Origin of the sequence: Nocardioides sp. NPDC087217, from assembly GCF_044744805.1 — a bacterium.
In the GTDB taxonomy this organism is placed as follows: Bacteria; Actinomycetota; Actinomycetes; order Propionibacteriales; family Nocardioidaceae; genus Nocardioides.
The window spans coordinates 1-221483 of record NZ_JBIUZB010000005.1 but is presented as its reverse complement, the minus strand read 5'-3'; the positions used below and the strand labels follow the sequence as shown (position 1 = coordinate 221483).

General features: G+C 69.5%; 225 protein-coding genes, 4 tRNA genes, 1 rRNA gene and 1 riboswitch (1 of these 231 running past the window's edge). Of the genes, 115 read left to right on the top strand and 115 right to left on the bottom strand.

Features of this window, described 5'->3' with window-relative positions; translation table 11 throughout:
* Window positions 1–1443: the 3' portion of a hypothetical protein gene (locus ACIO3S_RS21805; protein ID WP_400467818.1), read on the top strand. 192 nt of this gene lie to the left of the window's left edge; the window shows 1443 of its 1635 coding nt (coding positions 193–1635); its start codon lies off the left edge, out of view; the stop codon is at window positions 1441–1443.
* Between the two features lie 13 nt (window positions 1444–1456).
* Here ACIO3S_RS21805 and ACIO3S_RS21800 read toward each other — a convergent pair whose 3' ends face one another.
* From ACIO3S_RS21800 to folP, 8 genes are all read right to left on the bottom strand, one after another.
* Window positions 1457–3751 (bottom strand): glycosyltransferase, encoded by a 2295-nt coding sequence (locus ACIO3S_RS21800; protein WP_400467817.1) that lies wholly within the window; start codon window positions 3749–3751, stop codon window positions 1457–1459.
* 9 nt (window positions 3752–3760) lie between these two features.
* Complete coding sequence (locus tag ACIO3S_RS21795) at window positions 3761–4129, bottom strand: hypothetical protein (RefSeq protein ID WP_400467816.1); 369 nt, start codon at window positions 4127–4129, stop codon at window positions 3761–3763.
* Window positions 4120–4800 (bottom strand): hypothetical protein, encoded by a 681-nt coding sequence (locus ACIO3S_RS21790; protein ID WP_400467815.1) that lies wholly within the window; start codon window positions 4798–4800, stop codon window positions 4120–4122. Before ACIO3S_RS21790 ends, ACIO3S_RS21795 begins: the two co-directional genes overlap by 10 nt.
* A gap of 225 nt (window positions 4801–5025) precedes the next feature.
* Window positions 5026–5619, bottom strand: a complete 594-nt coding sequence (locus tag ACIO3S_RS21785; RefSeq protein ID WP_160026382.1) for a hypothetical protein — start codon at window positions 5617–5619, stop codon at window positions 5026–5028.
* Window positions 5620–5634: 15 nt separating this feature from the next.
* A complete protein-coding gene (locus ACIO3S_RS21780) occupies window positions 5635–6072 on the bottom strand; it encodes a DUF3180 domain-containing protein (RefSeq protein WP_400467814.1) in 438 nt (145 codons plus the stop codon).
* An 81-nt stretch (window positions 6073–6153) separates the two neighbouring features.
* The gene (folK, locus tag ACIO3S_RS21775) at window positions 6154–6720 is read right to left on the bottom strand and encodes a 2-amino-4-hydroxy-6-hydroxymethyldihydropteridine diphosphokinase (protein WP_160026380.1); all 567 of its coding nucleotides are present in this window, start codon (window positions 6718–6720) and stop codon (window positions 6154–6156) included.
* On the bottom strand, window positions 6717–7097 hold the full coding sequence (gene folB / locus ACIO3S_RS21770) for a dihydroneopterin aldolase (protein WP_400467813.1): 381 nt from the start codon (window positions 7095–7097) through the stop codon (window positions 6717–6719). The genes folK and folB overlap by 4 nt, the downstream gene beginning before the upstream one ends.
* Entirely contained in the window at window positions 7094–7900 is an 807-nt protein-coding gene (gene folP, locus ACIO3S_RS21765; RefSeq protein WP_400467982.1) for a dihydropteroate synthase, read from the bottom strand. The genes folB and folP overlap by 4 nt, the downstream gene beginning before the upstream one ends.
* A 105-nt stretch (window positions 7901–8005) precedes the next feature.
* On the opposite strand from folP, the gene ACIO3S_RS21760 reads away from it, so the two are divergent.
* Window positions 8006–9526, top strand: coding sequence for a polysaccharide pyruvyl transferase family protein (locus tag ACIO3S_RS21760; protein WP_400467812.1), 1521 nt, complete (start codon window positions 8006–8008; stop codon window positions 9524–9526).
* Here ACIO3S_RS21760 and folE read toward each other — a convergent pair.
* From folE to dacB, 6 genes are all read right to left on the bottom strand, one after another.
* The gene (gene folE / locus ACIO3S_RS21755) at window positions 9523–10161 is read right to left on the bottom strand and encodes a GTP cyclohydrolase I FolE (RefSeq protein ID WP_201451186.1); all 639 of its coding nucleotides are present in this window, start codon (window positions 10159–10161) and stop codon (window positions 9523–9525) included. The genes ACIO3S_RS21760 and folE overlap by 4 nt on opposite strands.
* A 10-nt stretch (window positions 10162–10171) precedes the next feature.
* Window positions 10172–12235, bottom strand: a complete 2064-nt coding sequence (ftsH, locus tag ACIO3S_RS21750) for an ATP-dependent zinc metalloprotease FtsH (protein WP_400467811.1) — start codon at window positions 12233–12235, stop codon at window positions 10172–10174.
* Window positions 12236–12386: 151 nt separating this feature from the next.
* On the bottom strand, window positions 12387–12938 hold the full coding sequence (gene hpt / locus ACIO3S_RS21745; protein ID WP_400467810.1) for a hypoxanthine phosphoribosyltransferase: 552 nt from the start codon (window positions 12936–12938) through the stop codon (window positions 12387–12389).
* 118 nt (window positions 12939–13056) lie between these two features.
* Complete coding sequence (tilS, locus tag ACIO3S_RS21740; protein ID WP_400467809.1) at window positions 13057–14034, bottom strand: tRNA lysidine(34) synthetase TilS; 978 nt, start codon at window positions 14032–14034, stop codon at window positions 13057–13059.
* Between the two features lie 79 nt (window positions 14035–14113).
* Window positions 14114–15163, bottom strand: a complete 1050-nt coding sequence (locus tag ACIO3S_RS21735) for a zinc-dependent metalloprotease (RefSeq protein WP_400467808.1) — start codon at window positions 15161–15163, stop codon at window positions 14114–14116.
* Window positions 15164–15201: 38 nt separating this feature from the next.
* The gene (gene dacB / locus ACIO3S_RS21730; protein ID WP_400467807.1) at window positions 15202–16581 is read right to left on the bottom strand and encodes a D-alanyl-D-alanine carboxypeptidase/D-alanyl-D-alanine-endopeptidase; all 1380 of its coding nucleotides are present in this window, start codon (window positions 16579–16581) and stop codon (window positions 15202–15204) included.
* Between the two features lie 86 nt (window positions 16582–16667).
* On the opposite strand from dacB, the gene ACIO3S_RS21725 reads away from it, so the two are divergent.
* A complete protein-coding gene (locus ACIO3S_RS21725; protein WP_160026373.1) occupies window positions 16668–17159 on the top strand; it encodes an inorganic diphosphatase in 492 nt (163 codons plus the stop codon).
* A gap of 151 nt (window positions 17160–17310) precedes the next feature.
* Here ACIO3S_RS21725 and ACIO3S_RS21720 read toward each other — a convergent pair whose 3' ends face one another.
* The 7 genes from ACIO3S_RS21720 to ACIO3S_RS21690 form a co-directional block, all read right to left on the bottom strand.
* Window positions 17311–17862: an AAA family ATPase gene (locus ACIO3S_RS21720; protein ID WP_400467806.1), complete on the bottom strand. Its 552-nt coding sequence runs from the start codon at window positions 17860–17862 to the stop codon at window positions 17311–17313.
* Between the two features lie 26 nt (window positions 17863–17888).
* Window positions 17889–18830: a type IV toxin-antitoxin system AbiEi family antitoxin domain-containing protein gene (locus ACIO3S_RS21715; RefSeq protein ID WP_400467805.1), complete on the bottom strand. Its 942-nt coding sequence runs from the start codon at window positions 18828–18830 to the stop codon at window positions 17889–17891.
* 226 nt (window positions 18831–19056) lie between these two features.
* Window positions 19057–20970 (bottom strand): acyl-CoA dehydrogenase, encoded by a 1914-nt coding sequence (locus ACIO3S_RS21710; protein ID WP_400467804.1) that lies wholly within the window; start codon window positions 20968–20970, stop codon window positions 19057–19059.
* 31 nt (window positions 20971–21001) lie between these two features.
* Window positions 21002–22069: a phosphatase PAP2 family protein gene (locus tag ACIO3S_RS21705; RefSeq protein WP_160026369.1), complete on the bottom strand. Its 1068-nt coding sequence runs from the start codon at window positions 22067–22069 to the stop codon at window positions 21002–21004.
* Window positions 22070–22080: 11 nt separating this feature from the next.
* Window positions 22081–23172 (bottom strand): ABC transporter ATP-binding protein, encoded by a 1092-nt coding sequence (locus tag ACIO3S_RS21700; RefSeq protein WP_400467803.1) that lies wholly within the window; start codon window positions 23170–23172, stop codon window positions 22081–22083.
* Window positions 23173–23238: 66 nt separating this feature from the next.
* Window positions 23239–24897 carry an ABC transporter permease gene (locus ACIO3S_RS21695; protein ID WP_400467802.1) on the bottom strand — a complete coding sequence of 553 codons (1659 nt, stop codon included), beginning with the start codon at window positions 24895–24897 and terminating at the stop codon, window positions 23239–23241.
* Window positions 24894–25955: a thiamine ABC transporter substrate binding subunit gene (locus tag ACIO3S_RS21690; RefSeq protein WP_400467801.1), complete on the bottom strand. Its 1062-nt coding sequence runs from the start codon at window positions 25953–25955 to the stop codon at window positions 24894–24896. Before ACIO3S_RS21690 ends, ACIO3S_RS21695 begins: the two co-directional genes overlap by 4 nt.
* Window positions 25952–26060, bottom strand: a riboswitch (TPP riboswitch). Its footprint overlaps the gene before it by 4 nt.
* Before the next feature lie 30 nt (window positions 26061–26090).
* Here ACIO3S_RS21690 and ACIO3S_RS21685 point away from each other — a divergent pair.
* Entirely contained in the window at window positions 26091–26522 is a 432-nt protein-coding gene (locus ACIO3S_RS21685; RefSeq protein WP_400467800.1) for a GNAT family N-acetyltransferase, read from the top strand.
* On the opposite strand, the gene ACIO3S_RS21680 is transcribed toward ACIO3S_RS21685, so the two are convergent.
* From ACIO3S_RS21680 to ACIO3S_RS21670, 3 genes are read right to left on the bottom strand one after another with little or no spacing between them, the layout of a single operon-like run.
* Complete coding sequence (locus ACIO3S_RS21680) at window positions 26512–27564, bottom strand: MBL fold metallo-hydrolase (protein WP_400467799.1); 1053 nt, start codon at window positions 27562–27564, stop codon at window positions 26512–26514. The genes ACIO3S_RS21685 and ACIO3S_RS21680 overlap by 11 nt on opposite strands.
* Entirely contained in the window at window positions 27561–27974 is a 414-nt protein-coding gene (locus ACIO3S_RS21675) for a hypothetical protein (protein WP_400467798.1), read from the bottom strand. The genes ACIO3S_RS21680 and ACIO3S_RS21675 overlap by 4 nt, the downstream gene beginning before the upstream one ends.
* Window positions 27971–28327 carry a hypothetical protein gene (locus tag ACIO3S_RS21670; protein WP_160026364.1) on the bottom strand — a complete coding sequence of 119 codons (357 nt, stop codon included), beginning with the start codon at window positions 28325–28327 and terminating at the stop codon, window positions 27971–27973. Before ACIO3S_RS21670 ends, ACIO3S_RS21675 begins: the two co-directional genes overlap by 4 nt.
* Before the next feature lie 16 nt (window positions 28328–28343).
* Here ACIO3S_RS21670 and ACIO3S_RS21665 point away from each other — a divergent pair, with 16 nt between their 5' ends.
* Window positions 28344–29129: a putative protein N(5)-glutamine methyltransferase gene (locus ACIO3S_RS21665; protein ID WP_400467797.1), complete on the top strand. Its 786-nt coding sequence runs from the start codon at window positions 28344–28346 to the stop codon at window positions 29127–29129.
* A 195-nt stretch (window positions 29130–29324) separates the two neighbouring features.
* Window positions 29325–30023, top strand: a complete 699-nt coding sequence (locus tag ACIO3S_RS21660; RefSeq protein WP_400467796.1) for a TIGR02206 family membrane protein — start codon at window positions 29325–29327, stop codon at window positions 30021–30023.
* Here ACIO3S_RS21660 and ACIO3S_RS21655 read toward each other — a convergent pair.
* Entirely contained in the window at window positions 29987–31087 is a 1101-nt protein-coding gene (locus ACIO3S_RS21655; RefSeq protein WP_400467795.1) for a PLP-dependent cysteine synthase family protein, read from the bottom strand. The two genes, ACIO3S_RS21660 and ACIO3S_RS21655, sit on opposite strands and share 37 nt — an antisense overlap.
* 162 nt (window positions 31088–31249) lie before the next feature.
* Between ACIO3S_RS21655 and ACIO3S_RS21650 the strand changes: the two genes are divergently transcribed.
* Entirely contained in the window at window positions 31250–32713 is a 1464-nt protein-coding gene (locus ACIO3S_RS21650) for a malate:quinone oxidoreductase (protein WP_400467794.1), read from the top strand.
* A gap of 79 nt (window positions 32714–32792) precedes the next feature.
* On the opposite strand, the gene ACIO3S_RS21645 is transcribed toward ACIO3S_RS21650, so the two are convergent.
* Window positions 32793–34145 (bottom strand): FAD/NAD(P)-binding protein, encoded by a 1353-nt coding sequence (locus ACIO3S_RS21645; RefSeq protein WP_400467793.1) that lies wholly within the window; start codon window positions 34143–34145, stop codon window positions 32793–32795.
* Window positions 34146–34254: 109 nt separating this feature from the next.
* Between ACIO3S_RS21645 and ACIO3S_RS21640 the strand changes: the two genes are divergently transcribed.
* Both ACIO3S_RS21640 and ACIO3S_RS21635 read left to right on the top strand, forming a co-directional pair.
* A complete protein-coding gene (locus tag ACIO3S_RS21640) occupies window positions 34255–34839 on the top strand; it encodes an ArsR/SmtB family transcription factor (protein ID WP_400467792.1) in 585 nt (194 codons plus the stop codon).
* Between the two features lie 3 nt (window positions 34840–34842).
* Window positions 34843–36087, top strand: coding sequence for an MFS transporter (locus ACIO3S_RS21635; RefSeq protein ID WP_400467791.1), 1245 nt, complete (start codon window positions 34843–34845; stop codon window positions 36085–36087).
* On the opposite strand, the gene ACIO3S_RS21630 is transcribed toward ACIO3S_RS21635, so the two are convergent.
* Window positions 36056–36433 (bottom strand): hypothetical protein, encoded by a 378-nt coding sequence (locus ACIO3S_RS21630; protein ID WP_350713688.1) that lies wholly within the window; start codon window positions 36431–36433, stop codon window positions 36056–36058. The genes ACIO3S_RS21635 and ACIO3S_RS21630 overlap by 32 nt on opposite strands.
* A 171-nt stretch (window positions 36434–36604) precedes the next feature.
* On the opposite strand from ACIO3S_RS21630, the gene ACIO3S_RS21625 reads away from it, so the two are divergent.
* Window positions 36605–37603: a hypothetical protein gene (locus tag ACIO3S_RS21625; RefSeq protein WP_400467790.1), complete on the top strand. Its 999-nt coding sequence runs from the start codon at window positions 36605–36607 to the stop codon at window positions 37601–37603.
* Between the two features lie 12 nt (window positions 37604–37615).
* On the opposite strand, the gene ACIO3S_RS21620 is transcribed toward ACIO3S_RS21625, so the two are convergent.
* The gene (locus tag ACIO3S_RS21620) at window positions 37616–38329 is read right to left on the bottom strand and encodes an HNH endonuclease family protein (protein WP_400467789.1); all 714 of its coding nucleotides are present in this window, start codon (window positions 38327–38329) and stop codon (window positions 37616–37618) included.
* A gap of 117 nt (window positions 38330–38446) precedes the next feature.
* On the opposite strand from ACIO3S_RS21620, the gene ACIO3S_RS21615 reads away from it, so the two are divergent.
* Both ACIO3S_RS21615 and ACIO3S_RS21610 read left to right on the top strand, forming a co-directional pair.
* Entirely contained in the window at window positions 38447–39262 is an 816-nt protein-coding gene (locus ACIO3S_RS21615; RefSeq protein WP_400467788.1) for an S-methyl-5'-thioadenosine phosphorylase, read from the top strand.
* Window positions 39259–40305, top strand: coding sequence for an NAD-dependent epimerase/dehydratase family protein (locus ACIO3S_RS21610; RefSeq protein ID WP_400467787.1), 1047 nt, complete (start codon window positions 39259–39261; stop codon window positions 40303–40305). Before ACIO3S_RS21615 ends, ACIO3S_RS21610 begins: the two co-directional genes overlap by 4 nt.
* A gap of 2 nt (window positions 40306–40307) precedes the next feature.
* On the opposite strand, the gene ACIO3S_RS21605 is transcribed toward ACIO3S_RS21610, so the two are convergent.
* Window positions 40308–41639: a hypothetical protein gene (locus ACIO3S_RS21605; RefSeq protein ID WP_400467786.1), complete on the bottom strand. Its 1332-nt coding sequence runs from the start codon at window positions 41637–41639 to the stop codon at window positions 40308–40310.
* Between the two features lie 112 nt (window positions 41640–41751).
* On the opposite strand from ACIO3S_RS21605, the gene ACIO3S_RS21600 reads away from it, so the two are divergent.
* The 7 genes from ACIO3S_RS21600 to ACIO3S_RS21570 are packed head-to-tail and all read left to right on the top strand — an operon-like array spanning window position 41752 to window position 47216.
* Window positions 41752–42456, top strand: a complete 705-nt coding sequence (locus tag ACIO3S_RS21600) for a glycosyltransferase family 2 protein (RefSeq protein WP_400467785.1) — start codon at window positions 41752–41754, stop codon at window positions 42454–42456.
* Window positions 42453–43112 (top strand): DUF2064 domain-containing protein, encoded by a 660-nt coding sequence (locus ACIO3S_RS21595; RefSeq protein WP_400467784.1) that lies wholly within the window; start codon window positions 42453–42455, stop codon window positions 43110–43112. The genes ACIO3S_RS21600 and ACIO3S_RS21595 overlap by 4 nt, the downstream gene beginning before the upstream one ends.
* Window positions 43109–43801 carry a methyltransferase domain-containing protein gene (locus ACIO3S_RS21590; RefSeq protein ID WP_400467783.1) on the top strand — a complete coding sequence of 231 codons (693 nt, stop codon included), beginning with the start codon at window positions 43109–43111 and terminating at the stop codon, window positions 43799–43801. Before ACIO3S_RS21595 ends, ACIO3S_RS21590 begins: the two co-directional genes overlap by 4 nt.
* Window positions 43798–44940: a molybdopterin-dependent oxidoreductase gene (locus ACIO3S_RS21585; RefSeq protein ID WP_400467782.1), complete on the top strand. Its 1143-nt coding sequence runs from the start codon at window positions 43798–43800 to the stop codon at window positions 44938–44940. Before ACIO3S_RS21590 ends, ACIO3S_RS21585 begins: the two co-directional genes overlap by 4 nt.
* On the top strand, window positions 44940–45377 hold the full coding sequence (locus ACIO3S_RS21580; protein ID WP_400467781.1) for a hypothetical protein: 438 nt from the start codon (window positions 44940–44942) through the stop codon (window positions 45375–45377). Before ACIO3S_RS21585 ends, ACIO3S_RS21580 begins: the two co-directional genes overlap by 1 nt.
* 4 nt (window positions 45378–45381) lie before the next feature.
* Window positions 45382–46068: a response regulator transcription factor gene (locus ACIO3S_RS21575; protein WP_400467780.1), complete on the top strand. Its 687-nt coding sequence runs from the start codon at window positions 45382–45384 to the stop codon at window positions 46066–46068.
* A complete protein-coding gene (locus ACIO3S_RS21570) occupies window positions 46065–47216 on the top strand; it encodes a sensor histidine kinase (protein ID WP_400467779.1) in 1152 nt (383 codons plus the stop codon). Before ACIO3S_RS21575 ends, ACIO3S_RS21570 begins: the two co-directional genes overlap by 4 nt.
* A gap of 10 nt (window positions 47217–47226) precedes the next feature.
* On the opposite strand, the gene ACIO3S_RS21565 is transcribed toward ACIO3S_RS21570, so the two are convergent.
* Window positions 47227–47820, bottom strand: coding sequence for a PadR family transcriptional regulator (locus ACIO3S_RS21565; RefSeq protein WP_400467778.1), 594 nt, complete (start codon window positions 47818–47820; stop codon window positions 47227–47229).
* Window positions 47821–47936: 116 nt separating this feature from the next.
* On the opposite strand from ACIO3S_RS21565, the gene ACIO3S_RS21560 reads away from it, so the two are divergent.
* The 7 genes from ACIO3S_RS21560 to ACIO3S_RS21530 all read left to right on the top strand — a co-directional run bounded on the left by ACIO3S_RS21560 (window position 47937) and on the right by ACIO3S_RS21530 (window position 55081).
* Window positions 47937–49040 carry a Rieske 2Fe-2S domain-containing protein gene (locus tag ACIO3S_RS21560; protein ID WP_400467777.1) on the top strand — a complete coding sequence of 368 codons (1104 nt, stop codon included), beginning with the start codon at window positions 47937–47939 and terminating at the stop codon, window positions 49038–49040.
* Window positions 49041–49050: 10 nt separating this feature from the next.
* Window positions 49051–50064, top strand: a complete 1014-nt coding sequence (locus tag ACIO3S_RS21555; RefSeq protein WP_400467776.1) for a PDR/VanB family oxidoreductase — start codon at window positions 49051–49053, stop codon at window positions 50062–50064.
* 25 nt (window positions 50065–50089) lie between these two features.
* Window positions 50090–51427: an MFS transporter gene (locus ACIO3S_RS21550; protein ID WP_400467775.1), complete on the top strand. Its 1338-nt coding sequence runs from the start codon at window positions 50090–50092 to the stop codon at window positions 51425–51427.
* A 103-nt stretch (window positions 51428–51530) separates the two neighbouring features.
* Entirely contained in the window at window positions 51531–52214 is a 684-nt protein-coding gene (locus ACIO3S_RS21545; protein ID WP_400467774.1) for a hypothetical protein, read from the top strand.
* Between the two features lie 72 nt (window positions 52215–52286).
* A complete protein-coding gene (locus ACIO3S_RS21540; RefSeq protein ID WP_400467773.1) occupies window positions 52287–52868 on the top strand; it encodes a superoxide dismutase family protein in 582 nt (193 codons plus the stop codon).
* Window positions 52869–53013: 145 nt separating this feature from the next.
* Window positions 53014–53502: a nucleoside deaminase gene (locus ACIO3S_RS21535; RefSeq protein WP_400467772.1), complete on the top strand. Its 489-nt coding sequence runs from the start codon at window positions 53014–53016 to the stop codon at window positions 53500–53502.
* Window positions 53503–53548: 46 nt separating this feature from the next.
* Entirely contained in the window at window positions 53549–55081 is a 1533-nt protein-coding gene (locus ACIO3S_RS21530) for a PucR family transcriptional regulator (protein WP_400467771.1), read from the top strand.
* A 12-nt stretch (window positions 55082–55093) separates the two neighbouring features.
* Here ACIO3S_RS21530 and ACIO3S_RS21525 read toward each other — a convergent pair whose 3' ends face one another.
* A complete protein-coding gene (locus tag ACIO3S_RS21525) occupies window positions 55094–56338 on the bottom strand; it encodes an NAD(P)/FAD-dependent oxidoreductase (protein WP_400467770.1) in 1245 nt (414 codons plus the stop codon).
* A 154-nt stretch (window positions 56339–56492) separates the two neighbouring features.
* Here ACIO3S_RS21525 and ACIO3S_RS21520 point away from each other — a divergent pair, with 154 nt between their 5' ends.
* From ACIO3S_RS21520 to ACIO3S_RS21505, 4 genes are all read left to right on the top strand, one after another.
* Window positions 56493–57098: a TetR/AcrR family transcriptional regulator gene (locus ACIO3S_RS21520; protein WP_400467769.1), complete on the top strand. Its 606-nt coding sequence runs from the start codon at window positions 56493–56495 to the stop codon at window positions 57096–57098.
* 98 nt (window positions 57099–57196) lie between these two features.
* Window positions 57197–58789, top strand: coding sequence for an MDR family MFS transporter (locus ACIO3S_RS21515; RefSeq protein ID WP_400467768.1), 1593 nt, complete (start codon window positions 57197–57199; stop codon window positions 58787–58789).
* Window positions 58790–58881: 92 nt separating this feature from the next.
* On the top strand, window positions 58882–61275 hold the full coding sequence (locus ACIO3S_RS21510) for a DUF6351 family protein (RefSeq protein ID WP_400467767.1): 2394 nt from the start codon (window positions 58882–58884) through the stop codon (window positions 61273–61275).
* A gap of 42 nt (window positions 61276–61317) precedes the next feature.
* Window positions 61318–62175 (top strand): alpha/beta hydrolase, encoded by an 858-nt coding sequence (locus tag ACIO3S_RS21505; protein ID WP_400467766.1) that lies wholly within the window; start codon window positions 61318–61320, stop codon window positions 62173–62175.
* Between the two features lie 20 nt (window positions 62176–62195).
* On the opposite strand, the gene ACIO3S_RS21500 is transcribed toward ACIO3S_RS21505, so the two are convergent.
* Entirely contained in the window at window positions 62196–62930 is a 735-nt protein-coding gene (locus ACIO3S_RS21500) for an SDR family oxidoreductase (protein ID WP_400467765.1), read from the bottom strand.
* Between the two features lie 139 nt (window positions 62931–63069).
* On the opposite strand from ACIO3S_RS21500, the gene ACIO3S_RS21495 reads away from it, so the two are divergent.
* The gene (locus tag ACIO3S_RS21495) at window positions 63070–64371 is read left to right on the top strand and encodes an MFS transporter (RefSeq protein ID WP_400467764.1); all 1302 of its coding nucleotides are present in this window, start codon (window positions 63070–63072) and stop codon (window positions 64369–64371) included.
* 137 nt (window positions 64372–64508) lie between these two features.
* Here ACIO3S_RS21495 and ACIO3S_RS21490 read toward each other — a convergent pair whose 3' ends face one another.
* From ACIO3S_RS21490 to ACIO3S_RS21465, 6 genes are all read right to left on the bottom strand, one after another.
* Window positions 64509–65291: an alpha/beta fold hydrolase gene (locus ACIO3S_RS21490; RefSeq protein ID WP_400467763.1), complete on the bottom strand. Its 783-nt coding sequence runs from the start codon at window positions 65289–65291 to the stop codon at window positions 64509–64511.
* Between the two features lie 111 nt (window positions 65292–65402).
* Window positions 65403–66893, bottom strand: coding sequence for a family 43 glycosylhydrolase (locus tag ACIO3S_RS21485; protein WP_400467762.1), 1491 nt, complete (start codon window positions 66891–66893; stop codon window positions 65403–65405).
* A gap of 10 nt (window positions 66894–66903) precedes the next feature.
* Window positions 66904–69459: an alpha-L-arabinofuranosidase C-terminal domain-containing protein gene (locus tag ACIO3S_RS21480; RefSeq protein WP_400467761.1), complete on the bottom strand. Its 2556-nt coding sequence runs from the start codon at window positions 69457–69459 to the stop codon at window positions 66904–66906.
* A 12-nt stretch (window positions 69460–69471) separates the two neighbouring features.
* Window positions 69472–71748, bottom strand: coding sequence for an immunoglobulin-like domain-containing protein (locus tag ACIO3S_RS21475; protein ID WP_400467760.1), 2277 nt, complete (start codon window positions 71746–71748; stop codon window positions 69472–69474).
* A gap of 226 nt (window positions 71749–71974) precedes the next feature.
* Window positions 71975–72050: transfer RNA gene (locus ACIO3S_RS21470), tRNA-Thr, on the bottom strand.
* A gap of 13 nt (window positions 72051–72063) precedes the next feature.
* Window positions 72064–72339 carry a hypothetical protein gene (locus ACIO3S_RS21465; protein WP_350838948.1) on the bottom strand — a complete coding sequence of 92 codons (276 nt, stop codon included), beginning with the start codon at window positions 72337–72339 and terminating at the stop codon, window positions 72064–72066.
* An 11-nt stretch (window positions 72340–72350) separates the two neighbouring features.
* Here ACIO3S_RS21465 and ACIO3S_RS21460 point away from each other — a divergent pair, with 11 nt between their 5' ends.
* Window positions 72351–73277, top strand: coding sequence for a LysR family transcriptional regulator (locus ACIO3S_RS21460; RefSeq protein ID WP_160026320.1), 927 nt, complete (start codon window positions 72351–72353; stop codon window positions 73275–73277).
* An 11-nt stretch (window positions 73278–73288) separates the two neighbouring features.
* Here ACIO3S_RS21460 and ACIO3S_RS21455 read toward each other — a convergent pair whose 3' ends face one another.
* The 4 genes from ACIO3S_RS21455 to tmk all read right to left on the bottom strand — a co-directional run bounded on the left by ACIO3S_RS21455 (window position 73289) and on the right by tmk (window position 77312).
* Window positions 73289–73876 (bottom strand): hypothetical protein, encoded by a 588-nt coding sequence (locus ACIO3S_RS21455; protein ID WP_400467759.1) that lies wholly within the window; start codon window positions 73874–73876, stop codon window positions 73289–73291.
* 111 nt (window positions 73877–73987) lie between these two features.
* A complete protein-coding gene (locus tag ACIO3S_RS21450) occupies window positions 73988–75508 on the bottom strand; it encodes an alpha/beta hydrolase (protein ID WP_400467758.1) in 1521 nt (506 codons plus the stop codon).
* Window positions 75505–76665, bottom strand: a complete 1161-nt coding sequence (locus ACIO3S_RS21445; RefSeq protein ID WP_400467757.1) for a DNA polymerase III subunit delta' — start codon at window positions 76663–76665, stop codon at window positions 75505–75507. Before ACIO3S_RS21445 ends, ACIO3S_RS21450 begins: the two co-directional genes overlap by 4 nt.
* Complete coding sequence (tmk, locus tag ACIO3S_RS21440; protein WP_350838956.1) at window positions 76662–77312, bottom strand: dTMP kinase; 651 nt, start codon at window positions 77310–77312, stop codon at window positions 76662–76664. Before tmk ends, ACIO3S_RS21445 begins: the two co-directional genes overlap by 4 nt.
* 132 nt (window positions 77313–77444) lie before the next feature.
* Here tmk and ACIO3S_RS21435 point away from each other — a divergent pair, with 132 nt between their 5' ends.
* From ACIO3S_RS21435 to ACIO3S_RS21405, 7 genes are read left to right on the top strand one after another with little or no spacing between them, the layout of a single operon-like run.
* On the top strand, window positions 77445–78062 hold the full coding sequence (locus ACIO3S_RS21435; protein ID WP_160026316.1) for a DUF4178 domain-containing protein: 618 nt from the start codon (window positions 77445–77447) through the stop codon (window positions 78060–78062).
* Window positions 78059–78571 carry a DUF2617 family protein gene (locus tag ACIO3S_RS21430; RefSeq protein ID WP_400467756.1) on the top strand — a complete coding sequence of 171 codons (513 nt, stop codon included), beginning with the start codon at window positions 78059–78061 and terminating at the stop codon, window positions 78569–78571. The genes ACIO3S_RS21435 and ACIO3S_RS21430 overlap by 4 nt, the downstream gene beginning before the upstream one ends.
* On the top strand, window positions 78564–79055 hold the full coding sequence (locus ACIO3S_RS21425; protein ID WP_378817586.1) for a DUF4247 domain-containing protein: 492 nt from the start codon (window positions 78564–78566) through the stop codon (window positions 79053–79055). Before ACIO3S_RS21430 ends, ACIO3S_RS21425 begins: the two co-directional genes overlap by 8 nt.
* A 25-nt stretch (window positions 79056–79080) precedes the next feature.
* The gene (locus tag ACIO3S_RS21420) at window positions 79081–79503 is read left to right on the top strand and encodes a DUF350 domain-containing protein (protein ID WP_350660294.1); all 423 of its coding nucleotides are present in this window, start codon (window positions 79081–79083) and stop codon (window positions 79501–79503) included.
* Complete coding sequence (locus ACIO3S_RS21415; RefSeq protein WP_400467755.1) at window positions 79500–81071, top strand: polyamine aminopropyltransferase; 1572 nt, start codon at window positions 79500–79502, stop codon at window positions 81069–81071. Before ACIO3S_RS21420 ends, ACIO3S_RS21415 begins: the two co-directional genes overlap by 4 nt.
* Window positions 81071–82096, top strand: coding sequence for an ion channel (locus ACIO3S_RS21410; protein ID WP_400467754.1), 1026 nt, complete (start codon window positions 81071–81073; stop codon window positions 82094–82096). Before ACIO3S_RS21415 ends, ACIO3S_RS21410 begins: the two co-directional genes overlap by 1 nt.
* Window positions 82097–82109: 13 nt before the next feature.
* Entirely contained in the window at window positions 82110–82382 is a 273-nt protein-coding gene (locus tag ACIO3S_RS21405; RefSeq protein WP_400467753.1) for a hypothetical protein, read from the top strand.
* 160 nt (window positions 82383–82542) lie between these two features.
* Here the strand turns inward: ACIO3S_RS21405 and topA are convergent, their stop codons facing one another.
* The gene (gene topA / locus ACIO3S_RS21400) at window positions 82543–85236 is read right to left on the bottom strand and encodes a type I DNA topoisomerase (RefSeq protein ID WP_400467752.1); all 2694 of its coding nucleotides are present in this window, start codon (window positions 85234–85236) and stop codon (window positions 82543–82545) included.
* 293 nt (window positions 85237–85529) lie between these two features.
* Here topA and ACIO3S_RS21395 point away from each other — a divergent pair, with 293 nt between their 5' ends.
* On the top strand, window positions 85530–86285 hold the full coding sequence (locus tag ACIO3S_RS21395; RefSeq protein ID WP_400467751.1) for a hypothetical protein: 756 nt from the start codon (window positions 85530–85532) through the stop codon (window positions 86283–86285).
* Here the strand turns inward: ACIO3S_RS21395 and ACIO3S_RS21390 are convergent.
* Both ACIO3S_RS21390 and ACIO3S_RS21385 read right to left on the bottom strand, forming a co-directional pair.
* Window positions 86233–87711, bottom strand: a complete 1479-nt coding sequence (locus ACIO3S_RS21390; protein WP_400467750.1) for a methyltransferase — start codon at window positions 87709–87711, stop codon at window positions 86233–86235. The genes ACIO3S_RS21395 and ACIO3S_RS21390 overlap by 53 nt on opposite strands.
* Before the next feature lie 25 nt (window positions 87712–87736).
* Window positions 87737–88072 (bottom strand): anti-sigma factor antagonist, encoded by a 336-nt coding sequence (locus tag ACIO3S_RS21385; RefSeq protein WP_091044749.1) that lies wholly within the window; start codon window positions 88070–88072, stop codon window positions 87737–87739.
* 180 nt (window positions 88073–88252) lie between these two features.
* On the opposite strand from ACIO3S_RS21385, the gene ACIO3S_RS21380 reads away from it, so the two are divergent.
* Window positions 88253–90565, top strand: coding sequence for a DEAD/DEAH box helicase (locus tag ACIO3S_RS21380; RefSeq protein ID WP_400467981.1), 2313 nt, complete (start codon window positions 88253–88255; stop codon window positions 90563–90565).
* A 15-nt stretch (window positions 90566–90580) separates the two neighbouring features.
* Window positions 90581–90883 carry a hypothetical protein gene (locus ACIO3S_RS21375; RefSeq protein ID WP_400467749.1) on the top strand — a complete coding sequence of 101 codons (303 nt, stop codon included), beginning with the start codon at window positions 90581–90583 and terminating at the stop codon, window positions 90881–90883.
* Here the strand turns inward: ACIO3S_RS21375 and ACIO3S_RS21370 are convergent.
* From ACIO3S_RS21370 to ACIO3S_RS21360, 3 genes are read right to left on the bottom strand one after another with little or no spacing between them, the layout of a single operon-like run.
* Complete coding sequence (locus ACIO3S_RS21370; protein ID WP_400467748.1) at window positions 90880–91251, bottom strand: Rv3654c family TadE-like protein; 372 nt, start codon at window positions 91249–91251, stop codon at window positions 90880–90882. The two genes, ACIO3S_RS21375 and ACIO3S_RS21370, sit on opposite strands and share 4 nt — an antisense overlap.
* Window positions 91248–91631: a TadE family type IV pilus minor pilin gene (locus ACIO3S_RS21365; protein ID WP_400467747.1), complete on the bottom strand. Its 384-nt coding sequence runs from the start codon at window positions 91629–91631 to the stop codon at window positions 91248–91250. Before ACIO3S_RS21365 ends, ACIO3S_RS21370 begins: the two co-directional genes overlap by 4 nt.
* A gap of 3 nt (window positions 91632–91634) precedes the next feature.
* Entirely contained in the window at window positions 91635–91811 is a 177-nt protein-coding gene (locus tag ACIO3S_RS21360; protein ID WP_091044736.1) for a DUF4244 domain-containing protein, read from the bottom strand.
* A gap of 51 nt (window positions 91812–91862) precedes the next feature.
* On the opposite strand from ACIO3S_RS21360, the gene ACIO3S_RS21355 reads away from it, so the two are divergent.
* The gene (locus tag ACIO3S_RS21355; RefSeq protein WP_400467746.1) at window positions 91863–92036 is read left to right on the top strand and encodes a hypothetical protein; all 174 of its coding nucleotides are present in this window, start codon (window positions 91863–91865) and stop codon (window positions 92034–92036) included.
* A gap of 13 nt (window positions 92037–92049) precedes the next feature.
* On the opposite strand, the gene ACIO3S_RS21350 is transcribed toward ACIO3S_RS21355, so the two are convergent.
* Genes ACIO3S_RS21350 through ssd form a run of 4 tightly spaced genes read right to left on the bottom strand, consistent with a single transcriptional unit; the run spans window position 92050 to window position 95751 of the window.
* On the bottom strand, window positions 92050–92766 hold the full coding sequence (locus ACIO3S_RS21350) for a type II secretion system F family protein (protein ID WP_400467745.1): 717 nt from the start codon (window positions 92764–92766) through the stop codon (window positions 92050–92052).
* Window positions 92763–93536 (bottom strand): type II secretion system F family protein, encoded by a 774-nt coding sequence (locus ACIO3S_RS21345; protein WP_400467744.1) that lies wholly within the window; start codon window positions 93534–93536, stop codon window positions 92763–92765. Before ACIO3S_RS21345 ends, ACIO3S_RS21350 begins: the two co-directional genes overlap by 4 nt.
* Window positions 93533–94699, bottom strand: coding sequence for a TadA family conjugal transfer-associated ATPase (locus ACIO3S_RS21340; protein WP_350838980.1), 1167 nt, complete (start codon window positions 94697–94699; stop codon window positions 93533–93535). Before ACIO3S_RS21340 ends, ACIO3S_RS21345 begins: the two co-directional genes overlap by 4 nt.
* Window positions 94696–95751 (bottom strand): septum site-determining protein Ssd, encoded by a 1056-nt coding sequence (ssd, locus tag ACIO3S_RS21335; protein WP_400467743.1) that lies wholly within the window; start codon window positions 95749–95751, stop codon window positions 94696–94698. Before ssd ends, ACIO3S_RS21340 begins: the two co-directional genes overlap by 4 nt.
* A gap of 124 nt (window positions 95752–95875) precedes the next feature.
* Between ssd and ACIO3S_RS21330 the strand changes: the two genes are divergently transcribed.
* Window positions 95876–96670 carry an HAD family hydrolase gene (locus tag ACIO3S_RS21330; RefSeq protein ID WP_350838983.1) on the top strand — a complete coding sequence of 265 codons (795 nt, stop codon included), beginning with the start codon at window positions 95876–95878 and terminating at the stop codon, window positions 96668–96670.
* Window positions 96671–96942: 272 nt separating this feature from the next.
* Here ACIO3S_RS21330 and ACIO3S_RS21325 read toward each other — a convergent pair whose 3' ends face one another.
* Window positions 96943–97674: an oxidoreductase gene (locus ACIO3S_RS21325; protein WP_160026298.1), complete on the bottom strand. Its 732-nt coding sequence runs from the start codon at window positions 97672–97674 to the stop codon at window positions 96943–96945.
* 34 nt (window positions 97675–97708) lie between these two features.
* Here ACIO3S_RS21325 and ACIO3S_RS21320 point away from each other — a divergent pair, with 34 nt between their 5' ends.
* Window positions 97709–98602 carry a class I SAM-dependent methyltransferase gene (locus tag ACIO3S_RS21320; RefSeq protein WP_400467742.1) on the top strand — a complete coding sequence of 298 codons (894 nt, stop codon included), beginning with the start codon at window positions 97709–97711 and terminating at the stop codon, window positions 98600–98602.
* On the opposite strand, the gene ACIO3S_RS21315 is transcribed toward ACIO3S_RS21320, so the two are convergent.
* Entirely contained in the window at window positions 98586–99428 is an 843-nt protein-coding gene (locus tag ACIO3S_RS21315; RefSeq protein WP_400467741.1) for a hypothetical protein, read from the bottom strand. The two genes, ACIO3S_RS21320 and ACIO3S_RS21315, sit on opposite strands and share 17 nt — an antisense overlap.
* A 348-nt stretch (window positions 99429–99776) precedes the next feature.
* Here ACIO3S_RS21315 and ACIO3S_RS21310 point away from each other — a divergent pair, with 348 nt between their 5' ends.
* The gene (locus tag ACIO3S_RS21310) at window positions 99777–100976 is read left to right on the top strand and encodes a glycosyltransferase (RefSeq protein ID WP_400467740.1); all 1200 of its coding nucleotides are present in this window, start codon (window positions 99777–99779) and stop codon (window positions 100974–100976) included.
* 46 nt (window positions 100977–101022) lie between these two features.
* On the opposite strand, the gene ACIO3S_RS21305 is transcribed toward ACIO3S_RS21310, so the two are convergent.
* The 3 genes from ACIO3S_RS21305 to ACIO3S_RS21295 all read right to left on the bottom strand — a co-directional run bounded on the left by ACIO3S_RS21305 (window position 101023) and on the right by ACIO3S_RS21295 (window position 104053).
* Window positions 101023–101883 (bottom strand): S1 family peptidase, encoded by an 861-nt coding sequence (locus ACIO3S_RS21305; RefSeq protein ID WP_400467739.1) that lies wholly within the window; start codon window positions 101881–101883, stop codon window positions 101023–101025.
* 210 nt (window positions 101884–102093) lie between these two features.
* Window positions 102094–102966, bottom strand: coding sequence for a S1 family peptidase (locus tag ACIO3S_RS21300; RefSeq protein WP_400467738.1), 873 nt, complete (start codon window positions 102964–102966; stop codon window positions 102094–102096).
* Between the two features lie 214 nt (window positions 102967–103180).
* Window positions 103181–104053: an alpha-lytic protease prodomain-containing protein gene (locus ACIO3S_RS21295; RefSeq protein ID WP_160026293.1), complete on the bottom strand. Its 873-nt coding sequence runs from the start codon at window positions 104051–104053 to the stop codon at window positions 103181–103183.
* Between the two features lie 384 nt (window positions 104054–104437).
* Here ACIO3S_RS21295 and ACIO3S_RS21290 point away from each other — a divergent pair, with 384 nt between their 5' ends.
* Window positions 104438–105340, top strand: a complete 903-nt coding sequence (locus ACIO3S_RS21290) for a hypothetical protein (protein ID WP_400467737.1) — start codon at window positions 104438–104440, stop codon at window positions 105338–105340.
* A 7-nt stretch (window positions 105341–105347) separates the two neighbouring features.
* On the opposite strand, the gene ACIO3S_RS21285 is transcribed toward ACIO3S_RS21290, so the two are convergent.
* Both ACIO3S_RS21285 and ACIO3S_RS21280 read right to left on the bottom strand, forming a co-directional pair.
* Window positions 105348–106166 (bottom strand): hypothetical protein, encoded by an 819-nt coding sequence (locus tag ACIO3S_RS21285; RefSeq protein WP_400467736.1) that lies wholly within the window; start codon window positions 106164–106166, stop codon window positions 105348–105350.
* Window positions 106167–106219: 53 nt separating this feature from the next.
* Window positions 106220–106993: an IclR family transcriptional regulator gene (locus ACIO3S_RS21280; RefSeq protein WP_400467735.1), complete on the bottom strand. Its 774-nt coding sequence runs from the start codon at window positions 106991–106993 to the stop codon at window positions 106220–106222.
* Window positions 106994–107141: 148 nt separating this feature from the next.
* Between ACIO3S_RS21280 and ACIO3S_RS21275 the strand changes: the two genes are divergently transcribed.
* Entirely contained in the window at window positions 107142–107801 is a 660-nt protein-coding gene (locus ACIO3S_RS21275) for a maleylpyruvate isomerase family mycothiol-dependent enzyme (RefSeq protein WP_400467734.1), read from the top strand.
* Window positions 107802–107814: 13 nt separating this feature from the next.
* On the opposite strand, the gene sigJ is transcribed toward ACIO3S_RS21275, so the two are convergent.
* Window positions 107815–108696, bottom strand: a complete 882-nt coding sequence (sigJ, locus tag ACIO3S_RS21270; protein ID WP_400467733.1) for an RNA polymerase sigma factor SigJ — start codon at window positions 108694–108696, stop codon at window positions 107815–107817.
* 139 nt (window positions 108697–108835) lie between these two features.
* On the opposite strand from sigJ, the gene ACIO3S_RS21265 reads away from it, so the two are divergent.
* Window positions 108836–109288 (top strand): carboxymuconolactone decarboxylase family protein, encoded by a 453-nt coding sequence (locus tag ACIO3S_RS21265; RefSeq protein ID WP_400467732.1) that lies wholly within the window; start codon window positions 108836–108838, stop codon window positions 109286–109288.
* A 52-nt stretch (window positions 109289–109340) separates the two neighbouring features.
* On the opposite strand, the gene ACIO3S_RS21260 is transcribed toward ACIO3S_RS21265, so the two are convergent.
* Complete coding sequence (locus ACIO3S_RS21260) at window positions 109341–109910, bottom strand: TetR/AcrR family transcriptional regulator (protein WP_400467731.1); 570 nt, start codon at window positions 109908–109910, stop codon at window positions 109341–109343.
* Between the two features lie 105 nt (window positions 109911–110015).
* Here ACIO3S_RS21260 and ACIO3S_RS21255 point away from each other — a divergent pair, with 105 nt between their 5' ends.
* Window positions 110016–111227 carry an MFS transporter gene (locus ACIO3S_RS21255; protein WP_400467730.1) on the top strand — a complete coding sequence of 404 codons (1212 nt, stop codon included), beginning with the start codon at window positions 110016–110018 and terminating at the stop codon, window positions 111225–111227.
* Between the two features lie 55 nt (window positions 111228–111282).
* Window positions 111283–111702, top strand: coding sequence for an Ohr family peroxiredoxin (locus tag ACIO3S_RS21250; protein WP_400467729.1), 420 nt, complete (start codon window positions 111283–111285; stop codon window positions 111700–111702).
* A 96-nt stretch (window positions 111703–111798) separates the two neighbouring features.
* Here the strand turns inward: ACIO3S_RS21250 and ACIO3S_RS21245 are convergent, their stop codons facing one another.
* Window positions 111799–111981, bottom strand: coding sequence for a hypothetical protein (locus ACIO3S_RS21245; RefSeq protein ID WP_400467728.1), 183 nt, complete (start codon window positions 111979–111981; stop codon window positions 111799–111801).
* Window positions 111982–112180: 199 nt separating this feature from the next.
* On the opposite strand from ACIO3S_RS21245, the gene ACIO3S_RS21240 reads away from it, so the two are divergent.
* Window positions 112181–112939 (top strand): hypothetical protein, encoded by a 759-nt coding sequence (locus ACIO3S_RS21240; RefSeq protein WP_400467727.1) that lies wholly within the window; start codon window positions 112181–112183, stop codon window positions 112937–112939.
* A gap of 81 nt (window positions 112940–113020) precedes the next feature.
* Window positions 113021–113923: an endonuclease/exonuclease/phosphatase family protein gene (locus ACIO3S_RS21235; RefSeq protein ID WP_400467726.1), complete on the top strand. Its 903-nt coding sequence runs from the start codon at window positions 113021–113023 to the stop codon at window positions 113921–113923.
* Between the two features lie 4 nt (window positions 113924–113927).
* Here the strand turns inward: ACIO3S_RS21235 and ACIO3S_RS21230 are convergent, their stop codons facing one another.
* A complete protein-coding gene (locus ACIO3S_RS21230; protein ID WP_400467725.1) occupies window positions 113928–115151 on the bottom strand; it encodes an alanine racemase in 1224 nt (407 codons plus the stop codon).
* Window positions 115152–115249: 98 nt separating this feature from the next.
* On the opposite strand from ACIO3S_RS21230, the gene ACIO3S_RS21225 reads away from it, so the two are divergent.
* Entirely contained in the window at window positions 115250–115855 is a 606-nt protein-coding gene (locus tag ACIO3S_RS21225) for a TetR/AcrR family transcriptional regulator (RefSeq protein ID WP_400467724.1), read from the top strand.
* Window positions 115856–115864: 9 nt separating this feature from the next.
* Here ACIO3S_RS21225 and ACIO3S_RS21220 read toward each other — a convergent pair whose 3' ends face one another.
* Window positions 115865–117073, bottom strand: coding sequence for an amino acid deaminase/aldolase (locus tag ACIO3S_RS21220; protein ID WP_400467723.1), 1209 nt, complete (start codon window positions 117071–117073; stop codon window positions 115865–115867).
* Between the two features lie 210 nt (window positions 117074–117283).
* On the opposite strand from ACIO3S_RS21220, the gene ACIO3S_RS21215 reads away from it, so the two are divergent.
* A complete protein-coding gene (locus ACIO3S_RS21215) occupies window positions 117284–118591 on the top strand; it encodes a D-arabinono-1,4-lactone oxidase (RefSeq protein ID WP_400467722.1) in 1308 nt (435 codons plus the stop codon).
* Between the two features lie 45 nt (window positions 118592–118636).
* Window positions 118637–120682: an acyltransferase family protein gene (locus tag ACIO3S_RS21210; RefSeq protein WP_400467721.1), complete on the top strand. Its 2046-nt coding sequence runs from the start codon at window positions 118637–118639 to the stop codon at window positions 120680–120682.
* A gap of 10 nt (window positions 120683–120692) precedes the next feature.
* Here ACIO3S_RS21210 and ACIO3S_RS21205 read toward each other — a convergent pair whose 3' ends face one another.
* The 3 genes from ACIO3S_RS21205 to ACIO3S_RS21195 all read right to left on the bottom strand — a co-directional run bounded on the left by ACIO3S_RS21205 (window position 120693) and on the right by ACIO3S_RS21195 (window position 123961).
* Window positions 120693–121991 carry an MFS transporter gene (locus tag ACIO3S_RS21205; RefSeq protein ID WP_400467720.1) on the bottom strand — a complete coding sequence of 433 codons (1299 nt, stop codon included), beginning with the start codon at window positions 121989–121991 and terminating at the stop codon, window positions 120693–120695.
* A 180-nt stretch (window positions 121992–122171) separates the two neighbouring features.
* A complete protein-coding gene (locus ACIO3S_RS21200; RefSeq protein WP_400467719.1) occupies window positions 122172–123095 on the bottom strand; it encodes a serine hydrolase in 924 nt (307 codons plus the stop codon).
* Window positions 123092–123961 (bottom strand): LysR family transcriptional regulator, encoded by an 870-nt coding sequence (locus tag ACIO3S_RS21195; protein ID WP_400467718.1) that lies wholly within the window; start codon window positions 123959–123961, stop codon window positions 123092–123094. The genes ACIO3S_RS21200 and ACIO3S_RS21195 overlap by 4 nt, the downstream gene beginning before the upstream one ends.
* 108 nt (window positions 123962–124069) lie before the next feature.
* On the opposite strand from ACIO3S_RS21195, the gene bla reads away from it, so the two are divergent.
* Window positions 124070–124948: a class A beta-lactamase gene (gene bla, locus ACIO3S_RS21190; RefSeq protein WP_400467717.1), complete on the top strand. Its 879-nt coding sequence runs from the start codon at window positions 124070–124072 to the stop codon at window positions 124946–124948.
* 104 nt (window positions 124949–125052) lie between these two features.
* Here the strand turns inward: bla and ACIO3S_RS21185 are convergent, their stop codons facing one another.
* Window positions 125053–125934: an SDR family oxidoreductase gene (locus ACIO3S_RS21185; protein ID WP_400467716.1), complete on the bottom strand. Its 882-nt coding sequence runs from the start codon at window positions 125932–125934 to the stop codon at window positions 125053–125055.
* A gap of 80 nt (window positions 125935–126014) precedes the next feature.
* On the opposite strand from ACIO3S_RS21185, the gene ACIO3S_RS21180 reads away from it, so the two are divergent.
* The 5 genes from ACIO3S_RS21180 (at window position 126015) to yidC (ending at window position 129857) form a co-directional block, all read left to right on the top strand.
* On the top strand, window positions 126015–126758 hold the full coding sequence (locus ACIO3S_RS21180) for an enoyl-CoA hydratase family protein (protein ID WP_400467715.1): 744 nt from the start codon (window positions 126015–126017) through the stop codon (window positions 126756–126758).
* A gap of 229 nt (window positions 126759–126987) precedes the next feature.
* Window positions 126988–128058, top strand: a complete 1071-nt coding sequence (locus tag ACIO3S_RS21175) for an NAD(P)H-dependent flavin oxidoreductase (protein ID WP_400467714.1) — start codon at window positions 126988–126990, stop codon at window positions 128056–128058.
* Between the two features lie 16 nt (window positions 128059–128074).
* A complete protein-coding gene (locus tag ACIO3S_RS21170) occupies window positions 128075–128644 on the top strand; it encodes a GNAT family N-acetyltransferase (RefSeq protein WP_400467713.1) in 570 nt (189 codons plus the stop codon).
* A gap of 35 nt (window positions 128645–128679) precedes the next feature.
* Window positions 128680–128967 carry a hypothetical protein gene (locus ACIO3S_RS21165; protein WP_400467712.1) on the top strand — a complete coding sequence of 96 codons (288 nt, stop codon included), beginning with the start codon at window positions 128680–128682 and terminating at the stop codon, window positions 128965–128967.
* Between the two features lie 56 nt (window positions 128968–129023).
* Complete coding sequence (gene yidC / locus ACIO3S_RS21160) at window positions 129024–129857, top strand: membrane protein insertase YidC (protein WP_400467711.1); 834 nt, start codon at window positions 129024–129026, stop codon at window positions 129855–129857.
* On the opposite strand, the gene ACIO3S_RS21155 is transcribed toward yidC, so the two are convergent.
* From ACIO3S_RS21155 to ACIO3S_RS21145, 3 genes are all read right to left on the bottom strand, one after another.
* Window positions 129841–130989 carry an acetyl-CoA C-acetyltransferase gene (locus ACIO3S_RS21155; RefSeq protein WP_400467710.1) on the bottom strand — a complete coding sequence of 383 codons (1149 nt, stop codon included), beginning with the start codon at window positions 130987–130989 and terminating at the stop codon, window positions 129841–129843. The genes yidC and ACIO3S_RS21155 overlap by 17 nt on opposite strands.
* Before the next feature lie 116 nt (window positions 130990–131105).
* Entirely contained in the window at window positions 131106–131900 is a 795-nt protein-coding gene (locus tag ACIO3S_RS21150) for an SDR family oxidoreductase (RefSeq protein WP_400467709.1), read from the bottom strand.
* The gene (locus tag ACIO3S_RS21145; RefSeq protein WP_400467708.1) at window positions 131897–133075 is read right to left on the bottom strand and encodes an acyl-CoA dehydrogenase family protein; all 1179 of its coding nucleotides are present in this window, start codon (window positions 133073–133075) and stop codon (window positions 131897–131899) included. The genes ACIO3S_RS21150 and ACIO3S_RS21145 overlap by 4 nt, the downstream gene beginning before the upstream one ends.
* 47 nt (window positions 133076–133122) lie before the next feature.
* Between ACIO3S_RS21145 and ACIO3S_RS21140 the strand changes: the two genes are divergently transcribed.
* The 6 genes from ACIO3S_RS21140 to ACIO3S_RS21115 are packed head-to-tail and all read left to right on the top strand — an operon-like array spanning window position 133123 to window position 138685.
* On the top strand, window positions 133123–133968 hold the full coding sequence (locus tag ACIO3S_RS21140; RefSeq protein WP_400467707.1) for an enoyl-CoA hydratase: 846 nt from the start codon (window positions 133123–133125) through the stop codon (window positions 133966–133968).
* Window positions 133965–135095 (top strand): acyl-CoA dehydrogenase family protein, encoded by a 1131-nt coding sequence (locus ACIO3S_RS21135; protein ID WP_400467706.1) that lies wholly within the window; start codon window positions 133965–133967, stop codon window positions 135093–135095. The genes ACIO3S_RS21140 and ACIO3S_RS21135 overlap by 4 nt, the downstream gene beginning before the upstream one ends.
* Window positions 135092–136165, top strand: a complete 1074-nt coding sequence (locus ACIO3S_RS21130) for an acyl-CoA dehydrogenase family protein (protein ID WP_400467705.1) — start codon at window positions 135092–135094, stop codon at window positions 136163–136165. The genes ACIO3S_RS21135 and ACIO3S_RS21130 overlap by 4 nt, the downstream gene beginning before the upstream one ends.
* Entirely contained in the window at window positions 136162–137118 is a 957-nt protein-coding gene (locus tag ACIO3S_RS21125; protein ID WP_400467704.1) for an acyl-CoA dehydrogenase family protein, read from the top strand. The genes ACIO3S_RS21130 and ACIO3S_RS21125 overlap by 4 nt, the downstream gene beginning before the upstream one ends.
* A complete protein-coding gene (locus ACIO3S_RS21120) occupies window positions 137115–137939 on the top strand; it encodes a CoA transferase subunit A (protein WP_400467703.1) in 825 nt (274 codons plus the stop codon). The genes ACIO3S_RS21125 and ACIO3S_RS21120 overlap by 4 nt, the downstream gene beginning before the upstream one ends.
* Window positions 137936–138685 carry a CoA-transferase subunit beta gene (locus ACIO3S_RS21115; protein ID WP_400467702.1) on the top strand — a complete coding sequence of 250 codons (750 nt, stop codon included), beginning with the start codon at window positions 137936–137938 and terminating at the stop codon, window positions 138683–138685. Before ACIO3S_RS21120 ends, ACIO3S_RS21115 begins: the two co-directional genes overlap by 4 nt.
* 10 nt (window positions 138686–138695) lie before the next feature.
* Here ACIO3S_RS21115 and ACIO3S_RS21110 read toward each other — a convergent pair whose 3' ends face one another.
* On the bottom strand, window positions 138696–139313 hold the full coding sequence (locus ACIO3S_RS21110; RefSeq protein WP_160026256.1) for a TetR/AcrR family transcriptional regulator: 618 nt from the start codon (window positions 139311–139313) through the stop codon (window positions 138696–138698).
* A gap of 46 nt (window positions 139314–139359) precedes the next feature.
* Here ACIO3S_RS21110 and ACIO3S_RS21105 point away from each other — a divergent pair, with 46 nt between their 5' ends.
* Window positions 139360–140895: an AMP-binding protein gene (locus ACIO3S_RS21105; RefSeq protein ID WP_400467701.1), complete on the top strand. Its 1536-nt coding sequence runs from the start codon at window positions 139360–139362 to the stop codon at window positions 140893–140895.
* 69 nt (window positions 140896–140964) lie between these two features.
* Complete coding sequence (locus tag ACIO3S_RS21100; RefSeq protein ID WP_400467700.1) at window positions 140965–143787, top strand: FG-GAP-like repeat-containing protein; 2823 nt, start codon at window positions 140965–140967, stop codon at window positions 143785–143787.
* Between the two features lie 8 nt (window positions 143788–143795).
* Here the strand turns inward: ACIO3S_RS21100 and ACIO3S_RS21095 are convergent, their stop codons facing one another.
* Window positions 143796–145427: a cation:proton antiporter gene (locus ACIO3S_RS21095; protein ID WP_400467699.1), complete on the bottom strand. Its 1632-nt coding sequence runs from the start codon at window positions 145425–145427 to the stop codon at window positions 143796–143798.
* A gap of 43 nt (window positions 145428–145470) precedes the next feature.
* Here ACIO3S_RS21095 and ACIO3S_RS21090 point away from each other — a divergent pair, with 43 nt between their 5' ends.
* The gene (locus ACIO3S_RS21090) at window positions 145471–145731 is read left to right on the top strand and encodes a ribbon-helix-helix protein, CopG family (RefSeq protein ID WP_160026252.1); all 261 of its coding nucleotides are present in this window, start codon (window positions 145471–145473) and stop codon (window positions 145729–145731) included.
* The gene (locus ACIO3S_RS21085; protein WP_160026251.1) at window positions 145728–145979 is read left to right on the top strand and encodes a type II toxin-antitoxin system RelE/ParE family toxin; all 252 of its coding nucleotides are present in this window, start codon (window positions 145728–145730) and stop codon (window positions 145977–145979) included. Before ACIO3S_RS21090 ends, ACIO3S_RS21085 begins: the two co-directional genes overlap by 4 nt.
* Window positions 145980–146069: 90 nt before the next feature.
* Here ACIO3S_RS21085 and ACIO3S_RS21080 read toward each other — a convergent pair whose 3' ends face one another.
* The 3 genes from ACIO3S_RS21080 to ACIO3S_RS21070 form a co-directional block, all read right to left on the bottom strand.
* Window positions 146070–147287 carry an acetyl-CoA C-acetyltransferase gene (locus tag ACIO3S_RS21080; RefSeq protein WP_400467698.1) on the bottom strand — a complete coding sequence of 406 codons (1218 nt, stop codon included), beginning with the start codon at window positions 147285–147287 and terminating at the stop codon, window positions 146070–146072.
* Between the two features lie 9 nt (window positions 147288–147296).
* On the bottom strand, window positions 147297–148064 hold the full coding sequence (locus ACIO3S_RS21075; protein WP_350839060.1) for an SDR family oxidoreductase: 768 nt from the start codon (window positions 148062–148064) through the stop codon (window positions 147297–147299).
* Between the two features lie 81 nt (window positions 148065–148145).
* A complete protein-coding gene (locus tag ACIO3S_RS21070; protein WP_160026248.1) occupies window positions 148146–149033 on the bottom strand; it encodes a hypothetical protein in 888 nt (295 codons plus the stop codon).
* A 213-nt stretch (window positions 149034–149246) separates the two neighbouring features.
* Here ACIO3S_RS21070 and ACIO3S_RS21065 point away from each other — a divergent pair, with 213 nt between their 5' ends.
* Window positions 149247–149939, top strand: coding sequence for a nitroreductase (locus tag ACIO3S_RS21065; RefSeq protein WP_400467695.1), 693 nt, complete (start codon window positions 149247–149249; stop codon window positions 149937–149939).
* Window positions 149940–150041: 102 nt separating this feature from the next.
* On the opposite strand, the gene ACIO3S_RS21060 is transcribed toward ACIO3S_RS21065, so the two are convergent.
* On the bottom strand, window positions 150042–152132 hold the full coding sequence (locus tag ACIO3S_RS21060) for a YhgE/Pip family protein (RefSeq protein WP_400467693.1): 2091 nt from the start codon (window positions 152130–152132) through the stop codon (window positions 150042–150044).
* The gene (locus tag ACIO3S_RS21055) at window positions 152129–154828 is read right to left on the bottom strand and encodes an MMPL family transporter (RefSeq protein WP_400467691.1); all 2700 of its coding nucleotides are present in this window, start codon (window positions 154826–154828) and stop codon (window positions 152129–152131) included. Before ACIO3S_RS21055 ends, ACIO3S_RS21060 begins: the two co-directional genes overlap by 4 nt.
* Before the next feature lie 61 nt (window positions 154829–154889).
* Here ACIO3S_RS21055 and ACIO3S_RS21050 point away from each other — a divergent pair, with 61 nt between their 5' ends.
* Window positions 154890–155510 (top strand): TetR/AcrR family transcriptional regulator, encoded by a 621-nt coding sequence (locus ACIO3S_RS21050; RefSeq protein ID WP_400467689.1) that lies wholly within the window; start codon window positions 154890–154892, stop codon window positions 155508–155510.
* A gap of 49 nt (window positions 155511–155559) precedes the next feature.
* Window positions 155560–156786, top strand: coding sequence for a TerC family protein (locus ACIO3S_RS21045; protein ID WP_350839068.1), 1227 nt, complete (start codon window positions 155560–155562; stop codon window positions 156784–156786).
* Between the two features lie 15 nt (window positions 156787–156801).
* On the opposite strand, the gene ACIO3S_RS21040 is transcribed toward ACIO3S_RS21045, so the two are convergent.
* Together ACIO3S_RS21040 and ACIO3S_RS21035 are read right to left on the bottom strand one after the other, a co-directional pair.
* Complete coding sequence (locus ACIO3S_RS21040; protein WP_400467687.1) at window positions 156802–158130, bottom strand: protein kinase; 1329 nt, start codon at window positions 158128–158130, stop codon at window positions 156802–156804.
* Window positions 158131–158364: 234 nt separating this feature from the next.
* Complete coding sequence (locus ACIO3S_RS21035; RefSeq protein WP_400467685.1) at window positions 158365–159285, bottom strand: zinc-binding dehydrogenase; 921 nt, start codon at window positions 159283–159285, stop codon at window positions 158365–158367.
* A 51-nt stretch (window positions 159286–159336) separates the two neighbouring features.
* Between ACIO3S_RS21035 and ACIO3S_RS21030 the strand changes: the two genes are divergently transcribed.
* On the top strand, window positions 159337–159975 hold the full coding sequence (locus ACIO3S_RS21030; RefSeq protein WP_400467683.1) for a TetR/AcrR family transcriptional regulator: 639 nt from the start codon (window positions 159337–159339) through the stop codon (window positions 159973–159975).
* A gap of 65 nt (window positions 159976–160040) precedes the next feature.
* Here ACIO3S_RS21030 and ACIO3S_RS21025 read toward each other — a convergent pair whose 3' ends face one another.
* Window positions 160041–160181 carry a hypothetical protein gene (locus tag ACIO3S_RS21025; protein WP_400467681.1) on the bottom strand — a complete coding sequence of 47 codons (141 nt, stop codon included), beginning with the start codon at window positions 160179–160181 and terminating at the stop codon, window positions 160041–160043.
* A gap of 119 nt (window positions 160182–160300) precedes the next feature.
* Window positions 160301–161242 carry an AraC family transcriptional regulator gene (locus ACIO3S_RS21020; RefSeq protein WP_400467679.1) on the bottom strand — a complete coding sequence of 314 codons (942 nt, stop codon included), beginning with the start codon at window positions 161240–161242 and terminating at the stop codon, window positions 160301–160303.
* Window positions 161243–161381: 139 nt separating this feature from the next.
* Between ACIO3S_RS21020 and ACIO3S_RS21015 the strand changes: the two genes are divergently transcribed.
* Window positions 161382–161780, top strand: coding sequence for an ester cyclase (locus tag ACIO3S_RS21015; RefSeq protein ID WP_400467677.1), 399 nt, complete (start codon window positions 161382–161384; stop codon window positions 161778–161780).
* Window positions 161781–161862: 82 nt separating this feature from the next.
* Entirely contained in the window at window positions 161863–162615 is a 753-nt protein-coding gene (locus ACIO3S_RS21010; protein WP_400467675.1) for an SDR family NAD(P)-dependent oxidoreductase, read from the top strand.
* 64 nt (window positions 162616–162679) lie between these two features.
* On the opposite strand, the gene ACIO3S_RS21005 is transcribed toward ACIO3S_RS21010, so the two are convergent.
* The 5 genes from ACIO3S_RS21005 to ACIO3S_RS20985 all read right to left on the bottom strand — a co-directional run bounded on the left by ACIO3S_RS21005 (window position 162680) and on the right by ACIO3S_RS20985 (window position 166808).
* Window positions 162680–164305: a carboxylesterase/lipase family protein gene (locus ACIO3S_RS21005; RefSeq protein ID WP_400467673.1), complete on the bottom strand. Its 1626-nt coding sequence runs from the start codon at window positions 164303–164305 to the stop codon at window positions 162680–162682.
* A 457-nt stretch (window positions 164306–164762) separates the two neighbouring features.
* A complete protein-coding gene (locus ACIO3S_RS21000; RefSeq protein WP_400467671.1) occupies window positions 164763–165605 on the bottom strand; it encodes an alpha/beta fold hydrolase in 843 nt (280 codons plus the stop codon).
* A gap of 89 nt (window positions 165606–165694) precedes the next feature.
* Window positions 165695–166249 carry an NADPH-dependent F420 reductase gene (locus tag ACIO3S_RS20995; RefSeq protein ID WP_400467669.1) on the bottom strand — a complete coding sequence of 185 codons (555 nt, stop codon included), beginning with the start codon at window positions 166247–166249 and terminating at the stop codon, window positions 165695–165697.
* On the bottom strand, window positions 166246–166488 hold the full coding sequence (locus ACIO3S_RS20990; RefSeq protein ID WP_400467668.1) for a (4Fe-4S)-binding protein: 243 nt from the start codon (window positions 166486–166488) through the stop codon (window positions 166246–166248). The genes ACIO3S_RS20995 and ACIO3S_RS20990 overlap by 4 nt, the downstream gene beginning before the upstream one ends.
* A gap of 2 nt (window positions 166489–166490) precedes the next feature.
* Complete coding sequence (locus tag ACIO3S_RS20985; protein WP_400467666.1) at window positions 166491–166808, bottom strand: GNAT family N-acetyltransferase; 318 nt, start codon at window positions 166806–166808, stop codon at window positions 166491–166493.
* Window positions 166809–166906: 98 nt separating this feature from the next.
* Between ACIO3S_RS20985 and ACIO3S_RS20980 the strand changes: the two genes are divergently transcribed.
* The 3 genes from ACIO3S_RS20980 to ACIO3S_RS20970 are packed head-to-tail and all read left to right on the top strand — an operon-like array spanning window position 166907 to window position 169433.
* Window positions 166907–168094 carry a CE1758 family FMN-dependent luciferase-like monooxygenase gene (locus ACIO3S_RS20980; RefSeq protein WP_400467664.1) on the top strand — a complete coding sequence of 396 codons (1188 nt, stop codon included), beginning with the start codon at window positions 166907–166909 and terminating at the stop codon, window positions 168092–168094.
* Window positions 168094–168780, top strand: coding sequence for a CE1759 family FMN reductase (locus tag ACIO3S_RS20975; RefSeq protein ID WP_400467662.1), 687 nt, complete (start codon window positions 168094–168096; stop codon window positions 168778–168780). The genes ACIO3S_RS20980 and ACIO3S_RS20975 overlap by 1 nt, the downstream gene beginning before the upstream one ends.
* Window positions 168777–169433: an NAD(P)H-binding protein gene (locus tag ACIO3S_RS20970; protein WP_400467660.1), complete on the top strand. Its 657-nt coding sequence runs from the start codon at window positions 168777–168779 to the stop codon at window positions 169431–169433. The genes ACIO3S_RS20975 and ACIO3S_RS20970 overlap by 4 nt, the downstream gene beginning before the upstream one ends.
* A gap of 59 nt (window positions 169434–169492) precedes the next feature.
* On the opposite strand, the gene ACIO3S_RS20965 is transcribed toward ACIO3S_RS20970, so the two are convergent.
* Window positions 169493–169993 carry a MarR family winged helix-turn-helix transcriptional regulator gene (locus ACIO3S_RS20965; protein WP_400467658.1) on the bottom strand — a complete coding sequence of 167 codons (501 nt, stop codon included), beginning with the start codon at window positions 169991–169993 and terminating at the stop codon, window positions 169493–169495.
* A gap of 66 nt (window positions 169994–170059) precedes the next feature.
* Complete coding sequence (locus ACIO3S_RS20960; RefSeq protein ID WP_400467656.1) at window positions 170060–170971, bottom strand: AraC family transcriptional regulator; 912 nt, start codon at window positions 170969–170971, stop codon at window positions 170060–170062.
* A gap of 73 nt (window positions 170972–171044) precedes the next feature.
* On the opposite strand from ACIO3S_RS20960, the gene ACIO3S_RS20955 reads away from it, so the two are divergent.
* Both ACIO3S_RS20955 and ACIO3S_RS20950 read left to right on the top strand, forming a co-directional pair.
* Window positions 171045–171833 (top strand): NAD(P)H-binding protein, encoded by a 789-nt coding sequence (locus ACIO3S_RS20955; protein ID WP_400467654.1) that lies wholly within the window; start codon window positions 171045–171047, stop codon window positions 171831–171833.
* Complete coding sequence (locus tag ACIO3S_RS20950; protein WP_400467652.1) at window positions 171830–172258, top strand: anthrone oxygenase family protein; 429 nt, start codon at window positions 171830–171832, stop codon at window positions 172256–172258. The genes ACIO3S_RS20955 and ACIO3S_RS20950 overlap by 4 nt, the downstream gene beginning before the upstream one ends.
* Window positions 172259–172270: 12 nt before the next feature.
* On the opposite strand, the gene ACIO3S_RS20945 is transcribed toward ACIO3S_RS20950, so the two are convergent.
* Entirely contained in the window at window positions 172271–173062 is a 792-nt protein-coding gene (locus tag ACIO3S_RS20945) for an SDR family NAD(P)-dependent oxidoreductase (protein WP_400467650.1), read from the bottom strand.
* Between the two features lie 127 nt (window positions 173063–173189).
* Between ACIO3S_RS20945 and ACIO3S_RS20940 the strand changes: the two genes are divergently transcribed.
* From ACIO3S_RS20940 to ACIO3S_RS20855, 18 genes are all read left to right on the top strand, one after another.
* The gene (locus tag ACIO3S_RS20940) at window positions 173190–173699 is read left to right on the top strand and encodes a MarR family winged helix-turn-helix transcriptional regulator (RefSeq protein ID WP_400467648.1); all 510 of its coding nucleotides are present in this window, start codon (window positions 173190–173192) and stop codon (window positions 173697–173699) included.
* A 713-nt stretch (window positions 173700–174412) separates the two neighbouring features.
* Window positions 174413–174622 (top strand): hypothetical protein, encoded by a 210-nt coding sequence (locus ACIO3S_RS20935; protein WP_400467646.1) that lies wholly within the window; start codon window positions 174413–174415, stop codon window positions 174620–174622.
* A 257-nt stretch (window positions 174623–174879) separates the two neighbouring features.
* Window positions 174880–175818 carry a hypothetical protein gene (locus ACIO3S_RS20930; protein ID WP_400467644.1) on the top strand — a complete coding sequence of 313 codons (939 nt, stop codon included), beginning with the start codon at window positions 174880–174882 and terminating at the stop codon, window positions 175816–175818.
* Between the two features lie 337 nt (window positions 175819–176155).
* On the top strand, window positions 176156–176992 hold the full coding sequence (locus ACIO3S_RS20925; RefSeq protein ID WP_400467642.1) for a phosphoribosylaminoimidazolesuccinocarboxamide synthase: 837 nt from the start codon (window positions 176156–176158) through the stop codon (window positions 176990–176992).
* Window positions 176992–177180, top strand: coding sequence for a hypothetical protein (locus ACIO3S_RS20920; RefSeq protein WP_400467640.1), 189 nt, complete (start codon window positions 176992–176994; stop codon window positions 177178–177180). Before ACIO3S_RS20925 ends, ACIO3S_RS20920 begins: the two co-directional genes overlap by 1 nt.
* A gap of 73 nt (window positions 177181–177253) precedes the next feature.
* On the top strand, window positions 177254–177985 hold the full coding sequence (locus tag ACIO3S_RS20915) for a GntR family transcriptional regulator (RefSeq protein WP_400467638.1): 732 nt from the start codon (window positions 177254–177256) through the stop codon (window positions 177983–177985).
* Between the two features lie 139 nt (window positions 177986–178124).
* The gene (locus tag ACIO3S_RS20910) at window positions 178125–178556 is read left to right on the top strand and encodes a plasmid replication, integration and excision activator (protein ID WP_400467636.1); all 432 of its coding nucleotides are present in this window, start codon (window positions 178125–178127) and stop codon (window positions 178554–178556) included.
* A complete protein-coding gene (locus tag ACIO3S_RS20905; RefSeq protein ID WP_400467634.1) occupies window positions 178556–178906 on the top strand; it encodes a hypothetical protein in 351 nt (116 codons plus the stop codon). The genes ACIO3S_RS20910 and ACIO3S_RS20905 overlap by 1 nt, the downstream gene beginning before the upstream one ends.
* On the top strand, window positions 178903–179079 hold the full coding sequence (locus ACIO3S_RS20900; protein ID WP_400467632.1) for a hypothetical protein: 177 nt from the start codon (window positions 178903–178905) through the stop codon (window positions 179077–179079). The genes ACIO3S_RS20905 and ACIO3S_RS20900 overlap by 4 nt, the downstream gene beginning before the upstream one ends.
* Window positions 179080–179201: 122 nt before the next feature.
* Complete coding sequence (locus tag ACIO3S_RS20895; protein ID WP_400467630.1) at window positions 179202–179480, top strand: hypothetical protein; 279 nt, start codon at window positions 179202–179204, stop codon at window positions 179478–179480.
* Window positions 179480–179761, top strand: coding sequence for a hypothetical protein (locus ACIO3S_RS20890; RefSeq protein WP_400467628.1), 282 nt, complete (start codon window positions 179480–179482; stop codon window positions 179759–179761). Before ACIO3S_RS20895 ends, ACIO3S_RS20890 begins: the two co-directional genes overlap by 1 nt.
* Entirely contained in the window at window positions 179761–180057 is a 297-nt protein-coding gene (locus ACIO3S_RS20885) for a hypothetical protein (protein ID WP_400467626.1), read from the top strand. The genes ACIO3S_RS20890 and ACIO3S_RS20885 overlap by 1 nt, the downstream gene beginning before the upstream one ends.
* 8 nt (window positions 180058–180065) lie before the next feature.
* Window positions 180066–181760 carry an FtsK/SpoIIIE domain-containing protein gene (locus ACIO3S_RS20880; RefSeq protein ID WP_400467624.1) on the top strand — a complete coding sequence of 565 codons (1695 nt, stop codon included), beginning with the start codon at window positions 180066–180068 and terminating at the stop codon, window positions 181758–181760.
* Complete coding sequence (locus tag ACIO3S_RS20875) at window positions 181757–182026, top strand: WhiB family transcriptional regulator (RefSeq protein WP_400467622.1); 270 nt, start codon at window positions 181757–181759, stop codon at window positions 182024–182026. The genes ACIO3S_RS20880 and ACIO3S_RS20875 overlap by 4 nt, the downstream gene beginning before the upstream one ends.
* Window positions 182023–182217: a hypothetical protein gene (locus tag ACIO3S_RS20870; protein WP_400467620.1), complete on the top strand. Its 195-nt coding sequence runs from the start codon at window positions 182023–182025 to the stop codon at window positions 182215–182217. Before ACIO3S_RS20875 ends, ACIO3S_RS20870 begins: the two co-directional genes overlap by 4 nt.
* Window positions 182214–183833, top strand: coding sequence for a replication initiator (locus tag ACIO3S_RS20865; RefSeq protein ID WP_400467618.1), 1620 nt, complete (start codon window positions 182214–182216; stop codon window positions 183831–183833). The genes ACIO3S_RS20870 and ACIO3S_RS20865 overlap by 4 nt, the downstream gene beginning before the upstream one ends.
* Before the next feature lie 12 nt (window positions 183834–183845).
* A complete protein-coding gene (locus tag ACIO3S_RS20860) occupies window positions 183846–184052 on the top strand; it encodes a helix-turn-helix transcriptional regulator (protein ID WP_400467616.1) in 207 nt (68 codons plus the stop codon).
* Window positions 184049–185233, top strand: a complete 1185-nt coding sequence (locus ACIO3S_RS20855) for a tyrosine-type recombinase/integrase (RefSeq protein WP_400467614.1) — start codon at window positions 184049–184051, stop codon at window positions 185231–185233. The genes ACIO3S_RS20860 and ACIO3S_RS20855 overlap by 4 nt, the downstream gene beginning before the upstream one ends.
* Before the next feature lie 103 nt (window positions 185234–185336).
* Here ACIO3S_RS20855 and ACIO3S_RS20850 read toward each other — a convergent pair.
* Window positions 185337–185409 (bottom strand) — tRNA-Arg (locus ACIO3S_RS20850).
* A 107-nt stretch (window positions 185410–185516) separates the two neighbouring features.
* On the opposite strand from ACIO3S_RS20850, the gene ACIO3S_RS20845 reads away from it, so the two are divergent.
* Complete coding sequence (locus ACIO3S_RS20845; RefSeq protein ID WP_400467612.1) at window positions 185517–186590, top strand: LuxR family transcriptional regulator; 1074 nt, start codon at window positions 185517–185519, stop codon at window positions 186588–186590.
* 39 nt (window positions 186591–186629) lie between these two features.
* Here the strand turns inward: ACIO3S_RS20845 and ACIO3S_RS20840 are convergent, their stop codons facing one another.
* From ACIO3S_RS20840 to ACIO3S_RS20830, 3 genes are all read right to left on the bottom strand, one after another.
* Window positions 186630–186812 carry a hypothetical protein gene (locus ACIO3S_RS20840; protein WP_400467610.1) on the bottom strand — a complete coding sequence of 61 codons (183 nt, stop codon included), beginning with the start codon at window positions 186810–186812 and terminating at the stop codon, window positions 186630–186632.
* A 179-nt stretch (window positions 186813–186991) separates the two neighbouring features.
* Window positions 186992–187085 (bottom strand) — tRNA-Ser (locus tag ACIO3S_RS20835).
* 43 nt (window positions 187086–187128) lie between these two features.
* Window positions 187129–187623 carry a hypothetical protein gene (locus ACIO3S_RS20830; RefSeq protein WP_350713842.1) on the bottom strand — a complete coding sequence of 165 codons (495 nt, stop codon included), beginning with the start codon at window positions 187621–187623 and terminating at the stop codon, window positions 187129–187131.
* 90 nt (window positions 187624–187713) lie between these two features.
* Here ACIO3S_RS20830 and ACIO3S_RS20825 point away from each other — a divergent pair, with 90 nt between their 5' ends.
* Window positions 187714–188019 (top strand): hypothetical protein, encoded by a 306-nt coding sequence (locus ACIO3S_RS20825; RefSeq protein ID WP_160026227.1) that lies wholly within the window; start codon window positions 187714–187716, stop codon window positions 188017–188019.
* 19 nt (window positions 188020–188038) lie between these two features.
* On the opposite strand, the gene ACIO3S_RS20820 is transcribed toward ACIO3S_RS20825, so the two are convergent.
* From ACIO3S_RS20820 to ACIO3S_RS20805, 4 genes are all read right to left on the bottom strand, one after another.
* A tRNA-Ser gene (locus tag ACIO3S_RS20820) sits at window positions 188039–188126 on the bottom strand.
* A 42-nt stretch (window positions 188127–188168) separates the two neighbouring features.
* The gene (locus ACIO3S_RS20815; protein ID WP_400467608.1) at window positions 188169–188399 is read right to left on the bottom strand and encodes a biotin/lipoyl-binding carrier protein; all 231 of its coding nucleotides are present in this window, start codon (window positions 188397–188399) and stop codon (window positions 188169–188171) included.
* 49 nt (window positions 188400–188448) lie between these two features.
* The gene (locus ACIO3S_RS20810) at window positions 188449–190158 is read right to left on the bottom strand and encodes a hypothetical protein (protein WP_400467606.1); all 1710 of its coding nucleotides are present in this window, start codon (window positions 190156–190158) and stop codon (window positions 188449–188451) included.
* Between the two features lie 85 nt (window positions 190159–190243).
* Window positions 190244–191020, bottom strand: a complete 777-nt coding sequence (locus tag ACIO3S_RS20805; RefSeq protein WP_400467604.1) for a carbon-nitrogen hydrolase family protein — start codon at window positions 191018–191020, stop codon at window positions 190244–190246.
* A 71-nt stretch (window positions 191021–191091) separates the two neighbouring features.
* Between ACIO3S_RS20805 and ACIO3S_RS20800 the strand changes: the two genes are divergently transcribed.
* The 3 genes from ACIO3S_RS20800 to ACIO3S_RS20790 all read left to right on the top strand — a co-directional run bounded on the left by ACIO3S_RS20800 (window position 191092) and on the right by ACIO3S_RS20790 (window position 193391).
* Window positions 191092–191661 carry a molybdenum cofactor guanylyltransferase gene (locus tag ACIO3S_RS20800; protein WP_400467602.1) on the top strand — a complete coding sequence of 190 codons (570 nt, stop codon included), beginning with the start codon at window positions 191092–191094 and terminating at the stop codon, window positions 191659–191661.
* Between the two features lie 150 nt (window positions 191662–191811).
* Complete coding sequence (locus ACIO3S_RS20795; protein ID WP_400467600.1) at window positions 191812–192786, top strand: NAD(P)H-quinone oxidoreductase; 975 nt, start codon at window positions 191812–191814, stop codon at window positions 192784–192786.
* Window positions 192787–192800: 14 nt separating this feature from the next.
* The gene (locus ACIO3S_RS20790; protein WP_400467598.1) at window positions 192801–193391 is read left to right on the top strand and encodes a bacterial proteasome activator family protein; all 591 of its coding nucleotides are present in this window, start codon (window positions 192801–192803) and stop codon (window positions 193389–193391) included.
* Between the two features lie 102 nt (window positions 193392–193493).
* Here ACIO3S_RS20790 and chrA read toward each other — a convergent pair whose 3' ends face one another.
* Window positions 193494–194627: a chromate efflux transporter gene (gene chrA, locus ACIO3S_RS20785; RefSeq protein WP_400467596.1), complete on the bottom strand. Its 1134-nt coding sequence runs from the start codon at window positions 194625–194627 to the stop codon at window positions 193494–193496.
* Between the two features lie 166 nt (window positions 194628–194793).
* Between chrA and ACIO3S_RS20780 the strand changes: the two genes are divergently transcribed.
* On the top strand, window positions 194794–195009 hold the full coding sequence (locus ACIO3S_RS20780; RefSeq protein WP_350713821.1) for a hypothetical protein: 216 nt from the start codon (window positions 194794–194796) through the stop codon (window positions 195007–195009).
* Window positions 195010–195276: 267 nt separating this feature from the next.
* On the opposite strand, the gene ACIO3S_RS20775 is transcribed toward ACIO3S_RS20780, so the two are convergent.
* From ACIO3S_RS20775 to ACIO3S_RS20765, 3 genes are read right to left on the bottom strand one after another with little or no spacing between them, the layout of a single operon-like run.
* A complete protein-coding gene (locus ACIO3S_RS20775) occupies window positions 195277–195846 on the bottom strand; it encodes an NUDIX hydrolase (protein WP_400467594.1) in 570 nt (189 codons plus the stop codon).
* A gap of 10 nt (window positions 195847–195856) precedes the next feature.
* Window positions 195857–196186, bottom strand: coding sequence for a YnfA family protein (locus ACIO3S_RS20770; RefSeq protein WP_160026218.1), 330 nt, complete (start codon window positions 196184–196186; stop codon window positions 195857–195859).
* Window positions 196183–196818, bottom strand: coding sequence for a histidine phosphatase family protein (locus ACIO3S_RS20765; protein WP_400467591.1), 636 nt, complete (start codon window positions 196816–196818; stop codon window positions 196183–196185). The genes ACIO3S_RS20770 and ACIO3S_RS20765 overlap by 4 nt, the downstream gene beginning before the upstream one ends.
* Before the next feature lie 84 nt (window positions 196819–196902).
* Between ACIO3S_RS20765 and ACIO3S_RS20760 the strand changes: the two genes are divergently transcribed.
* Entirely contained in the window at window positions 196903–197853 is a 951-nt protein-coding gene (locus tag ACIO3S_RS20760; RefSeq protein ID WP_400467589.1) for a helix-turn-helix transcriptional regulator, read from the top strand.
* 94 nt (window positions 197854–197947) lie between these two features.
* Here ACIO3S_RS20760 and ACIO3S_RS20755 read toward each other — a convergent pair whose 3' ends face one another.
* From ACIO3S_RS20755 to ACIO3S_RS20720, 8 genes are all read right to left on the bottom strand, one after another.
* Window positions 197948–199339, bottom strand: a complete 1392-nt coding sequence (locus ACIO3S_RS20755) for a cytochrome P450 (RefSeq protein WP_400467587.1) — start codon at window positions 199337–199339, stop codon at window positions 197948–197950.
* A gap of 96 nt (window positions 199340–199435) precedes the next feature.
* Window positions 199436–200662, bottom strand: coding sequence for a hypothetical protein (locus tag ACIO3S_RS20750; protein ID WP_400467585.1), 1227 nt, complete (start codon window positions 200660–200662; stop codon window positions 199436–199438).
* A 152-nt stretch (window positions 200663–200814) separates the two neighbouring features.
* The gene (locus ACIO3S_RS20745; protein WP_400467583.1) at window positions 200815–201501 is read right to left on the bottom strand and encodes a TetR/AcrR family transcriptional regulator; all 687 of its coding nucleotides are present in this window, start codon (window positions 201499–201501) and stop codon (window positions 200815–200817) included.
* A 310-nt stretch (window positions 201502–201811) separates the two neighbouring features.
* Window positions 201812–203509, bottom strand: a complete 1698-nt coding sequence (atzF, locus tag ACIO3S_RS20740) for an allophanate hydrolase (RefSeq protein WP_400467581.1) — start codon at window positions 203507–203509, stop codon at window positions 201812–201814.
* Window positions 203506–207192 (bottom strand): urea carboxylase, encoded by a 3687-nt coding sequence (gene uca, locus ACIO3S_RS20735; protein WP_400467579.1) that lies wholly within the window; start codon window positions 207190–207192, stop codon window positions 203506–203508. Before uca ends, atzF begins: the two co-directional genes overlap by 4 nt.
* Window positions 207189–207980, bottom strand: a complete 792-nt coding sequence (locus ACIO3S_RS20730; protein WP_400467577.1) for an urea amidolyase associated protein UAAP2 — start codon at window positions 207978–207980, stop codon at window positions 207189–207191. Before ACIO3S_RS20730 ends, uca begins: the two co-directional genes overlap by 4 nt.
* Window positions 207977–208831 carry an urea amidolyase associated protein UAAP1 gene (locus tag ACIO3S_RS20725; protein ID WP_400467575.1) on the bottom strand — a complete coding sequence of 285 codons (855 nt, stop codon included), beginning with the start codon at window positions 208829–208831 and terminating at the stop codon, window positions 207977–207979. Before ACIO3S_RS20725 ends, ACIO3S_RS20730 begins: the two co-directional genes overlap by 4 nt.
* Window positions 208832–209301: 470 nt before the next feature.
* On the bottom strand, window positions 209302–210087 hold the full coding sequence (locus tag ACIO3S_RS20720; protein WP_400467573.1) for an HAD family hydrolase: 786 nt from the start codon (window positions 210085–210087) through the stop codon (window positions 209302–209304).
* Window positions 210088–210333: 246 nt separating this feature from the next.
* On the opposite strand from ACIO3S_RS20720, the gene ACIO3S_RS20715 reads away from it, so the two are divergent.
* Window positions 210334–210948 (top strand): TMEM165/GDT1 family protein, encoded by a 615-nt coding sequence (locus ACIO3S_RS20715; RefSeq protein WP_350839125.1) that lies wholly within the window; start codon window positions 210334–210336, stop codon window positions 210946–210948.
* Between the two features lie 18 nt (window positions 210949–210966).
* On the opposite strand, the gene ACIO3S_RS20710 is transcribed toward ACIO3S_RS20715, so the two are convergent.
* Together ACIO3S_RS20710 and ACIO3S_RS20705 are read right to left on the bottom strand one after the other, a co-directional pair.
* Window positions 210967–212199, bottom strand: a complete 1233-nt coding sequence (locus tag ACIO3S_RS20710; RefSeq protein ID WP_400467570.1) for an RNA polymerase sigma factor — start codon at window positions 212197–212199, stop codon at window positions 210967–210969.
* A 1-nt stretch (window position 212200) separates the two neighbouring features.
* Window positions 212201–212578 carry a YciI family protein gene (locus ACIO3S_RS20705; RefSeq protein WP_160026209.1) on the bottom strand — a complete coding sequence of 126 codons (378 nt, stop codon included), beginning with the start codon at window positions 212576–212578 and terminating at the stop codon, window positions 212201–212203.
* A 196-nt stretch (window positions 212579–212774) separates the two neighbouring features.
* On the opposite strand from ACIO3S_RS20705, the gene ACIO3S_RS20700 reads away from it, so the two are divergent.
* On the top strand, window positions 212775–213605 hold the full coding sequence (locus ACIO3S_RS20700; RefSeq protein WP_400467568.1) for a nicotianamine synthase family protein: 831 nt from the start codon (window positions 212775–212777) through the stop codon (window positions 213603–213605).
* Here the strand turns inward: ACIO3S_RS20700 and ACIO3S_RS20695 are convergent.
* Window positions 213602–214486 carry an LLM class flavin-dependent oxidoreductase gene (locus ACIO3S_RS20695; RefSeq protein ID WP_400467566.1) on the bottom strand — a complete coding sequence of 295 codons (885 nt, stop codon included), beginning with the start codon at window positions 214484–214486 and terminating at the stop codon, window positions 213602–213604. The genes ACIO3S_RS20700 and ACIO3S_RS20695 overlap by 4 nt on opposite strands.
* A 134-nt stretch (window positions 214487–214620) precedes the next feature.
* On the opposite strand from ACIO3S_RS20695, the gene ACIO3S_RS20690 reads away from it, so the two are divergent.
* The 3 genes from ACIO3S_RS20690 to ACIO3S_RS20680 are packed head-to-tail and all read left to right on the top strand — an operon-like array spanning window position 214621 to window position 217593.
* Complete coding sequence (locus ACIO3S_RS20690) at window positions 214621–215049, top strand: YciI family protein (RefSeq protein ID WP_160026206.1); 429 nt, start codon at window positions 214621–214623, stop codon at window positions 215047–215049.
* Between the two features lie 27 nt (window positions 215050–215076).
* On the top strand, window positions 215077–216306 hold the full coding sequence (locus tag ACIO3S_RS20685) for an RNA polymerase sigma factor (RefSeq protein ID WP_400467563.1): 1230 nt from the start codon (window positions 215077–215079) through the stop codon (window positions 216304–216306).
* A 21-nt stretch (window positions 216307–216327) separates the two neighbouring features.
* Window positions 216328–217593, top strand: coding sequence for an Nramp family divalent metal transporter (locus ACIO3S_RS20680; protein ID WP_400467561.1), 1266 nt, complete (start codon window positions 216328–216330; stop codon window positions 217591–217593).
* Window positions 217594–217632: 39 nt separating this feature from the next.
* Here ACIO3S_RS20680 and ACIO3S_RS20675 read toward each other — a convergent pair whose 3' ends face one another.
* Window positions 217633–218433, bottom strand: a complete 801-nt coding sequence (locus tag ACIO3S_RS20675) for a siderophore-interacting protein (RefSeq protein WP_160026203.1) — start codon at window positions 218431–218433, stop codon at window positions 217633–217635.
* A 76-nt stretch (window positions 218434–218509) separates the two neighbouring features.
* Here ACIO3S_RS20675 and ACIO3S_RS20670 point away from each other — a divergent pair, with 76 nt between their 5' ends.
* Window positions 218510–219532 (top strand): DUF2332 domain-containing protein, encoded by a 1023-nt coding sequence (locus ACIO3S_RS20670; protein WP_400467558.1) that lies wholly within the window; start codon window positions 218510–218512, stop codon window positions 219530–219532.
* 56 nt (window positions 219533–219588) lie between these two features.
* A complete protein-coding gene (locus ACIO3S_RS20665) occupies window positions 219589–220884 on the top strand; it encodes an MFS transporter (protein WP_400467556.1) in 1296 nt (431 codons plus the stop codon).
* A 297-nt stretch (window positions 220885–221181) separates the two neighbouring features.
* On the opposite strand, the gene rrf is transcribed toward ACIO3S_RS20665, so the two are convergent.
* A 5S ribosomal RNA gene (rrf, locus tag ACIO3S_RS20660) occupies window positions 221182–221298 on the bottom strand.
* Window positions 221299–221483 lie beyond the last annotated feature (185 nt).

The window sequence follows — 221483 nt, the reverse complement described above, 5'->3', positions numbered from 1 at the left end:
GCGGTCGTCGACGTCGCCGCGACCACGACCGTCGTCCTCCGCACCCACACCGACGCGGAGCTCGTCTCCGAGCGGTACGCCCACAGGGCTGTCGACGTCGTCTGCGGCGACCTGCGTGCCTGGACCCCCGATCAGCCGGCCGACGCCGTGCTCGCGCTGGACGGGTTCGGACGGGTCGCATCGATCGACGCCGACCCGGCGGACTGGCACGCGATCGCCGAGCACCTCGCCGGCCTCGCGACAGGCGATTCTCGGCTGGCGCTGGTCGTTCCCAACCCGGGATCCCCGCTGGCACAGCTCAGGGCCGTCAACCCGGAGGCATCCAACGAGAACGCCGACTGGTCCTTCCCCGTCCATGATCGTGCGAACCCGCGAAGCCTCGCGGACGCGAGCACGCGGTTCCGCGGTCGCGGTCACACGCTGTGGCCCGACGTCGCCGCGCCGACCCTGGCCGCGGCTCCCGAAGCCTGTTCGGTGGCGCTCGCGGTCGCTCACGGCCGCCCCTCCGAGACTCCCACGCTGCGCGAGGTCCAGCCGGCGCTGGGCCAGGCGCTGGACACGGTGGGACCCGCGGGAGCCGCCGGCGGTTGGCTGGTCACCCGCGGCCTCGCCCCGATCTCGTCGGTCGTCGGTGTCGATCGGACCGGTGACGAGACCTCCTGGACCGCTGCCGAGCGGTCCTGGCTGATCGAGGCCATGCACGACTCGGCACGCCGCGACGCTTCGGGCCTTCGCCACCACGTACGCCGGCTGCGCGACGCGGTCGCCGACGCGCCCGAGCGCTGGTGCGGTCTTCAGGTCGACGAGATCGGCCTCGACGCCGGCCACGTCGTCCCGGTCCACGAGTCGACGGTGAAGCTCGGCGAGTCCGCCGACGAGATCCTCTTGGGGTTGCTGGACGAGCTCGCGGCGTACCTCTGCGCGACGGGGTGGCGCCACCCCTGGCCCGCCGGCCGCGGCAGGGAGGAGCTCACCATCCTGCTCGCGGCGACCATCGATGTCGCGGTCACTCCGGCGGACGTCCACCAGGTACGCCGACGGCGAGAGTCCGCGCTCTCCGCGACCGGCATGACACCCGTGGTCGCGGGACGGCAGGCGCCGCAGGAGGCCGATCCGAGCGAGCTCCGAAAGCTGGCGGACGAGAACGAGGCGCTGCGCGGCCAGGTGACCTGGTTCAAGCAGCAGATGCGTCAGCGTCAGACGATGACCCACGAGGTACGCACAGCGGCCCGGCGCGACGTTGCGGCACTGAACGACCGCATCAAGGAGCTGGAGGACCAGCTGAGCGCTCGCCAGGCCCCGACCGTCAACCGAGTCGCCAAGCGCGCATCATCCGTCCCCGGACGGGCGCGTTCCGGCTTCGGACGCATGCCCGGGGCCCGGCGCGCGGCCCGCCTGCTCAGAAGGGTTCTCCGCGCGATCCGACGCGTGGCCAGGCGCTAGCGGCTTCAGCCGGTCACGCGTCGGCGGGCGGGACCGGCGCGAGCCGCAGGTGGATCTCGTCGGACCAGCCGAACTCGAGCTTCGCCGCCTCGGCAGCGGTCGGCTGAGGCACCCGTTCAGAGAGCTCACGGGCCACGACGATCGGCTTGTGCTCGCGGCCGTCCAGCAACGACCACTGCGACGTCTCACCGGCCCCGTGCTCGACCACGGTGCGGCGCAGCGCGCCCACAGGCACGGTGATCAGGAAGACCCCGTCACGGTCGGTCACGTCCAGGGCGACATCGAGGGGCTTCTCCGGGGTCGGCCAGGTCCGAAGCACCGCTCCCGTGGACTCCAGCCGGGGACCGTCGGGACCACGCAGGATCAGGTCCTGACCCTGCCACCATGCGTCGTGAACGACGGGACGGTCGGGCGTCGCGGTGATGACGAAGGAACCGTTCGGGTCGCGGGTGGCGTTCACCGCGCGCCCCTTCATCAGCGACCGAGACCCGAGGAAGTCCGGGTGCACCGGCAGCGGAGACGTACGTCCCTTCCGGGACAGCTTCACCCGGGTCGGCACGATCTCCTCCATGGGCATGTCCAGTCCGGACTTCTCCAGGACAGCCTCGACCGGCACCGTCAGCCGCCACGGGGTGATGCCTCGCTCGCCCCGCTCGCCGATGGTCAGCGTATGGGTCACCACCGAACCGCTGCGGTCGGTGAGGGTCAGCTCCGCATGCTCGGGAGCAGCGCCCCGGAACGCACCCCGGATCTCGATCTCGTCGCCGAGGTCGGTGGTGTGATCCACCCAGGCGTCCGGAAGATCCCGAACGGTGACCCCGAAGCCGCCCGGGAGGCGACCCGGGCGGCACCAGCGGTTGCCGATGCGGCGCCAGCCCTGCCACCTCTCACGTCCGTCTCCCGACGTCGTCACCTGGATCACGTCGCGCACGTCGCGGTTGCCGATGCCGATCATGAGGCGCCACTGGCGATCGCCCGCCAGCTGCGACGGGTCGAGGCTCAGCTCGAGCGTGGACCTGTCCACCTGGCCGAACGGGATCGCCCGCGGCCGAGCGACGTGGTCCACCGGCACCCGGCGGCCGGCGGGGCTCTCCAGCCACACCTTGAAGCGGGTGCGTGGCGCGAGCGCGAGGGTGTTGATGCCGATGTTGACCCGGACCGCGACCCTGGATCCGTCCCACCAGGCCTCGGTCGCCACCGCCTTGGCCTTCATGTACGCCGGTGCCAGGCGGAACACCGAGTCGGGGACGCCGACCGCGGCGTCCTCGAAGGACGGGAGCTTGGCGTACCAGCCATCCCTTCGGCGGGCCAGCGGCGCCTGGGTCCCGTATTCGGCCCGATAACGGGTCAGCGTCGTGAGCGCATCACGCTGCCGGCGCTTCAGCAGATCGAACACGAGTCGCTCGAACGGTCCCTGACGGTTGAGGATCGCGTCGTCGACGCGCGCCAGGTAGCGCTCCGCCAGGTCGAAGATGCGCCCGGACTCGTCGGCCGGATGGTCCTCGATCGACCGGGCGAGCACCTGGACGTCCGTCGCCGCGAGGTGGGACTTGACCAGGTCGGACAGGTAGGGAGCCTGCTCCTCGACCATGTCGAAGAGCATCTCGGCCGAACGTACGCGGTCGCTGAGGTTGTCGAGATTCCAGTGGCTCTGCGTGATCGAGGCCTCGCCACCGTCGCGGTGCCGCCAGTAGTAGATCGGCTCGGCGAGAATGTCGACCTGGCGGGCGCGGATGTGCGCGGCAAGGGCGACCGGGTAGTCCTCGTAGAGCATGTCCGGGTAGCCGAGGCCGGCGGAGTCCCAGAAGTCGCGCCGGTAGACCTTGTTCCAGATGTAGCGGTCGATGCCCAGGATGTGGGTCCGGCTGCAGTGCGTGGCGATGCGGGTGGTGACGAACGGGCGCCGGTGGGACCACGACTGCCAGACCGACACCGAGTCGAACCGGCGGGCGTTTCCGGCCACGAAGTCGGACCCCGAGCGCGCCAACGTGTCCGTCATGAGCTGGTACGCGTACTCCGGGACGTAGTCGTCGGCGTCGACGAACGCGAGCAGGTCACCCCTGCTCGCCTCGATCCCGATGTTTCGGGCCACCCCGACACCGACCTTCTCCGAGGGGACCACCCGGAATCGCGCGTCGCTGGACGCGAACCGGTCGGCGACCGTTGCGGACCCGTCGGTGGACGCGTCGTCGACCATGACCACCTCGAAATCCGAGAAGGTCTGGGCGCGAAGCGACTCCAGGCACGTCTGCAGGAAGGGCTCCACGTTGTGAAACGGGATGACGATGCTCAGAGCGGGATGCGGCACATTCTCACCTTAAGTGGCTCCGTCCTCGAGCCTTCGCAACCGCTCCTCGAAACGCGTGGCTGCGGTGATCCGAGCGCGCACCTGCTCCTGCTGACGCTGGATCTCGGCCCAGATCGAGGAGGCGTCGACGTGGCCGTCCGACGGCGCTCCGGCCGCCAGGTTGCCGCGCTCGACCGTGTCACGCAGGGTCTCCAGACGCGCCTCGAGTGCCGCGACCTGCGGGCTGACCCGAGCGAGCTCGCGCTCGAGGTCACCGATACGGACGCGCTGCCGGTCCGTGATCGCGCGCAGCTCCTCGATGGTGGCTCGAGCCTCGTCCAGGTCGGTCGCGGAGCCGGCCAACCTGTTGACCTTGCCGCGCAGTCGGTTCATCGCCATAGGGAAATGCGCTCCTCCTCGAGCCAGCCGGTCATGACGCGTGCCTCCGCCTCGATCCGATGCTCCGGCGCGACGGGCGAGGAGCCGCCGGCCTGATAGGTCCACTCCGTCTGCCCTGGGTTGTCGACGAACGAGAACCCGGACAGCAGGATGTCGGACTCCGGGAACAGGTTGATCGCCAGCCACGCGGCGGTGAAGCCCGTGGTCGGCGCCAGCTTCTCGGTCCGCCAGGGGATGTCGAGGTCGTTCCCGGTCCCGGTGAGCAGCTCCCCGTTCGGGATGGGCACGAAGCCCAGATCGGGCGGCCACGACATCGGCCACACCTCGAGGCGGCCGTGGAAGCGCATCGGCTCGGCGAGGAGGTAGAGGCGCTCGCGGTAGCGGTCGAAGGTGAACCGGGTCGGGCGGGTGATCCGGTTCCAGATCACCACGTCGGCCCGCGATCCCTGGGCGCGGGGCTCCCCCGGGACGTCCAGCACGAAGCTGTTGACCCGGATCACCAGATCCGAGTCGTCGATGGCCTGCGCCCGGTCGTCGCTGGGCCCCAGCGGCGCATTCCCGAGCACGGCGACCGACCTCACCGGCGCCCTTCTGGCGTACGTGGTCATCAGGTCGCGTAGGTAGGCGAAGCCTTCAGTGATCGTGACTGCCCGTTCGGCGATCAACGTCACCGGCTCCCCCTTTCCAACGACCCTCGTCGCAGCGTCGTCACAGATCCCAGGGACGCGGCAGGCGCGTTACCCGTTCGGAAAAATCATAACGAGCGAGAGCCCCGACAGTTACCCACCCGAGTATCGATTTGAGCGTGACGGCGCGTTTTCACGCGTGGCGACACAAAGTGCCATGACGCTGTTGGCGCCTCGTCACCATCCATACATCTGTGCGTCGTGCGCTGGTCAGGCGGACTGAGCCCCGGTCCAGCTCGTGCGCTCGGCCTCGAGCTCGGCACGTACGGCATCCAGCTCGGACTCCAGCTCGGCGACCCGGATGGCCGCCTCGGCGGCGTCCGCTTCGACGGCCTGGAGCATCGCCTCGAGCTGCTCGCCGCGCATCTCGGCCTGGGCGGCCCGGCGGGCCTCCTCGCCACGGCGACGGACGGCCTCGGCGGCCCGCTGGTGAGCGGCGGCCAGAGCGGCCTCGAGCTCCTCGACGGCCTGGACTCGTTCGGCGAGCTTGGCATCCATGTGCTCGCGGAACTCGGCGTTCTCCTCGGCCCTCTTCTCGGACTCGACGCGGTAGGCCTGGGCCTGCTCGGCCCGGTCACGCGCCCAGTCGCGGCGGGTCTGGAGAAGCTCGGAGTGAGTGATCTTGGTTGCGGCAGCGCCACAGGCGAGCCCGAGAACGGCTGCGAGCACGACAACCAGCCAGGACCCGGAGGCCACCGCGGCGGTGATCGTGATGGCGGCCAGCGCCAGCAGGCCTACAGCAACCGTCAGGCGTGTGCTGCGCTGACGCCTGCGTGTGACTGAAGTTGCGGATGGGGAAGGCATGCTTCCACGGTACGGCTAGTTTTCATCGCGTTTGCGGACCCGGCACGCGTGTTCGAGGAGTCGAGCGGCGACGAGGATCGCGGTCCCGGCCACGGCCGCGAGGGCCGAACGGACCAGCCGCTCCCCTGCCGCGGTGTTGGCGTCGTAGCCCAGCCAGCTCACCGCGTAGCCCAGATAGCCGCCGGCGAGGAGCGCGCCGACCAGGGTGCAGGCGCGGGCGAGCACCAGCCGGTTGACCGCCTGATGAGCCTCGATGCGCTCGCCGCGTACCTGCAGCTGGCGGTGGGTGATCCAGGCGGTCACGCCCAGGGCCGCCGCGATCAGCAGCAGCACCAGCGGCTGCGCCCAGGTGATGACCGGGGCCACCCCGCGCCAGGACTCCAGCACGGGGTGAGCCAGCCAGCCACCGACGATCCCGATGACGGCCCACGCCGTGATGGCTCCGCCCGACATCGGGTGGAGCCGGCGCTCGTCGTCGGCGGGATCCTTCTCAGGACCCTGGTCGGGGTCCTCGGGTGCTGTGCTCAGATCCGCTCAGAGCTCGAGGCTGAGGTCGTCGCGGCGGGTGATGCCGGACTGGTCGGACTGCTCCAGCAGCTCGGCGATCGGACCCACGCCGGGAAGATCGGCGCTCGGCTCCAGGTCGAGCCACGGCTTGAGCACGAAGGCGCGCTGGTGCGCACGCGGGTGCGGCAGCGTCAGCGACTCCTCCTCGAGGATCTTGTCGCCGACCGAGATGACGTCGATGTCGAGCGTGCGCGGCTCGTTGAAGATGCCGCTGCGCGAGCGGCCGTACGCATCCTCGATGGTGAGCGCACGCTCGAGCAGGCGCGTCGGGGTGAGCGTGGTGTCGGCGAGGACGATGGCGTTGAGGTAGAGCTCGGCATCCGCGGGCGAGTCGACCGGCTCGGTCTCGTAGACCGGCGAGATGGTGGTCACCCAGACGTCCGGGGTCTCGGCGAGGGTGTTCAACGCGTCCTGCAAGTTTGCCAACCGGTCCCCGAGATTGGAGCCCAGAGACAGCACCGCCCGCCGGATCGGCCGCATCTCCCCGGTGAGCGTGTCGGCGTCGATGATGTACGGGTTGGGTACCTCTGTCACGTGCTCTGCCTCCGGGTGATCGTCAGGGTGACGTCTTTGAACGTCGCTTCGATAGGCGCCCCCGGTTTGTGAACCGTAACACGTACCCAAAGTGCGCGGATGTCTGCAAGGCAAATGTCCGCGATCCGCTGGGCAAGCGTTTCGATGAGGTCCACCGGGTCGCGCTCAACATTGGTTTTGACCGCCATCGCGAGACTTCCGTAATCCACGGTGTCATGCAAGTCGTCCGTTTCCGCCGCCTTGCGGGAGTCGGTGCCGATGACTAGGTCGATGATGAACTTCTGCCCCTCGCGGCGCTCGAAGTCGAAGACTCCGTGATGGCCGTAGCACTCCAGACCGAGGATCTGGATTTCGTCCGCGGGTTCCACAATGTTCATCGAATGCTCTCCAACTTCGCTGCCGCCGCGAGGGTGTCCCTGGCGGCACGTACGTCATGAACACGCGTGGCCCAGACACCACGTTGCGCGAGGAAGACGGTGATCGCGTCGTGAGCGTTCTCACGCTCGGTCACCGGACGCAAGGTGCCGTCGGGGGCGGCCAGCAGGCGGCCGAGGAAGGTCTTGCGGCTGGCCCCGATGAGCACCGGGAAGCCGAGCTTGTGGAACTCCTCCACGCCCGCCAGCAGTCGCCAGTTGTCGTCGGCCGTCTTGGAGAAGCCGAGCCCGGGGTCGATCACGATGTTGTCGTCCTGGATCCCCGCTGCCCGCGCCGCCTCGATCCGCTGCTCCAGCTCCGCCTTGACCGTGGCGACCACGCCGTCGGCGTAGACGAGGTGGTCCTGGTGCTGCATCTCCGCGCCGTGCGCGCGCCAGTGCATCACGACGTACGTCGCACCGTGGTCGGCCGCGACCTGGAGGATCCCCGGGTCGGCCAGACCGCCCGAGACGTCGTTGATGATCTTCGCCCCGGCCTTCACGGCCGCCTCGGCGACCTCAGGACGCATCGTGTCGACCGAGAGGGTCGCGCCCTCCTCGGCCAGCGTCTCGATGACCGGCACCACGCGGGCCAGCTCGTCGGCCACCAAGGGCCTGGTCGCCCCCGGACGGGTCGACTCGCCACCGATGTCGAGCAGGTCGGCCCCATGCTCCAGGAGCGCGTGACCGTGGGCCACCGCGTCATCGGTCGCCAAGAACCGTCCGCCGTCGCTGAACGAGTCGGGCGTGACGTTGACGATTCCCATGACCTGCACGTCACGACCCTATCCGGCGACGCCGGAAGGGCAGACTTGACCAGGCGGGCCCGCTCAGCCAGGCTGCCCGGCATCTCATGTACCCAGGGAGGCATCGTGGCCAAGATCCTGCTCCGCTCAGCGAGGGACCCGTTCGACGTGATCGAGGCGGGCGACCCGCGTGCGTGGGGCATCGGGTTCTACGGCACGAACGTCGGCAACCTCCTCTTCGCCGACTCGACACACCGGCTCCTCAGCGTGCCCGGAACCGAGATCGTCCCGAACGGCTTCATCCATGAGCGACGCGCGTTCACCGCCGAGGAGGTCGCGGCGACCAACGACGAGTACGACCACTTCGTGGTGCCGCTGGCCAACGCCCTCCGGCCGGAGTTCACCCGCCCGCTGACCCGGTTGACCGCCTTCATCGAACAGCTCTCGATCCCGACCACCATCGTCGGCATCGGCGCACAGCTCTCCCTCGACGACCTCGACACCGCTCCCGGCGACGAGCTGGCCGCCCTCCACCGCCGATTCATGAACAGCGTCCTCGAGCGATCCTCGAAGGTCGGCGTACGCGGCGAGATCACGGCCGCCTACCTGCGGCGGCTCGGCTACGGCGACGAGCACGTCGAGATCATCGGCTGTCCGTCGATCTACCTCAACGGCCCCGACCTCACCGTCCGCGACGAGCGCTCCACCCCGATCGCCGACGAGGACCCGATCGCCGTCTCGATGAGCCCGCTGACCGCGCCCTGGTTCGAGACGTACGTCGACGCCTTCGCCGATCGGCACCCGCACATGACGTACGTCGGCCAGACCCACCACGACTTCGCGATGCTCCAGTGGGGACGGCACCGTCAGCCCGAGATGGGTATCGACCGCGATCACCGGCTCTACGCCGAGGACCGGACCCGGATGTTCCTCGACGCCGGCTCTTGGATGCGGTTCCTGGCAACCCAGCGGTTCGCTTTCGGCACGCGTATCCACGGCAACGTCGCCGCGGTGCTCGCCGGGACCCCGGCCATGGTCGTCGCTCATGACTCACGCGTGCTGGAGCTGTGCGACTACCACGGCCTGCCCTACAGGATGCTCGACTCGTTCAGGGCCGAGACCACGGTCGACGAGCTGTTCCAGGCGGCCGACTTCACCAGCTTCCACAACCGCCTGGCCGACGGCTGGAAGCGGCTGACCTCGTTCCTGGACGACGCCGATCTGGCGAACGTCGCGCAGCCCGGCCAGACGAGTGCGGCCTACGACGCCGAGCTCGCCGCGCTGGAGCCCGCAGCACCTGTCGCCACGCTCCGAGGATCGGGCGATGACGCCATCCGGCGCATCGAGGACCGGATCCACGCGCTCAAGACCGCCTCCGAGCACGCCGACACCGCCGCGAGGCGTCGCGAGCGGGAGCTCGAGAAGAAGCTCACCGCGTCGGTGAAGAGCCAGGCGAAGCGGATCGCAGCCCTCGAGGCGACCACGCGCAAGCAGCAGACCCGGATCGAACGGCAGGCCGGCCGCCTGGACCGCCAGCGAGCCCTGATCGACGAGCTGCGCGCAGACCTCGCTCGTCACCAGGAACGAGCGGGCCTGCGCGGCTTCGTCCGGAGGGTTCGCCGCCGGCTGGGTCGCTCGGCGAGCTAGCGGGTCCCGCCCCGGATCAGGGCCATGGCCTCGGCCCGGGTGGTGGCGTTGGAGCGCATCGTGCCGCGTACGGCGCTGGTGATCGTGCGGGCGCCGGCCTTCTTGACGCCGCGCATCGTCATGCACAGGTGCTCGGCCTCGACCACCACGATGACGCCGCGCGCCTCGAGGAGCTCCATCAGGGCGTCGGCGACCTGAGTGGTGAGCCGCTCCTGCACCTGCGGTCGCTTGGCGTAGACGTCGACCAGCCGGGCGAGCTTGGACAGGCCGGTGATCTTGCCGGAGGAGGCCGGGATGTAGCCGACGTGGGCGACACCGGTGAACGGCACCAGGTGGTGCTCGCACATCGACCACAGCTCGATGTCACGGACCAGGACCATCTCGTCGTGGCCGAGATCGAAGGTCGTGGTGAGGACCTCCTCGGGCGTCTGGTGCAGCCCGCGGGTCACCTCCTGGTAGGCGCGGGCGACCCGAGCGGGAGTCTCGAGCAGCCCTTCGCGATCGGGATCCTCCCCGATCGCGTAGAGCAGCTCGCGCACGGCCGCCTCGGCCCGCTTCTGGTCGAACACCGGTACGTCCGCCACGTCCCGCTCGGGGACATGGACGGGCGCTACGTCATCGAAGTTGTCGGACATGTCTTCAGTATCAGGCGGGCGGGGTGCCCTCGGGCGATCCGGCCTCGGTCGGCTTGGCGAGGTCGACACCGTTGGCGGACTGGGCCCCGGCCTGGGCACCGGACTGCTTCCCGGCGGCTCGGATCGCCTTGGCGAGGTTCTCCTTGTCGCGCTCGACGATCCACCGCGGGATCTCGACCGCCGGGCGGTCGGAAGGACGGCGGGTGTCGGAGCCGGTCCAGGCCGGACGCGGGTCGCGGCGACGCAGCGGCTCGAAGATCTCGGCGACCTCGTGCTTGGAGAGCGTCTCCTTCTCGAGGAGCTGCAGCACCAGGTTGTCGAGGACGTCCCGGTTCTCCTCGAGGATGTCGAAGGCCTCCTGGTGCGCGGTGGCGAGGAGCTTCTTGGTCTCGTCGTCGACGACGGCGGCGACCTCCTCGGAGTAGTTGCGCTGGTGACCGATGTCGCGGCCCAGGAACGGCTCCCCGTTGGACTCACCCAGCTTGATCGCACCGAGGCGCTCGGTCATACCGAACTGGGTGACCATCGCACGGGCGAGGTTGGTTGCCTTCTCGATGTCGTTGCCGGCACCCGTCGTCGGGTCGTGGAAGATGAGCTCCTCCGCAGCACGGCCACCGAGCATGTAGGAGAGCTTGTTGAGCATCGAGGACCGGGTCTGCGAGTACTGGTCGTCGTCGGGCATGACCAGGTTGTAGCCCAGCGCCTTGCCGCGCGGCAGGATCGTGATCTTCTGGACCACGTCCGGGCCCGGAAGGGCGGCGGCGACCAGCGCGTGGCCACCCTCGTGGTAGGCGGTGATGAGCTTCTCCTGCTCGCTCATCAGACGCGTGCGCTTCTGCGGGCCGGCGATGACTCGGTCGATGGCCTCGTCGAGCGCCTTGTTGGTGATCAGCTTCTGGTCGCTGCGGGCGGTCAGCAGCGCGGCCTCGTTGAGCACGTTGGCCAGGTCGGCACCGGAGAACCCGGGGGTCCGGCGGGCGACCGAGTCGAGGTCGATGTCGCCGGCCAGCGGCTTGCCGCGGGCGTGGACCTGCAGGATCTTCTCGCGACCGGCGAGGTCGGGAGCATCCACCTGGATCTGGCGGTCGAAGCGGCCCGGGCGCAGCAGCGCCGGGTCGAGCACGTCGGGACGGTTGGTCGCCGCGATCAGGATGACCCCGCCGCGTACGTCGAAGCCGTCCATCTCAACGAGGAGCTGGTTGAGCGTCTGCTCGCGCTCGTCGTGGCCACCGCCCATGCCGGCACCACGGTGACGACCGACGGCGTCGATCTCGTCGATGAAGACGATGGCGGGAGCGTTCTCCTTGGCCTGCTCGAACAGGTCGCGGACACGGCTCGCACCCACACCGACGAACATCTCGACGAAGTCCGAACCGGAGATCGAGTAGAACGGCACGCCGGCCTCGCCCGCGACGGCTCGCGCGAGCAGGGTCTTACCAGTGCCTGGCTGGCCGTAGAGCAGCACGCCCTTGGGGATCTTGGCGCCGACGGCCTGGAACTTCGCCGGCTCCTGCAGGAACTCCTTGATCTCCTGGAGCTCCTCGACCGCCTCGTCAGCACCGGCGACGTCGGCGAACGTCGTCTTGGGCATGTCCTTGGTGATCAGCTTCGCCTTGGACTTGGCGAACTGCATGACCCCGCGACCGCCACCGCCCTGGACCGAGTTCATCAGGAACAGGAACAGCACGATGATCAGCACGAACGGAAGCAGGAAGCTCAGGATCGAGCCGAGCACGGAGGGCTTGGCCACCTCGGAGTTGAACTTCTTGAGGTTCTCACCCTCGGCCTGGGTCTTGCGCACCATCTCGATGAGCGCTTCCTGGTCACCGTCGACCCAGGAGGTCGTGACCTCGGAGCCGCCATCACGGGTGCCCTTGACCAAGGTCGCCTTGATCTCCTGGTCGCCGTCGACGAACGTGATCTCCTTGACCTTGTCGTCCTGGATGTACGACGTCAGCTGGCTCGTGGTGATCTCGTCGCCGCCGTTGCGGGGGGCGAGGTACTGCAGCGCCAGGATCACACCGAGCACTGCCACGATGATCCACAGCCAGGGACCTTTGAATATGCGCTTCACAGGCTTCTTTCAACCGTTTACGGGGTCAGACACGCACGCAGGGCAGCGTGCACGTCATTTAGAACGACGGTACACGCCAAATCGTGCCCACCCCATCTGCGCGGTTCCGCTGTTGGCGTAACAGCAGGCGCTCGCCGGCTCAGTTCCAGCCTCAGCTGTAGATGTGCGGCGCGAGGGTCGAGATGTCGCGCAGGTTGCGGTACTTCTCGTTGAAGTCGAGGCCGTAGCCGACCACGAACTCGTCGGGGATGTCCCAGCCGACGTACTTCACGTCGACCGGCATGCTGACCGCCTCGGGCTTGCGGAGCAGGGTGGCGATCTCGATGCTCGCCGGGCCGCGGCTGCTGAGGTTGGAGGTCAGCCAGGTCAGGGTCAGGCCGGAGTCGATGATCTCGTCCACGACGAGCACGTGCTTGCCGGTGACGTCGGTGTCGAGGTCCTTCAGGATCCTCACCACACCGGACGACTTGGTGCCGGAGCCGTAGGAGGAGACGGCCATCCAGTCCATCTCGACGTGGCGGTTCAGGGCGCGCGCGAGGTCGGCCATGATCATCACCGCGCCGCGCAGGACGCCGACGATCAGCAGCTCCTGACCCTCGTAGTCCTTCTCGATCCGGCGGGCCAGCTCTTCGACCTTGGCCTGGATCTCGTCGTGGGTGAACAGGGTCTTCACGAGGTCGTCGCCGACGTACTCGGTGTCCATGTCGGTCACTCTAGATGGTGGTGACGCATGCGGCGGAATACCCGGTTCACCGGGTATCCCTGCACTTCTCAGGCGTTGCAATGCCAGAGAAGTGCAGGAACACCCTGAGAAGTCCGCCTTACGACCCGCTCGACGCAGGTCGGATGTGGATCGAGCCGTCGCGACGTACGGCCTGGCGGTGTCCGGGAAGGTCGATCCAGCGCTGGCCGCGCCAGTCAGTGACCAACCGATCGATCGCCAAGACGTGCTCACGGGTCAGCTCCGCCGGTGGGCAGCCGGCTTCGATCGCGGCGATCCGGAGGACTCTTGTGCGGACGGCGGACGGATACCCGGCGAGGGTCTCGACGGGGAGGGATCCACCGAGCTCGCGGTGCATCGCCTCGGCGATGTCGTCGATGAAGTCGGCGTCCTCGCGGAGCTGCTCGGCGGTGCGAGCCAGCGCGTCGGCGACCCCCGGGCCGAGGTCCTCCTCGAGCGTGGGCAGGACGCGGTGGCGGATGCGCGCGCGGGTGTAGGCGAAGTCGCGGTTGTGCGGGTCCTGCCAGACGTCGAGGCCCTCGATCTGGCAGGCGGTCTCGGTGTCGATCCTGGTCGTCGCCAGGAGCGGACGGCGATAGCGGTCGAAGCTCGCGCGCATCCCGGATAGGCTGCGTGCGCCCGAGCCCCGGGTCAGGCCCAGCAGCACGGTCTCGGCCTGGTCGTCGCGGGTGTGCCCGAGCAGGATCACGCTCGCGCCGAGGCGCTCGGCGAGCTGGTCGAGGACCGCGTAGCGGGCCTGCCGCGCCGCGGCCTCGGGACCCTCACCGTCGGCCTTGACCTCCACCGTCGCGGTCACGGTCTCGTCGACGCCCATCTCGGCGAGCTGACCCACGACCTTCGCGGCCTGTGCCTGGCTGCCGTCCTGCAGCCCGTGGTCGACGGTCGCGGCGATGATGTGCAGCCCGAGCTTGTGGCCCTCGAAGACCGCGGCTGAGGCCAGCGCCAGCGAGTCCGCTCCCCCGGAGCAGGCCACCATCACCTTCTCGCCCGGCTCGAGCCGCTCGAGCGTGGCGCGGACCGGGCGACGTACTGCGGCGAGGGAGGGGTGCAAGCTCATGCCGCCGCCCCCGTCGAGGAGAGCGAAGAATACGGGAGCGGCGGCATGTTGTTCTGAATGGTCGCTCGCTGACGCTCGCTCACAGGACCCGGGTCACCCAGGTGTCCGGCTCGACGATCTCGGCCTTGGTCGGGAGGTTCTCGGGGCCGGCGAAGACGGCGTTGAACTCCTCCATGCCGACGCGGTCGACCACGTGGCGTACGAACTTCGCGCCGTCGCGGTACTGGGCCATCTTGGCCTCCAGCCCGAGCAGGCGGCGCAGCAGACGGTCGAGGACGCCGATGCCCTGGCGACGCTTGTTGAACGCCTTGCGGATCGTGGTGACGCTCGGGATCACGCCGGGGCCGACGTCGTCCATGACCACGTCGGCGTGGCCCTCGAGCAGCGACATCATCCCGGTGACCCGGTCGATGATCTCCTTCTGCTCGGGCTTGGCGAACGCGTCCACGATGCTGCCGTTGCCCTTGAGCGCCTCGGTGACGCGCTGCAGCCCGCCGTCGAAGAGCGAGGCCGGGTCCATCGCTTCGGAGAGGCCCTCGATCTGGGCGAAGAGGTGGTCGCGCATCCACGGGCTGGCGGTGAACTGGACCCGGTGGGTCTCCTCGTGGAGGCAGACCCACAGCCGGAAGTCGGTCGGGTCCAGACCGAGCTCGCGCTCGACGTGGACGGCGTTGGGCGCGACCAGCAGCAGCCGCCCCGACGGCCCGTAGAACGGGTCGAACTGGCCGAGGATCTTCGAGGACATGAAGCCGAGCAGGCCGCCGACCTCGGCCGCGCTGATCTTGGAGCCGACCGCCTGCGTGAGGGCTCCCGGGGTGCGCTTCGCGGTGATCCGGTCGACGACCGGCGAGATCACGTGGGCGAAGGTGTCGGCGTTGGCCTGGATCCAGCCCCTTCTGTCCACCACCAGGACCGGCGCCGTGTCACGCGGCGCGTCCAGACCGGTGAAGGCGCGTACGAACTCGGTCGCCTTGGCGGCGTCCGCGCGCAGCTCCTCGACGGCGTGCTGGGCCTCGCTGCGCGAGACGATCGGGCCATCTCCACCGACCGTCGCACCAAGGCGTACGGCCAGGTCCCAGTCGACCATGGTCGCTCCGGACGGGGCGGGGTCCTCAGCACGATGGGTCATGCGTACGACCGTAGCCGACCGAACCTATGCAGGCGGCCCTATGCCGAGCATCGACACGTCGCGACCGCCGTGATCGCGTCGTCGAGGGCGTCGCGTACGTCCAGGGTCTGCTCGGGCTTGAAGCCGTCGGCCATGAGTACGACGACGAACGGCGTGCCGCGCGCGTCGATCGCGATGCCGGAGAGGCCGGAGACGCCGGTGAGGGTGCCGGTCTTCGCCCGGACGCGGCCGCGACCCGGCTCGGCGTCGAAGTTGAACCGCCGCGAGAGCGAGCCGACCCAGCCGGCGACCGGAAGCCCGGTCATCGCCGGGGCGAGCTCGGGGCGGTTGGGGCTGGCGGCGGTCTGGAGCGTGCTCACCAGCAGCGTCGGCGGGATCTGGTTCTGCCGGGAGAGGCCGGAGCCGTCGCGGAGGACCAGGCCGGTGGTGTCGATGCCGAGCTCCTTCAGGGTGGCCGTGATCGCCGCGGTGGAGCCGTCGAACGTCGGGGTGCCGGCCGCGAGCCCGACGTGCCGGGCGAGCACCTCGGCGAGCTGGTTGTCGCTGTGCTGCAGGGTGTATTCGACGATCTCGCGCAGGGTGTCGCCCTGACGTACGGCGAGCTGGGTGCCGGCCTTCGTCCCCCGCGCGGGCTTGCCGTTCACCTTGATCCCGCGCTTGACCAGGGCCTTCTTGAACTGCTCGGCGGCCTGCATGGACGGATCCCGGCTGTAGCCGGTCGACTGGGAGCCGCCGTGGTCGACCAGCAGCGCGGTGATCCCGCCGACCTCCTCACCCAGATAGGTGCGTCGCCAGGTGGGGCTCAGGGTCGGGCCACCGAAGAGGGTGTCGTCGAAGGCGAGGGTCACCGACTTGGTGGTGCCGAGCTCCCGCGCCGTCTCCGCGGCGAGGTCGTCGAGGTCGCTGGCGCTGAGAGATGCGTCACCTCCGCCGACGAGGGTGACGGTGCTCCCCTGGAGCGTGGTGCTGGTCTCGAACCGGCGCTCCGGACCGTACGCCTCCAGCACCGCCACGCTGGTCAGCACCTTCGTGACGCTCGCCGGGGTCGCGGCCCCGCTGCCGTGGGTCACCAGCGGAGCGCCCTCGAGCGGCGCGATCGCCGCCTTGAGGTGCTTGCCGAGCCGCTTGTCGCCGACCATCTCGCGCATCACCTGCTCCAGCGCGGCCTGATCAGGCTTTCCCGGAGCTCTGGTCTGCTGGCCGGCGACCGCTGCTGGACTGACCGCGGCGATGCTCAGCGGGGCCGGCGGAGGGGTCGGCGCGACATTGCCGCGCGCGTAGCGGACCCACCCCAAGGCGTACGCTGCAGCCGCGACTCCCACCAACAGCGCGAGCACCAGCGGCAGCACGACCACGAGCTTTCCGCGGCCCTCCTCAGGCTCCTCTGATGGCCACTTCGGCGGGGTGTCGGGCTCCACGGATATCCTCCTCGATGCCGGATCCGACGCAGATCGGTGTCAGACTGTCCGGCATTCCGTTTTTGGGTTTGTCTGGAGGCAGAGAAGTGACGCAGGAGTTCGACGTACTGATCGAGGTCCCCAAGGGATCCCGCAACAAGTACGAGGTGGACCACGAGTCGAACCGGCTTCGACTCGACCGCGTGCTGTTCACCTCCATGATGTACCCCGCAGACTACGGCTACATCGAGGACACCCTCGGTGGGGATGGTGACCCGCTCGACGCGCTGGTGCTCACCCCCTACCCGCTCTTCCCAGGTGTGCTGGTCGAGGCCCGGGCTGTCGCGATGTACGTCATGGAGGACGAGCAGGGCCAGGACGAGAAGGTCCTCTGCGTCCCCTGCGACCCCCGCTTCGACCACATCCAGGACCTCGCGGATGTCGACGAGTGGACGCTCAACGAGATCAAGCACTTCTTCGAGCACTACAAGGACCTCGAGCCCGGCAAGTCCGTCAAAGGCTCCGACTGGGTCGGCAAGGCTGCTGCGGAGTCGGAGATCGCCGCGTCCATCGACCGGTTCAAGAACACCGCTCACTGAGGCTTGTCGCCTGCTGACCGAGGCGATGTCCTGAGCTTGTCGAAGGGTAACTCGGTCTGGGCGCGCGAATGTTGACCGAGGTAACTCGGTCGAGTGTCACTTCCTTCGTGGAGTTCCGCGAAGGAAGTGTTCGTTTACCGAGGTAACTCGGTCAGCATTCAGCCAGCGCGGCGCGCAAGGAGGCGTAGGTCGCTTCCACCTCGCCCGCGACGGTCGGGACGACCTTGGTAGCGGGGCGTTGGGCGACCAGGTCGGCGAGCTTGGCGGCGTACGCACGGAGGTGCTCGTCGCCACCGGACTCCGCCACGATCTCTTTCACGATCGGATGCCACGGGTCGTCGCCGTCATCGCGTCCGTGGAAGCGGCGTAGCGCGTCGTCCTCGACGGTCGCGAGCATGACCTCGACGAACTCGGCTCCGGCGTCGTGCGCCGCCCTCTCGAAACGTTGGAGCTCACCGACTCTGGCGAACAGCTGTGGAAGCACGACGTCGCCGGACTCGCTGAGGTACCCACGGATCAGCCCCAGCGCCGCGGGCCGGATCCGTGCGCCGGCACCGATGAAGTCGTCTCTCCACCCGCTGATGAAGGTGCGCAACAGGTCGATGTCGCAGACCAGCGTGCCGGGGTGGTCGGCCGCGAAGCGCCTGGCGAGCGTCGACTTTCCTACCCCGGGCATTCCGTTGATGAGGATCAGCCTGGCCACGTGGCAAGTCAACCACCCGTCGTCGTTCAGCTGGCGACCCGCATCCGAGACTCGAACCGGGCCAACGTCCGCTGCGGAGTGTCCAGGTCGACCCAGATGACGCGCACGAACCCGTAGCCGGTGATCTCTCGGATCTCGTCCTCGCGTCGCTTCTCCTCGAACAGCGCGTCGCTGGGCGACTGGCCGGGCCTGAGCAGCTTTCCGTACTTGACCTTGCCGTCGAACTCGCCGAACAACCTGAACTGGGGCCAAGCCCAGTCGACGATGCCCACCAGCGAACCGTCAGCGCGGTAGACCGGCACCTGCAACTCTGGGCGCGGCAGACCTCCGACGCGGAAGAGCCACAGGCATCGCGACTCCCCGATCGATCCCGCCAGCGGATCAGCGTGTGCGACAGCGGCTCCGAGCGGATGACTGAAGGGCCACTGGTTCATCCGCTTGTACTCGGCGATCAGCTCCTCCTTCGTGAACGCCTTCGCTCGAAGGCCGGCATCGAGAAGGCACTGAGTCACCTCGTCGGCGGCCTGGAGGCTCGTCTCCAGTGCGCATCGCACCGCAGGCAGCGTACGCAGCCCGTCGTGTGTCTCGACCTCGTCGTCCCTGACCGCCCCCAGGTGATGGACGACGTCTCCCTCGAGCGGTCTTCCTGCGCCATCGAGCCTGGTCACGTGCACCTTGGCGAGGTCCACACCCCACAGGTCGATGCCGTGAGCGACCATGCCGGACGCGTGACTCAACGCGATCTTGCCGCCCAGCGAACGCTGCACGGCCCGCGCACGCACGCGGTGGCGTCCAACCGGGTCGAGCGCTGCCCATTCGTCGGCGAACACGTATGCCCCGCGCCTGATCCGATGCCATGCGCCCTGACGGACGACCGCGGTGATCTCGCGGTCTGCATAGCCGGCGTTCTTGGCTTCGCGGCGGGTGAAGAAGCCTTCAGAGGCGGTGATGATTCGTAGTGGGTCCATGCGATCCAGGGTTCGTCCCGATGCCGAGAATGCCGACCAGAAATCGGCTCGCTGTGGATAACTCCGGCCCGAACGTTGCCTGTGGATAGTCAGCGGCCCGCTGTTGCGCGATGCGCCGGTGGATGCTCACCGAGGTAACTCAGTAGCCGCGCGCTTCCTTCGCGGAACTCCACGAAGGAAGTGACACCCGACCGAGTTACCTCGGTGAGCATCCAGCCGCCCCGCCTCAGCCGAGCAGGTCCTCCGACCGCAGCAGCTCCTCCGGCACGCCGAAGCCGTCGACGAGCAGCCGCGCGTCCGGGCGCAGCTGGCGGCAGAGGCGGTTGACCTCGGCGGTGATGGCCTTGGAGCGCTCGGAGGAAAGGCGGCCGTGCTCCATGAACCAGGCGCGGTCGGCCTCGATGACCGAGAGGGCGCTGAGGTCGCAGAGGAGGTCCATCAGGTCGCGTACGGGACCCTCGGGGAGCACGCGGACCTTCTCCCGGAACGCCTCGTGGATCAGCCGCTCGACGTGCGCGTGAGCGACCCCGATGACGTGGTCCTGCACCATCGAGAACACCTCGCCCGGGGACCGTCCGGCCTTGACGCCGGACTGGAGGCGCCGGGCGACGCCGGCGAGCATGTGCTCCTCGCGGAAGCGCAGCATCGCCAGGTGGTAGTCGGAGTCGAGGATGTCTGGCTCGCGCTCCCCGGCGATCGGTACGACGTCGCGGACCCGCTCGAGCAGCTTGTGCACTGCCGTCCGCTCCAGGACCGTCTCGACGGCGAGACCGGCGACAAAACGTACGAGATCGAGCTGGTCCATCTCCTCGAACTCGCTGGAGTAGCCGGTGAGCAGCCCCTTGGCGACCAGCTGCAGCAGCACCGTGTTGTCGCCCTCGAAGGTCGTGAAGACGTCGGTGTCGGCCTTCAGGGCCGCGAACCGGTTGGCGGCCAGGTAGCCCGCGCCGCCGCACGCCTCGCGGCACTCCTGGATCGTCCGGGTCGCGTGCCAGGTCGCCAGGGCCTTGGTGCCGGCCGCTCGCGACTCGAGCTCGCGCCGGGCGTGCTCGGAGGTCGTCACGCCGGAGAAGACGTCGTGCAGGTCGTCGCGTACGACCTCCTGCGCGAAGCGCAGCGCATAGGTCCGCGCTACCAGCGGCAGCAGGCGCCGCTGATGCTGGCCGTAGTCGAGGAGCAGCGACTCCTCGGCGTCCGCCGACGCCTCGAACTGCCGGCGCCGCAGCGCGTAGCGGACGGCGATCGTCAGCGCGACCTCCGAGGCCCGGATCGCGGCGCCGCCGACCGAGACGCGTCCCTGCACGAGCGTGCCGAGCATGGTGAAGAAGCGCCGTCCGGCCGACTCGATCTCGGAGACGTACTCGCCGGCCTCGGTGACGTCCGCGAAGCGGTTCAGGAGAGACGTACGCGGCACCCGCACGCCCGAGAACCACAGCCGTCCGTTGTCGACGCCGTTGAGCCCCATCTTGGGTCCGTCGTCCGCGATCCTGACCCCGGGCGCCGGCGCCCCGTCGACCCGGATCGGCACCACGAACGCGTGCACCCCGCGCTCCTCGCCGCCGACCACGAGCTGGGCGAAGACGACCGCGAGCTCACCGTGAGCGGCGGCGTTGCCGATGTAGTCCTTGTACGCATCCTCCCGGGTCGTCTCGATGACGAACTCCCGCGCATCCGGGTCGTAGGTGGCCACGGTCGCCACCGCGGCCACGTTGGAGCCGTGGCCGTGCTCGGTCATCGCGAAGCAGCCGAGCAGGCGCCCGGAGACGACGTCGGCGAGGTAGCGGTCGTGGTGCCGCGCCGTGCCGAGCTGCAGGATCGCGCCGCCGAAGAGCCCGAACTGCACGCCCGACTTCACCAGCAGCGACAGGTCGCCGCCGGCCATCTCCTCGAAGGCGGCGATGGAGGCGCCGACGTCACCACCCCCGCCGTACTCCTTCGGGAACCCGAGCCCGGTCAGACCGGTCGCGGAGACGTCGAGGAGCACCTCCCGTACGCGTTCGCGATACTCGGGCCGGGGCAGTTCCTCGACCTCGTCGAGGAAGTCGGCGCGCTCGATCAGGGACTTGCGTACGTCCTCCCGGACTCCCGCGTATCGCCCGTCGAGAAGTGCGGTCAGTGAGGCTGCATCGATGGCGGTCACACCGCCACCTTAAGCCGAGAGGGGTCCCGGATCAGGTCAGCTCGTGGGCGACCTTCGCCTCGCGTTCGGCGATCTCGTCGGACTCCGGGACGAGCCGTCGCACACCCTTGCGCTGGAACTTCTGGCCGGCCGCGAGGCCACCGAAGTAGTAGGCGACGAGCGCGATCATGCAGCCCGCGATGTCGTCGGCGAGGTAGTGCCAGCCGAAGTAGACGGTCGCCACGACCGTGATCCCGAAGTTGATCCAGCCGGCCCAGCGGGCGATCTTGTTGTCGATCGTGGCGTGGATCATCAGCGCCACCAGCAAGGTGATGCCGCAGTGCAGCGAGGCGAAGCCACCGACCGACTGCACCACGTTGGCGTCGACGTCGAAGAGGACGTGCTGCCTGGTGAAGACCAGCGACTCCATCAGGGTGCTCGCCGGCGTCTCGGGCAGGTCGGCGTAGAGATAGGGGTACTGCAGGCCCGGACCGACCGTCGGCAGGCAGTAGTAGGAGACCGTGCCGAGGATCCAGGCGATGCACTGCGAGGCGACGAACCAGTAGCCGTAGGCCAGGTTGCGCGACCAGACCAGCCACGCGGCGACGGCGAACGGCACCAGCGGCAGGAACCACATGTAGATGTAGGAGAGGAACCAGGCCACCCAGCCGGTGCCGAGGAGGTCGTGGAGCAGGATCGCCGGGTCGGCACCGAAGAGCACCGCCTTGTCGATCAGGTGCAGCTCGTGGTCGAACTCATAGGTCTCCGGCACCACGAACGGCAGGAACGACTTGAGGTTCCGGTAGCAGACGTAGACCAGGTAGAAGCAGACGATGCCCAACGCCACGAGTGTCAGCCGCTCACGGGTCCAGTGGGTGCGGACACGCTCCTTGAAGATCGGCCCCATGTCCTTCCACTTGAACTTGGACTTCCACAGCGTTCGTGGCACGAGGTCGACGAGGAGCGCAGCTCCGACGAGGAGGGGAAGGCGGAGCCAGGACGGTCCGAGGAACCCCTCCGGGTCGAGCATGCGCTTGTCGACGATCTGCGCGGTCACGACTGCGATCAGGCCGAAGATCAGCGCGCTACTGACGAGGAAGATCTGAGCGCGGCGATACATAGCCGCTAATTCTAAGTGGCGGGTGGTTGCTCTGCCCATTCCTGGGTGCCTGGCGCCTGGGCCGTCTCGGGTATGGCCAGCCGATTCGGCTCGACCCTCAGCGTGACCGACTCCCCCGGCGCCGGTGCCGAGTCGGCGACGGCGTCGACCTCACCGACATCGTCGAGACGTACGACGAGCCGATGCTGCTCCGGCGTGGCCCTGGCCGAGACCACGGTGCCGGTGAGCGGGCCGGCCGGATCTGCGACGAAGGCCGAGCGGCGGAGCGCGACCGCTCCGGCCGGTGCCAGCCCGGCGGCCTTCAGGACCGTGTACGCCGCCGGCCCCTCGAGCACGCGGGCGTACCCCAGGAACAGGGCGGCCCAGGTGTCCGTCGGCCTCGCCCACACCTCCCGCAGGGTCCCCGCCTGCACGAGGTGACCGTCGCGCAGGAGCGCGATCCGGTCGGCGACCGCGAAGGCCTCCTCCTGGTCGTGGGTGACCATCAGCGCGGTGGTGCCCGCCTCGTGCAGGATCCGTCGCAGGTCGCCAGCGAGCCGTTCCCGCAACCCGGCGTCGAGGGCGGAGAGCGGCTCGTCGAGGAGCAGCAGCCGCGGTTCGACGGCGAGCGCCCGCGCAAGCGCGACCCGCTGTCGCTCACCGCCGCTCAGCGTGCCCGGCAGGCGGTCCTGGTAGCCGCCCAGGCCGACGAGCTCCAGCAGGTCGGCGACCTTCCTCGTACGGTCGGCGGCCGGGATCCGGCGCAACCGCATCGCGTAGGCGACGTTGTTCGCGACGCTGAGGTGCGAGAACAGCTGCCCGTCCTGGAACATCAGCGCGAAGCCGCGCTTGTGCGTCGGCACCCCGCGCAGCGGGCGCCCGTCCCAGCTGATCTCCCCCGTCGCCGGCTCCAGCCCAGCCACGGCCCGCAGCAGCGTCGACTTTCCCGACCCCGACGGCCCGAGCAGCGCCAGCACCTCCCCGTCCGCCAGTTCCAGGCTGACGTCCGAGACGGCAGCCTTCCCGTCGTACGCCACAGAGACCTCACGCAGCGACAGCATCGCAACCTCGATCCCGCCGAGACGGTAGTTCTGGTGTCCGAATCGGTAGTTCTGGCGAACCAAACTGCCATTTCGTCCGCCACAAGTGCGGACTCGGCCCCCACAGGTGCGGTTTCGGCGGTGCGGCGTTCACAGTGCTCCGATCGAGGGGACGCGGAGACGCTCGACGAGGAGCATCACGACGGCGGTGGCGGCGGCGAGGACACAGGCGGCGGCGAGGGCCATGCCGTAATTGTCCGAGCCCGGGCGGGACAGCAACCGCAGGATGACGACGGGAAGGGTGGGCCGCTCCTCGCGGACGAGGAAGGACGTCGCGCCGAACTCCCCCAGCGACGCCGCGAAGGCGAACCCGGAGGAGGCGAGGAGAGGCTTCCAGATGGCCGGTACGTCCACGGTCATGACCGCGCGGAGCGGCCCGGCCCCGAGCCCGGCGGCGGCCTGCCGGAGACGGTCGTCGACCGACCCCAGGACCGGCACCAGGGTGCGAACGACCAGGGGCAACGCCACCAGAGCCTGCGCCAGCGGCACCAGCCACGGCTCGTCGCGGAAGTCGAGCGGGTCCGACCCGAGGGTCAGGTAGAGCCCGAGCCCCAGCGTGACGGCGCTGACCCCGAGCGGCACCATGAACAGCCCGTCCAGGACGGAACGTACTCGCCGCTCGGCGACCGAACGGGACCGGCGCGTCACCGCGAACGCCACCAGCAGCCCGAGGGTCAGTGCGACCAACGAGGCCTGCACCGCGACTGCCAGCGAGGTCATCAGCGCGGTCGTGGCCGGCACCGGCAGCGGAGGGTCGAACCCAGGAGTCTGCAGGGCCGTGTAGTTCCGGAGACTCCACCGGTCATCGTCTCGCAGCGATCCGAGCAGCAGGGCGAGCAGCGGCCCGGCCACCAGCAGGACCAGCACCGACGTCGACAACAGGGCCGGGATGTCTCGCAGCGAGACCCGCCGGCGGCGTACGACGACCCGGGACTGCGCGGGGTCCGGCACCGATCGCAGCCGGCCGGCCACGACCAGCAGCCCGATGACGACCACCAGCTGGAGCACCGACAGCACCGCGGCACCGGGAAGGTCGAACAGGGTGAAGGTCAGCTTGTAGATCTCGGTCTCGATGCTGTTGTAGCGCACCCCACCGAGGGTGAGCACGATCCCGAACGCGGTCGCGCAGAAGAGGAAGACCACCGACGCCGCCGAGACGATGGCGGGACGCAGCGCCGGCAGGGTGATGGTCAACAGGACCCGGGAAGGCGAGGCGCCCAGCGCGGCAGCGGCCTCCCCGGGACGCGGGTCGAGCGACTCCCAGGCCGCCCCGACCGCGCGGATCACCACCGAGGCGTTGAAGAACACCAGCCCGAGGATGATCGCGGTCGGCGTCCCGTCGAGCCCCAACCCGGCCAACAGCCCGGCCTCGCCGATGAGCTCACGGAAGGCGACCCCGACGACGACGGTGGGGAGCACGAACGGCACCAGCAGTCCCGCCCGGATGAACCGCTGCATCGGGAAGCTCAGCCGGTAGAGCGCGTACGCAGCCGGCAGCCCGAGCGCGACGCTCAGCACCGTCGCCAGGCCCGAGGACCACAGCGTGAACCAGAGCGCCCGCTGGATCTCCGGGCGCCCCACGATCCTGGACACGACCGACGGGTCGAAGGATCCCTCGAAGAACAGGCCGCGCTGCACCATCCCGGTGACCGGCAGGACGAAGAAGACCGCCAGCACAGCCACCGGGAGAGCGGCGAGCGCGACCAGGGTCCCGATCCGCCAGATCACAGCACGACGGGTGGAGCTCACTGCGCGATCGTGTCACTCCAGGTCGCCAGCCACGCTTCCCGGTTCTCGTCGATCGCCTCAGGCTCGACGGAGAGCGGTTCAGTGGGCTGCTGGGCGAACTTCGCCCAGTCGGCGGGCAGCTCGACGCCGGAGGAGACGGGGAACACGTACATGCTCTCCGGCAGTGCCCCCTGCACGCTGTCGGAGAGCATGAAGTCGATCAGCGCCTTGGCGCCCTCGGGGTGGTCGGCGCCCTCGAGCACGCCGGCGTATTCGACCTGTCGGAAGCAGGTGTCCAGCAGCGCCTTCGTCGTCGTCTTGCCGTCCTTGACGGTGAAGGCCGGCGAGGAGTCGTACGACACGACGATCGGTCGCGTCCCCTTGCCGCCGCCCTGGGTGAAGTCGGAGTAGTAGGCCTGGTCCCAGCCGTCGACGACCTTGGTGCCGTTGTCCATCAGCTTGCCCCAGTAGTCGGCCCAGCCATCCTCGCCGTACTCGGCGACGGTCGCCAGCAGGAACGCCATGCCCGGCGTCGACGTCGCCGCGCCGGGGGTCACGAAGAGATCCTTGTACGCAGGCTCGGCCAGGTCGTCGAGCGACTCCGGCGGCGTCAGCTTCTTGGCCGCGAACCACTCGGTGTCGATGTTGACGCACACGCTGCCGTTGTCGACCGGGGTGAGGAAGTGCTTCTCGTCGCCCGGGAGGTTGAACTCGTCGACCCCGGCCGGGACCGTCTCCGGCGTGTACGCCTCCAGCGCGCCCTGGTCGATCGCCCGGCTGGCGAAGGTGTTGTCGACGCCGAAGACCGCGTCACCGTCGGGGTTGCCGGTGTCCATGGCGATCTTGGTGGTCAGCTCGCCACCGTCGCCCGCGTGCCGGATCTCGGCGGTGTAGCCGGTCTTCTCGGTGAACTCGGCCAGCACCTCCTTCGGCAGCGTGAAGCTGTCGTGCGTCAGCAGCACGACGGTCTTGTCGTCGGGGCCGCTCGACGGCTTGGCGTCCGGCTCGGCGGGGCTGCCACCGCACGCGGACAGCAGCAGAGCCGAGATTGCAGTGGCAGCGATGGCAGGCGTACGCATGCGCATTTCTGACTCCCTTCGCCGGTATCAACCGGAGCAGGTTCGGAGGGTCTGCGGCGCTGTTCGCCGCACTCTCAGGCCTCCCGGCCTCCCCTGTCTGTTCCCGGCAACACTACTGCTTGCCAGAATCGACCCATGACCGACGTCGCCATCTCGTCCTTCGACGACCTCTCCCCGAAGACCGCGTACGCCCTGTGGCGGCTGCGCCAGGACGTCTTCATCGTCGAGCAGGACTGCCCGTACCCCGATCTGGACGGCCGCGACCTCGAGCCCGGAACGCGTCACGTGGTGCTGAGCGACGGCGACCAGCTCGCCGGCACCGCCCGCATCCTCGACGACGGCGACGTGTGGCGGATCGGCCGCGTCGTCCTCGCCCCCACCCACCGCGGCAAGGGTCTGGCCGACGTGATCATGAAGGCCGCCGTCGAGGCCCTCACCGACCGCGACATCGTCCTCGACGCTCAGACGCCGCTGGCCGGCTGGTACGCCAAGTTCGGGTTCGTGAAGGACGGCGAGGAGTTCCTCGAGGACGGCATCCCGCACACCCCGATGCGCCTCACCCGCTGACGGGGGCGAACAGCACGCTGGTCTCCGTCTCCTCGCGGGTGGCCTGACCGCGTGCGGCCAACAGCTCGAGGTGAGCCTTGGTCTCCATGACCGCGAGGCCGGCGTTGAAGTAGTCGAGCTCGGCGAAGGCACGCTCGTGGCGGGTCCAGCCGAGGTCGTTGGCCACCTCGAGCGCCGAGCGCCTCCCTGCCTGCAGGGACGCCAGTGACTGGGCGAGCCGGGACTCGTGGTGGGCCAGCAGCTCGTCGACACGGGCGTGCGACGACGGGGCGACGGGGCCGTGGGCGGGGAGAAGGCGCAGGTCGGGGAGGGTGCGGACCTTGGTCAGCGAGGCCATGAAGTCGCCGAGCGGGTCGATGACCGGCACCGGCTCGAAGCCGATCGACGGCGTGATCGTGGGCAGCACGTGGTCGCCGGCGAACAGGACCGAGCCGGCCAGGTCGGCGTAGACGTAGTGGCCCTGGGTGTGACCAGGGGTGTGCACGGCATCGAGGTCGCGGCCGGCGACGTCGAGGCGTACGTCGCCCTCCAACCACCGAGAAGGCATCCGCCAGTGGGACAGGTCGGGCGCGGGCGGCGGGTTGGCGGCCCACTTCGCGGCCAGCTCGTGCGCGCCGGCGTGGGCGAGCAGCCGATCGGTCGAGACCCAGCCGTCGAGGTCGCCGTTGGTGAGCTCGAGGGTCGGCCGGTCGCCGGCGCCGAGCAGCACGTCCGCGCCGAACTCCTGACCGAGCACCGAGGCGAGCGTGTAGTGGTCGCGGTGCACATGGGTGACCAGGAAGCGCCGGATGTCACCGAACTCGAAGCCGAGCTTCTTCAGGCCGTTCTCCAGCGCAGAGCGGCCCTCGGTGATCGCCCAGCCGCCATCGACCAGCGAGAGCCCGTCGTCGCCCTCGAGGACGTAGATGTTGACCGCCTTGAGCCCGTCCATCGGCAGCGGCAGCGGGATCCGGTGTACGCCGTCGGCGACCGTCCACGCTCCCGGAGCGGACCAGTGCTCCCCCGAGTCAGGCGAGATGGCGGTGGCTGTCGACTGACTCATCGGTCTCCTTCGGGTCGACCTTTCCAGAGCCAGAGCAGACCCAGGATCGGCAACAGGGCGGGAACGAATCCGTATCCGCTCCCGAACTTCGACCATACCGAGTCATCCGGGAACCAGGACGGCACGGCCAAGGACAGGACACCGACGACGATGACGCCGCCCAGCTCGATCCACAGCATGATCTTCGCGAAGCCCGCCGACCCGTTGGCGGCTCGGCGGATCGCGAACCAGCCCGCGACGTACGTCGCCGCGGCGACCACCGAGAGCGAGTAGGCGATCGGGGCCTCGTCGAAGTCGGTGAAGACCTGCACCAGCGACCGGGCGCCCGCGGCGAGCACGAAGATCGCGTAGACGGTCAGCAGCACCAGATGCGGACCGGAACGAGTCTTGGCAGGTGAGGTCGCGGTCACCGGACCATCATGACGCGTACGGCCACGACGCCCGTCGCCAGGGCCGCCGCCGCGATCACGCCCGAGGACCAGGTCGAGCGGTCCGTACGCATCGTCTGCAGCGCCAGCGGCATCAGGCACACCAGCGCGCCGAGGTAGCCCAGGAAGGTCGACAGCGACTCCGGCTTGCGTCCGCCCGACCAGGCCGCCAGCGCCCCGATCGCGAGCACGACAGCCAGGAGCTCCAGCATCCACGCCACCTGGTCCAGCCACTTGGGCCGGGGCGCCTTCAGTACAACGCCGAGCACGGCCGCGATCGTCACGAACGCGGCATACCCGGCCACGATAAATCCGATCAGGGTCACGGCGTCCACGTGCCAATCTTCTCCAATGACCTCCACCTCCCGTGGCCCAGCCCCCGATCCGGGGCTCGTCGCCCGTCTCCGCGCCGCCGGCTGTGTCTTCGCCGAGGACGAGGCGGCGCTGCTCGAGTCCGCCCCGGTCTCCGCCCATGAACGGGAGGAGATGGTCGTACGCCGCGTGGCCGGCGAGCCGCTGGAGCTCATCCTGGGCTGGGCCGAGTTCTGCGGGCTCCGGATCCGGGTCGCGCCGGGGGTGTTCGTCCCCCGGCAGCGCTCGGCGCTGATGGTCGAGCTCGCCTGCCGGACGGCCGAGCCGGGCGCGGCCCGGAAGGTGCTCGATCTCGGCTGCGGGACCGGAGCGCTGGGCGCCGCGGTCGCGGCACGTCTCCCGGACGCGGAGGTCTGGGCCACCGACATCGACCCGGCCGCCGTCGCCTGCGCCAAGTGGAACCTGCCCCCGAGCCGGGTGCTCCTCGGCGACCTCTACGACCCGCTCCCCCACGACCTCGAGCTCGACGTGATCGTGGCCAACGCCCCGTATGTGCCCAGCGACCAGATCCGCAACATGCCGCCCGAGGCGCGCGACCACGAGCACCACGTGGCCCTCGACGGCGGCGCGGACGGACTCGACGTGCAGCGCCGCGTGATCGAGCAGGCCCCGAAGCATCTGGCCCCCGGCGGCGTACTCGTCATCGAGTCCGGCCAGGAGCAGGCGCCCGTCACCGCGAGCCTGATGCGGGAGCAGGGGCTGGTCGCGGAGATCCATCACGACGAGGACCTCTACGCGACCGCGGTGACGGGGACGATGGCCTGAAAGACGATGGCCTGAAAAGCGAGGCGTCCCTCTGATTGCACACCACCCCCGCAGTGTGCATTCAGAGGGACCGCCACCTTGAAGTTCGTCCACCCCCCACCGGCGGACGACCTTCTCGCCGATGAAACGGGCCACCCGCCGACCCATGACGCGGGTTGGGAAGAATTTTTTCGAGAATCCCGTCAGACTTCCGTCATGCAGGCTTACGGTCTGGCCCACCTGGTGCCGTTGTCCCTGCTCACAGCGGGGATCGTGGCTGTCGTCTGGCTGGGCAGGCAGCAGCGGGCCGACCCGAAGCCGTCGAGATTCTCACGAGGATTCGCGCTCGCGATCCCGCTGACGACGATCCCGCTGCAGGCCCACGAATGGGTCACCGACTTCGATCTCTTCATCGATCTGCCGATCCACCTGTGCGACCTGGCGTGGGTCGCGGCGGCCTTCGCGCTGTGGACCCACCATCCCTACCCGACCGCGCTGACCTGCTTCTGGGGCCTCACGCTGACCACGCAAGGCGTCTTCACCCCGGACGTGATGGACTTCCCGGACGTCAGCTACTTCACCTTCTGGGGCCAGCATCTGATGATCGTGACCGCCGCGGTCTACCTGGTCTTCGGGCTCAAGCTGCTACCCCGGTGGCGCGACTACGGCTGGGCGGTCGCGACCACCGCGGCATGGGCCGCGGTGGCGTACGTCCTCAACCTCGTCCTCGACGCCAACTACGGCTACCTGCGCTACAAGCCGGAGTCGGGCTCGATGCTCGATCTGCTCGGGCCGTGGCCGGTCTACGTCCTCAACGAGATCCTGATCGTCGCCGGCGTGTGGGCACTGATCACGCTGGGGCTGCGGATCTGGGCCCGTCAGGACGGGTCGACGAGGACGCCGGTGCGCTCGTAGTCGGCGAGAGCCGAGGCGTACGGCGCGAGGTCGATGCCCTTCTCGCTCACCCAGCCGTCGTCGTAGTAGGACGAGCGGTAGCGCTCGCCGGAGTCGCACAGCAGCGAGACGACGCTGCCCTCGGTGCCGGCCTCGGACATCTCGCGTACGACACCCAGCGATGCCCACACGTTGGTGCCCGTCGAGGGGCCGACCGAGCGGCCCATCCGCGCCGAGAGCCAGCGCATCGTCGCGATCGACGCCGCGTCGGGGACCTGGACCATGTCGTCGACGACCCCGCCGACGAAGGACGGCTCGACCCGCGGCCGGCCGATCCCCTCGATGCGCGACGGCATGCCGGTGGCGTAGTCGGAGGTGTCGGTCTCCCAGCCGCCGTAGAAGGCGGAGTTCTCCGGGTCGGCGACCATCAGCTTGGTGGGGTGGCGACGGTAGTGGAGGTAGCGGCCGATCGTCGCCGAGGTGCCGCCGGTGCCGGCCGAGACGACGATCCAGGTCGGCACCGGGTGTCGCTCCTGCGACATCTGGTCGAAGATCGACTCGGCGATGTTGTTGTTGCCGCGCCAGTCGGTCGCCCGCTCGGCGTAGGTGAACTGGTCCATGTAGTGGCCGCCGCACTCGCGGGCGAGGCGCTCGGCCTCGGCGTACATGTCGGGTGCGCGGTCGACGAAGTGGCAGCGGCCGCCGTGCCACTCGATCAGGCGCACCTTCTCCTCCGAGGTCGAGCGTGGCATGACCGCGACGAACGGCAGCCCGAGGAGCCCGGCGAAGTAGGCCTCCGAGACCGCGGTGGATCCGGAGGAGGCCTCGACGACCGTCGAGCCCTCGTGGAGCCAGCCGTTGCAGACCGCGTAGAGGAACAGGGACCGGGCCAGGCGGTGCTTCAGCGAGCCGGTGGGATGAACCGACTCGTCCTTCAGATAGAGGTCGACACCGCTGCTCGCACCGTCGCGGACAGGGAGCGGAACGACGTGCAGATGGGTGTCGGCCGAGCGCTGCGCGTCGGCCTCGACGCGGCGTACGGCTTCGTCGATCCAGGCGCGATGTGAGTCAGAGAGGCGAGGCACCGGCCGAGCGTAACTCCACCCTGATCTGTCCCCAGCATGTGCGGTGAGCCACAATGACAGACCGAATCACGATCGGGTCCGGGCAGTGAAGTTGCCCACAAGTTAGACCGATCTAAGGACCCCGATTAACCATTGCGGCCCCAAAAGCGAGACAAAAGACCTGTGGACGAACCTCTTGACGTAGTGCTGATCGGCGGCGGCATCATGAGCGCCACCCTGGGCGTGCTCCTCCAGGAGCTCGAGCCCAGCTGGTCCATCAAGCTGATCGAGCGGCTCGACTCAACCGCCGCCGAGTCCTCCGGCCCATGGAACAACGCCGGCACCGGTCACTCCGCGCTGTGCGAGCTCAACTACAGCCCGCAGAACGCCGACGGCTCGGTCGACATCTCCAAGGCGATCAACGTCAACGAGCAGTTCCAGCTCTCCCGTCAGCTGTGGTCCTTCCTGGTCGAGAACGGCCGCATCCCGAACCCGGACAAGTTCATCCACACCGTGCCGCACATGTCCTTCGTGTGGGGCGCCGAGAACGTCGACTACCTGCGCAAGCGCTACGAGGCGCTCTCGGTCCACCCGCTCTTCAGCGGGATGGAGTTCAGCGAGGACCCCGAGGTCATCAAGGGCTGGGCGCCCCTGCTGCTCGAGGGCCGCTCGGCCAAGGCGCTCGCCGACGAGCCGATCGCGGCCACCTGGACCAACGCCGGCACCGACGTCGACTTCGGCTCGCTCACCTCGATCCTGACCCGCACCCTGGTGGACAAGGGCGCCGACCTGGAGACCGGCTCCGAGGTCACCGACCTGCACCAGACCATGGACGGCTTCTGGCACGTCTACGGCCGCAACGAGACCGGGAAGTACCACCTGCGTTCCCGCTTCGTCTTCGTCGGCGCCGGCGGCTACGCGCTTCCGCTGCTGCAGAAGGCCGCGATCCGGGAGATCCGCGGCTTCGGCGGCTTCCCCGTCTCGGGTGAGTTCCTGCGTACGTCCAAGCCGGAGCTCGTCGCCCAGCACCGCGCCAAGGCCTACGGCAAAGCCGCCGTCGGTGCTCCGCCGATGTCGGTGCCCCACCTCGACACGCGTTATGTCGAGGGCAAGACGCACCTGATGTTCGGTCCGTACGCCGGGTGGAGCCCCCGCTTCCTCAAGACCGGATCGCTCACCGACCTGTTCCTCTCGGTGCGGCCCCACAACCTGCTGCCGATGCTGCGGGCCGGGCTGACCAACATGGATCTCACCGTCTACCTGGTCAAGGAGCTGCTGCGCTCGCCGCGCAAGAAGTTCGACGACCTCCTCGACTTCTTCCCCGCCGCCGACCGCAAGGACTGGGACCGGATCATCGCCGGCCAGCGGGTGCAGGTCATCCGCCCCGACGGCGTACTCCAGTTCGGCACCGAGGTCATCACCGCCGAGGACGGCACCATCGCCGGCCTGCTCGGCGCCTCCCCCGGCGCTTCGACTGCCCCGGCGATCATGCTCAACGTCCTGCGCCGCTGCTTCCCCGACCGTTGGGACGGCTGGCAGCCCCAGCTCAAGACGATGATCCCGGCCACCGGTGCCGAGCTCAGCGCCGACCCCGAGCTCGCCGCCGAGACCTTCGCGCGCACCGACCGCCAGCTCCACCTCGGCTAGCCATCAGCCGAATCTGCAGTTGTGGGCGACGAAACGTCAGTTTCGTCGCCACAACTGATTTCTCGACCGCCAGAACTGCCTACTCGGCGGTGAGGTGGGCTGCGACTGCCGCTGCTTGGCCCCGGATCTCGGGGATGGCGGTGGCCTCGTAGAGCGCGCCCTTGCAGGGCGGGCCGACGGTCAGAAGATTGGGTACGACGCTGCCGTCTGCTCCGATGACGTGGCCGTCCTCGGTGACGTCGATGCCGAGACGGAGGGGGTCGGGGGCGACCAGGCTGCGCTTCTGGAGCGCGAGCAGGAGCGGGTTGTCGGTGCGGGTGATGTCGGGTGAGGGGCCGGTGCAGTTGATCACCGCGGTGACCTCGCAGTCCCCGCTGGCCAGGGAGACGACCGGCTGGTCAGCAGCGTCCACCTGGCAGCCGAGCACCCCGCCGCCGAGGATCTCCAGGCGTCCCTCGGCGCGGTAGGCGTCGAGGAGGGCGGCGATGCGCGGAGCCATGCGGTGGCGGCGTACCTCCCACTCGCGGGCGTAGACCTCGCGGAAGCGACGGCGCTCCGGCTCGGGCAGGCGGCGCCAGATCGACTGGGTCGGGCCACGGAGGCCGTCGATGACCGCACGCCAGTCGACGCCGAGACCGGCCGCGTGCTCGATCTGCTCGCGCACGAGCGAGGCGATGCCGTCGGCGGTCAGCGGGCCGTCGGGGATCGGGGTCACCCAGGAGGTGAACTGGTCGTCGACATGGGGGTTGGGGAGCAGGCCGTGGCGGCTCACCATGATCACCCGGCGCTCCGGGGCGTCGTCGAGGAGCGTGACGGTGGTGTCGACGGCGGTCAGGCCGGTGCCGACGACGAGTACGGTCGCGTCGACGGGCAGGGCGCTGATCCGGGCCACGTCCCAGGGGTCCGACAGGTTCCACGGCGCCTCGGGCAGTCCGGCCAGCGGTTGGGGCGGCGGGTTGCCGTAGGCGAGCACGACGGCGTCGGCGACATGTCCTTCGTCGTCGCCTGTCAGGACCCGGAAACCGGCGCCGGCCGGCTCGACGTCGATGACCGTCTCGCCGACCGTCTCCAGCGTGCCGGGACCGGCCTCGGCCGCGTGAGCGAGCCGATCGCGCAGATAGCGCGCGTAGTCGCGCCGGGGCAGGAAGTCGATCGGGCCGAGCTCGATGCCGGCCTCGGCCGCCCAGTCGAGCAGGTCGTCACGGTCGTCGGGGAAGCCCGACATGTTGTTGGCCCGGACGTTGAGGAGATGGCGGCCGTCGGTGGTCGAGTAGGCCACTCCGTAACCCGCCTCGCCGCGCGACTCGAACAGCGTCACCGAAGCACCGCGGCGGAGCAGGTTGATCGCGGTCAGCGTGCCGCTGGCTCCTCCCCCGATGATCGCCACCGTCGGGCTGGAGGTCGGCGGGTGCGGCGCGGCGTCTGTCGTCACCTGGACAGGGTAACTGCGCTATCCAGGCTTTGTTCACCGGGTTACTCGATTTACAGACGGACCGCATAAATCTATTTGCAAAGATCTCTTTGCAGTCTACGGTGAACCCATGGCAGCACGCGAGATCGTCCCCGGAATCGACCAACTCAAGGCCCTCACCCACCCCGTGCGCGTACGCATGCTCGGGATCCTCCGCGTCGACGGACCGGCGACGGCGACCACGTTGGCCGCCCGGCTCGGCATCAACTCCGGCGCGACGTCCTACCACCTCCGGCAGCTCGCGCAGCACGGCTTCATCGAGGACGACGAGAGCCGCGGCAACGCCCGGGAGCGCTGGTGGAGGGCCGCCCACCAGGCGACCGTGACCGGTGACAGCGACGTACCGGACACCGCCGAGGGCCGCGAGACCCTCGACGCCTACCTGCAAACGGTCGTCACCATCTACGCCCAGCGCCTCCAGGAGGCGATCGAGGAGCGGGCGCTCCTCCCCCAGGAGTGGCGCGAGGCCTTCGGCCTCAACGACCGCGTCGTCCGGCTGACACCCGCCCAGGCCTCACGCGTCGAGGAGCAGGTCAACAAGATCATCGACGACCTGGAGGAGGAGCCGGAGGGCGAGGCCGTGATGTTCCAGTTCCACGTCTTCCCGCTGCCGGGTCACGTCAGCACCGACACGAGAGATGACCAGGAGAGATAGGCCATGAAGCTCCCCCTCTACGGCTGGCTCGCCGCCGAGACCATCTCGCTGGTCGGCACCCGCATCTCGATGCTGGCGCTGCCCTGGTTCGTGCTCGAGACGACCGGCAGTCCCGCCAAGGCCGGTCTGATCGCGCTCTTCGAGATGACACCGCTGGTACTCAGCAAGATCTTCGGCGGCCCGATCATCGACCGGATCGGCCCGCGCCGGGTCGCGATCGCCTGCGACCTCGGCTCGGCCGTCGTGGTCGGCCTCATCCCCCTGCTGTACGTCGCAGGCCTGCTGCACTTCCCGATCCTGCTCGCGCTCGTCGCCCTCGCCGGCGCTCTGCGCGGCCCCGGTGACTCCGCGAAGTCGTCGATGATCCCGCAGCTGGTCGAGGCGGCCGGTGTGCCGACGGAGCGGGCCACCGGGCTCCACTCGTTCGTCGAGCGCACCGCCTCGATGCTCGGCGCCGCCGCGGCGGGGCTGCTGATCGGCCTGGTCGGTGCGACCGACGCGATCATCATCGACGCCGCCTCGTTCGCCCTCGGCGCTCTGGTGCTCGCCGTGACGACCGCCGGACTGTCACGGGCCCGAGGCCCGGAGCCCGAGGAGCACCCCGCACGTCCCGCGCCCTACCGGGCTCAGCTCGCCGAGGGCTGGCACTTCCTCCGCCGCGACCGGGTGCTCCTCGGGATCGCGTTCATGGTCGCCCTGACCAACCTGATCGACCTGGCCTGGAGCAGCGTGCTGATGCCGGTATGGGGCCAGCAGCACGCCGGCCCCGAGACGATCGGCCTGCTGTTCGCCACCTTCTCCGGCTTCTCCGCGGTGGGATCGGCCGTGGCCGCGGCGCTCGGCGACCGGATCCGCCGCTACCCGACGTACCTGGTCTGCTTCCTCATCACCGGGATCCCACGGTTCCTGGTGATCGCCTTCGGGGCACCACTGTGGGTGGTGTTCGTGGTGTTCGCGATCGGCGGGACGAGCAGCGGGTTCATCAACCCGATCCTCGGTGCGATCCAGTTCGAGCGGATCCCTGCCCACGTGCTCGGCCGGGTGATGTCGCTGATCTCGGCCTTCGCCTGGGGGCTGATGCCGCTCGGCGGGCTGCTCGGCGGCAGCCTGGTCTCGGCCTTCGGCCTGACCACAGCCCTCGTGGCCTGCGGGATCGCGTACTTCGTCGTCACGATGTTCCCCGCGATCGACCCGACCTGGAAGCAGATCGAGCGGCCTAACAGGCTTCCCGCAGCCGTGGGATCCTAGGGATGCCGCCGAGCCGCTTGTTGTAGCGGACCTGGTCGGAGTAGCCCTCCAGGAGCGTCCACAGCGCCTTGTGGGCCGGCCACGGGATGGCCTCGCCGGGGAACGCCCAGCTCGAGCCGAAGCCGATCCAGACCGGGACCCAGTCCTTGGCGCAGTCCCACTCGCCGCGCTTGGACATCAGCAGCCGGTGGCGGACCTGGAAGGCGAGCCGCTGCCCGTCCTTCACGATCGGAGCCGCGCACACTCGCCACAGCGGCATGTCGAGCGCCATCAGCTCGATCTCGATGTCACCCAGAACGCGCGGGTCCACCAGGACCGTAGCGACGTTCTCATGCGGGCGCCTCATGAAGATCACGCTAGCGGCGAGCACCGACAAACGTGGCTGGATCCGCCAGGAGCGAACAGCGCGACCCGATTCGCCACCCCGCCGGACAAGACGTACGCAGCGGGCCTATCATCCCTCCCAATCTCGATCGGGCAGGGAGGCCCGAGTGGAGGATCGAGGAAGGACCCTACGTTGGCACCCCCGAGGCAGCCCAGAACGGGCGAAGAAGCCGAGAAGTACGCCGCGGAGCATCTGCACACCCTCGGCTGGCCCGACGCCGCCCCATCAGGCAGCACCGCGGCCGCTGACGTCGACATCATCGGCGGCCGGCCTGACAACGTCGTCGTCGCACAGGTGGTGCTCACCCGCTCACCGACGGAGGCGCGCAGCGTCTGTGCCGTACGCGGCGCGGGCTACGCCTACGACGCCCGGACGGTCGCGCTGTTCAGCCGCGCTGGCTACACCGTGGACGCGGTCGAGTGGGCCGACCGGGTCCGGGTCGCGCTGTTCGAGTTCGCCGCGGACGGCTCGATCCGGACGCACGGGAAGCACGCGGCCGAGCTGGTCACCACCGCCACGGCCCCAGCGCCGACCTCGGCCCTCGGCCGGGCGCCCGAGCCGGCCCCCGGGCGACACATCGACCCCACCCGCACCGGCAGCTTCACCTTCACCTCGAAGATCCCCGCGATCAGGCCCCGCCGGAGGGCCGGCGACAAGCCCGCTCCGGAGGTCGCTGCGGAGGTCGCTGCGGACGTCGCTCCCGACCCGACACCGAAGGTCGTCGAGAAGATCGCCAGCCCGCTGACCGGCCAGGTCCCCGCCTACACGACCATGAGCATCCCCAAAGCGCCGACCCCGCCGCCCGGCGAGCGCTGGGTCCCGGACGGCCTCGGTCCGATCCTGGACGCGATCGTCCGGGCGTCGCAGCTGCCCGTGGTGCTCGTCCTGGGCTCGGACCAGCGGGCCGAGTGGGTGCGGCAGACCTTCCAGGTCGGCACGATCACGGTCACCGACGAGAGCGTCCTGCCGATGCTGCTCTCGCTGGTGACGGGCCGGGAGTCGCAGTACGCGAGCGGCGAGTCCTATCACAAGGTCGACGGCCTCAAGCCCCAGGGCGAACGGGCGCTGGAGTCCTGGCGGGCGTGGGAGGCGTACGACCGCGCGATGGCCATCTATCGCCGGGCGGTCTGAGTCCCAGGCCGCTCAGCAGTAGCCGAGCATCTCCGCGAGCGCCCGTCGCTCGCTGTCGTCGGCGGCGAGCGACCAGCGCGCCTTGGTCTCGATCCAGCGGGCTGCGTACGCACACTGGAACCCCTTCCGCGGACGCCAGCCCGCCGGGTCGTCGTCGCTCTTGCTCATGTTGGTCGGGCCGTCGACGGCGAGCAGGTTGCCCAGGTCGTTGGCGAAGGCACGGCGCCGGTCCGGGGACCAGCCGCTCGCGCCGGAGCGCCAGGCCTCCGAGAGCGGCACGACGTGGTCGATCTGGATCGCCTGAGCCTGCCGGGGCTCCTTCAGGTCGGTGAAGATCAGGCGTCTGCCGGTGTAGGGGTCGACCCACGTCCCGGCGAGCACGTCGTGGTCGCAGCGCCCCTGCGGCCGGGTCCGCACCTCGACGGCGTCACGCAGGAGCACGTCGTCGCGCTGGTTGCACCCGTTGCCGTCGCTGTCCGCCCAGCTCCCGCCGAACGATGAGCGCGCGTAGACAACCAGCCCGTCGGGTCGCCTCGCGACCGTCGCCAGATCCGCGAGATCACGGCGTGCCTCAGGCACGTCGACCGGCCCCGCCGAAGGCTCCGCGGTCGCCACCGGCGGCGTACGTCGTATCGCCGGCGCGTCCTCGGGGAGCCACAACGAGATCGCCCAGCCGGCGATCGCCAGCAGGACGACCAGCACTCCCAGCGACGTACGTCTCCCCACGCCGTCGCATTGTGCCCACGACCACCGACATCGATCCGCCGCACCGCAGGTATTACCGAACGATGACGGATGTGCCGACCCCTGTCGCCCGCGGGTCAGCGCTGGCAGAGTGAAGGCATGACTGGGCTGGACATGGGACAGGCACCCCGCGCCGAAGTCGGGGTCATCGGCGGGACCGGGCTCTACGAGTTCTTGACCGATGCCGAGGAGGTGGCGATCGAGACTCCCTACGGTGATCCGTCCGCGCTGGTCACGGTGGGGACGGTCGCCGGGCGGTCGGTGGCCTTCGTGCCGCGCCACGGCCGCTCGCACGAGTACCCGCCGCACGCCATCCCCTACCGCGCCAACCTCTGGGCACTGAGGTCGCTGGGCGTGACCCAGGTGCTCTCCCCCAGCGCTGTCGGCGGTCTCCGGCCGGATGCCGTCGCCACCGGCGACCTGGTCACCCCCGACCAGCTCGTCGACCGCACCTGGCGCCGGATCCCGAGCTACGTGGAGAGCGGCGCCACCCACGTACCTCTGGCCGACCCCTACTGCGCGCGGATCGCCAAGGCGTACGTCGCCGCCGACTCTTCCGTGAAGGTCGGCGGCACGCTCATCGTGATCGAGGGTCCGCGGTTCTCGACCCGGGCGGAGTCGATCCACCATGCCGCCCAGGGCTGGACGCTGGTCGGGATGACCGGCGCCCCGGAGGCGGCGCTCGCCCGCGAGATGCGGATGTGTTACGCGCCGTTGTGCCTGGTCACCGACATGGACGCGGGTGCGGCCGAGGGCGAGGGCGTCGACGAGGACGACGTCTACGCGCTCTTCGCGGCCAACCTGGAGCGGATGCGCACCATCCTCGCCGACACGATCGAGGGCCTGCCCGACCCGGCCGGATGCTCGTGCTCGACCTGGGCCGAGGGCAAGACCCTCGCCTACGAGATCCCATGAGGGTCCTGCTCACCGGGTCCGCCGGGTTCATCGGCACCGCGATCGGCCGGGTGCTGGAGGATGCGGGCCACGAGGTCGTACGCGTCGACGTGCTGTTGCCGATGGCCCACGGCGAGGCGGCCGAGGTGCCGCCCGGGACGAACCTCCTCGATGTACGCGACGCCGTCGGCTGGGGCGACCTGCTGGACGGCATCGACGCGGTGTGCCACCAGGCCGCGGTCGTCGGTGCCGGGGTGACCGTGGCCGACCTCCCGCTGTACGCCGCGCACAACGACCTCGGCACCGCAGCGCTCCTGGCCGCGATGAGCGAGCACGGCGTCTCCCGGCTGGTGCTCGCCTCCTCGATGGTCGTCTACGGCGAGGGCCGCTACGTCTGCGCGACCCACGGCGACCGGGTCCCGCCACCGCGCTCGCGGGCCGCGCTCGACTCCGGCGACTTCGAGAACCACTGCGATCTCTGCGGCGGCGCACTGACCTGGGCGGCGGTCGCCGAGTCCGCCCGGCTCGACCCGCGCAGCTCGTACGCCGCCAGCAAGGTCGCCCAGGAGCACTACGCCTCCGCGTGGGCTCGTCAGGCCGACGCGACCGCGATCGCGCTGCGCTACCACAACGTCTACGGGCCGCACATGCCCGCGGACACGCCCTACTCCGGGGTCGCCGCCATCTTCCGGTCCTCCCTGGAGCGGGGCGAGGCGCCGCAGGTGTTCGAGGACGGCGGCCAGCAGCGCGACTTCGTGCACGTCGACGACGTGGCCCGCGCCAACCTGGCGGCACTGGAGTCGACCTCCGAGCGCCCACGCGGCGAGCTGGCGGCCTACAACGTCGCCTCCGGCCACCCGGTCACGATCAGCGAGGTGGCCTCGCTGGTCGCTCGCGGAACACGGACGCAGGTGGAGCCGGTGGTCACCGGGCGCTACCGGATCGGCGACGTACGCCATGTCGTCGCGTCCCCGGAGCTCGCGGAGAAGGAGCTCGGCTTCCGCGCCGAGGTGCTGCCGGAGGTCGGTCTGCCGGCCTTCGCGACCGCGCCGCTGCGGTCCTAGGATCACCAGCTCGTGTAGAGCAGGTGCTGGACGAGCAGCGCGGTGAGGAGCTGCAGGGCCAGGCCGGGCCGTCGCCAGCGCTCGGGCAGCAGGGCGCAACCGAGGGTGAGCCAGGGCATGAACGGCAGCCAGATCCGCTCCACCTCCGCCCGGCTCATCTGGGAGGCGTCGGCGAGAGCGACCATGATCACCGCGGCCGCGACCAGCACGACGACCACCCGGTCGGCCTGTTCGCGGCGGGCCGCCCAGGTGGCGCCGAGCCCGGCGCCGACGAGCGGCCCGGCGCTGAGCGCGAGCGCGGCCAGGTTCCCCCAGGTCCAGTAGGCGCCCGGCCGCTGGTTCGCCAGTCCGTCCCAGTAGCGGTCGACCAGCACCGGATACGCCTCCCACCAGGCGAAACCGCCGGCGGCGAAGGCGAGGACCACCGCGAGCGCCGATGCCGCCGCGATCGGCAGCGCCCACCAGCCCCGACCGAGCCAGAGCACGGCGAGCGCGAGCACGCCGGTGAGCGGGAGGCCGTACGACATCATCACGACGTAGCCGAGGAGCAGGCCGGCGAGGACCGCCCACGGCCAGCCCCGAGCGGCCCAGGCCCGGCAGGCGAGGGCCAGACAGCACATCCCCCAGGCGACCGCGACCGCCATCACCGCATCGGCCGACACCGCCAGGAACACCGCGCTCGGAGACAGGACCAGGTACGGCGCCGCCGCCCGCGCCGCCTCCTCGGCGCCGAGGACGCGGACCGTCGTCATGACCGCCGGCGGCAAGGTCGCGGCGAGCGCGACGACGACCAGGCCCGCGGCGAGATCTCCGCCGAGGCCGACATGAACCAGGAGCACGAAGAAGAGCACCATCCCGGGCGGGTGGCCGGCGATGTGCACCGGCCAGTTCCCCTCCGGGGCGTCGTAGGGGATCCGGGAGACGTACTCGCGCAGCAGCCCCGGTACGTCGTCGACCGCCCTGGCCGTCTCGAGGTACTCCGTCGGGTTCCCCAGCACCCGCGAGATGCCCTCGGGGCCGTCCACCAGCGCCAGCGCCAGCAGCCACACCAGCCCCGCGGCGTACGCGACCAGGAGCAGGCGCCGCCAGGGCAGCCGCCTCGCCATCGGATCGGCCCAGCGCAGCGACGCGAGCGCGAGCAGGACCGCGGGGACCGTGCCGATACCCACCTTGACCTGCGGATATCCGTGGAGCGGAGGGAACGTGCCGTCGTCGGGGTGCACGCGCGGCCACACCTGCCAGTCGAGCAGGGGCGGCACGACAACAGCCGCCACGATGAGCACGAGCGTGACGACGAGCCCCACCAGGGCGGCGCGGTGAGCTGAGGAGTTCACGACTGCGAGCGTAGGTCCGCGGCGGCCCGATGGCCGTCGGCGCACGGGCCCGTCACCGGACCGTAAGATCTGCGGGCCCCATCGGCGGCGGCTCGTTCCTAGAGTCGATCGCATGGCCGAGACCAGCCCCGAGACCAGCCCCGGGACCAGCCCCGGGACCAGCCCAGACATAGACCTTGTGCTGCCCTGCCGCGACGAGGCCGCAGCTCTGCGCGAGCTGCTGCCACGGGTGCCGGCGGGGCTCTCCGTGATCGTCGTCGACAACGGCTCGACCGACGGCACCGCCGACGTCGCCCGCGCGCAGGGGGCGCGGGTGGTGTCGGAGTCGCGGCCGGGGTACGGGGCGGCGGTGCACGCCGGGCTGCTGGCCGCGACTGCTCCCTATGTCGTGGTGATGGACGGAGACGGCTCGTTCGATCCCGCGGCCGCGCTGCCTCTGGTGGAGACGATCAGGCGCGACGAGGCCGATCTCGCGCTGGGCTGCCGCCGGCCGGTGACCCCCGGCGCCCAGCCGTGGCACGCCAGGGGCGGCAACCGGCTGGTCCTGGCCGCCCTGCGGCGTCGCACCGGTCTGCGGGTACGTGACATCGCGCCGCTGCGCGCGGCTCGCCGGGAGGCGCTGCTCGGCCTCGGCGTGGAGGACCGGCGCTCGGGCTATCCGGTCGAGCTCCTTGATCGTGCCGCCCGCGCCGGCTGGCGGGTCCACGAGATCGACGTCGACTACCACCCTCGGACCGCAGGGACCCGCTCGAAGGTCTCCGGCTCCGTGCGGGGCAGCCTGCGGGCGGCGTACGACTTCTGGCGGGTGCTCTCGTGATTGAGCCGACGCTCCTCCTCGTTGCCAAGGCACCGGTGCCCGGGCTGGTGAAGACCCGGCTCGCGGCCGACGTCGGGGAGACGGCCGCCACCGCCGTCGCGGCGGCCGCGCTGCTGGACACGATCGAGGCCTGCACACTGGCCGTGGGACCAGAGCGATGCCGGCTGGCCCTCTCCGGCGATCTCGCCGAAGCGGTCCGGGCGGACGAGATCCGGACCGCTCTCGCGGGGTGGACGCTTGCCCCGCAACGCGGAGACGGACTCGGCGAGCGACTCGCGAACGCCCACGCCGAGGTCTCCGGACCGGTGGTGCAGATCGGCATGGACACCCCGCAGGTGACCCCGGCCGGACTGCTGGCCGTGGCCGACGGCCTGGAGGCGGCCGATGCCGTGCTCGCTCCGGCCGAGGACGGCGGCTGGTGGGCCCTGGCACTCCGCGACCCGTCGGCCGCCACCGCGCTGCGCGACGTCCCGATGTCCACCCCCGAGACGTACGCAGCCACCCGCGCCGCCCTCGAAGCAGTCGGCCTCCGGGTCCCCGCCGGCGAGCGGCTGCGCGACGTCGACCATCTGGCCGACGTCGCTCCGGTCGCAGCAGCCGCCCCGCACACCCGCTTCGCGCGGGTCGCGGCCGAGATCGCGCGGGTCGCCCGATGACCGCGGTGGCGGCCGAGTCGGCGTTCGCGCATGCCTTCGCCAGCGAGGACTGCCGGGTGGTGAGCGTCGACGGCAGGTCCTCGCGACTTCCGGTCGAGGACTGGACCCGCACCGCCGACGCGGCGGACCTCGCCCTGCTCTCCTACTGCGCGGGACCGACGGTCGATCTCGGCTGCGGCCCCGGCAGGATGACCGCCGCTCTGGCCGCCCGCGGGCTGCCGTCGCTCGGCGTCGACGTCGTCCCGGAGGCGGTTGCCCAGACCGAGGCCCGAGGTGGGCGCGCGGTCTGTCGCGACCTCTTCGAGCCGTTGCCCGGTGAGGGCTGGTGGACGACCGCTCTCCTCGCCGACGGCAACCTCGGCATCGGCGGCGACCCGCTCGCCCTCCTCGCCCGCGTACGCCGGCTGCTGGCGCCGGGCGGCCGCGTGGTCGCCGAGGTGCACCCGCCCGGGACGCCGAGCGGCCCGCTGCTCGCGGAACTGGTCTGCCGGTGCGGCGGCTCCTCGCAGTTCCCGTGGGCGGTCGTCGGTGCCGATGCGATCGGATCGATCGCGGCCGAGGTCGGGCTCGCGGTCAGTCGGCTCGAGCCGCTGCCGCACCGCCGAACACAGCCCCGCCGGTCGGTCCCGGCCCTGTTCACCCCAGCCGGTGACCGCTGGGTCGTCGTACTCGTGGAGGAGACCGCATGAGAATCCCCTCCGAGGACTCCTTCACCTCGCGCCTGCGCAGCGCGGCGGTCGCCGCGCGGGTCGGGCTCTGGCTCGGCGTCTGCTTCCTGGTCGCGCTCGTGACCGGCCTGATCAGCCACTACGCCCAGCTCGACCATCAGCCGGTGCCGCTCCCGGCCAGCCCGTCGCGGCTCTACCAGCTGACCCAGGGCCTGCACGTAGTCGCCGGCACCGCGGCGATCCCGCTGCTGCTGGTCAAGCTGTGGGTCGTCTTCCCCAAGCTCTTCCAGCCGGTGCCGCGGCAGGTCCGCGAGGCACTGCCGACGGCGCTGGAGCGTGGCTCCATCGCGATCCTGGTCAGCACCTCGCTGGTCCAGCTCGCCACCGGCCTGCTCAACGTCGCGCAGTGGTATCCGTGGGGCTTCAGCTTCCGCAGCACCCACTACGCGCTCGCCTTCGTCGCCGTCGGAGCTCTGCTGGTCCACATCGCGGTGAAGCTGCCCGTCGTCCGCGAGGCCCTGAAGGTCGATGTCGACGACACCTCCCACGACCGGCCGAACGCGGTCCGGCCGGGGCCGGTCAGCCGGCGCGGCGTGCTCGCCCTGGCCGGCACGTCCGCGGTCGCTGCCGCCGTGCTCTATGCGGCGGGCACCGTCCCGGGGCTCAGCCGGATCGCCGCCCTCTCGCCACGCTCCCGTGAGCACGGCATCCCGATCAACCGCACCGCGCACTCGGCCGGGGTGGTGGCCGAAGCGAGCAGCTCCGCCTACCGGCTCGAGCTCGTCCACGGCACCACGACCCGGTCGCTGACCCGCGACGACCTGGTCGCCATGAAGCAGCGCACCCACACCCTCCCGATCGCCTGCGTCGAGGGCTGGAGCGCCTCGGGCGAGTGGGGCGGCGTACGTCTCCGCGACCTGCTCGACCTGGTCGGCGCCCCGCCGGGGCGCGAGGTGCGGGTCCGGTCGATCCAGACGTTCAGCGCCTCGGCCGACACGGTGCTTCCGCCGAACTTCGCCGATGACGACCGGACCCTGATGGCCCTCAGGCTCGACGGAGAGACGCTCTCGATGGACCACGGCTACCCGGTCCGGCTGATCGCGCCCGACCGTCCCGGGGTCATGCAGACCAAATGGGTCTCCCGGATCGAGGTGCTCTGATGAGAGGAATCCGGGGAGCGCTGATCTTGCTCGGCGCGGTCGGGATGGCGTACGGCGCCTGGCTGCTGGTGAGCCGGCAGGACCTGGGCCAGATCGTCGAGGTCGTGCTCTGGCTGGCAGCGGCGGTCGTGATCCACGACGGGATCCTGGCGCCGGTGGTGCTCGGGCTCGGCTGGCTCGGCGGCCGGCTATTGCCGCGAGCGGTCGCCCGGGGCGCGGTCACGGTGCTGGTCCTGCTCGGGCCGGCGGTCCTGGTCGCGATCCCGGTCCTCGGCCGGTTCGGCGCGAAGCCGGACAACCCGACACTGCTGGACCGCGACTACACCCAGGGACTGCTGGTCTTCGCGGCGCTGTGCGTGTGCGCCGGTGTCGCCGTCGCGCTCGGCGAACTACGCTCACGACAGCCCGTCCGAGCGAACACCGAGGAGGAGGAGTAGGCCCATGGCACGCGTGCTCGTGGTCGACGACGACCTCACCGTTCGCGAGGTGCTGGCCTCCTACCTGCGCGCGGGCTCGCACGACGTCGTCGAGGCCGGCGACGGCGAGCAGGCGCTGCGCGCGATGAGCGAGCGGCCGGCCGACATCGTCATCCTCGACCTGATGCTGCCCGGCATCGACGGCCTGGAGGTGTGCCGGCGGCTGCGGCAGGCGAGCGAGGTGCCGATCATCATGCTCACCGCGCTCGGCAGCGAGGCCGACCGGATCATGGGGCTCGAGCTGGGCGCCGACGACTACGTCGGCAAGCCGTTCAGCCCGCGGGAGCTGGTGCTGCGCGTCGACTCGGTGCTCAAGCGCACCGGCCACTCCGGCGAGGGCGGCGTCGTCTCCGACGGCTCCCTGGTGGTCGACGCCGACCGGCGAGTGGCGACCAACGCCGGGACCGAGCTGTCCTTGACCACCCGGGAGTTCGACCTGCTCCGCTACCTGATCGCCCATCCCGGCAAGGCCTTCACCCGGGAGGACCTGCTCGAGCACGTCTGGGGATGGACGATCGGCGACCGCTCGACGGTCACGGTCCACGTACGCCGGCTGCGGGAGAAGATCGAGTCCGACCCGACCCGGCCGGAGCGGCTGGTGACGGTCTGGGGCGTCGGCTACCGCTGGGAGACCGCGGAGGTGACGGCGTGAAGACCGCCGACGCCGTCCAGATCGCCCTCGTCGCCGCGGGCGCCGGTCTCGCCGTCGGCCTGGTCGGGCTCCTGGTCGCCTGGCTGACGCGGCGCTGGTCGATCCGCTGGCAGCTCACCCTGGCCGCTGCCGTCGCGGTGCTGACGGTCTTCGGTGGCGTACTCGGCGTCGCCTGGCTCATGTTCCTCTCCGGCCATGACCTGCAGGTCATCACCGTCGTCACCTCGATCGCCGTGGTGGTGGCGATCCTGGTCGCGTTCGTCATCGGCTCCGCGATGGTGCGCTGGTCGGGCGCGATCCAGCGGCAGGCCCGGGAGATGGCTCTCGGCGGCCACCAGCAGCCCTCGGAGAGCGGACCCCGCGAGCTCCGGTCGCTGTCGGCCGAGCTCGCCGAGACCCAGCGTCGTCTCGAGGAGGCGAGCGCACGGGAGGCCCGGCTCGAGGAGTCCCGGCGCGAACTGGTCTCCTGGGTCGCCCACGACCTGCGTACGCCGCTCTCGGGTCTTCGGGCGATGGCCGAGGCGCTCGAGGACGGGATCGCCGCAGACCCGCACCGCTACCACCAGCGCATCCGCGTCGAGGTCGAGCGTCTGGCCCGTCTCGTGGACGACCTCTTCGAGCTCTCCCGGATCCAGGCCGGCGCCCTCACCCTGACGCCGGAGCCGGTCCTGCTCGGCGACCTGGTCAGCGAGGCGCTGGCCGGAGCCGATCCGGTCGCCCGAGAGCGGCGGGTCCGGCTCGGGGGCCAGGTCGAGGACGGCCTCGAGATCACCGCAGACCCGGCCAGCCTGTCCCGCGTCGTGTCCAACCTGCTGATGAACGCCATCCGCCACACCCCCGCCGACGGCACGGTGGAGGTGCGCTGCCAGATGGCCCCGGGAGACGTACGCAGCGTCGACCTCAGTGTCAGCGACGGCTGTGGCGGCCTGGATCCGGGCGACATGGAGCGGGTCTTCGATCTCGGCTGGCAGGGCAGCTCCGCCCGCACCCCGGCCGTGCCCGAGGGCGCCGACGGCACCAGCGCTCAGGGCGCAGGGTTCGGCCTCGCCATCGTCAAGGGCCTCGTCGACGCGCACCGCGGCCGGGTCTGGGTGGAGAACCTTCCGGCCGCAACCGGCTGCCGGTTCCACGTACGCCTGCCGGCATGACGACGCCGGCTCAGTCGACGGTCGAGCCCTCCAGCTCGTCGACGAGCACGAGGCCACGCTCGGCCCAGGCGACCGCGGCACGCGCCTGGTCGATCAGGCCGTCGTAGGCGAAGATCTTGTAGCGCACGATCCGGTCCCACTGGCTCGCGTCGTAGTGCTCGAGCCGCCGGGCCAGCGTGGGGTGGCTGCGGTCGACGAGCGTGGCCCGGGTGGCCTCGAGCATCGCCAGGTGCTCGGTCCAGTGGTCGCGGAACTGCTCCAGCTCGGCGCGCGCGGCGCCGGGTTCGGCCCACTCCAGGTAGGCCGCCTTGAGGTAGGCGGGCTCCCGCTGCCGGCGGATCTCGATGGGCGAGTCCATCCACTCCCGGAAGGCTGCGATCCCGGCCTCGGTGACGGCGTACTCCTTCTTGGTGCCCTTCTTGCCCCACGGCACGACCGCCGACTCGAGCAGGCCGTCGCGCTCCATCCGGTTCAGCTCCGGGTAGATCTGCGAGTCGGGGGCGTGCCAGACGTGGGCCACCGACTGGCTGAACTGCTTGGAGACGTCGTAGCCGGTCATCGGGCGTGAGGTGAGCAGCGCGAGCAGCGCGAACCTCAGCGACATCGTGACCCCCTCTTCACGCAGTGATCGTGGCGCGAGCGTACCCGCCTCTTGCAACTAACTATAGAGATAGGTAGTTTGTGACGAGCACAACACCTATATCCATAGGGAGTTTCCCCATGACCATCCTGGATTCGCCGCCGGTCACCGCCGCCAGCAAGATCTTCAACTTCCCCCGCAACGCCTGGTACGTCGCGGCCTGGGACCACGAGGTGACCGCGAAGCAGCCGCTCGCCCGCACCATCGCCGACCGTCCGCTGGCGCTGTGGCGCAACAGCGACGGCCGCGCCGTCGCCCTGGCCGACGCCTGCTGGCACCGGCTGGCACCGCTGTCGAAGGGCAAGGTGCTCGGCGACGAGATCCAGTGCCCCTACCACGGGCTGCGCTACAACTCGGCCGGCCGCTGCACGAGCATGCCCGCGCAGGAGACGATCAACCCGAGCGCGATCGTCCCGTCCTACCCGGTCGTGGAGCGCCATCGCTACGTGTGGGTCTGGGTGGGCGACCCCGACCTCGCCGATCCCAGCACGGTTCCCGACATGGAGCAGATGGACTCTCCGGAGTGGGCCGGCGACGGCGAGACGATCTACGCGCCCTGCAACTACCAGCTGGTGCTCGACAACCTGATGGACCTCACCCACGAGGAGTTCGTGCACAGCTCGAGCATCGGTCAGGACGAGCTCTCCGAGGCCGAGTTCGAGGTGAGCCACACCGATCGCGGCGTGACCGTGACCCGCTGGATGCGCGACATCGACGCGCCGCCGTTCTGGCTCAAGAACATGCGCGACCGGTTCCCCGGCTTCAGCGGGAAGGTCGACCGCTGGCAGATCATCCACTTCGAGGCCCCCTCGACGATCCGCATCGACGTCGGCGTCGCCAAGGCCGGCACCGGCGCCCCCGAGGGCGACCGCAGCCAGGGCGTCAACGGCTTCGTGATGAACACGATCACCCCCGAGACCGCGCGCACGTCGCACTACTTCTGGGCCTTCATGCGCAACTACCGCCTGGAGAGCCAGACGATCACGACCCAGCTGCGCCAGGGCGTCCACGGCGTCTTCGGCGAGGACGAGGAGATGCTCGCCGCGCAGCAGCGCGCGATCGACGCCAACCCGGAGCACGAGTTCTACAGCCTCAACATCGACGCCGGCGGGATGTGGGTACGCCGGATCCTGGACCGCATGCTGCAGGCGGAGGGTCTCCCCGCCGCCGCGGCTGCGAAGTGAGGCGGCCGCCATGGCAGTGAACACCCAGACCTGGTGGCAGCAGGGCCGTGTGGTCGAGACCGATGACCTCGCCGAGGGCGTACGCCGCATCGTGCTCTGCCCCGACCGCCCCGTCCACGCCGCGCCGGGCACTCATATCGACCTCCGGCTCGACCTCGACGGCCATGTCCGCACGCGGTCCTACTCGGTCGTACGCTCCGAGGACGGCGGCCGCCGGCTCACCCTGGGAGTCCAGCTGGCGCCGGCGTCCCGCGGCGGATCGCGCCACATGCACGGCCTCCGCGTCGGGGACGTCGTCGAGATGACCGGTCCGGTCCAGAGCTTTCCGCTCGGGGTCGGCGCCGACCGGTACGTCCTGGTCGCCGGCGGTATCGGCATCACCGCGCTGGTGGCGATGGCCGACACCCTGCGCCGCCGCGGCGCCGACTACACGCTTGTTCTCGCCGGCCGGCGGCGAGCGGTCATGGCCCACCTCGACGAGCTCGTCGAGGTGCACGGCGATCGTGTGCGGGTGTTCGTCGACGACGAGGACGTACGCCTCGACGTGGAGGCGCTGGTCGGCGAGATCGCCGCCTCGGCCGCTCCGACGCGGACCGAGATGTACATGTGCGGGCCGATCCGGCTGATGGACGCGATCCGCCGCGCCTGGGTGGCCCATGAGCTGCCCGAGCCCAATCTGCGGTTCGAGACCTTCGGCAGCAGCGGCGCCTGGGCGGCGGAGGACTTCGTCGTGCACCTCCCCCAGCTCGACCGCTCGGTCCGAGTCGGCAAGGACAGCTCGATGCTCGACGCGCTCGAGGACGCCGGCGTCGACGTGATGTGGGACTGCCGCAAGGGCGAGTGCGGGATCTGCCAGGTCAAGGTCCTCGACGTCAGCGGCCGGATCGACCACCGAGACGTGTTCCTGAGCCAGCAGCAGAAGGAGACGTACGCGTCCTTGTGCCTCTGCGTCGCTCGCGCCGCCCGCGGCGAGTCGGGGTCGGGCTCGGCCGACCCCGCTGCCGTGACCCTCCACCTTCCGTGAAACCCCACCCCGAAAGAGATCCGAGATGAACCTTCGTGCGCGCATCGACGCCGCCGCGATGACTCCGTACCAGTGGATGGTCGTCGCCCTCTGCGTCCTGCTGAACTGTCTGGACGGATTCGACGTGATGGCGATGGCCTTCACCGCCTCCTCGCTGACCGAGGAGTTCGCGCTGAGCGGCTCGGAGCTCGGCGTGCTGCTGAGTGCCGGGCTCGTCGGCATGGCGGTCGGCTCGCTGGCACTGGCTCCGGTCGCCGACGTCATCGGCCGTCGTCCGCTGATCCTGATCAGCGTCGGTCTGGCGACCCTCGGCATGCTGCTCTCCGCGGCCGCCCCGTCCGCTGTCCTGCTCGGCCTCGCCCGCGTCGTCACCGGGCTCGGCGTCGGCGGCATCCTGGCGAGCACCAACGTGATCGCGAGCGAGTACGCCTCGGCCCGCTGGCGCGGTCTGGCGATCGGCCTCTACACGGCGGGATACGGCATCGGCGCCACCCTGGGCGGCGTGGCCGCCCGCGGCATGCTGGCCGACCTCGGCTGGCGCAGCGTCTTCGTCGCCGGCGGCGTCGCGACCGGGATCGCGCTGATTCTCCTCGTGGTGCTGCTGCCCGAGTCGGTCGACTTCCTGGTCCAGCGCCGGCCGCGCCAGGCCGTCGAGCGGATCAACCGGATCCTCGGACGGCTCGGTCAGCCCGCGATCACCTCGGACGCTCTGGAGTCCGCGCCGCGGCCGACGACCCGGCACCGCAGCGGCAACCCCGGTGTCCTGCTGGGTGCTGACCTGCGCCGCTCGACCCTGCTCATCTGGGTGGCGTTCCTGGCCACGATGTTCGGCTTCTACTTCGTCAACAGCTGGACCCCGCAGCTGCTGGTGACCTCCGGGATGTCGGAGGCGGACGCGGTCACCGCCGGCATGATGCTGGCGCTGGGCGGCACCGCCGGCTCGGTCCTCTACGGCCTCGTCGCCTCCCGGCTGGACAGCCGCCTGGTGCTGATCGGCTTCACGGTGCTCTCGGCGCTGACGATGGTCGTCTTCATCACCAGCACGACCCTGCTCACCGTCGCGCTCGTCATCGGCGTGCTCGTCGGGGCGCTCATCAACGGCTGCATCGCCGGCCTCTACACGATCACCCCGGCCGTCTACGGCACCGAGATCCGCAGCACCGGTATGGGTTGGGCGATCGGCATCGGCCGCATCGGGGCGATCCTGTCGCCGATGCTCGCCGGGCGCCTGCTCGACGCCTCGTGGACGCCGGTCAACCTGTACGTCGGCGCTGCCGTCGTTGTCGCGATCTCCGCCTTCGCGCTGCTCTTCCTGCGGACCGGGCGGGCCGCTCGGACCGTTCCCGACATGGCCTCGGCCTAGGCGTCGGGAATCGGCCCGTCCCGGGTGCAACCGGGACGGGCCGTGGACCGTCTAGATCGGCAGGACGCCCGCTCGGGGCGTACGACCGACGAGGAGTCCACCCATGTCCACATCCCGCATCCAGCTCCGTGCCGCGCTCGCGGCGACCGCCGTTGTCGGTCTGCTCGGCCTCGCCGGGTGCGGGAGCGAGCCGGCCCCGTCGGCCGGGTCGCCCTCCGCCGCCCCCTCCTCCTCGGCCCCGTCATCGGCCCCGTCCTCAGCTCCGTCCTCCGAGCCGCCCGCGACTCCGACGCCGGCCCCGTCCGAGGTCCCGATCACGGCCACTCCGACGCCGAACCTCGACTGGGGCGGCCCGCTGGCTCCTGGAGCCTTCGGGAGGATCAAGGCCGAGGGCAACGTACGTTCTCTCGTGCAGCAGGGCTGGATGACCCGCGACACCGCGCGCGAGGAGATCTGCGAGGGCAGGCACTGGAAGTGGGTCGACCAGGTCGGCGACGGCGTCGACGTCATCTACGACCAGCAGGGCGAGATCGCCTCCTTCGGGATGAGCAAGCCCGTCCTGGAGACTGCTCGCGGCGTCACGATCGGCGACTCCCTGATGGTCCTCAAGGACATCTACGGGACCGGCGCCCAGCAGACCAACGACTACGGCCAGACGACCTGGGTGGTCAAGGACAGCGACCGCTGGATCGGCTTCCTGCTCTCCGGCAACACCCGCGACGCGAAGATCGAGTTCATCGAGGTCTCCGTCGGACGCCAGCCCGGTCTGCTCCGCGACGGCTGCTGATCCCTCACGCCGGTCGCCTCCACCGCGGCGTACGGTGGAGGCGACCGGATCCCGTTCTCGTGGAGGTATCCCTTGTCCCGTCGTGCAACGGCCGCTGCTTTCGCTGCCTGTGGCCTGCTGACTCTCGCCGCCTGCGGAGAGAAGGCAGACCCCGACGACCGCAACGAGGTGAGCGCCAAGCTCGCCGACCCCGACGGGAAGAAGGTCGGAACCGTCGAGATCGAGGAGGACGACGGGGCCACCCAGATCAACGTCCGGGTGAGCGGCCTGTCGGCCGGCTACCACGGCTTCCACGTGCACACGACCGGCAAGTGCGAGGCCGACAGCACTGCGCCGGACGACCCGTCGAAGACCGGCGATTTCCTCTCCGCGGGCGGCCACCTCAACCCCGACGACAGCGCCCACGGCGAGCACCTCGGCGACCTGCCGGCGCTCCTGGTGAACGAGGACGGCACCGCCAGCCTGGAGTTCACCGGCCCCTTCACGCTCGACGACCTGCGGGACGCGGACGGCAGCGCGGTCATGATCCACGCGGATCCGGACAACTACGCCAACGTCCCGGAGAGGTACGCGCCCGAGGGCCCGGACGAGGACACGACCAAGACCGGCGACGCCGGCCACCGCATCGCCTGCGCCGTGATCAAGGCCAGCTAACCCCTCTTCGCCGAGTCGGCGCGTTCTAACGAGCCGACTCGGCACAGATCTCGGTCAGGACGAGCCGACTCGGTAGGGCCGGCCGCAACCAACGATCGCCGGGAAATGGAACGACATACAGCGCCGCTCGCCGCAGACTGGAACGGTGACCACCGACCTCACCCAGACTGACATGGCCCACCTGCGACGCTGCCTGGAACTGGCGGCGGAGGCGCTGGCGGACGGCGACGGACCGTTCGGGTCCGTCCTGGCCGACAGCACCGGCACGCCGCTCCAGGAGGGTCGCAACCGCGAGCACTCGACCGGCGACCCGACCGCTCACCCGGAGATCGAGCTCGCCCGCTGGGCGGCGATCCACCTCGACCCGGCGATCCGGGCCGGGGCGACGGTCTACACCTCGGGCGAGCACTGCCCGATGTGCTCGGCCGCGCACGGCTGGTCGGGAGTCGGACGGGTCGTCTACATCGCCTCCTCCGCGCAGCTGACGCAGTGGCGGGCCGGCTGGGGAGCGGCGGAGTCGCCGGTCCGGGCGCTGCCGATCCAGGAGGTCGCGCCGGCGGTCGATGTCGTCGGCCCCGTCCCCGAGCTGGTCGACGAGATCCGCAAGCTCCATGAGGCGGCAGCTCGGGCCTGACCACCGGTCGGGGCCGCACCTCGCGTCCTCGTGGGACAGTGATCGAGTGATCACCGCAGCAGACTTGGCGCAGGCGGTCGCGCCTGCGTTCGCGGAGCTGTCTCAGGCCGGAGAGACGACCCGGCCCGTGCTCGGCGTGGAGCTCGTCGAGGCCGACGGACCCATCCAGGTCGAGCGCGGCGACGTGGTCCTGGCTGTGGGCGTACGCTCGCTGGACGACGCTCTGGAGGTCGTCGGCAAGGCACGCGACGCGGCGGCGCTCGTGCTCCGGCGTTCGTGGGCCGACCGCGACGAGGTGCGTCGCCGCTGCGCCGACCACGGGCTGCCGCTGCTGGCGATCCCGGACGAGGCGCCGTGGTCGCCGGTGATGGCGATTCTGAGGAAGACGCTCGAGGCCGCGCAGACCGGGCGGAGCCCGGAACCGGCCGACGACCTCTACTCCGACCTGTTCGACATGGCCGACAAGGTGGGCGCGTTGCTCGGGGCCCCGGTGACGGTCGAGGACGCCGCCTCCCGGGTGCTGGCCTACTCCACCGGTCAGGAGGACGTCGACCAGGCGCGGATGTCGACCATCGTGGGCCGCCGGGTGCCGCGCGAGGTGCGCAACCATTTCCGCTCGGTCGGCGTCTTCCGACACCTCGCCCGCTCCGACGAGCCGCTCTTCGTGCCAGCGGCGACCCCGGGCACCCGGCCTCGATACGTCATTCCGGTGCGCGCGGGCGGCGAGTGGCTCGGATCGATCTGGGCCGTGGTGGACGAGCCACCCCGAACAACACGATCGGGCGAGCTGCGAGCCGCCGTCGACGTGATCGCCCTCTACCTGCTGCGCCTGCGTGCCCAGACCGAGCTGCACCGTCAGACACAGCTAGACCACGTCCGCACCGCGCTGCGCGGCGACACCACGGACCGACCCGACTGGCTCGGTCCGGAGCCGTGGCGGGTGGCTGCGCTCATCGGCCCGGAGGGCCTGGGCATCGAGGCGCGTGCCGAGCTGTGGGTGATCCTGGCGCGTCGGCACGGCTGGCGCCAGCCGGTCGTGGTCGACCTCGACGGGCTCCTGTACGCGGTGCTGTCCGACTCGTCCGGCCCCGGTTCGACCGCCTGGTTCACCGACCTGGTCCGCGCCGAGTCAGGACACAGCCCCACGGTCGGGCTGCGGCTCGGCTCCGCGGTGGAGACGCTCGCCGAGCTGATCCGGTCCCGGACCGAGGCGGCCGAGCTGTCCACCGTCGAGCTCACCGGCCGACGCCGGGCGGTGGCCGCGGTCGAGGACTGCTGGCCCGAGCTGGTGCTGGCTCGAGCCTTGGCGGGGTTGGCCGGGATGCCGCTGGTCTCTCCGGTCGTCAGGCTCACTGCTCCCGAGGCCGACGCCACGCTGCTCGCGACGCTCGAGGCCGTCGTCGACCACTGGGGCGAGGTCGGCCGGGCGGCGCGGGTGCTGGGGGTGCACCCCAACACCGTGCGCTACCGCCTGGCCCGACTCTCCGAGGCCTGTCCGCTCGACCTCGACGACCCCGCCCAGCGCCTGGCCGTACGCCTCGAGCTGGCGCGTGCCCGCGCCGACGCTGCAAACGGGTGATGCTGTCGGCCCCTACCGCAGCGGGTCGACCGGGCGCAGCTCGTCGGGGCGTACGCCGGTGGCGATCTGCTCGGCGAGCAGCCGACCGGTGACCGGGCCCAAGGTGATCCCCCACATGCCGTGGCCGCCGGCGACGAAGACCTTCGGGTCGCGCGTGGCCCCGACGAGCGGGAGCCCGTCGGACGTACACGGCCTGGCACCGACCCACTCGTCCTCGCGCTGGTCCAGGTGGACGCCCTTGAGGAGCGTCCTGGCCTCGGTCACCAGGGCCTGGATCCGCCGCGGGTCCATCGGCGCGTCGACGTCGCGGAACTCCATCATCCCCGCGATCCGCAGCCGGTCGCCGACCGGCGTGCAGGCCACCCGCTGGGTCGGGAAGTAGACCGGGCCCCGCGGCTGGTCGTCGACCTTGACCGTGAACGAGTATCCCCGTCCGGCCTGCACGATGCGCCGGACGCCGTAGTCGCGGGCGAGCCGGTTGAGGCGGGCGCCGGTGGCCAGCACAGCGGCGTCGTACCGCTCCCCGGCGACCTCGACGCCCGAGCCCGAGGAGGCCACATCCTCCGCGTCGTGGTCCGTCAGGATCCGGCCTCCGCGAGCGCGAACGGAGGCGGCGATGGACTCCACGTACGCCGCGGGGTCGATGAAGCGCTGGTCGCGGATCCGGATCGCGGTGGCGATGCCGTCGGCGAGCGCGGGCTCGTCGGCGCGAGCGGTCTCACCGTCGACGAGATCGAAGTTGATCTCCTGGCCGCTGGCCCGGATGTGCTCGAACTCCTCGAGCAGCGCCTTGCTGTCCTCCGCGGTCCGGAACGCGGCGGTAAACGGCTCGGCGAGCTTCGTCCTCGCCGTCACGCCGCCGCGCTCGAGGTCGTCGAAGGCCGCGAGCGCCCCGTTGTTGAGCGGGATCAGAGCCGCCATCGCGCGCTGCCACCGCGGGTGGGTGCAGTTGCGGCCGAACTGCGCCAGAAAGCGGAGCAGACGCGGGTTGGCGGTCGGCGGGATGTACACCGGGGAGGAGGGGCTGAGCACGGCCCGGAAGCCATAGGCCAGCACCGAGGGCTCCGGGAGGGGCACGGCCATGCTGGGCGTCAACCACCCTGCGTTGCCCCAGCTCGAGCCCGCGGCGACGTCGTCGCGGTCGAGGACGGTCACCTCGACACCGGCCTCCTGGAGGAACCATGCGGTGGACAACCCCACCATGCCTGCGCCGACCACGACGACACGCTCGGGACGTGAGTGCCTGCTGGAGTTCATGACTCCATCGTCAGCTGCCACACGCGGCTGCTCGTTGGCCGTCGCCCACAAGTTCAAGGGCTGCGGCTGTGCTCCCTCCACAACAGCACCCTGTTGTCCCCGCCACACCTTTCTTGCATTGACTGCAACTTGCACTCACTGCAAGAATACTCCCGTGCCCACCTCTGCCCCGCCTTCGAACGCCCGCGAGCGTCAGAAGCGGGAGCGTCGGCTGGCGCTGATCGAAGCTGCTCAGCGACTGGTCGGCGAGCGTGGTCTCGATGACGTCACCGTGGAGGAGATCAGCGCCGCGGCGGGGTTGTCGACGCGTACGTTCTTCAACTACTTCGATTCCAAGGACGACGCGGTCCTCGGCATCCAGGAGATCGAGCTGGATGCCGAGGTGCGCGCGCAGTTCGTCTCCGGCGGGCCGTCGGGGCGGCTGATGACCGACCTGCAGGCGCTGGTGGCGGGCTTCCTCAAGGACGCCGCGCCTAACGTCGAGCAGGTCGAGCGGGCCATGCGGCTGCTGGCCTCGGAACCCCGCCTCATGCAACGGCACGTCGCCTGGCACCAGCGCGTCGCCGGCGAGTTCGAGGAGCTGCTCGCCGAGCGACGCACGGCGCGGCCCTCCCCTGTCGACGACGACACGATCGGGATGGTTGCCGGGCTGCTGATGCGATCGAGCGCGCTCGCCTGGGCGCGGTCGGGCTACGAGGGTGATGCGGTGGCGCATCTGCCCGAGGCCGTCGCCCAGCTCCGCCTGCTCCTCGACGACTAGCCGCACCTCTCTCGGGACTTCTCACGTCACACGGGACCCGTGTGTCACCACCTCTTCAACTCCTGCCTGTTCAACTCCCGCCTGGAAGGTCCAACCCCATGAGTCATACGGTCGCCCCCGACGCGCCCGACAAGCCGTTGGTCGTGCTGACGCCGCGTACGATCTGGCTGATCTTCGGTGCCCTGATGGCCTCGATGTTCCTCTCCTCCCTCGACCAGACGATCGTGAGCACGGCGATGCCGACGATCGTCGGGGAGCTCGACGGGGTCGAGCACCAGGGGTGGGTGATCACCTCCTACATCATGGCGATCGCGATCGTGATGCCGCTGTACGGGAAGTTCGGTGACCTGTGGGGTCGCCGCTGGCCGTTCCTGGTCGCCGTCGCCCTGTTCACGCTCGGCTCGCTCTTCGGCGGGATGGCGCAGACCTTCCCCGAGCTGGTCGCCGCCCGCGGTCTCCAGGGGCTCGGCGGTGGCGGGCTGATGATCCTGTCCCAGGCGATCATCGCCGACATCGTGCCGGCCTCCGAGCGCGGTAAGTACATGGGCCCGATGGGCGCCCTCTTCGGCATCTCCGCCGTCATCGGACCGCTTCTCGGTGGCTGGCTCACCGACGGCCCGGGCTGGCGCTGGACCTTCTGGATCAACGTACCTGTCGGCATCATCGCGTTCGCGGTGGCCTGGTTCGCCCTGCGGCTGCCCTCGCACCGCTCCGGACGCCCGGTCGACTGGCTGGGGATCATGTTCATGGTGCTCTCCACCTGCGGCATCGTGCTGCTGACGTCGTGGGAGTCGCTCGGCCACGACGGCTACGACTGGTCCTCGCCGCAGCTGCTCGCGCTGCTCGTCGGCACCCTGGCCTCGGTGGCCGCCTTCATCGTCACCGAGACCCTCGCGCCCGAGCCGCTGATCCCGCTGCGCCTCTTCAAGAACCCGACGTTCACGGTGACCACGCTGATCGGCCTGGTCCTCGGGATGGGCATGTTCTCGGCGATGGCGATGCTGCCGACGTTCCTGCAGATGTCGACCGGCGCCTCGATCACCAGCTCCGGGCTGCTGATGCTGCCGATGATGGCCGGCATGATGCTGACCGCGATCGGCTCGGGCATCGCGATCTCGAAGACGGGTCGCTACAAGATCTTCCCGATCGCCGGTCTGCTCATCACCGCGGCCGGGATCGCCTGGATGACCACGATCACCGGCGACATGTCGATGGTCGTCTTCGGGCTGATGATCTTCGTGCTCGGCGCCGGGATGGGCCTGGTCATGCAGACCATCGTGCTCGCCGTCCAGAACGCCGTCGACCCGCACGAGCTCGGCACCGCGACCTCGGCGAACAACTTCTTCCGGGAGATCGGTGCGACCGTGGGCACGGCGCTGTTCACGACCGTTTTCACCACGCGGCTGTCCGACAACTTCGGTGGCCTGGCCGAGAAGATGGCCTCCTCGGGGATGATGCCCGCCGACGGTGCCGGGTTCTCCGGCGGGAGTCTCACCCCGGCTGCTGTCGAGCAGCTGCCCGAGCCGCTCCACACCTGGGTGGTCGACGCCTTCACCGAGGCGCTCGCACCGGCGTTCTGGTACCTCGTGCCGCTGATCCTCCTCGGTCTCGCGCTCGCGCTGTTCCTCAAGGAGGTCAAGCTCTCCGACGAGGCCGGCATGGTCGCTCGCGGGGAGGCAGTCGCAGGCTGAGGCTTCCTTGACGGTCGCCGTGGCAGGGGGCATTCTCCTGTCACGGCGACCGTCCGCTCGAGGGACGTGCGCAGCTCTCGGAAAGGCATGCCATGCCAGCTCGCGCCCTGCCCCTCTCGATCGCGACGGTGTCCGCCCTCGTCGCGAGCATGCTGCTCGGTGTGGCACCGGCCTCGGCGGCTTCGGCCGGGGACGTCGTCCTGGAGACTCTCTCCAACCGGGCCGATCTGGTCTCCGACGGCAACGCGCTGGTGCGAGTCACCCTGCCGAAGGGCGCGGACCCGGACGACCTGAAGGTGTCGTTGAAGGACCGCGACGTCACCGGCGCCTTCGCGGAACGTCCCAACGGCGAGATCGAGGGAGTCGTACGCGGCCTGCGGGTCGGGACCAACGAGCTGACCGCTCGCCTGCCTGACGGTCGTGGCGCCTGGCTCACGATCACCAACCACCCGCGCGGCGGGCCGATCTTCTCCGGACCCCAGCTGCAGCCGTGGCGCTGCCAGCCGACCGCGACGGACGCGCAGTGCAACCAGGAACCGGCGATCAGCTGGCTCTACAAATCGACAAATCCACTGCTCGACGGGCTCCAGCCGTACGATCCCGCGAACCCTCCGCGTGACGTGGCCACCACGACCACCGACGAGGGCGTGACGGTGCCGTTCGTCGTACGTGTGGAGACCGGCTACCAGAACCGCGACCAGTACCGGATCGCCGTGCTCTGGCAGCCCGGCAAGCGGTGGCAGCGCTGGCGTCCGCAGCAGCAGTGGAACAACAAGCTGTTCATTCCGCACGGCGGCAGCTGCGGGGTCGACCACGAGGTCGGCACCGCGCCGACCAAGGACTACTCCGGCACCTTCGACCTGGGCGTCCCGCTCGTCGCCGACGCACTGGGCGACAGCCCGACCGCCGCCCTCGGGCGCGGATTCGCGATGCTCTCGACCGCGCTGGCCAACACCGGCCACAACTGCACCGTCACCAGCGCGGCCGAGTCGCTGATGATGGCCAAGGAGCACCTGGTCGAGACGTACGGCGACCTGCGCTACACGATCGGCAGCGGCTGCTCCGGCGGCTCGATCGCGCAGCAGACGATCGCGAACGCCTACCCCGGGATCTACCAGGGCCTGGTCGTGACCTGCTCCTACCCCGACTCGCTCTCGCCTGGCCTGCAGTTCTCCGACTACCACCTGCTCCGCAAGTACTTCGAGAGCTCCCAGCGGCTCACCGACGGCAAGTTCTGGAACCCGCTGCAGTGGGCGGCGGTCGAGGGCCACCTGCTGCCGCTCAACGCGGTCACCGCCGACGAGGGCCTGTTCAAGCAGGCGGTCATGCCGACGCACCCCTGCGCCGGGGTCAGCGACCAGGAGCGCTACGACGCGGAGAGCAACCCCGGCGGCGTACGCTGCTCGATCATCGACGGCGCGATCAACATCTTCGGCCCGCGGCCGGAGAGCGTGTGGACGCCCCAGGAGAAGCAGATCGGGCGGGGCTTCGCGGGCTCGCCGCTGGACAACACCGGTGTGCAGTACGGCCTCGAGGCACTCCGTGCCGGGGCGATCACCCCGGAGCAGTTCGTCGACGTCAACGAGAAGATCGGCGGGCTCGACATCGACATCCAGCCGCGGGCACAGCGCTCGGTCGCGGACCCGACGGCGCTCACCAACGCCTACCGCAGCGGGATGGTCAACACCGCCAGCAACCTGGCCGACGTGGCGATCATCGACCACCGCGGGCCTGACCCGGGCATCGCGCACGACGCCCGCTGGTCGTGGGCGATGCGCGACCGGCTGACCAGGGAACAGGGGCACGCCGACAACCAGGTGATCTGGTACGGCGTGACACCCCTCATCGGCGACCCGAGCTACTCCAAGGAGGCGCTGCTCGCGATGGACCGCTGGCTGGCCTCGGTGGAGGCGGACGAGCGTGACGTACCGCTGGCGGACAAGATCGTCCAGGACCGTCCCGGCGACCTGCACGACCGGTGCACCCAGACCCAGGGAGTCTCCAGCCAGGACGGCCTGTTCCTGCCGGTCGCCGACCCGCTCGTGGACGACCTGACCGGCGGCGCGCTCGACGGCCTGAACCCCGCCCTCAACCCGGTCCTGGACCCCGCGCTCAACCTCGTCGTCGACCCGGTCTCGGACCTGGTGTGCGGGCTCGGACCGGTCAGCGAACTGGTCAAGACCGACTTCGCGACGCCGCGGATCGTGGCCGGCGACAACAACCACTCCGACAACGCCAAGTGCCAGCTCAAGCCGCTGCGTCGGACCGACGACTACGGCGCCTTCGGGCTCACCGACTCCCAGTGGAAGCGGCTGGAGACCGCCTTCCCCAGCGGGGTCTGCGACTACAGCAAGCCGGGTGTGGGCTTCACCAGGACCGTGCCGTGGCTGACCTACCAGCGAACCGACGGCTCGGTCGTCCACGGAGGTACGCCGATGGGCACGGCGCCGCAGTCGGCGCCGTTCGGTGGCGCGGCCGACGAATAAAAGGCCAGCCGTCATCGGCGACTCGCCGCTAAGGTCTCGCCCATGCCTTCCCCGGAGCCGACCTTCGTCCTCGTCCACGGCGCCTTCGCCAACTCGTTCTCGTTCGCACCGCTGCAGGCAGAGCTCGCGCTGCGCGGGTTCCGCTCCCTCGCGGTCGACCTCCCCGGCCACGGCTTCGAGGCGACGTTCCCCGCGGCCTACCAGGCGCCCCAGGACCTCGCCGAGCTCGCCTCCGCCCCGGGTGGCATCAAGGGCGTCACCCTCGCCGACAACGTGGCTCGCCTCGTCTCGGTGCTCGAGCGGGCCAAGGAGCACGGCCCGGTTATCGTCGTCGCGCACAGCCGCGGTGGGATCACCCTGACCGCGACCGCCAACGCCCGCCCGGACCTGATCGACTCGATGGTCTACGTCTCGGCCTGGGCCCCGGTGGAGCTGGATGCGGTTGCGTACAACGCCGAGCCGGAGATGGCCTCCTTCGACGCCTCCGCGCTGATCGGCGCGGCCGCTGCGAACCCCGCCGACGTCGGCCTGCTGCGCTGCAACTTCCGCACCGCCTCCCCCGAGGTCCTCGCCGGCCTCAAGCACGCCTTCATGGCCGACGGCACCGACGACGAGTTCCGTACGTTCCTCAACACCTTCCAGCCCGACGAGAACCTCGACGCGGGTGGCCCCGAGGACCGCGCCCAAGCGTCGACGTGGGGAACGGTGCCCCGTGCCTACGTACGCCTCAGCGAGGACGTCAGCATGCCGACGGCGATGCAGGACCGGCTGATCCGCGAGGGCGACGCCCTCACCCCGGACACCCCGTACGCCGTCCACACCCTGACGTCGAGCCACCTCGGCTGGCTCGTCCACCCGGCGCCGGCCGCCGACCTCCTCGCGGAGATCGCGGCCGGCTGACGAGGCCACTTACAGCGCACTCACCACGGCACGGGTCCGTTGGTGTCGACGAACGTCCCTGACGGGGCTTCGTCGGGCAGGGACGCCGCGCGGACGATCACCTCGGCGGCCTGGTCCGCCGTGGTGGGCGCGTTGTCCCGGTTGATCGGGGTCAGGTCGGTCTGCACGAATCCCGGGCACACCGAGGTCACCTTGACGGGAGTCTCGGCGAGCGCCTTCGCCAGCGCGATGGTCACGTTGTTCAGCGCGGCCTTCGACGACTGGTAGGCGGGCACGACCATGCCGTAGTAGGGAGACTCCGGGTTGGTCTGGTCGGCCAGTGAGGCCATCGTGGTCGTCACGTTCACGATCCGCCCCGCCTCGCTCTTCCGGATGAGCGGCAGGAACGCCTCGAGGACGGCGACCGCGCCGATCAGGTTGGTCTCGTAGGTGAGCCGGAACATCTCGAGGTCGACGACCTCGGCCGGGTCGGGGTTGGTGGCCTCGGGAAGGACGCCGGCGTTGTTGACCAGAACGTCGAGGTGCCCGTACGTCGCGGCGACCTGATCAGCAGCGCGCTGCACGCTGTCGCGGTCGGTGACGTCCAGCTGGAGTGCCGAGGCCGAGTGGCCGTCGCGGTTGAGCCGGTCGACTTCGGCCTCGAGAGTCTCGGGACGGCGGGCGGTCAGGATGACGTGGCTGCCGCTCTGGGCCAGCTGGCGTGCCGTGGCCTGGCCGATACCGCGGCTGGCTCCGGTGACAAGGGCGACCTTCATGTGCTTCCCATCGTTCGAATTGGTTGCTTCATGAACCATTCAACCGATGCCGGTCCGCCACTTCTGGCGGCAATCAGACGTCGCAGGAGCCCGGCTAAAGCGTTTCCACCCTTGATGTCACCCCTGGTTCACTGTCCCGGTGGCATCCTCCCCCGGCTCCCTCTGGCACACCCTGATCCACCTCCGTGGCAACCCACGCGCATGCGTGTGGACCGAGCCGATGTGGGGCCTGTCGATGGCGCTGGTGCTGCCATACCTCTCCGTCTTCATGCTCACGCTCGGGCTGCACGACGCACAGATCGGCCTGCTGGCGACCGCCGGGATGATCTCCCAGGTGTTCTTCGGGCTCGCCGGCGGCATCATCACCGACCGGATGGGACGTCGGCTGACGAACGCGGTCTTCGACGTGATCGCCTTCGTGATTCCCTGTCTGATCTGGGCATTCGCCCAGGACTTCTGGGCCTTCCTGGCCGCGTCGCTGCTCAACGGGGCGCTGCAGGTCACCGCGAACGCCTGGGACTGCCTGATGGTCGAGGACGCCGAGCGCGACCAGCTCACCGGCATCTACTCGCTCGTGCGGGTGGCGGCCGACTGCTCGGCGCTCTTCGCACCGATCGCCGCCTTCATGGTCGCGCAGTTCGGCCTGGAGCCGGCGGTGCGGGTGCTCTTCATCAATGCCGCGGTCGTGATGCTGGCCAAGGTCATCCTGCTGTACGCCGCCTCCACCGAGACCCGACAGGGCCGGATCCGGATGGAGCAGACCCGACACGAGAGCCTCTGGCGGCTCTTCGTCGGTTACCGCGAGGCCGCGAGACTGCTGGCCCACTCGCGCGGCTCGCTGCTGGCGCTGGCCATCGCCGCCGTCGTCGCGGCCGTCACCCTCGTCAACGCCACCTTCTGGCAGGTCCTGGTAAACCGACACCTGCACGTGCCCGACCCGGTGCTGCCGTTCTTCCCGATGGTGCGCTCGCTGCTGTCGGTGCTCTTCCTCTTCACCCTCATCCGCCGGCTGACCTCGGGGCACGACCTCAAGCAGGCGACCTTGTGGGGCTTCGGCATCTATCTGGCCGGCCAGCTCGTGCTCGTCGTGATCCCGGCCGCCGAGGGTGACGCCGACGTCGTGACGTACGCGCTTCTCGGGGTGTGCCTCCTCCTCGACGGCTTCGGCGCGGGGATGCTCTTCATGCTCTCGGAGTCGCTCGTCGCCTTCCACGTCGACAAGGACGAGCGGTCACGGGTGATGGCGCTGCAACGCACCGCGGTGATGCTCGCTGCCGCCCCGTTCGGCTGGATCTCCGGTTGGCTCTCCGGGATCGATCGCACCTATCCGTTCTGGCTGACCACCGCGTTGCTCGCGATCGGCCTGGTCACCACCGCCATCTGGTGGACCGGGCCTCGCAGCGAGCAGCCGGTCGAGGTCGTGACGGCGGATCGAGCCTGACTGGCGTGCGGTCCTGGACGCCCTCGCTACCGAGTGGGGGGACTCCAGCAGCAGGGGCGCCCGGACCGCACCCGGAGGTGATAGCACGCATCCTGCACCCAGCGTCACCAAACCTCGACATCTGGTAACGGATGTTCTCATCCGAGCCGGCTGTGCATGTCTGCCAAGAGATGACCCACGAGCTGAGCCGGCGCGTCCTCCTGGAGGAGGTGACCGGCGCCCTCGATCCAGGACAGGCGCGCGTGCGGCACGCGTTCGTGCAGCCACTCCGCGTACTCGGGCGGAAGTATCCGGTCCTGACGTCCCCAGATGATGTGCACCGGGAGCGAGAGCTCGCCCAGCAGGGGCTCGTACTCGACGGTGTCGGCCTGGTGGATCTGGCTGTACTGGCGATAGAAGGCGGCCTGTCCGTCCGGTCCGCGCCACGGGTCGAGGAACGCGTCCAGGACACCGGGACGGAAGCCGACCTGGGTCGCGTTCCTCAAGTGGCTCGCGACCAGCGCTTCGTGAGCGTAGGACGGAAGCTGATCGAAGACGTCCGGATGGTTCAGGATGAGCCGGAAGAGACCGCGCTCCCACTCGCCACCGCTGACGGCATCGAAGAGCGTGAGGTCGCGGTAGGCGGCACCCTCGACGAGCAGTGCGCGCAGCGCTATCGCGCCCCCGATGTCGTGGGCCACGACGCTGGGGCTGGACAGCCCCCAGTGGTCCAGGAGTCGCGTGAAGTTCTGCGCTTGGGCGGCCAGGCTGAGGTCTTGGCCTTCGTGCTTCTCCGAGACGCCGAAGCCGAGATGGTCGAAGACGTAGACCGTGCGCTGACGTGACAACGCTGGAGCGATGTCGCGCCAGAGGTACGACGAGTACGGAGTGCCGTGCACGAGGACGATCGGGTCGCCCCTGCCGAGCACGCTCCACCGCACCGTCCCACCTGGCGTAGAAAACTCGTGGTCCAGGACCCAATCCACTGCTCTCGCCTCCCGTCACGCGCAGCGGGTGCTTGGTAACGACTCAGATCGACGTTAGCCAGCGGCTCAAGTCAGGGCGAAGGTGCTGGAGCGCCGTCCCGCGGTGCCACCGACGGTGAGCGCACCGCGGTCGTGCTGGAGGTAGTCGCCGCGGTCCGTGGCCACCTGCAGCGAGATCCCGCCCTTGACCGGGATCCGTCGGAAGCTGGCCTCAGCGGCGTACGCCGGGCCGGACTCGACCGGGTCGATCCGGACGGTGCCGCCGGTGACCCGGACATGTCGGTCCGGGAAGTTGACCGACTGCAGCGACTCCGAGCCGTCGCCCGCCAGACCGGGGACGAAGCGGAACTGGCTGTTGGCGAGGTCCCTCGGGGCATGGTCCACGCGCACGGCGTACTCGTAGTGGCGTACGAACGAGCCCGGCACATCCAGCGGGGTGAGCCGCACGATCGGCCCGCCCTTCCCGACCGGGACCCCGAACATGGGTGTGCCGTCCGCGTGCCACACGACCTTCTGCACGCGAGCGTGCCGGTTCGGGTCGTAGAGGGGATCGCCGGTGATGTCGCGGTAGTCCCGGGCGTGGTAGACGAGAACGTCGGTCACGCCGTCCTCGGCGACCGTGAACGAGTTGTGGCCCGGGCCGTACTGCCCGGTCTGCACGTTCGTCGTGAACACCGGATCGGGGCTCTTGACCCACGACGCCGGGTCGAGCAGGTCGGCGTCGGCCGAGGCGGTGAGCAGGCCCATGCAGTAGCGCGAGTCGGTGGCGCTGGCCGAGAACGTCATGAAGACGCGGCCGTTGCGGACCAGCACGGCGGGCCCCTCGTTGACCTTGAAGCCCTGCACCTCCCAGCTGCGGGTCGGTGTCGCGATCCGTGCCGGGAAGGTGCTGATCGCGAACGGGGAGCTCATCTCGGCGATGTAGAGGCTGGTGTTCACCGCGATCTCGGGCTCGCTCTGCGCCCAGACCAGGTAGCGGCGGCCGGCGTGCTCGAAGGTGGTGGCGTCGAGGGCGAAGCTCTGCCACGGCGTGACGATCTGCTGCGGTGCGCCCCAGCCCGCCGGGTCTCGCGGGTCGGCGAGCGCCGACTCCATGACGTACATCCGGATCCGGAAGACGTCGTCGGAGTCGCCGGCCGCGAAGTAGACGTACCAGCGACCGTCGATGCGGTGCAGCTCCGGCGCCCAGATGTGACCGCCCATCTTCCCGCTGGCGGGGCGGCGCCAGATCACCGATTCCGCCGCGGTGGCGAGGCCGGCGAGGGAGGTTGACCCGCGGATCACCAGACGGTCGTACTCCGGTACGGAGCCGGTCAGGTAGTACATCCCGTCGACGGGCCGGGTGACGAACGGGTCGGCTCGACGCTCGACGAGCGGGTTGAGGGTCGGCACTCCCCAGATCTCGGCGTCGCTGGGCATCGGCGTGGACGGCGCCGCGGCGGCTGGCGCGACGTGCCCGGCGAGGGCGGCCGCCGCCCCGAGGCCGACCCCGGCCTGCAGGAGGTGTCGTCTGCTGAGGCCGGCCCGGAGGCTGAGGTGGTTCAGGTGATCGGACATGGATGCTCCCCTACCGGGTCTGGATGCGGATGAAGGTCACGGAGTAGGGCGCGAAGGTGCGCGTGAAGGTGCTGTCCACGCCGCGGATGGTGCTGGTGACCGGCTTGATGGGCTGCGCCGTACGGGTGTTCTGCGCCTCCGGGTCGCCGCTGATGACGGTCATCTGCGCCCTCGAGGCGACCTTGACGCCGAGGTCGATGCGGGTGACCGCCGGCTCGGCCTGGGCGTTGACGACCTTGACCAGCAGGTCGCCGGTCGCCTCGTCACGGGTGACCACCTGCGCGAACGGCTCGGTGACCTGGTCGTCGTCGAACTCATGGAAGAGCTGGCCGTCGAGGAAGAGCCGGACGTGGGTGCCGCGGACCTCGATGCGTACGTCGTAGGTGCGCCCGGTCTCTACCGAGTGGCCCTCACGGGCGACCAGGGTCTCCTTGCCGCCGTTGGTGGCCTTCTCGACGACGGTGCGGGTGTTGTTCCAGCCCCCGATGTTCCACCAGTAGAAGTTGCCGGAGTCCTTCACCCCGAACGCGACCAGGAAGCCCTCGGCGCCGGACAGCTTCTTGGCCTTGAGGTTGATGTCGTAGTCGCTCGCGGTGATGTCCGCGGCCCCGACCAGGGTGTCCTGGGCAGCAGCGTCCGTCTGGGTGTAGGCACCGTCGACGACCGACCAGCTGCCTCGGTTGGCCAGCGAGCTCCAGCCCTCGGCGTCTCCGTCCTGGAAGTCGTCGGCGAACAGCTCGGTGCCGTCAGGGGCGGTGACCGACACGTCGTCGTACGCCGCGGAGGTGGCCCAGGTGGAGAGGCCGACGCCGCCAGTGATGGGCTGCGCCTCGATCACCTTGCCGGTCGCCTCGCTGGGTACGACCCGGTCACCGACGTTGTTCATGAACAGCTTCTGGACCTCGTAGCTCGCAGAGCTCCAGGACTGGTCGTTGTCGAACCAGATCATGTCCGGGCGCCACTGCACGTGATCGATGTTGGCCAGCAGCGGGGCGTAGGAGGCGAGCCGCACGACGTCGGCGTTGCGCTCGAGCCCGGTCATGTACGCCGCCTCGGACAGCGCGTTGAAGAGCTTGTTGTCCTGGGAGGCGTACTCACCGAGGAAGACCTTCGGCCCGTTGCGGTCGTAGCTGTCGTAGCGGTCGTTGTTCTGCAGGAACCAGGTCGGGGAGTTGTAGTAGTGCTCGTCGACCATGTCGACGCCGGCGGCCCGGTTCTGTGCCCAGTGCTGGTCGAAGAGCGCGCCCTGGTCGTCGGGGCCGGAGTTGCTGATGATCGTGATCTCCGGGTAGCGCGCCTCGATGGCCGCGCGGAACTTCTCGAACCGCTCGAAGAACTCCGTCGGCAGGTTCTCCTCGTTGCCCACGCCGAGGTGGGTGAGACCGAACGGCTCCGGGTGTCCCATCTCCGCGCGCAGGGCGCCCCACTCGGAGTCGACCGGGCCGTTGGCGAACTCGATCAGATCGAGGGTGTCCTGGATGTAGCGCTGCAGCAGGGCCTCGTCGTCGGTGACCCGGTTCTGGCCGCAGCCGGTGACCAGCGCCGGTACGACCGGCAGCGGCATCGCCCCGATGTCCTCGGCGAACTGGAAGTACTCGTAGTAGCCCAGTCCGTAGGACTGGTTGTAGCCCCAGAAGTTGGCGTTCGTGGCTCGCTCCTCGACCGGGCCGACGGTGTCCTTCCACTGGTAGGACCGGGCGCGCTGCCAGCCGGAGGCGGCGTCGTAGCCGGACATGCTGCCGGTGTTGACGAGACAGCCGCCCGGGAAGCGGACGAACTCCGGCTCGAGCGCGGCGATCTTCTCGGCGAGGTCCTTGCGCAGCCCGTTCTCGCGGCCCATGAAGGTGTCCTCGGGCATCAGCGAGACCATGTCGAGGCGGAGGGTGCCGACGCCCTCCCCCTGCAGCCACAGCCGTGCGGAGTCGGTCGTGGACGTCGCGGTGAAGGTGCCGGCGTACTTCTTCCAGGTGTCGCCGCCGACCTGGATTCGCACCGGATCGGCGTACGAGGTGGCGCCGGACTCGTCGCGCAGCGACACGGTCAGCGGCGTACCGCCCGCGGCGTCCGAGCGTGCCCAGACCGAGAAGTCGTAGCTCTTGCCGGCCTCGAGCGCGACGCCGTTGTTCCAGCCGCCGTTGGAGACGCCGTACGTGCCGCCGGCGGTGTTGGCCAGCGAGAGCTGCAGATAGGTGCGGTTGCGGTCGTTGAGCCGGGAGCCGTCGTTGACGGGAGTGGCGGTGCCGCTGCCTCCGCCCTCTCCTCGCGGGGTCCAGGCGGTCAGCCCGGTGTAGGAGCGGTTGTCGGCCGGCAGGAACTCGAATGACCGGTTCCGCACGAGCTCGGCGTAGAGACCGCCGTCGGCCGCGTAGTTGATGTCCTCGAAGAAGACGCCGTACATCGAGTCGCTGATCTCGGGCCCGGCCTGACCGGCGTGGGCTGTGATCGTGTAGTCGGGTTCGGGCGCAGCGGCTCGCCGGTCCGCGCCGAGGCTGGGCGCTGCGTAGGACAGGGGCAGGGCGAGGACGGTGGCGGCGGACAGGACGGTCAGCAGACGGATTCTGTGCACGATGGTCTCTCCTCAGAACACGCGGTAGGCGGTGCGGATGCGGTCCAGCTCGGCCTTGGTCACCGGCAGAACGGTCCCGTGGCGGGGGCGGCTGGGAAGCTGGTAGTCGCTGGAGATCCGGAAGAAGCCCGAGTCCAGGTCGGTGGTCTCGAACGGCACGTACCCGCGGCCGCCGAACTCGTCGATGAACAGGTACCACTTGTCCTCGGTGTTGGACTTGAAGATCGTCGGCCCCTCGCCGCGTTCGATGCCGGGGTTCTCGGCGGTCGCCTTGCCGATGCACTCGGCGACGAAGCTCCAGTCCAGATCGAGCAGCGAGGTGGCCTTCTCCTCGACGATGAACTTGCTGCAGGGCGTGGTGGAGGTGTTGTTTCGCTCGTCCTTGGTGAAGCGGTAGTAGGTGCCCTCGTGCTCGACGACGGTGGAGTCGATCACCGAGTAGCCCGGGTCGATCCACACCTGGGGCTCGCTGAAGGTCCGGAAGTCCCGGGTGGTGACGTAGACCATCCGGTTGTGGGTGTTGCCGGCGTGCTCGGGGTCGGACTCGTCGTAGAGTTTCGAGGCCCAGAAGACGACGTACGCACCGATCCCCTCGTCGTAGTAGGCCTCGGGCGCCCAGGTGTTCCCGGCCTGTGGCGAGGACACCCGGACGTGGCGCTGCTCGGACCAGTTCACGAGGTCCGTGGACTCCCAGATCTCGATGTAGCGGCTCCCGCGGCGCTGTGCCGCGTCCCAGTCCCCGTTGCCGTAGATCTTGAGGTCGGTGGCGATCAGGTAGAACTTGTCGCCCTCCGGGGAGCGGATGATGAACGGGTCGCGTACGCCCTGGTCGCCGTGCTGCGACCGCAGCACCGGCTGTCCACCGTTGAGCTCGTCCCAGTGGAGCGGGTCGTTGCCCCTGCTGGCGGCGAGGTAGACCTGCTCGCCGTCCGCCGTCCCCTCGCCCGTGAAGTAGGCGAAGGTGTAGCCCTCGAGCGGCTCCTGCTTGGGCAGCGGCAGGACCGTCAGCCGGAACTGCCGCTTGTCCTTGACCTTGCCCAGGCTCACGGTGGCGTTGAGTGCCAGGCGGACGGCCTTCTCGCCGTACGCAGGCCGGCTGACCTCGCCGGTCGGGGTCACGATCGTGGGCTCGCTGGAGGTCCAGCTGACGGTGGTGCCGTGCAGGCCCTGGGTCGGCAGCGTGATGTTGCCGCGGATCTGATCGGCGTCCCAGACCTTGAGCGCTGCTGCGGCGCGGGTGACCTTCTCCTCGTCGCTGATGTCGGCTGGAACGTTGACGGTGAACGCCTCGGGCTGGCTCGCGGAGCCGTGGGTTGCGGTGGCGGTGAGGGTCACGGTGGCGTCGGGGCTGCCGTAGGGCGGGCGGGTGACGTCACCGGTCGCGGAGACGACAGCGGGGTCGGAGGAGGCCCAGGTGAAGGTGGAGCCGTTCGGGCCGCTGGCCGGGAGCGAGAGGTCACTGACGACGCGAGATGTGTCCCCCAGGTCCAGCCAGGCGAGGTCGCGCTCAACGCGCTGCTCGTCGGTGACGTAGCCCAGCTCGTGGATCTCTGCCGCCGTCAGCGCGCGGTCGTACATCCGGAAGTCGCGCAGCTGCCCCTTCAGGTGACGATCACCGCTGTAGACGGATCGACCGAGGTAGTTCGCGGTCGTGACCCCGTTGCCGATCTGAGCGGGCGTGATGGTCACGCCGGTGCGGCGGGCGACCTCGACACCGTCCTCGTAGAGCACCGCGGTGCCGTCTGCGAGCGTGTAGCTGATGGTCTTCCAGGTGTCGCGGACCAGATTGCGGCCCGCTGTGACCGTCTGCTCGGTGCTCCAGTTGCCGGTGGCGATCGACGTCCGGTAGGCGTTGCCGGTGGTGAACAGGTAGCCGTTGCCCGAGCCGTTGGAGCCGGTGTTGCCGAGGCCCCAGATGAAGTAGGGCGTGGCCTGGTCCGCGGCAATCTTCACCTCGAGGGAGACGGTGATCGACGTCAGCCCGGCCATCACGTCGTTCGGCAGCCTGACGTGGCCGTTGGTGCCGCCGAGGGACAGCCCCTCGCCGCCGAGCCAGGTCGCATCACCGGAGATGGTGCCGTTGCGACCGGCGCCCGACTCGTCGACGACCGTCGTGCCGGTGGTCTGGTCGAGGGGATAGTGGACGACGAGCCCTACGTCGCTCGCGCCCTGCGCCGGCGCGGTGGTCACCAGGCCGGCCAGGATCAGGGGCAGCGACGCAAGCGCCGCCAGAGTGCGCGCGAGATGCTTCCGGCGCGGGTTGTCGGGGGTCGGTTTCGACTGGTCCATCTGCGCTCCAGGGTCAGCTTTGGACAAACGCCGGGCCACTCATGTGTGACTGCGATCACATGAATGTGAGCGCTAACATAACCAGGGGGCTGAGGCTGTCGTCAAGAGCCGCCGGGAAGTCCCGTGAGCGGTCCCGCCGACTGCTCCCCGACGGGCGCGGTGCACGGAAAACGACGGAACCCCCGCCATTCCTGCCTTGTTCGGGCTGGTCAGACGAGGGTTTTGGTGGAGCCGCCTGTCGGAATCGAACCGACGACCTTCTCATTACGAGTGAGACGCTCTGCCGACTGAGCTAAGGCGGCGAACCGTCAGCCGTTACCGCATGAAGCGGGTCTGGTTGAGCGGACCGGATGAGTGTACCGAGACTGCGCGCTCGACACTAAAACGGTGCGCCTCGACGTGCTCGTCGATGGTCATGCGGGTGGGCTTGCCCTTGCCGATGAGGCGGCCCAGGCGGCGTACGCCGTGCTTCATTGTTGCTGTGCTCTTCTCTGAACGTGGGTCAACCACCGACTGCGGACACAGGGGTGGTGATTCAATGATGACCGCCGGCGATTCATAGAGGTAGACGATCTTTCCTTGGAAAGTCATAGGATGTCTCTATGTTGTCGCTGCACCAGCTCCGCGTGTTCCTCGCGGTCTACGAGCATGGCTCGTTGACCGCGGCGGCGGACGAGCTCGGGTATGCGCAGCCGTCGATCTCGGAGCAGGTCAGAGGCCTCGAGCGTACGCTCGGCGTGCAGCTCTTCCGGCGCGTCGGGCGTGGGGTGGTGCCGACCGGGGTGGCCGACGAGCTGAGGCCGCACGCGGAGCGTACGGTCGCGGCCGCGGAGGACGCGCGCAAGGCCGTGCAGGCGGTGAAACAGTTCGAGACCGGGACGATCCGGTTCGGGATGTTCGGGATCGCGCGGCTCTACGGCGGCGCCGGTCTGGTGGCGGACGTGCTCGACCGATATCCGGGCGTGCGCGTCGAGCTGATGGGGCAGAACTCAGCCGAGGTCCAGGAGGACCTGCGACGCGGACGGCTCGAAGCGGCGATGCTGCTCGTCGGCAGCGTCTCCGGTCCCGGCCTGAAGGTCACGCCGGTGGCACGCGACGAGCTCGTCTACATCTCGGCCGACCCCGCTCACCTGGCCACACCGGTCACCCCGCACCGACTCTCGCTGGCCTCGCTGGTCATGTCCGACACGAGCTGGAGCGCCGAGGACCCCACCCGCGTCACCATCCGCAACCTGCTCCATGAGACCGGCCGCAACCCACCCAGCCGGATCGAGGTCGAGGACATCGAGACGGCCGTCGAGCTGGTGGGGATGGGCTATGCCGACAGCGTCATCGCCAAGGGAGCAGCCGAACAGCTGCTCCCCCGGCTGGCGCCGAAGGCCGGCTGGGTGTCGCTGCGGCCGCGGACGTACGACACGTTCGCCGTCGTCCATCGCACCGACGCCACCCTCTCCCCCGCCGCCACGCTGATGATCGAGCTGGCCACCAAGCGGATCCAGGCCATCGCGGACCCGGTCCACCGGCGCTAACCCGGTGTGGCTCAGTCGCAGCCGTAGCCGTCGTTGTCGGCGTCGAGGCGCCACGGGTCGGAGCTGTTGTTGACCCGGACAGGCTTCTTGTAGCCGGGGATCTCGCCGCAGTCGCGGTCGTTGGTCGAGGTCGCGTTGAAGACCTGCTCGCCGTTGGCGTAGGTGTAGTCCAGACCCGAGACGCGCTTCTTCAGGTAGAACGACGCGGACACGTCGGCCCGCCGATTGGCGTCGCCGGCGAACTTCCAGCGGTAGTAACGGCTGACCTTCGGCGTCACGATCACGGCGCACTTGCCGTACCTGTTCGTGACGCAGGAGGTCACGCTCATCCAGCGGCCGCTGGCCTTCTTCTGCAGGTGGATGCGCTTGCCCTTGATCGGGTTGCCGCCCGCGGTCAGCTTGCCGACGGGACGGTAGGACCTCGTCCCGTACGGCTTGGCGGAGACCTTGATGACCTTGGTGATGACCTTGGCCGACACGGTGGCCGGGGGCGTGGTGGCGTGGGCGGGCTGGCTGATGACGGGGGCGACCGCGATCGCCAGGGCGGCGACCGCAGAGGCAGCGAATGCCTTCGTCGTCGAACGGACTCGCTGGTTCATGATCACGTGCTCGTGACCCTTCTTCTCGAAGTGAAATTACGAGAAGTGATCCTGTTGGTCAGCGAGATCCAGCGGGCCGAGACGGTGAGGACCCACCCCACATGGGGTAAATCAGCACTCCAAGCCGTCGTCGGGAACCTTGCCGTCGACCAGGTAGTCGTCGATGGCGTCGTCGACGCAGCCGTTGCCCTGCATGTAGCCGGTGTGGCCGTCGCCGTCGCGGGAGACGAGTACGCCGTTGTCGAGAGCCTTGGCGAGGGCCTCGGCCCACTCATAAGGCGTGGCCGGGTCGCGGGTGGTGCCGACGACGACGATCGGGTTGGAGCCCTGGGCGTCGATCTCGGGCTCCGGCTCGGTGGCCTTGAACTTCTCCGCGGCGCAGCCGTTGAGCATCCAGGCCAGAGCGGCGCCGAAGGTGGGAGCGGCCTCCTCGAAGGCGGGCAGCTGCTTGCGTACGTCCTCGGGGCTGAGGCCGGAGGAGTCGTCGAGGCAGTTGATCGCCCAGTTGGCCTCCATCGTGTTGTTGATGTAGCCGCCCTCGGGGTCACGGCCCGCGTAGTTGTCCGAGAGGCTCATCAGCTGGGAGCCGTCGCCCTTCAGCGCCGCCTGGAGGGCGTCGGTGAGGTAGGGCCAGTAGGACTCGACGTAGAGCGGGGTGATCAGGCCGTAGAGCGCGTTGCCTGCGGTCAGCTCGCGGTCGCCGGCGGGCAACGGCTCGGCGTCGATGTCGGCCATCAGCTTCTGGACGCGCTCGACGCCCTCGTCGACGGTGTCGCCGAGGAAGCAGTCGCCCTCGTCGACGCAGTTCTCGACGTAGGAGCGGAGCGCGACCTCGAAGCCCTTCGCCTGGGCGAGGTTGGCCTCGAGGACGCTCAGCCCGGGCTCGATCGCACCGTCGAGCACGAACCGGCCGACCCGGTCGGGGTAGAGCTCGGCGTAGGTGGAGCCGAGCTGGGTGCCGTAGGAGGCGCCGAAGTAGTCGAGCTGGTCCTCACCGAGCGCAGCCCGGAGTACGTCCATGTCCCGAGCCGCCTCGACGGTGCTGACGTGGGCGGAGATGCCGTCCTTCTGGGCCGCGCAGCCGTTGGCCATCTCGACGCCGGTGTCGACGTACGCCTTCTCCTCGGCCGGGGTGTCAGGGTCGGGGTCGACCGCGACGTAGGCGTCGAGGCTCTCGTCGTCGAGGCAGTCGACCGGGGTGCTCTGCCCGACACCACGCGGGTCGAAGCCGACGATGTCGTAGGAGTCGCGGACGGTGGAGCTGAAGGACTGGCTGTTGTAGAGGGCGTACTCGATGCCCGAGCCGCCCGGGCCGCCCGGGTTGATCGCCAGCGAGCCGATCTTCTTCTTGTTGGCCGGGTCCTTGATGACCGAGACCTCGATGGTGCGGCCCGTCGGGTCGGAGTAGTCGAGCGGGACCTCGAGGGTCGCGCACTCGAAGGCGCCGTTGCAGTCCTTCCAGTCCAGCTTCTGACTGTAGAAGGTCTGCAGCCCCTCGTTCGGGGCCGCGGTCGCCTCCGCGCTCGGACTCACCTGGTCGGCGTCGGGGGTGCCGCTGTCGGCACCACAGCCTGCGGCGATCACGGTCAGAGCGGTCAGCGCGGCGGCGCCGGTCACTGCTTTGAGTTTCACTGATCTCCTCCGGGCGGCAACAGCGCCACCATCATCGCTTCCAGCACCAACTGGGGCTGCACGTTGAACTCCAGCAGCTGCTCACGGGCTTCGAAGATCGCCCCGATCCGTTGCAGGTTGAGCTCGGGGGTCGAAGCCGCGACGAGCTGCTCGATCTCGCGCCGATGCTCCTCGTTGACGAGGGTCACCGGAGCTCCGGCGGCCATCGCGATCGCGTCGCGGTAGACCGAGACCAGGTCCATCAGTCCGCGGTCGATCACGTCGCGGTGGCGGCGGGTGGCGCGGCGCTTCTGGTCCTTCTCGAGCGCGGACAGCGCCGGGCCGTACTCACGCGGCCGACGGCCGCGATCGACCACGCCGTAGCCGGTGTCGAGGTCGGCCTTCTCCTGAGCGTCGAGGTCGGCGGTGACCGCGTCGGCCTCCTCCTTCGAGACGGCAGCGAGCTCCCCCGCGGCCCGGAGCGCGTCGGCGAGGGTGTTCAGCCGGGCCGGGTAGGCCACCACCTGCTCGCGCCGGCGCCGGGTGTCGTCGTCGCGGGCCAGCGCCTTGGCCCGGCCGATGTGGCTCTGGCTCGCCCGCGCCGCGTAGGCCGCGCGCGCCTCGTCGACACCGAGCGTGCGCTGCAGGAAGACGGTGACGTCGGGCGCTGTGGGGGTGGTCAGCGTGACCAGCCGGCACCGGGACCGGATGGTCGGGAGTACGTCCTCGACCGTCGGCGCGCAGAGCATCCAGACCGTGCGGGCGCCGGGCTCCTCGACCGCCTTGAGCAGCGCGTTGTTGGCCTGCTCAGTGAGTCGGTCGGCGTCCTCGATGATCAGGATCTGCCAGCGGCTTCCGGCCGGGCTGAGGGCGGCCTGGCGGACGAGGTCGCGGATCTCGTCGACGCCGAGGGTCAGCTTCTCGGTGCGGACCAGGTTGACGTCGGCATGGCTGCCCGCCAGCACCGTGTGGCACGCGTGGCACTGGCCGCAGCCGCCGTTCGGGCACTGGAGCGCGGCGGCGAAGGCGATGGCGGCGTTGGACCGTCCCGAGCCCGGCGGGCCGGTGAAGAGCCAGCTCTGGGTCATGCCGTGGCCGGCAGCGGCGGTCTGCAGCGTGGAGATGATGTGGCGCTGGCCCACCAGGTTGTCCCAGACCGAGGTCGTGGCGACGTTCATGCGCTCACCGCCTGGGTGAGCAGCGGCTCGAGGCGCGCCAGCACCGCGGCATGGATCTCCTCGACCGGAGCGCGGGCGTCCAGGACCAGGTAGTGGTCAGGGTTCCGCTCCGCCAGGCCGACGAACGCGGCGCGCACCCGCTGATGGAACTCGACCGACTCCTGCTCCATCCGATCGCGCTCCTCGAACCGGGTGAAGCCGGCCGTCGGATCCAGGTCGAGCAGCACGGTCAGATGGGGCCGCAGGTCGGCGGTCGCCCACCGCGCGACCTCCTCGAGCTGCGTTGCGTCGAGCACCCGCCCGGCGCCCTGGTAGGCCAGCATCGAGTCGACATAGCGGTCGGTGATGACCACCTCGCCCCGCTCCAGCGCCGGGCGGACCATCGACTCGATGTGCTCGGCCTTGTCGGCAGCGAACAGCAACGCCTCGGTCCGGTCGTCGAGGTCGCCGGTCTCCGGGGACAGCACGATGCGGCGTACGTCCTTGCCTACGGCCGTGTCGCCCGGCTCGAAGGTCAGCAGGACCCGGTGGCCGCGGGCGGTCAGGGCCTCGTGGAGCAGGCGCGACTGGGTCGACTTGCCCGACCCCTCGCCGCCCTCGAAACAGACGAAGACGCCGTGCTCTGCGTAGACACCCGGAAACCTCACGAGGCAAACCTACGGGGTGGTACCGACAACCCCTGAGTACGCCGCCCGCGGATGGGGCGATTCCCGGATGTCGAAGGTCGCACCTCCAGGTTAAGGTTCGGGTCGTCCTCACGCTGAACCAAGGAGTCTCTGGTGATCTACGTCCTGATCGTCCTGCTGCTGGCCGCCCTCGCGGTCGCGGGCTACCTGCTCTGGAAGAGCCGGCAGCAGCCGACGGCGCAGAAGGAGCCCGACGACTTCATCGGCGACCAGCACAAGCACGCCTCCGACCAGCTGCGCCAGGTGCGCAACGGCGACGTCATCGAATACCTCGGCCACAACTGGTTCGTCCGCGGGCGGATCGACTTCGACGAGCACGGCTACCGCTGGACCGAGCACATGCTCGACGACGCCGAGGGCAAGAAGTGGCTCTCGATCGAGGACGACGAGAGCTTCGAGGTCTCGCTGTGGCACGCGATCCCGCTCGGCGACATCGAGCAGGGCGCCGTCGGTGATCGCGACATCATCGTCGGCGGCGTCGCCTACCGGCTCCAGGAGAAGGGCGCCGCCGCCTTCACCGCCACCGGCGCGACCGGCACGGCGCCCTCCGGCACGGCCGAGTACGCCGACTACAAGTCCGTCGACGGCAAGCTGCTCGGCTTCGAGAAGTGGGGCAGCAACTGGGAGCCCTCCCTCGGCGAGGTGCTGCAGCCGTTCGAGCTGACCGTCTACCCCTCCACCGACCGGCCCGCGACCCTGGACGACGAGTGACGCTTCTCGACGTCCCGTTCGCGGACGTACGCGGCGACACCCTGCGCTGGACCCTCGCACCGACCCCCTGCACCCCGCTGGCCTCCCGGACGGTTGACCTCGGCAGCGGTCTCACGGTGACGCTGAGCGTCCTGGGCGCCAGCCACCAGGTCGTCGTACGCCGCCACGACCACCCGCTCCTGCACGAGACGATCGCATGCGGGATCACCGAGGCCGCGCCCCTTCCCGAGGCGCACGCGACGGGCGGCTACCGCCTCGCCTCGAGCGTCGACGAGATGGGACCCGACGAGCTCGCCGCGCAGGCGTCGCGGCTCGTGGAGCGGCTGAGCGGGCGTACGGATGCCGTCGTCGCGCACTTCCCGGGAGACCCGCACGCGGTGACCGCCCTGGCCCTGGAACGGTCCGACGCCAGGCAGATCGTCTGGAACACCTGGCACACCTACCCACAGACCGGCGAGATCGTCGCCACCACCACCAGCTACCGGCCCGAGGAGGGCACAAGTGTCTGAACCACACGGCTCCGGAGGCCCGAACCGCAAGCTGATCGGCTGGGCGATCGTCGCGGCGTGCGTCGCGCTCGCCATCATCATCGCCATCGCCGTCTCCGGCGATGGGAACAGCCCCGAGAAGTACCTGCGCAAGAACTTCGACCACGTCAGCGGCACCGACCCCGACAGCGAGGCCGGGATCGTCTTCGAGGACGACGGCTCGGTGAGCTCGGTCGCCAACCAGATCGCGAGCGGCACCGACGCCGACGAGAACCGCGCCGAGGGTTCCAGCCACTACCTGCGCTACGACGACGACTGGCTGGTCGTCGTGGAGCCGCGTACGCCCTCGGGATCGACGATCACGCTCTACGAGTACGACCGTGGCTACCGCCACCACGCCACGGTGATCGGGCTGTGGGGCTGGAACAGCTACTACGGCCGCAACAGCGGTGGCGGCAGCAGCGGTGATTCCTTCCGCGGCGGCGGCAGCGGATCCGGCAAGTGACCACCCCCAGACTGGAGATGAACCGATGACTGACCTTGTGAGCGGACTGCTGTCCACCGTTGCCTTCGCCGCCCTCGGGCTGGTTCTGCTGATGATCGGCTTCTACGTGATCGACCTGCTCACGCCGGGCCGGCTGGGGCAGCTGATCTTCGTGGAGCACCGCCGCGACCCGGCGCTGCTGCTCGGCTCCTCGGTCGTCGCGATCGCGACGATCGTGGCCACCTCGATCTACACCGCGGAGGCGGACACGCTTCAGGGGCTCGCCGAGACCGCTGCGTACGGTCTCATCGGGATCGCCCTCCTCGCGTTCGCGTTCGTGATCCTCGACCTGCTCACGCCGGGCCGGCTCGGTGAGCTGATGACCGACGACAAGGACGACCCGGCGATCTGGGTCGCCGTCGCGGTGCAGCTGGCCGTCGGCGTGATCGTGGCGGCCTCGATCACGTGAGTCTGACCCTCCCGTCGTTGTCCGCGCTGCCCGAGGGACGGGCGGCGCGGCTGCTCGTCCTCGCGGCGGTGTTCGTCTGCGCCGCCTGCGGTCTCGTCTACGAGCTCGCGCTGGTGACGCTGGGGAGCTATCTGCTCGGCAACTCGATCGCCCAGACGTCCCTGGTGATCGCGGTGTCGATGTTCGCGATGGGCATCGGCGCCGTGCTCGCCAAGCCGCTCACCGCGCGGCCGCTGCGCTCGTTCGTCGGTGTGGAGATCGCGCTCGCCGCGGTCGGTGGCGCCTCGGTGCCGGCGCTCTACGCGGCGTTCGCGTGGCTGCACCTCTACACCCCGATGATGCTGCTGGTGACGTTCCTCATCGGCGCTCTGGTGGGTGCCGAGATCCCGCTGCTGATGGAGCTGCTGCAGCGGCTGCGGCGCCAGCAGGCCTCGCTCGCGGTCGCCGACATCAACGCGGTCGACTACGTCGGGGCGCTCATCGGCGGGCTGGCGTTCCCGTTCGTGCTGCTGCCGACCCTGGGGCTGCTGGTGGGGACGGTGGCGACGGCTGCCCTGAACGTCCTCGCCGCCTGGACGGTCGGGGTGGCGCTAGCCGGCTCACGCCGGCAGCGTGGGACGGTCACGGCGATCTGTGGCGCGCTCGCGGTCGCTCTCGGCCTGACCGCGGTGACCGCCGACTCCTTCGAGCTCAACGCTCGGCAGGCGCTCTACCGCGACCCGATCATCCACTCCCAGCGCTCGGCCTATCAGGAGATCGTGGTGACCCGCGGCGCTCCGGTCGGGCCGGAGTTCGATGACGTACGCCTCTTCCTCGACGGGGACCTGCAGTTCTCTTCGCTCGACGAATACCGCTACCACGAGATGCTCGTCCATCCGGCGATGAACGGGCCGCACCAGCGGGTGCTGATCCTCGGCGGTGGCGACGGGCTCGCGGCGCGGGAGGTGCTGCGCTATCAGTCGGTCTCGTCGGTGACGCTGGTCGATCTCGACCCGGCGGTGGTGTCCCTGGCGCGCTCCTTCGAGCCGGTCTCGTCGCTGACGTCGGGGTCCTTGGACGACCCCCGGCTGACGTACGTCGCCGACGACGCGTTCTCCTGGGTGCGCGACTACTCGGGGGCCGCGTTCGACGTGGTCATCGCCGACTTCCCGGACCCGGACTCGACCGCGCTGGCCAAGCTCTACTCCGTCGAGAACTACAGCATGATCGCGCGCCTGCTCGCTCCGTCCGGACGGATGGTCGTGCAGTCCGGCAGCCCATTCTTCGCGCCCGACGCGTTCTGGTCCGTGCGGCACACCCTCACCGAGGCCGGCTACCGGACGACGCCCTACCAGGCGGACGTACCCTCCTTCGGGAACTGGGGCTACGTCCTCGCCTCCCGCGACGGCTCGGCCCCTGAGCTGGCGCTCGACGACGAGGCGCCCGGCGGGCTGCGCTATGCCAGCGACGCCGTGCTCGCGGCCGCTTCGTCGTTCCCTCCGGACCGCGCCGAGCGGCCGACCTCGGTCACGACCCTGCTGGATCCGGCGATCCTGGACTACGCCCGGAACGGCTGGGTGGGCTACTGATGTTCTTCTTCATCAGACTGGCCCGGCGCACCTCACGGCACTACGCCTGGGTGCTCCCGCTCGCCATCATCGGCTTCGTCTTCGTCACCGGCTGGATCGCGATGGCGCTGGTCCAGCCGGGCAGCGACATCGTAAGCCCCGCCAACTACTGGTGGTGGTTCCTGATCACCGCGGCCACGGTCGGCTACGGCGACCTCTTCCCGGAGACCACCGGCGGTCGGCTCGTCGGGGCGTACGTCGTCTTCGGCTCCATCACCACCCTCGCCATCTTGTTCAGCCGGATCTCGGCAATCATCGAGAACGCCAAAGGACGCCGCATGCGTGGAGAGATCAGCTTCAGCGGAAAGAACCACATCGTGATGCTCGGCTACACCGCCGGGCGCACCGAGCGGATCCTCGTCGAGCTGCTCTCCGAACCGGAGCGCGAGGTCGTGCTCGCGACCTGGGAGGACCAGCTCTCCGAGCACCCGATGCCCGGAGAGGACCGCCTGCATTTCGTACGCGGCGACATCACCGACCTCTCGGTGCTCGCTCGTGCCGGGATGACCGGTGCGCACAGCGTGCTGATCGACGCGCGTGACGACAACGAGGCGGTCACGCTCACCGTCGCGGCCAACACCGCGGCTCCTGCGGTGCACACGATCGTGGCGCTGCGGGACCTGCGCGTGCAGCGCACCATCTTCCGGGTCGACACCACCGTCCACTGCGTCCAGTGGCACAACACCCAGCTGATCGCCGAGGAGCTCAGCGACCCCGGGATCGCCGAGGTCTATCAGGAGCTCGCCACCGCCGGCGGCAAGGGCACCTACTCGCTCACGGTGCCCTCCTCGGCCGCGACCGTCGACGTCGGCGCCTGGCAGGCCGCTCTCGGCCGCTCGCACGGTGCGACTCTCCTCGCCGTCCGTACCGCCGACGGCATCCAGGTCAGCCCGTCGTGGGACCTGCCGGTCTCCCCTGGCACGCGGCTGTTCTACATCGCGGCCGACCGATTGGAGTACGACGAGGTCGTCGGGTCGCTCGGCTGACGGGGGCCTCGCGATGGACTGCTACAACTGCCGCAACAGCGCCCTCGAGTCGCTGTCGGCAGCGCTGCGGACCGTGACCGGGTGTGTGAAGACGTACGTCATGCAGTTCTCCGAAGCCGAAGGCTACGAGCACCTTCACGTCCACCTGGTCGCACGGATGGCCGATCAGCCGGCTCACCTGAACGGGCCGAATGTGTTCGGCTACCTCACCGACGACGAGACCCAGTGGCTGCCCGAGACCGAGCGCGACCGGCTGGCGCGAGAGCTGCATGGAGCTCTCGGCTGACAGATTCCCGCCATGGTGGGGTTGTGGGGACCTCTCCGACGTCAGACAGCGGCATTTTCCCGCCATGGCGGGAAAATGCTCCTCGCCCAACCCTCGAACAACAACAGAACCCCGCCATGGCGGGGTTCTGTCATGAGCGGCTGGGCCGCGGCGTACGGCCTCAGGACTTCTTGGTCGCGGCCTTCTTGGTCGTCTTCTTGGCGGTCGACTTCTTCGCCGTGGACTTCTTGGTCGTCTTCTTCGTCGCCCGCTTGGTGGTCTTCTTCGCCGGGCCCTTGGCGCGCTTGTCGGCGAGCAGCTCGGCGGCACGCTCGGCGGTCAGGGTCTCGAGGTCGTCGGCGGCCCGGAGGGTGGCGTTGTATTCACCGTCGGTGACGTAGGGACCGAAGCGACCGTCCTTGACGACCATCGGCTGCCCGGAGACCGGGTCGGGACCGAGCTCCTTGAGCGGCGGCTTGGCGGCGGCACGGCCGCGCTGCTTCGGCTGGGCATAGATCTGCTCAGCCTCCTCCAGCGTGATCGTGAGCAGCTGGTCCTCCGAGCTCAGGGTCCGGGAGTCGGTGCCCTTCTTCAGGTAGGGCCCGTAGCGGCCGTTCTGGGCGGTGATCTCCTCGCCGTCGGCACTGGTGCCGACGACCCGGGGCAAGGTCAGCAGCTTGACCGCGTCCTCGAGCGTGATGGTCTGCAGGTTCATGCTCTTGAAGAGGCTGGCGGTGCGCGGCTTGGCGCCCTTCTTCGCGTCCTCGGGGAGCTGCTCGGTGACGTAGGGACCGAACCGCCCGCTCTTCGCGACGACGGTGAGCCCCGTCTCGGGGTGGACGCCGAGGTTGAGCTCCTCGCCGGCGGGGTTGGCGAAGAGCTCCTTGGCCTTCTCCAGGGTGAGCTCGTCGGGCGGCAGGTCGTCGGGGACGTTGGCCCGCACCGCGAACGGGGTGCCGTCGTCGCCGGGGCCCTCGATGTAGGGGCCGTAGCGGCCGACCCGGAGGTTGACCCCAGACTCCGGAGAGCCGACCGGGAAGGTCGCCAGCTCGCGGGCGTCGATGTCGCCGAGACCGTCGACCAGCGGCTTGAGACCCATGACCCGCTCGGAGCCGAAGTAGAACTCCCCGAGCTCGGTGGTCATGTCCTTGTCGCCCTTGGCGATCTCGTCGAGGATCTCCTCCATGCTCGCTGTGAACCGGTAGTCGATCTGGCGCGGGAAGTGCTCCTCCAGCAGCCTGACCACCGAGAACGCGACCCAGGCGGGCACCAGCGCGGTGCCCTTCTTGAAGACGTAGCCGCGGTTGATGATGGTCTGGATGATGCTCGCGTAGGTCGACGGACGGCCGATCTCGCGCTCTTCGAGCTCACGGACCAGGGTCGCCTCGGTGTAACGAGCCGGCGGCTTGGTCTCGTGGCCGTCCGCGGTGAGGCTCGCGGCGTTCACCCGGTCACCCTCGGAGAGGTTCGGGAGGCGGGTCTGCTGGTCGTCGGAGGTCTGGTCGGCGGAGTCGGTGCCCTCGACGTACGCCTTCAGGAAGCCGTGGAAGGTGATCACGCGTCCGGTCGCGGAGAAGACCACGTCCTCGCCCGTGGCCGCGGTGGCGCCGAGGCGGATCGCGACCGAGTTGCCGACCGCGTCCTTCATCTGGGAGGCGACGGTGCGCATCCAGATGAGCTCGTAGAGGCGGAACTGGTCGCCGGTCAGACCGGTCTGCGCCGGGGTGCGGAACGAGTCGCCCGCGGGGCGGATCGCCTCGTGGGCCTCCTGGGCGTTCTTGACCTTGGAGGCGTACGTCCGGGGCGCGTCGGGCAGGTATTCGGCACCGTAGAGCTCCCGGACCTGAGCGCGGGCCGCACTGACGGCGTCTCCGCTCAGGGTCGTGGAGTCGGTACGCATGTAGGTGATGAAGCCGTTCTCGTAGAGACGCTGCGCGACCGACATCGTGGTCGACGCGCTCATCCCGAGCTTGCGGCTCGCCTCCTGCTGCATCGTGGTGGTGCGGAAGGGGGCGTACGGGCTGCGCTTGTAGGGCTTCGACTCGACCGAGCGGACCTCGTAGGTCTTGTTGTCGAGGGCTGCCACGAGGGACTCGGCGCGGCTGCGGTCGAGGTGGACGACCTTGTCGCTCTTCAGCACGCCGTCGGGGCCGAAGTCGCTGCCGCGGGCGACGCGGTTGCCGTCGATCGAGGTGATCTTGGCCGGGAACATCCGCGGGTCGTGGTCGGAGCCGGCGTCGAAGGTGCCGGCGAGATCCCAGTAGGAGGCGGTGCGGAAGGCGATCCGCTCACGTTCACGGTCGACGACGAGCCGGGTGGCGACCGACTGGACACGGCCCGCGCTCAGGCGGGGCATGACCTTCTTCCACAGCACCGGGGAGATCTCGTAGCCGTAGAGGCGGTCGAGGATGCGGCGCGACTCCTGGGCCTCGACGAGGTCCATGTCGAGCTCTCTCGGGTTCTCCGCCGCCGCCAGGATGGCGGCCTTGGTGATCTCGTGGAAGACCATCCGCTTGACCGGGATGCCCTTCTTCGGCTTCAGCTCGTCGAGAAGGTGCCAGGCGATCGCCTCGCCCTCGCGGTCCTCATCGGTGGCGAGGTAGAGCTCGTCGGCGTCCTTGAGGAGCGACTTGAGCTTGGCGATCTGCTTCTTCTTGTCGCTGGGCACGACGTAGTAAGGGGTGAAGCCGTTGTCGACATCGACGCCGAAGCGCCCCCACGGCTTGTCCTTGATCTTGGCGGGGGTGTCTGCCGCGCTCTGCGGAAGGTCGCGGATGTGCCCGACGGATGCCTCGACGACATACCCCTGTCCGAGGTATCCGCCGATCTTCTGAGCCTTCGCCGGGGACTCGACGATCACCAACTTGTGTGCCACTGACGTCCTTATCTCACTGCAGCAGAGCCTGGCACCACTGACAAGCTCTGGCGAGACACGTTAGCGCGTGTCTCCAGCCGGCATGGGTCCAGTCACCGCGGTTCATGCGGCACTGAGCTCTCGGACAACATGGCGTGTTGCCTTGGGCGCCGCGAAGACAATACCTAGCACGCTGGGGAGCGGGAGCGTGAAATCGGTGTCTCATCCGCTCCTGTCCGAAAACTGTCGGTGCTCATCCGTAGGGTGGCTTTTCGAGGACGGCGAGACCAATCCGAACCGAGAGGTCTCTGCTGATGATCGACACCGAATACATCGACTACATGGAGGGTCTGGCCACACCCCCGGAGCACCTGGTCTGCTCCGAGTGCGCTCAGCTGCTCACCCGGACCAACGCGATCCTGGAGCGCCTGGAGGCCGAGCTGACCCGGCCGCGCTGGGCGGAGCCGGATACGCCGCCACGACCCGACCACGAGGTGGCCCTGGACTGGCTGGCCGCGCTGTGCGGCGGCCACGAGGCGGTCACCGCGCTGGATGCCGCTCCGCTGGTCGAGGACGGGCTGGACCTGCCGGTCGTGGAGGATGCGGCGGGACGTACGCAGCTGGAGGCGGTCGCCGCGCTGCTCGACGAGGTCGCCGCCGACTTCCCGGTCGAGGAGGTGGGCTTCGCGTTGCGAAGGGCCCTGCTGCGGCTGTGGGAGATCGACCCGCTGGTCGTCGACCGGCCCACGCAGCCGGCCCAAGTGGCTGCCGGGATCGTCTGGACGGTCCTGGGCGCCAACGGGCTCGCCGGGCCGGGTGGCCTGGTCACCGCCACCGAGCTCAAAGACCGCCTGGGCGTCAAGAAGATGCCCTCGGCCTACGGCAAGCAGCTTGCAGCCGCGCTCCGTGGCTTCTGGCCATGGCAGACACAGCGGCCCTGGGGCATGCGCGACCTTCCCGACCTCGAACCGCTGGGCTACCCGGACCTGCTGGTCTCCAGCGTGCGCAGACGCCTGATCAGGCTGCGGGACCAGGCGTGCCTGGCGCGGGACGGAGGAAGCCCTCGCTGACCAGCTCCTGGGCGATCGGCAGATAGCTGCTGCGCACGACCGCGGGGTCGCGGTCGAGGATCTGCGCGAGCGCATCGAGGATCTGGCCGACGGTCAGGTCGCCGTCGCACGCGCCCGCGAAGGCCGCCTCGATCGTGTCCGCCTGGCGTGCGCGACGCAGGCCGCGCTGCTGGCGCAGGATGACGGTGCTGGGGTCCTCGGCGCCGGGCTGGCCGAGGGTCTCCTGCTGGACGTCCTCGACGATCACCAGGGTCGAGTCCTCGGTGACCTCGACACGGGCCGCCTCGCCCCACGCCGCGAGCGCCGGCGCGATCGGCTGCTCGACGTCGTAGGGCCACTCGACGAGCTCGCGCTTCGGGTTGCTCGCGCCGATGCGGTGAAGATTGATCCAGCCGAACCCGACACCCTCGATCTTCTGCTCCTCGAACCAGGACAGCCAGGTGTCGTAGCGGGTCAGGTAGTCCGGGGCGCCGTGGTGGCCGGAGTCCTTGAGCCACAGCTCGACGTACGCCGCGGGGTCGAGCACCTCACGCTGGACCACGAACGCGTCGACCTCGTCCCCGAGCCATCCCTCGAGGCGGTCGTCCCAGGGCTGGTCCTCGGAGATGATCCAGTTGCCCAGGATCTGACACCAGCCGCCCTCGGTGAGCATGCCGGGGGCCGCCCTGACGATGTCCTCGACCACCCGGTCGCCCGGAAGCCCGGAGTCGCGGTAGACGAGGCGCTCACCGGTCGCCGGGCTGATCACGAACGGCGGGTTGGTGGCGATCAGGTCGAAGCGCTCACCGGCGACTGGCTCGAAGAACGACCCGTCGCGTACGTCGATCCGGTCCGCCACATCGTTGAGGGCGGCGTTGAAGGTGGTGATCCACAGGGCTCGCTGGTTGACGTCGGTCGCAACCACCCGGTCGCTGTGGGTGGCGAGGTGCAGGGCTTGGACGCCGCAGCCCGTGCCGAGATCGAGCGAGGTGCCGACCTGGTCGCGGATGGTCAGCTGCGCCAGGGAGGTCGAGGCAGGGCTGATCCCGAGCACGTGCTCGGGACCGACGCGCTGCGGGCCGCCGTCGAGCCCTGGCGTGAGGTCGGAGACGACCCAGAGGGCGGTGTCGTCGCTGGCGTACGGACGTACGTCAAGGCGGGCCGCGACCTCTCCGACCGACTGCTCCAGAATCCCCTCGACGGCGAGCCGGTCGACGAGCCCGGGCAGGGCTGCCTCGGCGTGGTCGAGGGGCACGGTCGTCTGCAGCAGGAAGAGCCGGATGAGCGTCTCGAGCGGGGTGCCTCCGTGGGTACGCCGCCGGCCCGGCAGCGTCTCGTTGCGACTCAGCGCGCTGTGCGCGGTCGGACCGAGCAGCTCGGCGACGGAGTCGTAGGAGAAGTCGGCCTGCTGGAGGGCGTCACGGAGCCGGTGCGGGAGGTCACTCACACCTGGAGCCTAATCTGGGGTCAGGTCAGCCCGCTGCCGCGCCCTCGGCGCTGGCGTGGATGTCGAAGACCTTGGCGAGACCGGTGATCCGGAAGATCTTGAGCAGCCGCTCCTGGGTGCAGACCAGGCGGAGCATGCCGTTGTGCTGGCGCACCTTCTTCAGGCCACCCACGAGCACGCCGAGGCCGGTCGAGTCGAGGAACTCCACGGCTTCGAGGTCGACGACGATGTCGTAGTGACCCCGCGCGACGAGCTCGGTGATCTTGTCCCTCAGCTTCGGCGCGGTATAGACGTCGATCTCGCCGCCCACGGCCACGATGGTGGCCGAGTCGAGCTCGCGAGTCGCAAGCGTCAGATCCACTTCGAAGTTCTCCTGCCAAGGAACGTGAGACAACCAGCTCCGGTCGGCATGCCTGGTGTCCGATACCCGGAGTCGATCGTAATGTAACCACGGCTCACCAGGATGCGCGCAAGAAACTCGCAACGTCATGGACACGATGCGGGGGCGTGAGCGTGGCGGCCACCAGGATTCTGGGAGAATATTCAGGTGTTGACGACAGCGACCGGTGATCTCGTACGCCGGCTCGCGGACGTCCCCGGCCGCGAGGACCGGCTGGCTCACCTCGAGCAGGTCCCGCCGCGAGAGGCCGTCTTCGCCGACTGGCCGACGTGGGCTTCGGCCGATGTGGTCGCCGCCTTCGTCGCTCGCGGGATCGAGCGACCTTGGCAGCATCAGGCGGTAGCGGCCGAGGCCGCCCATGACGGCACCCACGTGATCGTCTCGACCGGCACCGCCTCCGGGAAGTCGCTGGCCTATCAACTGCCCGCACTGACCGCGATCCGAGACGGGCGTGGTCCACGTGGTGAGCGTGGCGCCGGCGTCCTCTATCTCGCACCCACCAAGGCGCTCGCGCAGGACCAGCTGACCGGGCTGCGCGAGCTGGGCGTCGACGTGCGCGCGGTGACCCACGACGGTGACAGCACCCGGGAGCAGCGGGACTGGGCGCGCGACTTCGGCGAGTACATCCTGACCAACCCCGACATGCTGCACCGATCTCTGCTCCCCGGTCATCAGCGATGGACGGCGTACTTCCGCTCGCTGCGCTACGTCGTCATCGACGAGTGCCATCACTACCGAGGCGTCTTCGGGGCGCACGTCTCGCACGTGCTGCGGCGGCTGCGGCGCATCTGTGCGCTCTACGGCTCGTCGCCGACGTTCATCCTCGCCTCGGCGACCGTCGCGGAGCCGTCGATCGCCGGTGAGCGGCTCACCGGCCTTCCGGTCCTCCCGGTGACTGCCGACGCGTCACCGCGCGGGGAGCTCTCGATCGCCCTGTGGCAGCCGCCGCTGACCTCTCACGCCGGAGAGAACGGCGCTCCCGTGCGCCGCGCGGCCTCTGCGGAGACCGCCGACCTCCTCGCCGACCTGGTCTCCTCGGACATACGCACCCTGGCCTTCGTACGCTCCCGGGTCGGCGCCGAGCAGGTCGCCCTGACCGCGGCCGCCGAGCTGGCCGAGGTCGATCCCTCGCTGCCCGGGCGGGTGGCGTCCTACCGCGGTGGCTATCTGCCCGAGGAGCGCCGGGCGATCGAGGCATCGCTCCGCTCCGGCGAGCTGCTCGGGCTGGCGGCGACGAACGCGCTCGAGCTCGGCATCGACATCAGCGGTCTGGACGCCGTGGTGCTCGCCGGCTATCCCGGCAGGCGCTCGGCCTTCTGGCAGCAGATCGGCCGGGCAGGACGGGGCGCGGGCGACGCCCTCGGCATCCTGGTCGCCCGCGACGACCCGCTGGACACCTACCTCGTCACCCATCCCGATGCGCTTCTCGGCCAGCCGGTCGAGGCCACGGTCTTCGACCCGGCGAACCCGTACGTCGTCGGCCCCCACCTGTGCGCCGCCGCGCAGGAGCTGCCGCTGACCGAGCCGGACCTGCCGCTCTTCGGACCGGGCGCCCGGGAGATCCTGGACAATCTGGTCGCCTCCGGGCTGCTGCGGAAGCGGCCCCGCGGCTGGTACTGGACCGACCGCCGCCGCGCGGCCGACCTCGCCGACATCCGCTCCTCGGGTGGGTCCCAGGTGCAGCTGATCGAGGCCGACACCGGTCGTGTCGTCGGCACGGTCGACGCGGCGAGCTCACACGCGAGCGCGCACGCCGGTGCCGTCTACGTCCACCGTGGCGAGACCTATCTCGTGCACGAGCTCGACCTGGAGGAGAACGTCGCGGTCATCTCCCGCGACGACCCCGGCTACTCCACCTTCGCCCGGGAGATCACTGAGATCTCGATCGTCGCCGAGCGGGAGCAGGTCGCCTGGGGAGAGTGCCGCCTGGCGTACGGCGACGTCGACGTCACTCACCAGGTCGTCTCCTTCCTTCGCCGCCGACAGCCGAGCGGCGAGGTGCTGGGTGAGGAGCTCCTCGATCTCCCCGAACGTACGCTGCGCACCTCCGCCGTCTGGTGGACCGTGCCCGCCTCGGCCCTCGAGGCGGCCGGCCTGGAGACGGCGGACATCCCAGGCGCTGCCCACGCCGCCGAGCACTGCTCGATCGGGCTGCTCCCCCTGATCGCCACCTGCGACCGCTGGGACATCGGTGGCGTCAGCACCGCGTCCCACCCGGACACCGGCATGCTCACCGTCTTCGTCTACGACGGACATCCCGGCGGCGCCGGATTCTCCGAGCGCGGGTTCCGTGCTGCCCGGGAGTGGCTCGGTGCCACGCTGGAGACCATCGAGGCTTGCGAGTGCGACGACGGCTGCCCCTCTTGCGTGCAGTCGCCCAAGTGCGGCAACCAGAACAACCCTCTCGACAAGCAGGGCGCGATCGTGTTGTTGCGGCTGCTTCTCGGCAAATAGGCCTAATGTGGAGAAATGCTGATCCTTGGCCTCGTGCTGATCGTCGTTGCCGCAGTCCTCATCGTTCTGGGTCTCTTCACCACCGGCAACGGTGACCTCGACGATCCGACCGCGACCCTGCTCGGTCTCCCGGTCGGCTCGACCACGATCTTCGTGATCGGCCTCGTCGCCGGCGTACTTCTCCTCTTCGGCCTCTCGCTCACCAAGTGGGGCGGCAAGCTCCAGGCGAAGAGCATGAAGGAGAAGCGCCAGATGCGGAAGCTGGCCAAGACGCTCCAGGACGCCACACCCGAGTCGAAGGACGACAGCAACAACTAGTCCGGCAGAGTCTCGGTCGGGCCGGCTCTCGCCTCGGCGACCGGGTCCCCCGGTTGGCCGAGCCAGTGCGGTCCCTCGACCCGCACGGTGACGGTGACGTCCTCGCCGGCGATCTCGCACGACTCCAAGGTGGCGCCGTTGCGGTCGGTGATCGTCGACGCCGCCGCGCATGCGTCCTCGGAGACCTGGAGCGCGTTGGCCCCCGCCAACGCCGCCAGATCGGCCGCGGACTGCGCGGTGCGGTGGGCGACGAATACGGCGCCCACCACACCCAGCGCCCCGCCGAGGAAGAGCAACAGGCCGATGGCACCGACCGCGAACGGGGCTGCCGACCCGAGTTCGTCCTTGCCGGGCCGGACCGTGCTCACTGCTCCCCCTGCGTCGCCTCGGTCGCAGCGACCGCCTCGCCGCGCACGGTCACACCCGGCATCCAGCTGAAGATCCCTCCGGGTCCGGTCACTCGGGCTCGGGCCGAGGCGACGACCTCCTCGGCGCCGGCGCTGACACTCACCTGTGTGCCCGCAGGCCCGACCCGACGTCCGCGGGCGGTGGCGGAACCGCTGTCGTCCCCTCGGGCGACGGCCCGGGCGGTCTCCCGGGCCGCGTCGACCACCTGGATCTGCGCCGCTCCCACCGACAGCAACCACACCAGCCCGATGGTCACGGCCACCAGGAGCGGGATCACCATCACCAGCTCCGCGGTGGCGGCACCTCGCTCGTCCCGCTCGCCCTGCTGCCCGCGGACCATCGGTCAGATCCCCAGCAGGCTGAGCACGTGCTGGAACAGCCTGTTGAGCAAGTCGTTGCCGAAGCCACCGGTGAGCAGCTTGTAGAGCAGGCCGGCGAGCCCCGCGCCTGCCGCCGTCCCGACGGCGTACTCGGCCGTCGTGATCCCCTTCTCGTCCTTCCGCAGATGTGCCTTGGCCATGGTTGGTCCTCTCTGGTCGATGGCCGTCGGTACGGCCGTTCAAGGACGACAATGACCCGCTCCACCGACATCCGCGACCGCCATGTCGCCAGCTGTGGACAACCCGATCCCGAACCCACCCTGTGGATGACAAACGGCCCGTTGATCAGGGAAAACAAGCACACCGAGGCGTCACTCACGTCGGTCGAGTCGGCATTCCGCTGCCAACTCGGCCGACGCGCGTGACGCCTCGGCTGGGTCAGATGCCGAGGTTGGAGAGCAGGCCGCCGACGACGGGGACGACGCCCAGCAGCAGGAAGGCGGGGAGGAGACAGATGCCGAGCGGGACGGCGGCCTTGACGCCCACCGCGCGGGCGCGGTCCTCGACCTCGGCGCGGGCGCTTCTGGTCAGGTCGTCGGCAAGGCGCTCGACCGTCGTGGCGACCGGGGCACCGGTTGCCTGAGCTCGGGCCAGTGCTCGGCCCAGCGGCGCCAACGCGGGATCGTCCACCAAAGTGCGCCACGTCTTCTCCGGATCGGCTCCCAGACGAAGCCGGGAAGCCGCCGGCAGGAGCCGGGCGGCTGCCGGGCCGGGCAGCGCTGCGGCGACGGCCACGAGCGCCTCCGCGGGCGCCGCGCCGGAGGAGAGGGCAGCGGAGAGCAGGCGGACCAAGGCAGGCAGCTCGGCCTTCGCCGCCTCCCGCTCGCGCCGGACCTCGGCGGGCTCGACCCGGCCGATGACCAGCCAGCAGACGACACCCGCCGGAGCGGCGAGTACGGCACCCGCCGTGCCGCCGACGAAGGAGTAGACGGCGCCGGCGGCGAGCAGCGCCAGCAACGGCCGCCAGCGAATCATCCAGCCGCCGGGGTCATCCCGATCCGACACGGTCGCGACCGTGCCGGGGAGTGGTGAGGCCGGCGCGGGCAGCAATGCTGCTGACAGCCCGAGCGCGACGGCTGCAAGCCACATGGTCATCTCGCCTCCACCCCTCGAGCGATGCCCTCGATCCACCACAGCCCCAACCAGCCGAGCAGCAGCCCGAGACCGAGGCAGGCCAGGCCCACCGGCGATCCGAAGAGGAACGCCAGCGGGTCGCCACCGACGCCGCTGCCCATCGCCAGGGCCGCCACCGGCAGGCCCGCGATCAAGCGGGCGGTGGAGCGGGCCGAGCCGAGCTCACCGTCGACGACCCGCTGAGTGGCGGCTGCGGCCCGCAGGTCGAGCGCCACTCGGTCGAGTGCGTCCGCGAGACCGCTCCCGGTCTGGTGAGCGATCTGCCAGGCCGCGGCGACCACCCTCAGCGAGCCCGCACCGGGCACCTCCGCGACCTGCCGCCACGCGGCGGGGACGTCGGAGCCCATCCGCTGCGCCTCCGCGACCGGCTCGATCACCGGCCACTCCGTGGCGAGCTGCGTCAGCGCGGGACCGGGCGGGTGCCCGGCGGCGAGCTCGGCGGCCATCTGCTCGCAGGCCTCGACGACACGGTTTGCCGTACGCCCGGCCTCGATCCGCTCGCAGCGGCGCCGCCACAGGGCGACACCTCCGAAGGTGGCGATCCCGAGCAAGACAGCCGCGACGACCGCCTTGCCCGGGAAGACGATGGGGATCAGGGCAATCAGGAGGAACGACCACCGCGGCACCCGCCACGCGAGCGACCGTGGTCCGACCGCTGCTCGTGGACGGAGCATCAGCGCGGCGGCGGCCCCGAGCAGGCCGGCGACCAGCCCGAGGCTCAGCCCACTCACCGTTCGGCTCCCAGCAGCGCTTCGAGCCGGTCCGAGGCCGGTCCGGCGACCACGACGTCATCGGCGGCCACCGAGAAGGCGGTCTCCATCCGGACCAGCCCATCGGCTCCGCGACACGGGACCGCGATCTCGGTCAGCACCCGGCGGCCGTCACGTCGGCGCAGGTGCACGACCACGTCCACACCGGAGGCGAACTGGCTGTGCGCCGCCTCCCTGCCGAGGCCGGCGGCGAGCGCCAGTGCCTCCACTCGCGCCGGGACATCGGCGGCGGAGTTGGCGTGCAGAGTGCCGCAGCCGCCCTCGTGGCCGGTGTTCAACGCGGCGAGGAGATCGACGACCTCGGCGCCACGCACCTCACCCACGACCAGCCGGTCCGGACGCATCCTGAGGGCCTGGCGGACCAGCGTATGGAGCTCGACGGCGCCGGCGGCCTCGATGTTGGCCGGGCGCGCCTCGAGGCCGACCACATGCGGATGGTCCGGACGCAGCTCGGAGGCGTCCTCGACCAGCACCAGCCGCTCCTCCGGCGGCACCAGCGACAGCAGGGAGGCCAACAGGGTGGTCTTCCCGGTGCCGGTTCCTCCGGAGACGAGAAAGGCGGACCGGGCCAGCACCAGCCGCCGCAGCAGATCGGCCACGGCGGGAACGACCATCCCCGATGCCTCCAGCTCGGCGAGCGTGAACGCCCGCGCCGACGGCACCCGCAACGAGATCACCGTGCCCGGTCGCGCCAGCGGCGCGAGCACCGCATGGAACCGGCTGCCGTCGCCCAGTCTCAGGTCGACGTAGGGCGAGGCGTCGTCCAGGCGGCGGCCGGCCCCGGCAGCCAGCCGCTGCGCCAGCCGTCGAACCGCGTCATCGTCAGGAAACGCGACCGGAGCGGGCTCCAGGCCGGATCCGCGGTCGATGAAGACCTGATCGGGTCCGTTGACCAGGACGTCGGTCACCCCGGGCAACCGCAGCAGTGGCTCCAACGGCCCCGCGCCGACCACGTCGCGGCGCAGCATCTCGAAGACAGCCAGCACGGTCGCGTCGCCGACGATCCGCCCCTCTGCACGGAGCGCCTCCTGGACCCGGTGCGGGGTGAGCTCTCCCGGCGTACGCGCCAGGTGGTCGCGGACGAGGTCGACGACCTGGGGTGCGATGTCGACGGCGCCGATCATGCGACCATCACCCCGGCGCGGACCCGGCAGCGCGTCAGCACCTCGGCCGCGGCGCGGGCCAACGGCGCCCGCTTCGAACGGATCGGCCCCAGGCCCAGGTCGATGGCCTCCGAGAGCCCGCGCTGGTCGGACATCGAGGCGATCACCGGGAGTCCGAGCGCACGCCCGACGGCCTCCGGCTCGGCCGCGCGGCCGCGGACGACGACCCGCACCCGATCGCGCTCGGGAAGGCGGGAGATCAGCCGGGCGGCGGACGCCGTGCCGGTGACGTTCGCCCGAACGACGACGAGGACGATGTCGCAGCCGGTCAGCAGCGCCTCGGTCCCGGCGTCGGACTCACGTGGCAGGTCGACCACGACCAGGTCATGGCCGCGACGAGCGGCGGCGAGCACCTCGCGCACGACCTCCGGCCGTGGTGGCACCACGTCGCCGCCCGGCCAGCCCAGCAGGCCCAGCGACCCGACGTGCGGGACCGCCTCCCGCAGCGCCCGCGCCCCCAGCCGCCCGGCGGTCTGCCCGAGATCTCCCCAGGTCACCCCTGGGATCTCGTCGAGGCCGAGCACCCGACCGGCGCCGGGACCGAGCCGGTCGGCGTCGATCAGCAGCGTCGATCCGCGGTCGGCTCCGAGGCTGGCCAGGGCCGCGGCGTACGTCGTCGCACCGGCTCCACCCGATCCGGCCAGCACGCCGACGACCATGCCGTCGCCGCCCTCACCGTCGCCGACGTCGGCGAGCAGCCCGGCGACCACGGTCTCGGCCGACGGCAGCTCGAGCAACGTCTCGGCACCGACCTCCAGCGCGGCCCGGAGCAGCGGTTCGCCGGTCGAGCCCCAGCCCACGACGTACACCCCGTCTCTTCGGGGCGGACGCAGCGAGGCCACCTCCGCCAGGAGGTCGGCGCCGACGAGGATCAGTGGTGGGCGTTGCCATCGACGCAGGGCGCCGACGGCGTCGGTGCACTCCTCGACGGTGACGCCGGAGGCGGCGGCCAGGCGAGCCGCCTCAGCGGCGAGCAACGAGTCCGAGGTGATGACGAGCGGTTCCGAGGTCATGGCAGCAGGATCCGCCGAGACACCGACAATTCCACTCGCAAATCCAGGACCTGTGGATAACCCCGTCCTGGACCCACCCTGTGGATGGTGATCGGCCCGCCCAACGGCCGTCTACGATGTGCCCATGACACGCATCGCTGCGTTCTTCGACCTCGACAAGACGATCATCGCGAGGTCCAGCACGCTTGCGTTCTCCAAGCATTTCCAGGCCGGCGGCCTGATCACCCGCGCGGCCATGATCCGCTCGGCCTACACGCAGTTCGTCTACGTCGTCGGCGGTGCCGACCACGACCAGATGGAGAAGATGCGCAAGTCGCTCTCCGAGATGGTCACCGGCTGGGACGTGGCGACCGTCAAGGAGATCGTCGCCGACACCCTCCACAACGTGGTCGACCCGCTCGTCTACGAGGAGGCCGTGCAGCTCATCGAGCAGCATCACGCCCAGGGCCACGACGTCATCATCGTCTCCGCGTCCGGCACCGAGCTGGTCGAGCCGATCGGCACGATGCTCGGCGCCGACCACGTCGTCGCCACCCAGATGGAGATCGAGGACGGCCGCTACACCGGCGAGATCGCGCTCTACGCCTACCGCGAGGAGAAGGCCCGCGCGGTCCAGCAGCTGGCCGAGCGCTTCGGCTACGACCTCGAGCAGTCGTACGCCTACTCCGACTCCGTCACCGACCTGCCCATGCTGGAGGAGGTCGGCCACGCCTTCGCGGTCAATCCCGACAAGGACCTCCGCAAGGCCGCCAAGGAACGCGGCTGGGACATCCTGGTCTTCAACAAGCCTGTCGCGCTGCGCAGCCGCGTGCTCACCCCGTCCACGCCGACCCTGGCCGCACTGGCCGTCGGGGGCGCGGTCGCGATCGCCGGGGGCGTCATCTGGGCGGGCACGAAGCGCCGTCGCCTCGGCGCCTGAGCCGATTCTGCAGAAGCGCCATCATCCTCCTCATCCTGCAGAATTTCCAGCCTTGAATCTGGCTGTCGATCAGCGTAGAAACAGAGGTGTAACAAGACGCACACGAGTGACAGGCACCCACGCGGCGATCCACCCATCTGATGGGGTGCTGTAGCCGGGGAGAAATCCCGACGCAGTGACCAGACCTTGCACGCTTGGTAACCAGAAACACTCGTGTCAGCGGTGGCACCCGGTGCTCACAACCCACCGGGTGCCACCTGCTTTTGCACCTTCTACTCGGCCGCGTCCAGGCGCAGCGGCGAGGCCTCGGCCCCGGCGGCGTACGCCTCGGCCGCGTACAACAGCCATGAGTGCGCCCCCGCCTGGCCACCCTCGCGGAAGCCGCGCAGGTTCGACTCGTAGGCGGCACGCAGCGCCAGATGGCCGGCCTCGGGCACGACCAGCGACTTCTCGTCCACGCCGCGCGCGACCAGGATGAGCCGCTCTGCGGCACGCGCGACCAGACCGTTGTGGGACGCGAACGGAGCAGCGGTCGCCAGATCGGCGTGCACGAACGCCGCCACGACCAGCGCGGGCGCGGATGTCGGCGCGAGCAGCAGATCGGAGAGACGCCGCAACCGCTCGGCCGACTCGGCCGACCGTGGACGGCCCAGCTCCTCAGCGTCCAGCGACCCCGCAGCCGCCAGCGCGTGCAGCCGCGCGAACGCCTGCAGCGGCGCGTGCTTCACCACCGGCACCAGCGAGAGCAGCTCGGTCGAGAGCCGCACGGCGTCCTGCGCGATCGCGTCCCCACCGGAGGCGCGAACCTCACCCAAGGACGACGAGGACCCTTCCAGCACGGCAGAGGCGTGCGCACCGCGCAACAGCGACTCGGCGGTGGTCTCCGGAGACGTACGCCGCAGTCCCCGGTCACGCAGCATCACGTCGATACCGTCACGAGCTGCGGCGAAGCCCGAGGCCACACCTTCGAGCGACACCAACCGGGCAAGCGGATCGTCCTTCACGCGTCAACCTTAAGCGCGCGTTACCCTGACCGAGATGACGGACCCAGCCAACCCCGACCCGGCACGCTCCTTCGGAGGCGTGGCGGACAGCTATGACCGCGGGCGCCCGTCCTACCCGGTGGATGCGGTGAAGTGGCTGGTCGGCGAGGAGCCGTGCGCGGTCCTCGAGCTCGGCGCCGGCACCGGCAAGCTCACCGAGGTGCTCGTCGGCCTGGGCCACGACGTCTTCGCGACCGACCCGGACGACGCGATGCTCGACATCCTCTCCGGGAAGCTCCCGGACGTACGCGCCACCAGCGGCATCGCCGAGCAGATCCCGACCGGCGACAGCCTCTACGACGTGGTCGTCGTCGGCCAGGCGTTCCACTGGTTCGACCATGCCAAGGCGCTGGCCGAGATCGGGCGGGTGCTGCGTACGGACGGACGACTCGCCGTGGTCCAGAACGAGCGCGACGAGCGGATCCCCTGGGTGCGCAAGCTCGGCAAGCTGATCGGCAAGCAGGACGGCGGCTTCGACCCGACCTCGATCCTCGACGACTCCGGGTCCTTCTCCGCGGTCGAGGCGCAGACGTTCCGGCACTGGCAGGTCGTCGACCGCCACTCGATCCAGGACCTGGTCCAGTCTCGCTCCAACATCGCCACCCTCGAGCCGGAGGCCCAGGAGCAGAAGCGGCGCGAGGTGCTGGCCTTCTACGACGACTACGGCCGCGGTATGGACGGCATGCAACTGCCCTACAACTGCCGCGCCTGGCGGACGCAGGTGCTCCCGCACGCCCAGATCAAGCACACCGTCGAAGTCGTCGAGACGGACGAGGAGCCGGAGCCGAAGGTGCCGCTGGCCAAGCGCACCGACACCGCCGTACGCCTCCCCCGCGTCATCACCGACCCCGAGAACGGCGACGACGACCTGCTCATCGACTTCCGGTGAGAGGGTCGCGCGGACGCGTCGTGAGCGCGTCGCGCTCCGGGTCCATCAGGTCGAAGCTCTGGATGATCCAGAAGATCGCGAAGCAGACCAGCAGCGAGACCTCGGTCGCCAGCAGCCAGTATTTCCAGCCGGTCAGACCCAGCACGATGCCGGCCGCCAGCAGCACCACCATGGCCACGACCAGCGCCCAGTAGGTCTTGTCCAGCCGCGTACGCGCCTTGTCGGCCTCCTGCGCGATCTTCCGTACGCCCCAGTCGGTGTTGAGCACGACCGCCAGCGCGAACGGCGTGAAGGTGAAGATCGCCGCGAGCCCGTGCGCCTTGGCCGCGAAGCTCTCCTGGTCGATCAGCAACCAGCCAACGCCGACGACCCACGCCCCGGCGACCGAGACCAGACCGATCAGCCCCCAGCGCGAGGGCCAGGCACCGGCGGCAGCACGCTTGCGGAGCCCGAAGATCAGCACGACCACCCAGCCGATCGCCATCACCGCCAGATAGCTCCAGGCGTTGTTGACGATGGCTGCCTTGTCGATCTGCTGCCCGATCTCCGGGGTCGGCACGAAGCCGACCATCGGCGCCGAGAGCCCGGCGAGGTTGAGCGCGGTGTCCTCCGCGTCGGTATAGCCCCGCAGCACCACCAGACACACGCCCAGCGCACACAGCACCGCGGTGAAGACCGGGCCGGCCGGGGTGTAGTAGTAGGACGAGATGGAGGTCTGCCACTCCCCGCTCGTGATCGTCTCGGCACCCACCGAGATCGCGAGCCCCGCGAGCAGACAGCACAGAGCGAACCGGACATAGCGATACGTCGTCACCTCGGTCGTCATATGCCTGAACGTAGCGGGATCCGGCCACCGTCGGGGGCCTATCCGGCAGCGCGTCCGAGACCCGCGCCAATCGTTCACCGAGCAATGTCGAGCAACGCATAGCGTGACGAAGGCCACATCAGATACCGTAAATCGAGCCCGGATCCCCGCCGGTTTCGATAAATCCTCCGTCGCTCCTACGATGCGCGCGTGAAGATGACGATCAAGTGAAATCCTTCGCCCCGAGCCGATGATGTCTTGGGATGCGCCCACGGACACGTTAGCGTCCGCACGAAGCCGCATATCTCTGCCGTAGCCCCACCATCATCACCGCTCGGGCGATGCCTCCTGCGGAAAAGTGAGGTCGACATGTCCACCGTGACATACCTCGAGGACGGCCCTTCCGTCCTCTCCCTGTACGAAGGTTTCTTCGCCGGTGGCGCCCGGATCCTGCACACCGCAGTCGTCCGCGCGCTCGACGCCACCACGCCTCAGCGGCACAGCGTGCTGAGCCTCAGTGACCGCGTGCAGCGCGAGTTCACCGCGCAGCGGATCTCCTCCGACAACTCCTACCGCCGCTTGACCTCGGCCGGCGTCCCGGTGCGGGCATTGAGACGTACGCCGACGGGCCCCATCACCGCCAGCCAGCTCAAGCGCGTGGCGCAGTCGGTGGCCAAGGCCGACGTGGTGCTCTCCCTCAAGGAGCAGCCGCTCACGGTGCTGGGCAGGGTCGGTACGTCCGGGACTCCGCTGATCACCTGCCTGCACCGCTCCGACCCGGAGCACCAGGGGGCGGGAGTGCAGGAGCTCATCGACCTCGACCGAGCCGGGCTGCTGACCGCTGCCGTGTGCTGTGCGGAGTCGACCCAGCGGGCCTACCACGAGGCGACCGGGATCCCGCTGGAGCGGCTGCCGGTCTTCCCCAACGGGGTCGACCTCTACAAGTTCCGCACCGATGCCGAACTGCGGGCCGGCAAGCGGGCCGAGCTCGGCGTGGACGGCGACGCACCCGTGGTGATGATCGCGGCGCGCTTCGACGAGATGAAGAACATCCCGCTCTTCGTCCGGGCCGCGCGCCGGTTCGTCCAGGAGCACCCCGACGCCCACCTCGTCATGTGCGGCGCCGGGATGACCGCGGACAACCCGGCCTTCGCCCAGCTCATCAACGAGGAGCTCGGCGCGTGGGCGGCGCTGGAGACCAACCTGCACGCCCTCGGGATCCAGAGCCAGATGGCGCCGCTCTACAACGCCGCCGACCTGATCACGCTCACCTCGGCATTCGGCGAGGCCGCCCCGCTGTGCCTGCTCGAGGGGATGGCCTGCGGCGCGGTCCCGGTGACCACGCCGGTCGGCGACGCTCCGGCGATGGTGGGTGACCTCCGTCTGGTCTCGAGCTTCGACCCGGCCGAGATGGCCGAGTCCTGGAAGGCCGCCTTCGCCCAGCGTGAGGAGCACTTCGAGCGGATCTTCCGCAACCGGCAGCGCCTCTCCGAGCAGCGGCTCTTCGACGCGTACGCCCGGCTCATCAAGGACTCCGCCGACTCGGCGCTCATCCCGGTCGCGGTCTGAGACGGTCGCTGGTCGAGCCCACACGCGGGGCTCGACCAGCGATGGATCAGTAGATGGTCACGCCGTAGGCGTTGACCGCCTCCCGTACGGGCTGGAAGAAGGTCGTTCCGCCCGTGGTGCAGTTGCCGGAACCGCCCGAGGTGATGCCGAGGGCCTTGGTGCCGTCGTAGAGCGCGCCGCCGGAGTCACCGGGCTCGGCGCACACGTTGGTCTGGATCAGGCCGCTGACCCGGCCGGAGCCCTGGTAGCGGACGGTGACGTTGAGCGCTTGGACGGTGCCGGTGTGGACGCCGGTGGTGGAGCCGTCTCGGGTGACCCGCTCACCGACGTACGCATCGGCGACCGTGAAGCCGCCGGGATGCGAGAGCGAGGGGTTGTCGTAGCGAACCAGGGCGTAGTCGTTGCCCGGGAAGCTCGACGAGACCGTCGGGCCGATCAGGGTGGACTGGCCCGAGTTGGCGTACCAGGTCGGAACCTCGTCACCGCAGTGACCGGCGGTGATGAAGTAGTAGCTGCTGCCGCTCTGCACGTTGAACCCCAACGAGCAGCGGTAGCCGGATCCGTAGATCGCATCGCCGGCGCCGAGCAGCGTGGTGAACTTGCCGGCGGTGCGCTTGATCGTGAGGGCCTCGGCGTCGGTGCCGGCGGCCTTGGTGACCTTGGCGAGCTCCGCCTTCGAGACGGTGGAGTCGGCGGTGACGACGACCTTGCCGGTCGCGGCGTCGGTGTACCAGGCGATGCCGGATACGGCCGACTTGTCGACAGCGGAATTGACCGCGGCCAACGCCTTCGGACTGAACTCCTTGTGATCCGGTGCGGCGACAGCCGGCGTGGAGGCAGCGGTAGCTGCCAGACCAAGACCGGCGACGACTGCGGCCAGACGGGTGCGGGACGTGGTGAACCTCATGTGTTCCTCCTACGAACGACCAGGCACCCGCGTGGTTGCAGGCGCCAGGAATGCCCGACCACCGCGATGTGCCCGAGCACGCCTTCTCGGGAGTATGTCGACGGGTCGATCGGTCGGCTACGCCACGGAAGAAAATTTCACCGCCAGGCGGAAATCATTACCAAATAGGGCGAAGTGGTCTGAACCACTTCGCCCCATTTCGGCTGCGTATCAGTAGAGGTTGACGTCGTAGGCGTTCACGGCCTCGCGGACCGGCTGGTAGAAGGTGGTGCCGCCCGAGGAGCAGTCACCGGAGCCACCCGAGGTGATCCCCAGGGCGGTCGAGCCGGCGTAGAGCGGGCCGCCGGAGTCGCCCGACTCCGCGCAGATGTCGGTCTGGATCATGCCGCGGACGGTGCCGGACCCGCGGTAGCGGACCGAGACGTCGAGCGCCTCGACCCGGCCGGAGTGCGCGCCGGTGGACGAGCCGTCGCGGGTGACCCGCTGACCGACGCGCGCGTCACCGACGGAGTAGCCGCCCTGGTGGCTCAGCGAGTCGTTGGCGTAGCGCACCAGGGCGTAGTCGTTGCCCGGGAAGCTCGATTTCACGGTCGGCCCGATCCGGGTGGTCTGACCGGCGTTGGTGTACCACGTCCCCACGTCTTCAGCGCAGTGACCGGCGGTGAGGAAGTAGTGGGTGCCACCGCTGCGCACGTTGAACCCGAGGGAGCACCGGGTCCCCGCGCCGTGGATGGCGTCTCCAGGCCCGAGGAACGGCTTGAACTCGCCCTTGGCGCGCTTGATCGTGATCGCGTCGGCGTCGGCGCCGACCGTCCGGGTCAACGTGCCCAGCGCGGAGGCGGGGACGGTGGAGTCCGCGGTCACGACCACCTTGCCGGTGGCCTCGTCGGTGTACCAGGCGATGCCGGACAGCGCGGACCTACTGACCGCGGAGTCGACGGCGGCGTAGGCGGCCGCCAGCGCCTTGGCGCTGGCCCCCGTCTCCGCGGGCGCAGCGACCGCCGGCGTGGCCATGGCGGTAGCCGCCAGCCCTAGACCGACCGCTGCCGCGAGCAGTCGGCTGCGTGACCTGGTGAACCTCATGCGTTCCTCCTGGGACGACCAGGCGCCCGCCCCGGTAGCGCGCGCCACGTGCACGACCACCGCGATGTGCCCGAACACGTCAACTGTGAGTATGTCGTTGTAGACACCACATCGGCCAGTCGTAGGCAAAAAACTTTCGCAGTTCGACCAAATTTCGTACGCCGCGGGGCAAAGTGGCTCAAACCACCTCACCCCGCGGCGTACTCGTGCTTGATCAGTAGATCGTGGCGCCGTACACGCTGAGCGCCTCGGTCACCGGCTGGAAGAAGGTGGTGCCGCCGGTGGAGCAGTTGCCGCTGCCGCCGGAGGTCAGACCCAGCGCGGTCGAACCGGAGTAGAGCGCGCCGCCGGAGTCACCGGGCTCCGCACACACGTTGGTCTGGATCAGACCGCTGACGGTTCCCTCGGCGTAGCGGACGCTGGCGTTGACCGCGGTCACGGTGCCGGTGTGGACACCGGTGGTCGAGCCGTCACGGGTGACGCTCTGGCCGACCCGAGCGGTGCCCGCGGTGAAGCCACCGGTCTTGGAGATCGTCGAGTTGTAGCGGACGATGCCGTAGTCGTTGCCCGGGAAGCTCGAGCCCGCGGTCGAGCCGAGGAGCGTGCTCTGCGAGGAGTTGGCGTACCAGGTCGAGACGGCGTCGGTGCAGTGGCCCGCGGTCAGGAAGTAGTCGGCGCCGCCGACCTTGACGTTGAAGCCGAGCGAGCAGCGGGAGCCGCCGCCGTAGATGGCGTCGCCGGGGCCGATGAGCGGGCTGAACTCGCCCTTGGTGTGCTTGACGGTCACGGCCTGGTCGCCCTGGCTCGTCTTCTCGGCGGCAGCCTCCTTGACCTCGGCGATCTCGGCCGCGGACACGGTCTCGTCAACGGTGATGACGACCTTGTTGGTGGCCGGGTCGGTGTACCACGACGAGCCGACCGGGGCGGACTCGGCGACGGCCGACTTGACCGACGCGACCTCGGCCTTGCTGAACTCGGCATCCGCGGCGGCTGCCGGGACGGCGACGGCGGCGGAGGCCGCGAGACCCACACCCGCGGCAAGCGCGGCGATCGTGCGGGGACGGAAGGTGGTGCGTTGGAACCTCATTCGTCTCCTCCTGGGGGAAAGGCCCACGTGTTGTGGGCTTCCGCACCCGGAACCACGGGTTTCGCGGCTTACCAGGGGCGGGTAACTGAGTTTCGTGTTCTTTTCCTTGCCCCGCACCACATTCGATTCCCCAAGAATCTGCATTGCAAAGACTCGTTCATCGAATTCCTGCAATGCAGCAACACGCGATTCCGCAGCGTTTGCGGCGCCGAGCCGAAAGAAGAGGATTGGGTAAGCATTGCCAAGTTGTAGGTGCCCGGGTCCTGGGCCGCGTACGGTGGGTATCCGTGTTCATCTCGCTGCTCGAGCGAGGATTCGGGCGGGATTCCGTCCGGCTTCCAAACCTTCGGCGTGGCGACTGTTGATAGATGGTAGACAAACCCCATGCCGTATCCGCCGCCCCCAGGCTCCCCCGGTTCGGGCGCGCCTGACGAGGAGCCGCAGAAGCAGCCTGCCCCTTTCGACTACAACGAGCGGCTGATCGGGCTCTCCGACGAGAGCGGCAACCGGCCGGCGTTCAACGCCCGCAAGGAGCGCGCCGGCCAGGGCGGGCCGCTGCGCCAGGTCCTGACCATCGCCGTCTCCCTCGGACTCGTGGTCGTGTGCGGCGTGGTCGTCTACGCACTGTTCACCCGCGGCGACGACGCGGCCACGACCGCCGGAGCACCGACCGCGAGCGACACGGCCTCGGCCGACAGGACACCGAGCGAGTCGGCGAGCCAGGGCGGCGGAAGCTCCGACGTCGGCGGCGAGTCCAGCGGCAATCCCGACTGGCCCGGGACCTCCGCGGCCGACCCCAGCGACGGCGCCACCAGCTCGCGTTCGACCATCGGCCCCGAACACCTCTCCAAGGCCGACGTCCCCCGCCCGTGGGAGTTCACCTACGGCGACGTCAACCTGAAGGCCCGCTACCTGAGCGGCAAGGACTACTCCGGCTGCAAGGCGACGCTGAAGCCCGCGATCCGCAACCTCGGCTGCGACTACGCCGTTCGGGTCTCCTACAAGGCTCAGCGGGGCAACCTGCGGATGACCCATTTCATCTACGACTTCAGCACCGTCGAGGCCGCCGGCAAGGCCGCTGCGAAGACCGAGCCGCGGCACGTGATCCCGCCGACGGAAGCCTTCCTGCCCGGCTACACCCAGGGCTGGTTCAAGGTGAAGGACTACGGCAAGTACGTCGTCTACACCATGGTCACGGCCAGCGACGGCATCACCGAGGCCCAGGGCAAGGAGTACACCTCCTACGGCAACACCGACCTCGGCGCGGAGATCCTCTTCCGGATGTGACCCGGTCTCAGGGGGTCGCCTGGTCCCCTGCTTCAGGTGATGCCCCTACCGTGGGCGAAGGCTGGGTCGAGGCGCTGCCGCTCTCGCTCGGCTGCGCCGACGGCGTTGCGCTCGACCCGGTCGAGGTCGACGGCTCGGCGCTCGGCTCCTCCGTCGTGGCCGACTCGGACGGCTCGGCCGACTCCGAGGGCTCGGTGCTCGGGCTCGCGGACTCCTCGGGAGTCGCGGTCGCGCCCGGCGACGGATTCTCGCCCTGCTTCTCGTCGCCCTGCTCCGAGCCGCCGCCGGTCACCCGGGAGATCGTCGTGCCGCCGTCACCGCCGCGCGTGATCGAGCTGACGCTGCGTCCGGCCAGCAGCTCGAAGACGGTGATCACGGCGACGACGACCACAAACATCGACAGCGAGGCCAGCGCGATCCGCTTCCAGGGCAGAGTCTTGAGGCGCTCCTGCCACGACGGCATCGGCTCGGCGTCGCCGTCTCCCTCGGCCATCTCCGCCGCCTCGGCCACGGAGTCCGAAGCCGGCTCGGTCGCGGGCTCCGAGCCGGTGCGTACGCCGGCGAGCCCGGCGGACCGCCACCGGGCCAGAGCCTGGACGCTGGTCACCTTCTGGTGGCTCTTGGCGAGCCACTGCCCGTAGAGGTTGGTGCCGATCGTGGCCGCCACGCTGCCCATCGCCGCCCCGAGGAGGGTGCCGACGGCACCGAGCGTGGAGAGCAGCAGAGCGGAGGTGACGGCAGCGAGGGCGCCTGCGGTGGTCGCGATCCAATCGATGCGGGCGGGTTTCGAGAGTCGGGTGTCGCTGGAGGGGGGAGTGTCACTCATCGACCTCAAGGTTAACTCGCGAACCGACGCTACCGGGGCCAACTTGACGCAGATCACCCTTGACGCAGGTCACGCTCCAGAGCCGCTGCGCCGGACATCAGCGTGGCGACGACGCTCGGCAGGGACTCCTTGTCGTAGCGGACGCTGGGCATGGAGATCGACATCCCCGCGACGACGTCGCCGCCGGCGCCACGGACGGGGACGCCGACGGCAACCACGCCACGCTCGGAGCGACCGTCGTTGAAGGCGAAGCCGTTGCGGCGTACGCGCTCGAGCTCGGTACGCAGCGCGTCGACGTCCGGGCGATCGGCCAGGTGGTCGGCGTACCTCTCCCGGGAGTAGATCGAGGCGATCTCGTCGTCGGAGATCTGGGCCAGGAGCAGGAGGCCGGCGGTCGTGCGGTGGGCGGGGAAGACCATGCCTTCACGGGAGCCGACCTTGAGCGACTGCGGCGACTCGACCGAGGCGATGAAGCGGCAGGTGTCACCGGTGCGTACGGCGACGTTGGCGGACTCGCCCAGCAGGTCGACCAGGCGCTGCAGATGGGGCAGCGCGACCTGACGGAGCCGGGATGCGGTCGAGCGGGAGTGAGCCGCCAGCTCGAGCACCGGTCCGGCCCGGTAGACCTTGTCCTCGTCCTGGACCGCGAAGTCGCGGTAGACCAGCATCGCCAGCAGCCGATGGGCGGTGGAGCGGGCGACGTCGAGCCGAGCCGCCGCCTCTGAGACGGTCAGGCGGCCTTCGAGCTGGAGGATCGTCGCCAGCTTGAGTGCGTGGTCGACGCTGGTGATCGCATACGGGGGCCGGGTCTTGAGCGGCTTGTCCATCCCACCTCTTCCTGATCACACCAAACCAAGCATCTATCGCTCGCCTCCGCAGGAGATTGACCCACCTGGGGAGGCCGCTGTGACAATGGCCACGTCGCCGAGGCGACGCCTCCCGACGCACCCGGTTCGACAAGTGAGGAACACTGCGATGTCTGTCCTGATCGGCACCAACCCGACGCGTACGTTCGAGGATGCCCGCCGCTGGGTCACGGAGGGAACTGCACTGCTGACCGGTGCCATCGACGGTCTGGAACCCTCCGCGTTCGACGGCGACTCGCAGCTGCCGCGCTGGACCCGCAAGCATCTGGTCGGCCACGTCGCCGCCAACGCCGAGGCCCTCGGCAACCTGATCTCCTGGGCCGAGACCGGCGTGGAGAAGCGGATGTACGCCTCCACCGAGCAGCGCAACGCTGACATCGAGGCAGCCGCGACGCGTCCGGCCGAGGAGCTCCGCGCGTGGTATCTCCGCGGCGCCGCGGAGCTCGACGCGGCCATGGACCGGCTCACCGCCGAGCAGTGGGAGCACGAGGTGATCACCGCCCAGCTCGTCACCCGGAAGGCGAGCGACGTCCCGTGGATGCGGGCCCGTGAGGTCTTCGTCCACGCCGTCGACCTCGGCGTCGGGATCACCTTCGCCGACCTGCCCGACGACTTCCTGCTCGCCCTCGCCGTCGAGATCCGTATCAAGCGAGGACTCTCCGACGACGACCTGCTCGGCGTCGAGGGCCCGCTTCCCGACGTGGCCGCCTGGCTCGCCGGGCGACCGCACGACCTGGTGGACGCGCCGACCCTCGGGCCGTGGCTGTGACCTTGTCCTGGGATCAGCTCCAGCGAGCAAGCTTGTCCGGGTTCAGGACGATCCAGACGTCGGTGACCCGGCCGCCGGCGACCCGGAGGTTGGCGACGCCGCGGTGAGCGCCGTCCTCGACGAACGTGAACCCGAGGCCGTCGGCGGTGGCCTCGGTCCGGACCTCCCAGCTCGGCCGCTTCGTGAGCACGCCGAGCAGGAACCGCGCCACCTTCTCCGGCCCGACGATGGGGTTGCGGGCCGCGCTGACCCGGCCGCCGCCGTCGGAGCGGAGCGTGACCGACGGGTCGAGCAGCGTCACCAGCCGGCCGAGGTCGCCGCCGGCGGTGGCCGAGACGAAGGCGCGTACGACGTCGTCGTGCTCCGGTAGCGGGGCGACGTCGTCGCGCTGCTGGGCGACCCGGCGGCGTGCGGAGGCGGCGAGCTGCCGCACCGCGGCCGGTGAGCGGCCGACCACCCCGGCGATGTCTCCGAACGGGACGGCGAAGATGTCATGGAGCACGAACGCGACCCGCTCGGCCGGGGTCATCGCGTCGAGCACGACGAGGAGCGCGGTGCTCACCGTGTCGTCCAGGGTCGCCCGGTCTGCCGGATCCTCGGGGGCGGTGAGGAAACCCGGTCGGACCGGCTCGGGCAGCCAGGGACCGACGTACCTCTCCCGGCGGCTGCGCGCCGACTTGAGAACGTCGAGGCAGACCCGGCTGGTCACGCGGCTCAGCCAGCCGGAGGGGTTGTCGATCGCCGCCCGCTCGTCGTCGGAGAGGCGATACCACCGCAGATAGGTCTCCTGGACCGCGTCCTCGGCCTCCTCGACCGTGCCGAGCAGGCGGTAGGCGAGCGCGATCAGACGGCGGCGCTCGATCATCACCTCGCCCAGGTCGTCCATGTCAGGCATCGTGGCATCTCCTTCAGGGTTCACCCAGTGTGACGAGCGAGACATCGCGAATGTGAGGTGGCGACCTCACATTCGCATCCGCCACCTCGTCAACCTGACGAGTGCCCGCGCTGTGGCGGGCCAGACCCGAAGGACACCGATGCTCGCCAACGTCAACGTCACCAAGCTCTTCCCCGCTGCGTACAAGGCCCAGATGGCCGTCGAGGAGGCGGTCGAGGAGGCCATCACCGTCGCCGGCCTCGACCGGCTCACCGTCGACCTGGTCAAGCTCCGCGCCTCCCAGATCAACGGCTGCGCCTTCTGCCTGCGGATGCACACCCAGGACGCACTCAAGAACGGTGAGACGACCGACCGCCTCGCCCTCGTCGCCGCGTGGTGGGAGTCGCAGTACTTCACCCCCGAGGAGCAGGCCGCGCTCACCATCGCCGAGCAGATCACCCGCATCGGCGACCTGCACACCTCCCCGGCCCCCAAGGTGGACGTCGAGAGCATCCTGGACGCCAAGCAGATCGCCGCGATCACCTGGGTCGCGATCGCGATCAACGCCTGGAACCGCATCGCGATCTCCAGCCACTACCCCGTCGCCCCCTGACAGGCGACGAGATCGGGCCCGGACGCACGCGCGTCCGGGCCCGCTGCGTCCTTCATGTACGCGGGGACGACTCCAGCACCATCCGGGCGAGCTCCTTGGCCAGCCGGACTGCTTCCAGGTGCGCGTCGAGCTGGGCGTTGGCGACGGCGCCGTCGTAGAGCAGGCGCAGACGATCGGCGACCACCTCCGGTTCGGCGTACCCGGCCTCGACCGTCAGCGAGAGCAGCATCTCCCGCAACCAGCCCCGGAACGACTTCAGGGCGGCCAGCTCGGCGCTACCTTCTGCTGCCTCGACGCTGGCATTGGCGAACGGACAACCGCGGTAGGTCGGGAGGTGCACCACCTCGTCGAGAGCGTCGAAGACCGCGAGGAGCCTCTCGACGGGATCGGACGCGGCGCCCACATGGTGATCCGTGCGCTCGCGCCGACTCTGGTGGCGCCCTTCGAGGTACGCCGCGACCAGGGCGTCCTTGCCGGAGAAGTTGTAGAACAACGACCCCTTCGCGACACCGGCCTCCTCGATGATCCGATCGATGCCGACCGTGTGCACGCCCTCGGCATAGAACAGGCGGTCGGCCGTATCCAGCAGGCGCTGCCGCGCGGATGGCTTCTTCGTGCTCATGAAAGAAGAATATCAGACAGGTCTGTCTAAATCTCTTGACAAGATTTGGACAGATCTGTCTAAATGGACTCCTGTTGTTAGACCGATCTGTCTAAGGAGTCCTCGATGTCTCGACCTCTCAGCCCCACGGCGGCGTTCGCCGGGCTCGCCGCGATCTTCGCGGCCTTCTTCTTCGCGGCCGGCGCTCCGACGCCGCTGCTCTCCGTCCGCCAGCAGGAGTGGGGCTTCTCGGCCGGCACCCTGACGTTCGCCTTCTCGGTCTACGCCCTCGGCCTGCTCGTCGCGCTCCTGGTCGGCGGCTCTCTCTCCGACCACCTCGGCCGCCGGCCCGTCCTCGTCGCGGCGCTGGCCGGGGAGCTGCTGTCGATGGTCGGCTTCCTGGCCGCGCCCGACATCGGCTGGGTGATCGTCGCCCGCGCGGTCCAGGGCATCGCGACCGGGCTGGCCACCAGCGCATTCAGCGCGGCGATCGTCGAGCACGCTCCCGCGCATCTGAAGAAGCTCGCGGGCGGCCTCGCCGCAGCCTCCGTAGCCGGCGGTCTCGCCCTCGGCGCACTCGCCACCGGCGCAGCTGTGCAGTTCACGCCGATCGCCAACACCATCGTGTTCGGCGCGCTCACCCTGGTGATGGCGCTGGCGATCGTCTTCGTCGCGCTCACCGGCGAGACCTCCTCGCGCCGGCCCGGCGCCTGGCGGTCGCTGACGCCTCGGATCAGCATCCCCGGCAACGTCCGCGCGGAGTTCCTGGCCGGGATCCCGGTCCACGTCGCGGCCTGGATGACCCCGGCGTTCTTCCTCGGCCTCTCACCGGCGGTCCTGCGACTCCACTTCGGTCTGGACGGCGGTCTCGTGACCGGGTTCACCGCGTTCCTAGGCCCGTTCGTCGCCGCTGTCTCCAGCTTCTACTTCGCCGGCCACCCCGCCCGTCGGAGCACCATCGCGGGCAAGACGCTGGTGCTCCTCGGCATGGTCGTCGTGGTCATCGGCGTGCTCACCACGGCCCTTCCGGTCCTGTGGCTCGGAGCCGTCGTCGGGGGGCTCGGATTCGGCGGGGCCTTCGGAGGCCAGCTCCGGCTCATCGTCCCGCACATCCAGCCCGAGGACCGGGCCGGCGTCTTCGCAGGGATCTACACCGTCGCGTACCTCTCCTTCGGGGTTCCCGTGATCGTCGCCGGGCAGCTGGCTGCGCGCTGGGGCCTGATCCCGACGTTCGAGCTGTACGCCGGCGCCCTCATCGTCATCGCCGCACTCAGCATCGTCGTCCAGACCGGCCTCGGCCGCCGCGAGTCCACCCGACCCGCCGCCGTCAGCGCCTGAGCGCACCCACCTACCTCCCTGGCGACCGCCAGGGATCAGAAAAGGAGAACCATCCATGACCAGCAAGAGCTACACGGCCGTCGTCACCACCGTCGGCGAGGGCCGCCACGGCGGCCGCAGCACCACGCCCGACGGCAACCTCGACGTCGTGCACGCCTACCCGGTCGAGCTCGGCGGCAACGGCGCCGGCACCAACCCCGAGCAGCTCCTGGGCGCAGGCTGGTCCGCCTGCTTCCGCGGCGCGCTCGGCAAGGCGGCCGCCGACCGTCAGATCAAGCTGGGTGACACCGAGGTCACCGCCGAGGTCACCGTGACCGCCGACAACGGCGACCACAACCTGAGCGCAGTCCTCCGGGCCTCCGCCGCCGGCGTCGACGACATCACCCTGCGGACGCTCATGGAGGTCGCACACACCCTGTGCCCGTACTCGAAGGCCACCGCGGGCAACATCCCCGTGGAGCTCATCGCGGGCTGATCTGGGTCATCTCCGGCCCGACCGAGAAAGTCCGGGACGTTCCGGCCCATTACCTCCGGGTAGATGGGCGGGAGCGTCTCGGACTACTTTTCAGGACTACCGGTTGCTGTCGCGGCCGAGAAGGTAGCCAACTGCCAGAGCAACGATCGCCAGCGCCACCGGATAGCTCTGCAGGAATGCTCCGAAGATCACGTCGGCCATCAAGCCGAGCAGTTCCAGGATCACCCAGATCGCCAGGAACGCGCCGGCGACGATGAGGACCTTCCACTTCGTCGCCATCTACTGGCTCACGTGGAAGAAGGCGGACGTGGTCAGGCGAGGACGCATGGGGATCCTTTGTGGAGCGTGATGGCCGAGGCGGCGCCCACCCGTCGGCGCATCGCAGAAAGTAGCAGCGGGTGTGGGGGCGTACGAGAGAATCGTGGAACCGCGTGGGAACGTTTCTCCTACGTGAATCTTTACTCGGCCAGGGGGTCCGATGACTACGCCGACACCACCACCGCCGCCGGACGGGTACGGCGCGATGCCTCCTGCGCCGAACCTCCAGCCTGGCCGGCCGCCGAACGAGAACTCGTTTCGCGCGGGAGAGCCACCGCCGCCGGGGAAGCCGCACAACCCGTGGCCCATCGTCATCGGGCTCGGGGCGATCGTGGTGGTGCTGGTGATCGGCGTGATCATCACGGCCGCCCTCGTCCTGCTCCGCGGTGAGGAGGACCCGACGGCGAAGCCGGGGCCGCTGACGGTGACGGCCACGCCGAGCACGTCGGCGACCGCTCCTGCCCCGGGCGGGCTGGCCGCCGATCTGTTCGAGGGTGACTGGAGGTTCAAGCTCGGCGACGTGAGCATGAACGCGACGTACGTGGCCGCCCAGGACTATCCGGACTGCGGGCCGATCGCGTCGGCCGCCCTGGAGAAGAAGGGCTGCGACTATGCCGCGATGGGGATCCACGACGCCGAGGGCGGCAAGCTGCGGATGCTCCGGGTGATCTACGTCTTCGACAGCGAGGCGGAGGCGACGGCGGCCGCGGAGTCGGTCAAGGAGACCGACTTCGACCTGCCCACCGGCAGTCTCATCGCGGACGACGTGATCGGGAAGTGGGTCGCCAAGGACTCCTCCAAGGCGGTCGTCGTCGGCTTCGTGACCGCACAGAAGGGCGTCCCGGAGGCGACCGTCGACGACTACCTCCACTACGGCACCGCCGACATCGCGGGCGCCCTGATCTTCATGGACCTGTAGACCCGCAGGTTCACCCGAGGTTTCCGAGTATTCGAAAGCGTTTGGTTCAGCGCACACGGCGGACTCATACCGTCGGTAGGCGTGTCCCCCACTGCCTCGGACGGTCTCGCCAAGCTCGGCCACCGATGGCGGGCCGTCGTGCCCGCGGTCGCGCTGTGCGGCGTCATCGCCGCCGCCTTGAGCTTCCTGGTCCCGACGACCGCCTCCGCCGGCCCGACCGTCAAGGTCGCTCAGGCCGGACCGGTACAGCCCGGCTTCCAGCGCTTCGCCTGGCTCAATGCCTGGGCGGACCACCACACGGCGCCCGGAGGCGCTGCCGCCGGCCGGCTCGACGGTGTGCCGCGGATGCGGATCGTGGTGGGTCACCTGCGGCGTACGGTCATCGACTTCGGCGTGCTCGCCGAGGTGGAGGCACCGCAGCGGGAGGCCTTCGAGTCGTTCGGTCGTGAGTTCGGCCTCGTCTCCACGCCCGACGCCACCGATGACGCAGTCTTCTACCGGCGCTCGGTCTTCCGACTGGTCAGCAAGGACACGGTCACCATGTACTACCGCCACGGCGCCCAGGTCAGCGCGCCGGTGGTCGTGCTGGAGGAGCGTTCCTCGGGGCAGCGCGTCGGGGTCCTGCCCGTGCACTTCCCAGCGAGCCTCCCGTCCGCCCCTGGTCAGAAGAAGTGGCGCGAGCTGAACGCCCGGATCGTCGAGGGCGTGGTCGCGCGTGCCGAGGTGCCGATGGTGGTGGCCGGTGACTTCAACCAGCGCAACGACATCCTGTGCGACCTGACCTCGCCGGGGACCGGTCTGGTGAGTCCGTTGGCGACGCATGAGAAGTGCGCCACCGCCCGCCGGGCACCGATCGACCAGGCGTTCCTCAGCCCGTCGCTGCGGCCTGACCGCTACCAGGTCTACTCCGGCCCGTCGGCCCGTCGCGCCACGGACCACGGCGCGTTCTACCAGGTCAGGCTGCGACTCTCCGACATCGCCTGAGCCCTCAGAAGTACGTCCGGACCAGATCGGTCACGGTGTAGTCGAGGTCGACGACCGGGATCAGCCGCCACTTGTCGAACGCCGTGCACGGGTGCGAGATCCCGAAGCTGACCAGGTCGCCCGGCCGCAGCCCGGCGTCGGTGCGCAGGAAGGCGTGCTGGTCGGCCAGCTTCTCGACGGCGCCCTCGAGCGGCTCCGCACCACCGAAGCCGTTGCGCCGCACCGCGAGCGGGACGGGCAGGCCGTGGTCGAAGGGCGCGTCCCGCCTGCCCATGCCGACGATCACCAACCCCTCCTCCGGGGCCGAGATCACCTGGGCCCACACCTCGATGGCCGGGTCCAGGGTGCCCTCGATGCGGTTGTAGGGCGTCTCCTCGGCGTAGAGACCGTGGTCGTGGGTGACGTACGTCCCGCTGCGCAGCACCTTGCGAGGCGTCATCCCGTCCGGCCAGCCCGTGGACCAGCGCTCGGCGAGGACGTCGAAGAAGGCGCTGCCACCTGCGGAGACGATGGCGTCGGCGGCGATCAGGCCCGTGGTGTGGAGGCTCGAGGCGAGCTCCTTGAGACGGTCGAAGTAGTCGCCGACCTCCGCCGCCGTCCGCAGCCCGCCCTCGTAGCCGGCCACCCCCGCCAGGAGTACGCCAGGCGTGGAGTCGACCACCCGCGCCAGCTGGATCGCCTCCTCGACGGAGCGGCAGCCGGTGCGCCCGCCCGGGAAGCCCAGGTCGATCAGCACCGCCAGCGGCCGGTCCTCGACGCCGACCAGGACCGACGCCTCGGCCGCCGCCTCGACGCCCTCGACCGAGTCGACCCAGTGCAGGTGGAGGAACTCCGGGTCGGCCGCACGTTCGGAGGCCACCCAGCTCAGCGCACTGTGGTCGAGGATCTCGTTGGCGACGAGGACTCTGCGTACGCCGGCATGGCGGGCGACCAGGGCCTGGCTGGGCGAGGCGACGGTGATCGCCCACGCGCCGGCGTCGAGCTGTCGCTGGTAGAGCGAGGGCGCCATCGTGGTCTTGCCGTGCGGGGCGAGCAGCAGGCCGTGCTCCTCCGCGAAGCCCGCGAGGGTCGCGATGTTGTGCTCCAGCGCGCTCTTCTTGAGCACCATCACCGGCCACGTGAACGAGCCGTCGAAGAGGTTGCGGCCGGAGGCTGCGTACGTGGTGAGATCGACGGCTTCTCCCGGCGCCCAGAAGCCCTTGTCCGCCCAGGTCACTTGATCATCCATCGGGACAGAACCTACCGACGGCCCAGCTGCGAGACATCGGGTTTTCGAGAAACTGTGGAAATCCCCAGGGAGGTATCGGCGTCGCTTATCGTGACGCCATGGCCAACCGTGCAGCTCAGAGGGCGATGACTCGCCAGCTCCTGCTGGACGCGGCGATGGATCGGTTCGTCGCGAGCGGTTACGCGGCGACGACGATCGATGAGATCGCCTCGGCGGCAGGCACCACCCGGGTGACGTTCTATGCCTACTTCCCCTCGAAGTCCGAGGTCATCAAGGCCCTGATCGCCGAGCGCCTCGAGGACGAGCTGGTCCAGCTCCGCTGCCCGCAGGGCCGCTCGCTCGGCGGCCTCGCCGACGCGGTGGCGGCAGGCACCCGCGAGCAGCTCGGTGCCTGGATCCGGCAGGCCATTGCCCGGTGGCCGGAGGTGCGTCCGATCGTCACGATCGCACGGGCGGCCCAGGCCGTCGATCCCGATCTCACCCGTATCGTCGACGGCTGGACGGACGAGACGATCGAGGACGTCAGCGCGGGCCTGGACAAGGCGGACCGGTTCGACGCCGACAGCCGGCGGCTGCGCGGCGCGCTGGCGGTCGGCCAGCTCGACTTTCTGTTTCAGCGCTGGGCGGACGGGTCGTGGGGTGTCGAGCACGACCGCATGTGCGATCTGGTCACCGAGAGCTGGTTCCAGCTGCTGGGCGAGTGACCCAGCAGGTCACAGGAAGGTCTGGCCCTCGCCCCGGTAGGTCGGCGCGACGGTGATGATCGAGTCGCCCTCGATCAGCTGGAGCGTGTCGAGCCGCTCGCAGACCTCGCCCGCCTTGGCGTGCCGGAACCACACCTTGTCACCGATCGCGAGCTCGTCGGCGGCATGCCCACGCAGCGGTGTCTGGACCTCCCCGGCGCCTTCGGTGCCGACGTACTCCAGGCCGAAGGGGTAGGTCGGGCTGGGCACGCGGTCGAGTCCGGGCGGGCCCGAGGCGATCCAGCCACCACCGGCGACGGTGACGATGCCGGGCGCGGGGCGGCGGACCACGCTCAGCCCGAAGTAGGCCGCGGGGTGGGGCGTGAAGCCGTCGTAGCGGTCGAAGAGGGTCGGCCCGTAGAGCCCGGACCCGGCCGCGATCTCGGTGACCGAGGGATCGGCATGGGTGGACTCGATCGAGCCCGTGCCGCCGCCGTTGACGAACTCGAGGTCGGCCAGGGAGCGTACGGCCGCGACGATCTTCCCGCGGCGCTCGGTGATCTCGGCGATGGAGGCCTTCTTCATCCGTCTGATGACGGCCGCGGGCGGGTTGCCGCTGAGCGGTCGGTCGACGGTGCCGGCGACCTGGCCCTCGTAGGCCATCAGCCCGACCAGCTGGAAGTCCGGGTCGTCGGCGACGATCCGGGCGAGGGCGACGGCGTCCTCGGGGGTGCGGACCGGGGAGCGGCGGGCACCGAGCCAGATGCGGCGCGCGATGACCAGCGCGGCGTCGAGGTCGATGGCCACGCGTACGGGGGCGGCCGGGGTGCCGATCGCGGCCTTGACCAGCGACAGCCCCTCGGCGCTGTCGACCATCAGGGTGACCCGGGCGAGCTTCTCCTCGTCCTTCGCGAGGGTGGCGAGCGCGGCCCGGTCGGCAGTCGGGTAGCCGACCACGACGTCGTAGTGCGTCTCGGCCAGCCACAGCGCCTCGAACAGCGTGAAGGCCAGGATCCCCTCGTATCCCTCGCGGGCGAGCACCCGGTCGATCAGCGCCCGGCATCGTACGGACTTGCTGGCGACTCGGATCGGGGTGCCGGCGGCACGGCGTACGAGATCGTCGGCGTTGGCGTCGAACGCCGCGAGGTCCACCGCCCCGACGGGTCCGTCGAGACGGGCGGTCGCCCGGTCGAGCCGTTCGTGCTGCTGGGCGGAGAGATGGTGGGAAGTCGTGACCACGACGCAAGTGTCTATGCCCCGCGCGGCACTCGCGTCAACGGGAGGTGACCAACTGTGCCACCGCGCGGGCCGATCGATGTGGGCGCAGCCGTTGACCGTACGCCTTTGAGGCGACACCCTTTCCCGCGTGAGCGAGCCTCAGCGAGTGAACCAGACAACCAACACGCCACCGCGTCCGTATTCTTGCGCTTGCGCTACGGAGGCGGTGGCGTGAGTGAGTGGCAGAACTGGGCAGGCAACCAGCACGCGGGCGCGGTCGAGGTCGTGGTGCCTCGTGACGAGGCAGAGCTCTCGGCGGTCGTCGTGGCCGCGGTGGAGGCCGGGCGGAGGATCAAGCCGATCGGGGCGGGGCACTCGTTCACCGCGATCGGGTCGCCCGTCGATGTCCAGGTCAGCCTGGATCGTCTCTCCGGGATCGTTCGAGCGGACTCGACGACCGGTCTGGTGACCGTACGCGGCGGCACCCGCCTCAAGGTCCTCAACCGGGCGCTCGAGGCGCTCGGGCTGTCGATGACCAACCTCGGTGACATCGAGGAGCAGTCGATCTCCGGGGCGATCTCGACCGGCACCCACGGCACGGGAGCGCGTTTCGGCGGCCTGGCGACCCAGGTACGCGGCCTGCGGCTGCTCCTCGCCGACGGCTCCGTGATCGCCTGCTCGGCGTCGGAGAATCCGGAGGTCTTCGAGCTCGCCCGCGTGGGACTCGGCGCGCTCGGGATCATCGTCGAGGTCACCCTCCAGACCGAGCCTCTCTTCGCGCTGCGCGCACGCGAGGGCAACGGCGAGCTCGCCGAGGTGATGGCCGCGTTCGACTCGCACGCGTCGGGCACCGACCACTTCGAGTTCTACTGGTTCCCGCACACGACCCGGGTCCTGACCAAGCACAACACCCGGCTGCCGCTGCCGGAGACTCCGCTGGCGCCGGTGGGCCGGCTCCGGGGCTGGTTCGACGACGAGCTCCTCTCCAACCAGGCCTTCGGCGCGACCGTCGGCCTTGGTCTTCGGGTCCCTGCTCTGGTGAAGCCGCTGGCCCGCTTCGCCGCCTCCGCGCTCTCGCCGCGCGAGTTCACCGACATCTCCTACCGCGTCTTCACCTCGCAGCGGAAGGTCAGGTTCGTGGAGAGCGAGTACGCCGTCCCGCGTGCCGTCGGCATGGACGTCCTCGCCGAGCTGGAGCGTGCGGTCGAGGCCTCGTCGTGGAACATCTCCTTCCCGGTCGAGGTCCGGGTGGCCGCCGCCGACGACATCCCGCTGTCCACCGGGTTCGAGCGCGAGAACGTCTACATCGCCATCCACACCGCGCCCTCCTCGCCCTGGCGCGAGGAGTACTTCGCGACCTTCGAGCGCATCGCCGGCGAGGCCGGCGGCCGCCCGCACTGGGGCAAGATGCACACCCTCACCGCCGCTGACCTGGCGGATCGCTATCCGCGGTTCGGCGACTTCGTCGCGCTGCGCGACAAGCTCGACCCGTCGCGTACGTTCGGCAACCCCTACCTCGAGCAGGTCCTCGGCTCTTAACCTGCACTTCTCCCGGGGGTCACCGGCGACCCTTAGCGTGTCCCGATGCCGCAGCCTCCCCGACCGCCGCGCATCGCTGAGATCCACGGGCTACGGGGGCTGGCGCTGGCACTCGTGGTGGTCTTCCACCTCTTCGGCAACGGCCGGGTCTCGGGTGGCGTCGACGTCTTCCTCGTGCTGACCGGGTTCCTGGTGACCCGGTCGCTCGTCCGCCGGGTCGCGTCGTCCGAGCTGCGCCTGGCCGACCACTACGGGCGTACGTTCCTGCGGCTCTCGGCTCCCACGCTGGTCGTGCTCGCCGGGACGGCGGTGCTGATGGTGACGGTCATGCCGCGGTCGATGTGGAGCTCGACGTTGCGGGAGATCGCTGCGTCGGCGGCGTACGTCTTGAACTGGGAGATGATCCGGTCGCAGCTCGCCTACGGGGCGGCCGGGCCGAGCGCGAGCCCGCTGCAGCACTTCTGGTCGCTGGCGGTGCAGGGACAGTTCCTGCTGGTCTGGCCGCTGGTGGTGCTGGTGATCTGGCGGGTGGCGCGGGCGCGGCTTCGGCTCGTGCTGGCGCTCGTCGTGGCGGTGGCGACGGTCGCCTCGTTCATCTTCGCGTGGCGGCTGGGGATCGCCGACCAGCAGGTGGCGTACTTCCACACCTGGGCACGCTTCTGGGAGCTCGGCGTCGGCGCACTGCTCGCGCTCGGGCTCGACCTTCTCCGTCCACCGCGGGCCGCGCGCCCGGTGCTCGCCTGGGCCGGGCTGCTGCTCGTCGCGAGCTCGGGGTTCGTGCTCGACGGAGCCGCGCTCTTCCCCGGGCCGTGGGCGCTGTGGCCGGTCGGCGGTGCGCTCCTGGTCGTGCTCGGCTCGGGATCGACGGCTCGCTGGGGGCCGCAGCGGCTCCTCGCGGTGAGGCCGCTGCGGTTCGTCGCGGACATCTCCTTCCCGCTCTATCTGTGGCACTGGCCGCTGCTGGTGGCGTGGCTGAGCTGGACGTACGCGACCCGGACCACGCTCCTCGCGGCGGTGGTCGTGCTCTCGGCCTCGGTGGTCCTGGCCTGGCTCACCCACCGGTTCGTCGAGGTGCCGGTCACCCGCCTCGGACCGTCCTTCACGGGCCTTGGCCGGCTCGTGACCGCCCCGGTCGTGCTCGCGCTGGTCGCGGGCACGACGATGGCCGGCGCCACCGCCGTCGAGCGCCAGGACGCTGCCGCGAGGGCGGCCGCCGTCGCCGCCGCGAAGAAGTACGCCGGCTGCATCGGCGCGGCTGCCATGGATCCCGCGACCGCGGGCTGCGAGGGTCCGGACCGGCTGCTCGACGCCAGTCTCGGCTACCAGGCGCCCGACGGGTCGGGCTGCTGGTCCAACAAGGAGCGGCCGGTGCGGTTCAAGGTGTGCACGCTCGGGCCGGCTCGCGGCTACACCCGGCGGCTGCTCGCAATCGGCGACTCGCACAACCACCAGCTCGTCCCCGCCTACCGCGAGATCGCCGAGCGCCGCGGGTGGCGCATCGACGTCGCCAGCCGCGCCGGCTGCCACTGGAACGCGCGCGATCGTGTCGGCACTCCCCGGACGACCGTCGAGCTGTGCCGGCAGTGGAAGTCGCGGCTCACGACCTATCTCTCCGAGGAGCGGGGCATCGATGCGTACGTCGTCATCCACTCCAGCCAGGTCTCGGTCGAGGCCGTCGGTGACGAGACGACCGGCGAGGCGCTCAGTCGTGGTCTCTCGGAGGCATGGGCGAGCCGGCCGGACCCGTCGGTGCCGGTCATCGCGATCCGGGACAGCCCGATCTTCGAGGGCAGCACCACCCGGTTCGCCCGCGTCGTCCAGCCGTGCATCGACGACGCCGGCCTCGCGGCGGGATCGACCTGCGCGCGCGACCGGGACCAGGCCGTACGCGACGACGGCACCGCCGGCGCGGTTCGGCTGACCCCGAACGCCCATCGTGTCGACCTCACCGACTACTTCTGCGAGGCCGACACCTGCTCGCCCGTCGTCGGCAACCTGCAGGTCTACCAGGACGGCTTCCACATCTCGCCGCTCTACGCCGCGACCCTCGCGCCCTACCTCGGCGACCGGATCGCCACGATCCTGCGCTGATCGTGCCGAACTAGGCGGCCGCCGGCTCCGGCTCGGGCTCGTCCTCGTGCGGGAAGTGGGTCTGCTTGAAACGTACGGCCATCTTGGTCGACGGCCCCATGGCGGCGGCAGCGGCGACGATGATGGCGCCGATCACGATCCAGCCGGCGCCGCTGTAGAAGTCGGGGTGCCAGCCCATGGCGAGGAAGGTGAACAGGGCCGGGGCCCACGCGCCGCCGAGCTGGCGGCCGATGCCGGCGACGCCTTCGTACTCGCCACGTCGGTCGGGATCCATGAGCTCGGCCTGGAAGGCCCACGAGGCGGAGCCGATGGCCAGCTCGGCGCCGGTCACGGCGACGTGGCCGAGCCAGACCAGGAAGATGGTGAGGAACCCGCGGGTGTCGTGGGTGACCAGCGTGATCGCGCACGCGGCGACGAAGAACGCGCTGCTCCACCACACCCGGCGCAACGCGTCGCGGACGTCGTGGACGCCCTTGGACGTGTAGGCCGGGAGGATGATGCACAGCACCGTGTTGGTGGCGAAGAGCCACGCCAGCAGCCAGCGCGGCGAGTCGGTGTATTCGACCAGCCACAGCGGGATCACGGTGTGCAACAGCACCTGGTTGGACCACAGCGTGCCGGTGAAGGTGGTCACCAGGAGCCAGCCGACGTTGCGCAGCGCGCCCGGTCCGGGCAGCTTCTCGGTGATCTCGCCGGCGGCGCGGCGCTCCTCGTGAGGCGCCCGCGGCAGCCGGCTGATCCAGACGGAGTTGGCGATCCCGATGGCCAGCGCGAAGAACGGCACGCCCCACTTGAGGACCGTGTCGGTGTCCAGCGCCAGCGCGATGCCGGCGATCAGGGCACCGATGGTGAAGCCGAGGTTGAGGCTGGAATACATGAACGCCTGGGTCGCGACCCGCTCCTTGTCGGGCAGCACATCGAGGACGTACGCATTCCGGCCGGCGCCGCCCGCGTTGTTGACCACCTCGAAGACGACGATGACGCACAGGTAGGCCCAGAAGCCGTGGATGAACGGCATCGTCGCGAACATCAGTGCGCTGATCAGCGCACTGATCGCCCAGATCCGCTTCGGGCCGATGAAGTCGGCCAGCCGGCCCATCGGGTAGGCGGTGAGGAAGCTCGCGATCCCGGCGACCGTCAGGCCGACACCGATCTGCGCCGGGCTCAGACCGACGAAAGCGACCAGGTAGAACGCCGCCGCGGTGTTGAACGTCCCGTCCCCCGCCGCGAAGAGCAGCGACTGCGTCGCCAACCGCCGCGACAACGGTGTCGGCGGGATGAGGTTGCTGATGAAACCGGGCAGGGGCACCGGCCAATTCCACCACCGCGACCGGGTCGTTGCCGACTGGTTTTTGCCGAAGCGTCACCCCGGTCGGCCGAGACGTCAGGCGCGTCGGCCGAGGTGGCATCGATGTGCCGGATCGGCCGACCGGCGTGACCTCTCGACCTGCGTACGTGACGTCTCGGCCGACGGGAGTGACGTCTCGGCTCAGGGGCGGCGGGAGGCGAGGGCTTCGACGGCGTCGCGGGCGGTGGCGGCGATGGCGAGATCGACGTCGTTCTGGATCCGGGCGGTGCGGTCGGAGTCGGTGAGTACGGCGATTGCGACGCGGCCGGCGGGATGGGTGACCACGGCGATCTCATGTCGCAGGGTGAGGAACCCGCCGGTCTTACCGGCGAGCTGGATGTCGTCGGCGAGCAGGTCGGCGGCGATCCGGTGGGTGAAGACCTGCTTGCCCATCAGCCGTCGCACCAGCTCGGTCGCCTCGGGTTTGGCGACCTCGTCGCGCCAGATGCGCTCGAGCAGGTCGACGCAGGCGCGCGGAGAGCCGATCGTGGCGCGTTCGACGTCGAGCGAGTCGATGACGTGCCGGCCGCCGGGCCGGCGGCCCTCGACAGCGAGCTGGGTGGCGAGGGCGAAGTCGTGGCCGGCGACGCGGGTGGCGTAGTCGTACATCGGCTGAATCCGGTGCCGCACCCGCAACCCCTCCACGCCCCACTCGGCGAGCTGCTCATCGACCTCGCGCGGCGAGACCTTGTCGAAGAGCGCGTCGGCGGCGGCGTTGTCGCTGAGGCCGAGCATCATCATCATCAGGTCGGTGACCGAGCAGGTCGCGTCGTGGGTGAACGCCGAGATGCCGTACGGCCCGTAGCTCCGCTCCGCCGCGGTCAGCGTCACCATCTCGCCGCCGTCGATCTCGCCGCTCGCGATCCGGTCGGCCACGATCAGCGCCAGCGGGACCTTCGCCACCGACGCGAGCGGCATCGGCCGGTCGACGCCGACACCGACCTCGTGGCCGGTGTCGATGTCGCGGGCGAGGAACGCGATCCGTACCTGCAGCTCTCGGAAGCGCTCAGCCGCCGCCTCGGCGAGGTCGATCAGGCGCCGGTCGCTGCCGACGAGCGGACTCATGCGCGTCCTTCCTCAGCTGCACCGACGCACGCACCGAGCAGGGCGAGCGCCTGCTCACGCACGGGGCCGGCCGCCAGCGGTGCGGGCGGTGGTGGCTGCTCGACGAGCCGGTGGCCGCGCGCCACCGTGTCGACGAAGGGGGACCAGCTCAGTCCGTACGTCACCGCCTCATGCCGAGCGCAGACCAGGCTCGCCCGCCCCGCCATGGTCTCGGCCACCGCGAGCCGGTGCGGGGCGCGGCGCAGGGCGGCCGGTCCGATGCCGGCCCGGTCCGCGAGCCGCCGCAGCCGACCGGCGGGATCGTCGAGGTCTCGTGGGAGGGCCAGCACCTGCGTACGTTCCCCGCCTCGGCGTGGTCGCAGCGAGCTCAGCGACACCGGCCCTTCGGCGGTCCCGGGAGCGGTGGCCGCGCCCAGCCGGGTGAGCCACGTGGCCGCGTCGGGGTCGCACGTCTCGACCGTCCAGACTGCCGAATCCGGCGTCTCGTCGTGGTCGCTGTCGCTCGCGAGGCGTACGTCGACGCCTTCGGCCTCCAGCAGCGCGACCAGTCGCGCGAGCGGAGCGGGGTCGCAGCCGGACGGCACCGCGACCACGAAGGGCTCCCGCTCGGGACGGCGGATGCTCCGCAGCAGATGGTCGGCCTGGTCGAGCAGGTGCCTGGCCCGCGGCAGCAGCGCCGTGCCGGCCGGGGTGAGCGCGATCTGGCGCCGGGTGCGGTCGAGAAGCTCCACCCCGAGCTCGCGCTCGAGAGCACGCAGGCGACGGCTGAGGAGCGGCTGGTCGACGCCGAGCACGAGCGCGGCCTCGGAGACGCTCATCTCGTCCGCGACCGCGGCGAAGCCGCGCAGGTGAAGCAGTAGGTCCACGCGTACAGGATGGCTGATCGGCCCCACCTCGTCCCATGTCGGCGATGCATACGTCCATGCCGGATCGTCCTTGGACGCGGTCGCGGCGGCACCATCACGATGCTCGGCATGACCACACCGATCCTCAGCCGCCGTGCCATCCTGGGCGGAGCCGCCTCGGCGGTCGCCGTCGCCGCGACCGGAGTCAGCAGCTCGGTGGCGTACGCCGCCGACAGCCCCGCGATCGCCGCACTCGAGCAGAAGCACCAGCGTCACCTCGGCGTCTGGGCCAAGAACATGCGGACCGGCCGCGTCATCGAGCACCGTGCCGACGAGCGCTTCCCGATGCTGTCGACCTTCAAGACGCTGCTCGCGGCCTCGATCCTGCGCGATCATCCCGCGCGTACGCTCCAGCAGCGCCTGACCTGGGAGGCCGCCGACGTCGTCGGCAACTCGCCGATCACCTCCCTCACCGTCCGCAACGGCCTGACCGTGGCGCAGCTCGCCGAGGCGACGATCACCCGGTCCGACAACACCGCCGCCAACGAGCTGATCCACCTCATCGGCGGCCCCGCCGGAATCACCCGCTTCGCCCGATCGCTCGGCGACTCGGTGACCCGGCTCGACCGCTGGGAGCCCGACCTCAACAGCGCGATCCCGGGCGACCCGCGCGACACCACCTCGCCGCGTGCGATCGCGCAGACCTACACCAAGCTGGTGCTCGGCGACGCCCTCGACCGCACCGACCGGGACCAGCTGCTCACCTGGATGCTGGCCAACCAGTCGACCGTCACCAGGTTCGGCGCCGGGGTTCCGGCCGGCTGGCGGCTCGCCGACAAGACCGGCGGTGGCGACTATGCGTCGCGGAACGACGTCGGCGTCACCTGGACCCCTGACGGCACGCCGATCGTCATCGCCGCCCTCACCCGCTCCGACGACCCCACCGCAGCTCCCCTCGACACCCCGCTCGCCGACATCGCGGCGACGGTCTGCGGGGAGCTCGGCTGAGGCGCAGGGATACCCGGTTAACCGGGGAAACCTGCACTTCTCTGGCGTTGCATTGCCTGAGAAGTGCAGGAATACCCTGTTAACCGGGTATTCCTGCAGCCGGCTCAGGCTCCGTACACCTTCTCCGGCACCGGCGCCTGGGCGAGCAGCTTGCGGAGGGCGGGCCCGACGTCGGCGGCGTCCCAGCGGGCTCCGGCGTCGGCGGAGGGGCCGTGGGCCCAGCCGTTCTCGACGGTCATCGTGGGACCGTCGATCTCGATGACCCGGCCGGTGACATCGCGCGCCTCCGGAGAGGCGAGCCAGGCGACGACCGGTGAGTTGTCCTCGGGCAGCGCCATCGCGGAGGTGTCGAAGGCGCCCTCGGTCATCCGGGTCTTGGCGACCGGCGCGATGGCGTTGACGGTAACGCCGTAGCGCGACATCTCGGCGGCAGCGACCAGGGTGAGCCCGGCGATCCCGGCCTTGGCGGCGGAGTAGGTGCCCTGCCCGATCGAGCCCTGCAGGCCCGCGCCGGAGGAGGTGTTGATGACCCGCGCGTCCCGCTGCCGCCCGGCCTTGGACTCGGCCCGCCAGTACGCACCCGCGTGCCGCAGCGTCGCGAAGTGACCCTTCAGATGCACCCGGATGACGGCGTCCCACTCCTCCTCGGTGGTGTTGACGAGCATCCGGTCGCGTACGAATCCGGCGTTGTTGACGAGGATGTCCAGGCCTCCGTACGACTCGATGGCCTGTCCCACCATCGCCTCGGCGTCCGCGAAGTCGGCCACGTCTGCGGCATTGGCGACCGCCTCCCCACCTGCGGCGACGATCTCGTCGACGACCTGGGACGCGGGCGACTCACCGGTGCCCTCGCCCGCCAGCGAGACGCCGAAGTCGTTGACGACCACCTTCGCCCCGTGACGGGCGAGCTCGAGCGCATGCGCCCGGCCGATGCCTCGCCCCGCTCCGGTGACGATCGCGATCCGGCCTTCGAGCAGTCGAGCCATGTGGCGTCCCTTTCCAGTCTTGCGTTCAGAAACCAAGCAACTGCTAGGCTACCAAGCAATCGCTAGGTTAGGAACGGACCATGGGCATCTCCACCGAGATCACCGACGAGCAGATCGCCGTCGTCACGATGAACCACCCTCCGGTGAACGCGCTGCCGGTCAAGGGCTGGTTCGAGGTCGCCGACGCCGTCACCACCGCCGCCGAGAACAACGCACGAGTCGTGATCCTGCGCGCCGAGGGCAAGGGCTTCAACGCCGGCGTCGACATCAAGGAGATGCAGCAGATCGAGGGGTTCGAGGGCATCCTCGGCGCCAACCGCGGCTGCTACGCGGCGTTCAAGGCGATTTACGAGTGCCCGGTCCCGGTCATCGCCGCGGTCAACGGCTTCTGCCTCGGCGGAGGCGTCGGCCTGGTCGGCAACGCGGACACGATCGTGGCCAGCGACGACGCCTTCTTCGGCGTACCCGAGGTCGACCGTGGCGCCCTCGGCGCCGCCACCCATCTGAGCCGGCTGGTGCCGCAGCACATGCTGCGTACGCTCTACTTCACCGCCCAGACCATCACCGCCCAGCGCCTCCACGAGCTCGGCTCGGTCCACCAGGTCGTTCCCCGCGAGGACCTCGACGAGGCCGCCCTCGAGGTCGCGCGTCAGATCGCCGCCAAGGACCCGCAGGTCATCCGCGCCGCCAAGGCCGCGCTCAACGGGATCGACCCCGTCGACGTGAACGCCTCCTATCGTTTCGAGCAGGGCTTCACCTACGAGCTCAACCTCGCCGGCGTGGCCGACGAGCGCCGCGACGCCTTCGTGAAGGACGGCAAATGATGGCGAGTCGGCTCATCTGTCCCGTCGTCACGTGCCGAGTCGGCGCGTATGTCTCGCCCCAGAGTGTCGAGTCGGCACGTATGTCCCACGCACGTGAGACAAACGCGCCGACTCGACCGCAGACACTGGGACAGAAGCGCCGACTCGACGTGAATTGCCGGGACAGACGCGCCGACTCGACCGCAGATTCTGGGACAGACGCGCCCGCTCGGCTTGAGGGAGGACATCCGTGAGCACCGCACAGACATTTCGTACGCCGCTGACCGAGCTGACCGGGGTCGACCACCCGATCGTCCAGACCGGGATGGGCTGGGTGGCCGGCCCGCGCCTCGTCTCCGCCACAGCGAACGCGGGCGCGCTCGGCATCCTGGCCTCGGCCACGATGACCCTCGACGAGCTGGAGAAGGCGATCGTCGAGGTCAAGGGCCGCACCGACAAGCCGTTCGGCGTCAACCTGCGCGCCGACGCCTCGGACGCCCCCGACCGCTGCCGGCTCCTCATCGATCACGGCGTCAAGGTCGCCAGCTTCGCGCTGGCGCCCAAACCCGAGCTCATCAGCACGCTCAAGGAGCACGACATCGTCGTGATGCCCTCGATCGGCGCGGCCAAGCACGCCAAGAAGGTGGCGGGCTGGGGCGCCGACATGGTGATGATCCAGGGCGGCGAGGGCGGCGGCCACACCGGCGCGGTCCCGACCACCCTGCTCCTCCCCAGCGTCCTGGACGCCGTCGACATCCCCGTCGTCGCCGCGGGCGGCTTCTTCGACGGTCGCGGCCTCGCGGCCGCGATGGCCTACGGCGCTGCCGGCATCGGCATGGGCACGCGGTTCCTGCTCACCGCCGACTCCGCGGTCCCCGAAGACGTACGCCGCCGGTATCTGGAGTTCGGCCTCGACGGCACCGTCGTGACCACGAAGGCCGACGGCATGCCGCACCGCCTGCTCCGCACCGAGTTCATCGACACCCTCGAGAAGGAGGGCATCACCGCGAAGCTGCTGCGCACCCTCAAGCGCACCCGGCAGTTCAAAGAGATGTCCGGACTCCCCTGGCGGACCCTGATCAAGGACGGCCGCGCGATGGTCCACGGCGGCGATCGCACCTGGGCCGAGGTCGTACTCGCCGCCAACACCCCCATGCTGCTCCGCGCCGGCCTGGTCGAGGGCGACACGAACGCAGGGATGCTCTCCAGCGGTCAGGTCGTCGGCCTGCTCGACGACCTCCCCACCTGCGAGGAGCTGGTCGACCGCATCGTCGCCCAGGCCTCCGACCGCCTCAAACACCTGGACGCGAACCGCGCCTGAGCCTCAGGGTGGACCCATGACCATCGAGGTTCGCCCGGCGACGGCGTTCGAGGACGTACGCACTCTTGTCGGTCCCAAACGACCCGACGCCAGCGTGTGCTGGTGCCTGAGCTACCGGATCCCGTCGAAGCTCAACAACGAGATGCACGGACCGGAGCGGGGCGACTACGTGCGCAGCCTGCTCGAGCAGGGACCGCTGGGCGTGCTCGCCTACGAGGGAGACGAGCCAGTCGGCTGGGCCGCGGTCGCGCCGCGCGCGGACACCACGTTCGCCCGCAACCGGAAGATCCCCCACGTCGACGACCTGCCGGTCTGGTCCCTGTGGTGCATCCGGGTCCGGCCGGGCCATCGCGGCAAGGGCATCTCGCACACGCTCATCGAGGGTGCCGTCGACTTCGCGCGCGCCCACGGCGCCCCGGCCGTCGAGGCGTATCCGCTCGACAACCAGGGCGCCAAAGTCGACCTGACCATGGCGTACGCAGGGATCCGCAAGAACTTCGAGGCAGCCGGCTTCACGCACGCCGCCGACACCACCTCGGTCCTCGCCGGTCACCCGCGCGTGCTGATGCGGCGTGATCTGAGATGAGGCGCTGGTTGACCTCGATCGGTAGAGTGTGAGTCGTGAAGACCGAGACGAGCCGCGTACGCATCGCGCTCGTCGCACTTTTCACGCTGATGCTCCCGGCGCTGATGAGCGTCGATCCCGAGCAGGCGCTGCTCACCATCGCCGTCTCCACCGCGCTCGCGGCGGTCGCCGTCGGAGCGATCCACAACGTCGGTGCGTTCGCCCTGGTCAGGGCCCATTCGACGGCACCGCGTGACGCTTCCGAGGGACCTCACCATCTCGCTGCCCGGGTCACTGACCCGGTGTGCTCCCCGCGCCGACCGCGCGCTCCTGAGCAGGCCTGACACTCGCCGAACCCGGCGAGCCGTCAGCCCTACCCACTCACCTCAGGAGCACACCCATGTCCGTTCTCGCCCCGTTGTCGCATGCCCTCGCCGCCGTCCTCGCCGGCGCCCACCACGTCCTCTCCTTCGTCGGCCCCAACGTCAGCTGGCTGCTGGCCATCGCCGCCGTCGTGGTGCTGGTCAGACTCGCCCTCCTGCCGCTCACGATCCGCGGCGTACGCCACTCCCACGCCTCTGCCCGGGCCCGCCCGCAGCTCCAGGCGCTGACCAAGAAGTACTCGAAGAAGAGCTCGTCCGGGAGTCCGAGCCAGGCCGACGTGATGGCGATGATGGAGGAGCGGCGCAAGATCAACGAGGAGCACGGCGTACCCCGCTTCGCCATGCTCGCCGCCTTCGCCCAGCTGCCGATCTTCCTGGCGCTCTACCACCTGCTCTCCGACGTCAGCCGCAACAACGCGGTCGGCGCGATGAACGACTCGCTGGTCGCCTCGCTCGGGAAGGCGACCTTCCTCGGCACGCCGCTGACCGGCCACGGCTACCTCTCCGGCGACACCACCCACCTGGTGATCACCCTCGGCCTCGCTGCCACCGCCGCCGCGGTCAGCTACCTCAGCCAGCGGCTCTGGGTTCTGCCCAACATGGTCCGCACCGACCTGCCCGAGTCGATGGTGCGGATGCAGGAGCTCATGCCCGTCATCTCCGCCGGCGGCATGCTCCTGGCCGGCAGCAGCGTCCCGCTCGCCCTGCTGGTCTACTGGGTCATCAGTGGCCTGTGGACCGCCGGCCAGGCCGCGGTCATCCACCGCTGGTTCCCCACCCCCGGCTCCCCCGCCGCCGCACGCGCCGAGAAACGACACGAGAAGCGGGCCGTACTCACAACCGCTCGATGATCGTGACGTTGGCCTGGCCACCGCCCTCGCACATCGTCTGGAGACCGTAGCGGCCGCCGGTGCGCTCGAGCTCGTTGAGGAGGGTGGTCATCAGCCGGGTGCCGGTGGCGCCGATGGGGTGGCCGAGGGCGATGCCGCCACCGTTGACGTTGACCTTCGAGTGCGGGACGTCGAGCTCCTTCATCCACGCCAGGACGACGCTCGCGAAGGCCTCGTTGCACTCGAACAGGTCGATGTCGTCGACCGACAGTCCTGTCTTGGCGAGGGCGTGGCGGGTGGCCTCGATCGGGCCGGTCAGCATCCAGACCGGGTCGTCGCCGCGCACGGAGAGGTGGTGGATCCGGGCGCGCGGGGTGAGGCCGAAGGTGCGTACGGCCGCAGCCGAGGCGACCAGCAGCGCTGAGGAGGCGTCGCAGATCTGGGAGGCGACGGCGGCGGTGATCCGTCCGCCGGGGGCGAGCGGATCCAGCGAGGCCATCTTCTCGAGGGACGTTTCGCGCTGGCACTGATCGACGGCGAAGTCGCCGACCGGAACGATCTCCCGGTCGAACCGCCCCTCGGCGATCGCGGTCTTGGCCCGCTGGTGGGAGGCGAGTGCGTACGCCTCCATGTCCTCCCGCGAGATGTCCCACTTCTCCGCGATCATCTCGGCGGAGCGGAACTGGGAGACCTCCTGGTCGCCGTAGCGCTTCACCCAGCCGGGCGACTCGGCGAACGGGGTGGTGTAGCCGTATTGCGCCCCCACCAGCATCGCCGCGGAGATCGGGATCGCGGACATGTTCTGCAGCCCACCCGCGACGACCAGGTCCTGGGTCCCGGACATGACGCCCTGAGCGGCGAAATGCACCGCCTGCTGCGAGGAGCCGCACTGCCTGTCGATGGTGACGCCGGGTACGTGGTCGGGCAGCCCGGCCACCAGCCACGCCGTCCGGGCGACGTCGCCGGCTTGCCCGCCGATGGTGTCGCAGCAGCCCATGATCACGTCGTCAACGGCGCCCGGGTCGATCCCGGTGCGGTCGACGAGCGCGGTGAGCGCGTGAGCACCGAGATCGGCCGGATGGATCCCGGCGAGCGCGCCCCCGCGCTTGCCCACGGGAGTGCGAACGGCGTCGACGATGAATGCCTCAGGCACGAGTTGCTCCTTCGATCGAAAGCACTTTCCCGCCATGGCGGGAAAGTGAACGGCTCTGGCGGACTGCAGCGCCCCATTTCCCCGCCATGGCGGGAAAGTGGCGCCCGCGGGCCGGGTCAGGCATGTTGACTGCTCACCGAGAGGACCTCGCCGGTCATGTACGACGAGTAGTCGCTGGCCAGGAAGACCATGACGTTGGCGACCTCCCACGGCTCGGCGGCACGGCCGAACGCCTCGCGACCCTTGAGCTCGACGAGCAGCTCGGGCGAGGTGACCTTCTCCAGGAACGGATGCATCGCGAGCGACGGCGAGACCGCGTTGACCCGGATCCCGTGCGGCGCCAGGTCCGCGGCGGCGGAGCGGGTCAGTGCCATCACCCCGGCCTTGGCGGCGGCGTAGTGCGCCTGCCCCTCCTGGGCCCGCCAGCCGATCACGGAGGCGTTGTTGACGATCACGCCGCGCTTCCCGGCGGCCACGAACCGCTGCCCGACGGCCCGGATGCAGCGGAACGTCCCGGTGAGGGTGATGTCGAGAACCCTCCCCCACTGGTCGTCGGTCATCTCCAACACCGACGCGGTCCCACCGAGGCCCGCGTTGTTGATCATCACGTCGACACCGCCGTACGGCTCCGCGGCGTCGAGCAGCGCCTGGACCTGGTCCTCCTGGGTGACATCGCAGGTCACGGCCGTGATCCGGTCCTCCCCGAACTCCTCGGCGAGGGCGTCGCGCGACTCCTTGAGCCGTCGCTCGTGGGTATCGGAGACGACAACCCCCTTCGCGCCCTCCTCCAGCACCTTCCGCACCACCGCCGCCCCGATCCCCGCACCGGCGGCGGCGGTCACGACGACGACCCGGCCCTCCTGGAGCGAGTGGCCGGGGACGTACGCGGGGGTTGGCTGTTCGGGCTTCATGCACGAGCCTCTCGGGGCAGGCCGAGCACGCGCTCGGCGATGATGTTCCGTTGGATCTCGTCCGAGCCGCCGTAGATCGTGTCGGCACGGGAGAAGAGGTAGAGGGACTGCAGCCGGTCGAGCGCGTAGCCCTCGCCGGTGGTCAGCCCGGCGAGCCCGACGACGTCCATCGCCAGCTCGCCGAGCTCGCGGTGCCACCGCGCCCACAGCAGCTTGGAGACGCTCGCCTCGGGGCCGGAGGAGCCGGAGTCGTACGCCGAGAGTGTCCGCAGCGCGTGCAGCCGGAGCACCTCCAGCCCGACATGGGCCTGGGCGAGCCTCGACGAGATGTCGGGCGAGTCGATCGCGCCGTTGGCCCGGGCGGCCTCCTCGACCGTCTCCAGCTCGCGCGCGAAGCCGACCTGCTGACCGATCGTCGAGACACCACGCTCGAACCCGAGGGTCGCCATCGCAACCTTCCAGCCGTCGCCGGGCTCACCCACGACCAGGTCGGCCGAGGTGACGGCGCCGTCGAAGAAGACCTCGTTGAACTCGGAGGTGCCGGTGAGCTGCTCGATCGGCCGTACGTCGACCCCGGGCTGCGCCATCGGCACCAGCAGGTAGGAAAGCCCATGATGGCGGGACGACCCGGGCTCGGTCCGGCACACCACGAAGCACCAGTCGGAGAGGTGGGCGTTCGACGTCCAGACCTTCTGCCCGTCGACGACCCACTGGTCACCGTCCAGTCTGGCCCGCGTCCGCACGCCGGCAAGGTCGGACCCAGCGCCGGGCTCGGAGTAGCCCTGGCACCACAGCTCCTCCACGGCCACGATCTTCGGCAGGAACCGCTCCTTCTGAGCGGACGTTCCGTGGGCGATCAAGGTGGGGCCGAGCAGCTCCTCACCGAGATGGTTGATCCGGACCGGGGCGTCCGCCCGGGCGTACTCCTCGTGGAAGATCACCTGCTGGAACAGCGGCAGGCCGCGGCCGCCGTACTCCTCGGGCCAGCCCAGGCAGGTCCACCCGTGCGAGGCCAGGTAGCGGTTCCAGGCCAGCCGACCCTCGTACGACTCGTGGTCGCGGCCGTTCCCGCCGGTGCCGCGCAGCGCGGCCCACTCGCCGACCAGATGGTCGGCCAGCCACTCGCGCACCTCGGCACGGAACGCCTCGTCCTCGGCGGAGTAGGTCAGGTCCATGCCGGACAACCTACCAAACCAAGCACTTGTTTGGTAGCGTCTGCGGCATGAGCGCCACTCCAACCGAGACCAGTGTCGTGACGTACGAGACCCACGGACCCGTCGCGGTGGTGCGGCTGAACCGCCCCGAATACCGCAACGCCCAGAACTCGAAGGTGACCTACGCGCTCGACGAGGCGTTCACCCGAGCGACCAACGACGACGAGATCAAGGTGATCGTCCTCGGCGGCAACGGCAAGCACTTCTGCGCCGGCCACGACATCGGCACGCCCGGCCGCGACATCGACGAGAGCTTCGAGCGCAAGGCCGTGATGTGGTGGGACCACGTCGGCAAGGAGGGCGTCGACTCCCGCTTCGCGCGCGAGTCCGAGGTCTACCTCGGCATGTGCCGCCGCTGGCGCGAGCTGCCGAAGCCGACGATCGCGATGGTGCAGGGCGCCTGCATCGCCGGCGGCCTGATGCTGGCCTGGTCCTGCGACTTCATCGTCGCCTCCGACGACGCCTTCTTCTCCGACCCGGTGGTCAAGATGGGCATCCCCGGGGTCGAGTACTTCGCCCACCCGTGGGTCACCAACCCCCGTGCCGCCAAGGAGATGCTCTTCACCGGCGACCGCTTCTCCGCCGAGCAGGCAGAGCGCTGGGGCATGGTCAACCATGTCGTACGCCGCGACGACCTCGAGACCGAGACGCTCGCCCTCGCGGGGCGGATCGCCGAGATGCCGCGCCTGGGGCTGGCGCTGGCGAAGAAGGCGGTCAACCAGGCCGAGGATCTGATGGGCATGCGCGCCGGGATGGACTCGGTCTTCGGCCTCCACCACGCCGCCCACGCCCACAACGCCGAGGTCGGCAAGGACTCGCTCGCCGGGATGGACGCGAGGTCGATGAAGAAATGAGCACGCTGGAGTTCACCGAGGCCGAGGAGGCCTTCCGCCTCGAAGCCCGCGAGTGGCTTGCCGCCAACAACCCCGGCCGACTGCCGTCGATGGACACCGCCGAGGGAGCCGCGGCCCACCGGGAGTGGGAGCGCACCCTCGCCTCCGGCCGCTGGTCGGTCGTCACCTGGCCCGAGGCCTACGGCGGGCGGGACGCGTCGCTCACCGAGTGGGTCATCTTCGAGGAGGAGTACTACCTCGCCGGCGCCCCCACCCGGATCAGCCAGAACGGCATCTCGCTGCTCGCGCCGATCATCTTCGGTCACGGGACCGAGGCCCAGAAGGAGCGCTACCTGCGCGACATGACCGACGGGTCCTTGGTCTGGGCGCAGGCGTGGTCCGAGCCGGAGGCCGGTTCCGACCTGGCCTCGCTCCGGGCAACCGCCACCCGCGTCGACGGCGGCTGGAGGCTCAACGGCCAGAAGACCTGGAGCAGCCGCGCGCCCTTCGCCGACCGCGGCTTCGGCCTCTTCCGGAGCGACCCGTCCGCAGAGCGGCACCGGGGGCTGACGTACTTCCTCTTCCCGCTCGACGCCGACGGCGTCACGGTCCGTCCGATCGACCAGCTCGACGGGACGCCGGGTTTCGCGGAGATCTTCTTCGACGACGTCTTCGTGCCCGATGAGGACGTGCTCGGCGGGGTCGGCGACGGCTGGAAGGTCGCGATGTCGACCGCGGGCAACGAGCGGGGTCTCTCGCTGCGCTCGCCGGGCCGGTTCTGCGCCGCCGCCGACCGTCTCCTCGACCTGTGGTCGACCGACCCGCAGCCGCACCTGCGCGACCAGGTCGTCGACGCCTGGATCGGGGCCGAGGCCTACCGTCTCTACACCTGGGGCACCGTCACTCACGTCGAGGCCGGCGGCACGGTCGGCGCCGAGGGCTCCATCAACAAGCTGTGGTGGTCCGACCTCGACCTCTCCTTGCACGAGACCGCGCTCTCGCTGCTCGGTGCCGACGCCGAGTTCGAAGGCCGCTGGCTCGACGACTACCTCTTCTCCCTGTCCGGCCCGATCTACGCCGGCACCAACCAGATCCAGCGCAACATCGTCGCCGAGCGGGTGCTCGGCCTGCCGAGGGGTGGCCGATGAGGTTCGGACGTACGCCGGAGCAGCACGCCTTCTCCGAAGCACTCGATGACCTGCTGACCGCCGCCGACGTCCCCTCGGTCGCGCGTGCCTGGGCCGCCGGTGACCAATCGGCAGGGTTGAAGCTGTGGCAGCGGCTCGCCGAGCTCGGTGTCACCGGGCTGCTGGTGCCGGAGGAGCACGGCGGCGTCGGAGCGACCCCGGTCGACCTGACCGTCGCCTTCGAGCGGCTCGGATACCACGGTGTCCCGGGACCGTGGATCGAGTCGGTCGCCGTCGCACCGGCGCTTATCGGCGTTTCCGGTGAAGCAGATGCCCTCGCGCGGATCGCCTCCGGCGAGACGTTGGTGTCCGTAGCCGCGCCGCGCGCACTCGACGCGGACGTCGCCGAGCACATCTACGCGCTGAGCGACCGTGTTGGTCTCGACACGCCTCCGCCTAGCGGCTCCGGCGGCTCGACCAGCGACGCGTTGGTTGGGGCCACTTCGTTCAGACCCGGCGAGCGCCAGCGAGCCGGTGTCGAAACCAACACAGTCCCGTCCGCGATCGTCCGGCACGCGGTTGTCGGCGCCGAGCACAAGTCGGTCGACCCGACCCGACGACTCTTCGACGTGACCCCGGGAGAGGAGATCGCCACGGCCGACGCGGCGACCGCCCACGACCTCGGCACCCTCGCCTGCTCGGCCCAGCTCCTCGGGGCCGGGCTGAGACTGCTCGACGACTCGGTGGCCTACGTGATGCAGCGGACGCAGTTCGGGCGTGCGATCGGGGAGTTCCAGGCGGTGAAGCACCTGCTCGCAGACGTACGTGTCGCCCTGGACTTCGCGGCCCCGCTGGTGCACAACGCGAGCCTGACCCTCGCGCCGCGAGACGTCTCGGCCGCGAAGGTGGCGGCCGGGGACGCGGCGTACCTCGCCTCGCGCACCGCGCTCCAGGTCCACGGCGCGATCGGCTACACCCGCGAGTTCGACCTGAGCCTGTGGATCCTGAAGGTACGCGCGCTGGTCGGCGCCTGGGGCACCGCGGCCGAGCATCGTGCACGGATCCTCGAGTCGCTGGTGGAGGACCGATGAGGTTCGCGCTCACCGAGGAGCAGACCGACCTGGTCGCGACCGTGCGCACGCTGATCGCCAAGCGGGCCGCGTCGATGGACCTGCGGGCGGCGATCAGCACGCCCGAGGGCTACGACACCACCCTGTGGCAGACGCTCAGCGAACAGATCGGGGTGACCGCGCTGGCGGTCCCCGAGGCGTACGGCGGGGTCGGCTGCTCCTACATCGAGGCGCATCTCGTCCTCGAGGAGCTCGGCGCCACGCTCACGCCCTCGCCGTTCGTCGGCACCCTGCTGGCGACCCAGGTCCTGACCGCCGCCGACACCCCACAGGCCGGCGAGCTGCTGGAGCGGATCGCCGGCGGCGCCACGGCCGCGGTCGCCGCTCCGGGATCCGATCTCGTCATCGACGCGTCCGGCGCGGAGATCCTCCTCGTGCTGCGCGGCGACCAGGTCCACGCGGTGGATCCTCCGATGGCCACGGTCACCCTGACCACGGCGCTGGACCCGACTTGGAGGTTCGCGACGGTCACGATCGACGACCTTCCGGATGAATCCGTCGGCACGGTCGACCCGGCGTACGTCACCACCGTCGGCGCCACCATGATGACCGCCCTCCAGGCCGGCGCCGCGCGCGAGGCGCTGGAACGTACGGTCGCCTATCTCAAGGAGCGCCACCAGTTCGGCCGGCCGCTCGGCTCCTTCCAGGCGCTCAAGCACCGGTGTGCCGACCTGCTGGTCCAGGTCGAGACGGCCAAGACGATGAGCTGGGCAGCCGCCTGGGAGCTCACCCAGCCGACTCCAGACGTACGTCTCGTCCACGCCGCCAAGACCTGGTGCTCCGATGCGTTCTCGCAGGTCGCGGCCGAGATGATCCAGCTCCACGGCGGAGTGGCGATCACCTGGGAGCACGACGCCCACCTCTACTTCAAGCGCGCCCACGCCACCGCTCAGCTCTTCCGAGGAGACACGTGAACAAGACCCCGCTCGACAAGACATTGCCCCTCACCGAGGTCGCCGGCAAGCTCGAGTCCGGGATGACCATCGGGATCGGTGGCTGGGGCTCGCGCCGCAAGCCGATGGCTCTGGTCAAGGAGATCCTCCGCAGCGACGTCACCGACCTCACCGTGGTCGCGTTCGGTGGCCCCGACGTCGGCCTGCTGGCTCGCGCCGGGAGGATCCGCAAGCTGGTCTACGGCTTCGTCAGTCTCGACTCGATCCCGCTCGACCCGAACTTCACCCGCGCCCGCGAGCGCGGCGAGATCCCGGAGACGAGCGAGTACGACGAGGGCATGTTCGTCGCCGGCCTTCGCGCCGGGGCGAACCGGCTCTCGTTCCAGCCCATCCGCGCGGGCCTCGGCAGCGACGTGATGGCGATGAACCCCGACCTCAAGACGGTGAGGTCGCCCTACGACGAGGAGGAGTACGTCGCCGTCCCCGGGCTCCGCCTCGACGTCTCGCTCATCCATCTCAACCGTGCCGACGCGGCCGGCAACGGGCAGTACCTCGGGCCCGACCCTTACTTCGACGACCTCTTCGCGATGGCCGCCGACACCACGATCATGTCCGTCGAGCAGATCGTCTCCACCGACGACCTGACCGCCAAGGCCCCGCCGCAGACGCTCCTGGTCCCGCGGATCTTCGTCAACCATGTCGTCGAGGCCCCCGGCGGCGCCCACTTCACCAGCTGCGACCCCGACTACGGCCGGGACGAGGAGTTCCAGAAGACGTACGTCGCGGCGGCCAAGGCCGAATCAGACGAGCAGTGGACCGAGTTCGAGGAGCGCTACCTGTGACCACGCAAACGATCAGCCGAGCAGACATCTGCGTGGCCGCTGTCTCGGACGCCTTCAAGGGCTCCGGCGAGGTGCTCGCCCACGCCGTCGGGATCGTCCCGGCCATCGGCGTACGCCTGGCCAGGGCCACCCACACCCCCGAGCTCGCGCTCAGCGACGGGGAGGCGTTCATGATGGCCGAGGCTCCGCCGCTGCTGAAGACCGCGGCCGCCGGCGGCACCCCGGAGGCCTGGGTGCCGTTCCGCAGCATCTTCGACATCGTCGCCAGCGGCCGCCGGCACTCGATGATGGGCGCCAGCCAGATCGACCGCCACGGCAACCAGAACATCTCCTCGATCGGCGACTGGCGGCAGCCGAAACGCCAGCTGATCGGCGTACGCGGTGCCCCCGGCAACACGGTCAACCACCGTGTCGACTACTGGGTCGCCAAGCACTCCGCCCGGATCTTCGTCGACCGCGTCGACGTCGCCAGCGGCGTCGGCAACGACCGAGCGGTCGGCACCGCCGGCCGATTCCACGACCTCGGCGTCATCGTCACCAACCTCGCCGTCTTCGGCTACGACGAGTCCGGGCTGATCAAGGTCGACTCGATCCACCCCGGCGTCACCCCCGAGGAGCTCCAGCACGCCACCGGCTTCGAGATCGACGCCACCAACGCACCCCTCACCCGCGAGCCCACCCCGGACGAGCTGAAGATCATCGAGGCAGAAGACCCCAAGGGCCTCCGCTTCAAAGAGGTCCCCTAAGACCCCGAGGTCAAGCGAGGATCCCCGCGTGGAGCAGCTTCAGATACTGCTCCGCGAGGGTCTCGGGGGTGTGGCGGCCGCCGGGGCGGTACCAGGAGACGGTGGACCAGACGCCGTCACGGATGAACCGGTAGGTCAGCGCAGGGTCGAGGGAGGCCTGGAAGGCACCCGAGGCCTGACCGGCCTCGATGACCCGGATCCACAGCGCCTCGTTGTCGCGCGAGCGCTCGGCGACGAACTCGAAGCCCTCGACGGTCGCCAGGAAGGACGCCTCGTTCTGGTAGAGCGCGACGGCGAGCCGCTCGTTGTGGATCGTCCGGAACGACTCGGTGATCAGCCCGTCCAGATCGGCCTGCGGGTCGACCCCGCTCTCGACGATCTCGGTGAACCGTGCGTTGAGGCCGTCGAGGAACCCGGACAGCAGCTCGGTCAGCATCGCTTCCTTGGAGCGGAAGTGGTGGTAGAGCGAGCCGGACAGGATCCCGGCAGCATCTGCGATGTCGCGTACGGTCGTCTGGGCGAAGCCCTTGGTCGCGAACATCTCGGCAGCCAGCGTGAGCAGCTCGGCTCGCCGCGACGACCCCGACGCCGTCCCCCGCCTTCTCGGCGCAACCCCCGTGTCAGTCATGGACGAAGCCTACCAAACAAGCAGTTGCTCAACTACGCTTGCGAGGGTGACCCCGCGCACGATCCCCGCCCTGATCGAGAAGGCCAAGCAGACGTACGCCGACCACCCGGCGATCGTCGACGGCCCCACGACGCTCAGCTACGCCGAGCTCGCCGACGCAGCAGACCGGACCGCGCGCGCCTTCCTGGCCAGCGGCGTACGCAGCGGCGACCGCGTCGCTATCTGGGCGCCCAACCGCTGGGAGTTCCCGGTCGCGGTTCTCGGCGCGCAGACGATCGGGGCGGCCGTGGTGCCGCTCAACACCCGTTACCGGGGCCATGAGGCGCGCGAGATCCTGGAGCGCTCCCGCGCCACGGCGCTGGTCACCGTCAACGGCTTCCTCGGCACCGACTACGTCCAGATGCTCCACGACGCCGGCCCGCTCCCGGAGCACCTCCTCACCATCGTCGACCTCGCCAACGGCTGGGAGGAGGTCCTCGCCAAGGGCGCGGAGATCCCCGACCAGCGGCTCGAGGACGCCAAGGCGTCGGTCACCCCCGACACCCTCGCCGACCTGCTGTTCACCTCCGGCACCACCGGGAAGCCGAAGGGCGTGATGAGCGCTCAGCGGCAGACGATCGGCGTCGCCGACGTCTGGGCACGTGGCGCCGAACTCACCACGCGGGACCGGTACGCCATCGTCAACCCGTTCTTCCACGGCTTCGGCTACAAGGCGGGGTTCATCGCGGCGTTCACCTCGGGCGCGACGGTCTACCCGATCGCGACCTACGACCCGACCCAGGCGCTGCAGCTGATCCAGGACGAGCGGATCACCGTGCTCCCCGGCGCTCCCACGATCTTCACGACCCTCATCAACCACGAAGACCTGAAGGCGTACGACCTCTCCTCGCTGCGCTTCGCGATCGCCGGCGCCGCGAGCGTGCCGGAGAGCCTCTTCGCCGACATGCGCGACATCCTCGGGATCGACGAGGTCAAGGGTGCGTACGGCCTGACCGAGTGCATGGTCGCCACCACCACCCGCCCCGGCGAGGATCCCGAGCACGTGGCCAAGGTGGTCGGGCCGGCGGTCGAGGGCCTGGAGATCCGCACCGTCACCGCGGCGGGCGACGACGCGGAGCCGGGTGAGGACGGCGAAGTCTGGATCCGTGGCGACAACGTCATGCTCGGCTACTTCGAGAACCCCGAGGCGACCGCCGAGGCGATCGACGCGGATGGCTGGCTCCACACCGGCGACGTCGGATTCCTCGACGAGCACGGCTGCCTGAAGATCACCGACCGGATCAAGGACATGTTCACCGTCGGCGGCTTCAACGTCTATCCGGCCGAGGTCGAGAACACCCTCGCCGGCCACCCCGGCATCGTCGAGGCCGCGGTCATCGGCGTCCCCGACGCACGCCTCGGCCAGGTGGGCAAGGCCTTCGTCGTCGTACACGACGACCTGAGCGCCGACGAGATCGCGGCCTGGCTCAAGGACCGCCTCGCCAACTACAAGCAGCCGAGGGCGTACGTCCTGGTCGACAGCCTGCCGCGCAACGCGAGCGGCAAGGTCCTGAAGACCGATCTACGCGACACCTCGAAATAGCGGGACACCCCACGGGGCGGGGGTATAGGTTTCCTCAGCCCGTTCTTTACTTCCCCCACGGAGGCTTCGATGCCCCGACGCGCCACGATCGCGTCCCTCTCCGGCACCACCCTCATTCTCGGCGCGGCCGCAGTGGCGATCCCCCTGACGCTGAACTCCGCCACCGCCGAGCCGACCACGTCCGGCCCGCTGGCCGCGTTCGCCGCCGCGAACAGGGAGCCGTCCACCCTGCCCGCCGGTTCGGTGGAGTCTCACGTCGAGGAGGTCGCACTGACCACCTCGGCCGGCAAGGCGACCGAGCACGCGACGAAGGTCGACAAGCCCCGCACCGACGTCATCAAGAGCGAGCCACAGGACGTCACCGGCTTCGGCGTCGTCGGCGTGACCTGGTCCGGCGACATCGCCGAGGACGTACGCCCCGAGATCCGCACACTGAAGGACGACGTGTGGTCGTCGTGGAGCCCGATGGTGGTCGATCTCGCGGACCACGGTCCGGACGCCGGCACGGCGGAGGCGAAGGGCGTCCGCCCGGGCACCGAGGAGTTCCTGGCCGGGCACGTCGACCAAGTGCAGACCCGGATCATCGTCCCTGACGCCGCCGAGATCCCCGGCGACCTCGAGCTCGCGGTGATCGAGCCGGGCAAACCTTCGGACACGGTCGAGGAGCTCCCCGAGATCGAGACCGACAAGGACAAGCCCCGGGCGACCAACGTCCACAACGGCAGCAGGGACTCCGACCTCAACCTGGTCGCGTCGACCTACACCTCGAGCCCGACGATCTACAGCCGGGCGCAGTGGGGCGCCGACGAGACGCTCCGCGAGCAGACGGCCCCCTCCTACCGCCAGATCCACGGCGGTTTCGTCCACCACACCGCGGGCACCAACGACTACACCGAGACTGACGTCCCCAGCATCATCCGGGGCATCTACGAGTTCCACGTGACCACCCGCGGCTACCGCGACGTCGGCTACAACTTCTTCGTCGACAAGTTCGGCCGCATCTGGGAGGGCCGCCACGGCGGCGTAGCGCTGCCGGTCGAGGGCGCCCACACCAGCGGCTACAACTACGACAGCTTCGGTGCGTCGGCGCTCGGCTGCTTCGACACGGTCGCGGCCGGCTGCCTCGACGACGCCGGCGCGGCGCAGAACCAGCCCGCAGACGCGATGATCCAGGCGTACGGCTCTCTCTACGCGTGGAAGCTCTCGCTCCACGGCGTCACCGCCAACGCCACCAACGTGTCGCTGACCAAGACCGACGGCACCAAGACGGTCTTCCCGCACGCGATCAACGGCCACCGCGACGCGGGCAACACCATCTGCCCGGGCGCAAACCTCCAGGCCAAGCTCCCCAACATCCGTACGCTCGCCGGCAGCCTCCAGAAGAGCTGGAGCGGCCGCGACCTGGAGTCCCACATCGCCGGCACGAGCCACTCCGACTTCGTGGCACGACGGGCCTCCGACGGCCGGATCTTCACGCTGCGTACGGGCGGGTTCACCGGGTTCAACTCGACCAAGACGTCCACGACGGTCGGCAGCACCGTGCGCGAGGCCGTGGTCACCCCGGACATCACCGGCGACGGCAAGGCCGACCTGATCCAGGTCCGCACCGACGGCTCGGCCGGCATCCGCAAGGGACGCGGCGACGGCACCTTCGCGGCGGTCTTCAAGAACCTCGGCAAGAGCACGTTCTACGGGGTCTCCAAGATCACCGCGACCGGCAACATCGGCGGCACCTCGGCCAACGACCTGGTCGGCAAGAACGCGAAGGGCTACCTGGTCCGCTACACCGGCAACGGTGCTGGCGGATTCACCCGGGCGGGCACGACGCGCTCGCTGAGCGGCTTCGACAAGCTCGCCGCGACCGGCGACGTCAACAAGGACGGCAAGCGCGACCTGATCGGCCGCAAGTCCGGGGCGCTCTACTACTTCAAGGGCTCCGGCAGCGGTACGTTCGGCTCGCCGATCAAGCTCGCGACCCAGAGCCCGTCGTGGTCCTCGCTGGTCCAGATCAGCGGCTACGGCGACTTCACCGGCGACGGCCGCGGTGACCTGATCGGCCGCGACGGCTCCAACCGCGGCTGGATCTACCCGGCCTCCGGCTCGGGCTTCGGCAAACCGTTGGGGCCGTACGCAGACATCAACCGCACCCTCGTCGGCGCGGTCAACCTCGTCGGCAACAGTCTCCCGGACCTGGTGATGAAGTCCGGCTCGACGCTCTACGTCAAGCCGAACAGCGGCCGGGTCAGCCTGGCCGCGCCGGTCGACAGCGGCATCACCCTGACGAGCACCACCGCACTGATGAACGCCGGCGACTGGAACCGCGACGGCAAGGGCGACTTCCTGGCAAAGATGTCCGACGGCTCCGTACGCCTCTACCGGGGCTACGGCACCGGCAAATTCACCAGCCCGGTCACGATCGCGACCGGTCTCGGCACGGTCAGCGTCATCGACGCCGTCGGCGACGTCACCGGCGACGGCTATCCCGACCTGATGGGACGCACCTCCGGCGGCACGATCAAGCTGTGGCCGGGCAAGGGCACGACCAAGGTCGGCGCGTCGATCACGATGAAGTCCTCGGCCTCGGGCACCCGCCTGGTCGGCGTCGGACGCTGGAACAGCAGCAACACCCCCGACGTACTCTTCGTCAACGGCACCAGCACCGTCGTCCACGAGAGCAACGGGCCTGGCGGCCTGGTCTCCACGCAGACCCTGTCGATCAACCTGTCCGGCTATGACGCGGTGCTCGGCGTCCGCGATCTGCGGGCCGGCTCAGGCGGCGACCTGATCGTGCGCTCGGGCAGCTACATCTATGCGCTGGAGCGCAACAGCACCGGCACCGGCGTGACCCGGACCTACCTGGGCGCGCTGTCGGGCTACAACCTGCTGGGCTGAGCCACAACTCACGCGGAGAGTCGGCGCTCCTGGTTGACCCGGAGCGCCTTCTCGGCGAGGTCGGAGCCGGCGGAGGCGTACAGGTTCAGGACGGCGTGGGCGCCGCGCTTCTTGAGCTCGTCGCGCTCCTCGGGGCGCAGGGCGATGGCGGCGACGGTGCCGGTGAACCCGAGCTTCTGGAGCAGGTCCATGGCGAGCAGGTTGTCGCCGTGGAAGGGCATGGTGAGGACGACCAGCTCCATGCCGGTGCCCTTCTTCACCCGCTCCCAGAAGTCCTGGTCGGTGGCGTCGGCCTCGACCACGTCGAAGCCCTCCTCCTTGAGCGAGTCGGCCCGCAGCGAGTCGTGCTCGACCGCCAGGACGTGGTAGCCCTGGGTGTCGCGCAGCTCCTCGTAGGTCGTACGCCCCACCCGGCCCATCCCGACCACCAGCGCCTTGGCGTCACCGAGGTTGATCGGCCGGTCCGCCTCCTGGAGCCGCTCGGACCTCCGCTCCGGCAGCCGACGGTTGAGCAGATTGATGATCGCCGGGGCGTACGCGTTGAACACGGCGTCCACCAGGAACGAGAGCGCGGTCGCGACTGCGAGCACGGTCTGCCACTGGGCCGATGCGAGGCCGGAGGCCGACGCGATGACGATGACGATGAGCCCGAACTCGGAGTAGTTGGCCAGGGTGAACGAGGCCAGCGTCGCGGTGCGGTAGCGCAGCCCCATGAACGCGAAGATCACCACGTACGCCGCGGCCTGGAGCGGCAGCAGGAGCTGCAGCACGGCGGCCAGGGCGAAGTCCTCCAGCGAGGGCACCCCGGTCAGTCCGATGCTCAGGAAGAACGCGATGAGCAGGAGCTCCTTGGTGCTGAACAGCAGCTTGGTCAGCGCCGGCGCCTTGACGTGCGACCCAAGGAGTACGCCGACCACCAGGGCTCCGAGGTCGCCCTTGAGCCCCACGGCCTCGAAGAGCCAGTAGCCCGGCACGAGCGCGATCGTCAGCCCGAAGAGGGCGGTCAGCTCGGCGGAGGTGATCCGGTCCCAGACCAGGTGGGCGAGCCAGGCGCCCGGGAGGAGCAGCACCAGCGCGAAGACCCACGGCGAGGGCCAGTGGCCCTTGGAGATGGTCAGGAACGCCACCGCGACGATGTCCTGCATGACCAGCACACCGATCGCGATCCGGCCGTAGAGGGTGTTGTTGTCGTGGCGCTCGTCGAGGACCTTGATCGCGAAGACGGTCGAGGAGAACGAGAGCACGAAGGCGATCAGCGCCATCTCGCCGAGGTCGGCGTCGGCGAGGAGCGCGAACCCGAGCGGTGCGATCCCGGCCAGCATGCCGATCCCGATGACGACGCTGAACCCCAGGTGGGCGAAGGTGCTCAGCCACACGTCGGGCCGGAGCAGCGATCTCACGTCGAGCTTGAGACCGATGCCGAACAGGAGCAGCGTGACGCCGAGCTCGGACAGGGTGTGCAGCCCGTCCAGCTCGCCGACGCCGGCGGCGTGCAGCCCGAACCCGGCGGCGAGGAAGCCGACCATGGGCGGAAGCCTGAGGAACATCGCGACCAGCCCCGCTCCCAGTGCGACGAGCAGGTAGAGCGCGGTCAGCGACATATGGACGTCCCCCAGGGTGAAGCTCGACGGTTCGGACACACGTACGATACCGCGTGATACCACTCAGGGTTACAGTGGGTCCATGGCTATGACTCTGCGACTCAGCGAGGCCGACGACCGGCTGCTGACCGACCGTGCCCGGACGGAGAACCGGTCCAAGCAGGAGATCGCTCGCGAGGCCATCCGCGCCTACCTCAACGACCACGAGCGGCGCATCGAGGATCTCGAGGACGACCTCGCCCTCGCGCGCTACTCCCTGCGTCGCGAGCTCGGCGAGGTCAGCTACACCCCGCATGCCGAGGCTCGGCGTGCCCTCGGCCTCGACCGCCCCGTCGGCGAGTGACCTATCAAGTCGTCTGGGCCGACGAAGCGCTGCAGTCGGCCGAGGCGTACGTCGACGACGACCCCATCGGCCTGATCCAGGTCTTCGACACCGTCGACACCCTCACCGAGACCCCGCGCGACGTCGGCGCCTACGCCTGGGGCAAGGACCGCTACCGCCTCCGCGTCGGCCGATACCGCATCGTCTACGTGGTCGAGGAGCGCCGCATCACCGTCGCCGTCATCCACCTGGGGCGCCGCAGCGTCTAGCCGCCGAGTCCGCAGTTGTGGGCGACGAAAGTGGAGTTTCGTCGCCCACGACTACCTTCTCGGCACGCCATTTCTACCGATTCGGCGGGGTCAGCTCAGCCGCTCGATCACCAGCGCCATGCCCTGGCCGCCGGCGGCGCACATGGTCTCGAGGCCGTAACGGCCGCCGGTCTCCTGCAGACCGTGGAGAAGCGTGGTCGTGAGGCGGGCGCCGGTGGAGCCGAAAGGGTGGCCGAGGGCGATCGCGCCGCCGTTGACGTTGACCCGCTCGGGGTCGAGGCCGATCTGGGCGATGCTGGGGAGCACCTGGGCGGCGAAGGCCTCGTTCATCTCCACCAGGTCGATGTCGTCGGGAGTGAGCCCGGCGCGAGCGAGCGCCTGGCGGGAGGCCTCGACCGGCCCGAGGCCCATGATCTCGGGCGAGAGCCCGGAGACTCCGGTCGACACGATGCGCGCGAGCGGCCTGATCCCGAGCGCCTCGGCGCGTACGTCGCTCATGATCACCAGCGCGGCCGCGCCGTCGTTCAGGGGGCAGCAGTTGCCGGCGGTGATGGTGCCGTTCTCGCGGAAGACCGGCTTGAGGCCGGCGACCTTCTCGAGGGTGACCCCGGCTCGCGGCCCGTCGTCGGTGGCGACGACCTCGCCGGACGGCAGCGTCACCGGCGTGATGTCCCGCTCCCAGAAGCCCCGGGCGGCGGCGGCCTCGGCGCGGTTCTGGGAACGTACGCCCCACTCGTCCTGTGCCTCGCGGGTGACGCCGTACATCTCGCCGACGTTCTCCGCGGTCTCGCCCATCGCGAGGTGGTAGTCGGGCAGGTCGCCGGCCTCGCGAGGGTCGGTCCAGGCCTCGCCGGCGGCCACCCGTGCGGCGCCGCGTTCGCCCGCCTTGAGGAACTCCTCGGCCTTGGTGTCCGGCATCCCGTCGGCCTTGCCGCGCTCGTAGCGGGACACGCACTCCACCCCGGCCGAGACGAACGCGTCGCCCTCCCCCGCGCGGATCGCGTGGAAGGCCATCCGGGTGGTCTGCAGCGACGATGCGCAGTAGCGGTGGACCGTGGTGCCGGGCACCGCGTCGAGCCCGAGCCGCACCCCCACGACACGGCCGATGTTGTAGCCCTGCTCCCCCGCAGGCTGGGCACAGCCCATCATCAGGTCGTCGATCTGCGTCGGATCGAGCTCCGGGACCGACGCCAGGGCGCTGCGTACGATCTGCTCGGCCAGTACGTCGGGACGCAGGTCCTTCAGCGAGCCCTTGAAGGCGCGGCCGATGGGTGAGCGGGCTGCCGAGACGATGACGGCTTCGGGCATGGGGGCTCCTCAGGAGTTGGGGGTGTGCTGGAGGAAGGCGGGCCACTCGCCGCCGCCGTCGACGGCGAGGACGGCGCCGGTGATGTGCGCGGCGAGCGGGGAGGCGAGCAGGAGGCAGGCGTCGCCGACCTCCTCGGGGGTCGCGAAGACGCCGCGCGGGATGGTCGCGGCCACCGCAGCGCGCTGCTCCGGGCTGCCGTAGTGGTCCTCGGACCCCGGCGTGGCGACGAGCCCGCAGGAGATGGCGTTGACGCGTACGTCAGGGGCCCACTCGACCGCGATCGACCCGGTCAAACTCTCGACGGCCGCCTTCGCGGCCCCGTAGACCGCGGTCCCGGGACTGGGCCGCCGTGCCGAGATCGAGCTGATGTTGACGACGGAGCCGCGAGAGGCCTTCAACGCCTCGTACGCCGCCTGGCTGACGTAGGCGGTGGCCAGGAAGTTGAGCGCCGAGATCTTCTCGTGGAACCGCGGCGACGCGGTCGCGAAGTCGGCGTAGGGCGCGCCACCGGCGTTGTTGACGACCACGTCGAGCCGCCCGAGCCGGGAGGTGATGGCCGCGATCCACGCCGCGACCTGCTCCGGATCCCGCACGTCCACCTGGGAGAAGACCGGCTTGCGCCCGTCGATCACCGGAAGCTCAGCCGGAGCAGTCCGGCCGCAGATCTCGACCTCCGCGCCGGCCTCGAGGAATCGCGCGACGATCCCGGCGCCCACGCCGCGCGCGCCACCGGTCACCGCGACCACCTTGCCGCTGAAGTCGATCTCGACTGCCATGTGCGGCAGTCTAGAACGGCTACCAAGCAAATGCTAGGTTGATGATCGCGGTGACCGGATCAGAGGGTCAGGCGCAGCGCCTCAGACGCAGTGCACGTCCACCCAGTAGGTGTGGTCTCCACTCATGTGCTTCTTGACCTGGATCGGGACGGTGACCGAGCCGTTCGCGTCAGGCAGGAAGGTCTGCCCGGCGTAGTGCACGTCGTCGATCTCGCAGCCGACCTGGTCGGTCACGGTGATCTTGTGCAGACCCGCCTCAGCAGCCTCGACGTGCGCCTCGTGGAACGCGAGGACCGCCGGGTTGTACTCGGAGTACTTCACGTTGTGAGCACCCAGGGTGTCGGTCCACTCGGCAGCCAGACCATCGATGAACGGTCCGCCATGGCGTGAGAACCGGGTGTCGATCTCGACGATCGCCCGTGCCTTGACCTTGAAGTTGTCGGTCTTGCTGTCGGACGGGACGAAACCGTGCCGGTTGCCCGGAGCGGTCGGGTCGAGCGCGTCGTACGGCGTCAGCCAGACCTTGTACTCGCCACCGTTGTTCGGGGTGTCGAGGTAGGGGAACAGCTGCACGGTGATGCCGCCGTCCTCGGCGTCGGTGCCGGTCGCGTGAGCGCAGGCACCACTCGGGGCGACGCTGACGAAGCGCCCGCTGTCGTCGACCTCGACCAGACGGCACTCGACGGCGTCGGTGGAGAGCAGCGTCTTGCCGGAGGGATCGGTCACCTGGAAGGCGTAGATCCCGGCAGGCAGGCCGGCGGCGTCATCGGGAGCGTTGATGCCAGGACCGCCGTTGAGATAGACGTCCTGCTTGGCGGCGTAGTGGTTCAGGTTGACGGGCGCGCCGGTTACGTCGGTGGTGAAGATCGCGCCGGAGAGCTGCAACAACGGTGCAGACGAGGCCGGCATCGACCAGAGCGCCGCCGCGGCGACCCCCGCCGCGACCGCACAGACGAGCTTTCGGATCATGGGTTTCCCCCTCAGATAGATCGGACCTCGAGTCTTTGACGCGCCTCGGCAAAGGCAGCCGTCCTGCCCCGGGTATCACCCGAACCGGGTAGGCGCACGGACTGTGTGATGGGCCACCTCTACGCCACCCACGGGAATACCGGAGACTCCCTCCGTCTTGCGTCAGGAGTGGATCGAGGCCACCGGCCTCGGCAGACCTGAGAGGACCTTCTTGTGACCACGACCGCCGTCGACACCTTCACGGACGTGATCCGCTCGCGCCGTTCCGCGCGAGCCTTCCTGCCCGACCCGGTGCCCGCCGACGACATCCGCGGTGTGCTCGAGGACGCCCAGCGCGCTCCGTCGCACAGCAACACCCAGCCGTGGGAGGTCCATGTCTTCTCAGGTGAGGCCCGCGAGCGCCTCAGCGAGGCGATGCTCAAGGCGTTCGAGGCCGGCCAGATGAGCCCCGACTTCACCACGACGTACGGTGACGACGACAGCGTCCACGTCCAGCGGTCCCAGCAGACCGGGGCCGTCCTCTACGGCGCCCTGGGCATCGCCCGTGAAGACGCTGAGGGCCGCACCAAGGCCGTCGCCGAGAACCTCCGCTTCTACGGCGCTCCGCATGTGGCCCTGCTCTTCGTGCCTGAGCTCGGCGATGTCGTACGCGCTGCCAACGACGTCGGCATGTACGCCCAGAACTTCCTGCTCTCCCTGACCGCCCGTGGCTACCACGGCGTACCCCAGGGCATGCACGGCCTCTTCGCCGACACGGTCCGCGCCCACCTCGGCCTGCCCGCCGACCTCAAGCTGCTCTACGGCATCTCGTTCGGCACCGCCGACCCCGACGCCGCGGTGAACCGGCTCGACGTCGGCCGGGCCCCGCTCGACGACCACATCGTGCTGCACGACACCTCGCTCTGAGCCGCCGCAACGAGCTGTAACACGTCGTTCGTAGCACTTCTCGCCCTATTGCAACGACCGGATAGTGCTCCGAACGACGTGTTACACGTGTGGCGCGCCCGCTTAGCCGGCCGCCGCCACACCGCGGATCTCCGCCACAGACGTACGCTGCGCCCGACCCGCCGCGAAGAGGCTGAGCGCCACCGCGAGCAGGAGCCAGAGGACAAGGCCGCCGACCGGCGCGCCGACCGCGGCACCACTCTGCGCGACGGCGACCCCGCGGAGCGCCTCGGCGGCGAGCGGGACCGGCAGGATGCCGGCGAGCGCACCGAACGGCGCGGACGCGGTGGCGACCGGCAGCAGCCCGCCGAGGGAGACCAGCTGCAGGGCGAGGAAGCCGAGCGAGATCAGCCAGCCACGCCGCTGGCCGGCGAGCGCGACGAGGGCCTGGTGGACCGCGACGAACACCGACGCGCCGAGCACCGCGATCCCGACCGTGGCGACCGGCCGCGCGAGATCGGCGCCGAGAAGATCGGCGGCGACTACGAGGAGCACCGCCTGCGCCACCCCGACGAGAGCCGCCGGCCACAGTCCGGCGAAGGTGAGCCGCCGCGCCGTGAGCGCCTCCCGCAGCCGCCCGGCGGGGAAGGCCGGACGGAGCAGGTAGATCGCGAGCGCACCGAGCCACAGCGCCAGCGCGATCACCGCCGGCGCCAACCGGGTCGCCCCCGAGGTGGAGGTGCCGGAAGCGACCGAGACCTGCACCGGGTCGGCGACGACCTCGGCCTGCTTCTCACCGGGAACCGCGATCTGCGAGGCACCGTCGTCGAGCCCCGAGGCGAGCGAGTCGGCGCCCTCGGTCAGCGAGGACGTACCGGAGGCCAGCGAGTCGGCGCCGGAGGCCAGCGAGGCCGACCCGCTCTCGAGCTGCTGGGTCCCGGAGGCGAGCTGATCGGCTCCGGAGGCCAGCGCGGTGGCGCCGTCGTTGGTCTTGCCGAGACCGGACTCGAGCTCACGCGCCCCCGTGGCGAGGCGGGCATTGGCGTCGGCGACCTGGGATGCCCCGGACGCGACCTTCCCGGCGCCGTCCGCCGCCGACGAAATCCCTGCGCTCAGCTCAGGAGCCGCCTGCGACAGAGCAGAGGCCCCCGAGGCGACCTGCTCCGCGCCTGCGGCGAGCTGGTCGGCCTGCCCGCCACCGGAGCCGACCGCCGCGGCGGTGGCGCCGCACAGCTGCGGCTTGGAGGCCGCGAGCAGCGGGTCGCTCGCGCACGCCTGCGCCCACCCCTTGGCGAGTTGGGTGTAGCCGGCCACTCCCTCCGACACCTGTGAGGCACCGGCGGCGAGCGACGAGGCCTGCGACGGGAGCCCTGCGGTCGACCTCTCGAGCTGGTTCAGCCCGCCACTGAGCTCGTCGGCTCCGGCAGCCAGCGAAGAGGCGCCCTTCGACGCCTTGCCCGCTCCCCCGGCCAGCGATCCCGCACCCGACTCCAGCCGCGCGGTCCCGCCGGCGAGCGTGTCGAGCCCGCCCGCGACCTGCGAGGCGCCGTCGGCAGCCCCGGAGGCACCCGAGCTGAGCGACCGAGCACCGTCGGCGACCTTCCCGGCCCCCGAGTCGGCAGCAGCGGTGCCGTCGGCGAGCTGATCGGCACCATCGGCGGCGTCGGTCAGGCTGGTCTTGAGCTTCCCGGTCTCGTCCCGGACCCCGTCGAGGTAGGTCGTCGTGACCGTACGCCCCAGGGTCGACGCCGACTGCCGCGCGACCTGCCGGGCGATCTCCGCGGTCACCTCGCTGGAGGCGTCGGAGGCCTCCACGCTGACCCGGCCGGCGCTCGGGTCGCTCCCCTGCACCCCTGACAGCGTCTTGGACAGGTCCTTCGGGATCGTGATCACGGCCGCGTACGTCCCGTCCGCGTAACCCTCCCGCGCATCCGCTGCATCGGTGAGCTCCCAGCCGAGCGTCGGGCTCGCCGGCGAACCCGAGGAGGAGACGAGGTCGGCCGCCAGCGCCCGGCCGGCGTAGACCGTCTGCTTGTCCTTCCCGCTCCCCGTCGTCACCGGCTCGTCGAGGTTGACCACCGCGGCCGGCACCTTGTCGAGGTTTTCGGTGCGGTCGCTGAGCGCGACGAGCGCGAGCGCCGTCACGACGACCGGCAGCAGGATCGCGGCCGCCATCAGGCGGCGGCCCGACCACCATGATTTCGTACGTTTCATCGGACTGTCTCCAGGTCGGCGACCGAAGCCGCAGGGTCGGTGAGCTCAGGATCGGGTGAGGTGCGTGCGGGCGCGGCATGCGCGAGCGCGTCCGCGACCTGCGGCACCGCGGGCAGCGACGGCATCCCGAGCAGGACCGTCGTGCCCCGTGAGGTCAGCGCGGACAGTGCCGCGAGCTGCCCGCTGTCGAGCGAGGTCGGGCTGTCGATGGCGACCAGCGCAGGCACCCGCCGGTCACCCACGAGCCGGAGCGCCTCCGCGATGTCGCTCACGAGTGCGGCCCGGGCGCGGACGGCTCCGGCCTCCTCCGGCAGCAGCCGGTCGAGCACCACCAGCTGTCCGGAGAAGCCCAGCCGCCCGGTGAGGGCCGCGAGCGCGGCGGATCGCGCCACCGGGTCGGCCCCATGGATGATCCCGAGCCCTCCCGGCTGCACGTGCAGATCGAGCGGCGCGAGCGCCTCCGGCACCTCGACCTGCCGCGCCCGAACCGCGACCTCCCCGTTCGAGGCGACGTGGTCGGCGTGCTCGAGGTGATGGATGAGCGCCTCGCCCTCGATGTCGAGGACCGGCAGACGCCGGTCCAGCCAGCGCGGCAGCCACCAGGCACCCCGCCCGAGCAGGGCGAGCACCGCCGGCACCAGCGTCATCCGCACCAGGAACGCGTCCACGAGCACGCCCACGGCCAGGCCCAGCGCGATCGGCTTCACGATCGGGTCGCCGTTCGGCACGAAGGCGGCGAAGACGCCGATCATGATGACCGCCGCGGCGGTGACGACCCGGGCGCTGGCGGCGAAGCCGGTGTCCACAGAGCGTCGGGCGTCGCCGGTGTGGACGAAGTCCTCCCGCATCCGGGAGACCAGGAACACCTCGTAGTCCATCGCGAGCCCGAAGAGCACGCCCATCAGGATGATCGGGAAGAACGCGATCACGGGGCCGACCTTGGCGACGTTGAACAGGTCTGCGCCCCAGCCCCACTCGAAGACGGCGGCGACCACTCCGAACGAGGCGGCCACCGACAGCACGTAGCCGAGCGTCGCCTTCAGCGGCACCGCGATCGAGCGGAACACGATCGTCAGCAGGATCAGGGAGAGGCCGACGACGACAGCCCCGAACGGCAGGATCGCCCCGCCGAGCCGCGCGCTGACGTCGATCGCGACCGCGGTCTGACCGGTGACCCGGACGTCCTCGATCCCGAACCGCTTCTCCAGCCCGCCTGAGTCGGCACGGATCTCCTTGACCAGCGCGGCGGTCGCCGGGTCGCTCTTCTCGGTGGTCGGGTAGATCACCACGAGCCCGAGATCGGCGGTGCGGTTCGGGGTCGCCAGCGCCACCTTCTGGACGCCGTCGTAGTCCCCCAACGCCTTGCCCAGAGAGTCCATCACCCCGATCGGGTCGGTGGTGTCGATGATGTCCGCGGTCACGAACAGCGGCGCGTTGTAGCCAGGTCCGAAGTCACGGCTGATCAGGTCGTACGTCTCCCGCGGAGCCGTCCCCGGATCGGCGCTGCCGTTGTCGTTGAGCCCCAGTGCGAGATCGCGCGCCGGGATCGCCAGCACGGCTATCACCAGCAGCGAGACCACGACGGTGAGGACCGGCACCTTGGTCACCAGCCGCACCCAGCGCGCCCCGAGAGTGGTGACGTGAGGCCGTCCCTCGGCGACAGCCTCACGCCGGTGGGCCCGAGACCCAGGCTTCGGTCGGAGCCGCTCACCCGCGAGCGCGAGGAGCGCCGGCACGGCGGTGAGCGCGACGAGCACCGCGACCAGGACGGCGGACGCCGCTGCGTACCCCATGACTGCCAGGAACGGGATGCCCGCGACCACCAATCCGCACAGCGCGATGATGACCGTGACACCCGCGAAGATGACCGCGCTGCCGGCGGTGGCGACCGCCCGGGCGATCGACTCCTCCACCTCCAGGCCGTGAGCGAGTTGACTGCGGTGCCGGGCGATCACGAACAGCGCGTAGTCGATCCCGACCGCGAGCCCGATCATCAGCGCGAGAGTCGGGGTGGTCGCCGAGATGTTGGTGACCGCGGCGACTGAGAAGATCCCCGCCATCGCGATTCCGACCCCGAGCAGCGCGGTCAGGATCGGCAGGCCGGCGGCCAGCAGCGACCCGAACGTGATCGCCAGGACCAGCAGGGCGATGAGGACCCCGATCCCCTCGGTCGCGCTGACGTGCACCCCGGTGACGGTGTACGCATCCCCGCCGACGTGCAGCTCCAGCGACGACCCCGACGGCAGCTCCGCGGCCTCCTCCAGATCATCGGTCACGCCCTCGGGGAGCTCGTCCAGGTCGAGGTCGAACTGCACCGTCGCCAGCGCGTCCCGGCCGTTGTCGCTGACCGTCCTGCTGTCCTTCGCCAGAGGATCGGTGACCGTCGCGACGTGGTCGACCTTCTCGACCGCGTCGAGCACCTCCCGGACCTCCTTGCGGTGGTCCTCGATCTTCTCGCTCTCGGGGGCGACGAAGACGAGCTGGGCCGAGGTCCCGGAGACCTCCGGGAAGCGCTGGGTGAGCGCATCCAGCCCCTGCTGGGACTCGGTGCCCGGGATCGTGAAGTCGTCCTGCAGCTTGCCGCCGAGCGAGATCGTCAGCGCACCGAGCAGCACGGCGAGCAGGAGCCAGAGCGCCAGCACGGTCTTGGCGCGGCGCGCGACCAGACGGCCGAGCCGGTAGAGGTAGGAGGACATGTTCGATACAATAATGCATTCAATACAAAAACGTATCTTCCTGGTATGTGAGGATGGCTACATGACCGAGGTGAAGGCCCCCCGACGACGTACGAACACCCGCGCGCGACTGCTGGCCGCCGCTGTCGACGTCTTCGTCGAGCGCGGCGCCCGCCGCGTCACTGTCGACGACCTGGTCAGCGCCGCGGGCTACACACGCGGCGCCTTCTACTCCAACTTCAACACCGTCGACGAGGTGCTGCTCGAGGCGTTCAAGGAGGAGTCCGAGCGGCTGATCGAGGCCGTACGCACCGCCGTCGGCGAGCACACCGACGCGGAGTCGAGCGGATCACTGATCGGAGCGGCATTCGACGCGATCCGCCCCATGCAGGACCGCTGGTTCGTCCTGCAGAGCGAGGTCGTGCTGCAGAGCCTGCGCGACCCCGACGCGCGGGACATCAGCTCGGCAACCTTCACCGCGCTCAGCGAGCAGCTCGTCGAGGTCGTCGCGCTCGCCCTGGACCGCCTCGACCGCACCTCGACGATGCCGACCGATCTCCTCGCCCAGACGCTGATGGGCGTGTTCCTCCACAGCGTCACGATGCGTACGATCCGCCACGACGACCCGCGGGCGGACCGACTTCTCGACGACGCGCTGCCCCAGATCATCGATGGGCTGTCGATCCCGAGGCCCTCCGCCTAGGCTGAGGCCGATCCCACGTCTCGGGTCGACTCTCAGGGGGTTTGTCACTATGGGCGCACCGACATGGGTGTGGCTGGTCACCGTCGTCGCGATCGTCGGGCTGCTCGGCTTCGACTACGTCTTCCACGTACGCAAGGCCCACACCCCCACGCTGAAGGAGTCGGCCATCTGGTCGGCGATCTACGTCGCGATCGCGCTGCTGTTCGGCGTCGGCGTGCTGATCTTCGGCGGCGGCACGATGGGCGGGGAGTACTTCGCCGGCTACATCACCGAGAAGGCACTCTCGGTCGACAACCTGTTCGTCTTCCTGATCATCATGACGAGCTTCCGGGTGCCCCGTGAGGACCAGCAGAAGGTGCTCCTCTTCGGGATCACGTTCTCGCTGATCGCCCGCACCGCGTTCATCTTCGTGGGCGCCGCGCTGATCAACACCTTCGCCTGGGTGTTCTACCTGTTCGGGCTGATCCTGCTGATGACGGCCGGCAACATGCTGAAGCCCGACGGCCACTCCGACGGGGAGAACGTCGTCGTACGCCTGGCCCGGCGGCTGTTCCACGTCAGCGAGCACTACGACGGCGACAAGCTCTTCACGGTGGAGGACGGCAAGCGCATCCTGACGCCGATGCTGCTGGTGATGGTGGCCATCGGCGGCACCGACATCCTCTTCGCCCTCGACTCGATCCCGGCGATCTTCGGCCTCACCCAGAACGTCTACCTCGTCTTCACCGCGACCGCGTTCTCGCTGCTGGGCCTGCGCCAGCTCTACTTCCTGCTCGACGGGCTCCTCGACCGGCTCATCTTCCTGTCCTACGGCCTGGCCGCGATCCTCGCCTTCATCGGCGTGAAGCTGATCCTGCACGCGCTCCACGAGAACAACATCCCGTTCGTCAACGACGGCGAGCCCGTGCACGTGGCCGAGATCAGCACCGGCCTCTCCCTGAGCGTCATCCTCGGCGTACTCGTCGTCACCATCGTCGCCTCGCTCTTCAGCAAGCGCGGCCGCGCGAAGAACGCCATCGCCAACGCCCGCCGGCACGCCGCCGCCTACCTCGACTCCGAGTACACCGCCGACCCGGCCGAGCGCGAGCGCATCCACAACGCCCTCCTCGCCGAGCGAGACCTCATCGTCTCCCTCGGCCCGAAGTACCTGCAGATCGCCCGCGAGGAGACCCCGCTCATGGAGCTCCTCGAAGCCGCCCTCGCCAGCCACAACGCCGCCGTCGAGCGCGGCGAGGCCACCCCAGCAGGTCCACCGAAGATCCTGCGCAGCGAATGAGCCCCGGTTCGGGTTCTAGCAGCAGACGACCTGCTGCACCTTGAACAGGCTGTCTTCCTGGCGCTGCATGTTGACGTAGCCCTGATCCACCCAGACCACCCGGAAGAGCCCGTCCCCGAGGTCCTCGACCCGCCGCTCGCCGTCGGCGTCGAGGTCGTCGAGGATGTGGTAGTAGAAGCCGTCGCCGCCGTTGGCGTCATCGGTACAGTCCCAGGCAGCCGGGTCGTCGAGGTCGGGCATGTAGAGGCCCGCGGCCTCGCAGTCCCCCGCCTGGAGCGCATCGACGAACCGGACGGCCGCGGTCTCCGCGCCGCTGACCGGCTGCCCCGCCGTCGTCTCTGCGCCGCTGGCCGGCTCTTCGGCCGGACCGCGCGCCACGAACCAGGTCGCGGCGCCGCCCAGCACCAAGGCGGTGACGACGGCGGCCCCGACGAGGACTGCGTTGCGCCGGCCGCGCGCGGGCGGCTGCGGCTGCGGCGTCGGGGACGGCGAACGGAGCACGGTCTGCGCGTCCGAAGGCGGAGGTACGGCGACCGCACGTCCCTCAGCCGCGGCGGTGAGTGCTGCGGCGAAGCTCCCCGCGTCCGGCCAGCGATCCTCGGCCCTCGGCTCCAGGGCTCGCATGATCACCGCGGACACCGTTGCCGGCACGGGCGCGACCGTCCCGAGCTCGGGAACGCGGGAGACGACCGTCAGCGCCGGCGCGGGCGAGCGGCCCGCGAACATCGCCCAGGCGACCGCACCCAGGCTGCGTACGTCGGCGCGATGGTCGATCGGCAGTGACTCGTCGAACTGCTCGGGCGCCATGTAGGCGGGCGTCCCGATCTGCCTCGTCACCTCCGAGTGCTGGTCGAGCGCGCGGGCCACCCCGAGGTCGGCGACCATCGCGCGCAGCCGACCGTCGGACCCGCCGGTGAGCAGGATGTTGGCCGGCTTCACGTCGCGATGGATGACCGAGCGCACGTGCAGCGCGTCGAGGCCGGCCGCGGCCTGTGCCACCAGGTCGGCCACCAGGTGTGGCGGCATCCCCTGAGGGTGCTGGGTGATCAGCTCCGCGACGCTGCCCGCGTCGGCGTACGCCATCACGAAGTAGGGCGCTCCCTCCGGCGTCTCGCCGATGTCGTGGACCGAGACGACGTGGGGCGAGTCGACCGACCGGAGGAAGCGCGCCTCCTGCAGGAACCGCTCTCGGATGTCGGCCGCCTGAGTCCATTGGGCGCTGAGCACCTTCACGGCAACGGGCGAGTCGAGGTCCGGGTCGTGGTAGAGCCACACCTCGGCGAACCCGCCGGAGCCGAGCGGTTTGACCTGGCGCAGGCGCCCGAGGATCTGGGGAAGGGTCACCCGGGACATTATGAGGCCGGACCTCAGCCGGCGCGCGCAACCCGTCGATCTCGCCGACTTCTACTCGGACAACCTGTAGGTCGGAGGCTGGTCAGGCCATCTCCCGCAGTGCTTGGGCCTACCCCTGGGCGGGCGGGAGCCGGACAGCCGGGGGCAGCGGCATCGGCACCGGGTAGGCCTGGAACGACTGAAGCATCAGCGCCGCGAACCGGCGTGATGCGGTTCGTGTCAGCTTCAGTCGACGGTGAGGACTGCCTTGCCGTACGTCCGCTCCGCGCCGGCCGCGAAGGCCTCCGGCAGCTCCCGCCACGGCCGCACGGCTCCCACGACGGGGTCGAGGCGCCCCTCGTGGATCTCGGTCGCGAGCCATGTCATGTCGGGGCCAAGGCCGGTCTCGGCCCCGAGGAAGAACGTCGTCAGGGTCCGGTCGTGCCGGTTCGCGTCGCCGAACAGGTCCCCGTACCCGAAGCGTTCCTCCTCCCCAGCCGCGTGCCCCAGGGCGACGAGCGTGCCGCCTGGCGCCAGTCGCGCGAACGCTCGTACCAGGTGGGAGCCGCCCAGCAGGTCGAGCACGCCGGATACGTCGTCGTTCAGGTCGGACGGCGCGGCGACAACCTCGCGCGCGCCCAGCTCGACCAGGCGCTCTCGCGCGGCAGGGTTCCTGGTCGTGGCGACGACCTCGGCGCCGGCGCGGGCGGCGAGCTGTACGGCGAAGAGCCCGACCGCACTGGTCCCGCCCAGCACCAGCACCCGGCGGCCGAGAACGGGGCCGAGGCGGCGCAGCCCGCGCAACGCGCTGGTGGCGGCGACTGGCACGACGCTCATCACGTTCGGATCGGCTCCGGCGGGGCTGGTCCCTACGGACTCGGCGGTCACCAGCCGTCGCTGCGCCCATGCGCTATCGGGTCCCAGCGACGTCACCACCTGGCCGAGGCGCGGGCCGGTCCCGTCGGCTGCCTCGGCCACGACGACGCCCGCGGCATCCCAGCCGGGGATGATGCCGTCGGGAAGGCTCGGCAGTGCCTCGATTTCGCCGTGGTTCGGCGCGAAGGCTTGCACCTGGATGACTGCGTCGTGCGGTCCGGGTACCGGATCGGGCACCTCACGCAGACCGAGGTGCCTGGATGACGAGTGGTCGACTGTCCATGCGAGCATTTCGCTACTGTATGCCAAGTGCCACTCAGTGCCAAACAGTAGGATGCTCGCATGAGGTCGCAGCCCGGTTCCGGCACGCTTCGCAGCCGGCGCATCGCGCGCAGTCGGCAACAGCTTGTGGAGATCGCTCTGCCTGCCTTCGCCGAGCGCGGGTACGACGCGGTGACCGTCGACTGGCTCTGCGACCAAGCCGAGGTGTCCAAGCGGAGCTTCTTCCGCTACTTCGACGGCAAGGAAGACCTCGCTCTGACCCCGTTGAACGATGTATGGCGCACCCTGATCGCCGATCTCGACGAGATCCTCTCGCGCAGCGGGCCGCTGCTGGAGGTGCTGGGTGATGCGCTCGTCGAAGTCGTCGACCGGATGCCGCCCGGGTGGGAGCGCCTCGCGGTGCTGAGCGCGCGCCTGAGCGGCACCAACCCCGCGGTCGACGCGGCGGGCATGCTGGTGTGCGAGCGCTTCACGCAGGAGGTGGTCGACGCGATCGTGGCGCGACTCACCGATGTATCCGGCGCGGACCTCTCGGCGCGCATGGTGTGCGCTGTCGCGGTTGCCGGTCACCGGGCCGCCGTGGACACCTGGCAGTCGGCGCCCGGCGCCACGACGACCGCCACCCGCGGCGAGTTGTGCGCTTTACTGCGGGAATCGTTCGCCGCCGCCCCGACGGCGCTAGAGACCCGGCTTCCATAACCACGGCCTCGTAGCGGGCCGTGTCAGCCGGCAGCCCGGTCGCGGCCGGAACGCCAAGCCGAGAGCTACGGAGGGAGGTCGGGCGGCGCGCCGCCGTGGCGCAGTGCGGCGATGTCGGCCCGGCGTGCGGTCAGCCATTCGATGTCGGCTGCAACTCGGCGATCGAGCTCGTCGAGCAGCTCCTCTGCGGCCGCCGGGTCGTCCATTACCGCTGGCAGGGCGGACAGCTGGATGCCGATCGCGGTTATTCTCGTGATGCGCAGGAGTCGGACCAGGTGGCCGACGCCGTAGCGCCGGTAGCCACCGGCCGTGCGCGGCGGCTCCTTCAGCTTCCGATCTCGACGGAGCGGCGTGCCTGGGCCCGGAACTTCGCAGGTGACGAGCCGGCGACGCGGCGGAACGCGGTGCTGAATGCGCTCTCGGACTGGTAGCCCGTGGCTCGTGCGAGCTCGGAGATCGATAACGTGTCGCGGGCGAGGGCGTCGCAGGCGAGGTTCATGCGCCATCGGATCAGGTACTCCAAGGGCGGGACGCCGACATGGCTCTTGAAGGCCTGGGCGAACGCAGAGCGCGACATGTTGCTGATCTCGGCGAGTTCCTTGAGGGTCCAGGGGTGGGCCATGTCCGTGTGCATGGCACGGAGGGCGGCGCCGATGCCGTCGTCGTTCAGGGCGCCCAGCCAGCCGCAAGGCCAAGCTGTCCGGCTGGCGTGAGCACGCAGCATGTGCACGAGCAGGATCTGTGCGAGGTGGTTCTGCACCAGCGGGCCGCCGGCGGCAGCCACCCCGACCTCGTTGGCGAGGAGATCGATCAGCTGCGCGAGCCGCGCGCCATGAGGGTCGCCCGCACGGACGAGCACGAGCGGCGGCAGGAGATCGGTCAGGAGGGCCGCGTTGCTGTCGTCGAAAGCGATGTGCCCGGCGCAGAGATAGAGGTCGTCCTCGGACTCAGGGCCGATGCGCACGAACCCGTCCTCGGCACGCGCCCACACCTGCTCCGCGGGGCGCGGGCGCGCGTCGAGTGTGCTGGCCAGAACGTAGGGCGGCGGGTTGCCCAGCATGAAGGTGTCGCCCTCCCGTAGGAGCACCGGCTCGTGCCCGTCGAGGATCAGCCAGCAGGTGCCGCGCACGAGCCCGCCGATCCGTACGTGCAAGAACGTGTCGAAGCGAATCGCCCACTCTCCCGTGGCCCGGAGGCTGGGCCCCACCACCGTGCGGGGCCTGAGCAGGCCGATGGCGTCAGCCACCGGATCCCGGAAACCGAGCATCAGCAACCTCCTGGACGATATGTAATGAACGCCGGACTCTGCATTATGGATCATACGTCCGTGATCCCGCACTATCGATGTTGCAAGCGCAACCAAGAGCACACGAGTGCAGCCCGGGCACCGGGCAAGAAAGGCAGTCATGTCCGACTTCAACATCCGCGAGTTCTACGACCGCTACACCGAGGCGCTCAACGCACATGAGTTCGACCGCATGGACGAGTTCGTCGCCGAGTCCATCCTCTCCCACGGCCAGCGGGCCACTCGCGCCGATGTCGTTGCGGCGCTCAAGGGCATCGCCGACGCGGTCCCCGACATCCAGTGGGAGATCAAGGAGATCGTGATCGACGCCGAAGGCGGGACGCTGTCGTGCCACTCCATCAACCACGGCACACCCACCAAGGAGTGGCTCGGCGTCGCTCCCACCGGCGCTCGGATCGAGATCGACGAGATCGCCATGTACAAGGTCCGCGACGGGAAGTTCGTGCAGATGTCCAACGTCCACGACGTCGAGGCCCTGAAGAAGCAGCTCGCCAACTGACCCGGTCCAGCTGGGCACCCGAGCAGGTCGAGCCCAGCCAACCGACAGATCGGCATCGATAAGAGTGAAGGAGAAGACTCACATGGGACATTTGGACGGCAAGACGGCTGTAGTCACCGGCGGAAGCAGCGGGATCGGTCTCGCCGCCGCCGTGCGACTGGCGGACGACGGCGCGTACGTGTTCGTCACCGGGCGGCGTGAGGCCGAACTGGAGGCCGCCGTCAAGACCATCGGCCCCGAGCGGGCGACGGGAGTGGCTGGCGACATCTCCAAGCTGGCCGACCTGGACCGGCTCTACGACGCGGTCCGGGCCCGCGGCAAAGGGTTGGACGTGCTCGTGGCGAACGCGGCGGTTGGTACGTTCGTGACGTTGGAGCAGACCACCGAGAAGCACTTCGACCAGACCTTCGGGGTCAACACCCGAGGCACTCTGTTCACCGTACAGAAGGCACTCCCACTGCTCAACGACGGCGCCTCGGTCATCCTGACCGGGTCCACGGCGGCCGACCGCGGCATGGAGGCGTTCGGTGCGTACGCGGCGTCGAAGGCGGCGGTCCGGTCCTTCGCGCGGACCTGGTCGACCGAGCTTAAGGGTCGTGGCATCCGCGTCAACGTGGTCTCGCCGGCATGGATCGAGACCCCCGGGGGCACCGCGGCTTTCGGCGACGAGGAGACCGCCCGGGCCATGAAGGAGCATGTCGCCGCGACCGTCGCCAAGGGCCGCATGGGTCAGCCCGAGGAGGCCGCCGCGGTCGTGGCGTTCCTGGCCTCGGAGCAGAGCAGCTACGTCGTCGGCTCGAACCTCTACGTCGACGGCGGCGCGAACCAGATCTGAGAAGTGCTGGAGGAGGATCGGAAGAGCAGCAGCAACACATCCTCGTTGGGCATCGATGTTCTCCTCATGGGGTCGGACCGCGGTAACTCATCCAGAAGTCGACGGCTGCCGGTCGAGGTCGGGGTGCCATGCCGCTGTACGAGTCGAATTCCATGACCTGGTCGGGCTCCTCCCCCACACTCGGCCAGGCCGGCAGCCCGGGTCCGTTCGGATCTCCGGTGGTGACGAAGTTGAGCCAGTGGCCGCGCATCTGGTCGCGCAGCCTGAAGTCAGCGTCGGTGTAGTCGGCGTCGCCGTCCTTGCCGAGGTTGTCGTAGGCGTACATGACCTCGGCGCCGTGGTAGGCGCCGTACTTCTCCAGGCCCTTGTCCGGCGGGGTGTGAGTGAAGAAGTACAGGTACGCAGGAGCGCGGCCGCTCTGCGTCTGCAGGCGCGCCCAGCGGTGCATCGCCCGAGTCATGACCTGGTCGGTCTGGGACTGAAGGAGCGAGTCGAGAACCTGGTCCTCGGTCCTACCCGGGTAGAGGTCGCGGAACCGTTCGGCGGCGTCGCCGTACTTCTTCTGCACGGATGCCGCATAGGCGTCCACGTCGTCATCCGGCGGGGAGGCAAGTGCAAGCGAGCTCTCGTCCGCGTTGCTGCCGACGAGCAGGGGCACGTCGAGCTGGTCACCGCTGGCGTAGATCTGCGCGGGCGACCGATCCAGTACGTGACCGTCGACCGAAGGCCGCCAATGCGGGCCGACCACCGCGGCCGCCTCCGTGATCCGATCGATGGGCATACGCCGCATCTCCCTGATGGTGGCGTCGCCCAGCTCCTGCGTCAGACGCCGACCGGCCTGTTCGGCGACGGCCCTGGTGTCGGCCTGGTCGCCATCGGCGGTATCGCCGGTCGTGCCCATGCACGCCCCGCTGGCGCCGATGATGCCGTCGACCAGCCCCTTGGCCAGGGGCGTGGCACCCAGGGTGCACACACTCTCCCCACCGGCGGACTCTCCGGCGACCGTGACCCGCTCGGGATCGCCCCCGAACGCTGCAATGTTCTGCCGGATCCAGTCCAGCGCGGCGATCTGATCCAGGATTCCGTAGTTGCCCGAGGCGCCGTGCTCCGACTCGGCGGCGAGCTCTGGGTGCGAGAGGAATCCCAGCACACCGAGGCGGTAGTTGATCGTGACCACGATGACCTCACCGCTCGAGGCCAGCGCCTCACCGTCGTACAGCGGCAGAGCACCCGAGCCCGAGACGAAGCCGCCACCCGGGATGTAGACCAGCACCGGGAGCCTGTCCGAGATGGGCTTCGTGCCGCGCCAGATGTTGAGGTAGAGGCTGTCCTCGCTGACCGGGTACGGGTTCAGGAGGGTGTTCTCCAACGGCATGTCGACGATCTGCGACAGGGCTCGGGTCGTGAAGGTCGAGATGCCCTGCACCGGCGCTGGGGAGAACCGGTCCGCCTTGAGTACCTCGGCACGTGGCTCGGGTGGCTGCGGTGCCCGCCACCGCAGGTCGCCCACCGGCGGCTGGGCGTAAGGGATGCCTGCGAAGATCTCGACCGTGCCTGCATCGTTGCGGACACCCGTGACCGGTCCTTCGCGCGTCTGGGCTGCGTCAGTGGGCCGCGGATCGTTCCCACCCGCGACTCGCACTTGGGGCGCCGGGTGGGCCAACACCGCAACGCCGCCGATGACGACCACGGCCCCCAGCCATGCGCCAACCCTGAGGATGCCTCCGCACCTCGACCACCGGGGCGCAGTGACCACGAAGACTGTCATCAACACGCTGACCAGGACCCAGCCCCACCACGGACTGCGGTTGAGCCACAGAAGAATCGCGGCCAGGACAGCCACGACTGTCAGCGATGACCAGAACCGCTGCGACCGCCATGGAGAACTCTGAGCGACCAGATCTTGGAGCCATTCATAGGGATTGAAACCTGACATGAGCGTCTCTCGGTTGGGGCGCTGGTCAGCGCCGGGGTGGTCGGTGTCCGCACGCCGCAGACTCGGCCCCGGGCGTCTACTTGCAGGGCGGGGTCTCCGTGACAGTCCGTGGGATCGAACCGGTCCGATGCGGCGCATGCCAGGGCGACCGGCAAGGATCGTGAAGGGCAGCCATGCCGCTGCCCTCCACGATCCAGCGCTCACATGTGGATCACTTGCGGAGGAACTCCTTGAGCGCAGTGTTGACCTCGTCCGCGTGGGTCCACAGGAGGCCGTGGGGAGCGCCCTCGACCTCGACGTAGTCGGCCTCAGGGACGGCCTTGTGGAAACGGCGGCCCGTGACTTCGATGGGAAGGATGTTGTCCTTGGTGCCGTGCAGGATCAACGTCGGCTTGCCGGCCGCGCGAACCGCCTCGACATCGCTGCGGAAGTCCTCGATCCAGGTCGGGACGACTGCGTACGCGGCCACTGGCGCGCTGCTGATCGCGACGTTCCAGCTGCCGGTGACGGCCTCCTGGCTGATCCGAGAGCCGAGGTTCTCGTCCAGGTTGTAGAAGTCCTTGAAGAACTGGGTGTACCAGGCGTAGCGGTCGTCCTTGGCGGCCGCGGCGATGCCGTCGAACACATCCTGCGGAACGCCCTCAGGGTTGTCGTCGCGCTGCACGAGGAACGGCTCGAGGGACGCGAGGAACGCGAGCTTCGCGACGCGCTCATGCCCGAATCGGGCGACGTACCGCGCGAGTTCACCGGTGCCCATCGAGAAGCCCACGAGTACGACGTCGCTCAGCTCGAGGGTCTCGAGGACCGTGTTCAGGTCGGCGGCGAAGGTGTCGTAGTCGTAGCCGCTGCCGACCTTGGACGAGCGCCCAAAGCCGCGGCGATCGTAGGTGATCACCCGGTAGCCCGCCGCGAGCAGCTCGCGCGTCTGCTTCTCCCAGCTGTGGCCGTTCAGCGGATACCCGTGGATGAGCACCACGGGCTGTCCGGTTCCCTGATCCTCGTAGTACAGCTCGACCGGCGCGCTGTTCTCCTGCCCAACAGTGATGAAAGCCATCATCTTTCCCTTCTGTATGACCAGCACGACGCTGGCAGCTCATTGACGGTGATCATGGTTATCGATGTAGGGGGACATTCGAGGCAGGGTCAGAGCTGTTCCGGCGGTGCCATCCGGTAGACGAACTCACCGAGGCCGGACTGCGAGATCGCGAAGATCGTGCCGGCGAGGCCCTCTTGGGTGGCAGCCATGCTCAGGTCACCCAGACGGACCGCGTCGAACCCGGCATCGTGGCTGAGCCGGCTGACAACGTCGTCGGCCTGGTCGTCGCCGGACCACAGGTTGCTCGGTCGTACGCGAGCATCGGCGACCCGGCCGAAGAGCGAGGCGAAGTTGGTGCTGAACGCCTTGGCCGTAGTCCCGCCGGTCACCGACTTGACGTACTCGGCGTTGGAGGAGAACCCGGCCGGAGGCCGGGCGCCGCCGTAGAGGTTGGTGGCGTCGAGCACGATCTTGCCCTCGAGCCCGGTCACCGATGACAGTGCTGCCTCTACCGCGGCTCCTGGGACCGCGAGCAGCACGGCTTCGGACCCGCTGGCGTCACCACCGTCTCGACCCAGCCTGAGCACGCGGTGGCCGGCCCGCTCCCACAGATCGGCCAGTCCGCCGCCGATGTTGCCGCGCCCGATCACTGTGATGTTCATGCTTTCCACGTCCTGTCCTGGTGCTCGATGAGGCGAAGGGCGCCGGAGGGGCAGCGCCCGATCACTTCTCGCAGGGTCTGAGCGGTTCCCTCCGAATCGGCCTGCGTGGGGTCGATCCACGGCCGCGCCGCAGGATCGAAGACGGCGGGCATCCCGCGTACGCACTCGGCCGCGTGCTGACACACATCACCGTCGAAGGAGACGTCGACCACGGGCCCGGTGTAGGTCTTGCGCGCCATGGTCAGTCCTTCGCCGTCGACGGGGGCACACGCTTGACGAGTGCGACGTACTCGCGGTGGTTCCCGATCCAGCCCTTGATGAAGGGGCACAGCGGCATCACCTTGCGCTCGCTGGTGTCGCGGACGTCGTCGAGCGCGAACCTGGCGAGCGCGGAGCCGACGCCCTTCCCCTCCAAGGCGGGGTCGACCTCGGTGTGGGTGAACACGATCAGGTCGGTGGCGAGGATGTACTCCGCGAACCCCACCACGGTTCCGTCCACACGCGCTTCGTAGCGCAGACGCTCTGGGGCATGTGCGACCTCGATATCGATGTCTGTCATCTCTCGTCCTTGCTAGCGGTCCGCCGTATTTGTTTGTGCGCACAAGTATCCTAACCCGCGCAGGCAAGTTGCTCCTTCGACCGTAAGGACCACATACCATGCAGTTCGGGATCTTCAGCGTCGGGGACGTCACCCAGGACCCGACCACCGGCTACACCCAGAGCGAGGCGGAGCGCATCCGCAACATCGTCCGCATCGCGCAGCGGGCCGACGAGGTGGGTCTGGACGTCTTCGCCATCGGGGAGCACCACAACCCGCCGTTCATCCCGTCGTCGCCCACGACCCTGCTGGGTCACATCGCGGCGCTGACGAAGCGCATCATCCTCAGCACCTCGGTGACGCTGATGACGACCAACGACCCGGTCAAGGTCGCCGAGGACTACGCGATGCTCCAGCACGTTGCCGATGGCCGGCTCGACGTGATGCTCGGGAGGGGCAACACGGTCCCGGTCTACCCCTGGTTCGGGAAGGACATCCGCCAGGGCGTCGCCCTGGCGCTGGAGAACTACAACCTCCTCCACCGGCTGTGGCGCGAGGACGTCGTGGATTGGGAGGGCAAGTTCCGGACGCCGTTGCAAGGGTTCACCGCGACGCCGCGACCTCTCGACGATGTCCCGCCGTTCGTCTGGCACGGCTCGATCCGAACTCCCGAGATCGCCGAGCAGGCGGCGTACTACGGCAACGGGTTCTTCGCCAATCACATCCTGGCCCCCAATCTCGCCTTCAAGCCGCTCGTCGACCTCTACCGCAAGCGGTTCGAGCACTACGGCCACGGCACCGCTGAGCAGGCGATCGTCGGACTCGGTGGGCAGGCGTTCATCGCTCGCCGGTCGCAGGATGCGGTCGAAAGGTTCCGCCCGTACTTCGAGGCGTTTCCGGTCTTCCGTGGGTCGAGCCTCGAGGACTGGATGACGGGTACGCCGCTGACGGTCGGCAGTCCGCAGGAGGTCATCGACAAGACCCTGACGTTCCAGGAAGGCTTCGGCGACTATCAGCGCCAGCTCTTCGCGGTCGACGGCCTCGGCCTCCCCGTCGAGGTCGCACTGGAGCAGGTCGAGATCCTCGGAACCGAGGTCGTCCCAGTTCTGCGCAAGGAGATGGAGTCACGCCGCGCACCCGGCGTTCCCGAGGCACCAACCCACGCCTCGTTGGTCACAGCCAAGTACGGCGACGCCGACCCGCGCCAGCCGCGGCCGAACCCGAATCGTGGCGACAACCTGTCCGGCCCCTCCCCCTACCACGACAGCGACCCGAACGTCGCGGCCCAGTTCCCGGCGGCGCTCTGATGAGCGATGTGACCATCGCGGTCCTCAACGCCGGCGTCAGCGACCCATCCTCGACCCGACTCCTCGCTGACCGAGCGGCCCAACGTACCGCCGACGCCCTGGGTGACTCCGACCTGAGCGCGACGTTCCGCTCGATCGATCTGTCGACGATCGCGGTCGACGTCGCCCAGGCGCTGGTCTCAGGCATGCCGACCCGACGGATCTCCGCCGCCATCGACGACCTTGCAGAGTCCGATGCGATCATCGCTAGCACCCCGGTCTACAAGGCCGGAATCAGCGGGCTGTTCAAGTCCTTCGCAGACCTTCTCGACAACGACCTGCTCATCGCCAAGCCCGTCATCCTTGCTGCCACCGGAGGCACGAGCCGGCACGCCATGGTCGTCGACGAGCAGCTCCGGCCACTGTTCGCGTTCCTGCGTGCGATCCCAATGCCGACATCCCTGTACGCCGCCCCCGAGGACTGGAGCTCACCAGATCTGGGCGACCGGATCACTCGAGCCGGCGGCGAGCTGGCCATCTTCCTGCGCAACGGAACCGGCGCCCAGATCGCCGAACAGAACTGGCGCCACCATCGGCACCAGTTCGGCGGCAACGCCACGGGCGCACCACAATCGATCAGCGACGTCGACTTCTCAACCGACCTCATGCGTCTCGCGACTGGTGGCGAAACGGAGCAAGGAACGTGAAGGTACTCATCCTAGGCATCAGCGGCGCGATCGGCACTCTGTTGGCCGACAAGCTGTCCGCCCGCGGTATCGAGGTCTGCGGGCTGGTCAGAACCCCAGCCCAGCAGGCCGACCTCGCTGCCCGAGGCGTCGAGACCACACTGGGCGAGTTGAGCACGATGTCAGCCCCGGAGCTGGCAGAGGCAATGACCGGATCCGATGCGATCGTCTACACCGCCGGCTCCAACGGCGGCGCCCGCGACGTCACCAAGGCCATCGACGGCGACGGAGTTGTCAAGGCCCTGGAGGCGGCACGCCTGGCGAAGGTCAACCGGTTCCTACTGGTCTCGGTGCTTCCCGAGTCGTGGCGCGAGCGGGACAACCCAGAGGAGGTCGAGTACTACTTCGCCGTCAAGAAGCAGGCCGACATCGCCGTCACCCGCAGCGACCTGGACTGGGTGATCCTCCGACCGTCGCTGCTGCTTGATGAGCCTGCCGTCGGCACGATCTCACTCGGCCCGGCGGAGGCCCATGGCGAGATCGCCCGTGCCGACGTTGCTGAGACCCTCGCCGAACTGCTCCACGAGCCGCGCATCCGACGACAGATCCTCGAGCTCAACGCCGGCATGACCCTGATCCGCGAGGCCGTCCGGGCCAACGTGGACAAGGACTGAGCACACGGCGGCCCCAACGAGCAGCGACCCGAAGGCTCAGGCCCGGCAACGGCCGATGGTCAGCGACCTCGGCGGCGAACCGGCGGTCCGACCTCGGCCTGAGCGATCGCCTCGAGTGCATCAGCGAACGCGGCCAGATCGACGTTCTGGAGATGATCCATCACGTGACGACGAACGCTCTCGAGGTGCACCGGCCAAGCCTTCTTCAGACACTTCAACCCAGCTGGGGTCAAGCACGCCAGCTGGCCGCGACCGTCCGCCGTTGAACGGACCCGCTCGACCAAGCCCGTCCGCTCCAACCGCTCGACGACGCGGGTCAGCCCGCTGACCGAGATCGAGACATAGTTGGCGAGCTCGCTCATGCGCAACGAGCGCTCGGGTGCCTCGGACAGGTTCATCAGCACGGTGTACTCCGTGAGACTCAGGCCCTCCGACTGCATGAGATCGGAGTCGAGCACCCGCGGAATCACCACGACTGCCCGCCCCAGCGCACGCCAGGCAGTCTCCTCCTCGGGCGACAGTGGGGGTACCTCCCCAGCTGCTGTACGCCGACCATCCATACCAACGAGGCTAGCGGGTAGTTGCTTGACGTAATAACGATCCGGGCGGCTGAAGCCACCTAGGGCTCAGGCGACATGGCGGCTCCGGAAGGAGGTCGGCGAGGTCCCGTGGAGACGCTTGAAGGCCGCACTGAGGGCGAACGGGTTGGCGTACCCGACGCGGGCGGCGATCGCCGACAGGGTCAGATCCGTGCCGATCAGCAGGTCGGCGGCCAAGGCGAGGCGCCACCGGGTCAGGTACGCCAACGGCGGCTCGCCGACGTGCTCGGTGAAGCGTCGTGCCAGAGCGGCTCGCGAGAGGCCGACCTGCTCACCGAGGCCGGCGACGGTCCAGGGCAGCTGCGGGTGCTGTTCCATCGCTCGCAGCACCGCGGCCACCGCGTTATCAGCCGGGAGGGCCGGGGAGGCCGAGAGCACCTCACGCACAGCTTTGACCACGAGTACGTCCAGCAGTCGGTCGAGCAGGGCCGCCTGGCCGGCCTCCTCACGCACCAGCTCTGCGGACAGGAGGTCGAGAACGGCAGTGTCGAAACCGCGCAGCACCACGCTGGTCGGCAGCCGGGACAGCAGCAGCGAGCCCACCGACGTCTCGCGCTCATAGGTCCCGATGAGCATCACGGTCGCCTCCGGCGAGCGACTGTTCCCCCAGGTGCGTACGCCCAGTGCCAGCTCCTCGGCCAGCAGGGCCCCGCTCGGGTCGACACAGACCTGACCGGGCAGGATCCGGATGTCGGCGGGGCGATCGGCCGAGTCGGCGATGACATAGGTCGCGGGCCCGCGGCACACGATCACGTCACCCGCTGCCACGTCCTGCGGTCCCTCGCAGTCGGTGAAGACCGCCTCGCCGCGTGCGATCGCAATGACCGTGAGCGGCACCTCGTCCTCGGCGGTGATCGACCACTCGCCGGCGAACACCGCCTTCAGCAGGAAGGCGGCCTGGGCGCGCGGACCGTCCATGAGCAGATCCAGTGACGACATGGTGAGACGATAGCGCATGCTTCCTGGAGCCAGACGTATTCTATCGTCGCTCTCGGCAAGCCAGATTAGAGGCATGACAACTCTCATCACCGGCGCCACCGGCAAGACCGGCCAGCGCGTCGCCCGCCGCCTCCACACCCTCGACCACGACGTACGTGCCGTCACCCGCCACTCGGCACCCCGGTTCGACTGGCACGACCAGACCACCTGGTCCGAGGCCGTCGACGGCTGCGCGTCGGCCTACCTGACGTTCCAGCCCGATCTCGGCCTGCCGGGTGCCGACGAGATCATCGGCGCGTTCGCCGCCCAGGCGGTCGCCGCCGGCTGCAGCCGGCTCGTACTGCTCTCCGGCCGCGGCGAGGAGGGTGCCCAGCGAGCCGAGCAGGCCATGATGGCCTCGGGCGCCGAGTGGACGATCCTGCGTTCGGCCTTCTTCATGCAGAACTTCACCGAAGGTGCGTTCGCGGACGAGCTCGCGGCCGGTTCGCTCACCATGGTCGAGCACAACGTCGCCGAGCCGTTCGTCGACGCCGACGACATCGCCGACGTCGCCGTCGCAGCCCTCCTCGACAAGGGCTACGTCGGCCGCGTCCTGGAGCTCACCGGGCCTCAGCTGCTCACCTTCGAGGAGGCCGCGCAAGCCATCGGCGGACCAGCCGTCGCCTACCAGCCCGTGCCCACCGAGGACTACATCGCGGTCCTGACCGCGGCCGGGTTGCCGGCCGCAGACGCGGCCGGACTGGCGTACCTCTTCGAGGAGGTTCTCGACGGACGCAACGCGTACGTGACCAGCGACGTCGAGTTGGTCCTGGGCCGCGCGGCCCGAAGCATCGATGATCTCGACCGGGGTGAGCAGTCATGAGCGAGGTCGTACTCACCGGCGCGAGGCTGCTCAACGGCGTCACCGCCGGCATCTACATCGCCTTCCTGGTCGCCTTCATGCCGGCGCTGCACGGCCAGCCGGACGAGGTCTACACACGGGTCATGAACCGACTCAACGTGGTCATCGTCAACCCTGTGTTCCTGGCCTTCTTCCTGGGCGCCCCGCTTCTTACCCTGGTCCTCCTCGGCTGGCACCGGACCCCGCTTTCCATCAGCGCCGCCGTCCTGGCCGTCGCCGCCGTCGTCATCACCTTCGCGGCGAACCTGCCGCTGAACGACGCCCTGGCCAACGGCGGCGCCGTGTCCTCGTTCGAGAAGCCGTGGCTGGTCTTCCACACCCTCCGAACCCTCACCGCGACAGGTGCCTTCGTCCTGCTCAGCCTGCCCGGGACGGTCACCCGGTAGAGGCCCGCGGCCTCACAGCATGCCGGTGAGAACGCCGCCGTCGGCGCGGAGGGCGGCGCCGTTGGTGGCGGACGAAGGCGGGCTCGCCAGGTAGACGGCAAGGTTCGCGATCTCGTCCGGCTCGATGAAGCGCTGCAGCAGCGACGTCGTGTTGCCCGAGGCGACGGCGCTCTTCAGTTGCTCGGCCGGCACCCCCTGGCCCTGGGCGATGCTCTCGATGGCCGCCGCTACGCCGTCGGAGTACGTCGGCCCGCCGAGGATCGTGTTGACCGTGACACTCGTGCCGCGAGTGAGCTTGGCCAGGCCGTTGCCCAGGGCCAGGGCCCCGGCCTTGGTCACTCCGTAGTGCGTCATGTCGGCAGGGACATTCACCCCCGACTCGCTGCTGACGAAGATGATCCTTCCCCAACCCGCGGCCAGCATCGCGGGCAGCGCATGCCGCGACAGGCGGACCGCGCTCATGAGGTTGACCTCGAGGTAGCGCTGCCAGTCGTCGTCGGAGATGTCCTCGAACGCCTTGACCTCGAAGATGCCGACGTTGTTCACCAGGACGTCGACCTCGCCGAGCCTGCCCATCAGCTCGCGCACCTGACCAGGACGCGCGAAGTCGGCGGCGATCCCCGACACGTCAGCGGTCGGGACCAAGGCACGGAGCCGCCCGACGGCATCGTCCACCCGATCGACGGTGCGTCCGTTCAGGACCACGGCCGCACCCTCCGCGGCGAGCGCCCGCGCGACGGCGAAGCCGATGCCCTGCGTCGACCCGCTCACGAAGGCCCTCTTGCCGTTCAGAGCCATGTCCATCTCGTCTCCTTCATCGGCCGACTCCGACCATTTGACTTGCTCAGGAAAGTCAACTGTAAGCAGATTGACTTGCTCGAGCAAGTCAGTCGAGCAACTTCGCCCCCTCTGAATGCCGTACGCTGCCGCCATGCCCGATCACAGTCCCGCCGACTCGACCGCCCCGCTCACCGGCGAGGACCTGGAGGCATGGGCCGCTCTGGCGACCGTGCTCGAGTGGCTGCCTCCGGCCCTGGACAGCCAGCTCCAGCGCGACGCGGAGCTGACCCACTTCGAGTACGGCGTCCTGTACGCCCTCGCGGAGTCGCCCGACCGCACCCTCCGCATGAGCGTGCTGGCCGGGTACGCCAACAGCACACTGTCGCGGCTCTCGCGAGCCGCCACGCGCTTGGAGTCGCGAGGGTGGCTGCGCCGCACCCCCGACCCGGCCGACGGGCGCTTCACCCTGGCCATCCTCACCGAGTCCGGCGCGGAGAAGGTCCGCCAGGCCTCACCCGGCCACGTACAGGTCGTCCGCAGGCTCGTGCTCGACCGACTGACGACGGCGCAGACGCGACAGCTGCGCGAGATCGGCCGTCGGATCATGCAGGGCATCCGCGAGGAGGAGGGGTGGGTGCCCGCGACCGACGTCAGCCCATGACGCGCCGCGTCAGGCGGGGCGGTCGAACTCCACGAGCATGATGCGACTGCCGAGCCAGTCCTCGAGCCTGGTCGGTGCAATGGTGCCTGGATCGTGGGTTGGTTGAGCGCTAGCAACGGCCCGGATCTAGGAGCTCGTCGCGGACATGAAGAAGGCCCCTCGCCGGGCTTCTCGCCTGGCCAGGGGCCTATCTCTCCCTTACACGTTCTGCGCGCCTGTAGGGATTCGAACCCCAAACCTTCTGATCCGTAGGGACCCGGACCGTGCCGTTTCCGCGCTGTTGAGCGGGATGACTGGCCCGAAACACCCGAGAAATCGGGTCTCGGCCGACGTTTTCGAGTGCTTTGGCGGGGAGTCAGGCGGGGAGACTCCAAACGCTCCGTGGCGGCTCCTGGTGGTCCTGATCGTTCTAGCTCTCAAGCACGCTGGGGCTGCAGGTGGCAGGGGTAAGCGCTGGGTCCTCCCGAGAGTGGCCCCATATGCGGGGGCCTGGGGGCTTGCCCCCACGCTGCCCAACATCATCGAGCCGGAAAGCGTCGCGGGGAGTGTCCCCACCGGCAGCAGCGCCCACCTCCCCCTCGTCATCAGCCGACTCCGTAGAGCCGTGATCACCTGCCCGTCGCCAGCATCTGTGGTCGGGCTCGGGGCTGTGCGTCGTGAGAACTTTTGCCGGTGTCGGTTTAGGACTGCTGGGTTCGGGGTAAGAGCGATGTATGAGGAAACCCGTGGTGGAGTATCCGGCCGAGCTGTTGGACGATCCGTCGCTGCCGTTGCCGGAGCGGGTCGAACGGAGGATGGCTCGGGACGATCTCGATTGGGAGGCGTGGCAGGAGGCGTACGGGAACGTCAGGGCTTTGCCGTTCGGCGAGGTGCCGTTTCCGGTTGAGGAGGACGAGCCGGGTTGGTCGACGCCTGGAGAGTGAGCGCTTGGTCTGCGGACTGAGCGCTCTTCTCGTTTTGGCCCGGTGCCGTCGGGACGGGGGTGCGCGGGAGGGACCGGCCGCCAGGCCGCATGCCCGGGAGCGCGGGGGTCCCTGGCCCGCCGGCGGCGGGCCTGCGCGCGGAGCGCGCCTTGAGTCAGTAGAGAAAGTTCTCACGCCGCCGACCTGATACCCGATATGCGGGAGGGGTGACATGTGACGTCGGCGCGTGCGGGGCAGGCGGCACTACGTTCGCGGGCATGGATCGTTCGTTCGACAACGCGGCCAGCCGCCTCCGGTACTGGATCGATCTGTTCATGGAGAAACCTGGAGGCGATCTCCTCGTCAACGCAGCGGCCGACATCCTCGAGGTCGATGCCGACTTTGTTTCGGGCCGAGCGGAGGTCATGCGCTTGGGCGCAGCGCTAGCTGATATGTGCGCAGAGGTCCGTCGCGAGGTCGAAAAGCTCCCGCCCGACTCGCATCCAGACTTGCTACTCGCCGACTTTGGCCAAGTCGAGGCGGCTGTAGATGTCTTCACAGTGTCACGTCACCAAAGTGTTTCGGGCTTGACCGCCCAGATCGACGCTGCCGGTCATCGAGGTTTGGAGATGATCGATCGTCATCTGCATACCAAGCGTGCGCAGACGTGGATCGCGGATAGCGTTCGACTGGAGTTGATCGACCTGGTCGAGGAGCTGATGGATCAGGTCTATCGGACGGACGTGCTAGACGAAGAGGTGAAGGCCTTCGTCCTGATTCGACTCGAAGCGGTCGAGAAGGCGCTCCGTGATGCTCTACTCACCGGCACGCCCGGGATCGAGCACGCTACTGAGGCGCTTATCGGATCGATGCACCGAAGACGAGACGTGTGGAATCAGATTAAGGACACACCGTTCGGCGATCGGATCCGGAAGGTGAGTCTGGCGTTGTGCTTTGCACTCGGGGCCGCGAACGGCGTGCCCGCGCTCATGCCGGGCGACGACGGGCAGCAGCCGGAGGACTCACAAGTTGAGATCCAGAAGGATCCGCTCATCGACATCGGCAATATCAAGATCGAGGTTGGCCGCTCGGGCGATGTGGTCAATGTCAACCAAGGCGACGATGATGTGGTCGATGGTGAGATCGTCGAGGAGGTAGACCACGCGGACAACGAAGGTGAGGACGGTGCTACCGATAGCGATCGTTCCACACGTTGATGTCGCTCTTCGCGGGTCGCATCTCTTCGGTACTAAGCCAGTCCCACCGGATCTCGGGCCTCTCGTACGTGGTGTCAACCCAGATCACCCAAGCACGCCACCGGCCCTTGTGCAGTTCCCACTTGAGTACGAGACCGGGCATCGGCGGCGGGTAGTTCCGGCGGCGGCGGTGCACCCAGACATGCAGCCAATGCCTGGGATCAGGCCAGGCGTCGTTCTTTGGAGGGTTGGCCGACACACCTAAGAATATCGAGCACATGTTCGATTGGGGTAGGTGGGTCCTGGATGCCGGATGCGCTGGTCATCCGTAGCTCGCTGGTGTGCTAGAACGGACGTCGTGGAACTGATTCGGAAGGGCAAGGTTCGCGAGGTCTACGCGGACGGAGACGATGTAATCCTGGTCGCGTCGGACCGTGTCTCTGTGTACGACGTCGTGCTGCCGACGCCGATCCCCGACAAGGGAGCGATTCTCACTCAGCTCTCGCTGTGGTGGTTCCGGCAGTTCGCGGACCTGGTGCCGAATCACGTCATCAGTGAGGATGTCCCGGCCGAGTGGGCGGGGCGTGCGATCCGGTGTCGTCGCCTGGACATCCTGCCGGTCGAGTGCATCGCTCGGGGATACCTCGCTGGCCTAGGCCTGGAGAGCTACAAGGAGTCCGGCAGCATCTCAGGCGTCGAACTTCCACCTGGCCTGGTCGAGGCCGACAAGCTGCCGTCACCCGTGTTCACGCCGTCGACCAAGGCCGAGCAGGGCGAGCACGACGAGTTCATGACGGTCAGAGCAGTCCGCGACCTGGTGGGCGCCGAAACTGCGCAGCAGCTCGAAGACCTGACGCTCAAGATCTATGGGCGCGGCGCGGAGATCGCTCGCGAGCGCGGCGTGATCATTGCCGACACCAAGTTCGAGTTCGGCCGCGACGCTACCGGAGTCCTGACCCTTGGCGATGAGGTGCTCACGCCGGACTCGTCGCGGTTCTGGAAGGTCTCCGAGTACAACCCCGGGCGCTCGCAGTGGTCTTACGACAAGCAATTCGTTCGTGACTGGTCCTCATCGCTCACAGACTGGGACCGCACAGATCCCGGTCCCGAGGTTCCCGCCGATGTCGTGGCCGAAACGCACGCCCGGTACGTCGAGATCTACGAGCAAATCACCGGCGAGAAGTGGAGTTCCTGATGTCCGAGCCAACCAACGAGACCCACGAGGTGTTTGATCCTCGTGAAATGCAGGCCGTCCACCGACGGATCCTCGCCGCGAAGGATCGTGGTGAAGAACCAACGCCCGAGGACGCCGCCTACGCGGCTCGCGTCAACGCTTCGCCGTACTCGAAGTTCGACCGCGCATGGCGCTCTGACGACGACTGATAAGGATTCCAGCATCGCTCGGGAGCTGGAGTAAGGTGAACTAGTACACCTTGCGAGATTGAGAGAACCCGTCGTGACCGTTGAGCGCTCCGAGCCGCCGTACCTGCAGATTGCCCGACAGATCCGTGAACAGATCGAGTCCGGGCAACTCGCAGTTGGCGAGCCGATCCCGTCCGCCCGTCAGATTGCGGTGAACTGGGGCGTAGCGCTGGCGACGGCGACCAAGGTGCAGGCACACCTCCGCACTGAAGGCCTGATTGAGTCGGTTCCTGGCGTGGGGTCGATCGTGACCGCGAGGAAGGAAGCCGGTGGCGGACGTTCCTACCTGAAGGCGACGAGCGCGACCGGGCTCATTTACGCAGGCACGAAGGAGGCTCGCATCCTTTCGGCGGACCTGGTCAAGGCGTCACCTGATATCGCCGCGGCGCTAGGGCTCGATCCGGGCGCTTCGGTCATCCGACGAGAGCGGGTGACACTCGCCGAAGGAGAGCCGCGCGCGATGTCGGTCAGTTGGTTGTCGGGAGACGCTGCAGAACGAGCCCCGAAGCTCTTGGAGACTGAGCGGATCCCTCGGGGAACGTTTGCATACCTCGCAGACACGCTCGGCGTCGCAGTGACGGCAGGGCGGGAGCAGATCAGCGCGACAGCGGCCGATGAGGCGCAGGCAAAGGGCCTGAACATCTCCCCCGGCGCGCCGGTACTTCTTACGCGTACTTGGTACATCACAGATGCCGGCATGGTCATCGAGTACGAGGAGGGCGTTAGCCCCGAGGGGCAATGGGTCGCCAACGAGTTCACCCTCTGACCTGCTGATTTAGCCTCCCGACGAAGAAAGTTGCCCGCTTTGCTTGCGTAGGTGTCCTAGCACACGTACAGTCGTGTCCTAGTACACCGAACAGCGGTGTTCTTACCTAAGGACTAGAGCAATGGCTATGCCGCGACGTATGAGCGTGAAGTTTGAGGGACCGTTCCCGAACGGGGCTTACGTGGTGGGTGAGGTGACCCCGGTGCTGGACTTCAACGCGGGCAAGCGGCCGGACGGGTCGATGCCGCAGAAGATCGATGAGGAGTCCGGGCTGCCGGTCTGGACCGTGCCCGTGCTGGATGCGGACCCGGATGCCCGGAAGAACGAGAAGACGGTCAACGTCAAGATCCTGGCGAAGCACCAGCCGGTGCCCCCGGCCAACGAGACGGGTCTGCCGTTCGTGCCGGTCGAGTTCGTCGGCCTGACCGCGGCTCCGTGGATCGACACCAACGGTCCGCGTCCGCGTCTGCAGTGGTCGCTGATGGCCACCGAGATGATCGCCCCGAGTGCGGCGGCCCCGGCCGGTGCCTCGAAGACTGGCACCAGCTCGACCTCCTCGAAGGCTGCCTGATGCGGGCGCACGAGCTGACTTGGGCGCTGGGCCTGCTGGAGTCCGTGACCGATGTTGAGGTCCTCTCGATCCGGGTGGACAACTTCTACCTGAGCGGACCGTGGGTCGAGGGCATCGAGATCGACGTTCACGCCGCCTCCATGGCCGATGCGGGGCGTCTGGTCGAGGAGCTGCGGCTGCGGGAGGACCACGATGCCACCCGCCTGCACACCTACGACGACGGCACGGTCAAGGAGTTCCGATATTGGCGTGGCTGGTCGGCCGATGCCTCCCAGACCGCTCCGGCCAGCGTCAGCGTGACGGCTGCCGAGATCGTCCAGGCCGAGACTCCCGAGCCGGTGGCGGCGTGAGCCTCTACCTGGTGTGGATCGGTGACGGGTCCGACCCGGCGCACCTGGCCGGACTCAACGCCGACTTCACGCTGTGCGGCCAGCCCAACGCGGGCAGCCGCTGGTCGTGGGACTACCCCGACCTGTCCACCCCGGTGTGCTCGATATGTCGCGGCAAGGCGGCAGGACTGTGACCACGGGCATCGAGCACACCCCACCTTCGCCCGCTGGCCGTCGCGTTTGGGAAGGCGTGACGGCCAGCGGGTCCCAACTCCAACAGCACTGAGAGCACTGACAGCACGGAAGGGAATGCGTGATGAGCATCAACAGCAAGGACCTGGACCTGTGGGCGCGCGCGCTCGGGGCCTCCAACGACGCCGAGGCGATGGCGGCGCTGAAGAAAATGAGCGCCAGCATGCTCGTGATCGGGGCCGAGTTCGCCAAGATGCGCCAGCAACTCTCCGGTGGAGGTGTGCCCGAGCACGACCCGGTGATGGAGGAGATCTTCAAGGCCGCGTCCACCACGATGGACGCCTCCATTGCGCTGGCTCGGGTACGAGCGGCGTTCGCCCGTCACGAGCGGGGGGCCGCCTGATGGTCACCAGCCGACGCAAGGACCTCGATGCCTGGGCACAGATCCTGGGCGTGACCAACGACGCCGACGCGATGCGGGTCCTCTCGGGCCAGTACGGCCGACTCCTGGTCATCGCGGGCGAGCTGAACGCCTTCCAGAACCGCTACACCCGCTCGGGTGCTGTGGGCGGGGACGACATCCTCCTCGCCCTCAACGACGCTGCCCGCGAGATCCTCGACGCCGCTGACGGTCTGCGGCTCCTGCGCCGCTCCTTCGAGCGCCACGAGCGAGGTGTCGCCTGATGTGGGGCATCTACGGCGGCGGCGCTGGCCTCCGCACCGACCTGGACGCCTGGGCCGATGCCCTCGGCGTACGCGGCGATGACGCTGCCTTGGGTGCGCTGCGTCGGGTCTCCTCAGATCTCAACGAGGTGACCATGCGCCTGGACCTGGTCTACGCCTCCATCGGCGGCGGCTCCTCGATCTACAGCCTGACCATCGCCGAGAACGTCCGCTCCTCACGGTCTGCGGCCTCGGCTGCGCTGACTGAGGTCGGCCTCGTTGTCGCGGCCTTCAAGCGCCACGAGAGGGGTGCGTAATGAGGAACATGGGCAAGAGCCTCGGGCTCAAACTGCTCGTGGCCATCGTCTGGGTGACCTGGTCGATCCTGCGTCGCCCCGGCCTGGTCCTGCCGCTCGCGATGCTCGGCGGCTTCACCTGGGCGCTGGTCGAGCTGGGCAAGCGTGAGGGCTGGGGCTTCGTCGCCCTCGTCATCGTCGGGTGCCTAATCTCGCTTGGGGCACCGCTGGCGGCCTGGTGGCGCTTCGCGTCGGCCTCGTTCGCCCGGTTCGTTGCTCCGGTCGGTCGACGTGCTGGCCGAGTCGCACGCAACTGGCTCTCGCGCTGGTTCTGGTACGGGCTGATGTGGGGCTTCTGGATGACCCGTTGCGGTCTGACGATCAAGGACCGCTCCGGCCACACTCTGGCGCCGCGGCTGATCAAGGTCGCCTCCACCCCGGCCATGGACCGGCTCCTGGTCCGGCTACCCGCCGGCATGGCCCCTAGCGTCCTGGTCGACGCCGACGAGACCATCGCCAACGCGATGCGTGCCTCTGAGGCCCGGGTCCGCTCGCACAAGCCGGGGATGTGCTGGCTGGAGCTGGAGAAGCGCAACCCCCTCACGAAGATGATTCCGGCCATCCCGATCCCCACCGACGCGACGGCTCTCGACGTGGCACGGCTGGATGCGGTCCACCTGGGCTACACCGACCAGCTGCAGCCCTGGACGCTCAAGATCCGAGGCAACCACGTCTTCGTCGCCGGTGAGACCGGCTCCGGCAAGGGCTCGGTGATCTGGTCCCTGATCCGCGCCCTCGCGCCGTTCGTCAAGGCGGGACTGGTGCAGTTCTGGGCCATCGACCCCAAGGGCGGGATGGAGCTGGAGTTCGGCCGCGACATGTTCAAGCGCTACGAGCGCGACAACTACGAGGCCATGGCCAAGCTCTTCGAGGACGCCGTCGGGGTCATGGACGACCGCACCATCGACCTGCGCGGCGTGGCTCGCTCCTTCACGGTCTCTAAGGAGACGCCGCTGGTGATCGTCCTGGTCGATGAGCTGGCCGACGTGACCGAGCTGAACGAGGACCGCCAGATCCAAAACCGGATCGAGACCGCCATGGGACGGCTGCTGACCAAGGGCCGCGCACCGGGGTTCTCGGTGGTCGCCTGCTCCCAGATCGTCACCAAAGACGTCGTCCGCTGGCGCGACCTGTTCACGATCAAGATCGCGCTCCGCCTCCAGACCGACGACCAGGTCGACATGACCCTCGGCGACGGCGCCCACGCCGCAGGGGCCTACTGCGAAGCCATCCCCGAAGACCTGCGAGGCATCGCCTACGTCCGCCTCGAAGGCCACGCCCAACCCGTGAGGGTCCGCGCCGCCTACGTCACCGACGAGGAGATCCAAGACATGAACAAGCACTACCCCGCCGGAGGAATCACCCTGGTCCCCACCGGCCGACGCGACCAGCACACCAACGACGCCACCGACACCCGCACGATGGAGCCCGTCGGCCTCAGCAACCTCATCGGCCTGGCGGAGTCCGACATGGTCCCCGCTGTCGCCACGACGAAGAACACCCGACCCGGCGACAACCGGCCCCCTCGCGGCCCGTCCACCCCTGGTGGCGCTCCCCGTACGCGGAAGCCCCGCAAGCCCCGTACCCGCCACGCTGACGCCTCCTCCGAGGTCGTTGCCGGTGAGATCGTCAGCTCGACCACCGATGCAGAGGTGCTGTCGTGAGTGCCCTGGACTGGATGGCTGACGGTGCCTGCACCACGCGTGAGGCTCAGGCTCTGCCCTGGACCACGGACACCATCGAGGTGCCTGAGGTCATCGTCGACCTGATGAGGGCCACATGCGACAGCTGTGCTGTCCGTTCCGCCTGCAACTCGTACGCCCTCACAGAGCGGGTTTCTGGTGGCATGTGGGCCGGACTCGACCGCGCACCTGAGCCCGTCGACCTGCTCGACCTGATCGACGCCATGCCGATGGTGGTGGCGGCATGAGGACGCTCGCTGGTGATCGCGTAGTGCTCAAGGACGTCGCCGACGGCGAGCTGTGGACGGCCGCCTGTGAGGGCTGCGACTGGACCTACCCCGACAACATCAAGCACCGGGCTGCCTACAGGGGCGACGCTGCCGTAGCCGCACGCCGCCACGCCCGCGAGTGCATCGGCAACCAAGGAACCCTGTGGTGACCAGCTCGACCCTCGATGCACCCATGGTTGCTCCGGGCATCCACAGTGACGCATCCTCCTCGACCTCGGCGGGCACTAGCTCGTTTCCGGGGTACGGAGAGGATGCGCCGCTGGATCTGTCCGGCCTCACCAACGCCGGTCTCCAGGCCGTCACCGCACGTCTCCTCGACGGCTCCTTCGACGCCTTCGCCGAGACCGCTGCGGCGGTGAAGAACTGTGCTCACCCGATCCGCCTGACCGGCCGGTCTCGGACGTTCGAGCGCTCCCAGGTCTCCGAGCTGCGTGCGGCGCTCTACAAGACCTACGGCCCTCAAGTCGCTCTTGGCGAGCCGGTCGGGTCGTTCTCCTCCGATGAGGCACCCCTCGGTGTGCTCTACCGGCCCTGCGGCAACCGCCGCGCCGACGTGTGCCCATCGTGCTCGCGCACCTACGCCCGCGACACCTTCGCCATGATCGACGCGGGTCTGTCGGGTGGCAAAACGGTCTCTGCCACGGTGGCAGACAACCCGCTGCTCTTCGCCACCCTGACTGCGCCATCGTTCGGAACCCACGCGCACCGACATGACAAGGCCGGGAAGCGCTGCCGTCCCCGTGCTCGTGACAAGGGTGCCCGCTGCCCCCACGGTCGACCGACCTCGTGTCACAAGGTCCATGACGCAGACTCCGCCATCGTTGGCGCGCCATTCTGTCCCGACTGTCACGACTGGACCACCGCCATCGTGTGGCAGTGGTGGGCACCCGAGCTGTGGCGACGCACCACCATCGAGCTCAAACGCGCCCTGGCCAAGAAGCTCGACATCGCCGAGTCACGCCTCAAGGAACGCGCCTCGGTGCAGTTCGTCAAGGTCGCCGAATACCAGACCCGGGGCCTGGTCCACTTCCATGCTCTGCTTCGTCTCGATGGCAACGACGGACCTGGATCCCCGGCACCCCTGGACGGGATCGACCTCGCCCGGCTCCTTGCCGAAACCGTCGCCAAGGTCACTTTCGAAGCGCCCCCGGTCGACCACACCGGCACCACCCGCGTCCTGTCCTGGGGCGAACAGGTCGACATCCGCGTTGTCCGTGACGGCGACCGCACCGACGATCCCGATGCAGCTCTGACACCCGGGCAGGTGGCCGGATACCTGGCCAAGTACGCCAGCAAGGACGTGGCCGGCATCCGTCTCGAGGACACCACCCGCCCGCACCTGGCGCGGCTGACCTCCACGTGTCACGACATCTTCGAGACCGCTGATGCGCTCTACGGCGGTCAGGACAACCCCTATGAGCTGATCAAGAAGTGGGCGCACATGCTCGGGTTCCGTGGCCACTTCTCGACCAAGTCGCGGCGCTACTCGATCACGCTGGGTCGCCTGCGTCGTGCCCGTGCCCGGTATCAGCAGATGGTGACCGACGCACGCCGCAACGGGGAGTCCCTGGAGCAGATCTCCACCGCTGAACTGGAAGCCCGGCTCCTAGCCGAAGACGCCGAGGAAACCACCCTCGTCATCGGCCAGTGGACCTACCAAGGCACCGGCTGGGACAACCCCGGTGACGAAGCACTCGCCCTCGCTGCTGCGGCTCGCGCTCGTGAGTACGACCAGTGGAAGGCCAAGACCAAGAACAACCGATGAGAGGACGTAGTGATGACCACCCAAGTTGAGAACGCACGGATCATGACTCAGGCCGAGGTCGCTGCCGTGCTGCGCATCCCGGAGAGCACCCTCCAGGATCTGGCCCGTCGGGGGCACAAGTCGATCCCAACGGCCTGGAAGGTCGGCCGTGCCTGGCGTTGGCTCGCTGAGGACGTTGACGCCTTCGTTCAGTCGCGCGGACAGAGGAGTGCCGCATGAGCGTCAAGAAGCGCGTCTACTCCGAGACGACACCGGAGGGGAAGACCAGGACCCGCACCGTATGGCGTGCTCGGGTGTGGACTTACCCGCCTCACGGTCCCCGTCGAGAGGTCGAGGAGGAGTTCACCACCAAGACGAAGGCTGAGGAGTGGGAGCGGAAGCAGCGTCAGAGTTCACGCGGCCGGAGCCTGGACCTGGAGCGCACGACCCTCGCGGACGCTGGCCTGTGGGAGCGGGCCGAGCCCATCCTTCGGCGCCGTCTGGCTCCCAAGACATTCGACTACTACCGCCACGGCTGGAATCTCCGCGTGCTGCCGACCTTCGGTCAGATGAAGGTGGGTCGCATCTCGGTGGGTGACGTCGAGCGCGCACAGGCACAGTGGGCCAAGGAGTCGAGCGTCCACACTGCCCGCCAGGCTCGCTATGCGCTCTCGGCGGCTCTTCGCGTCGCTGTCAAGGATGGGCTGCTTCCGGCCAATCCGGCTCGCACTGCTGAGTCCTCGAAGTCGGAGAAGCGACGGAGGCACGAGCGCAAGGTTGGCCAGACGCTCACGCCCGCGCAGCTCGACGACCTGGTGGACGCTGTCCTTGTCGACGCTGGTGAAACGTACGCTCGGATGGTCGACCTGATGGGATCGGCCGGGCTTCGGTACGGGGAAGCGGCCGCGCTCCAAGTGGCTGATATCGACTTCGGCCGACGGGTGATCGAGATTCGGCGAAGCGTCACCGAGGTCACGAAGGACGACAGCGAGGACCTGCCGCCTGAGTACTGGCGGGAGGGGAATCTCGTGTGGGGTCCTCCCAAGGGCGGCAAGGCTCGGGTGGTCCCTCTCCCAGAGCACCTAGAGGAACCTCTCCGGGCTCTCGTCGCGGGTGAACGGCGAACGGCCCAGGTCTTCCGGTCCGAGCGCACGAACTACGTGATCCGCAATAACGTGCTCAAGCGCCGCACCGACTGGGCCAAACTCGTGGCTGGTCTCGGGTTCGCCGGGTTCCGCGTCCACGATCTGCGAGCAACGGCCGCGACGAACTACCTGAGCGCGGGTGTGCCTGCCCACGTCGTACGCGACATCATGGGTCACACCGACCTTCGGGTGACGAACGGTTACGCACGTCCCCACGATGACGCGCTGACCCTCGCTGCCGCTGCCCTTCGCACCTACTCCGGGCGGCGCTCATGATCGTGGCTGGCGGGGAGAGCGGCGGGGAGCGTCCGATGATCACTCAAATGAAGAAAGCCCCTCACCGGGCGTTCTGCCTAGTCAGGGGCCTTTCCATGTGCTGCGCGCCTGTAGGGATTCGAACCCCAAACCTTCTGATCCGTAGTCAGATGCTCTATCCGTTGAGCTACAGGCGCAGTGTTACCGAAGCAACGTGTAGAAGATTAGCGGATGATGGTCCGTGACCAGAAATCGCCACGTGTGAGAAGATCTGGCGCTAGCCACAGCATCGGGGAGGTGGAGCGTGAGCAAGCGTCAACCCACGCCGTCCGGCGAGGAGAAGAACGTGAATGGCGACGGACAAGCACCCAAGACGCGGGCACTGCTCGAGGCCAAGGGCATCGAGCTCTTCGAGCTCATCGCAAGCAAGGGCGGCCTCCCTGCGGATGACCCCCGAATCAGCACCGGCGGGGAGTACGCCGAGGCGCTCGCCGCGCTCATCGAACTTGGCCTCATTCGACAGCCCACTGAGGACCCGGAGATGTGGGTCACGGTCGATCCCGCGACCGTCCAAGCGCAAGTCGTGACACCGATGACTCAGGAAGGCATCCGACTGCTTCAGGAGTCCGCGGAGTGGGCGAACGACTTCACCGCGTTGCGCAACGCGTGGCGCCGGTCGGCGCCGGCTGATGAGCGCGGGCCGTTCACGTATATCCACGGCGCAGCCATTCAGACCTTCGTCGACTCACTCGTAGCCGAGTGCGAGTTCGAGACACTCACGGCACACCCACAGGACCGCCGAGACCCCAGCGTGCTCGCCGAGACCGTCCGCAAGGACACGCAACTACTTCAACGGGGGGTGCAGATGCGGACGCTGTACCAGCACGCCGCGCGACGCAACAGCGCCACCCGCGAGTATGTGTCCGCCATCGCAGAGGCGGGCGGCGAGGTCCGGACGCTTGACGAGTTCTTCAATCGAATCATGATCTTCGACCGTCGCATCGCGATCATTCCGGGCCCAGAAGGCGTTGCCAGCGCGGTCGCCGTACGCGAGCCCGCTGTGGTGGCTTATCTCGTCGACGTATACGAGCGAGCTTGGGAACGCGCGCGCCCCTTCTCGGCGGCAGACTCGTCCACATTGAAGGACATCGCGGGGGAGCAACGGGCAATGACTCTGCGCATGCTCATCGAGGGACACTCTGATCCGGCAGCATCGAAGCGGCTGGGAGTCAGCCCCCGGACGTACGCCGGCTACGTGTCGGACCTCAAGGAAGAGTACGACGCGGACACGCGGTTCCAACTCGGCTACGAGATCGGGCGCAGCGAGACTAGCGAGGTTGACGGAAGCACGCCGCCGCCAGAAAACCACAACTGGTGATCGGCGAAGCCACCGATCACCAGCGCAGTCGGACTATTCTCAGGTCGGCCAGCTGGTGTCACTCTTGACAGCAACGACATGCGTCCAACTGGTGTCGCTCTTCTCGATGATCGGAGGCCAGCTGGTGTCTGCTTGGGCGGAGCTGCTGAACCCGCCGAGGCTGAGGACCACGGCAGCTCCCGAGGCCAGCGCGAGCGCAACCGTAGTGCGTACGTGCTTCATGTTCTTTCCTTCCCGGGTCTCGAGGCCGACCGGTGCCGAGAGGCCTACGGATTGATTATTGTGCACGTCACGGCGTTACGGATAGTTGACGTTCCGTCGTACGGTCTCGTGCAATGCACGAAATTGCAGGTCAGAATGCAGTTTGGCCCCCTCAAGAAGGGGGCCAAACGCATTGAAACTGGCGGAGGCGGAGGGATTTGAACCCTCGATGGGGTTTAAGCCCCAAACTCGATTAGCAGTCGAGCGCCATAGACCGGACTAGGCGACGCCTCCATACCGCTCGAACAGGCTACAAGACCCGCAGTCCTGGGACCAATCAGGGCGCGTCGGACGAACCCGCAGTGGTGTCGAGAGGCTTGATCGTGGCCTTCAGGTAGACCTGCAGCTCGCGTACGAACTGCTCTCGGTCGATGCTGAGGATGGTCACCGGGATCGTGGTGGCGCCACCCTTCTTGAGCCGCAGCTCCAGGCACGGCGTGCCGCCAGGCATGGTGGTCACCGCCTCCTGGATGTCGACCCAGCGAGCCTCGCGCACACCGGCACCTCGCACGAACGCGACCCGGTAGCCCTGGGCGCTGGCGCGCAGGACGTACGCCTTGTTGCGAAGCCACCAGCCGAACCCGATCACCGCGGCGACGCCGACGACGAGCGGGATGAAGATCCACGCGAAGTCGATCCGGGCCGCGATCACGACGGCCGTGCCGGCGAAGACCAGGAGCGCCAGGCCGACCATGGCGGCGCCGACGAGGCGGGCCTGCACGGATGGAGCGAGGCGGTAGTAGGTGAGCTCAGCAGATGACACGCTCTCCATTGTGGCCGACACGGGAGCCGAGAGCCGCATCGGCTTGCTCCTTTACGTGACCTAGGTCACAATCTGGTCATGACAGGTGTGCTTCCTAATATGTCGGATGCTCTTCGGGCCCTGGATACCGCTATCGCCGCTCCCCGTCCGGGGGCCAACGTCGGTCTCTGGCGCTGGTCGGTGCGCCAGCGCCTCGGAGGCGTACGTGAGGCGTTGCTGGTCCTCGACACCGGTCAGGAGTGGCATGCCCTCACCGATGTCAGCGCGCTCCGCGACCGCGGCACCCTGCTGAGCAGGCTCGCCGTCCTCGCCGACGACGTGCTCGACCGCACCGACCTCGAGGATCTCCTCCTCGAGCTGCGGCGGCTGATGATCGACGTGGATCGGCACCTGCAAGAGGTCTAAGTCTCAAGACGCCCAGCTGTGGCAGAGAGGGCGGGATTCGAACCCGCGGTAGGTCTCCCTACGACCGCTTTCAAGGCGGTTCCGATCGGCCACTCCGGCACCTCTCCATGCGCCCGTGGGCGCGTGGCCGAGTCTAGTGCGCCTGAGCCTCAGGCGCTCAACTCGACGAGAACGTCGCCCTCCTGGACGACGTCTCCGGAGGCGACCTTGACCGCCACCACGGTGCCCGGGGCCTCGGCGAGGACCGGGATCTCCATCTTCATCGACTCCAGGAGCATGACGGTGTCTCCGGCGGCCACCTTGTCCCCGGGTTGCACTCCGACGCTCATGACGTTCGCGACCATCTCGGCAGCGATCGTGGTGGGGGTTCTGCGGCTCATATCCCAGAACCTATGGGTTACCGCGTGGTAGCCCCAGCTGGAGAGCGCCTCAGAGGAGCGCGTGGGTGCGGCCCGGCTCGGGGCGGACAGCGCTGGCCTCGTCGGCCTCACGCGCCGCCCTGCGACCGCTGCCGGCGGCCGTCGAGCCGGTGAGCGCGAGGTCGATGCGGATGATGACGAACGCGATCACCAGGCCGATGAGGATGCTGTAGACGACCGAGAGAGCCGCCTCGGCGAGCCCGACGTCGGGGTTGAGGAACGTGCTGGCGACCGGCGCGGTGAGCGCGACACCGAAGAGGCAGACCCACCAGCCCTGGCGGCGCCGGGAGCGCATGTGGGTGCCCCAGACCAGCGCCGGGACCCCGAAGAGCGCCTGGATCGGGTGCGGGTAGCCACCGATGTGGATGCGGCACCAGCGCTGCATGTCGTCGACCGAGTCCATCAGGCCGGTGCTGCCGTAGCGGCGCAGCATCTCGGCGTAGATCAGGGTGAGCGCGAGCATCAGGCCACCGATGCCGACGATGATCGCGCCGCGCCGACCGAGGCCGTGCAGGCCAGCACCGAGGCGGTAGACCGCGAAGAAGGCGATCGCGAGCGAGCAGGCCAGCGTCGCGTACTCGAATCGGGAGACCATCACCACCGGCTCGAAGCCGAGCGCGGCGAAGCTGCCGAGCGCGGCGATGCCGACAGCGATGAACGTCTCCCTGATCGTCTTCGGGAAGCGACGCGACGGGACGGTGGCCATCACCGCGAGGACCGCCGCCACCGATGCGACGAGAACCGCCGCACCCGTACGCAGCGCCTCGTTGTCCACGAGCACCACGACGATCCCGGCAACCCCTGCCAGGGAGCCGAAGATCAGCGGGCGGCCACCGGTGCGGTGGGCCAGCGCGAAGGTGTAGGCGGTGCCGACCACGACGGCGCCGAGGCCGCCGAAGATCTCCGGGCCCAGGTCGAAGGCGCTGACCACGAGGCCGAGCACACCGACGGCGAGCGCGACCAGCCAGATCGCCCGGACGGTGCCGGCGGTCAGGCTCTCGATGATGCCGAGGCCCGCGCGGGCGGCACCGGCTCCGGGGACCCGCGGCTGCGCGAGGAACGAGGTCACCTTGGCGGCGGTCGTGGGCCGACCGGACGTCTCGGTGTCGTAGGGGCCGGCGGGCTCGTGGACCGGCTCGAGATGGCCGGACTGGTAGGGGTCGGGCTGATACGCGGGCTGCTGGATGTGGGGTGGCGTCTGCGGCGCCTGCGTCAGGCCGGTCGTACCGAGGTAGGGAGCAGGCGTGGAGTAGGCCGGCGCCTGCCAAGCACTCGGCGGCGGCGCGGTCGGCCCGCTCAGGGCCGGCGCGGGCTCGGGCCGGAACTCCGGCGCCGGGTAGCCGCCGTAGGAGGGTTCCTCCGGTGCCGTCCGCGCGGCTCGCTTGCCCGTGTAGCCGTTCGGCTCGTCGAACTGCTCCGGCTCGGCACGGCCGGCGATCCGGCGACCACCGCCCGTGGAGGGAGGCTCCTGAGGCGTCTGACGCTCGTCGTACCACGTCTCATCGGCCCAGCCGTTCTCGCTCCAGCCCGGGCCGTTGCTCTGCCCGCCGAAGGTCTGGCCGGTGTCCTGATAGCCGTTCCAGTCGTCCTCCGCCCACTGGTCATACGCCAGCGCCTCGCTCGAGGTCGGCTCCACGTAGGCGGGTGTGGGCTCGCTACGACCGGCTGCACGACGGCCACGCTTGCTCTTGTCAGCGCGACGGCGGGGGGCTCGGTCCATAACAGGCGAGGATACCGGGGAAGGGGTGAACCTAACGAGTCATCGATATCCGTTTACCGCTGTGACGCGGAGTTGTTGACCGAGGTCACATTCTGCGGTTGACCAGGGAGGGGTTGGTGCGACGCGCCTCCGCGAGCACCGCTCGATCGATCGTCGCGGAGAGGATCTCGTCGCCGTCGCCGGCCTCGGCCAGGACGTCCCCGAGAGGGTCGACGATCATCGAATGACCGCAGTAACGAGGGGCCGACTGGGCGGCCGCCGCGATGAAGACGGTGTTCTCGATCGCACGCGCTCGCACGAGGGTGCGCCAGTGGTCGACCTTGCGCGGACCGGCGACCCACGCGGCCGGCAGCACGATCAGCTCGGCTCCCTGGTCGACCAGACGCCGCGCGAGCTCGGGGAAGCGCAGGTCGTAGCAGGTCATCAGCCCCGTCGGCACCCCGTCGATGTCGACCACGACCGGCTCGACCGCGCCCGCTACCAACGCGTCCGACTCCTTGTAGCCGAAGGAGTCGTAGAGATGGATCTTCCGGTACGCCGCCTCCGCACCGCCCCGCACGAGCAGGGTGTTGAACGGCCGACCGTCGGCATCGCCACTGGTCTCGAGCATCCCGGCCACCACCGTGGCGCCGCGCTTCTCAGCCACCCGGGACAGCTCGGTCCCGAAGGGCCCGTCCAGGGCCTCGGCGTACGGACTCAGGTCGGATCCCGGCTTGCCGAAGTCCCTGGCGAAGACCTCGGGGAAGACGACCAGGTCGCTGTCGGCGGGAGTCAGCTCGCTCAGGAGGGAGCGGTTGGCGTCGGGTTCGAGGCCGGAGGCGTGCTGCACGAGACTGATCCGGAGGCTGTTCCAGGTGGTCACGTCTCCAGACTAGAGTCCCGCTGTGTGAGCGAGCGTCAGCGAGTGAGCCGTCGAGCGACGGAGGTGGCGGCGTGACCGCTTGGGACGAATGGGAGCCGTACGCAGCCGTGCTGCTCGCCGGAGGACGCAGCTCCCGCCTCGATGGGATCGACAAGTCCGGCATCGAGCTCGGCGGCCGCACGATGCTGGCCTGGGCGCTGGACGCCGTCGTCGACGCGATGGAGGTCGTCGTCGTGGGCGATCCGGTGCGCACCGAGCGTCCGGTGACCTTCGTCCGTGAGGACCCGCGCTTCGGCGGCCCGGTCGCCGCCCTGCTGACCGGCGTCGACGCGTTGCTGACCCCGCGGGCGTACGTCGGGGTGATCGCCGTCGACATGCCCTTCCTGCGGCCGCGGACGCTGTCGCGACTCAGGGAGGCGGCGTTCGGTCACGACGGCGCCGTGCTCGTCGGGCCCGACGAGCGCAGGCAGCTGGCCCTGGTCCTGTCCACCGAGCGGCTCGCCGAGGTCCGCCCGGACCACGAGGTGCAGCACGGGATGCCGTTGCGCAAGCTGCTGGCCGACCTCGATCTCGTCGAGGTCCCCTCGGAGGGCGACGAGCACCGCGACATCGACACCTGGACGGACCTCAAGTCGCTCTGAGGAGTCGTCGTGGCGGCTCGCGCGCGAGCTGTAACACGCTGTTACACCGACTATCCGGTCGTTCAGAACGACCGGATAGTGCTACGAACGACGTGTTACACGACGCCGGGGCCGCAACTCACCACCGCTCGGCACCCCTAGGGTTGAGGCATGCGAGCCGTCGTAGCCGAGCAGCCCGGAGGGCCCGAGGTCCTCACCGTCACCGACCGTCCCGACCCGGAGCCGGCAGCTGGTGAGGTCGTGATCGACGTCGCCGCCGCGGGCCTCAACCGGGCCGACCTGCTGCAGCGTCAGGGCTTCTACCCTCCGCCGAAGGGCGCCAGCGACATCATCGGGATGGAGTGCAGCGGCGTGATCTCCGCGGTCGGCGAGGGCGTCGAGGAGTGGCAGGAGGGCGACGAGGTGTGCGCGCTCCTGGCCGGGGGCGGCTACGCGACGAAGGTCGCCGTCCCGGCAGGACAGGTGATGCCGGTGCCCGAGGGCGTGGACCTCGTCACCGCCGCCGCGCTTCCCGAGGTCACCACCACCGTGTGGTCCAACGTGTTCATGGTCGGCGGGCTGACTCCCGACGAGACGTTCCTGGTCCACGGCGGTGCCGGCGGGATCGGCACCATGGCGATCCAGCTCGCCAGCCAGATCGGCGCCCGGGTGATCACCACGGTCGGCTCGGCCGAGAAGGCCGAGCTCGCCAAGTCGCTCGGCGCCGAGGTGGCCATCAACTACAAGGACCAGGACTTCGTCGAGGTCGCCAAGGTCTACGGCGGCGCCGACGTCATCCTCGACAACATGGGCGCGAAGTACCTCGCCCGCAACATCGACGCCCTCAACCCCGAGGGCCGTCTGGTCATCATCGGCATGCAGGGCGGCACCAAGGCCGAGCTCGACATCAACGCTCTCCTCCGCAAGCGGGCCGCGGTGATCGCCACCAACCTCCGCGGCCGCCCGGTCGAGCAGAAGGCGACGATCTGCGCCGAGGTCGTCGAGCGCATCTGGCCGATGGTCGAGGCCGGTGAGGTGAAGGCGGTCGTGCAGGACGTACTCCCGCTCGCGGAGGCGGCCGAGGCACACCGGCTCATGGAGTCCGGCACGCACACCGGCAAGATCCTGCTGACCACCGCAGGCTAGGTAGGGTTGAGCGCATGACGCAGGAGCAGACCGGGGAAGTCGTGGTCATCGGACCCGACGGGCAGCCGATCGCGGTGCCCGCCGACGTACTCAAGGACGCCACCGCGCCGGAGGCCGACGGGGACGAAGAGCGCGATGTGACCGACCTCGTGGAGCAGCCCGCGAAGGTGATGCGGATCGGTTCGATGATCCGCCAGCTGCTCGAGGAGGTGAAGGCCGCTCCGCTCGACGAGGCCTCCCGCAACCGGCTCCGCGAGATCCACCAGGCCTCGATAAAGGAGCTCGAGTCCGGGCTCGCGCCCGAGCTGGTCGAGGAGCTGGAGCGGCTCTCGCTGCCGTTCGCCGAGCAGCAGACGCCGTCCGAGGGTGAGCTGCGGATCGCGCAGGCGCAGCTGGTCGGCTGGCTCGAGGGTCTCTTCCACGGCATCCAGACCGCCATCTACGCCCAGCAGGTCGCCGCACGCGCCCAGTTCGAGCAGATCCGCAAGGGCCTGCCGCCGGGTGTGAGCCTCTCCCCCGAGGGTCAGCCGACCCCCGGCCAGGGCGGGCCGCAGCAGGGCGGCCAGCACGACCACGGCGACTCCTCCGGCGGGCTCTACCTCTAGGCAGAGGGGTGGATGTTCACCGAGGTAACTCGGTGAACACCAACCTCCTTCGTGGAACTCCGCGAGGGAAGTGAGCACCCGCCGAGTTACCTCGGTGAGCATTCACGGCAGCGGCCCACCAGTCAGCGCGACCACCACGCCGACCGCCGCGGCGAGCAGCAGCGTGAGCACGACCCCACGCTTGAGCAGCAGCAGGAGTACGCCGGCGCCAGCCAGCACCACCCACTGCCACCATTCGCTCGTCGCCATCGCCAGCGGGACCGCAGAACCGAGGATGGCACCGATCGCAGCCGGCCCGGCGCCGTCGAGGAAGGCACGGGCCAGAGGCGAGGAGCGCAGCGCCTCGAAGTGCCGTCCGCCCGCGATGATCATCACGAACGACGGCCCGAACGCGATCACGGCAGCACCCAGTGCCCCGAGGAGTCCGGCGGCCGCGAACCCGACGACCGCGACGGTGTGGACGACCGGGCCCGGGGTGATCTGCCCGAGCGCGACCGCGTTGAGGAACTCGGCGTCGCTCATCCAGCCGTAGCGGTCGACCGCATCGGACTGCATCAGCGGGATGATCACGAACCCGCCGCCGTACGACAGCGCTCCGACCTTGAAGGCCGTCCACGCCAGCGGCGCTGCCACCGCGGTGGTGAGCGCTCCCTGGGCCAGGACCGGCACGGTCAGGACGGACTGGAAGGAGTTCGTACGCCACGGCCTCCGCATCGCCACCTCGACGAGCCCGGCGCCCACGAGCACGAGGACGACCCAGGCCCCGGTGGTCGCGGCGGCGACGGTGCCGACGACCGCGTAGAGGATCCATCGCGGACGCGACGGGGTCCGCTCGTAGGAGGAGGGCACCAGCGCCCAGCCCGCCTGGACCGCGACCGCGGCGACCGCCGCACCGGCACCGGCGCCGGCACCCAGCACCCACGCGGGCGGGTCGCCCAGGAACAGCGCCGCCAGGGCGAGGATCAGCACCAGCCCCGGCAGGATGAACGCGAGCCCGCCGACCAGAGCGCCGAGCGCTCCACGGACCCGCCAGGCGGTGAAGATGGCCAGCTGGGTCGACGAAGGTCCGGGGAGCAGGTTGCAGGTCGCGATCGCGTCCTCGAACTCCTCCGGCTCGACCCAGCCACGGCGCTCGACGACGGTCTCGCGCAGGAGGCGGATGTGGGCGGGCGGACCGCCGAACCCGATGACGCCGATCCGGCCCCACTCCCGAGTGATCTCCACCAACGTGGTCATGACGCGCAGCGTACGGGCTCGGCCTGATGTTCCTCAGTCGTGGATTTTCTGTAACCCCAAAGTGGCGAAAAGCTGCGTCATGACCTGTCCGCGACCCCGTTTCTCTCACGTGAAGGCCGCCGGACAACGGGAGCGGCCAGCGCCGTCCGCCGAGAAGAGGAACACCATGGCTACCACCACGATCACCGCACGTCACCGCAGTGACCTGACCGCCGTCGAGTCGCTCCGCAACAACGTGCTCGACGCCGTCCGCAGCCTCCGCAAGCCCGACCCGTCCGAGCACAAGCACCGCGGCGGGATGCCGCCGGCCGTCGGCACCACGATGTTCGGCGTCGCCGCCGTGGCAGCCACCGGCATCGTCGCGCTCGGCGCCTTCCGCTGACCATGCGCCTACATCTTCGGTCCGTCGTACACAGCCTGATGCTGTGGGTGGACGCCCTGGGCCTACTGAGGGGGAGGGCCAGGGCGCGGTCGGGGGGCCGCACCACGGACTGAGTGTCGTCGCACGAGCGGGATCGGGGGATTCACGCTCGAGCAGACGGCACGCGCGAGAGGTCTCGTCGCACCGAGGGATGTCGACCAGATCTCGCAAGACCGCAGCCGACCATCGAGGGGGATGGTCGGCTGCGGCGTTTCCAGAGCCCGGTCGTCAGGCCGGGACCGACGACTCCTCCACCCATCCGCCATCGGCAGGGTCGGAGGCGGCCGCGTCGCGGCGTACGTCGGCGTCCTTCCACAGGTCGAGCAGCACCGCCGGCCAGATCTCCTCATCGGTCGCCGCGAGTTCTTCGCGCGTCCACCAGCGGTGCTCGGCCATGGTGAGCAGCTCCTCCGCGGTGTGGCCGGCGGTGGAGACCTCAAAGGCCGGCACCCAGCACGCGTAGAAGACGTCGACCTGGTCGATGACCACGTCGCTGTAGCCGTGCACCACGGTGCGCCGCATCGTCGGCCCGAACAGGTCGGTCTCGGCGACCCGGAGGCCGGTCTCCTCCTCGAGCTCGCGGACCGCGGCGACCCGCTCGCTCTCGCCTGGATCGATGCCGCCGCCGGGGGTGATCCACCAGCGGGCTCCCGGGACGCCCGGGTCGGAGTCGGCGAAGAGCAGGATCCGGTCGCGGTCGTCGATCAGGAGCACTCGGACCGTGCTCCGGGTGCGGCGGGGCCGCTTCTCCGGAGGTACCGAGACGAAGGTGCGTGGGGAGTCTTCCTCGGAGGCCATGGCGCCATCCTCACCCACGCGGCGCGTACATGATCACGCCCATCCCGGCCAGGCACAGCGCCGCACCGGCGATGTCCCAGCGGTCGGGCCGGTAGCCGTCCATCGCCATCCCCCAGGCGATCGAGCCGACGACGAAGACACCACCGTACGCAGCCAGGATCCGCCCGAAGTGGGCATCGGGCTGCAGCGTGGCGACGACGCCGTAGAGGCCGAGCGCGATGAACCCGGCGCCCACCCAGAGCCAGCCGCGATGCTCCCGCAGCCCCTGCCAGACCAACCAGGCGCCACCGATCTCGGCGATCGCGGCCAGCACGAACAGCAGGAGCGAGCGGAGGATCAAAAGCCGTCGCCGATCAGGTGCGCACCGCCCAGCGGGTCGTTGTTCCAGGAGATCGTCGTCCAGCCTTCCTCCAGGCTGCCCTCGACGACCGCGAGGCCGGTGTTGCGGATCCGGTTGTCGTCGCCGAAGGCGGGCGACCGCGTGGTGCGCAGCCCGGTCCACATCCGGATCGCCGCACCGTGCGAGACGATCGCGACGGTGTCATCGGGATCGTGCTGCTTGACCACCGACTGCACCGCGGCATCGAAGCGCGCCAGGAACTCGTGGCCGGCCTCGCCGCCCGGGACCGGGGTCTCGAGCGTGCCGCGGATCCAGTCGCCGAGCGCCTCGAGATAGGCCGTCACCGACTCCGTGTCGGTGGCCATCTCCAGGTGGCCGGCGCTGATCTCCTCGAACCCCTCCTGCACGACGACCGGCATCCCGAGCCGGTTGGCGAGCGGCTCGGCGGTCAGCTGCGTACGCACCAGCCGGGAGGCGTACAGACCCGCGATCCGCTCCCCCGCCAGCGCATCCGGCACCGCCGCGGCCTGGGAGAGTCCGAGCTCGGTCAACCCCGCCCCCGGGAAGGCAGTGTCGAGCGCCCCCGAGACGTTGCTCGGGGTCTGGCCGTGTCTGATCAGCAGAAGTCTCATATGCCGGTAAGGGTACGGGACCCACCGTGCTGGAAGTGACGGACTAATGTGAATCCGGACGAACTACTTCCGGGAGCCGCCACGATGGGACACGACGAGAGCCCGACCGCTCGGGCGCTGCTCACCCTCGAGCTGCTGCAGTCCTCCCCCGGCATCACCGCCGAGCGCCTGGGCGAGAGGCTGCGAGTCACCGAGCGCGCCGCTCGCCGCTATGTCGCGATCCTGCGGGAGGCGGGAATCCCGGTCGAGTCCGAGCGCGGTCCCTATGGCGGCTATCGCCTCGGCCGAGGCATGCGTACGCCGCTGATCTTCACCACCGCGGAGGCGCTCGGGCTGGTGATGGCCCTGCTCGACGGCCACCACGACATCGCCGACGCCACCGGCCCGGTCGGGAGCGCGGTCGGCAAGATCGGCCGGGTGCTGCCCGAGTCGCTGTCCCAGACGGTGGCCGCGGTGCGCCGTACGATCTCGGCCGTTCCCGACCAGAGCGCCGTCTCGCCCGATCCCGACGTCACCACCAGCCTGGTCCAGGCCTGCGACTCCCGGCGACGCACCACCATCGCCTACACGACCGAGAACGGCAACGAGCGCAAGATGGTCGTCGACCCCTGGGCGGTCGTCGTACGCCACGCCCGCTGGTACCTGCTCTGCTGGTCGCACACCGCCGGCGCACGCCGAGTGCTTCGCGTCGACCGGATGGGCGCCGTCGACATCGAGGAGACCAGCTTCGTACGTCCCGAGATCGACCCCGTCACCGAGGTCGAGGAACACCTCGGCGAGGGCTGGGCCTATGCGGTCGAGGTCGTCTTCGACGCGCCGTTCGCGGAGGTCGACCGCTATCTTCCGCGCGTCCTCGGCCGCCTCGAGCCGATCGACGACGACCACTGCCGTCTCGTCGGGAGCACCAACAGCCCGGACTGGTACGCCCAGGAGCTCGCCCGCCGCGCCGTCCCCTTCCGGGTGGTCGAGGGCGACGAGGTACGCCGCTGCGTAGCCGTCCTCGGCCAGCGACTCCTCGACGCTGCCGCCCGCTGACGCTCTCCGGCCGATTCGGGGTAGTCCGGGATCGAACTGCCCATTACTGGTGAGTATTTGGGCAGTTCGCTCCCGGACTACCCCGGACGAATCGTCAGGAGAGCCGTGCGGGGAGGTGCGAGTAGCCGCGGAGGATGCGGGTGGGGTGGCGTTCGCGGTCGCCGACGAGCTCGAGGCCGGGGAAGCGCTCGAAGAGGAGGCGGAGGCCGATCTCGCCCTCCATCCGGGCCAGTGCGGCACCGAGACAGAAGTGGCGGCCGCTGGAGAAGGAGAGGTGGTCGCGGGCGTTCTCGCGGGTGACGTCGAAGGTGTGTGGGTCGGTGAAGACGGCGGGGTCGCGGTTGGCGGCGGCCAGAACGGTGTTGATGATCGTGCCGCGCGGGATCGCCTGGCCGGCGATGGTGGAGTCGCGTCGGGCGACCCGGCCGGTGAGCAGCACCGGCGGGTCGAGCCGCAGGATCTCGTCGGAGGCGTTCGACCACAGGTCGGGCTGCGCCTTGAGCACCTCGAGCTGATCGGGGTTGTCGTGGAGCAGGGCGATGCCGTTGCCGATCAGGTTCACGGTAGTCTCGAAGCCGGCCGCGAAGACCAGCCCGGCGATCGCCCGCAGCTCCCGCTCGCTGAGCCGGTCGCCGTCGTCGCGGAGGGCGACGAGCTGGCTGAGCAGGTCGTCACCGGGATGCTCGGCGAGATACTCCAGATGGCCGCGGAGCCAGGTGTCGAACTCCTCCAGGGAGGCCTCCATGTCGCGGAACGTGCGCCAGCCCAGCCCGATGTCGAGGCTCAGCGCCGCGCCCTTGCCGAGCTCGAGCATGCGTTCGCGCAGGTCGACGGGGACACCGAGCACCTCGGAGATCACCGTGATCGGCAGCAGCCCGCAGTAGCGGGTGACCAGGTCGACGTCTGCCCCGGACGCGGCCTCCTTCTCCAGGTCGTCGAGCAGCTCCCGGGCGATCTCCTCGGTGCGAGCGCGCAGCTTCTCGACCGCACGCACGGTGAAGACGCGGGTGACCAGCTTGCGGTAGCGGGTGTGCTCCGGCGGCTCGGTCGCCAGCAACGATGGCGGCTGGAGCGGGGCGAAGACGTCGCTGGCCGACCAGTTCGCCGCCCGCGCCAGCAGGCCGGTGCCCGACTCGTCGGGCGCGAAGAACCCGGTGATGAAGTCGTTGCTGGTCAGCACCTCCTTGATGACCTCGTGGTCGACCGCGAGGTGGCTGAACCCGCCCTGGTAGAGCGGCCCGCGCGCACGGAACTCCTCGAACAGGCCGACCAGATCGAAGGTGTGCGACCCGGGCCCGCTCAGAATCAGGTCGCCCTGGAGGTCACCCTTCCGAGCGGACCGAACGATCGCCGTACGCGGCAACCCGTGCCCCAGCGCCCAGCGCACGCCCTGCTTGGCGTTGCGCTCCACCGCGCCCAGCGTCCAGCCCAGCGTCCGGCCGGCAATCGTGCGGGTGCCGACGGGCGGCGTGATCTTGAGCGGCATGCGAGACCTCCGAGGCGCAGGAACACGTTCTCATGCAGCGTACGCCGCACCGGAGGCCGCCACATCCGACCGTGGTAGCAATTCAGCCCAGGCAGGTCAGCGCCGCACGAACTCGCGATCGCCCTTGGGCCAGGAGTGGGTGTAGCCGGTGACCTTCTTGGCGCCGTCGACCCGGACGCTCCACTCCGCGTGCCCGGAGGCGACCGGCTTGACCACGACGAGCTGGTTGGGCTCGGTGATCGTGACCGTACGCGTGAACCGCTCCGGCGCACCCCACGGATCCATCGCGATCGTGGCCGTCACCGGCAGTCTGCTGGCGTCGATCCGCAGCCCGATGGCCTCGGTCATCGCGATCGCCTTCACCGACAGCGTCCTGGTCGGCTCGGGCGCCGGCTTCTTGGTCGGCTTGGGTGTCGGAGTCGGCGTGGGAGTCGGCGTCGGCTCGACGCGCACCGAGGACGCCGAGGCGCTCGGCGAGGGCGCCTCCGAGGGCGTCTCGTCGCTGGCCCCCGCACTCGGCGCCGACTGCTGGCTCTGCGGCTCCTTCTGGTCGGAGGAGTCCACGTCGGAACCGGTCACGACGCCACGTACGACCTCGTAGATCAGGATCAGCAGCAGGATGGCGAGGACGACCAGCACCACCCGGCCGCGACGGGTCATCCGCGACCGTCGGTAGGGGGTCGATTCCAGGTGGTGAAGCGGCACCAACGGTCCGGCGACGGCCCTCCTGGCGGGGGTTCCGCGCGCTGGTTCGGGTTCTGGTTCGGGCTCGGGCTCCGCTTCCGGCTCTGGTTCCGGCTCAGGCACCGGCGCAGGCGCCGGAGGCGGGGCGGGTGCCGGGGGCGGCGCTGGCTCGGGCTCGGGTTCCGGCTCGGGCTCGGGTTCCGGCTCGGGCGCAGGCGGTGGCTCGGGCGCAGGTGGCGGCTCGACAGCTGGCGCCGGAACAGCCAGGACCGGCGGCACGTACGGCTCAGGCTCGGGCTCGGGGTCCGGCTCGACGACGCCCTGAATGATCACGGGCCCAGCGCCGGCAGGGAGCCAGGCCGCGCCGGGTACGTCGTCGGGCGAACCGTAGCTCCCGAAGACCTCGAGGGTCTCGACGTCGGTGACCTGCCCGTCGGGATGGACGACCATCCGGACGCGGGCCTCGTCGTCGGTCGCGACGACCTGCACGGGCTTGCGGCTCGGGCCGGCGAGCTGTTCCCGCACGGCGCGGATGCCCGCCTGGTGCGGGTCCTCCCCCCACGGACGATCCACCACCAGCCCGTTGAGCGTCGTGACCCCGCGGGTGACGGAGAGGATGGCTGTCTGCTTCCGGGCCATCAGCGGCCTCCGGAAGGGTCAATGCACACGTGTGGGGTCCTCGCGGTGGGGAAGCGGGCAACGGGCTCGGAAAGTGTGTCGTTCAAGCCTCAACAGGGCAACTCACACGCGCAAGCCCTACCCACCAGTTACCGTCTTGTCAGCCTGCCTTGTCAGGCGAGCTCGCGAACCCTGTCCTCGAGGAAGTCGTCGAGCATGTCGACCGCGACCTCGTTGGCAGCTTGGATCTTGTCCTGGCTGACACCGCAGATCCGCAGGCACGAGGAAGCGATCGCCCACGCCTCTGGGCACGTGATCCTCCGGACCGAGTCCTCGTTGAGCATCTCGGTGCGCATGTTGATGACGCCTTCGACCTGCTGGATGAGCATGTTGCCCAGCTGCTTCAGGCTGACACCCTCCAGCACCTTGTCCGAGGCCACCTTGCTGGCGAGATCGGCGTAGGCGGCGGCCAGCTGCTCGTGTTCCTCACGGAACTCGTTGTAGACCTCGCCCTTGGTCACGTCCGGCAGCATGTAGAGCATGCCGACGTTATGCGGCACATCGGCAAGCGTGCGTACGTCGACGAGAACCAGCAGATAAAGAGCTGTTTCATAATCGAGCGGCGGCACCTGGTTGAGGATCTTGTCGACCTTGTCCGTGGTCGGACGAACCGACTTACGGAGCAGCTCGACGAGGATCTCGTCCTTGCCTGCGAAGTGGTAGTAGAGAGAGGCCTGACGGATGCCGACCTGGTCGGCGATCTCGCGCGTGGACGTCGCTGCGAAGCCTTGGGACACGAAGAGTCGCGCAGCGGCATCGAGGATCTGGTCACGGGGTGAGGCGGTACCCGAATCGGGCACATGCCTGGGGCGGCCGGGCCGAGAACGCCTAGTTGTCATGTACGCCATCTAAGCGGCCTCCCGAGTTTCGGGGAAGACTCGAAAGAGTCTTCTTCCCCTAAAGAACAGAGTCGAAAGTCCCACAGGAGGGTTGAATTCCCTGTCAACAAAGTGTATGGCAGGAAGAACCGATAAGCGCGGCACAGCATCCTCCCGGGGCGATAATGCTGGCGGATTCTGCCCAGTGTGACGGGGGATCAGGCCCCTGAACAGAGTCGTGTGCCACCTGGAGGAATGACCCCGGTCCCGTAACCGATATCCACGCTGAACGTTAAAGGCCCTGCTCAGACCGGTAACGACGCCAACCACCGTGCGCCGAGATATCAGCAGCCTTTTCGACGGCAATTGGCTCGACGAGAAATCCCGAAACCGAGGAGCCGTCGGACAGCGTGACCTTTCCGATGACCATCGGAGCAGGTACGCCACCCACGAACGTCCCGAAGCCCGCGGCCGGGACGCGCCACAGCTCGCCCTCGATCGGCACCCCGTTCCCGGCGGCACCCACCCGGACCAGTCCGGGCTTGGGCGGCACCGTCTCGAGCGCGAACAGCCGGTAGTCGGCCGAGGTCGACTCCGGGCGCAGCAGCGTTGCACCGGCCTCGACCAGCTGGTGGTTGAGCGGCTGTCCCGACAGGTGCGCGCCGACCACGAAGAGATCGACACAGGGACTGAGCAGCGTGTGGCCGAGCGCGGCCAGGGTGCGGTCGCTGCCGGCGGCCCCGGTCAGCATGACACCGAAGGGCAGTCCGCCGACCTGGCCGGCCGGGATCGCGAGCGAGGCCATGTCGAGCAGGTTCGCGAAGTTCGTGTAGCGGCCCATGCGCGCGTTCGCGCCCACCGGATCCGCGGCCGCCTCGGCCAGCGTCGGATGCCACGTCGTCGTCGGCGTCAGCAGCGCCGAGCACCCCGCGAGGGCCTCCTTCCCCGCCGCCCCGAGGCGCGCCAGGTGGGCCACGTCGCGTGCCCAGTCGGCTGCGGTGGCCGACGCCCCGGCGAGCACGATCGCGGCGACGGTCGGGTCCAGGTCGGTCCCGATGAGGTCGCGGTTGGCTTCGAGATGGGAGCCCACCGCGGCGTACCTCTCGGCGACGAAGGCGCCGTCGTAGAGCAGCCGGGCGGCCTCGAGCAGCGGCGAGATGTCGGTCTCGACGATCTCGATCCCCGCGGCGGCAAGCCGCGCGACCACGGCCCGGAAGGCGGCGGCCCACCCCGGAGCGAGCCCGTCGAGATGCTCCCCCGTCGGCACCGCCACCCGCGGCGCCGGCGGCAGACCGGCGTCCGCCGGCAACGTACGCGACAACGGGTCCGACGGGTCGGGACCGGCCATCAGCTCCGCGGCCGCCCGGGCGGATCCGAGATCCCGGGCGAAGACGGTGACACAGTCGAGCGTGTAGCAGGCGGGCACGACGCCGGTGACCGGCACCAGCCCGCGCGACGGCTTGACCCCGACGATGCCGTTGAGTGCCGCCGGCACCCGGCCTGAGCCAGCGGTGTCGGTCCCCAGCGCGAGGTCGACCAGACCCAGCGCGACCGCGACCGCGGAACCCGAGGAGGATCCGCCCGAGATCCGGCTCGGATCCCAGGCGTTGCGGACCGCGCCGTACGGGCTCCGGGTGCCGACCAGGCCGGTCGCGAACTGGTCGAGGTTGGTCTTCCCCACGACCAGCGCACCGGCTGCCCGCAACCGGGCGACCGCAGTGGCGTCAGCGGTGGGCGGGTAGGCGAACGAGGGCGCTCCGGCGGTGGTCGGCAGGCCGCGGACGTCGATGTTGTCCTTGACCGCCAGCAGGCGTCCGGCCAGCGGCAGGACCTCTCCGCTGGCCACCTTCGCGTCGATGGCGGCGGCCTCCTCGAGCAGGTCGTCCCGCGTACGCAGCGAGATCCAGATCTCCGGCCGGTCCGAGGCCTCGATGCGGTCCAGGGCCTCGGTGGCGCGGGCGACCGCACCGCCTGGAAGTGAGTGGATCAAGACGCGTCCAGGGGCCGAACCGCGGCGATGACCTGCCCTGGGACGATCTGCTCGCCCGGCTTCACGTAGACCTCGACGACCTCGCCGGCGACCGGAACCGGGACGCTCGCCTCCATCTTCATCGCCTCGACGACCATCAGCGGGGCATCCTGGGCCAACCGCGCCCCACGACTCGCGACGACCTTCCAGACGGTCGAGGTGAACGGCGCGGTCACCTGTACGCACCCCTCCGGCACGTCGACCTCCGACGGTTCGCCCCGCGCGTCGATGCGGTCGCAGATGTCGAACTCCCCCGCCGCCATCCAGCGCTGCCGCTCCTCCTCGAAGGCGGCGGACTGCTGGTCACGGAAGGCGGCGATCGAGTCCGCGTTGGCGGTCAGGAAGCGGTCGTACTCCTTGATCGAGAAGGTGCCCTCCCTGGTCTCGAACTCGCCGCGTCCGGCGTCCACCTCGGCCCGCAGCTCCAGAAGCTCCTCGGCAGAGACCGGGTACCACTCGATCTGGTCGAAGAACCGCAGCGCCCACGGGTCGTCGTGGAAGAGCCCGCCGGCCGAGGTGGACCGCCGGAAGCGGTTGAACACCTGCGTCGTCCGCCCGACGAGCTGATACCCGCCCGGCCCCTCCATCCCGTAGATGCACATGTACGCACCGCCGATGCCGACGGAGTTCTCCGCCGTCCAGGTGCGCGCCGGGTTGTACTTCGTCGTCACCAGCCGGTGCCGCGGGTCCAACGGCGTCGCGACCGGCGCACCCAGATAGACGTCGCCCAGCCCGAGGACCAGGTACGTCGCGTCGAAGACGGTCCGGTGGACCTCCTCGACCGAGCCGAGCCCGTTGATCCGGCGGATGAACTCGATGTTCCACGGCGCCCACGGCGCGTCGTCGCGTACGCCGGCGGTGTAGCGCTCGATCGCCTCCCGGGTCGCCGGGTCGTCCCAGGAGAGCGGCAGCCGCACCCGCCGCGAGGGCACGGTCAGCTCCGAGGTGGCCGGGAGGTCCTCCTCCAGCTCCCGCAGCAGCCCCGCGACCTGGCCGGCCCGGAGGACCGAAGAGTCGGTGTGCACCTGCAGCGACCGGATCCCCGGAGTGACGTCGATGATGCCGGCGGGCGCATGCTCGGCCAGGGCCGACTGCAGCGCGTGCACCCGCATCCGGAGCCCCAGGTCGAGGGTCATCGGCCCGTACTCCACCAGCAGGGAGTTGTCCCCGCTGCGCCGGTAGGTGACCTCCGGCCGCGCCGACGTCTCGGGCAACCGGCCGAGCACACCGTCATCGCCGTCGCCACCCGCACCGCCGGCCACCGTCAGGGAGGCCCGGTGGTTGACCAGGCCGGCGGCCTTGCCCTCCCGAACCGGCACGAACCGCACCGTGTCGCCGGGCCGCAGCTGCCCGATCTTCCACAGCTCGCCGCTGGCGACGACCGCCGGGCAGACGAAGCCGCCCAGCGACGGACCATCGGGACCGAGGATGATCGGGGTGTCGCCGGTGAAGTCGAGCGACCCCACCGTGTAGGGGGTGTCGTGGATGTTCGAGGGATGCAGCCCGGCCTCGCCACCGTCGGCACGGGCCCAGGTCGGCTTGGGCCCGATCAGGCGTACGCCGGTGCGAGCCGAGTTGTGGTGCACCCGGTAGCTCGCCGAGTAGAGCTGGTCCAGGTCCGCGCGCGTGAAGAACTCCGGGGCACCGTGCGGTCCCTCGGTGACGCCGATCTCCCAGGTGTTGGTCAGCGCCGGCCGCCGTGACACCGGGGTCGCCGCGGGCTGCGCCTGCGCGTCGACAGCGGTTCCGGGACGGAGCACGTCACCGCGCTGGAGCGTACGGCCGGCGTGACCGCCGAACCCGCCGAGCGTGAAGGTCGAGGCGCTGCCGAGATAGTCCGGCACGTCCAGGCCGCCTCGGACCGCGATGTAGGTCCGCAGGCCCGGCCCGTCGGTGCGACCCAGCGTCAACGTCGCCCCCGCGGGGAGCTCGATCGGCTCCCACTGCGGGACGGAGGCGCCGTCGACGCTGACCGGCATGGGGGCACCGGTCACGCAGACGACGGCGGGATCGGAGAAGACCAGCGTCGGCCCCACAGCCGTCGCCCGGCCGGTTGCCAGCGGCACCGTGACCTCGAGGCCCGGGGCACCCCGGTGGTTGCCGACGGCCAGGTTGGCCTCGGCGAACGAGACCGGGTCGAACGGACCCGACGGAGGTACGCCGACCTGCCAGTAGCCCACCCGGCCGGGAAGGTCCTGGACGGTCGTGAGCACGCCCGGGTCGAGTACGTCGATGCGCGGATCGGGGTCACCACCGCGGCCGTCCTTGGCACGTTCCGGCAAGGTCGAGGTCGAGTGCGTCGCCGAGCGGAGCTCCGCGTACGTCGTCATCGCGCGCAGCGCCGAGACGTTGGTGACGATCCCGTCGATCCGGGTCTGCGCGAGCGCGGAGCCCAGCCTGTCCAGCGCCTCGTCGCGGGTCGACCCGGTGGCGATCACCTTGGCGAGCAGCGGGTCGTAGTGGGGCGAGACCTCGAGCCCGGTCTCGATCCAGGAGTCGACCCGGACACCAGGCGCGTCGGTCGGCAGCACCGCCCGCGTGACCAGGCCCGACGACGGCATCGAGTCCTTGGCCGGGTCCTCGGCGTAGACGCGTGCTTCGACGGCGTACGCCTTCGGTGCGGGGCACTTGCGGAAGAGCTCGTCGCGCAGGGCGGTGACGCCGTCACGAGCGAGCCGCAGCATGAGCTCGACGATGTCGATGCCCATCACCTGCTCGGTGACCGCGTGCTCGACCTGGAGGCGGGTGTTCATCTCCAGGAACGAGATCAGCTCGCGGCCCGGGTCGTAGACGAACTCGACGGTGCCGGCCGAGCGGTAGGAGACCGACTTGGCGAGCTGACGCGCGGAGTCGTGCAGGACGGTCCGGACGTGCTCAGGAAGAGAAGGCGCGGGCGCCTCCTCGATCACCTTCTGGTTGCGGCGCTGCAGCGAGCAGTCGCGGTCGCCGAGCACGGCGACCTGGCCCTCCCCGTCGCCGAAGATCTGCACCTCGACGTGGCGGGCGGGCCGCACCAGGTGCTCGAGGAACACCCCGGCCGTGCCGAAGCTGGTCTGGGCGAGCCGGGCGACCCGCTCGAACGCGACCCGGACGTCCTCCTCCGAGCTGCATGCGGTCATCCCGATGCCGCCACCGCCGCCGGTCGCCTTGACCATCACCGGCAGCCCGATCCGAGCAGCCTCCGCGGCCGCCTCGTCCGGCCCGGAGAGCAACCCCGTGCCGGCCAGCATCGGCACCCCGGCGTTCTCCGCGAGCCGCCGGGCCGAGTGCTTCTCGCCGAAGGCGCTGATCTGCTCAGGCGTCGGGCCGACGAACCGAAGCCCCGCGGCCTCCACCTCACGGGCGAAGGCGGCGCTCTCCGAGAGGAAGCCGTAGCCGGGATGGAGCAGCCCCGCGCCGGTGCGCAGGGCTGCTGCGATGATCAGGTCGCCACGGAGGTAGGAGTCCCGTGCGGGCGCGGAGCCCAGACACACGGCCTCGTCGGCCTCCCGCACGTGCGGTGCCGCTCGGTCGGCCTCGGAGAAGACCGCGACCGTACGCATCCCGAGCTCGCGCGCGGTGCGCATCACCCGGCGGGCGATCTCCCCTCGGTTGGCGACCAGGACCGTGTCGAAGGACAGTCCAGCTTCGGAGCCAGAGGTCATGCGTCGGCCTCGTAGTCGACATCCGGCTCGGACACGATCATCCGCAGCGGCGTCGGGTTGAAGTCGTTGCAGGGGTTGTTCATCTGCGGGCAGTTGGAGATCAGCACGAGCGTGTCGATCTCCGCGCGCAGCGCGACCCGCTTCCCGGGCGCCGACATGCCGTCGACGATGCCGAGGGCACCGTCCTCCTCGACGGGCACGTTCATGAACCAGTTGATGTTGGAGACGATGTCGCGCATGCCGAGCCCGTGCTTGGCGCCCTCGGTCAGGAAGTTCTCGCGGCAGCCGTGGTGATACATCACGTGGTGGCCGTAGCGCAGCGTGTTGGACTCGCGCGAGCAGGCGCCGCCGATGGTGTCCTGGCGGTCGATCTCGTTCTCGACGACGGTCATCAGGGCACGACCGAGATTGCTGCGCAGCACCGTCCCGGTGCGGATGTAGGCGTTGTCCTGCCACGCGAGCGTGTCCGGAGCGCTGTAGCGCTCGTCGGTGTGGTGCGCGTTGTAGAGCAGGCAGTCACCCGACTGGTTGCCGCCGACATCGACGATCGTCAACACCTGCCCGGCACGTACAACACCCGACCACGAGGCCCGCGGAGCCACCTGCTCGTCCAGCACAACGGCACCCGGCACCAGCGGGTCACCCCACTCCAGGTGAGTGCTGTCGGCGTACGACGCGCCGACCGGGACGCTGGAGACCAGCTGCCCGTCGGGCGTCAGATAGGTGGTCACAGGGACGGGAATGGTCGTCACAGGCCTCATCACCGGGTTGTCGATCGTGGTAGTCACAGGCCCCGAGCCTCCGCATAGTCGAGTGTGTTCAGATACGCCCGCCGAACCTCCGGAGAGGCGTCGAAACGCTCGTCCGCCGGCGTGGTGGGCCTTGTCTCCGGCGTACGCCAGGCGTGCACGCGCAGCGGCCCGACGACGTACTCCGGACGTGGGTCGCGCGGGTGCGGGACGTTGGCGATCAGCACGATCAGGGGCAGCTCAGCCACGAGCTCGACCGACGTACCCGCCCCTGACGAGCCGATCCAGTCGAAGCTCCCGTCCGAGGCGACCCGGATTCCTTGGAAGAACGAGACCGACGGAGGTACGTCGGCCGGCCCGAGCCCGTGCTTGGCAGCCGCTTTCACGAAGAGATCACGGCCGGCCGGCGCGGGCCCCTCGGGCAGCGCGGTGCCGTAGCGCAGCGCGTTCCAGGCAGCAGTGCTCGTCCCGCAGAACGCGTCGTGCCGGCCCGAGGTATCAGCGATGATCGTGGCGAGCACCCGGCCGTCACCGGAGAGCAGCGGGTGGCCGGTACCGAGGTACGCCTGCCACGGGATCTTCTGGGTGTCCGCGACGTTGAGCCGCTCGGTCGGCTCGAGCGCGTTGTAGACGAGGGTGTGCGCGCAGGCCTCACCGGTCGGGTCCTCGAGCCGGAACCGCGTACCGCGGGCGAGGACCTTGTGGGTGTAGCTCCCGGGGGCAACCGTCTCGGCCCACGTCAGGGCGTCCGGGTCGACGTCGTCCGGACAGAACGGGCTCGACGAAGCCGGTAGGTACGGCATCCAGTCGCTGACCTGCCCCCCTTGCGCGCGAGCATCTGCCCGTGCGTTCAGCACCGTGTCCGTGCTGTGGTCTGCAGCTAGCGCCACCCGGGTCCTCCTTGAAGCATGATTAACCTGTCGACTGACAGGTAAGCATGTAGGTCAAGGGCTTCGGGGGCAAACCAAGACTGTTGGAAACCTGAGTCCGAAATGTGGGGGCGGAGTCGGAGAAATTCTTCCCTGTCGGTCGATCGATTCTTACCGTTTTCGGTCGGAACTCGCTAGGGGGGAAGGACCATTTGCTGCCGATTTCCCGCGTGCGGTGCCGCCTGATGGAGCGATCGCCGTGAAGACTGGGCCAGCCCGGCGGGCGCCCAACCTGTCAAAAGACAGGTAACAGGTTCGGCGTGATATCGGACACCGTTTCGATGGCACTCCGGCACCGTGCCGAGGAACGGACCGAACGCCCGGCGAATCGCTGGTTCGGCTGACATCGGCCCTCAGAAGTGGGACCCTGACCCGACGACGGACGCCATCTCGAGACGCCAACCGGACGAGCGCCGAACCGAACTCGGAGATCAGCGGGACGATCTCTTGGAACCCCACGGCACCACATTGCCGGAGACGAACGTCCGCGATGCGGACCCTTCGCGCGGAATCGGGATCCCGATCATCCCGACGAGCTCGCCCAGGTCGCTGATCGTCGGCCCGCTCCAGTCGGGATCCAGGTCGGAGGCGACAGCCTCGTCGAGCTCCTCGAGCGCCCGGGACCGGAACCGCACAGCCCGCATCCCGACCGCCTCGGCGCCGCTGAGCTCGTGGTCGGCGCCGTCACCGACGTAGACGCACTCGCCCGTGCGCACCTCCAGCGCCGCCGCGGCGACGAGGTAGGCGCCCGAGTCCGGCTTGCGTACGCCCGTCTGACAGGAGAACGAGACGGCGTCCAGGTGGTCCGCGAGCGGGCTCTGCGGCCAGATCGCGACCGTCTCCGCACCGCAGTCGGCGACGAGGCCGAGCTTGAACCCTCGTTTGCGCAGCGACTTGAGCGCCGGCAGCGCCCAGGTCGCGGCATGCAGGGAGAGCGAGTAGTTCAGCAGCCGCGTGATCGCGCTCTCCACCTGCGACTCGGTCGGCGACCCGCCGACCCGTCGGGCCAGGTAGCGCACGGTGTGGTGCACATCGGCCATCAGACCGCGTACGCGCTCGTCGAAGGTGTCCGCGACCGCGGCCGCGAACGCATCGGGGTCGACGCCGAGATCCGCGCCCATCCCCCTGGCCACCGCGGCGTGCTCGGCGGGGTGGCCGCTCGGGACGAGCGTGTCGTGCAAGTCGAAGAGGACCGCGCGCACTCCGGCCTCGTCCATGAAGTCAGCCTAACCAGGATCGGATCTCGGATGACGGAATTCGGCGAACCGGCCGGGGACCGCCCGAATGGGACCGCGTCAGACCCGTCACCTAGACTGAAGGCGCGAAGGGGAGTAGTCCTCAACAGTCGCGTCGACACACTGGCCTCAGGGCCCGGCGCGATCGGCCACGAAGTGGCGGACGAGACCTTCGACCATGCATCCGTATCAACATGACGGTGCTGGTCGAAGGACGATCAACCCCTCATGGGACTCCTCCGGCCGGTGCCGGAGAGGAACCCCGTGTACGCCTTCCTGCTTTCGACCGCGGTCATCTTCGTCGCCGAGCTCGGCGACAAGAGCCAGCTCATGGCGATGACCTTCGCCACCCGTTACCGGGCTCGCGACGTGATCCTCGGGATCACCGCCGCCACCGCGATCGTCCATCTGGCCTCGGTCGCCATCGGCGCCCTCATCGGAGACGCCTTCGCCGAGCACCAGCACTACATCACCATCGTCGCGGGAGTCGCCTTCCTGGTCTTCGCCGGATGGACGCTGCGCGGCGACGAGCTCACCGAGGACGAGGCCAAGAAGGCTCGCAACAGCAGGGGCATGGCGATCATCGCCGTCGGCATCGCGTTCTTCCTGGCCGAGCTCGGCGACAAGACGATGCTCGCGACGATCACCCTGGCCACCCAGGAGGGCTGGCTCGGCACCTGGATCGGCTCCACGGTCGGGATGGTCGCCGCCGACGCGCTCGCGATCGGTGTGGGCGCCCTCCTCGGCCGCAAGCTCCCCGAGAACGTGATCAAGTACGGTGCCGCCGCGCTGTTCGCGATCTTCGGGATCATCCTCGTCATCGATGGCGCCGTACAGATGTGATCCGTCAGCTGTGAGCCGTCACGTCTGGTCGAGTGACTCGACCCGGCGGTTCAGGTAGCGCTGCTCCGGCACGCTCTGGGTCAGCCGGGCCGCCAGCACGTAGTGCTCCCGAGCCGTCGCGACGTCACCGGACTGCTCGAGCAGGTGCGCCAGCACGGCATGGGCGCGGTGGTGGCGCTGCATCGCCGGGTGCTCCAGCAGGTCTCGTACGATCTCGATCCCGTGCTCGGGGCCGAGACTCATCGCCACGGCGACGGCTCGGTTGAGCGTGACCGCCGGCGAGGGCGCGACCTGCGCGAGCATCCCGTAGAGCAGGTTGATCTGGAGCCAATCGGTGGCCTCGTACGACTCCGCCTCGGCATGGACCGCGGCGATCGCCGCCTGCAGCTGGTAGCGACCCACCGGACCCTCGGGGAGTACGTCCTCCAGCAGTGCCACGCCTTCGCGGATCAGCTCCTGGTCCCACTGCGAGCGGTCCTGGTCCTTGAGCGGGATCAGGTCGCCGAGGTGATCGACGCGACCGCACGATCGGGCCTGGGTCAGCAGCATGAGAGCAAGCAGGCCGGTGGCCTCGTCGTGCTCCGGAAGCACTCCGCGCACGATCCGGGTCAGCCGGATCGCCTCCTCGGTGAGCTCGATGCCCTGCAGCTCCGGACCGCTGGTGCGGGTGTGGCCCTCGTTGAAGATCAGGTGGCAGACGTCGAGCACGCAGGCGATCCGCTCGGGCAGCTCGTCAGGCGCCGGCGAGCAGAACTCCTCGTCCTTCAGCGTCGCCCGCGCCCGGCTGAGCCGCTGCCCCATGGTCGCCTCCGGAACCAGGTACGCAGCCGCGATCTCCGACGTCGTCAGACCGCCCACGCACCGCAGCGTGATCGCCACCTGGGAGGGACGGCGCAACGCGGGATGGGCGCACATCATCATCAGCCGCAGCGAGTCGTCGTAGGCCGAGCCGATCTCCACCGCCTCCGGGTCCGGCTCGTCGAGCCGCCGGGCGATCCCGTCGGCGACCTCGCGCCGGGTCCGAGCCGTGTCCGCGCGCATCTGGTCGATCAGCCGCCGATGAGCCACCCGGATCAGCCAGGCCCTCGGGTCGGCCGGAAGCCCGTCGCAGGGCCACTTCTGGCTGGCCGCGATCAGCGCCTCCTGGGCGGCGTCCTCGCAGTCGGGGAGGTCGGGATGGACCCGCAGCAGGGCGCCGAGGACGTGGGCGGACTCCTGCCGCCACACGTCCTCGACTCCCGTCACCGTCATGTCAGTAGGTTGCCACCGGCCGCAGCTCGACCGTCTCACCGGGGCCGCTGAAGCTGCGTACGACCTCTTCGGCTCGCTCCTGGGACTCGACGTCGATCAGGAAGAAGCCGGCCAGATGCTCCTTCGCCTCGGAGTAGGGGCCGTCGGTGGCGATCGGCTCGCCGGCCTCCCAGCGGTAGAGCTTGGCCGAGGCCGGATCCGCGAGCGCCTGCCCGCCGATGAGCTCGCCGTTGGCCGAGAGCTCCTCCATGATCCCCTCGAAGGCCGCGTTGAGCTTCTCCCTGGAGGCTTGCGGCAGCGACTGGAACTCGGGGATGAAGTCACCCGTCGGGTGACCCCACGGCTGCGGGTTGGAGTGGATCAGGATGACGTACTTCATCGCTCTTCCCTTTCGTCGGCGCCTTCCGTAGGCGTGCTTACGGGGATACGTCGGAGCCGAGTGGCGTAGTTCTACATCGTCCCAGAAGCGAGCAGCCGACGCGTGCGATACGGGTGAGGCGACTTCCGTGCCGCGGAGCGGGCGCCTGGCGGAACACCGTGCAGCTGCCGTCGCCGATGTGGAAGGGTGACCGGTTGTGAATCCGGGAACGTTCGAAGCCATCGACGAACGTCTCGTCTCCACCCTCGACGACCTGCTCGACCAGCCGTCGCTGGAGCCCGGGATCGTCGTCGACGCGCTCTTCAACCGGTTGGTGACCGCGGTGCTCAGCGTGCCCGAGCCGGAGGCCGAGGCGGTGCTGGCCGCACTGCCGCCCTCGCGCTCACCGGCTCTCTTCCGATCGGTCGCGTCCGCCGGCGAGCACGCGCTCGAGCGGGTCTGGGCCGACCGGATCGCGCTCTCCCCCGACCCTGCGAGCGCGTTCGCCCGCTTCCCCTACCGCGAGAACTACCGGCTCCTCGTGAAGATGGAGCTGGAAGCCGTACGCCGCCAGGGCACCGTCCCACGGCACGTGCTGCTCCTCGGCTCGGGCCCGCTCCCCCTGACGGCGCTCTGTCTGGCCGACCAGGGCATCGCGGTGCACTGTGTCGACCACGACGCCGAGGCGATCCGGCTCTCCTCCGCCGCGTTCGGACGCCTGGGCGCCGTCGGCGTGACGTTCGAGCACGCCGAAGCCTCCGCCGCCACGCCACCGCACCCCGTCGACGTCGTGCTCCTCGCCGGCCTGGTCGGGTCCGACGATGCCGCCAAGGCCGAGGTGCTCGGCGAGGCGGCCACCTCTTTGGTGCCGGGCGGCCTCGTCCTGGCGCGGAGCGCACGGGGGCTGCGTACGCTGCTCTACCCGCAGGTCGGTCCGCATGCCCTTGCCGGCCTGAACGTGGTCGCCGAGGCCAACCCCGAGGTCGACGCTCCGGGAACCGACGTGATCAACAGTGCGATCCTCGCGCGCCCGAGCAGCTCGAACTAGAGCGCAGGGTCGAGCACCTCGGCCTTGAGCTGTGCCGCGCGCTCGATCCGCTCGGCACCGGTCTCGCCGAGGTTCCAGGTCGGCAGGATGAACTCGTCGAACCCGGCCTCGACGTAGCGTCCGATCAGGTCCTGCAGCTCACCGGCCGAGCCGGTCTGCGTCCGGGCGAAGCCAGGGTTCACACCGTCGAGGTCAAGCATGAAGTTGGTGGTCGTCTTGATCGTCGCGGGGTCGCGACCCACCTGCTCGCACGCCTCCAGGAGCTTGGCCCGCACCGCGCCGGCGCTCTCGGGCGTGCCCCAGGTGTTCCACTCGTCGGCGTGCCGGGCGACGACGCGCAGCATCCGCGGGCCCTTGGCGCCGACCAGGATCGGCAGCGGCGAGGCCACCGGCTTCGGCTCGCAGGGAGCGTCGGTGAGCTGGAAGTGGGTCCCCTCGAAGGTCGTACGCGGCTTGTCGAGCAGCGACCGGGTGATCTCGATCGCCTCCTCGAACCGGTCGACCAGCACCTTCGCGCTCGGCAGGTCGATGCCGTACGCCTTGTGCTCGTTGATCTGCCAGCCGGCACCCATGCCGAGCACGAACCGCCCGCCGGCGATGTGGTCGATCGTCGCGGACCGGTTCGCGAGCAGCGCCGGGTGATGGATCGTCGTCGGGGAGACCAGAGGCCCGATGCGTACGTTCTCGGTGGTCGCGGCCAGCGCCGGGAGAACCCCCCAGACCTCGTGCATCGGCCCGTCGTCGATGTCCTCGGAGCCGGTGTTGGGCATGTAGTGGTCGGCGAACCAGACGCCGTACCAACCTGCCTGGTCAGCCGCCTGTGCCTCGGCAAGGATGTCGGCAGTGGGAACGGCGGGACTGGGCCACAGCGAGATCTTCACAACCCCAACCTACCCACGAGCGAAACTCCCCTTCGAAAATATTCTTGGCAGCGTTGTCGATCCCGCGTAGACCTCGTTCGACCAAGGGGTGAACGGGCCGGCAAGACGGCCCGACCGACACAGGAGAAACCGAGATGCCGAAGTACATGCTGATCTGGCGCACGATCGACGAGGACAAGCAGAACGCCGCGATGGCCGCCATCCCGTTCGAGCAGATGCTCGAGAAGATGGGGAAGCTCAACGACGAGCTCATCAAGTCGGGCGTGCTGCTCGCGATGGAGGGGCTGGACCCGGAGGAGCACACCGTCGTCACCTACACCGACGCCGAGGAGGCACCGGTGGTCACCGACGGTCCCTACGGCGAGACCAAGGAGCTCTTCGGGGGCTTCTACCTGATCTCGGTCGGATCGAAGGAGGAGGCGGTCGAGTGGGCCAAGCGGATCGGTGGCTTCCCCGGATCCGCCGTCGAGATCCGCCGGGTGCCGACGATCGACGAGTTTCCGCAGGACAACCCGTGGATCCAGAAGGAGCTCGACTGGCGCACCAAAACCGGGCAGCTCTGAGGACCGCGACCATCCGAGGAGACACCGATGAGTGACGCGACGCGCGCCGTCGAGGCGATCTGGCGCATCGAGTCCGCCCGCATCGTCGGCGCGCTCGCGCGCTACACCGGCGACTTCGCCCTAGCCGAGGACGCGGCCCAGGAGGCCCTCGCGGAGGCGCTGGTCTCCTGGCCACGCGACGGCCAGCCGGCCAACCCGGTCGGCTGGCTGATGACCACCGCCAAGCGGAGGGCGATCGACACGATCCGTCGCGCCGGGGTCCAGCGCGAGAAGTACGAGGCGATCGCCCACGACCAGGACGAGGCGTACGACGCCGACCTGGACATCGAGCGGATCGATGACGACGTCCTCGCGCTGATGTTCGTCTCCTGCCACCCGGTGCTGTCCAAGGAGGCCCGGGTGGCGCTCACCCTGAGGGTCGTCGGCGGCCTCAGCAGCGAGGAGATCGCCCGGGCGTTCCTGGTGCCGGTGCCGACGATCCAGGCCCGGATCACCCGCGCCAAGAAGACGATCGCGGCCGCGAAGGTCCCGTTCGAGGTGCCCTCGCCCGACGAGCGCCGGCAGCGTCTGGCCGGCGTGCTCAACGTCCTCTACCTGATCTTCACCGAGGGCTCCACCGCCACCTCCGGCGAGGATCTGATCCGCACCGACCTCGCCCGCGAGGCACGGAGACTGACCCGGGTGCTGATCGGCGTGCTGCCCGACGAGCCGGAGGCGTACGGACTGCTCGCGCTCATGGAGCTGACCGCCTCCCGCTTCCCGGCACGCACCGATGCCGCCGGCGACCCGGTCCTCCTCGAGGACCAGGACCGCACTCGATGGGACCAAGGTGCCGTACGCCGCGGCGTGGCCGCCCTCGAGCAGGCGACCCCACGGGGCCTCGGTCCCTATGGGCTCCAGGCCGCGATCGCCGCCACGCACGCGGTCGCCGACTCGGTCGAGACCACCGACTGGGAGCGGATCATCGTCCTCTACGAGGCCCTGGGCCGGATCGCACCCAACCCGATCGTCGACCTCAACCGCGCCGTGGCGGTGGCGATGGCCCACGGACCGCTGCGAGCCCTCGAGATCGTCGACCGGATCGCCGAGGACAAGCGGCTCGACCACACCCATCTCCTCCCGACCGTACGCGGCGAGCTGCTGCGGCGGCTGGGCCGAACCGTCGAGGCACGCAAGGAGCTGGAGCGAGCAGCAGGGATGTGCACGAACGACCGCGAGCGTGCCGTCCTTCGGCAAAAAGTCGCTGATCTTCCCTAAAACGGGGTATACCTGTCGCCCATGTCACACGCAGCGAGGACAGAGACAGCCGAAGCCCCTCGATGGCGGATCCTGGGCCCCGGCCTCGTGGTGGCCGCGACCGGTGTCGGCGCCGCCGACCTGGTCGCCACCCTGATCGCCGGCAGCAAGTACGGCTACGCCCTGCTGTGGGCCGTCGTCATCGGATGTGTCCTGAAGGTGGTCCTGGTCGAGGGCGCCGGGCGCTACAGCCTGGCGACCGGCGAGACGATCTTCCAGGGCTGGCGACGTCTGGGCATCTGGACGACGATCTACTTCGGCCCCTACATCGTGATCTGGGGCTTCATCTACGGTGCCGCCGCGATGGCCGGGACCGGCCTGGCCCTGGCCGCGCTGTTCTCGTTCGCGTCGGTGAAGGTCTGGGGCATCCTGTCCGGCCTGATCGGTCTCGCCATCGTCTGGGCCGGCCGCTACGGCCTCTTTGAGAAGTTCCTCGCGGTGCTGGTCGGCATCATGTTCGTGACGATGGTCGGCGCGGCGCTCGTCACCCTGCCCAACCTCCCCGACCTCCTCGTCGGCCTGGTCCCGACGATCCCCGAAGGCTCCCTGGTCAACATCCTCTCGGTCGCCGGCGGCGTCGGCGGCACGATCACCCTGGCCGCCTACGGCTACTGGCTGCGGGAGAAGGGCTGGCACACGCCGCAGTTCATGCGCGTGATGCGGATCGACAACACCACGGCGTACGTCGTGACCGGCATCTTCGTGGTCGCCACCCTTATCGTCGGCGCCGAGCTGCTCTACTCGGCCAACATCGCCATCGGCACCGGTGACCAGGGCATGCTCGACCTCTCCAGGGTGCTCGCCGACCGCTACGGCAACTGGTTCGGCAAGCTCTTCCTGATCGGCTTCTGGGCCGCGGCGATGTCCTCGCTCGTCGGCGTCTGGAACGGCGTCAGCCTGATGTTCGCGGACTTCATGGGGACCATTCGTGGAAAGGCCGACGAGCCCGAGGCCAAGAGCGGCGGCATCTGGTACCGCTCCTACATCCTCTGGCTCACCTTCCCCCCGATGATCTGGCTCCTGCTCGCCGACGAGCCCACCTGGCTGATCCTCATCTACGGAGTCCTGGGCGCCTTCTTCATGCCGTTCCTGGCCGTCACCCTGCTCTGGCTCCTCAACACCAGCCACACCCCTGCGGAGTGGCGCAACAAGTGGGTCTCCAACATCGGCCTCATCATCTGCGCCCTGCTCTTCGCCTGGCTCGCCTTCGACCAGATCCGCACCACCGTCCAGGACCTGCTCGGCTAAGGTCCACGCGGAACCCGGTGGATCGGCGAGCACCAGGCTCTAGGCCTGCGCCTTGCCGATCCGCCAGTAGCCGACGAAGGTGATTCGCGACTTGGGCACTCCTAGCGACACCAGATGGCGACGTCCCTCGGCCGGGATCGTCCGCTCACCGACGAGGTACGCCGAGAGCGTGGCCGGCGCCTCGGGCTTGAACGCTTTCACCTCGGCGATCGCCAGCGCCCCGGGCTGTCCGTCGGAGTCACCTCGAGCCAGCCATCGCACCTCGACCCCCTCGGGCCCGGAGACGTCCTGGACGTCGGCCATGTCCGGGATCTCGATGATCGCCAGGCCGCGCGCGTCGCGCGGCATGTCGCGGAGGATCCCGACGATCGCCGGGAGGGCCGACTCGTCCCCGACGAGCAGGTGGAACGACGCGTCCGGAGCGTAGTCGAAGCCCGTGCCCTGATCCATGAGCACGACCCGCTCGCCGGGCTGCGCGGTACGCGCCCACGGGCCGGCGATCCCGAGATCCCCGTGCACGACGAAGTCGACGTCGATCTCACCGAGGTCGGGCCGGTGCTCGCGCACGGTGTAGTTGCGCAGCGGCGGCCGGTCGCCATGCCTCAGGTACTTCAGGTAGTCGATCGTCCCGAGCTTCTCGGGCACCGCGTCGAAGTTGGTGGCTTCTCCGTTCGGTCGCGGCAGGAAGAGCCGGAACCACTGGTCGAAGCCGCGCTGCGGGAAGCGTCGCAGATCATCGCCTCCCAAGGTGAGCCGCACCATGTGCGGCGTGACCTGCTTGTTGTGCAGCACCTCGGCCGCGTACACGCCCTTCAGCTTCCGGCCGTCGTCGAATCCCATGCCCTGCTCCATTCCCCTGTAAGTAAGGGTTACCTTACCTATGCTGCCAAGCGGGCGTCAGTGCTTGGATGTGCCCATGGCGACTCTCTCCGAGCTCTTCCGCGACCACTTCGGCCACGAGGAGCACCTCTACGGCTGGCTGCTCAACCGATTCGCGGACGACCTCGACGCGGGTGGTCCCATCGCTGAGATCTGCCGGGATCACCTCGACGCCTCCCGCGCCGATGCCGTGCAGCTGCGCCTCCTGGCGGCTCTTCACCGCATCGTCCTCCGCGGCGACGCTCCCGAGCTCGAACGCTTCTATCCCAACCTCGGAGGCACCGACGCGTACGTCACCGCCTGGCCAGTGTTCGAGCAGGTGCTCGCAGCTCACGTCGACGAGCTCCGCGCAGGTCTGGAAGTGGCGCCCCAGACCAACGAGGTCGGCCGCTCCGCCAGCCTCCTCATCGGCATCTTCGAGGCCGTACGCCGCACCGGCCTGCACCGCATCCGGCTGCTCGAGCCAGGCGCTTCGGCGGGGCTCAACCTGCTCGTCGACCGCTACCACTTCCACGGCGAGGACTGGGCGTACGGGCCCACGGACAGCCCGCTGGCGATCGACACCCAGAGCGCCGGGGTGCGTCCGGTTCCGTTCGAGGTCGTAGCGCGCCGTGGCTGCGACCTCGCCCCGGTCGATGTCTCCACCGCGGCCGGCCGCGAGTACCTGACCTCGTTCGTATGGCCCCACCAGATCGATCGTCACGCCAGGCTCGCCGGTGCCCTCCGGGCCGCGGCCGGCGACCCACCCGTGGTCGATGTCGATTCGGCCGACACCTGGCTGAAGGAACAGCTCACCGACCCGGCCGACGCCGATGTCCTCACGGTCGTCTGGCAGTCGATCACCGAGCAGTACTGGCCGATCGAGGTACGCACCGGCGTACGCGCTGCCGTCGCCGACGCGCGTGGGCGCCTGCCCATCGCCCACGTCAGCATGGAAGGCGTCCCGCCGGCGCAGACGGCCTCGGGCTGGGACATCCGCACCGACGGTCCCGCGCTCAGCCTCGACGGCGACGTGCTCGCCCGTTCGAGCCACCACGGCCCGCCGCTGATCCTGGCGTAGCCGCGGGAGACCAAAGTCGGTTGACGCGTTCCGCCTCCGGGTAAAGGCTGGTCGGCATGCCCGCCGACGAGCTTCCCGGCTGGAGGCGCAACGCAGCGATCTTCCTCGCCGGCCAAACGGTCTCCCTGCTCGGCTCGATGCTGGTGATGTACGCCGTGATGTGGCATCTCACCATCGAGACCCGCTCCGGGTCGGTGCTGATGCTGAGCCTCGTCTTCGGCATGCTCCCGCAGGCGTTCATGTCGATCTTCGGCGGCGTCTGGGCCGACCGACATCACCGCAAGTTCCTGATCATGGGCTCCGACGCCACCATCGCGGTCGCCACCCTGATCCTGGCCGGACTGATGGTCAGTGGGATCGACGACCTCTGGATCATCTATCTCGCCCTGGCCATCCGCTCCGTCTTCGCCGGCATCCAGATGCCTGCCGTCACCGCGATGATCCCGCAGATCGCGCCGGAGTCCCAGCTCCTCCGGATCAACGGCGCCTTCCAGACCATCCAGTCCGCGATGACGCTCCTCGCGCCGGCTCTCGCCGCGGTGATCTACGCCAGCATGGACATCGTCGCCGTCTTCTTCATCGACGCGATCACGGCCCTCATCGGCGTCGGCCTCCTGGCCCTCGTCCCGGTCGCCCGCCTCGTACGCCCCGACCAGGGGAAGGTCTCCTACTTCGGCGACCTCCGCGCCGGCCTCAAGTACGTCTCGACACATGCGCACGTACGTTGGATCCTCGTGCTCTTCACGCTGGTCATGGTGATGGTCGGAGCCCCGTCCTACCTCACCCCGCTCATGGTCACGCGTACCTTCGGCGACGAGGTCTGGAAGCTCACCGCGAACGAGCTGTTCTGGGGCTTCGGCATGCTGGCCGGCGGTGCCGCCATGGCCGCGTTCGGACCCAAGATCATTCACCGCATGCGCTTGATGGTCGGCTCCGTCGTCCTCATCGGACTGTTCGTCGTCGGGCTCGGAGTCTCCACGAACATGTGGGTCTTCTTCGTCTTCGGTCTGCTGATCGGGGTGGCCTTCTCGGCGTTGAGCGCGCCCGCGTTCACGATCCTTCAGGAGCGTGTGGAACCAGAGATGCAGGGGCGAGTCTTCGGCATCGTCGGAATCGTCATGTCCGTTGCCATGCCGCTCTCCATGGTGGTCTTCGGCCCGCTCGCAGACCAGTTCTCGGTCGAGTCCCTGCTCGTCCTCGCCGGCCTGCTGCTCTTCCTCATGGTCGGCGGCATCCTCGTCATCCCCGGCGCTCGCCGGTCGCTGGCTGAGGTCGACGTCCCGAAGGAAGAGCCCATCGCTCCTGCTGCCACGGTCACTCCGGACGAGGAAGCGTCCCAGGGCACCAAATGACAGCTGCCCGGCACCTCGAGGGCACCGGGCAGCTGGAGAAGCTCTGGATCAGCGGCTGGTGACCAGCTTGATGGCCACGCCGAGACCCGCGGCAACGACGGCGGCGATGAGCAGCTTCTTGACCATGGGAACTCCTTGTTCGAGGTGTTGTTGGTACGGACTGCAACTATGACATTGGACCTCGCGCCGCTGCTCACGTCAACCGGGCGTGGCGCGAAGAGGCCTCATAATCACCTCGGCAATGGGCACAAATGGCAGCAGGGCCACCTCCGAAGAGGTGGCCCTGCGAAAAGATATGTCCGGCGGCGTCCTACTCTCCCACAGCCTCTCGGTTGCAGTACCATCGGCGCTGAAGGGCTTGACTTCCGGGTTCGGGATGGGACCGGGTATTTCCCCTTCGCTATGGCCGCCGTAACTCTAGAGATCACGCTCCCTGCATCGCAGGGGGTGACCAAACCTGTGTTACAACAGTTGGTTGTGGACGCGAGACTTGACGGTCTTCGTTTGTTGTTTTTGTTGAGGGTTTATGAAAGATAAGCCCTCGGCCTATTAGTACCGGTCGGCTGGGCATCACTGCTGTACACCTCCGGCCTATCAAC

Excerpts from the sequence above, each read along its gene's own strand:
- ACIO3S_RS21795 (WP_400467816.1), bottom strand. The coding sequence starts at position 4,129 with ATGGCGATGAACCGACTGCGCGGCAAGGTCAACAGGTTGGCCGGCTCC.
- ACIO3S_RS21785 (WP_160026382.1), bottom strand. The coding sequence starts at position 5,619 with ATGCCTTCCCCATCCGCAACTTCAGTCACACGCAGGCGTCAGCGCAGC.
- ACIO3S_RS21780 (WP_400467814.1), bottom strand. The coding sequence starts at position 6,072 with ATGTCGGGCGGAGCCATCACGGCGTGGGCCGTCATCGGGATCGTCGGT.
- folB (WP_400467813.1), bottom strand. The coding sequence starts at position 7,097 with ATGAACATTGTGGAACCCGCGGACGAAATCCAGATCCTCGGTCTGGAG.
- folP (WP_400467982.1), bottom strand. The coding sequence starts at position 7,900 with ATGGGAATCGTCAACGTCACGCCCGACTCGTTCAGCGACGGCGGACGG.
- folE (WP_201451186.1), bottom strand. The coding sequence starts at position 10,161 with ATGTCCGACAACTTCGATGACGTAGCGCCCGTCCATGTCCCCGAGCGG.
- hpt (WP_400467810.1), bottom strand. The coding sequence starts at position 12,938 with ATGGACACCGAGTACGTCGGCGACGACCTCGTGAAGACCCTGTTCACC.
- tilS (WP_400467809.1), bottom strand. The coding sequence starts at position 14,034 with ATGAGCTTGCACCCCTCCCTCGCCGCAGTACGTCGCCCGGTCCGCGCC.
- ACIO3S_RS21735 (WP_400467808.1), bottom strand. The coding sequence starts at position 15,163 with ATGACCCATCGTGCTGAGGACCCCGCCCCGTCCGGAGCGACCATGGTC.
- ACIO3S_RS21715 (WP_400467805.1), bottom strand. The coding sequence starts at position 18,830 with ATGGACCCACTACGAATCATCACCGCCTCTGAAGGCTTCTTCACCCGC.
- ACIO3S_RS21705 (WP_160026369.1), bottom strand. The coding sequence starts at position 22,069 with ATGTATCGCCGCGCTCAGATCTTCCTCGTCAGTAGCGCGCTGATCTTC.
- ACIO3S_RS21690 (WP_400467801.1), bottom strand. The coding sequence starts at position 25,955 with ATGCGTACGCCTGCCATCGCTGCCACTGCAATCTCGGCTCTGCTGCTG.
- ACIO3S_RS21685 (WP_400467800.1), top strand. The coding sequence starts at position 26,091 with ATGACCGACGTCGCCATCTCGTCCTTCGACGACCTCTCCCCGAAGACC.
- ACIO3S_RS21680 (WP_400467799.1), bottom strand. The coding sequence starts at position 27,564 with ATGAGTCAGTCGACAGCCACCGCCATCTCGCCTGACTCGGGGGAGCAC.
- ACIO3S_RS21665 (WP_400467797.1), top strand. The coding sequence starts at position 28,344 with ATGACCTCCACCTCCCGTGGCCCAGCCCCCGATCCGGGGCTCGTCGCC.
- ACIO3S_RS21660 (WP_400467796.1), top strand. The coding sequence starts at position 29,325 with ATGCAGGCTTACGGTCTGGCCCACCTGGTGCCGTTGTCCCTGCTCACA.
- ACIO3S_RS21640 (WP_400467792.1), top strand. The coding sequence starts at position 34,255 with ATGGCAGCACGCGAGATCGTCCCCGGAATCGACCAACTCAAGGCCCTC.
- ACIO3S_RS21635 (WP_400467791.1), top strand. The coding sequence starts at position 34,843 with ATGAAGCTCCCCCTCTACGGCTGGCTCGCCGCCGAGACCATCTCGCTG.
- ACIO3S_RS21630 (WP_350713688.1), bottom strand. The coding sequence starts at position 36,433 with ATGAGGCGCCCGCATGAGAACGTCGCTACGGTCCTGGTGGACCCGCGC.
- ACIO3S_RS21615 (WP_400467788.1), top strand. The coding sequence starts at position 38,447 with ATGACTGGGCTGGACATGGGACAGGCACCCCGCGCCGAAGTCGGGGTC.
- ACIO3S_RS21610 (WP_400467787.1), top strand. The coding sequence starts at position 39,259 with ATGAGGGTCCTGCTCACCGGGTCCGCCGGGTTCATCGGCACCGCGATC.
- ACIO3S_RS21600 (WP_400467785.1), top strand. The coding sequence starts at position 41,752 with ATGGCCGAGACCAGCCCCGAGACCAGCCCCGGGACCAGCCCCGGGACC.
- ACIO3S_RS21590 (WP_400467783.1), top strand. The coding sequence starts at position 43,109 with ATGACCGCGGTGGCGGCCGAGTCGGCGTTCGCGCATGCCTTCGCCAGC.
- ACIO3S_RS21585 (WP_400467782.1), top strand. The coding sequence starts at position 43,798 with ATGAGAATCCCCTCCGAGGACTCCTTCACCTCGCGCCTGCGCAGCGCG.
- ACIO3S_RS21580 (WP_400467781.1), top strand. The coding sequence starts at position 44,940 with ATGAGAGGAATCCGGGGAGCGCTGATCTTGCTCGGCGCGGTCGGGATG.
- ACIO3S_RS21575 (WP_400467780.1), top strand. The coding sequence starts at position 45,382 with ATGGCACGCGTGCTCGTGGTCGACGACGACCTCACCGTTCGCGAGGTG.
- ACIO3S_RS21565 (WP_400467778.1), bottom strand. The coding sequence starts at position 47,820 with ATGTCGCTGAGGTTCGCGCTGCTCGCGCTGCTCACCTCACGCCCGATG.
- ACIO3S_RS21560 (WP_400467777.1), top strand. The coding sequence starts at position 47,937 with ATGACCATCCTGGATTCGCCGCCGGTCACCGCCGCCAGCAAGATCTTC.
- ACIO3S_RS21555 (WP_400467776.1), top strand. The coding sequence starts at position 49,051 with ATGGCAGTGAACACCCAGACCTGGTGGCAGCAGGGCCGTGTGGTCGAG.
- ACIO3S_RS21550 (WP_400467775.1), top strand. The coding sequence starts at position 50,090 with ATGAACCTTCGTGCGCGCATCGACGCCGCCGCGATGACTCCGTACCAG.
- ACIO3S_RS21545 (WP_400467774.1), top strand. The coding sequence starts at position 51,531 with ATGTCCACATCCCGCATCCAGCTCCGTGCCGCGCTCGCGGCGACCGCC.
- ACIO3S_RS21525 (WP_400467770.1), bottom strand. The coding sequence starts at position 56,338 with ATGAACTCCAGCAGGCACTCACGTCCCGAGCGTGTCGTCGTGGTCGGC.
- ACIO3S_RS21515 (WP_400467768.1), top strand. The coding sequence starts at position 57,197 with ATGAGTCATACGGTCGCCCCCGACGCGCCCGACAAGCCGTTGGTCGTG.
- ACIO3S_RS21510 (WP_400467767.1), top strand. The coding sequence starts at position 58,882 with ATGCCAGCTCGCGCCCTGCCCCTCTCGATCGCGACGGTGTCCGCCCTC.
- ACIO3S_RS21505 (WP_400467766.1), top strand. The coding sequence starts at position 61,318 with ATGCCTTCCCCGGAGCCGACCTTCGTCCTCGTCCACGGCGCCTTCGCC.
- ACIO3S_RS21500 (WP_400467765.1), bottom strand. The coding sequence starts at position 62,930 with ATGAAGGTCGCCCTTGTCACCGGAGCCAGCCGCGGTATCGGCCAGGCC.
- ACIO3S_RS21485 (WP_400467762.1), bottom strand. The coding sequence starts at position 66,893 with ATGTCCGATCACCTGAACCACCTCAGCCTCCGGGCCGGCCTCAGCAGA.
- ACIO3S_RS21475 (WP_400467760.1), bottom strand. The coding sequence starts at position 71,748 with ATGGACCAGTCGAAACCGACCCCCGACAACCCGCGCCGGAAGCATCTC.
- ACIO3S_RS21465 (WP_350838948.1), bottom strand. The coding sequence starts at position 72,339 with ATGACTTTCCAAGGAAAGATCGTCTACCTCTATGAATCGCCGGCGGTC.
- ACIO3S_RS21460 (WP_160026320.1), top strand. The coding sequence starts at position 72,351 with ATGTTGTCGCTGCACCAGCTCCGCGTGTTCCTCGCGGTCTACGAGCAT.
- ACIO3S_RS21455 (WP_400467759.1), bottom strand. The coding sequence starts at position 73,876 with ATGAACCAGCGAGTCCGTTCGACGACGAAGGCATTCGCTGCCTCTGCG.
- ACIO3S_RS21445 (WP_400467757.1), bottom strand. The coding sequence starts at position 76,665 with ATGAACGTCGCCACGACCTCGGTCTGGGACAACCTGGTGGGCCAGCGC.
- ACIO3S_RS21420 (WP_350660294.1), top strand. The coding sequence starts at position 79,081 with ATGACTGACCTTGTGAGCGGACTGCTGTCCACCGTTGCCTTCGCCGCC.
- ACIO3S_RS21410 (WP_400467754.1), top strand. The coding sequence starts at position 81,071 with ATGTTCTTCTTCATCAGACTGGCCCGGCGCACCTCACGGCACTACGCC.
- ACIO3S_RS21405 (WP_400467753.1), top strand. The coding sequence starts at position 82,110 with ATGGACTGCTACAACTGCCGCAACAGCGCCCTCGAGTCGCTGTCGGCA.
- ACIO3S_RS21395 (WP_400467751.1), top strand. The coding sequence starts at position 85,530 with ATGATCGACACCGAATACATCGACTACATGGAGGGTCTGGCCACACCC.
- ACIO3S_RS21375 (WP_400467749.1), top strand. The coding sequence starts at position 90,581 with ATGCTGATCCTTGGCCTCGTGCTGATCGTCGTTGCCGCAGTCCTCATC.
- ACIO3S_RS21365 (WP_400467747.1), bottom strand. The coding sequence starts at position 91,631 with ATGGTCCGCGGGCAGCAGGGCGAGCGGGACGAGCGAGGTGCCGCCACC.
- ACIO3S_RS21360 (WP_091044736.1), bottom strand. The coding sequence starts at position 91,811 with ATGGCCAAGGCACATCTGCGGAAGGACGAGAAGGGGATCACGACGGCC.
- ACIO3S_RS21355 (WP_400467746.1), top strand. The coding sequence starts at position 91,863 with ATGACCCGCTCCACCGACATCCGCGACCGCCATGTCGCCAGCTGTGGA.
- ACIO3S_RS21350 (WP_400467745.1), bottom strand. The coding sequence starts at position 92,766 with ATGACCATGTGGCTTGCAGCCGTCGCGCTCGGGCTGTCAGCAGCATTG.
- ACIO3S_RS21340 (WP_350838980.1), bottom strand. The coding sequence starts at position 94,699 with ATGATCGGCGCCGTCGACATCGCACCCCAGGTCGTCGACCTCGTCCGC.
- ssd (WP_400467743.1), bottom strand. The coding sequence starts at position 95,751 with ATGACCTCGGAACCGCTCGTCATCACCTCGGACTCGTTGCTCGCCGCT.
- ACIO3S_RS21330 (WP_350838983.1), top strand. The coding sequence starts at position 95,876 with ATGACACGCATCGCTGCGTTCTTCGACCTCGACAAGACGATCATCGCG.
- ACIO3S_RS21320 (WP_400467742.1), top strand. The coding sequence starts at position 97,709 with ATGACGGACCCAGCCAACCCCGACCCGGCACGCTCCTTCGGAGGCGTG.
- ACIO3S_RS21315 (WP_400467741.1), bottom strand. The coding sequence starts at position 99,428 with ATGACGACCGAGGTGACGACGTATCGCTATGTCCGGTTCGCTCTGTGC.
- ACIO3S_RS21310 (WP_400467740.1), top strand. The coding sequence starts at position 99,777 with ATGTCCACCGTGACATACCTCGAGGACGGCCCTTCCGTCCTCTCCCTG.
- ACIO3S_RS21305 (WP_400467739.1), bottom strand. The coding sequence starts at position 101,883 with ATGAGGTTCACCACGTCCCGCACCCGTCTGGCCGCAGTCGTCGCCGGT.
- ACIO3S_RS21300 (WP_400467738.1), bottom strand. The coding sequence starts at position 102,966 with ATGAGGTTCACCAGGTCACGCAGCCGACTGCTCGCGGCAGCGGTCGGT.
- ACIO3S_RS21295 (WP_160026293.1), bottom strand. The coding sequence starts at position 104,053 with ATGAGGTTCCAACGCACCACCTTCCGTCCCCGCACGATCGCCGCGCTT.
- ACIO3S_RS21290 (WP_400467737.1), top strand. The coding sequence starts at position 104,438 with ATGCCGTATCCGCCGCCCCCAGGCTCCCCCGGTTCGGGCGCGCCTGAC.
- ACIO3S_RS21285 (WP_400467736.1), bottom strand. The coding sequence starts at position 106,166 with ATGAGTGACACTCCCCCCTCCAGCGACACCCGACTCTCGAAACCCGCC.
- ACIO3S_RS21280 (WP_400467735.1), bottom strand. The coding sequence starts at position 106,993 with ATGGACAAGCCGCTCAAGACCCGGCCCCCGTATGCGATCACCAGCGTC.
- ACIO3S_RS21275 (WP_400467734.1), top strand. The coding sequence starts at position 107,142 with ATGTCTGTCCTGATCGGCACCAACCCGACGCGTACGTTCGAGGATGCC.
- sigJ (WP_400467733.1), bottom strand. The coding sequence starts at position 108,696 with ATGCCTGACATGGACGACCTGGGCGAGGTGATGATCGAGCGCCGCCGT.
- ACIO3S_RS21265 (WP_400467732.1), top strand. The coding sequence starts at position 108,836 with ATGCTCGCCAACGTCAACGTCACCAAGCTCTTCCCCGCTGCGTACAAG.
- ACIO3S_RS21260 (WP_400467731.1), bottom strand. The coding sequence starts at position 109,910 with ATGAGCACGAAGAAGCCATCCGCGCGGCAGCGCCTGCTGGATACGGCC.
- ACIO3S_RS21255 (WP_400467730.1), top strand. The coding sequence starts at position 110,016 with ATGTCTCGACCTCTCAGCCCCACGGCGGCGTTCGCCGGGCTCGCCGCG.
- ACIO3S_RS21250 (WP_400467729.1), top strand. The coding sequence starts at position 111,283 with ATGACCAGCAAGAGCTACACGGCCGTCGTCACCACCGTCGGCGAGGGC.
- ACIO3S_RS21245 (WP_400467728.1), bottom strand. The coding sequence starts at position 111,981 with ATGGCGACGAAGTGGAAGGTCCTCATCGTCGCCGGCGCGTTCCTGGCG.
- ACIO3S_RS21240 (WP_400467727.1), top strand. The coding sequence starts at position 112,181 with ATGACTACGCCGACACCACCACCGCCGCCGGACGGGTACGGCGCGATG.
- ACIO3S_RS21230 (WP_400467725.1), bottom strand. The coding sequence starts at position 115,151 with ATGGATGATCAAGTGACCTGGGCGGACAAGGGCTTCTGGGCGCCGGGA.
- ACIO3S_RS21225 (WP_400467724.1), top strand. The coding sequence starts at position 115,250 with ATGGCCAACCGTGCAGCTCAGAGGGCGATGACTCGCCAGCTCCTGCTG.
- ACIO3S_RS21210 (WP_400467721.1), top strand. The coding sequence starts at position 118,637 with ATGCCGCAGCCTCCCCGACCGCCGCGCATCGCTGAGATCCACGGGCTA.
- ACIO3S_RS21200 (WP_400467719.1), bottom strand. The coding sequence starts at position 123,095 with ATGAGTCCGCTCGTCGGCAGCGACCGGCGCCTGATCGACCTCGCCGAG.
- bla (WP_400467717.1), top strand. The coding sequence starts at position 124,070 with ATGACCACACCGATCCTCAGCCGCCGTGCCATCCTGGGCGGAGCCGCC.
- ACIO3S_RS21185 (WP_400467716.1), bottom strand. The coding sequence starts at position 125,934 with ATGGCTCGACTGCTCGAAGGCCGGATCGCGATCGTCACCGGAGCGGGG.
- ACIO3S_RS21180 (WP_400467715.1), top strand. The coding sequence starts at position 126,015 with ATGGGCATCTCCACCGAGATCACCGACGAGCAGATCGCCGTCGTCACG.
- ACIO3S_RS21170 (WP_400467713.1), top strand. The coding sequence starts at position 128,075 with ATGACCATCGAGGTTCGCCCGGCGACGGCGTTCGAGGACGTACGCACT.
- yidC (WP_400467711.1), top strand. The coding sequence starts at position 129,024 with ATGTCCGTTCTCGCCCCGTTGTCGCATGCCCTCGCCGCCGTCCTCGCC.
- ACIO3S_RS21150 (WP_400467709.1), bottom strand. The coding sequence starts at position 131,900 with ATGAAGCCCGAACAGCCAACCCCCGCGTACGTCCCCGGCCACTCGCTC.
- ACIO3S_RS21145 (WP_400467708.1), bottom strand. The coding sequence starts at position 133,075 with ATGGACCTGACCTACTCCGCCGAGGACGAGGCGTTCCGTGCCGAGGTG.
- ACIO3S_RS21140 (WP_400467707.1), top strand. The coding sequence starts at position 133,123 with ATGAGCGCCACTCCAACCGAGACCAGTGTCGTGACGTACGAGACCCAC.
- ACIO3S_RS21135 (WP_400467706.1), top strand. The coding sequence starts at position 133,965 with ATGAGCACGCTGGAGTTCACCGAGGCCGAGGAGGCCTTCCGCCTCGAA.
- ACIO3S_RS21130 (WP_400467705.1), top strand. The coding sequence starts at position 135,092 with ATGAGGTTCGGACGTACGCCGGAGCAGCACGCCTTCTCCGAAGCACTC.
- ACIO3S_RS21125 (WP_400467704.1), top strand. The coding sequence starts at position 136,162 with ATGAGGTTCGCGCTCACCGAGGAGCAGACCGACCTGGTCGCGACCGTG.
- ACIO3S_RS21110 (WP_160026256.1), bottom strand. The coding sequence starts at position 139,313 with ATGACTGACACGGGGGTTGCGCCGAGAAGGCGGGGGACGGCGTCGGGG.
- ACIO3S_RS21100 (WP_400467700.1), top strand. The coding sequence starts at position 140,965 with ATGCCCCGACGCGCCACGATCGCGTCCCTCTCCGGCACCACCCTCATT.
- ACIO3S_RS21090 (WP_160026252.1), top strand. The coding sequence starts at position 145,471 with ATGGCTATGACTCTGCGACTCAGCGAGGCCGACGACCGGCTGCTGACC.
- ACIO3S_RS21080 (WP_400467698.1), bottom strand. The coding sequence starts at position 147,287 with ATGCCCGAAGCCGTCATCGTCTCGGCAGCCCGCTCACCCATCGGCCGC.
- ACIO3S_RS21075 (WP_350839060.1), bottom strand. The coding sequence starts at position 148,064 with ATGGCAGTCGAGATCGACTTCAGCGGCAAGGTGGTCGCGGTGACCGGT.
- ACIO3S_RS21070 (WP_160026248.1), bottom strand. The coding sequence starts at position 149,033 with ATGATCCGAAAGCTCGTCTGTGCGGTCGCGGCGGGGGTCGCCGCGGCG.
- ACIO3S_RS21060 (WP_400467693.1), bottom strand. The coding sequence starts at position 152,132 with ATGAAACGTACGAAATCATGGTGGTCGGGCCGCCGCCTGATGGCGGCC.
- ACIO3S_RS21055 (WP_400467691.1), bottom strand. The coding sequence starts at position 154,828 with ATGTCCTCCTACCTCTACCGGCTCGGCCGTCTGGTCGCGCGCCGCGCC.
- ACIO3S_RS21050 (WP_400467689.1), top strand. The coding sequence starts at position 154,890 with ATGACCGAGGTGAAGGCCCCCCGACGACGTACGAACACCCGCGCGCGA.
- ACIO3S_RS21045 (WP_350839068.1), top strand. The coding sequence starts at position 155,560 with ATGGGCGCACCGACATGGGTGTGGCTGGTCACCGTCGTCGCGATCGTC.
- ACIO3S_RS21035 (WP_400467685.1), bottom strand. The coding sequence starts at position 159,285 with ATGCTCGCATGGACAGTCGACCACTCGTCATCCAGGCACCTCGGTCTG.
- ACIO3S_RS21030 (WP_400467683.1), top strand. The coding sequence starts at position 159,337 with ATGAGGTCGCAGCCCGGTTCCGGCACGCTTCGCAGCCGGCGCATCGCG.
- ACIO3S_RS21025 (WP_400467681.1), bottom strand. The coding sequence starts at position 160,181 with ATGGACGACCCGGCGGCCGCAGAGGAGCTGCTCGACGAGCTCGATCGC.
- ACIO3S_RS21020 (WP_400467679.1), bottom strand. The coding sequence starts at position 161,242 with ATGCTCGGTTTCCGGGATCCGGTGGCTGACGCCATCGGCCTGCTCAGG.
- ACIO3S_RS21015 (WP_400467677.1), top strand. The coding sequence starts at position 161,382 with ATGTCCGACTTCAACATCCGCGAGTTCTACGACCGCTACACCGAGGCG.
- ACIO3S_RS21010 (WP_400467675.1), top strand. The coding sequence starts at position 161,863 with ATGGGACATTTGGACGGCAAGACGGCTGTAGTCACCGGCGGAAGCAGC.
- ACIO3S_RS21000 (WP_400467671.1), bottom strand. The coding sequence starts at position 165,605 with ATGGCTTTCATCACTGTTGGGCAGGAGAACAGCGCGCCGGTCGAGCTG.
- ACIO3S_RS20995 (WP_400467669.1), bottom strand. The coding sequence starts at position 166,249 with ATGAACATCACAGTGATCGGGCGCGGCAACATCGGCGGCGGACTGGCC.
- ACIO3S_RS20990 (WP_400467668.1), bottom strand. The coding sequence starts at position 166,488 with ATGGCGCGCAAGACCTACACCGGGCCCGTGGTCGACGTCTCCTTCGAC.
- ACIO3S_RS20985 (WP_400467666.1), bottom strand. The coding sequence starts at position 166,808 with ATGACAGACATCGATATCGAGGTCGCACATGCCCCAGAGCGTCTGCGC.
- ACIO3S_RS20980 (WP_400467664.1), top strand. The coding sequence starts at position 166,907 with ATGCAGTTCGGGATCTTCAGCGTCGGGGACGTCACCCAGGACCCGACC.
- ACIO3S_RS20975 (WP_400467662.1), top strand. The coding sequence starts at position 168,094 with ATGAGCGATGTGACCATCGCGGTCCTCAACGCCGGCGTCAGCGACCCA.
- ACIO3S_RS20965 (WP_400467658.1), bottom strand. The coding sequence starts at position 169,993 with ATGGATGGTCGGCGTACAGCAGCTGGGGAGGTACCCCCACTGTCGCCC.
- ACIO3S_RS20960 (WP_400467656.1), bottom strand. The coding sequence starts at position 170,971 with ATGTCGTCACTGGATCTGCTCATGGACGGTCCGCGCGCCCAGGCCGCC.
- ACIO3S_RS20955 (WP_400467654.1), top strand. The coding sequence starts at position 171,045 with ATGACAACTCTCATCACCGGCGCCACCGGCAAGACCGGCCAGCGCGTC.
- ACIO3S_RS20950 (WP_400467652.1), top strand. The coding sequence starts at position 171,830 with ATGAGCGAGGTCGTACTCACCGGCGCGAGGCTGCTCAACGGCGTCACC.
- ACIO3S_RS20945 (WP_400467650.1), bottom strand. The coding sequence starts at position 173,062 with ATGGACATGGCTCTGAACGGCAAGAGGGCCTTCGTGAGCGGGTCGACG.
- ACIO3S_RS20940 (WP_400467648.1), top strand. The coding sequence starts at position 173,190 with ATGCCCGATCACAGTCCCGCCGACTCGACCGCCCCGCTCACCGGCGAG.
- ACIO3S_RS20935 (WP_400467646.1), top strand. The coding sequence starts at position 174,413 with ATGAGGAAACCCGTGGTGGAGTATCCGGCCGAGCTGTTGGACGATCCG.
- ACIO3S_RS20930 (WP_400467644.1), top strand. The coding sequence starts at position 174,880 with ATGGATCGTTCGTTCGACAACGCGGCCAGCCGCCTCCGGTACTGGATC.
- ACIO3S_RS20920 (WP_400467640.1), top strand. The coding sequence starts at position 176,992 with ATGTCCGAGCCAACCAACGAGACCCACGAGGTGTTTGATCCTCGTGAA.
- ACIO3S_RS20910 (WP_400467636.1), top strand. The coding sequence starts at position 178,125 with ATGAGCGTGAAGTTTGAGGGACCGTTCCCGAACGGGGCTTACGTGGTG.
- ACIO3S_RS20905 (WP_400467634.1), top strand. The coding sequence starts at position 178,556 with ATGCGGGCGCACGAGCTGACTTGGGCGCTGGGCCTGCTGGAGTCCGTG.
- ACIO3S_RS20895 (WP_400467630.1), top strand. The coding sequence starts at position 179,202 with ATGAGCATCAACAGCAAGGACCTGGACCTGTGGGCGCGCGCGCTCGGG.
- ACIO3S_RS20890 (WP_400467628.1), top strand. The coding sequence starts at position 179,480 with ATGGTCACCAGCCGACGCAAGGACCTCGATGCCTGGGCACAGATCCTG.
- ACIO3S_RS20885 (WP_400467626.1), top strand. The coding sequence starts at position 179,761 with ATGTGGGGCATCTACGGCGGCGGCGCTGGCCTCCGCACCGACCTGGAC.
- ACIO3S_RS20880 (WP_400467624.1), top strand. The coding sequence starts at position 180,066 with ATGGGCAAGAGCCTCGGGCTCAAACTGCTCGTGGCCATCGTCTGGGTG.
- ACIO3S_RS20870 (WP_400467620.1), top strand. The coding sequence starts at position 182,023 with ATGAGGACGCTCGCTGGTGATCGCGTAGTGCTCAAGGACGTCGCCGAC.
- ACIO3S_RS20860 (WP_400467616.1), top strand. The coding sequence starts at position 183,846 with ATGACCACCCAAGTTGAGAACGCACGGATCATGACTCAGGCCGAGGTC.
- ACIO3S_RS20855 (WP_400467614.1), top strand. The coding sequence starts at position 184,049 with ATGAGCGTCAAGAAGCGCGTCTACTCCGAGACGACACCGGAGGGGAAG.
- ACIO3S_RS20840 (WP_400467610.1), bottom strand. The coding sequence starts at position 186,812 with ATGAAGCACGTACGCACTACGGTTGCGCTCGCGCTGGCCTCGGGAGCT.
- ACIO3S_RS20830 (WP_350713842.1), bottom strand. The coding sequence starts at position 187,623 with ATGGAGAGCGTGTCATCTGCTGAGCTCACCTACTACCGCCTCGCTCCA.
- ACIO3S_RS20825 (WP_160026227.1), top strand. The coding sequence starts at position 187,714 with ATGTCGGATGCTCTTCGGGCCCTGGATACCGCTATCGCCGCTCCCCGT.
- ACIO3S_RS20815 (WP_400467608.1), bottom strand. The coding sequence starts at position 188,399 with ATGAGCCGCAGAACCCCCACCACGATCGCTGCCGAGATGGTCGCGAAC.
- ACIO3S_RS20810 (WP_400467606.1), bottom strand. The coding sequence starts at position 190,158 with ATGGACCGAGCCCCCCGCCGTCGCGCTGACAAGAGCAAGCGTGGCCGT.
- ACIO3S_RS20795 (WP_400467600.1), top strand. The coding sequence starts at position 191,812 with ATGCGAGCCGTCGTAGCCGAGCAGCCCGGAGGGCCCGAGGTCCTCACC.
- ACIO3S_RS20790 (WP_400467598.1), top strand. The coding sequence starts at position 192,801 with ATGACGCAGGAGCAGACCGGGGAAGTCGTGGTCATCGGACCCGACGGG.
- chrA (WP_400467596.1), bottom strand. The coding sequence starts at position 194,627 with ATGACCACGTTGGTGGAGATCACTCGGGAGTGGGGCCGGATCGGCGTC.
- ACIO3S_RS20780 (WP_350713821.1), top strand. The coding sequence starts at position 194,794 with ATGGCTACCACCACGATCACCGCACGTCACCGCAGTGACCTGACCGCC.
- ACIO3S_RS20775 (WP_400467594.1), bottom strand. The coding sequence starts at position 195,846 with ATGGCCTCCGAGGAAGACTCCCCACGCACCTTCGTCTCGGTACCTCCG.
- ACIO3S_RS20765 (WP_400467591.1), bottom strand. The coding sequence starts at position 196,818 with ATGAGACTTCTGCTGATCAGACACGGCCAGACCCCGAGCAACGTCTCG.
- ACIO3S_RS20760 (WP_400467589.1), top strand. The coding sequence starts at position 196,903 with ATGGGACACGACGAGAGCCCGACCGCTCGGGCGCTGCTCACCCTCGAG.
- ACIO3S_RS20755 (WP_400467587.1), bottom strand. The coding sequence starts at position 199,339 with ATGCCGCTCAAGATCACGCCGCCCGTCGGCACCCGCACGATTGCCGGC.
- ACIO3S_RS20750 (WP_400467585.1), bottom strand. The coding sequence starts at position 200,662 with ATGGCCCGGAAGCAGACAGCCATCCTCTCCGTCACCCGCGGGGTCACG.
- uca (WP_400467579.1), bottom strand. The coding sequence starts at position 207,192 with ATGACCTCTGGCTCCGAAGCTGGACTGTCCTTCGACACGGTCCTGGTC.
- ACIO3S_RS20720 (WP_400467573.1), bottom strand. The coding sequence starts at position 210,087 with ATGGACGAGGCCGGAGTGCGCGCGGTCCTCTTCGACTTGCACGACACG.
- ACIO3S_RS20715 (WP_350839125.1), top strand. The coding sequence starts at position 210,334 with ATGGGACTCCTCCGGCCGGTGCCGGAGAGGAACCCCGTGTACGCCTTC.
- ACIO3S_RS20710 (WP_400467570.1), bottom strand. The coding sequence starts at position 212,199 with ATGACGGTGACGGGAGTCGAGGACGTGTGGCGGCAGGAGTCCGCCCAC.
- ACIO3S_RS20705 (WP_160026209.1), bottom strand. The coding sequence starts at position 212,578 with ATGAAGTACGTCATCCTGATCCACTCCAACCCGCAGCCGTGGGGTCAC.
- ACIO3S_RS20690 (WP_160026206.1), top strand. The coding sequence starts at position 214,621 with ATGCCGAAGTACATGCTGATCTGGCGCACGATCGACGAGGACAAGCAG.
- ACIO3S_RS20685 (WP_400467563.1), top strand. The coding sequence starts at position 215,077 with ATGAGTGACGCGACGCGCGCCGTCGAGGCGATCTGGCGCATCGAGTCC.
- ACIO3S_RS20680 (WP_400467561.1), top strand. The coding sequence starts at position 216,328 with ATGTCACACGCAGCGAGGACAGAGACAGCCGAAGCCCCTCGATGGCGG.
- ACIO3S_RS20675 (WP_160026203.1), bottom strand. The coding sequence starts at position 218,433 with ATGGGATTCGACGACGGCCGGAAGCTGAAGGGCGTGTACGCGGCCGAG.
- ACIO3S_RS20670 (WP_400467558.1), top strand. The coding sequence starts at position 218,510 with ATGGCGACTCTCTCCGAGCTCTTCCGCGACCACTTCGGCCACGAGGAG.
- ACIO3S_RS20665 (WP_400467556.1), top strand. The coding sequence starts at position 219,589 with ATGCCCGCCGACGAGCTTCCCGGCTGGAGGCGCAACGCAGCGATCTTC.